This is a genomic window from Paenibacillus sp. FSL K6-1566, from assembly GCF_038050475.1.
Classification (GTDB): Bacteria; Bacillota; Bacilli; order Paenibacillales; family Paenibacillaceae; genus Paenibacillus_AQ; species Paenibacillus_AQ lactis.
This window is the reverse complement of record NZ_JBBOSR010000001.1, coordinates 3,046,101-3,276,786: the sequence shown is the minus strand read 5'-3', so window position 1 is coordinate 3,276,786 and position 230,686 is coordinate 3,046,101. Positions and strand designations below refer to the sequence as shown.

Below are 230,686 nucleotides of genomic sequence, written 5' to 3'. Positions count from 1 at the left end.
AAGTCTTTCCTCACTTGATTATAAATCTCTTTCCGTCTATACTTCGGGGTGAACACAATGTGGTACTTGCACATCCACTTCGTGTGAGCTAAACTATAGCTCTTGTTTGCCATCTAAGACCATTCCTTTCATTATTGAGCCTGAACATCTCAATTTTATCGGAATGGTCTTGTTGGTCAAACCCTCGATCCCTCCACCCGCATAGCGGGTGGTTTTTTGTTTCGCACGCTTCGCGAGCTCAACTGGCTAAAGCCATAACAAAAAAGCCGCGCCTATGGCGCGGCTTTCACTCATTCTAATCCAAATCCGGAATCTGGATTTCCACTTCTTTTTTGCTCTGGGAGGAGCGCAGAATCCCGTCCAGAATCGCCTGGTTGCGCAGAACCTGCTCCCCTGGAATCGGTGCGGGACCGCCTTCGCGGACCGCCCGGACGAAATCCTTGATTTTCTCCTCAAACACGTTAATCTGGTGGTTGATCAGCGGAATCGGACTTTCCGTATGATGCCCCTGGATGTCATGGAATACCGAGATCGAGCCTACTCTTCCGTCCCATACGCCGCTCCAAGGTCCCGTACCGGCCGGCGTAATCTTCATCCCCGCATCCGTTCCAAGGAACATAGTAGCGCCCAGCGTATCCATATGCATCGCCCAGGATGTCTTGAAGTTCAGGACTAGGTCCCCTTCGAAACGCACCATCGCAACCCCGAAATCCTCGACGTCGAACGATCCGGCCTCCGCATGGTATTTCGGATTCGTGCCGAAATGATTGGATGTATACGCCGATACGGTCAGCGGCTTCGGATATCCCATGGCATTCAATGCCATATCCAACGAGTAGCACCCGATATCGGCCATCGCTCCCGCACCCGCAATTTCCTGGCGGATAAACGTGCCGCCCGGCATGCCGCGCCGGCGTCCGCCGCCCGTCTCCACGTAGTAAACCTTGCCAAGCTCCCCGTTCTGGATCAGATCCCGGATGATCCCCATATTCGGGTCATACCGCGGCTGGAAGCCAACGTTCAGCATATTGCCCGTCCGCTTTGCGGTCTGTACCATCTCAATGGCTTCATCCAGCGTAACGGACATCGGCTTCTCCAGCATGACATGTTTGCCAGCGGTAAGCGCGTCGATCGTCGTGCGGTAATGCGCGACATTCGGTGTGCAGATGCTCACGCCGTCCAGCTCCAGATCCAGAAGTCTGCGGTGATCATCGAAACCGATCGCGCCTTGCAGCCCCCATCGCTCGATGAACTGATCCGCTCTGCCCGGCAGAATGTCCGCCACGGCTACAATCTGGACATCTTCAATTTGTTTATAATATTTGGCATGCTCTCCGGCGATCCCGCCGCTTCCGATGATGCCGATTCGAATGGTTTTCCCCATGTCTGATGTTCCCCCTACGTTTTCACTTTCATCGTTCTATAAGTTGAAGGCGTGAAGCCATAACGTTTGCGGAAGACCGTATGCAGATAGCTTCCGCTGGAGAATCCTTCGTGCAATGCAATTTTGTCGATCGACCAATCCGTATCGAGCAGCCTCCTGCACACGGACTCAAGCCGGACATCCTCAAGGATTTCACTGAAGGAGCGCCCATCCGCCTGATCCTTGAATATTCGCTGCAGCTGCCTTGAACTGATATGCAGCTTCTCCGCAACATCATCCAGCACAACCTCGCCCGCCGAATTGGCATAAATATATTCCATGGCCAGCTGATAGCGGTACGCCTTCATGTCTCTTGACGGCAGCTCCGCCTCCGTCGGTTTCGAGGCATAAGCTCTTACCGTTCGGATCAGAATCTGAATAATGCAGTGCTTGATGGTCGTATAAAGCCCTGGATATTTCTCCTGGGAGGCTTGATACGCCTCCAGAAAATACGGCATGGCCCGATGGATATCCATCGTCGGCTTCAGCGGCAGCTCCTTCAGCTTTTCCATGCAGTCTTCCGCTTCGGCGATCTCCCACGGATCCGCAGCCGGCAGCGACCGATTCTCCTTATGCAATTCCTGCTCATCCACTTGCGTAATATCCACGTGAAGACAAAGCTCATCCATCGGCTCCACCGGGTCCGCTTCCTGATAATGCAGCACGTTTGGCCCTGTTAGATAGAACATGCCTTCTCGGAGCGAATAGGGCGTTTCTTCCATGATCACGGTTCCTTTACCGCGAGGAATGAAATGGAATTCAAATTCGGCGTGCTTGTGGAAGGATACGATCTTCCCCGGCGGGAACGTCGTCAGATGAAAACGCAGAACCCGGATTTCATACCGGCCCCAATAAATTTTCAAATCCAGCCGCTCCAAGGCATCCTGTCGTTCCTTCATGCTTTCATATGGAAAATGGGTGCTCATTGCAGGAAACTCACCTTACCCTTACGCTTACGCCTGCAGTTCATCCAATCGGACGGCGCGGCGTTCCTTCGCAGCGCGGTTGGAAGCCTCCATCAGCTTGGTCAGTTCTACGGCGTATTCGATGTTCTCGTCAGCATTTGTGCCGGTCTTAATATGTGTAACCCACTGTTCAAAAGCACTTTCGCGATTCGCAGGTACCGGAAGCTCTACCCAGCCTTCGCTATACTCCTCCTTCTTCGAGGAACGAATGAGCAATTTGCTATCCGGTGTGCCATACAGAATCGTACCGTCCGTACCATGAATTTCAATGGTGAATGGCGAGTAATTGTTCACGAATCCGGCCTCTACGATGCCCACGGCGCCCGATTCGGTCGACAAAGTGGCCACCGCATTATCTTCGACTTCCTTGCCCGTTACGTAACCGAAATTCGCCTGCACATCGACCGGCGCTTCACCAAGGAACAGCCGCGTCAAATACATCGGGTGGCAACCCAGATCAATCAGCGCACCGCCATGGCATTCGGACAGACTGAAGAAATGCTCGGGCAGCCAGCCTGCGGTCGCGCCGTTATGCGACAAACGCACCCGTACCAGCGTCACCTTACCAAGCAAGCCCTCCTCAAGAATTTTTCGGATCGCAAGCGTATAGCCATCGTTTAGTCTTGGCAGCGATACGGTCAGCTTCACGCCATGCTCCTTCACTGCCTCTAGAATTTCATTCACTTCGTGAAGCGTTGACGCAATGACCTTTTCCGTAAAAATATGCTTGCCGGCCTTCGCCGCCTTCACCATAACGTCACGGTGCATGGATGTCGGTGCATCCACAATAACGCCATCGATATCTTCGCGTGCCAGCATTTCATCCAATGATTCATAGAACGGAACGCCCTGCTGCTCTGCGGCTTTGCGGCCGCGTTCCGGATTTTCGTCCCAGACCGCAGCAATTTCCGTGCCCGGATGCTCCTGGGCTTGTTTCGTATAGTCCCAAGCGTGAACATGCCAATAACTGATTTTTCCGATTCTTATCATGATCGTCACCCCAGTATTAAATATTAAGACATCATGCACTAAATCTATCACAGGAAAATCCGGATTTACAGTGTAATATTACGACAATCAAGTTAGATATCACGACATGCATGAATAAAAAACACCGTCTCAAACGGAGCCATCCGGGAATTTCCTTATATGGCTAATCGCTCGCGCAGGGATGTAATGTGGGCCGTATGATGCTTCCCGTGCCATGCATACATGCCGGTTGCATAATCCAGGCTCATGGTTTTTTGGGATTCGGGATGATAGAAGGTTCGATCGAAATCGCTCGGGGTCATGGCGTTTAGCACAGCCGTCCAGCGGGCATGCAGTCCTTCGATTAATGAAAGGGATACTTGAACATTGACAAGGGTCGCGTCCTGCATCATCGCCCACTTCTGCTCATCGTAGGGCTTAATCGTCGGATTGTCCTCCGTCAGCGCCAGCTTAAAACGGATGTAACTGTTCATATGACTATCGGCAAGATGGTGCACAACCTGTCTGATGGACCAGCCACCTTCGCGATATGGAAGTCCTAGCTGATCCTCGCTTAAACCTTGCACGGCGGCCGAGAGCATTGAAGGCAGCTTCTCAATATCGCTTATCCAACTCTCCCGCTGCTCTGCTGTAGCGGTTCCTTCCCAAGCAAAAGGCCCGATCGGGTATCTCAAGTCCATGGTCTCTCACTCCTGTTCAATATTTAATGTTGCATGGTTGCTCTTTCAGTCGAGGCACATGTGGATTGCCTAGTTGTACGAGATATCGTACAACTCTGATCGAAGTCTACCGTTTTACATATTCGTTCATATCGTTTCAATCTCCTCCCATCAAAAAATGGAACGAAACGAAATCAAAGAACGCTGCCTTTGAACCCAACCGCATCGCTCTAAATGTAAAGCCCCTGGTACCAGAACCAGGGGCTTTTCCGAAATATCGAATTACATGGAGCGGAGAATATCGTCGATTTCCTTCATTTGCGATTCAGACAGTGGCCCTTGTCCGATCGCGCCTGTCAAATCTTCCACCTGGCTAGTCGTCTTGAATCCCGGGATCGGTATGGCCGCCGGGCTGCGCCCCCAAATCCAAGCAAGCGCCCCTTGGACCAAGGTGCGGCCTCCGCTCGTTAAAATTTCCCTTATGGCCTCCAGCTTGGACAGGAAGGACGGTACCGCCTTCCCTTCATGGAAATAAGTCACCCACTCATGACCGCTTCCTCTTACATCTGAGATCGGAAGCTTGGAGTCAGCCGTAAACTTTCCGCTTAACAGCCCCATGGCCAGCGGCGAGTTATTGATGCTCGCCAGCCCGTAGCGTTCACATACCGAGATCATCTCCGGGTCGTCCCTTAGCACGTTCAACGGATGCTGAATAGCAGTGGCCACGGATTGCTGAGCGAAACCCTCCGCTTGCGCGGCATCCCAGGTGCTCCAGCCGTAGCTGCGGATCAAGCCCTCTTGCTGCAGCCCATTCAACGTATCGGTGACCGATTCCAATTCCTCTGTGCTCAAAGAGCCGACGTGTATCTGGTAAAGATCAATATAATCGGTCCCGAGCCGTCTCAGGGACCGCTGGCATGCATCCCGAACGTATGCAGGGGAGACGTCGTGTCTTGAAAACACTTCTTTGGTTGCCTCGTTGTTGGTGAAACCAAACTTTGTAGCGAGGACGGCCTCCTGACGCCTTCCCTTCACGGCACGCCCCAGCACTTCCTCACTATGTCCCGTGCCGTAAGCGTCCGCTGTATCAAAGAAGGTTACCCCTCTTTCCATCGCCGCGTGAATAGCCTTTATCGATTCTTGATCATCGACCTGCCCCCATCCATCCGGAAGACCATCCAGCGTAAAATGTCCCCCGATCGCCCAGCAGCCTAAACCGAGCGGGCTTACGGGAATGCCCGATCTGCCTAAAGTGTGATTCATGCACATTTTCCTCCCTTTTCGGATTGGTATGGCTTCATTATAATAAGGAAAATGGTTGATCATTAGATCCAATTCGGATGTATTTGGAGGAACCAATAAGGAGCTGAATCACAATGTACGGCATCTATATCGACCGAAACTCCTCCCTACCCGTAACCCGGCAGCTATGTCATCAACTGCGTGAAAGGATCGAATCCGGCCAGCTGGCCGCCGGCACTAGACTGCTCCCGACCCGGGTACTGGCCAAGGAGTGGGGAATTGCACGCAATGTCGTGATTGAGGTGTATGAGCAGCTGACCGCCGAAGGCTATTTAGACTGCCGCGTCGGTTCTGGCACTTACGTCGCCGGCGGAATTACGCCGAATGCGGCAGCCCGGGTACATCAAGTCCCGGCGAAGATGGAACCCGCCATAACATCGCCAGCATCTCCTGATCGGACCATCATCGATTTTGCAACCGGCATCCCCGATCTAGCACGGTTCCCCGGAAAGAGTTGGGCCAAATATTTAAAGGAAGCGACGGAATCGAGCCCTCATGATTATAATTACGGCGATGTAAAAGGAAGCCCTTCCCTTCGCCTTGCTCTGCGTGACTACCTATTCCGTTCCAAAGGCATCAGCTGCTCTGCGGATCAGTTGTTTATCGTTTCCGGCGCCTCCGAAGGATTCCTTCTATTGGCCAAAGCCTTATCCGCTCAGTTCAATTCCATATACATAGAGGATCCGACCATCGATATTACTCGTGATATTTTTCGCATGATGAATTATTCACTGGTTCCGGTTCAAGTGGACTCCAACGGCATGCAGGTTGATGCGATACGAACGTTCCTGCCCGGACATTTACTGCTGCTGACACCGTCACATCAATTCCCTTCCGGCAGTCTGATGCCGATTCAGCGGAGGCATCAAGCCATTCGCACGGTGGAGGAGGCGGATGCCTATGTGATCGAGGACGACTATGACAGTGAATTTCGGCTCAAAGGCATTCCGGTTCCTCCGTTGCAAACACTCTCGCCTTCCAGGGTGATCTATGTCGGCACCTTCAGTAAGACCTTGTCTCCGAGCCTTCGCATCGGATTTCTGATCGTGCCCCCGAGTTTAATCGATACCATTACCTTGGCGAAGGACAGGCTCAATCTGCATACCCCTGCCGTGATTCAGAAAGCGCTGGCTGCTTTCATTCAGGACGGCCAGCTGGAACGCCATATCCATACCATGAAGAAGGTGTACAAAAAGCGGCGAAACTTGCTGACGGAACGGCTCGCACAGGCCTTCGGAGACCGGATCTCCATAACGGGGGATGAAGCCGGCATGCATCTTCAGGTCCTGTTTCATCATGAAAGGCATATTGAGCTGCCATGGAACGATACGAGCGCTTTCGGCTTCCGGGTGGAACGCTGTGATGATTACAGGATAGCGGATCGAAACCCTGAGGGTGGCATCGTGCTTGGATACGGCAACCTGACTTCGGAGCAGATTACGGAAGGAGTATGCCGAATACACAGGTTCGTCTCAGCTTTTGATGACTCTATGTAAATTTAAAATCGCCATATCTATCATTTGAACGCAGCTCAAGTATCGCCCCACTCAAAAAAACGGTTCGCTTGCCGATTAAGCAAACGAGCCGTTTCTCCATCCATTTCCCGGACATCTATCATACATTCTTTTATTCGCGCTACTGAACCGTTTCTATCCGTTTAAAGTTTCGCAGCGTTCGCAGCGCGTTCAGCGTCAGGATTCCCTTCCACTCTTCCTTCGCCAACGGCCACACCTCATCGTATTGGTACCACGTCCAATTCGGCTCCCACGCCCCGTCCTCCCCTTGCGTCTCCACAAGCAAATCCAACTCTAAGGGCACCATTGCTTTATACTTCTTATAATAAGGCGAATTAGGGGAATCCATGATGCTGAGCGCTGTCGCTCCGTATCCTTCGCGTTCCGCGGGATCGCTGCTGATACAGTTGTCCAGATAACGTTCTAACAGCTCCTGAATATCAAGGGCTTGCTCCTCCGGCAGTCGCTCCTTGAAACGCAAATAGCAGAATAACTCATGCATCTCCGTCAGATCGCAGGCTTCCCGCAAATAATCCAATGCATAGCGGATGACCGAATCCAGCGGACCAAACGGGCACAACGCCCGATAGTCCATGAAATAAGCGGCGATATCTGCATTCGGGTTGCCCCAATGGTCAGCAAAAGCCCCGTACTTCCACCAAATGGCCCTCGGCGATTGCTCGGCCTCTTTCGGGATGATATCCCACCCGAACCGTTCCGGAATATACGTACGTTCAAGATAACCCAGCGTCCGGATAACCATTTCTTCGCCCTCGCCAGTACCATCCAGCCGAAGCAGCTCCAGCGCCCGGGTTGTGGCAAGCGCAGATGATTCTTTGCAGCGAAGATCGGGCTCAAGCCCATGACCAAATCCGCCGTCATCATTTTGATACCGGCTGAGCTCTTCAAGCACTTCGGAAAAGCTCCCGCCTTCGAATTCATATCGATATAGGGCGGCTTCAAGCGCTCTGGCTTGAGTCAGCATGTACTGTTTCGCCCGGTCCGTTTGCTCGTGTGACAGCAGCTTCATGACGGTTCCAACTCCTCATAAAAAGTGATTCTATTGCCGAAGGGGTCGGTTACGCACACCTCTTTGCTGTTCCAAGGTGCCGTCTCAACGGCAGGTCGGGCATATGGATAGTTCTTCGAATGGAGCTCCGCGTGATATTGCTCGATCTCCGTCATTTCAATGCGAACAGCCGACCCGGGCGTACAGTCCCCATGATGCTCGGTCAAGTGAATGGAAACCTCTCCCTTGGTTACCTGCATGTACAGCGGAGCTCCATCTTCAAAACGATGCTCCCAATCAATCTGAAAGCCAAGATAATGAACATAAAATTCCTTGGCCTTGTCCACATCAAATATTCGAAATAATGGAATAATGCCCAGCATGGGATGGTCCCTCCTCATTCTAATAATCGTTTTTGTGCTTATTTGCTCCATTCGTCCGATCTCAAGCTCAACTAAGCGGTTTTAATCGCATCCGCCCAATTCGCATCGGGGTTGAAATATCGAAATCACTTCAATTCTCATAACGGCCCCCTTCTAACTTCCGTTCACCAAATCTGCTGAAAAAACCCAGCTCAAGAAGATCCTTTCTTTCAGCTGGGTTTGTATTTCATGGATGTATATCTTCGATTATACAATGGGGAAGGTCGCTATGGAATCCTTGTTTAGTTCATCCGCATTATCTGCAAGGGAGACCGGATGAAGTAAACAGTACCCTATTCCCCAATTTTGCGAACCTGCTTGATTTTTTCACCTTCGGCAAGCTTTTGCGCCCGCGCGCGCTTTACACGACTCCATACCAGCAGAATCAACAACGAACACCCTAGGCAGATGAAGATGACCTTCAAATAGTGTTCAACCAGGTTCAGAATAACCTGCCACTGCTCCCCGAAGATAAAGCCGATACTGAAAAAGCCGATGACCCACGAAGCAATGCCCAAGTAACCGTACAGGCAGACCGTCCGGAACGGGACACGGATCATCCCGATAAAGTACCCGATAAATTGCCTGACGCCGGGAATGAAAAAGCTAATGAGCAATAGCTTATTGCCGTATTTGTCGTAGTAGGCCTGCGTCTTCTCTACCAGGGACGGCTTCAGAAACAACCACTTCCCGTATCGCTCGATGAGCGGCATGCCCAGCTTGTAGCCCAGCACATACGTAATGGTTAGGCCGATGGCTGCGCCGCAGAAGGCAAACAGGAGTGCCGGAGCAAAGCTGATGACTTCCTTGTACGCCAGGAAGCCGGTATACGTCAGTGTGCTGTTACCCGGAGGAATCGGAAGCGCAATAAAATCAAGGGGCAGCCCGATCAGAAGCACCATATATCCATATTGTTCAAATAATCGTTCAACGACTTCGAATAAATTCATCGGTCTGCTCCTTCATCTTTTAACGAAAGCTGTCTGCGTATTGCCCCTCGTAATCTTGCAGGTAGGCTTCTCTAGACATTAATCCATAAGCACGGGGATCGAGCTCATGCAGCCAGTTCCGCTGTGCGGAATGGCTTTGCAATACCGTCATTAATGCTGATAACACGGAAAGCGCGGAATCTTTATGACCGTATCGCGCAGCGCTGCGTTTCATCTCTGCCAGAATGGACGCATGATGCAGCATGTGGAGAAGCCGGTCCTCAAGCTCTCCCTCGTCCGCCTGCTGGGCAACCCCGATCCCGACCAAATAATCCGCATTATCCTGTTCTTGACCCGGAACCGGCTTGAAGAGCAGCATCGGCAATTCCATCGTTAGCGCTTCGGATATCGTGAGTCCGCCCGGCTTTGTTATCATGAGATCGGCAATGGCCATTAATTCGTGCATTCGGTTTACATACCCCATGACCATAACCTGCTGGTGATCCGCAAATTCTTCCTGCAGCGATTGATACAGCTTATCATTGCGTCCGCATACGACGATAAACCGGACATGCTCGGGATATGCCCGCGATTGAAGCAGCTTCACGATCTCGCTGTCGATCATACCTTCGCCGCCTCCCATCATGAGGACGACTTGCTCAGACGGGCTCAGCCGGTAGCTCTCGCGAACCCGATCACGATTCACCGGCTGCGTATACAGCGGATGGACCGGTATGCCCGTGACCGATATTTTCTCGCCGGCTATTCCTTTACGCTGCAAGGCCTCCTTGACCTTACCCGATCCCACCATATAGTGATCGGTATGCTCATGAATCCAGTAGCTGTGATCCGTATGATCGGTAATCACCGTGACGACAGGTACATCGGTGAGGCCCATCGATTTCAGCAGCGACATGCCTGCAGCCGCAGGCGGAAACGTGCTGATCACAACGGACGGTTTCTGATCTTCTAGCAAACTGCCCAGCTTTTGCAGGCTGAACGTGCTCAAACGCTTTAGGAGCTGGATGAGGGTGTTTTCCTCCCTCGTCTTTTGAAACAAATAACCGTACAACGATGGAAAGTGCTTTACCCATTGAATAAAAAAGTATTGGCCTGCCACATGCAAACGTGGATGCGTCAGCTCCATATAATCAATGACTTTAACGCTTAGATGCGGGGAGTTTCTCTTGGCTGACTCCACAATGGCCCTGGCTGCCTGGTTATGGCCTTCGCCCAGACTGCCGGTTAATATTAAAATTTGGTGCTCATTCATGGATTTCATCGATACGACTCCTTATCAGACGTTAAGATATTCCTACAGCATTCATTAGGTACACGACCAGCCAGCCGGTTCCGAATCCAATAGCGCCGCCCGCCAAGCAATCCGTCGGGTAATGATACCCCCAATAAATTCTGGAAAGTCCGACCAATGCGGCCAGAGCAAGCAACAAACAGGTGTACAGCGGGGACACGAGAAACAATACCGGTGTGATGACCGCAAAAATAGCTGAGGTATGTCCCGATGGAAACGAATAGTCCTTGAGCGGGAAGTTCCCGACCTTCACTTGCTCCAAAGCCCGGAACGGCCGGTTTCTCCGCACTCCTTTTTTGATCAATACAACAATAATGTGACTGACGAGCAGTGCGATTGCGCTTTGGTACGCCGATACATCCCACGCCTCGTAAGCAAACCAGGCGATCAGCAGTGCGCTGGCGATGGTCGAAATGGCACCGCCCAGATGTGTTATTCCGCCGAACAACCGGTCAAATATCCGGCTGCTGATCGATTGGTTGCACCATACGAACAATTGATGATCCCATCGTTGAACGCGTTCCAGCATATTAGTTCCCGCCTGCCGATACTTGATCTTGATGCGTTGCTTCTGTTTCTGCCGGAGCTTGAAGCTCCTCCGCCTGCTTCTTCTTTCGTTTCTTCACGGTATGAATTGTAAACCAAATGCCCCCGATGAGTGCGCCGGCAACCAGCAGAATGATGGTCAGCACATGATCAACCATATGCTCGGCGGCTCTGCCGTAGATATAGAACAATACGCCAACCGTGTAAAATTTGAACGCCCGCCCGATCGCGGCATAGCTGAGGAGCTTCCACAACGGGTAATTCATGCAGCCCGACAAGATCGTAAAGATTTTGAATGGGATGGGCGTGAATGCGCCGACAAGGATCGCGGCCTCTCCGTGCTTCTTAAACAAGCTTGTTGCCGAATCATACCATTTCTTCTTGAGCATCTTGCTCAGAACAAGCTGCCCGGAAGCTTTGCCGATGCCGTAACCGATCGGCGTTCCGAGAATACATCCGACAAATCCGATGGTTGCCAGCCAAATCGCCCGCTCCGGGGTTAGGACGCTCAAAGATAATTGCGAAAATAACGCGGGGATCGGAAAAATAATGGCATCGATCATCGCGTGAATAAATAAGCCGATATCGCCTAAGTTACGTAAAAACTCCATTCAACACGTGCTCCTCTGCATGGTTACTTGTGTTACAGCCGGGTAATATGAGTTCGCTTAAATTCGCGGGCACTCCGAATGATCGAGGCAATACTTCCTGACCACGCCTCTGTCCTGTTCAAGTTAATGAAAGGATACCATGAACGAGTGGCGATAGCTTCCGTCTCCAGACGATAATCATCCTAGACTTAGGTCTAGCTATTAGTAGCTGCTATTATATTAACGAGAACCACCCCGGATAAGTTGGTCCCATTCAACCAAGCCTCAAAAAATAAAGCCCAGCCCTTACAAGGACCGAGCTGTTACGACCTAACTCTTCAGCTGGCATATTGCGCTCACTTCTGCAATTGAGCGGACTACATAATCTGCGGCGGATAGATCCTGGTTACCCGAATTTGGATTAACGAAACCGATACACTGCATGCCGGCTGCTTTGGCCGCAGCAATGCCATGGCGCGCATCCTCCAGCACCATGCAGGAAGCAGGCTCCGAGCCAAGCAATTCAGCTGCCTTCAAATATACATCAGGCGCAGGCTTGCCTCTGTCGACCTCTTCCCCGCTTACGATACAGTTAAAGGCATCCAGCAGACCGAATTTGTCCAGCACCGCTTGGATAAATACGGGGGGCGATGAGGATGCGATCCCAACGGGGATGCCGCTGGCTTTCAAATCCGCGAGCAGCTCGCGAATTCCGTCAATCGGTTCCATTTCGCGTGCGGTCAATATTTTAATTTTATTGGATAATTGATAATCGATGATTTCGGATACCGTCCGCTGCAGCTGATATTCTTCCCGGATCAGCTTCCACATTTCGGGATTGGTCATCCCTACATATTTCTCGAGCTGCTCCTGCGTGATAGCAGCCCCAAAATCCTTCATAACCTGAATGTCCACTTCGAAATGAAGCGGCTCGCTGTCAATAATGACACCATCCATATCAAAAATAAAAGCCTGAATCATACATGCTCCTCCTTTGAACGATTTCGGTTCAGCTCCCGAATCTTTTCCCTATTCTGAGAGCGTCTTTGCTCCCTATGATATTTAACGATTTCCATCTGCTGTATGAGCGTTTAGAGCGAGCAATGTAATCATTACACCTGCAGCAAAGATCAGCGTGCCCCATCCATCCATTGTAAATAATAGAATGAGGATCAGCTCCACAACGATGAAGATTCCTGCGCCTATAGCCAAGTTTTTCATAGCTCCGTCAAATCCCTCTTCATCTGAATCGTAATCATCGCGGCATCTCCATTGAGCGTGGTAATGTTTACTTCATACGGCTTGAACCCCTGTTTGTGATAAAAAACCAGCCCCCGCGTGTTGGTATTATGGCAGCTGAGATGCAGGCTGTTCACCCCGTATTTCGTTTTCGCCAATCGCATCATTGTTTGAAGCAGCTCTTTCGAAGCGCCTTTCCCCCGATGGTCCGGGGCAACGATGACATTGCCGAGCCATGCTGAACCGTCCTTCACATCATAGAAATTCGCGTAAGCGACTGGCCGATCAGTGGAGGCCTCAACGATAACCGTAGGCTCTAACCGATTCTCGAGCAAGTCCATCACTTGCTGCGGCGTCAAAGGAAAGCCGGACCTCGGACTCATGTAAAAAAGCTCCTCCGGCGTTTGCGGAAAGCCGCATATCAACTCGAGATCCAGTTCATTTAGCGGCCTGTATGTATACAAAATTGAACACTCCTTTACGTTCGGATGCCAAAGCAAGCACAACATACACACATCCATCCCCCCCATCATTGGTCCCGATGGCATGGCATGGTCAACCACGGCTGACTTGAAATAAAGACCCGGCTTAGACAGCTTATCTAAGACCAGGTCTTCAGGTTAGCTTCACCCATGATTATACAACCGATCGGCCGATAGAGTAACCCCTTGGCGATCAAGCCTTGGACTTGCTGCCATACTCTACATGCAAAAATCCGCATAGACTGGTAATGGTTTATCATTCAACATGTTTCGCCCGATACCAATAAGTGTATATTTCCCGGTAGCGCAGCCGGTCGTATAGCCGGTTAGCCGGCAGATTCGCTTGCACGACTTGGAGATAGCTGCTGGTCGCCCCTTGTGCTCTCGCCCATTGAAGAATATGTAATAAAATCTGTGTGCCATAGCCTCGCTTCCTATAAGCAGGTGCGGTTGCAATATCAAATATCCCCACAACGTTCTCCTCTAGAGCACCGATTCCGCAGGCCGCCGGCCTGCCTTGATCATATAAGGAAAAGAAGCCGTAAGGAACGGAAGAGCGGCTGAACAGCTGCTGCTTGATGTCCCTGTTTTTTGCCGTGAGCCCCGTAACCACCGTCAGATCATCAAGCCATTCGTTGTTCAACTGTTCATAGACGGACACATCCCGATATGTCGGGGCCGGCACGTGGTCCAGACAATCCAGCACTTTGAGGCTCGTGGGGTCGAGAAAGGAGTAACCTTGGTCATCCAGAATCGAATCGAGTTCAGGGGGATTGAACGGCGTAACTTTAAATACAACGTCAAGACCTTCTCTTGCATATATGCGTTCACAATATTGAATCTGTTCATACAGATCAACCGACGGCTCCGTGTAGAGCGCGCTGACCGAGTTGGAACGCTTCGTGAAGCCGGCCGCTAACCGGAGCAGCCAGCCGTTACGGACGATCGTTTGGAATGCGGGCCAGGCATTCAATGTCATTTCCTCAATCCGCATATCATCCATATCTACCACCCCCACCTTCATAGAATAGGATTAAAATATACTATATCGTATATTCATGCAACACCTGAACAAGCATGATATGTTACGAAATTTCCTTTATGAAACACTGTTTCCATAAATATTGCTTCTATCTTTATGAAAAAAAAGTAACCATCTATTTTAGATGGTTACTGACGTTCCTTTAATTTTTAATCTCGCAGATTACACCGGATTCGGTATGAAGTCTCCGCCTCGGCATCGCTTCAAATAATGAAGCGCATGAACCTGTCCGGTCATTTCAAGCTCCCCGTTATATACGGGATCGTGCCAGCCTTCAATATCGATCGTTCCCTGATAGTTGCCCTGACGCAAAATCGTGATGATATCGGTCCAGTTGGTGTCGCCGAATCCGGGAGTACGGTGCCATACATAAGGCTTCGGCCCGTGAATGCCATATTCCCTCACGATATCCCAAGCAATCGTTGCATCCTTGCCATGGACGTTGAATACTTTATCCACCCATTTCCGCAGCTGCGGAATCGGATCGATCAAAGACACCATCTGATGGCAGGGCTCCCACTGCAGGCCGATATGGTCCGACGGGATGGCGTTGAACATCATCTCCCACGCCGTCGGGTTATGGGCAATATTCCAATCCCCCGTCTCCCATGTCCCGCCCATGTCACAGTTCTCGAATGCAATGCGGACGCCTTGATCTGCCGCTCTTTTGGACAGCTCGCCGAACACCTTCGCATATTGCGGGATCGAGGCGTCGATGGATTCGCCCGTCAATCGTCCGGTAAAACCGGAAACGATGTCGGTGCCGAACAGATGGGCATGATCGATCAGACGCTCCCAGCTCGCCAAGGTATCGGCATTACTGCCTTCCCCGGTCAGCGGATTGCCGAAAATCCCGAGCGTCGACACGATAAAACCGTGTTCTGCTTGCAGCTCACGAACCCGCTTTGCCGTCTCCACAAGATCGGTATCGCCTGTCGTCTGCCAGAAGGTAAGGCCGAACGATTCAAAGCCGTGGGGCGCGATCTGAGGGATGACCCGTACAGCGTCCCCGCCGCCAACCAGCGTTCCGATGCGCAATAATTTCGTCATGTTGATTTACCACTCCCATTTGACGTTTAGTATGCGTTTGCAAGTTCAGTATAACTGGGTTTCCCTGCCTTTTCTCGTCTTATCTTGTGCTTTCCTAGTTCAATATTGCGGGAGTTTCTTGTCTCGATCCCCAGCCTGGTCATCGGATTCCATGGTATAGCGGGATGTCTCGAAGAAAGACCATCCATTTATCGATCCACTGCCGTCTCTTTGCTAAAGAACGTATAAGAACGTCCAGTCTCGCCCACAAACACTACGGGTTCGAAGCCGGGAGCCTCCAATCGGCAAGGGCCTGAAGCTGCGCAAGTGACGACGGCTTCCGTAACCTTGCCCTCTGCCCAAACGAAGTCGACGGTATAACCTCCCCTGGCTCGCAGCCCCTTCACGCTCCCCTCGCTCCAGCAATCGGGCACTGCGGGAAGGAGCCGGATTGCCCCGTCATGGCTTTGCAGCAGCATCTCGGCGATGCCTGCCGTACCGCCAAAATTACCGTCGATTTGAAATGGCGGATGATCATCGAACAGATTAGGCAGTGTGGAGTGGTCCAAGAGCGCCCTCACATTCTCGTAAGCTGTGGCTCCGTCCTGCAGACGTGCCCAGAAGTTAATGATCCATGCACGGCTCCAGCCGGTGTGCCCCCCGCCGCTGGCAAGCCTGCGTTCCAATGTCGTCTTGGCGGCCTCAGCCAAATCCGGCGTTCGCTCCACGCTAAAGCGTTCGCCCGGGTAAAGGGCAAACAGATGGGAGATGTGACGGTGTCCCGGCTCCACCTCTTCGTAATCCTCCATCCACTCCTGGATTTGGCCGTATTTACCGATTTGCGGTTGGGGCAGCCGCTTCAGCGTGCCCGTGAGTTCATCGCGGAACGCCTCATCCCGTCCGATGATTTCCGAAGCCCGAATGCAGGCATCAAACAGCGCTTCGATGATCTGAAAATCCATCGCGGCTCCGACGCAGAGCACCCCCGTCTCGCCGTTTGGCAGCTTATACCGGTTCTCCGGTGAGACGGAAGGGCAAGTCACCAGCCGTCCTTCGGCGTCTTCGATCAAATAATCCAGCAGAAACAACGCCGCTTCCTTCATTGTCTCATACACCCGCGCCAGAAAATATCGGTCCTGACCGAACCGGTAATGCTCCCACAAATGCAGGCACAGCCAGGCAGCGCCCATCGGCCAGAAAGAAGCCGGAAGATACGTATCCTGCGGCGCCGTGTCCGCCCAAATATCCGTATTGTGATGGGCGGTGAAGCCCCGGCAGCCGTACATGACATGTGCTGTCACCCGACCGGGCTCGCGCATCCGTTCGATCAGCTCGAACAACGGCTCATGGCATTCGGCCAGATTGCAATTTTCTGCATGCCAATAATTCATCTGTGCATTGATATTAATCGTGAATTTACTATCCCACGGCGGGGTGAAGCTGTCGTTCCAGATGCCTTGAAGATTCGCGGGCAAAGAGCCCGGCCGGCTGGAAGCAATGAGCAGGTATCGGCCGAATTGAAAATAAGTCGCGATCAGGCCGTGATCCTCTCCTCCTTGTTGAAACTGCATCAACCGTTCGTCGGTCGGCAGCACGGTTTTGTCCGGGCTCTCGGGCAGCTTCAGATCGACCCGTCCGTACAGCTCGCGGTAATCGGCGACATGCCGGGCTAGCAGCTCAGCATATGGAACCCGGCTCAGCATCTCCAGCCGCCGTTTGCCATCAAGCTCCGGATCGGGATGGCGGAACGTTGTTCCGGCAGTGATCAGCAGCGTTACCGAGCTTGCGCCATCCACCAGCAAATACTCCCCAAGGGTACGGCAGACGCCGCCATCCGGAACCGCTTTCAGGACGGCGCTAAACGAGCTGCCTCCTTCGCCGCCGCAATCCCCGCGCATGGCAAGCCCGCTTTCCTTCCATTTGTCCGTCTTCTCCAGGTATCTCCAGTTTCGGCGATTGAACCGGGCTTTTAACGAGACTGTCCCCTGTTTGTCGGCGGATATCCGGATGACGATCGCCTGATCCGGATAGCTGGCAAACAGCTCGCGCGTATACCTGATCTCGCCGATCCGATAGCTGACCCGGGATATGCCGTTCTCCAAATCAAGCTCCCGCACGTAGTCGACGGCAGGAAGCTCGTGATGGCTAAACGACAACAGCAGATCGCCGAGCGGCATATAGTGCCGCTGCGCTTCGGGCAGCCCCGCCATCGTCATCGCTGCCAGCTCCTCGGCCTCCCGCAGCCTTCCCTCCATAATCAGCTTTCGAATCTCGGGCAAATGAGGCAGTGCGTCTTCGTTGTTGCGGTCGCGGGGGCCACCATACCATACGGAATCCTCGTTGAGCTGAAGCTTCTCCTCAGCCGTGCCGCCGAAAATCATCGCCCCCAGCCGGCCGTTTCCGATCGGTAGCGCCTCGTTCCATTCCGCCGCCGGTTTCGTATACCACAAGCGATGCTTCTGGTCCTTGCTAACCAAGCTTGTCATGGCTTCTCCTCCAATCCGCTTTATAAATTGCACTAGTTCAGCTCCATCACATGTCGAAAGGCAAATCGCCAAGGCAAAGCACCGGAAAATCGGGCGTAATCCATCCATTTAATCGTTAGAGTCGATTTTCCAATAATGCTGATGGGCTTCAATGCGCATCCAAGCCACCTTCATTCCAACTTATTGTAACGATCCGATATAAGAATAAAAATTGCCTAATCCCGCATATTTGTACCTTATTTTGATATCACGGCCCCATATCAATGATCACTTATAACGAAAAAGCCCGCAGCGCGAGCTTTCCGTCCTTCCATCGCAATGCTGACCTCAAAAGCGCCGCGGGCACGCAAGCCTTGCCTCGAACCGCATTGGTTTCGACTCGTCTGAAGTGCCGTACACAATTGGCCATTCGCTTCGACAGTCCCGCGCCCTGAGCGCAGACTCATGCCCCTAAGAATCCGAGCTTATCGCGCCGCGGTCTACTTCGATATCGTCGATGAATCGTAGGCAGCCTGCATGATTTCAAGATAACGCTGCATGTTCAGACCCTCCAGCCCTTTCACGTAATCATCCCAATCTTTATCCAGACTCTTGGCGCCGGTAATGAACAGCAGAGCGTTCTGGTCGACATAGTCTTTGATGTTGGTCTGCATCATGCTGGCTTCATCGGCGACCAACGGGTCGACCCATAGCGCCCAGTGCGGGAATATTTCTTTCGGCTCCTTGCCTTCCATCAATAACGTTGCCTCGTAAAGACGGCGTTCGTAACCATCGTTAGCGTAAATATCCGTGCCCTGAACCTCGGCATCGCGATATGCCCGGTGGTGATTATATTGGGTTAGTGCCCCCCAGCTGTCATTGCGGGGCTGCTCCCCGGATTCAAGCGGGATCGATTTATAGAGCGGCTCCACTTTGTCGTTCAGCGCGATTTCTCCATCCTGCGGCTTGCGCCAGCTCTTGCCTTCTTCACCGAGATAGGAGAGCATTGCCCCTTCTTGCGTATAGAAATAATCCAGCATTTTAATGGCGGCGATTTGCGCCTCTTTGCTCGCTTTATTCGTCAGAACGAAGGATGCGCCCGGATCGATCGGATAGTTGAACGTTGCATAATTGGCGTGTGGTCCTTGCAGAGGCGGAAGCGGGTTGTAGTCCTTGCTGTAGGGTGCATCTTCTCCTGTGGTTAAAAACAGGGCGGGATGCATGCCTGCTCCGGCACCCAAAAGCTGTGCGTCGGCGTTATCCCCGATTTTTTTGTATGCGCCTGCATTTTGTGTAAACGCCCCCGGGTCAATGAGTCCGCCGTCATACAGCGATTTGATGTAGGCCAGCGCTTCCCGCCATTCCGGTTTGTTCGCCGCGGTGTCGACCTTGCCCTCCTTCATGATGAGATACGTCCTGTCGTCGTTGTAAATAAAGCCGTTCATGAGATAAGGAATCACGTGAACGCCGAAATTTTCGACGGATCCGCTGAGCGGCACTTCGTCCGCCTTGCCGTTTCCGTTCGGATCCTGCGTCTTGAAGGCTTCAAGGACCGCTTTGAATTCTTCCGGCGTCGTCGGCTGCGCAAGTCCGAGCTGATCAAGCCACTTCGTATTGATCCACATTTTATTCGGGTATGAGCAGTGGAAGCATTCGTTTAAGCCGGTCAATCCGTAAATCTTGCCGTCAGGAGCAGTGTTCATGGCCTTATAATATTCGTTGTTCTCCAGCACTTCCTTAATGTGGGGAGCATGCTCCTCGATCAGGTCGTTAAGCGGAACGATCACCCCCTGCTGCCCGAACTTCAGCAAGTCCGTCTGCGAGAAACGGTCCACCCAAGGAATAAGCATATACAAATCCGGATAGTCGCCGGACGCAAGCGAAATTTGGCGTTTTTCGGCCGCGCCGTCGAACGGAACGGTTGTCCAGTTGAACTTGATGCCGAATTGCTCTTCCATTTTTTTCGTAAACTTATTGGTTTTCAGATCCACATCCGAGCTTTGATGGGCAAATACGTTGATCGTTACCTTCTCACCGGAATCCTGTAAGCCGCCTTCTGTCCCTTCGCTTCCTTCGTTGTCGTTTCCGCCGGAGCATCCGGCAAGCACCAAACTAAGCATCAGTATGAGAACAAGCAGACGGGTTCCCGTTTTTCTCAAATCAATCTCCCCCTCATGAATTGGTTATCACTATAACGGGCGATGCCCGGGATCAGCCCTTCACGGAGCCAATCAGCATGCCTTGTACGAAATAGCGCTGCACAAACGGATAGATCACCAGCACCGGGAGGCTTGCCACCACAATGAGCGAGTATTTCATCAGCTCGGCCATTTGCTGCTGCTTAACCATCTCCCCGGCATCCATATTGCCCGTTCCGCTGCCCAGGATGAGAATGCTGCGGAGAATGAGCTGGAGCGGATAGAGCGATTGCGATTTCAAATAGATCAGGGCATCGAAGTAGGCGTTCCACTGCCCCACCGCGTACATGAGTGAGAGCACGGCGATAATCGGTTTGGCAAGCGGAAGAACGACGCTGAAAATGTAGCGGATGTCGCTGCACCCGTCGATGTCTGCCGCCTCGGAAAGCTCATCCGGGATCGAGGTCTGAAAGAAGGTTCTGGCGATAATGACCTGCCATACCCACACGGCGTTCGGAATGAGCAGCGCCCAGCGCGTGTCGATCATGCCCATCGATTTGACGACCAGATAGGTCGGGATCAAACCGCCGGAGAACAGCATGGTGAATGTAATGAAAACCATAAGCGGCGTGCGGCCGAAGAATGACTTTTTCGATAACGGGTATGCGACCATGATGGTCAGGGATACGCTGATAAACGTACCGGCAACGGTATAAAACAGCGAATTGGCATAACCCGTCAGCACCTGGCCGTTTCGGAACACCGCTTCATACCCCGCCAGCGATACGTCGACCGGCCACAGCCACACCTTGCCTGCAGAGACGGCGCTTGGACTGCTCAGGGACGAGCTTACGATGTAAATAAGCGGATACAGGACGGCAATTAGAACCAAGGTCAGCAAGATATAGGTCACGCTCAGAAAAATGCGGTCCCCCAGCGACTCCTTGATCTTGATCCTCGTGCTCCGTCGGCTTCCTTGATGGGTTTGCAATGCGTTCATGTCACTCCCCCCTTTTCGCGAAATTTACCAGAGACTGGTATTAGAAGCCCGCTTGGCAACGGCATTGACAACCAGGAGCAGCACCAGATTGATCAAGGAATTGAATAGCCCGACCGCCGTGGCGAAACTGTAATTCGCGTTCAGCAACCCGATTTTGTACACATACGTGGAGATGATTTCCGACGTGGACAAGTTCAGCGGATTTTGCAATAAGTACATTTTCTCGAAGCCGAGCGCCATGATGTTGCCTACGCTGAGAATCAGAATGATGACCGCGGCCGGCAGAATGCCGGGGAGATCGACGTTCAGAATTTTCTGTAACCGATTGGCACCGTCCACCTTGGCCGCTTCGTATAATGACGGGTCCACTCCCGCCAGCGCAGCAAGATAAATTACGGCGGAGTAGCCCATCGTTTGCCATACGTCGGACAGCACGTAAATCGTGCGGAACATGCCTGGCTCTCCAAGATAATTGATCGCTTCGAAGCCAAGCGCGCCGGCAATGGTATTCACGATCCCAAGACGTGGGGACAGGAACAGCATGATGATGGACACCATGACCACTGTGGAGATGAAATATGGCGCATAGGTGACCATCTGCACGGTTTTTTTGAACCTTGCGCTCTTCACCTCGTTCAAGGCCAACGCCAGCAGAATCGGGATCGGAAACCCGACGATCAATTGATAGAACGAAATGTACAGCGTATTTTTGATCAGCGTCGCGAACGCCGGGTTGCGAAAAAACATCTCGAAGTACTGCGTGCCGACCCATGGACTTCCCCAAATCCCTTTCACCACGTTATAGTTCTTGAAGGCAAGCACGGCGTTTGCCATCGGCAAGTACTTGAAGATGATGAAATACAAGACCGGCGGAATGACCAGCAGATACAGCTGCCAATGTCTTCTGAAGCTTCGGGAGGCAAATCTCCCGATTTCCGAGCGTGTATTGCTCGGGGCTCTGACTGTTTTGGACTTGGAAAATAGAGTACTCAGTTCCATCCCTCCTTCGATGAGCAGCTGCCAATGAAGCAGGAACTCTGTTTGGCAGCGCTTTCTTGTGCGTAATCATAAAATTGCACGCTCGGCGCCGTAAAGGCACACTTTCTCCCTCACCGTACAATTTCGGAAACGGATACTTTCCAAGCGTTGATTTTCCTCGTTTTTTTCATTTGACGGATTCGATAAAAAAACGTCACTCGACACGTCCGATCCATTCGTTTAATGAGGTGCCTGACTCCCCTTCCGTAAAAGACGGCTAGGTCGCCGTCTCCTTAATCGGCCATTTGCCGGAACGTGCTCGGCGACACGCCGCGAACCCGCTTGAAGGCCCTCCGAAATGAATGGGCGCTGTTATACCCCACCTGCGCAGCGATTTCGTCAATCGTCAATAGGTTCTGCTGCAGCAGCTCGGCCGCCTTGCCGATCCTCACCAGTTCAACGTAGTCCGAAGGATTCGTTCCCGTATGCTCCTTGAACATTTGGGAGATATATTTTTCTGGCTTGCCAATATGCTCCGCGATACGATAAAGCGTCAGCTCGGCGTCGGAGTAACGCTCGTGGATATAGCGGATGATCTCACTTACGGTCTCGGCATGCATGTCGCATTTTTTCTTCCGGACGTCCATGCATATATCATGAATAAGCTTTCCGAATCTGTCCCTGAGCTGATCGACCCCGTCCGTTGACGAAACGGCAGCGATCTGTTCCTTGATATGGTCGGTCAACGACTCGTCGTGGAATATTTTTTGTTCGGCCAGCTTTAAAAAGGTTCCCTTCAGCTCCGTCACAAACTGCTGCGTCATATCGTACGACAACTCCCTTTCTTCAAAGTTCCGGCTGAACAGCTGGTCAAGAAGACGGTAGGTTTCCTCCAGTTCACCCGCCTTAAGCGTATTGAGCATTCGCTGTTCGGATTCAATCGGATAATAGTACAGCTCCGTTGCTTTCATCGCATCCTCGAACCGGGTGATGCCGACTGCCCCGGTGTGGACGGCATATTCCAGTGCTTGCTGCGCTTCGTTGAACGAGTCGGCTACGCCGTTCCACGCGTCGAACGCCGAACCCAGCCCGATCGTGATCGACAATCGATGCTGCCGATATACGGCATCGACCAGTTCGAGCAAACCGTCTTCCAGGCGGCGATTTAGCTCTCCGGCAAGCACATGCACGAAAGCGATCTGGTCCGAACCCCAGTCCGTAACCAGCACATCGGGTTCCAGCCGGCTCAAGGCCTGCCGGACGATCAACCGGGCGACGCTGAGTTCCTGGATGATTTCCTCACTGTCGGCGCTGCCATATCCGGCAACTTTCAGAATGCCTGCACGTCCATGCTCGCCGCGGAGCCGGACTCCGGTTTGACCGGAAACCGCCTCGAGCTCGCGCAGCGTATAGAAGTCGCCTGTCAGCAGCCGCTTGATGAACGCATCCCTAAGCAGCGGGAGCTGATCGTTCAGTGAAGACTCCAGCAATTTATTGTTTGCGATCAGCGCCGCGATATTGCCGGCCAGAAAATCATACTCGTTGCCGATCTTTTCCCGAGAAACGTGGTTTTGTTCGCGAAAAACGGACAGTAGCGAATGGACCTTAGCACTGTGCCGGTACGCGAGCACAAGTCCGATCAGCAAACCGATAACCAGCGCTGCCAGCGTAAATGTCGTCGTAATTTTCTGGATTCTGTCGGCCTTCGTCATCAGCGCCTGCTCGGGTATTCCGGCCATATAGGTCCAGCCGTTCAGGTCGGACCGGATGGAGATCAACAGCCGTCCGTCGCCCGTGGGGCTGACCTCGCCGTTCTCATCGGAAGAAGCTTCGGTGAAGCGCTTGGCCTCCTCTTCTCCGATGCCGCGGGACAGGATCAATCTGCCTTCCCGGTCCGCAACCAACGCCCAGCCCCCGTATTGGTCCACGATATTTTGCAGCAGGCTGCCCATATGATCTTCATCGATCAGTACGCCGATCATCGCCTGCGGATTGTTAAAGCTGTTAAGCGGGATCGATTGCAGAAACGTGACGGCCGGCGTCTCGACAAACACCGTATCGCGGATTTCCCGCCTATATTTTTTAAGCGGAACCATTTCATTCAGATGAGGTTTCTTTAATACAGCCTCCTCCCATTCCTCGAACGTCATTCCTTCAAGCCGATTCGCCTCGTAATAATGCTCGGGCCGGTAATAGACGGTATTCGGCGTAATAATTGCGTTATAATTACGTATGTAGATGAAAAAATTGGAGAGGTAATCATTCGTGCTGCTGTACATGGACAGGCTGCGCTGCATGCGTCCCAAGCCATAAACGTTGTTGCTGTCGAGCGGCTTGGGATCAGCGATCAGACGATATAGATCCTGATTGATCGCAAGCTGCTTCGTGAAGGTTTCCACCTCCACCAGATGACGCTCGATGATCTCTTTTCCCAGATTCAAGGAACTCAGGCTGTTTTCGATTGAGCTTGCTTTCGCCACTTCAATCGAAGTCCTGTACGATGCATAGCCCGCAATTTGGGGGATCAGGAGCACGATCAAGTAGGAAATCAGAAATCTGCGGAACACCGGGGAGAACTTGGACCATAAACGCTGCATATGTACCCTCCTCAATAGAAAGCGTTTTCAAAGTAAGGCAATACGATGATACACTTGACTGTTCGCAAGAAAAAGGTACAATTCCTTCCTCGGGGTACAATTGCTTACCATGGCTATAGGCTGGGAGCGAAATGACATCCAACCGTTTAGGGCTGAAATTTCGGATCAAATCCAGCCCAGAACAAAGAGCTGTCCTTCCAAGTCGCCTGCAAGACCTGGAGACAGCTCTTTGTTAAAACTGCTGCTTATTATTGAAACCAGTACCGTGGACGATAAATTACCGCCCGAGTTCGCCTACAAAGGTCGTAACGCTCTGCGCGGGAAGATGGGCCCAGAAGTTGCTCCCCGTTACATTGAGAGTCGTACCGGGTTGAAGATTGCTGCTGCCGCTCGTGATCCACCTTGATACCTGCGAAACCGATCCGTTTTGCAGCACAAAGTTCTGATTGACCCCGGCGCTGCTCCGGTTAATCGCAACGATAACGATTTTGTTGTCACCTTTATAGGCTGATACGTAAACGTTGGATTCAGGATTTTTCGTGGCATCCACCCTGACATAGCCGGGGCGGACAAATTTGGAGAAATGAGCCATATTGTAGCCGCGTTTGCTGATCGTGCCGTCCTCCTTCATCGGACCGTAAGATCTTCGGATATACCACCACACGTAGGCTTGAAAATCGCCTTCTACCAGAGCATTGTGGATATGATAGGACACGTCAAGGGCTTCAGGCCAGCGATCCGCCGAGTTGTTGTCGCTGTTCGGGTAGTATACCTCCGTCATCCAGAGATCTTTTCCCGCTCCTTTTTGTTTGAATAGCGGATAAGCGAAATTGCTAACCGGGGTCCCGTACAGATGAGCGCCGAGAATATCCATATTGGCAAGCGCCTGGGGATCATTCAAAATCGGATCCGACATATTTTTCAGATACTGGAACGATTCCGGCGCGATGACTCTCGTGTTGATCGATCCGGCATTTTCTTTCATAAACCGAAGCATTTCCTGCGGTGTCCACCACGTCCAGTCATGTGCATAATCGGGCTCGTTTTGGACGGATATCGCATGCAGATCGACGCCATTGTTTCTCATGTACGTCACGAAATCGTTAAGATGCTGGGCATACGCGGCATACTTGTCGTAACGAAGCCGCTTTGCCGACGTATCGCCGTTGTGGTTAAAGGTCTCGACCATATCGGCCGGCGGATTCCAAGGGGAAGCAAATACGATGGCTCCAAGGGCAATGGCTCGTTTAGCCGTATCCAATTCGCGGTACCACTGATTGCGGTCTTCGTGCACGTAGATTCTTAGTATCGAGAATCCTAACTGGTTGTTTCCGTTACCGAAGGCGGTTTCTCGCTGTGCCGCCGTCAAATCCCCGATCCATGCCGGGTGGTTAATGCCTCCGAAGCCGCGAATCACTTGTTTTTCCGACGATACATTCACGACGGCGTCGCTGGCAGCGGCAACATCGCCAGGTGCCGCCATAAGGGACAATGCAATGACAAGGGCCAAACATGCGCATATGGCTTTGTTAAAGCGTGAAATCATGAAATGTTTCATTAGACTGCTCCTCCCAAATTTTTTTTGGATTCGTCAATCAGCGCGATGATTCCATGGTGATTCCATGGTAAATACAATCCAATCACAGGTTGTAAATGTTCCTTAGGACATTACAATTTTTTCTAAAAGGAGGCGATCTTCGCTTGGAGCTTGAATATCACCCTCATCTCGTACCGAATATCTTTCTGTTCGTAGACCGCAAATGTTATCCCGATTGGAAGATTCAGAAGGCACGAATCGGATTTCATGATTTGACCTTCGTCGTTGAAGGCCGGGCAAACTACTACATTAACGGCCAAAAATTTGCAGTCGAAGCAGGCGATCTGGTATACGTTCCCGGGGGAAGCATACGGGAAGCCCATACGTTCAAAGAGTCTCCCATGCATGCGTATCCGTTCAATTTTTTCTGGGCCGAACCGCATAATCATATTCAGCTTCCGTTTGGCGTCGTCACGAAGAAATTGATCACCAAAGAGATTCTTGCCTACATCCGGGAGTTCAACCACGTATGGATGAATAAACAACCGTTCTATATGATCCATGCGCGTGCACTGTTCGAACTCATTCTCCATCGGCTACTTCGCGGCATGCATCGCCAAACGACGATGGTGATGGATCCGCGGATCAAGAAACTGACCACATTCATCGAAGAGCACTATGCGGAAGACTTGACGTTAAACGATTTTGCCGAGCAGTTCAATCTCCATCCCGTCTATCTGGGGAAATTATTCAAGCTGAACACCGGTTCGACCTACAAGGAATACTTGCAGCGTGTTCGCGTAAACAATGCTGAAATCATGCTGGCAACCGGCAATTGTACCGTGACGGAAGCCGCCGAATGCTGCGGTTTCTATGATCTTTCCTATTTCAGCAAAGTGTTCAAGGAATCGAAAGGCTATCCTCCCTCTGCCGTTAAGAGGCATTAATTGAAATCGCTTTCCAGTTATAACGGCCTTGCCTCAGGCCGCCCTCCTAATCGAAAGATGATGCGAGGGTGGCCGTGATGCTTGACGGTCCCTGCTCACTTTTTCCAAACCGCATCAATCGCAGCCTGAAATGGCGCTTTGTACTTCTCGACGACCGTTGATACCGGGATGCCTTCCATGATTTCCCCGATAAACTCGTAATAAGGCATCGATGGATATCCGTTGTCGGTCTCGATCACTTTAATGCTCTCACCGGCAATCTTGGCATTTTGAATATCATCCTCGTTGCTAAATAAAGTCTCCAGAGTAGATTGTTTCGGATAGTCGTAGATCGAGTCGATATCGTTAATTTTCTCGTAAATGTACACCAGCCGTTCGGGATGTTCCACAGCGCTTGGTATCGTCAGGTAGTTCGGGATCGTATTATGCGAGTGATAACTTGTTGCGCTTGGCCCTTTCGGAAATGGGAGAAATCCGATATCGTAATCCGGCATGTCCTGCTTGAAATTTTCCATTTCATAGTCGCTGCCGGCAACCATCAAGGTGTTGCCTTGGCGGAAAAATTGCCCCGGCTCAGTCCAGTCTCCGCCTTCCGTTGGCCTGCCAACCGCCTCTGTAGCGAGGCGTGACAAGAAGTTCAGCACTTCCAAGGTCTTGGGATCCTCGAGTCCTTGTTGATCGAGAATGACCAGATTCGCTTCGTTTGAAGCCATGGCAGGAACCAGCAGGGAAGCGGTCGCAAGCCCCCAAATATCCAACTTGCCGTCGTTATTTGAATCTTTGTTCGCTTCTTTCGCGACTTGAATGAACGTGTCCCAATTCCAGTTGTCTTCGTTGACGTATTCCTGCAACGGTTTCATGCCCAATTGATTCATTAACGTGCGGTTATAGAAAATGCCGGACGATGCGCCGTTGATGCCGGTCCGAAATCCGTAGCCCCTTCCTTCGTATTGGGAGTACTCGTTTGTGTACTGCTGAATGAATACCTTCTCGTTCTTGGTGTATTCGTCCACCGGTGCGAACAAACCTTGATCGACCAGCGCCGGAATCATCCACGGCCTGGCAACCCGGATAATATCGCCGATCGGCTCGCCCGCTACCAGCGAGGCTGTCACCTTATCCTGATACTCGCCGTAATCCACAATCACGTATTCCATTTTAAAATGATGCTTTTCCATCAATGCTTCCAAATTTCGTTTCCGTTTAATGTTGTCAGGGTTGTCTTCCTGGATGGACTCGTCATACCAGGACACCCATTTGATGGTGCGGCCGCCCATATCAAAATCCATCACCGGCGTACCGGTTATGTCTTCCTCGCCGCTTGGCTCGTCTGCCGGTTCCTCATCATTCGCTGCCGCAGGCGCGTTGACGGTCTCATCCGCTTTGCCGGGTTCGCTCGTCTTCACATCGCCGCCCGAACCGCTGCTGCATGCCGTCATGAACACCAGAATCAGACTGCAGAACAGCAGACTGATCTTTCGCATCCACATGCATGAATTCCCCCCTTGGTCATGGCTGCATTCATAATGCAGCGCTTTCATTTTGAAGCCTACCAAGATCATATAACTGCTTGCGTTAACGGACCAGAGAGAAACTAAACATGATTTGTAAATATTAAAAAGCGCGTTACCAGTTAAACTGGATACTAATTTTCCTTCTCCACGTATAAAAACCCACTGATCTTTTAATGACAGCGGGTTAGAAATTCAATTTACATAAGCATACATGTCGTATACAGGTGAATTGACTTTGAAACGAAAATAGTTACCTTGTCAAGAAATCAATGTTTTGTTATATGGGAAATGACTGGGTTCCGTTTTACTTTTCAGAATGCTACCGGAAAGGCTTTCAAGCCACGAATGATCATGCCGGGTCTCCATTCCAGGAGCTGAGGGTCCGTATTTAATCGAATATTTGGCAGCCTTCGAAACAGGTCGTTAATGGCAATCTCACCTTCAAGCCGTGCAAGCGGTGCCCCAAGGCAATAATGCACCCCTTTGCCAAACGCAATATGGTTATTGACTTTTCGTGTAATATCAAACGTATCCGGCTCGTAAAATTGACGTGAATCGCGATTCGCGGATGATAAGGCAACCAGCATCATGTCGCCTTGGCGAATAAACCTACCGTCCATCTCGACGTCCTCCGTTGCCCAACGGATATTGCTCACCTCAGCCGGCCCATTAAATCGCAACACTTCTTCCACGGCCGATTGAATCAAATCTGGGTTCTCCATCAATAACCGTTTCTGCTCGGGATGCTCCATAAGGGCAAGCATACCATTACCGATCAGGTTCACCGTCGTCTCATGTCCTGCAATGATTAGTACAAACACAAGTGCGTACAGTTCCTGCTCCGTCAACTTATCTCCTTGTTCCTCTACGCTAATGAGATCACTGATGAGATCCTCCTTCAAATGCTTTCGCCGATCAGCAATTAATTCTTGTAGGTATTCCACAAAGGCTTTCATAACCTCATCCATCTCTTGGTTCATCTGCGGATTGCTGACGCCCTCCATAATCGTGTTGGACCATGTTCTGAATTTTTCTTGATCCTGCAGAGGTACACCAAGCATTTCACAAATGACGATAATGGGCAGCGGAAATGCGTATTCCTCAATCAGATCGAAGTCATGTTTACCAGAAGCAAGCACCTTGTCTAACAATCCTTCGCTTACCTGTTCAATTCTTCCACGTAGTTGCTCGATCATACGCGGGGTGAATGCTTTCTGAATCAACCGGCGAAGGCGGCGGTGATCCTCTGGGTCAACGCTGAGCAGATTATGCGAAATAATCTCCATATGGGGTGGTTGCTTCTCCCCCATTTGCCCATGATGAGGAGGACTTGTAACAAAACGTTCGTCCTGCAAAATCTTCACTGCATCCTCATAGCGGGATACCATCCAGGCATAATGTCCACCCGGTAGCAGGAATCGATGAACGGGCTCGTTCTCTCGCAACATCGCATAAACTGGAAAAGGTTGCTGAATAAAGGAATGATCCAAAAAATCAACCTTAGTCGCGGCACGGCTTTTACGCATAGACATCTTACGCCTCCTCTTTTATTTGATAGTCTTACTATCATTTCGATTTTAATTATATCATTATAATATCACCGACTTCAAATTGACAAAAAACTCCGCAGTTGGTAGCATAATTTGAGTTCAAGATACAAGGAGGTTTTTCCCATCCAACCCCGTGAACGACTCGAGCATGAACGAAGCGATCTGCGAATAAAACGGCGCGCAAGCATTATTGAAGCCGCAAAATCCGTGTTTGCCAGTAAAGGCTTTGAACAGGCCACGATGCAAGAGATTGCCCAAGAAGCAAATCTTGGAGTTGCTACTATATTTCGTTACTTTCCAAAAAAGGAACACCTGATTGTCGCCGTAGCTTCAGATATCGTTCAGGTTGAGATCAAGGCATTTGAGAATATTGTTCGTGGCGACGGTACTTGCTACGACAAGTTAGAGCGTATTTTTGATGCGCTCATTTTCTTCCAGCAAGCAGAGAATCAACGCAGTTCCAAACTGATTGAAGCCTTTGAATGTTACGTAGCGCTTTCTATCGAACCGCTAGAGGACATCGAGTTGTACCAAGCCCATTACGACAGATTGATCAACCTCTTCACCGAGTTGGCTAAACTTGGAGAACAGGATGGCTCGGTACGAACCAATGGAAACACCGTGAATATTCTGCTTACCATGATGAATGTATTCGGCAACTTTTCCAAAAAGATGGCGATGCTGAACGAAATTAATGCATTCCAGACTAGGGTAGATCCGAACGAGCAATTTCAAATTTTAAAAAAGCTGTTTCTGGAACCGTTAAAAGTTTAAATGCAATTCGAGACCGAGTTCCTTACGGAAAAACCGAGAAACGAACGGAAACCAAAAAATCGTACATGAAGGGCGAGCCCTTTATGTACGATCTGGAAGCAAAAGCTACTGTCCTTTGTATCACAAGTTAGAGACGTGTGTCTTTCATAACAGATTCGCCTTCAACGTCAATGTTGGGCAAGATACGATCCAACCATTTTGGCAAATACCAGGAACTCTTCCCAAAGATCGTCATGATCGCCGGAACAAGGGTCATACGTACGATAAAGGCGTCAACCAGAATCCCAAAGGAAAGTGCCAGTCCCATGGACTTGATGATTGGATCCTCGGCCAAAATAAAGCTGGCAAATACGGCAATCATGATCAGCCCTGCTGCTGAAACCACCGGACCGCTATGCGTGATTCCGTTTTTTACGGATTGGCGTGCATCGCCCGTATGTGTGTACTCTTCGCGCATCCTACTGACAAGGAATACTTCATAATCCATAGCAAGACCAAACAGAATGCCTGTTACAAGGATCGGCAGAAAGCTTAGTACAGGGCCAGGTTCGGGAATGCCGAACAGGCTCGCAAGATAACCGTCTTGAATGACCCATACAATAAAGCCCAGGGTAGCTCCTAGCGTAAACAAGAACCCTAGTACGGCTTTTATCGGTACAAGCACGGAACGAAATACGAGCATGAGAAGCACGAAGGCAAGACCAACGATCAGCAACGCAAACTTAGGCAACGCTTCAGCAAGCTTTTCGGAAATATCGATGTTAACCGCTGTTCCGCCTGTGACCATGATTTCTAAATGGCTGTCCTTATTGATCTGGTCTGCCTTGTCCCGAATTGCCTTTACAAGCTTGGTCGTACGAATATCATGTGGACCCGTCTCCGGCAGCAAATTGATGATAGCCGTCTCCCCCGAAGGACTTGGAATGGCTGGCGTTACACTTGCTACATTTGGCAGTTCTTTTATATATGCCGTTGCCTTTTCAATATCCGTTTGAGCATCTGCACTTCCTTTAGCTCTTGCCACAATTACAAGAGGTCCATTAAATCCTTCTCCGAATCCCTCGGCAAGCAGATCATAGCCGCGGCGCTCCGTCGTATCGGTAGACTTCAAGCCATTGTCTGGCAACCCAAGCTCCATGTGGAGAAACGGTACGGTGCATGTGGTCAGAATGGCAATGCATAGAATGGATGTAAGCCAAGGCTTTCTCGTTACGACCTTGCCCCAACGACTACCGCCGACCTTCTCCTTTTTACTCCCTGACCATCTCCGGAGCCATTTATTCTCACGTGAAGGACTGATCCGCTCCCCTGCAGCTCCCAATACGGCCGGTACAAATATAACGGCTATCAATACTGCGAATAGTACACTAACCGCTGCGGCGAGACCCATCATGGTAATAAACGGAATCTGTACAACGGACAAACCCACCAGCGCTATGATAACGGTTAATCCCGCAAATACAACCGAACTTCCGGCCGTAGCATTGGCCTGCGCAATTGCCGTATGACGTTCGTATCCTTCTGCCAGTTGCTGGCGATACCTGGAAACGATAAACAAAGCGTAATCGATGCCTACGGCCAAAGTGAGCATGACCGCAAGCGTAATCGAGAAAGATGACATCGATATAAAGTTGGAGCCGATGATGACGGTCATTAATCCAATGCCAAGACCGATGACGGCCGTCAAAATCGGAAGACCAGCAACAAGGAACGATGTAAAGGTGAATGCCAGAATCATAAAGGCAATCAGGATTCCGATTACTTCAGAGATTGCACCGATTTCAATTTCCGAGAATGCCACGCTGCCTGCGAGCTCTGTCTGAATCCCTTTCCCGCGTAAGGATTCCACAATTCCCAGAACATGCTCTTTGGAGTGCTCTCCAACCTCGTTTGCCGGCTGAACATACGTTATATCGGCATATCCGATCTTTTTGTCTGGGCTTATCGTCATTGCGTCGTATGGACTCAACACGGATTTTACGAACGAATCCTTTTGGACGTCCTTCAAAGCCTGAAGAATCCATTTCTTACTGATGTCTGATTCAATGGTGCCATTATCGGCTTTGAAAACCAACCTTATCTGACCACCGTCATCGGACGACGGAAATTCTTCTTTTAAAATGTCAGCGGCCTGGTCTGATTTGGTGCCAGGTATGGTCATCTCCCCCGTAAAGGAAGTTCCCAGGCTAAGCCCCAAGGTCGCGAGCAATATAAGCAGTGCGAGTCCTCCAATAATTACCGATTTCCTTTTCCTCGCAGACCATGCACCGAGGCGATATAACCATTTTGCCATAACTCTATTTCTTCCCCTTTCATCAAGCAGTAATCGAGACAAATTGCCTGCAGGACAACCTCTTTACCCGATCATATCGAATAACGGATCAAAAAAAATCGTACAAAAGGGCATGCCCTACATGTACGATCGGGAAGAAAAAATATGGACTGGTGGTCATCATACATCCAATTCGGAAACTTCCTTGTCATATTCTCGTTCCGTTTCTTCATAATGATGCAAAGGATTCCACACTTGTGCAAAGAAGGGATCTACCTTGGCTCTGGCAGCATAATTCCAGCTTTTACGCTCGCAGACAGGGCACCAGTGACCGCCTTCCAGAACAAGGCGCGGACTTGCCTCAAAATCATGACCAAAAGCACAAGTGAAATGCAATTTGTCTCTCCAGTTACCTGTGTTCATGGAGGTCGACCTGCATACCCCGCCTCTGAAGATTGCGGCTCCCTTCATATCCTCCAACGCTAGTTCGTTCTCCGGTTTGGATTCATCATAACCGTGATCAATCCATATGACTTGGTCCCAGTCTTTAAAAGGATGGAAGTTATTGATATCATCAGGAATGTCTTCCCATGCTTGTTTACTTCCCCAATAAGCGTCAATGTGCTCTTCCATATTTTGTTCGATAAAACGCACCGTCCCATGTTTCGTTCTGGCTTCTTTGAGAAAGATTTTTTTCATGATGCTGCCCATCACCTTTTGGCCGCCCGGTAATTTGCATATGACCCGAGATATCGCTGCCGTAGCTCCGAGGTTATCCAAATAGGCATCATAGAAATATTGCATAGAATCCTGTCTGAAGTGCAGATGCTCTTCCAGCTTGTCCGAATCCAGGTAATACTGTCCATGGAAATTTCGTGTTGCATACCATTTCGGGTCTATCACGTATTTAAGATTTTTGAAACCGATGGCACCGTAGAGCTCCTTATACATCGTAAACGTGTCGACACGGCAGCTTTCACCACCACCGATATTGTAGATATGTCCCCAGAAGTCTTCCGATAATTCACCTGAATACTCTTTTAAACATAAATTTCCAAGCAAACGTCCCGAGTCCCTGTCCGATACATACTCCAGAACATTATCCAGGCAGTTATGGAACATGATCGCATCCTTAATCTTGCTCATGGCAGGTCCCATGATACCGGTCTGTCGAAGACTGACCCAATATTTAAGGCCGGATTCAATTAGTAATCGTTCTGCGGCAATCTTGGACACTGCATAATAATCGTACATGCTGGGTTTAATGGGATCCCCGACTCTGCCCCAATGAATCGGAGGCATTCGGTCACCAGTTTCGGCAACCGTTCCAATGGAAACGACTTTGACTTCATCCATACGTCCTTGTTCTTGAATCGCCTGAATGATGTTTCTCATGGAGCCAAAGTTTACTTTCATCGCCAACTTCGGATAATAATCAGCAGCCGGAGATACCAGGGCTGCGACATGCAACACGATATCTGCTTGTTTCACACATTCAAATACGTCTTGATAATGAGTAAGATCCCCCCAGTGGATCGTTAGCCCTGTTCGATTCTCGTAACCTTTCAATTTTTGTCTGTCTGCTTCGGTATCCAGTACCAGAATCGTGATATCCTGTATATCCGTACGCGTTAATAATTCTTGCAATGCAAGGAACCCCATTCCCCCGGTGGCCCCTGTCAGCAAAACTCTTTGTTTTCTCATAATTGTCCCCTCCATTACCAAGGTGTCACGAGTTGAATTTGTCACGCGACGGGCAGCCGAAATGTGTTCTCGGATGGTCTAAACTATCTTAATCGACACTACAAGCTCCAGCTTGACAAGGTTCGTGTATAGATTTATATTATCTGACACAGTGTCTATTTCACAACCAGCAGTTGTTTTCTAGATGTTGTGTGTAAGACGCTTTTGTATCAAATGTCCGACTCCCGCCAAGTCGACATAAATTAATGAACACAGAGAGGATGCCGATCGATGAAAAACAAAGAAAATCAGAGGGTCCGATTAACAAAAACTTTATTAAAAAACAGTTTGGTGGAATTAATGAGCTTCAAATCGATCCATAAGATTACCATCAAGGAATTATGTGAGAATGCCGGTATTAACCGTTCCACCTTTTATCTTTATTACAAAGATCAATTTGCTCTTCTGGAGGAGATTGAAGCGGATTTACTTTACCATATCAAAGAACGTGTTGCTAAAATCGATTCCAATTTAAGCAGCCTTCATTATTTACAAGAACTGTTAGCATACATTAAGGCGAATGCGGAAATTTTCAACATCCTATTACGCCGCTTGGAGAATTCCTCCTTCCAAATCAGCTTTATTGCTGAAGCAACTCACATTCTCAAGTTGAATCTGAATCTGAAGTGTTCGGAGAAGATTGCAGACTACATATATCGCTATTTGACAACGGGCTGCTTAAGCATGATTAACAAATGGATGGAAAGTGGGTTTGATTTGAGCATTGAAGATTTGTCCCATATGATGTTCCAGTTATCCGATAGTGCTGTTTTAAGGTATGGTCAGCCATAACTAAAGATCGAGTCGGAACAGGGGACACAATAAAAAAATCGTACGATAGGGTCTCCTATGGTACGACCAGGCAGATAGAGAAGTATGGGCAGACCAAGGCTAAGTGCGATGTCTTACAATTGAAGAATTCCTTTTTCGATTGATACAGCTACCGCCTCCGACCGCGAGTCGACTCCCAGTTTGTTATAAATATTGGTTAGATGAGCTTTCACCGTTCTTTCCGAGATTCCCAAATCTGAGGCAATTTCCTTATTTCGCGCCCCTCTTGCTATCGCTTGTAAAATGATTCGCTCTTTCGGAGTGACCTGGTAAGATGATTCGGGCACTGATGATGAGGATTGCCGATGGGGGCGGAATGCAAACACTCTTGACGTAATTTCAGGTTGCAGCAGCGTCTCGCCACGCAAGGCAGACTGGAGCGTTCGAAACAAGTTATCTCTGCTTGTATCTTTCAGCAGATATCCTTTGGCGCCTAGGGCTAGAGCATTCATCATCAGCTCGTCCTCATTATAAGTCGTCAAGATGATTACCGGTATTTCCAATTGAAGCTCTTTCATCTTTTCCAGCGTTCCCAGACCGTCCAATCCACCAGGCATATTCAGGTCTAACAAAATGATGTCCGGCTCGGCTTCCTTGATCAGGCCTATCGCCGACTCTCCCTCTTCGGCTTCGCCGATGACTTCATACTGCTCATCCGTTTCCAGAATCATTTTCAATCCTTCCCGTACCACCCAATGGTCGTCCACAATCAGTATCTTATGTTTCATGATCTTATCCGCCTTCCGATTCCTTTTTCTGTAATAAAATCTGAATACAAGTACCTGTTCCAGTACTCTGAATGTTTAAATGCCCGCCAATCAATCGAACACGCTCCTTTATGCCGATAAGCCCATAGTGTCCCGCTTGGTTACCGATGATGTCCGGATTAAATCCGATACCGTTATCCCGAATCGTCATGCGGAAGTTCCCATCGGTAGTGTCTTCCATTTGAACGATAACATCGGTTGCCTCGGCATGCTTTGCGATATTCGTTAATGCTTCTCGTAGTACATAGAGAAGATGCTCCATTGTCTTCCCGGACAAGCGGATCTTAACGGCATTATTTAACTTGACTGCAGTGCCTGTTGCAGAGGAAAATCGATGAACCTCACTCTTCACTGCATCCTGCCAATCAAGTTCAGGCAGCGTCCGAGCACGCAAATCATCAATGGCATTCCTTGCATCAGCCAACGTTCGTCTGGCCTGACTCATCGATTTGTTAACTATTTCCTTGGCACGCTCCAAGTTCCCTCTATTCAGATGCGCTTCAGTCGCTTCAAGTTGCATAATAAGCCCCGCCAGCCCCTGTGCAAGCGTGTCATGAAGATCTCTTGCCATTCGTTGCCTTTCGTTGGCGATAGTAAGTTGTTCGACCTGATCATGAGCTTGCTTTAAGTCCTTCAGAAAGAATTCTGTCCGCATCCGAGATTCAACTTGCCTGTAAAATAATATTGCATACGATATGATGATAATCGTCATAAAGATCATCAACGCAATAAATAGCAATATATCATTGGACCACTGCGTATTTAAAGTAAATATGCAAAAACAAGCGTACAGGATCACGAAAATCATGGATACAATGATTAACCTACGATAGATAGCCAAGCACTGACCAATTAATACGGGTAGCAGCCCGATCAACAGCGCCGGCATACCATCAGGCATCAAAAGGGCTGTACTGAAAATGAAAACGCCCTGGACGGTGACGTAAAGTAAACGAGAGACGGATACGACGACCTTCACATGCCAGTACAACGTCACATGGACGGCAATCATAACAAGGAAATAAATGGTCGGAACAACGACAGGATTGACGATCGTCTGCAACGTTATGGTTGCCGTGGTTACGAGAAGAACCCACAATACGATAGGAATCCTTGCGGCCGTTAAGGTAGTTTCTTTTCCAATCCAATTAGCGTTTAACTCCATTCTCTTCTCCTATCTTCATGATGTATATCTGCAAGATCTTAAAGTGAGTCTTTTCTATGATAGGGACAATCCTTCCACACGAACATGAACCGCAGCAACTGTAAGGCCGCTTAATTGTTCGATAGCTTCGCGGACGTTACGCTGTAAACCACGGCATACCTCGTGGATCTTCAACCCGTGTTGAACAATAATTCTCAGTTCAACTGAAACCATCGCATCTGAGATTTTTACTTGAATTCCCTTCATCATCCTTTTGCCGCTCAAATGCTTAACTGCTCCGTCCACAAGGCCAGCGGTCATCGATACAATACCATCTGTTGCTTTCGCTGCTGTGCCGGCAATCTTCGAAATAACCTGATCCGTTATGTTTATTTTCCCTATGGATGTGTGCAAAGTCATATGAGTACCCCCATCTGAATATGGATTGCAAATTAATCGGTTGTGTCATTCACTGTGATAACCTTCTTTACTATTCATTATACATGATCGATTCGTACTAGATATCGTACATAAGGGCAGATTACGCTGTACCATAGGGCAATAGTAATCGAGATACGAGTGAGAAGGAGCTCACTCCTCTCATTTGGTGCATTTGTTTTTAAATAGCGAAACGTTCTGGGACAGCGGTAAAATCGAAAGCTTCTCATCTATCCACATTGAATATCAAGGACATACGGCTTTATCGGATCAATCGGCATGTCATGCAAACTATACGCTGCAATTCGTGTACTTCTCTCATATACCCGAATTGGAATGGCGGATATGCTTGCAATACGATTACAAGCATAGAGAATGTGAATTGGATAAAGAACACCTCCTGTAAATATTAGTAACATAAAACCCATAAACGGGCTGGTATCATTGGGATGTGTATTGACTGTACAACAGGGCAAAGGGAATCGAGACGTCAAAAAGGAGTGTCGCATCCGAACACTCCTTAATAGCAGTTGTCACCTATTCCTTACCTTTATAAAAGAGCAAGACGTACTGAGACGTAGTAATCTCAAACAAATTATTAACTCAAGATTCCTCCTGTACGGCGTTGTTTAATTGGTCTAGCAGCCCCGCAAGCCCCTCTTCCGTTAAAGCACCTCCGGTAAACGGAAGCAGTGCCCGCAGCGGCATATAGCGCATCATAGCCATCATCATGTCGGAAGAAACAGCGTCAGACGACTGAGCAGAAGACGGTGCCATACTTTGCATTTGAGCCAAAACCGGCATCGCCACTGGATGGCTCATGATTTCTCCCAGCGTCGTGTTACGATGGAATTTCGGCACGATTTCGGTTGTGGATTGAACTGTTATCGATGCTTGCAGCCGAATATCGCGGGAGGAACTGCCGATCAGCACCTGGAATTCTCCCGTTTCGACATGCCAGTCCATGAGCTCCGTGTTGTAATATGCAAAGCTTCGCTTATCCAGCTCGAAGGTGACGGTTTTCTCTTCTCCTGGTTCCAACGCGACTTTAGCGAATCCCTTCAGCTCCTTCTCCGGACGAATTACCGCGGATTCCACATCCCGGATATATAGCTGAACGATTTCTTGACCAAACCTTTCCCCCGTATTGCGGACTTTCACGCTTACTTCGGCCGTCTCCTGATCAGTGATGCTGCTTCGGTCAATCACGAGATCGGAATAAGCAAACGTCGTGTAGCTTAATCCGAATCCAAACGGGAACAAAGGCTCGATCTCCTTCGCATCGTAGTATCGGTAACCAACGAAGATGCCTTCACGGTATTCGACCCGGTCGCCTTCGCCAGGAAAAAACGGATGGGAAGGATTATGTTTCAAATGCTTCGGAAACGTCTCGGCAAGCTTACCACTCGGGTTAGCGTTTCCGAACAGCAGATCCGCGATCGCACCGCCGCCAGCCTGCCCCCCTAAGTAACCTTCCAGTACGGCTGATACGCGATCGAGCCAAGGCATGACAACCGGCCCACCGTTGCTCAAAATTACCGCAACGTTCGGTTGCACGGAGGCGATCTGCTCGATCAACTGGATCTGGTTCTCCGGCAAGTTCAAATGATTGCGGTCATAACCTTCCGACTCGTACCGATCCGGTAATCCGACGAATAAAATTGCTGCTTCGGAATCAGCTGCCAGCTTCTTCGCTTCTTCCAGGAGCGCTTCGTCCGGATCATCGCTTTCCAGCGGATAGCCTGGCGAATACCGGATTTCAGCGCCGTCGGCCGTCTTCTCTATCTCCTTCCGAATGTTATCCAGCTTCGTTGGGTTGATATGCGAGCTACCTCCCCCTTGGTAACGGACTTGCTCGGCCATGGCTCCAATGATGGCGAACTTGCCCTGTTTCGGCAGGGGCAGCAGCCCGTTCTCATTCTTAAGCAGCACCATCGTCTCTCGAGCTGCTACCCGGGCGAGGCGATGATGCTCTTCCGGATCGTAGGCAGCATCGGCTTGCCGGTTGTCAACGGCTTTGAAAATCACCGATAGAAGCCGCTCCACTGCCCGGTCTAGCGCCGCCATGGTCAATTGTCCGTTTTCCACCGCCATGGCGATCTTGCGTTGTCCTTCGCCGTGGCTGGACGGCATTTCCAGCTCCATACCGGCGGCCACACTGGCCGCCGCTTCATTCACAGCGCCCCAATCCGACACGACGAACCCCTCATGTCCCCATTCTTCCTTCAAAATGCGGTTAAGCAACGTTTCGTTCTCGGAGCAATACGTCCCGTTCAGCCGATTGTATGCCGACATGACGGTCCATGGCTGCGACTTTTTGACGGCCATCTCGAAGCCGGTCAGATAGATCTCGCGAAGAGTACGTTCGTCCACCACGGCATCTGTCGTCATCCGACGATGTTCCTGGTTATTGACGGCAAAGTGCTTCAGGGACGTTCCCACGCCTTCGCTTTGGACTCCGGAAATATGAGCGGCCGCAAGCTCGCCAGTCAGATACGGATCTTCAGAGAAGTATTCGAAATTCCGGCCGCAAAGAGGCGAACGCTTGATGTTCGCGCCGGGTCCGAGCACAATCGAGACGCCCTCCGCCTGGGCTTCCTTTCCTATAGCTTTGCCGACTTTTTGGACGAGCTCGCGGTTCCAGGAACTCGCTAGTCCGACGGCCGACGGAAAGCAGGTCGCCGGCACGCTTTGGTTCAATCCCAGATGGTCTGACTCCCCGGCCTGTTTACGCAAACCGTGCGGTCCGTCGGTCATCGTAATGGACGGAATTCCCAGCCTTTCGATCGCTTTCGTCGCCCAAAAGCTGTCCCCCGAGCACAGACCCGCTTTTTCCTCCAATGTCATCGCAGCAATCAGTTCGTTAATATTTCTCACTTAAGCTTCTCCTCTCCTGATCATTCTCACCCTTCTAAACGATGGATAATGCGGTCAGCTTCTCATCCAAATCGTCGAGCATCGTTGCTTCCATCGGATAATAAGCCGACAGATCCCTTAACGAAGCCTCGCCGATCGAAGCTTGAAGCGTATCCGGGTTGAGTTCCATACCGTGCGGAAGCAGGCTTGCGATTAGTTCTTTTGCCTTTCCGTGATACAACAACTCGACTAGCGGCGTATGCGTGCTTAGCTTCTTGATGTAGCTTTTCGTCGGCGTATAGTGGATGACGTAGCTGCCGCTATTCAGCTCCAGATGGGTCTCCTCGCCATGCTGCGCCCATACGGCTCCGCTTGCCTCAAGCACAGCGCCGTTAATCGTGACTGCCGTCGCATTCGCTCGAGGCAAACGAACGTGAGCCGTAGCGTTGAACGGAATTTCAAATCGGAACGTTAGATTGCCGTCCTCGTCAAACGACCATTCGCTATGGTATAAACCTGCGGCAGTGTTAACGCTGCTTTTGACCCATTTCAACCGATAATCCGGGTTCGGAGCCAGCACGGCCCGGCGGAAACCCGGCGCCTCTTCAGTCGGATTGATCCCCGCCACCGTCCGATACATCCACTCGGCGATGGCCCCGTAAGCATAGTGATTGAGCGAGTTCATGCCCGTGCCGCTGATCGTTCCGTCCGGCAAGATCGAATTCCAGCGCTCCCAGATTGTCGTAGCCCCCAGCTTCACGGCGTAGAGCCAGCTCGGATAGTCGTCATTCAGTAGCAGCGTGTAAGCCAGATCGTTGCTGCCGTTATCCGACAGGACGCTGTTTAAATACGGGGTGCCAACGAAGCCGGTGCGCAGATGGTTGCGGTCGATCTTCAGCCGTTTGCGTAGCGCCTCCGTTACTCTCGCTTTGAAGGCGTCCGGAACGAGGTCCATGTACAACGCGACAGCGTACGCGGTTTGCGTATCGAGGGCCAGGCGTCCATTTTTGGAGAAAAACTCGTCCTCAATTGCGGCCTTCACTTCCTCTGATATGCGCCCATAATAATCGGCTAATTCATCCTTGCCGAGCACTTTGGCCGCTTTCGCCAAGAGGAGCGAGGAATGCCGGTAGTAAGCGGAAGCGATAAAGTCCGTGTCGGTACCGCCCATAGGGGAATCGGGATTGCTGCCATCGAGCGCCAGCCAATCACCGAAGTGGAAGCCGGTCGTCCACAGCCTCCGTCCGCCGGATTCCTCGTCGGCCCGGATGATGTAATCGACCCACGCTTTCATGCTCTCGAACTGGTGTTCCAGAATCGCCTTGTCCCCGTAATGAAGGTAGACGTTCCACGGAATGATCGTCGCCGCGTCAGCCCAAGCGCTGGAGCCGCCGCCCTGCACGTTCGCTGCAGGAACGACCATCGGGACCATCCCGCCGCGTTCCTCCTGCTCGCGCGCCATATCATAGCCATACTTACGGAAGAAAGCGTATGAGTCCATATTGAAGCAGGCCGTCCCCGAAAATACCTGCGCGTCTCCTGTCCATCCCATGCGTTCGTCGCGCTGCGGACAATCCGTAGGAACGTCCAGAAAGTTGCCCTTTTGTCCCCAGAGGGCATTCAGGAACAACCGATTTACGAGCGGATCACTCGTTTCAAAGCTACCCGTCTCCTCTAAATCAGAGTAGAGAACGCAGCCCGTGAAGTCATCCGGATTCAGTTCGCCAGACCAGCCTTCCACCTTAACGTACCGAAAACCGAAGAAGGTGAAGTATGGCCTAACGACTGCTTCGGTGCCATCGGCTATATAGACATATTCGGCCTTCGCCGTTCGCAAATTTTCATTATAGAAATTGCCGTCCTGCAGCACTTCGCCGTGCTGAAGCCGGATGACCGTCCCTTTCGGCGCAGTCGTGCGGAAGCGGAGCCAGCCGACCATGTTCTGCCCCATGTCCAACACCGTCTCACCCGCCGGGGTCCGAATCACTTGGGCCGGCTTGAGCTCCTCTTTGACGACGACTGGCAAGCTCAGCCGCGCCGTAAGCCGGTCATATCCGAGATCGCCTTCGCGAACCGGGAAGATGTCGGACGACTGGAAGGTCGCGTCGAACACTTCCCCATCGTACAGATTGCCGCTCATGATTTTGTTTTCGGCTGCCGTCCAATCTATATCCGACTTGATGACAAAGGTCGTTCCATCCTCATAGGTCACTACGATTTCACATAAAAGGGCAAATTCATCACCGTAAATCTTATCCGTATATCCCTCAAAACCGAATCTTCCTTTATAGAGTCCGTTGCCGAGACTGACCGAAATTCGATTCTCCCCTTGCTTAAGCAACTCCGTGACGTCATACGTCTGATACTGAAGCCACTTGTGATACGCGTTGAAGTGAGGCGCAAAATATTCGTCACCGGCTTTGACGCCATTCATCTCCATTTCATATAAGCCTAATCCGCACACATAAGCGCGCGCCGAAATTACTTTACCATTAATTTCAAACTGTCGGCTAAGCACGGGATGAACGTCTTTGTCTAATTCCGGAACGATCCATTTTGCCGTCCAAGGTTCGTTCAGCTTAGCCGTCTCAAACCAGGCTGTTTCGCTGATGGCAAAATCGCCATTGTCCGCCCATACTGTTACGCGCCAATAGTAGCGGGTTCGGGGCTCCAGTTCGATCGGCAATTCAAAATTGAGATTGTCAATGTCTTTGCTTCTTCCGCTATCAAAGACGATGGTCGAAAACGCTATATCTAACGCAACTTCGATACGTGCTGCAGCTTGCTTCTTCCCTTCGGTACCCGCGACGACATAAGAAAACCTTGGTTTTTCAAGCGAGAACCCAAGAGGGTTGGTGATCCGATTTGTTTTCATACGAGTAATGTACATGTTTTTCTCCTTTCTTGATGGATCTTTTGTTAGAGTTGACCCTTCACTTCCTACACTAACAAGACCGTCGGCACAAAACTATATGAGAACGCGCCAAACTATGTAGCATTCCTGTTCTGACCATGCTGGCGGAATACTCCAGGCGTCATTCCGCAATAGTCGCGGAACAATTGGTAGAAATGATACATATCGTAGATACCGACATATTCCGCGACCGTTTGTACGCTTAGCCGGGTAAATTTAAGTAAACCGCAGCTATGGCGGATACGGATTTCCTGCAGAAGCTGTTTGAATGTCCTTCCCGTCATTGATTTAAATTTCCGTTGAAAATGACGTGTGCTCATGGCTGCAAGCCTGCTAATTTCGCCCACGGAAATGGGGTTCATAAACCGGTGTCCCATATGATAAAGTGCTTGATGGATCGGACAACTGACATCCTCGAATGGTTGCAGCTTTGCTTTGACCGGATTGGAAAGAAAAAAATCCATGAAGCGCGTCCATATCGGAATCAAATCCCCCCCGGGAATATCCCGCGATGTTTCCTGATACGGGGACATGATTTCAAGCAACTGGCGCAATTCCCCTCGATGCCCGGGAAGCACCTTCCACTTCATTGGAAGAAACGGTGCAGCCATCCCGAAGCTTTCCGTACGGTACACGTACTGGTTCATCTTCAAAGGAATCATCGCATGATCAAGCTTCATTTCATCCACCGGAACAATATACAACTCTCCTGGAGTTACGCGCACGTTCATGAAACCCAAGTCATGTCTACCTTCTCCTTCATTGATGTAAACAATGATCAAATATGGCGAATTCTCATTCATGAGGATACCCCCTTATACTACGGTACCACATCGTGTTACCCGATCATTTCTCTCCTGCGTTCCAGATCGTCCAAGATGCGCGTATACTGCTTCTCCAGAGAGTAAAATAGGAGCAGTATGGCAATACAGATATAAATGACTAAAGGAATGTAGATATTAAACGTGATGATCATCTGCTTCGCCGATGCCGTCTGAACTGCCATTCCTTCCTGGTAATGTCCCCAGGCAAGCATCCAGCCGATGATCGCTGTTCCGAACGCCGTCCCTATTTTGCCGCCGAAGGCGTTCAAGCTGTTGGTCAATCCGACAATCCGCTGTCCGTGCTTCCACTCGCCATACTCGATCGTATCGGTTCCGAGCGGGGCAAGTACAACCATGAGCGGTATCATACCAAACGTTTGCAGCACGGAGCCGACCAGTCCTAACGGGATGTTTGTTAGATCGACTAGACGGACGGCGATGCCAAGCACGCCGATCGCAAGTCCGATAACCGCTGTGTTACGTCTGCCGAATCGTTTGATCAACGGTCCGGAAAGCAGAAAGACGACAACAACGGGAATGAACCCGATTGCTCCCATGATACCGACAAGGTTCTCGTTGCCCCAAATGTATTTGGCAAAATACAATCCAGCCGTGTTGGACAACGCGAATAAAATATTTGACAGGATACTGATGGCAAAGATGATTAACCAATATTTGTTCGTCAACAGCAGCATCAGTCCCTTATGGAAAGGCAAGGTTTTCTTGACTTCGCCGGATTTCTTCAATTCCCCGGTGCTGTATCGCTCTTTCGTCGAACGGAAAGCGATATAGGTCCCGGATGCGGCGATGACGGCGAATATCGCAGCGAGCAGCGTCCACTGCAACGGCCCGCCTCCCATCGCGTTAACGATCGGAATAAATCCGATGGCCACGACCATCCCCGCCAAATAGCCGAATGCAGCACGAAATATACCCATCAGCGATCGATCCGCAGGGCTTTTTGTCGTAAGCGCCATCAAGCTATTGTACGGAATCGCTATCGGTGTATAAATACATACGAAAAAAATCAGATTCGTTACCACCGCGTAAACAACTTTAGCTCCCGGGCTTACGTCAGGTACGGAAAACATAAGAATGATCAGTACGAACAACGGAATGGACATCCACAGCAGCCATGGCCGCGCTTGCCCGTGCCTGGAACGGGTCCGGTCAACCACAACGCCCATCCCGATATCCGCAAAGGCATCGATCACTTTGGTCAACAGCATAATTGTTCCAACCAGCCCAGCAGAAACTCCAACGATATCGGTGTAGTAATACGTAATGAGGCCGAGCAAACCAGTTGCTATATTCAGCGAAAATTGCCCCATCGCGTCGCCCATCAGTGCCTTGTTGCTTAATTCTCTTTCCATATGTTGCCCCCCATGAGTATCTTGAAATTTACGTTGAACTCATCCATTGGAAAGCGCTTTCCACTTGAGTATACAAGATGGTTTTACATAGAAATATAACGATTTCAAGCTTTATATTGATTTTTCAATAACCGTTTTGTTAAACTGAGTTCATCCTTCGAAAACGGGTGATTTTCATGGTACTACCTACGGATATCAACTACGCAGCCAAGCTTCTTTATGACGCTTACAAAATTCCCGTTCAGTATGTGGACGCGTTGCAGGGCATTATTATCGACCACCGATTTCATGGAAGCATCAATCCGGTGTACCCTTCAACCCAGGCATTCATTGCTAGCTTGTTGGGAGAAGAAGACGCTCTTGAGCGCCCCTTGCTCAAGGTGAGCAATTTCATGGAACACTATCTGTTGCTTCACGTTGGTAAACAGAAAAGGACGGGAACTTTGATTATCGGCCCTACATTGGCGACAAACGTTTCGAAGGAAGTCATAGAAGGGATACTTCTGGATCATCAGATTCCTTTATATATCCAAGAAAAGATACAGTCTTACTATGGTCAATTGGCCCGAATCAGTCTGGACGAATGGCTTCATATTGGGCAACTTGCCGTTTATTTATTATTTCAACAGAAGATCGACAAGCTTGCGTTTGCCGAACCGAATCTCTCCGTGAATCTGGAAATTGCTGTGGAAAAGGACTTGCAGTCTCGCAGGCTGGAAGCCGACTTTCACATGAATCATCGGCTTGAGCAGCAAATCTGGCATTGCGTTCGCGATGGGGAGCTGAGTAAGCTGACCGAGCTTTTAAACCACATCAAGCCCGAAGGCTGGGGGCTGTTATCGAAGAAAAGTCAGATCCGGAATATTAAAAATCAAGCCATCGTCTCGGTTGCGCTCGCCACCCGCGCAGCGGTGGAAGGTGGGCTCTACCCGGAAATCGCTTATACTATGAGCGATGCGTTCATTCAGCAAATCGAGGATACCAGCGAAACAAATCGAATTTATTATTTGTCGAACAAATACTTGCACGATTTAACCGGTCGCGTTCATGCCAATAAACAAGACGCCCAATCTCGGGCTGTGGCCGTTTGTAAAAATTACATTTTCGATCATTTATTCGAACGTATCACCGTTCATACGCTCGCTCAGCTCGTGCGGCTGCATCCGGTCTACTTGTCGCACTTGTTCAAGAAAGAAACCGGGTTCCCCTTAAACCAATACATTCAACGGGAAAAGATCAGGGAAGCGCAAAAGCTGCTGGTGCAAACGGATCTTTCCGTCACCGCAATCTCGGGTCTGTTACAATTCAACGATCAAAGTTACTTCACCAGTACTTTCAAAAAGCTGACTGGCGTCACTCCAAAGCAATATCGGAAGAATCCTCAGCCTTCCTTGCCGATCTCAGCGGATCGCAACTTTGAGTAACATAATGTCAAAGCGGCATAGATAATACATGCCTATGCCGCCAAGCTAAACCGATATTCAACTTCAAATTTCGTGTCAAAATACTTTTGCTTGCTTAAAGAACATGTGGCCGTTTACAAGTTCACGGATTCATTGTGATCTGGCAATAAATACGTCCAAGTAATGGAAGGATTATACTTCAACTCAATAGTCACATCGTCTTAGCACAACTTCTATTCCAATAGTTTCACTACCGCTTAAAGAAATATTGACCAGCGCCAACGGTTTCACTTTTCCCATCCGGCAAATGAATATCGGCTGTACAGTTAGGTGGTATCTCTATGATGAATTCAACCTGTTCATTTTTCCTATACCAACCGCTGCGTACCATGCCATATATGCTATCGTAGCTAGCCATCGCCTGTGTCAAACTGCGCCCAGGCATTGGCTTGATAACAAAATGGTAAGATATCCCTGTTGTTCTGATACCAGCGACCGAACTAAATAGCCATTCACAAACAGAACCGCCCGTATAATGGTTCAAGGAAGCATATTGCTTGCCCTCAATAAACCCTGTCCAGTGCTCCCATATGGTAGTAGCGCCGTTTTTAACCTGATACAGCCACCCCGGTGCTTCTTCTTGCTCCAAGGTGGCATAGGCTGTATCCAAGTATCCGTTGTCATCCAATACTGGCAACAAGAACGGCGTTGACAAGAAGCCGGTTCCCACACGATAATCCCGGCTCTTCATCAATTTATCCAAACGTTTGGCAACTCTTTTTCGGGCTTCTTCATCTAAAAGCCCGAGCGCCAGAGGACGAACCAGTTTTGACGGTCGGATAGAATCGATATCATTCTTCTTGACAAAAAGGTGGTTGTACGCTTTTTTTCCACCTATGGCATTTGTCTTATACTGGTTTTCCAGAGGCCAGTTATTTTTTTGGGAAATCTCATGCATCAATCGCATTACATAAGCATAATAGGCGGTTGCCTCCTCCGGACGCGGAAAGCCTAGGGACATTACGCTCTCAAACTTTTCCTCGGCAGGTTCAGCCCACTCCCCCCAGTGCTTGCCTACCTCGTAGGTATAACGGCGGTAGGGGTTGTGAATGAGCAAGCGCAACGGATTTCTTTTTTTGGCGCGCTTTTCCATAAATGCCGCGTATTTTTGCATCATCTCACGGTTATCATCCAGAATAGCGGTATCTCCATAAAGCTTCCAGTAACGGTATGGAATCAACACGGCGGCATCCGCCCAACCTACTGAGCCCTGCATCATATCAACAATTGGGTCGCTACCAATCGTAGGTACGATATTCGGGATCAAGCCATTCTGCGTTTGCGCATCCTGCAAATCCCGCATCCACTTTCGTATAAATGGTGCAGTATTCATCAGGTAACTACCAGCCACAAAGAACACCTGCGCATCTCCTGTCCACGCCGCCCTTTCTCGTTGAGGACAGTCGGTAGGAACATCAAGGAAATTGCTTTTCATGCTCCAAAGTGTGTTGTCCACGAGCTTGTTAATCAGCGGATTGGAACAGGAAAATCCCCCCGTTGGCTCCATGTCAGAATAGACAGCCCGTCCTTCAACATCTTGAGAACGGAGTTCACCTGGCCAGTTCTCCACTAAGGCATAACGAAATCCCATCACAGAAAATTCCGTAACATATTCCTGATACCCGTCTGTACAGATATATTCAATCTGCTGTAACACAGGATATTTGCCCACTGGTGGAAGCTGGAAGTTATCCTGGGTAAAATTTCCCTTTGAATCCAGAGCCTCTGTCATACGTAGACGAATGGTATGATCACTTTCCGAAGTCACCCTAAACGCGATACAACCGGCTATGTTCTGACCAAAGTCCAGCACAGTTTCACCCTTGGGTGTAGTAAGAATCGTCGGGAAAAACACCTCTTTTTCACACACCGGGACGTTATTAGAGCATACTAGGTTTGTTGCATACTGTACCGTTCGAGGAGCACCCCAGATTGCATCTTCCAGCTTTAACCGCGCGTCGAACCGCTCTCCGTTTTTCAAATCGTTTTCACGAATCGGGCCTTGGTTTGTCCACAGCCAGTTTTCATCGGTACAGAGAATCTGTTGGCTGCCATCTTCAAATTCAATTTCCAACTGCGCCAAAAGGGCTGTGAAGTCCCCGAATAAATTGGAATTGTTTCGCGCACCAACATTGCCGCGGAACCAGCCATCCCCGATTGCAACAATCAACTAGTGTTTCCCCTGGCCAAGTGCCATAGTCACATCATAGGTTTGATATTGTAAGCGTTTATCGTATTGAGTGGTTCCAGGCGTTAATTTCTGATTTCCTACTCGTGTATTGTCTATATAAGCAACATATAGTCCGCAGGCAGTAATATACAGTCTCGCCCGTTTTACAGATTTATGAATGGATAAGTTTGTTGAAAAGAAATCGGCGGGATAACGCACACCCTTTTCGGGAATATAATTTCCGCTGATCCATGATGCTTTCCAGTCCTGTTGGTTAAGTCCCAGTTCAAAATAAGCTGTCTCGCTCCAGGGACCAACGAATTCTTGTTCATCCCAAAGGCGTACTTTCCATTCGACGCGCTGTCTGCTTTGCAGCGCAGGACCTAAGTATGGGACATGAACGCCCATGGAGGATTCTACTCGACCGCTATCCCAGATCGTATTGTTATCTATTGCGGCTTGTATTTGAAATGCGGTCTGCCTCTTACTGTCCCCCACATATTTCCAATATAGTCTTGGTGCAAAAATATCGATCCCAACTGGATTGTTTAAATATTCCGTACGTAGATCGGTTGCTTTCAACATCGTATCTCACCTTTCTATGAATGGATTCACCGATATGTTGACAGAGGGAATTTCAGACAGTTGCTCCAAGGTAAAGCCCTTTCTACCATGATCGGTAAATCATAACGCCAAGGCAGATTGAGGACCATCTCCAATAAAGAAAAGCAAGAGCAGGCTCTCACGAGGATCCTGCTTCTTGCTTCTTATTCCTTCGCTGATCCTGCATTTTGCTTCTCACCCGTATCCGATCCACGTTTACAGCGTCAACCCGCCGTCTACCGTGACGATTGAGCCGGTCATGTAGCTGGACTTGCCGGTAGCGAGGAACACGACAATCTCCGCAAGCTCCGCCGGTTCGGCAAAGCGCCCGATCCGCATGTTCGGGAACTCCTCCGGCATATACCCACTTTCCTGCATCATCGCGGGAACGGCTTGCGTCAGCGCCGTATCGACGCCGCCGGGGCAGATCGCATTAACGCGAACGCCTTTTCGAACGTACTCGATCGCTGCCGCCTTCGTCAGGCCGATGACGGCGTGCTTACTCGCCGTGTAGGCCGACATGCTATGCTCGGCGCGAATCCCAGCAGTCGAAGCCGTATTGATCACTGAACCGAAACCTTGCTTGTTCATGACCTGCAACACATGCTTTAAACCAAGAAAAACGCCACGAACGTTGACGCCAATGATACGCTCGAACTCCGACAGCTCGATGTTTTCCAGCAGCGAGAATTTCTGAAGTACCCCTGCGTTGTTAAAGAAGGCATCAATCCTTCCGTACGTATCGATTGTCGTCTTTACGTATCGTTCAACATCTTCATTCTTCGAAACATCTGCTTGTACGAAGATACCCTCTCCGCCTAGACCGCGTAAGAGCCTAAGCGTCTCTTCGCCCGTCGCTGAATTAAAGTCGACAGCGACGACCTTGAAGCCGGCTTGGGAAAGCTTGAGCGAGGCTGCTCGTCCGATGCCGCCGCCTGCTCCCGTTACGATAGCGACGGCACCTTCTGGCACTGTCGCTTCCCGGCTAACGGTGGAGCCGACCACAGATGATGAAGGGCCCTCCCCGGAAGTCGACTGGGCTACTTGCTCTCCAATTTCGGCCAGGTCGGCAACGACCGCGTTAATCAACTCCTGCGGTATATTGGCTTGAGGTATGGCAGCCAGTTGCTTGAGCGACAATCCCTTCCCCATGCTGGCCATCGGGTTCGTCGAAATGCCAGGGAGATGCTTTTCCAATACAGTAACGGCTTCTTCATGAGCCAAGAGGTCACCTAGAGTCGTGTTTTCGTTAAAAGCCATTTATTATTCCTCCATTTATCGGTTTGTCTTTCTGTATCCTACTCAAAGATCTGGCAGGAACGCTTGGAAACTTGATTTTCGTCTTCATCCACGAGTTGCATTCCTTTACTTTCAGATTCTTCATGTTTGCTGGCTCTCCTTTCTTAAGACTGCTAGGACGGACTTTCAATTCTAAAAATAGCAAGACATTCGAAAAGAATCTATGTGGAATCGCGCCAATATCAAATGGCTCCCACACTTTAGTAATGCAGCCGAAAAGCCGCGGGAGCTATCTTAACTTAGATAAGGCCGGCCATTCAGCCGACCTCTTTTTACACCTTAATGATTACGTTAAAAGGCTTTGCAAATCGGTAACTATGTCATTCAGTATCTCGTTTGAGATATTCGCTTGCGGAATCATCGACAGCTGTTTCAACGTGTATCCCTTGGCCATTCCAATCATCGGGTTGGCTGAAATTCCGGGCAAGTGCTTCTCCAGTATGTTGGTCGCCTCCACATTCGACAGCAGGTCTCCCAGACTGGTATTTTCCGTAAATCCCTGCGGGACTTCACTCGCTCTATTCTCTTTCGATTGGCTGCGCCGACTCTCGAGCTCCGTGTATCGGAAATAATCGAAATCCGCATGCTTCTGCATTCCACTCAGATCCTGGACACACAAACCAACAAAGTTGCCGGTAAACCGAATAAAACCGTTCTTTTCCGTCGTTTCATCAGCTAAATGCAGGATGTTCATGGCCGTGCCGATAGGCTGCCATTCCCCGCCGTCGATGGCATAGTGAAACCGGACATGCTCTGCTTCGAGGATTGCTTTTAATTTGCACAGACGCGAGCCCTCGATGGACACCTCAGACTCAGGGAATTCTTCATAGTTCCCTTGATAAGAACGAACGAGTCCTAAACACTTGCCCAGTCGCTCATCCCGACTGATCCGCAGGTAAACATAATCGCTCGTATCGTAGTACAAAATTAGACCCGCCATTTGTTGAAAATGCTCGGGGGTAAATTCTACTTCAGTCTCCACTTCGATATGCAGCGTTTGCTGTCGCCTGGCAATCATACTCTGCCGAAACGTTGAACTTAACGATTCTCTCCCCCGCATACGCAAAAAGCCCGGTCGCTCCGTAAGCGACAGCCAGGATGGATCATGCGGTAGCCGGAGAGTGTTCCAACGGATATCAAGGTCGCCGTCATCGAAATGATCCATCTCCGATTCTGCCGGAAACGGGTGCTCCAAAAGATTGAATTCGCAGACTTCTTCATGAGGTGCATTGCCACCTCCCGCAAGCCTAAGCCAACCGTCTTCCGTCCATTCTACTCGCTGGATAGCCGTCTCTCTTCCCAGGATACAGCTGATACCGTTAACTGGTCTGGCTGCCAGATGGACCATCGCCCATTCACCGTATTGCGTTTCCACAAGACACCCGTGCCCCGCTTTTTTCAATAGGGATTCATGATTCCCGGCGGACGTCAGGATCGGGTTTGCCGGATCGACCTCATACGGCCCGTCAATCGTCTTTGAACGCGCCATCGTCACCGCGTGGTTGAGCCAGGTACCACCTTCCGCGGTTATCAGATAATAATATCCCCCGCGTTTATATAGGTGCGGCCCCTCCGTGCATGTCAGATCCGTCCCGGTAAAGATCACTTTCCTCTCTCCGATCAGTTGCCGCCGCTCCGCACAATATTCTTGAAGCACGATTCCCGCAAAATTGTTGCGGCCCGTGCGATGGTCCCACAGCATGTTGAGTAACCATTTACGGCCATCATCGTCATGATAGAGCGAAGGGTCGAAACCGCTGCTGTTCATAAAGACCGGGTCGGACCAAGGTCCTTCGATGTTCTCCGCCGTCACCAAATAATTATGGGTATCCTTAAAGGCCCCCAAGCGGCTTTTGACATCCGTGTATAACAAGTAAAACAGCCCGTTGTCGTAAGTTAAACAGGGGGCCCATACGCCGCAGGAATCCGGATTCCCCGCCATATTCAGCTGCGACGGCCGGGTCAAGGCATGAGAAACGACACGCCAATGCTTCAAATCACGCGAATGATGGATTTGCACACCGGGGAACCATTCGAACGTCGATGTCGCAATGTAGTAATCCTCTCCTACGCGCGCGATCGACGGATCTGGATTAAAACCTCTTATAATCGGATTATGAATCATAGTCTTAGAATCCCCCTTCTATATATCTGCACGCGTGCATGCGGATAACACTTCCATTACGTAGTTGCAAAGGAGTTCTATTGGTTTCATTACAACCCCTCTTGCAGCAGAATAACGACAGGGCCCATCAAGCCGCATTCCAGTGGTTGTCGGTTTCCGTCATCAGCGCACAGCGCATTGTTCAGCGTTGTCGCCACTTCGATTTCGAGCCTATTTTCTTCACCCTGGCAGACGAAGTTGCCAATGGGAATGCGCCGGCCGATCTGATCGGCGGCAGGCAATTCCCGTCCGTTGATATAAACTTTAAACGTATCGCTCACCCTGCCCAAGTCCAGAACAACGGCATTCTGCTTAATTGGAATCGACTCAAGACGGAAAGAAGTCCGATAAGTTCCGATGCCGGATACGTTTTTAAGTTCGGGGATCTCCGTCCACGACTGAAGCTCGGTCAACTCCAGCTCGATCAGCTCGTGTTGTGTCTTTGTGGGATGTTCGCCGGCCGTCCAACTGTCAACGGAGAGTGACCAACGCTCCGGCATGATTCGTATATCTCCTGTAGCCGCCTCATACTCCGCTTTCGCAAACGCTCCCTCCCATGTTCGGGTAACCGCGAGGAGTGCTGTCCCGTTGGGCGCCAGCCGCAGCTTTGATCTAACGCAACCCTCCTCACCTTTCGCTGACAGCTGGCGTACGGTGCCGTCCCAGGCGTTCATTGCATATACCTCTCCATTCCCTGCCAATCGGAGCTCGCCATCGAACGCTTGCTCCGAGCTCGGATTGTAAAGGTAGTAGTAGTTGACGTCTTCCTCGTATCTGCGAGCAGACAGCAGCGGGATTCCGCTGCACACCTCACAGGCAGGGGACACTTCGAGATGCTGAAGCGCCTTGACGGCTTCCTCCCGGTTCTGAACGTGCCGCACCTTCGGGATGCTCTGCAAACGGACGATCCGTTCGCGAAGCAGAGCGTCCTGCAAAGACAGTTTTTCGCGGTCACCGTGCAGGGAGACGACATGCCGGGGAGCTTCGCCGACGATTACGACAGGCAAGCCCGCCTCCGCGAAGGCGATCAGCCGCTCGGCCGTCTCGACGGGAAGGTCTGAAGGAATCTGTCCGCCGCCTTCGTCCATCTCCTCGCGCAAATCGACCACAATTGCCCGATAAGTCGGCCCATCCGCGGCCAGTGCCGGAAGACCGTTGGATGACTTCACATACACGTTTGTTTCTTCCAGTAAGCAAGGGCTCACAAAGTCGTACGTATAGCCGGCCTGTTCGTACGGGGTCAATTCCGTCCCCATGCCGTGATGGATCCCGTCAATATGGTAACGATAAATCGCCAGGTCGACCTTCGGTTTGCCGAGCTGCAGGACGTATTGAGTTCGGGCGATATAGTCCGCGACAATCCGGGTGTGCCGAGCGTTCGGTTGCCGAGGCCCCCATTCGTTCGAGAACATGGAGCCCATAAGCGAAAGTCCCGGCCACTTGAACAGCGCCGCGAAATGCCCGGAGGCCGATGACGTCTCGTAGGACATACCGTGCAATACAGCTTGATTAATGCCGGCAGCATAACCCCGGTGCAGTTGCCACAGCAGTCCAAAGTCCTGACCGGTCCACGTCTGCTTGTAGCCGTAACCCATGACCGCTCCGACCTCGAACGAATATATCGGCCGGTCGTACAGGTGGACAGCGCCGGATTGCAGCCTATAGCCATCCGTCGAATCCTTGAAACCAAGCGATTCTGTCTCCGGTATATCCACTTCGGACAGCCCGGAAGTAAGCTCCGTCGGCATGCCATAAGTTTGATACCGAAGCTTCATGTTGTGGCCGTTTGCCCATTGCCTTAACGTTCTGAGATGGTTTTCGCGGAACATGTCAGTTAACGTCGCGAAGAAATCGTTGCGAATGCGCCTGTTCACTGCGCGATCTTCGAAGTCATACTCCGAATCTCCGTCCGTGCGGTTGCCCGCGCCCAATTGATACAGGCCTTTGACAAACAGCGATGGCAGGTAAGGCGTCAGGTCGTAGCCGCGGCGGGTGCGGAATTCCTCCAGAACCGACGGCGACCAGATCGCGACAGGCATCGGCGTCGCGCCGTACATCCCGCCCAGCATCGTGGCGTTCAGCTCGATGGAATCGCAGAACAGGCTGCCGGCGTTCTTCTCGTACAAGGCGCGAATATCTGGATCCGCGAACAGCCGATCATCCCAGAAATCCGTCACTGCTTTGGCGGCGGATCTCGAATAATGATCGACGACAGGGGCGCCGATCGAATCGTTCATCTGCAGGTTCGTCTGGCTCCAAAAGCCGAACAGGCACCATTCGCCGTCGCCGGGAGATAGCCACTCGATGTGGTCGCCTTCAACAGCGGAGCTTAGGACGGCAGCTGTCTCCAGCTCCAACGTCATGACCTTGCCTGTTCTGCCGCCAAACTTGCGCGCCGCTGTCACAGCCACGAGCTTGCGCGGACGTTCGAGATCGATCGTATCGGGCACGGGGATCTCTCCGTGGTATGTCCCTTCGAACAGCGCAGTTCCGACATGAAGACCCTGTGCGCAGCGTTCGTCGTTCTTGTCCATTACGGCTGGCGTTGCAATCGGCCATAGAGGTCCGACCGTGAAGTCCAGTTGGAAGCTCAGCGGAATGGCGGCTTCGAGTGCCGACTTCATCCGATTGTTCCATTCTTCGCCGCCGAACCCGTATCGGTTAAATTCCGAAGGGTCCATGTCCGCAGGCGGGATCGAAAAAAAATGGATGAGCTCCGCGCCGCCATACCCGCTCCCGGCCATCCACTCGATCTCCCGCTTGATCTCCTCATTATCCATAAACGCGCCCGGAAGCCACCATCTCAATTTCGGACGGTAACGGTTAGCCGGGGATTGAAATTGTTCCGAATCCCATTTGTTCATGATATTCTCCCTCCTGTAATCTGAAAGTAGCATAGCTTTGAACGATTTGAATATGTGAGATCGCGCCATTTTCCCGTTAGAATAGCAAACGGCTCCGGTATGTACCGAAGCCGTTTATTCTGCCGGATATCGTTACTGCTTAACGGAATCGTACCATTCGTTGACTTCTTCCGTAATTTTGTCTCCACCTGAGGATTTCCATTTTTCTACAAAATCGTCAAAGGCGTCTACAGGCTTTTTGTTGTAGATGATTTCCGTGAAGGTGTCCATCTGCATTTTCATCAATAGCTCGTTGCGCGAAGTCATTGTTGGCGTTGTCGGACCCTGGAAAAAATTAGGCACATCCGCATCCGTCTGCGTTGCAATGACAAGCCTTGCCACATCCGATATTTTCTCAAGTGGGTTGCTGTCGTCCACCGCCAAAATACCGGATGAGGCAAAGAAAGCCATTTCCCGATTCGTCAGTTCCTCGCCTCTGGCTCGTTTAAGGCTGGCTTCCGTTAATTTGGACATATAAACAGTTTGTGCACCAGAAATCGTATACTTCATGGTCGGGATTTTGCCTCCCGGAATTTGACTTTCTTCCACAATCGCTTTGCCGTCCTTGATCACATAGTCGTAACCTTCCTGAAACCCTTTAAAGAGAAACGGATCTTCGGTATTGTACGATTCATACAGCGCGTTCTGATAGTGAAAAAAGGCTTGCAGCGCTTCTTCGGAAATATCCTTGCTGATCATGATAGCGCCTGTATGCGGGCTGTCGATCTTACGCATGTTCTTGCCGCCCACTCCTTGCGGAAGCGGATAAGGCGTATACATAGCATTTGGGTTTGAATCGAGCATCAACGCTCCCGGGTAGACCATCAGCCAGTCCGCTCCGCCCAGGATGCCGATTTTTCCGGACGCTACGTTTTCTGTGATCTTATTGAAATCATGAAGAGCGATATCGTCGGCAATGTAGCCTTTTTGTTTCCACTCACTCAGCTTCGCTAACGCTTCCCTGATCTCAGGTTGAATAGAACCGTATTGAAGCTTTCCGTCCTCTCCCGGATACCAGAGTTCCGGAATCGCTCCGAACAAACCGAAAATCCACGACGGATCTCCAATCGGATATTTCGTAATCGTATCCTTCATTCCAAACTCCAGGGCATAGGTGTCTTTCTGACCGTTGCCGTCCGGATCCTGATTGACGAAGGCATCCATTACGGTTTCCAGTTCCTCGATCGTTGTTGGAGCCTTCAAATTAAGCTTATCCAACCAATCCTGTCGGATCCACAGAGGCGATTGAGTCCCCAACGTAGGCCTTAAAACAGGCAGTGCGTATTTCTTGCCATCCTGCATAAACGGATACCAAGCTTCCGGTGTCTCCGCCATGGCCTCTTTCCACGTGTCCGAAGCATATTTGTCAAACGCTTCGCCTACGTCAAGCAACTTGCCGGATTCGATAAACAGATTCGTCGTAATGGGCTGGGTTGAAACGAAGACATCGGGAAGCTTGTCTCCGGAGGAAAGCATGAGCTTCAACTTGGTGTCATAAGAAGTATCGGCTGTCGGAGATGTCCAAAGCGTTTCGAGCTTGACACCAAGCGTTTCCTCCGCCCAGCGAGTATGCACATTGTCGTAATATGTCTCACCATTTTTGAATTTGGTGGTAGGGTCTTCTCCCCGAACCATCGTAATCGTTACCGTAGGTTCGATTTTTCCGTTGACGATATTCAGTTTGGTGTCACCTGATGGAACATTGCTACTGTTGGCGTCATTGGCATTTCCACCGCCGCTGCAAGCCGCTAACAACGCGGAAAGGACAATTGCAGCCATCGCCACGGAAAGAAATTTTCTTTTGAAGTTCATTGCATTACCCCCGTTTGGTTAAAATAGGTTTCATATTCATTATAAAAGCGCATACATACCATCAAAATAGCGCTTCCTGAACTTCCGATATCGCAATCTTAACATCGACGGTCTATAAAACCTTATTCCTTCACCGCACCGATGACAATCCCTTTTGTAAAAAAACGCTGCAGCAAAGGATACATCAACAAAATTGGCAGCGCTCCGATCAGGATTTGAGCCGAGCTGATCGAACGATTGTTTAGCTTTGCGGCTTCACTGGCGTTGCTCGCGTCGATGACAGGAACGGCGATAATCGACTTCAAGAATGTACTCAGCGGAACGTTGTCCCCCTTCATATAAATCTGGCCCATTAACCATTCGTTCCATTCCATCACGACGAGGAATAGACCGACAGTCGCCAGCACGGGAAGCGACAACGGCAAAAACATCCGAGCGAACACCTGCCAATGATTTGCCCCATCCATGAACGCCGCCTCTTCTAACTCTTTGGGCAGCGCTTTGAAGAAGTTCATGATCAAAATCAGATAAAATACGTTTACCAAGCTTGGGAGAACCAGCGCCCATATCGAATTGTACAGGCCGAGCTTGGTCACCAGCAAATAAGTCGGGATCATACCCCCGTTAAACAACATCGCGACGATAAAGAAGCCTACAAATCCTTTGTAACCCGCGATGCCGTCTCTTCCCCCGCCTTTGGACAGGACATAGGCCGCCATGCAGTTCACCAGCAGTCCCAGTGCGAGACTCAGAGCCGTCCGTTGCACGGACAGCCACACCGAATTCAGCAATCGAGGGTCCCCCAGCGCTCGCTCATACGAATAGAAATTCAGGCCGATTGGCCAGAAGGTCACCTCGTTCGCTGCGACCGCCGCGCTTGAGCTGAAAGAAATCGCAACGACATGGATTAAGGGCAGAATGCATATCGCGGCTAGAAAAATCATGAAAATGTTGTTTATACTTTGAAACCATCGTTCCGATGCTGGGATTGGCTGCATTTTGTTCACTCCTTAAAAAATTTTGTAGCCGGCGACTTTATAAGCGAGCCGGTACCCGCCGACAATCAGGATCAGCCCAACGACTGACTTGAACAATCCGATCGCAGTGCCGAAGCTGTAATTTCCGCCAACGAGACCGATACGATAGACGAACGTATCGATAATATCCCCTTTCTCGTAAACTAGAGGATTGTAAAGATTGAAGATCTGGTCAAAGCCCGCGTTCAGCACTTGACTGAGCGTCAGCGTAAGAACAACAACAATAGTAGGCACGATCGACGGGAGCGTAATATGCCATGTTTGCTTCCATCTACCGGCACCATCCAACTGCGCTGCTTCGTAAAGGGCCGGATTGATTCCCGCCAACGCCGCCAGGAAAATGATCGAGCCGTATCCAAATTCCTTCCAGACATCCGTTCCCACCACGGTGACCAGAAACCAGTTGTTGTCGCCCAAAAAGAAAATCGGATCGATTCCGAATACGCCTAGAAACCGGTTCATCAGGCCGGACTGCGGATTCAGCAGTTCGATAAAGATGCCGCCGAGCACTACCCAGGATAAAAAGTGAGGGAGAAACACGAATGTCTGGACCGAATTGCGAATCCATTTTTTCTGAACCTCGTTTATCAGCAACGCGAACGTCAATGTGGTGATCGTACCGAAGAAAAGTTTGAGCACGGCGATGCGCAGCGTATTCCAGATCACCTGAACGCTGTCCGGATACTCGAACAGAAATTTGAATTGCTCCATACCGACCCACTTTGAGCCTGTAATTCCCAGATAAGGTTTGTAATCCTGAAAAGCCATGACGATACCGCCCATCGGAGCGTATACGAAAATAAGCGTAAGCAGCACTGCGGGAAGAAGCATGAGATACAGCTGCCAGCTATCCTTTCTTCTTACGATTTTTTCTCTCCTTTTGATGATAGACGTATTTTTATTGATAGCGCTTTCCATCAGTTCCTCCTATTCCTCCTGCACAAGATTCAGGATGTCAGTTAATTTTTATCAACTTTATTGTAAGACCGGCGTTTTGCTTTTTGATATAGAGCGATCTAAAGATAAAATATCTCATTATTAACTTTTCAATAAAAATTCAATGACGCCACCTTATTTCCCGGTTTGAAACTTCTATATAACGAAATCCAAACATCGGTAACGCGATCTTAATATTCGGATCATTTTTTGCTACAGCTCGTTGTAAAAGGCGGGCTGTACGCCTAAAATGAGAAGACAAATACGTCCGTAAAAGGAACCTGCGCCATGCTCAAACAGTATCGAACTTTTTTCAGCATTCTCTTGGTTACACTGCTGTCGACCGTCATCGTCATGTTCATGTATACGTACACGATTAACTCCAGCCTAGACACCGTGCGCAAGGATATTCAGGCGAACAACTTGAATCGGCTGCGCTTTATGACGAGCCATCTGGACCGAAATGTCGAGCAATTGAACATGCTGGCCACATCACTCGAGGCTGACCCCAAAGTGGCTTTGCTCCCGTCTATCAACCTGATGGACAACTACGAGCAAGTCCAATTGATGCTGGATTTGACGGCGAAGATGAATTTGCAGAGCTTTTCGGGAGGCTGGACTAATCAGATATCGATCTATTCCCGGTTGCTGGAGAAATGGATCGGCTCGACGCGTTTGCAGGAAGCACCACCAGATCAGGGCCAGCAGAACGGTTGGAAGCTGGATACGACCGGTTCCCGTTTCATTTACGAGCGCATTCTGGATTCATACGTGATCCGGATCTCGTTCCCGAAAAGCAATTTGAGTGTCATGCTTGACAGTGCAGCCGTAAACGGCAGCGAATCGTTTTTTTATCATCCGGACTATCCCGTTATTGCCCATCGCTCTTCCGATTCGGAACGGGTAAACGAAGTTTTGGCCGCTCTTGCTCCGCAGTTGACCGGACGGACGGAGGGTACCGAAACGATCTTGATTGGCGAGGTCGATTATATGGTCAATTTTCTAATGACCGGAACGCTTGGTTGGTACATGATCGATTATTTGCCGTTGGATCAGGCTCTTCAGCCGATCAAGCAAACGCAAACGTTCTTCTATATCGCTTGCGTTCTTTTGTTCCTCGGTGGTATTTTCACTCTTCTTTTTCTCTACAGGAAGGTGCAGGTGCCAATCGTAACCTTGCTCAAGGGCGTCCGACTGCTCAAGCATGGGGATTTCTCTTTCCGGATCAGGAAAAAAAGCCGCAACGAATTCGACATCCTGTATGAAAGTTTTAACGACATGGCGGCACAAATTGAGGATTTGATCGAAAAGGTGTACAAGGAAAAAATCATATCGCGAGAAGCCCTGATCAAACAGCTACAGGCGCAAATCAACCCTCATTTCCTTTACAATTGCCTGTTTTTCATTGACAACATGACCCGGCTAGGCAACGATAAGGCCGTTATAGCGATGACCAAAAATCTCGCGGAGTATTTCCGGTATACGACCCGGCTCAACGAGCCGATGACAACGTTAGAGAAGGAGTTGGGCGTCGTGGAAAATTACCTCAACATTCAATGCCTGCGGATGGACCGTCTGCATTACGAAATCGACATTCCGGATTCAATGAGAATGCTGCCCGTACCGAAGCTGCTTATTCAGCCACTCGTAGAGAATAGCGTCATTCACGGAATCGAAAAGAAACGAAACGCAGGACTTATTCGCATTACAGGAGCCATAGACAAGACCCGGTACCGGATTATCGTGGAAGACGACGGCAAGGGAATGAACGAGACGGATCTCGGGGATTTGCTAAAACGCATTGAGCAGCCGCTCGACGATTCGATAGGATGCGCATTATGGAATATTCGACAGCGCATGGGCATTCATTTCGAAGCACCGGCCGGCATGGAAATCGAGTCGATTCCGAGCAAAGGGTTAAGCGTCAAATTGTATTGGTCCAAAGGCAAGGAGGGTTGACATATGTATAAATTGTTGATCGTGGACGACGAAGCCTCGGTCGTCGACAGTCTCGCATTGACAATTCCGTGGGACGAGTATGGGATCGAAGAGGTTCATCGCGCGTACTCGGCTGAAGAGGCGCTTAAAGTTGCAGAAAAATCTGCCGTCGATGTCATGATAACCGACATCCGAATGCCCGAGATGGACGGCCTAGAGTTGATCGGGCAAATCCGGCGTCTGTCGCGAAAAATCCGCTGCATCATTTTATCCGGGCACGACGAGTTCGAATATGCTCAGAAAGCGATACAATACCAGACGCTTAGCTACTTGCTCAAGCCCGTCGATATCGACGCCCTAATCGAAAATGTTCGCACCGCCATCGGAGACATCGAACGCGAGTGGGCGGAAATCAGCTCCTTTCAGCGCCTCCAGCATACGTTGCATGCCAACCTGCCGCTGTTGCGTAACCAACTGCTGAACGATCTGCTGCAAAACAGACGGGTTCACCCGGAATTGCTGGAAGAGCGGCTCGCAATGATTGATGTTTCGTTTCGGGAGGGTGATCCGTACCTGGTGATGGTGATTCGCATGGAGGAGGATTTTTCGGGATACGGCCTTCATTCGCTATCGCTTCTCGAATACGCCGTCAGCAACATCGCCGAGGAAGTGTTTCAGGAGTTGTTTGAGCTGTGGCACGGCGTCACCGAGCAAGGGTATCTGGTCTTTTTGATTAAAAGCGAGGATAACGAATCGCTTGTCCGGGTCGATGCATACGCCGTTAAGCTGCAAAATCACGTCCAAAAATATTTGAAAGGCTCGCTGACCGTCTGTTTGGGCAACATCGGAACATTCCCGCTCGATGTGGCAGACTCATATATGGCTGCCGTGAGGGCGATCAATCGCAGCGTGGGGAAAAACAAAAGTTACTTCCTTACGGTGGACGATACGGAAGTGAAAACGGAAGACCGGAGCAAGATCCAGCTATACGAGCCTCCGCTGCTTCCCGTTTTGCTCCAGTCAGGCAATTGGGACGAGGCAATGGCCAAGGTCGGCCGCATGCTGTCGATGAGCGATCCGGCAAACGAGCCTTCCCGCGATCAGCTCTTCACGGTCTTTCTTCATCTTTCTTCCTCGTTCACGATGCTGTTTGAATCCGGGGGAGAGTCGATTGAGGAGCAGCTTGGCGAAGAGTTTGATTTGCTGCTTCGCAAGAAAAGCCAGATTTCCAGACAGCGCATTTTCGAATGGGCGGAGAAAACCATCGGCTCGATCCGGGCGAAAGCCTCCCGCCATCTGGAGGATTCGCATCAGCAGATCGCGTCCAAGGTAAGGGCATTTATCCAGAAGCATCTGGCCGAAGGTATATCTTTGCAGGGCGTCGCCGATTACGTAGGACTGCATCCGGTGTATTTGGCCAAAGTCTACAAGAGCGCTACCGGCGAAACCGTCGGCGATTACTTGTATCGGATCCGGATGGAGCGAGCGGATCACCTACTGCGGAACACGGACATGAAAATTGCCGAAATCAGCTCGCAGCTCGGTTTTCTGGCGGCACCCCATTTTATTAAGATTTTCAAGCGGCATTACGGAAGTACGCCGCAGGAGTATCGGAACAAATAAGATTCGCTATGTGACATAAATGTAAAAAAAGCTGATGTTTCAGTCATCCAAATTTTAATTTTTTGTAAGCGCTTGTCGTGTTGTGTCGTTCCGGGCATTTTGGCGCATTTCCCCATAGTTCGGGCTATTTTCCTGTTGTTATACTGAAAATAATAACACGATCAAGGGGGAATAACGATGTTCGACCATCATAAACGGGCTTTGAACAAACTGACGGAAGCGTTGCGGCAGGACTCTTCCATTCTGGCCATTATTACAACAGGTTCCGTTGCACAGGGGACAGCCAGAGAATCGTCGGACGTTGACGTATATTTGGTTGTCGACGACGAATCGTATGCCGAACGCAAAAAATCACACAACTTGGCGTACATGAACCACGACAAGGAAATTTGCGATTACGAGGGCGGGTACATCGACGGTAAGATTATCGATCTCCGATTCCTAGAGCAAGCGGCCGAACGTGGCAGCGAGCCGACGCGGTATTCCTTTGTCGGATCTAGAGCATGGTTTTCGCGAATACCGGATCTGGATGCGCTACTCGCGCGAATTCCGGTGTATCCAGAAGCCAATCGCGACCGAAACATCCGGGATTTTTTCGCTCAGATCGTTTTGTATGGCTATTATTTCGTGGATGAAGCGGTCAAGAAAGACAACCCTTATTTGCTTGCCCATTCGGCCTGCCAGATCGCGTTTTTCGGCAGCCGCCTCATTCTTGCCCATAATCGCATCTTGTTCCCTTGTCACAAGTCGTTAATGACAGCCGTCGAGAGCGCACCGGAAAAGCCGGACGGTTTTATTCAGTTGGCAAATGACATGCTGAGAAACCCTACGGATGAGAAATGCAAAGCTGTTGCGGGAATGTTGCTCGGTTTCGGGATTCCTGGCTTCGATCCTCAGCTTTCAACCACTGTCTTCATGGAAAACAATGAATGGAACTGGCTTGATGGGGAGCCTCCGCTCAGCGATCGGTAAATCATAACGCCGATTAAGGCGCAGCGCCAATAAGGAAAAAGCAAGAGGCAGGATGATCTCTCGGAGAGCCTGCCTCTTTTTATTCCTTCTCTGACTTTAATGGTTTTTCGAAAATAAACCAGATGATGTTCACGACTCTCAAATATGGAAACATCAGTTTGACTGCAAAGTAATGAACGCCGAATTCAAGCTAAAGCTTCTTGCTTTGCGCAAGTTCAACAGCTTTGGCAAACAGCATCCCTGAGTTGTGATTGAGCTCCTTATAACGTTCATTCAAATGATTTCGCTGCCACGCCTTACACCGACCTGCCTATACTTGCGGCGATACCACCGCGGACGATCCGCTCTTGCGGGACATGCTGCGCTGGGCGGTGATCAGCTTATAATAGATGCCCCGCTTCTCCATCAATTCGCGATGCGTGCCGATTTCCGCGATCCGCCCCTTGTCGAGAACGACAAGTCGATCGGCATTGCGCAGGGTAGAGAGACGATGCGCGATCGCGATCGTCGTGCGGTTTTTCGTCACCCGTTTCAAGGCCTCCTGGATGGCCGCTTCCGTCTCGATGTCAAGGGAAGCCGTCGCCTCGTCCAGAATGAGGATTCGGGGATCGTTCAGCACGGCGCGCGCGATCGCTATGCGTTGACGCTCGCCTCCCGACAAATTGTTCCCGTTCTCTTCGAGCCTCGTGTCGTAACCGTCGGGCAAGTTGATGATAAAATCATGCGCGTTGGCGATTTTGGCCGCCTCGATTACCTCTTCCGGTTTCGCGCCCGGCTTCGAGTACTGAATGTTCTCCGCAATCGTCCCGCTGAACAGGAAGGTCTCCTGCAGCACAACGCCGATCTGCGAGCGCAAATCCTCCTGCCGGATCATCCGGATATCGATGCCGTCGATCCGTATCTCCCCTTCATTGACATCATAAAAACGGGAAATCAGGTTGATCGTCGTCGATTTTCCCGAACCGGAATGACCGACGAGACCGATCATTTCCCCCGGCTTTACGGTGAGATTGATCTCCTTCAGAACAGGCTCATACGATCGGTAACCAAAAAAAACGCCCGAGAACTCGATCGAGCCCCGAATCCGGTGCCCCACTGCGTCCTTTGCATCGATGACTTCCGGCTGTTCGTCGATCACCGAGAATACGCGATGCATCGAAATGACGGCATTCGCAATCCAGCGCGGCATGAACATCAACCAGGAGATCGGCCCGAATATCATTGCCGCATAGGCACTGAACTGGATCAGCTCGCCTACGTTCATTTCCCGGCCGATAATCATGTAACAGCCGATCATGAGGACGAGATATTGCCCGATCTGAATCAAATAATTTGAGATGGGCGATAAAATGCTGTACAACTTCTCGCTCTTGATCGCGGCAGCGGCGAATTCACCGTTGTATTCCCGAAATCTGCGGATCTCCCGCTCTTCCTGGCCGAACGCCTTGACGACCCGAATGCCGCTCAGGACATCATGAAGGAACGAGTTCGCCTTGTCGGAGATACGCCACTGCTTGTGAAACAGCTTGTGCAGCACGTGTCTCCAAATATAGTAGTGCAGATAAGCAACGAATGGCGCCGGAAGCAGCACGATCAGCGCCAGCCGCCAATCCGCCGAAAAGAGCAGCGTCGCTGAAGCGATCAGGATGATCAGTTGGTAGATGGCCGTCGTGCACATCTCCTGAATCAAATGACGGATGCGGTCCGTATCGGCCGTCACCCTGTTCATCAGGTCACCCGCCCGCTGCGACGTCAAAAATCCGAGCGACATACTCTGAATCCGATCGAATACCGTTTTGCGCAAATCGGCCGCAATGCCCGAACTGACGCTGGCCATGATCCGATTTCTGGCGATGCCGAGCAGCTCGCCGAAGGCCAGGGTGAACAGCATCCCCGCAAGCGCAAGGATGAACACTCTAACGCTCGCTTCTTGCCCGGCAGGGGGCACCAGCGCAGCGTTGACGAGCAGCTTCTGGAAATAAGGTCCCGCCATCGCCAGCGCCGAAGCGGCGATCAGGACGCCAAGCCCGAGCATCAAGCTACGCCAGTGACTTCTCGATACAAGAAGCAGTCGTTTGAAAGCGGCTGACTTGCTCATACAGCGGGGACATACCCGCGTACCCGGGACGAGCGATCGTCCGCATGCCGCACAAACCGGGTCCGCTTCGTCATGATAAATACGGACGGGGCGACTGGCGGCCATGTCGTTCAAGATTTGGGCGATATAGCCGTACCTTGCCGCATGCTGCATCGTCACCCTGACGACGATTCGCTTCGTCTCGTTCTCCGTGGCTTCGAGCACCGCATTGCCAACAAACGGCACCAGCTTGTAATCGCTGGCCTCCGCGATGACCCCGTGATCCCGCACCTGGCCGTCTTGCACATACGCCCACCTGCCGCCGCCGATCGCCAGATAGCCCTCCACCCGCCGTCCTTCCAGCGACAGGTCGGCCGGGACGCAATAAGCGATCTCCCCTCCGACGATTTGGCGTACCGCCGCTAGATCCTGATCTGAGAGCGTGAAATTCAAATTCATCGATATTCCTCCGTTGCCGTCGTTTACATTCTCATTTCGATCATTCGGTATTCCTTGTCGCTCAACTGATCCACCTGCGGAATGACGAAGCGGTTTCCGTCGACGTCGGTGATCAGCAGGCGGTTCTCCGCCGCGAACTTGACGTTGCCGCTGCCGTTTCGCACCGTAAACCGGCACAGCCCGGCCGTCGTTGCAACTTCCCAATAGGAATAGCCGAACTCCTCGCTTACGGCAATGACCTTCGTAATTTCCGGCGTAAAATAACGGATCTTCATCTGCCTTTCGATCAGGGAGGCCGTCCCCTGCGGAAAATCGTCAAGATGGCGGATCATGCCGATCTCCTTGTTGTCCGCCGTTCGAATCGACAAGAATGAGCGCTGGTTCGTATGCGGGAAGGAGCAATGCACGTATACCGGCGAATGCATCTCACCTCCGGTCCGGACCGACAGCATGCGGCCGCTTGTCTCCATAAACTCCGAATTGCCCGGCGTTAAATATCGGATGCCCGCCGCATCCGCCAGCTCCATTCCCCGATGTTCTTCCATCCTCATGCGATGATTTCCCCCTTCATTCTGAGCGCTTCATCATGTTTGCGGACGAGTTCCCGATAGACGCCCTCCATCGCCATCAGCTCTTCGTGCGTGCCCGCTTCGACGACAACGCCTTTATCCATCACAACCAAATAGTCGGCTTGCCTTAGCGTGGACAGCCGGTGTGCAATCGCGATCGTCGTCCGTCCTTTGACAAGCGAATCGAGCGCCTGCTGGATTTGCAGCTCCGTCTCCGTATCGAGCGATGCGGTCGCCTCGTCCAGAATGAGCACCTTCGGGTTGTGCAGCACGGCTCTGGCGATCGACAGCCGCTGCTTCTCCCCGCCGGACAAGCTATAGCCGCCCGTACCGACCTCCGTATCGTAGCCGTCGGGCAGCTTCTCGATGAAATCATGCGCGTTCGCGATCTTGGCTGCATGCAGGATGTCCTCAACCGAGCAATCGGGATCAGCGTATGCGATATTTTCGGCGATGCTGCCCGAGAACACATAGACATCCTGTGAGACGATCCCGATATGACGCCGCAATGAAGCTGACGAAAGATCCTTGACATTGACACCGTCGATCCGGATTTCTCCCTCGGTTACGTCGTACAATCGCGACACCAGATTGACGAGCGTCGATTTCCCCGCCCCCGAATGGCCGACGATGCCGATCATCTGCCCCGGCCTCGCGCGCAAGGACACTTGTTTCAAAATCGGTTTGTTCGGCTCGTAGCCGAACGTGACGTTATCGACTTCAATATCGCCTTTCATCGCCGGCAACGTAACGGCGCCAGGACGCTCTGCTACATCCGGCACGGCGTCCTGGATCTCGAAGATACGCTGCGCCGCCGCCATGCAATTGGACCACCAGCCGACGATATTGTTCATGAACTGAATCGGCCCGTACAGCATCATCATATAGTTGACGAACGTCAGCACAGTGCCGAACGACATCCGGCCTTGCATCACGTACCAACCGCCGAACGCCCAAATCAATATCCCGCCCGCTTGGGTCAGAAAATTGAGAATCGGGAACACCGTTCCGCTCAATTTGTTGAAACGCTGCTCGGCCACGGAGAATGCATCGTTCGACCGCTGAAAGCGGCTGATCTCCACCTTTTCTTTACCGAATGCCTTGACGACCCGCGAGCCGCGAACCGAATCGCTGATGATTGAATTCAGAGCGCTTACTTTGCGGTGTCTCCGCCAGGACAAGCGCCACAGCTTCGGAAACGCGCTCCGGACAAGCCATAGTACCAGCGGCATCGGCAGCAGGCAAATCAGCGTAAGCCGCCAATCCATCCACAGAAGCACGGCGGTGATGCCGATGATGTTCATCGCGTTCACGATGAAATAAGAAAGCCCGTCGACGAAAAAATATTGCAATTCCTGAGCGTCGTTGTTCACTCTGGTCATCAGATGGCCGGTTTGCCTCCGCATGAAAAAATCGAGCGATAACCGCTGCAACGCGGTAAATACAGCCGTTTTCAAATCGAATGCGACCTTGGCCGCCAGCTTTGCGATGATGGTGCCGAACAAGATTCCGAATAACAGCGATAGCGTACGGAATGCCAGAATGATCACAATGACGAGGCCGATCCGCCCCGCGAAAGCCCCATTGCCGGCAAGCGCCTGATCAAATAGCACCGTGCCTTGAAAATAAGGAATTACGAGACCGGTCACCGAGTTCAGCAGCATAAACAACACGATAAAAAAGATGGACAGCTTGTACTTGCCTGCAAATGACAGCAAACGTGCGAAGACGGCATGTCTTTTCATGCATTTCGGGCAGAACGGCCTGCCTTCTTCAGAGTAGATCAATCCGCATGTCGGGCAGGAAGCCCCATGCGATTCCTCATCCTGTTCGAAGGCCTCAAAGGGCTCGTTCTTCTTCATTTTGTCGAAGGCTTGCGCAAATCGGACAGCCTGTTTCATTTGACCGCTTGTGAATGCGCCGATCACTCGCTCCTCCTGCTCCTTGGCGACGACCATGCCGGAAGCGACCAGATTGACGATGGTCAAGGCTTCAAGTCGTTCAAGGGGAATGCGCTCCCATGCCCAATCGACGGAACCGTCTTGCACCAGCTTGCCAGTGTCCTTATGCCGGCCGGCTGCATATCCCGAAAACGTCTTCTCCTTCGAAATGCCGCTGCTACGGAAGATGTGGAGTGATTCCCGGGACAAGATGAGATAACTGTCTGCAAAGCCGCCATCCGGCAACCGGTCGCACTCCATCCAGTACACCAGATCAGCGGCCTTTGTACCGTTTCTGTCCAGCATGGACATGATTTCCTTCGGCAATATCGTCATGTTTATACCCTTTCGTTCATTTGGCTGAAAGTAAAAAGCCCGGCCAATAAGGCGCAAGGCTTCCTTCTTACATTAGTTATCTTTAAATAGGAGCTGCGAAAAATGATACAAATCGTTCTTCCATACGGACCAATCATGTCCGCCGCTTTCCTCATACCACACATGAGGAACGCGATGCTCCGATAAATACGCATGTGTCCGATCGCTAATCGGCTTAAGATTGTCTTCATCGCCGCATGACAGCCACAGCAATTTGAGTAATGCCGACGCTTCTTCCGGATTCGGGACGAGCTGTTCCGGAGATTTCGTATTGGGAGCCGGGGAAAAAGCGCCGATCCATGCGAAACGGTCGAGATGCTTCAAGCCGATATTTAAGGATTGCCCCCCGCCCATCGACAACCCCGCAATCGCACGGTTTTCCCGACCTGCGGATACCGAATAACGCGACTCGACGAAGGGAATCAGATCATCAAGCAAATCGTATTCGAACGTCTCGAACGCTTTCACTTTGTCCGGATCAAACAGGTCCCCTTCCGCCCGATCGTTCGGCATCGCACGTCCATTGGGAAAAACGACGATCATGGGCGCGAGTTTCCCGTCCGCATATAGATTATCGAAGATCGCCTGCGGATCGGCATGACGGTACCATTCGGTTTCATCACCTCCAATGCCATGCAGCAAATAAAGCACGTTGTACGTCTTATCTTCGGCATACCCTGGTGGCGTATAAATCAGCGCCTTTCGAAAGTTGCCTACCGTTTCGGATGCATATTCCACCGTTTCGATTTTCCCCCTGTCGATATGTTCCCGATGCCGGTCGTATCCGGCCGGAGCCTTCTCCCTCATGTTCCTCTCCCCTTCAGTACATTGGTAGCGGCTTTTTCGTAACGAAAATAATCGAAGTCGGCATGGCCGCCGGTTTGCCAGGTCGCATAATAATAAAGCCCGATGCGATAACCCATAAAGTGATCCAAGGTATACCGCATGTTCAGCTCACCGCCGATCTGCATCCATTCGGCCCCATCGACAGAATAATGAAAGGAGGCCACATCTTTGCTGTTCTCAAAATCAAAATCAATTCTCAAATGCACTTCACTGCCGCGATACCGAACCGTTTCCAGCTCCTTCTCCCTGCCGCTCCCATCGTTCACGCTCATCGCTATGAACTTGTGGCCGTTCTCCGCGACCTTGACGCCGACGGTGCCGAAATGGCTTTGCAGGGCAACAAGCCCTGCATGATCGCCGGGCTTCATATGCTCCGTGTCCAATAAGACAGTCCCCGTGCATGCCGGCCCTTCCGTGCGCTGCGTCAGCGTATTCCGGGCCTGCAGCACGCCAGCCGGTGCCAGGCTTCCTGTTGTCAGCCTTAGGAAACCGGGACGTTCGGTCACGGACCATAACCGATGATCCGGGTTATGGTTCCATTGCCAATTCAGAGCCAGCTTATTCGATTCGTATTCGAATTCATCGCTGATCACGAGCGGCTTCACAACGGCTTGCGGCAAGTCGACCTCAAACCGTTCCGGCACCTTGCCTTCGATGCCGAACACGGGCCAATCCTCCTCCCAGGCTACCGGGACCAGGCAAGGGATTCTCCCGACGGCATCATGATCCTGGAACAGCATCGCGTACCACTTGCCATCCGGCGTATCGAACATCCCGCCTTGGGCGATTCCCTTGTTATGGTAGCCGAGATCATCATCCAATACGATTCTTCGTTCATAAGGGCCGAGTAGTTCCCGTGACCGGTAACAGATTTGTCTGCGCCGGCCGTTGCCGAAACCTGCCTTCGGCCATTCGATGAACAGCAAATAATAGTAACCGTTGATGCGGTAGGCATGGCAGCCTTCGCAGCGCAATCCGATGCCCTCCGCTTCCGTTTCAAAGAGCCGCTGATGAATTCCGTCCGACTTAAGGGCCGCTGCATCGGCAGTCAGCTCGGTAATGTAAATATCCCCGTTGCCGTAGATCACGAACACCCGGTCATCATCAAAAAGCAGGCCCGGATCATGCCGTAGTCCATCGATGACGGAACGCTGCCACGGCCCCTGAACGATATTATCTGTGCGGTACACGTGAAATTTCCTGGTATCGTTGCTGGAGAAGCAAACATAGAATGTCCCCCGGTGATGGCGCAGGCTTGCCGCCCAAGAGCCTTGCCCGTAGATATTCTTGCCGCCTTCCAAACGATGGGCCTCGTTGTCTTCGAACGTATCGTATACGTAACTAACGACTTCCCAATGCATCAGATCCTCGGACCTCATGATCGGGCAGCCCGGCATCGAATGCATGCTCGTACTGACCATATAATAGGCGTTCCCTACACGGATGGCATCCACATCCGGCACGTCCGCCCAAATGATCGGATTCGTGACCTGCGTCTTGTTCATCTGATGGATTCCCCTTTCAACCTATGGCGACAGCCGAAATACGACTTACGAACGTATCTCTTGGAATGTTCTTTCGGGATTGGCTTCCTTCAACAGGTTCCAATAGGATTCCTTCGGAAGATGGTTCTCGTCGAAGACGAACGGCCAATTTTTGCGGCCCCTTACCGGAAAATGATCCAGCCAGGTATAATCGTCCGCCGCTCCCCAGAAGGTCACGGAAGTGACGCTGCCGCTGTACTCTTTAAGCAGACGGAACAATTGACCGTAACGCTCCGCCTGGCGCTGAAGCATTTCTTCGGTCGGCGCCGCCAGATCGGTCCGCTTATCCTCATGCGCGAATACGGATACGTCAAGCTCCGTGATATGCAGCATCATCCCAAGGCTTGCATATCTTTCGATTGCCCTGCGGATATCGTCAAGCGCTGGAAACTCCAAATTCCAGTGGGCCTGAAGCCCGACGCCGTGAATCGGCACATCCTGCTCCTTTAACGATTTAAGGAGCGTGTAAATCTTCTCCCGCTTCTCGGGCACGGATTCGTTGTAATCGTTATAAAATAGCAGCGCTTGCGGATCAGCCTCGTGCGCGTATTCGAATGCCTTGGCGATAAAATCCTCCCCGATCGACGCAAGCCACGGGGAGGAACGAAGCAGATTGCTTCCACTGTCGGCAATGGCTTCGTTTACGACATCCCAAGCATAGATATCTCCGCGATAACGGCCAACGACCTCATCGATGTGCGATTTCATCCGAGCGAGCAGCAGCTCGCGGCCGGCTGTCCCACCGGAACTGTCTTGAAACACCCATTCCGGCGTCTGATTATGCCATACGAGGGTATGTCCTCTCACCGACATTCCGTTCGATTTGGCAAACGATACGATCTGGTCGGCTTGCTCGAATGTATACACCTCTTCCGATGGGTGCAATCGCTCGAATTTCATTTCATTTTCTGCCGTAACGCTGTTGAAGTGGTGTGACAACAATTCCTTTTGGGTCACCATCGTAATTGGATTCACGGCAGCGCCGATCTTGAAACTATTGCCGTAAGCTTCATGGAGCTTGGGCAGCCTTTCCATGCTTCTTCTCATCACTCGGTCTCTCCTTATCAACGTTATTTCGTAAGCGACATAAAGCTATGGGCATTAAATCCATATATGTTAGCCCGGCTAAACGGGGACGTCCGTTTATCACTCAGTTCTCGCCGCCTTAACAACGGTCCAGAACGCCGGTTTGGGCTGATGCTGTCGGTCGAACAGCAAAGGCGCATTGGTACGTGCGACCGGAAAACCATGAAGCCAGGTATGGTCGTCGGCGATGCCCCAAAAAACGACGCCGCTGAGGATGTCCTTGTTTTGACGGAATGCTTTGAATAGCTCGCCATACCGATCGGCTTGCAGGTTCAGGATTTCTTGCGGGAGATCTTGGCCGTAATCACTGCGGTCATTCCACGCATAAATGCTCATATCGAGCTCGGTGACGAGATTGTCGAGGCCCAGCTCCGCGAATTTTCGCATCGAGGCGATGATGGAATCCACCGATGGACCATAAATGTCAATATGCGTCTGATGTCCAACCCCGTCGATCGGAACACCTTGCTCCAGCAAATCTTTCACCAGCTGAAACAAAAGGTCCCTTTTCACAGGGTTATCCGTGCCGTAATCGTTAATATATAGCTTTGCTTCGGGTCCTCCGGCTTCCCGAGCAGCTCGAAATGCCGTTGCGATGTAATCGGTACCTGCTATTTTATACCATTCGCTCGCGCGCATTCCGTCCGGATCCCCCGGTTCAATGACTTCATTCACTACGTCCCAAGACGTAATGTCGTCCTTATATCGGCCGACGATCGTCCTTACGTGGGTATCCAGGCGTTCAAGCAGCAATTTTTTGTTCGCTTCCTGTCGCTTGGGATCTGTCTCATCCACCATCGGCTTGCCTTCCGCATCTTGGAAAAACCATGGCCCGACTTGGGTATGCCAGACCAGCGTATGGAAACGGACCTGCATGTTGTTCTCCTTGGCAAATTCCACGATCCGGTCGGCATTTGTCCATATAAATTGGCCTTCCGACGGCTGGATCGCATCCGGCTTCATGACGTTCTCCGCCACCAGCCAGCGGACATGCTTCTTCAGCAATTCCGATGAAGGACCGCTCGTCTGGTTCGGTTCGATCGCGGCGCCGATCGGAAAATCCTCCTCAAAGAGTTCATGCAGCGAGGGAATATCTTGCGCTAAGGACTGTTGTGTCTTCGACTCAGTTGACGCAGTTTGATTAGTGCCGGCAGGGGGTTCGGCATTCGGTTTTCCGTTCGACGCATCGGAATCCCCTGTTAGCTCCGCTGCTCCTTCCCCCGGTTTTCCTGGGGCCTGACTTTCGGCGGGGGGCTTGTCACGGCTGCCCATTTGGGGCAGGATTAACAGGACAACGACGGACGCTGCTACCGCAGCTGCCACTGCCGTGGCCGCCCATCGGCCGCGTTTAGGCATTCGAAGCAAAGCATGACCTCCTTTCCACTTCGAGCAAGTGATAGGGCCCCCGCTATGGGACCCGGCCCGAATAAATCATAACTCCATATTAGCGCTTACATTTTATTGAAACAACCTGCCAAATTTGGGATCGTTCACCCGTCCAATCTCGGGTTGCCAATGTTTCTTCCGCGTACACAGGCCCCTTATATTTCTGTAAGAAGTAAATATCGGTTAGAAATATAAAAATCGGCACATTGCGATTCGGGTTTCCGTTCCCCATAATGTTATCAAACCGTATGAAAGCGTTATTACAACGAAGTTGGGGGGAAGCTTTTGTGCACGATGTTCTGTTTGTTGATCTGGAATCCCATGATGAAGCAACACCGGGAATCCGGCCTGATTGGAATGAGTTGAGATGCTCGCGGTTCCGCTGCGTCAGGTCCTCCTCGTCCGCCATGCAATTCATTGCTTTGGAGCCTTACACCTTGGTGATTATCCATGCGCTCGGTTCAGATTCCGAAGGTATGGAGTTATGCGCAAACATCCGGTCCGTAAGCCAGGTTCCCATCATTGTTACCGGAGGCAGCACGGATTTTTATTGGACCCGGAAAGCCTTGCAGCTGCAAGTTCATGATTATCTGCCTGCACCGTTCACGGTCGAAGAGCTCAACACTTGCTTGCGGATGATCTCGCCGGCAACCCATTCCGGTGACGGGCATCCGGATAATAGATTGTCCCATGTCCATGCGGAAAAGGAGGATCAGGTCATTCAAGAGGTCAAGGAATACTTGAAGGATTCGATGTACCAAAACATCACCTTAAAAGAAATTGCCGAGCGGATGCATTTCAACTATTCCTACTTGGTGCAGAAGTTCAAGTTCCACGAGAAAATGACGTTTAACGAATATCTGCTGCAGCAGCGAATGGAGAAAGCGAAATTCTTGCTGACGCATACCGACATGAAGATATACGAAATCGCTGACGCGGTGGGTTACAACGATATGGACTGGTTCTATAAAAAATTCAAGACTTATGCTGGCGTAAGCGCTAACATGTATAGAAAATTGCATGGATCCCGTACGGTTCCCGTTGCCTCTGGCCAGCACTAACTTGTACGTACATTTTTACCTGATGCACCTAAAAAGGCGCTGCTTGATACGCGAGCGCCTTTTTAGCTTGCCATCGTCACATTATGAATGGACGGGCTGTATATATGCCGTCACAACTCGAATTGCCATGCTTCAAAATCAAATAACTTCTGATCCTGCTTTCCGGTAAATACGAAGTAAAGATGATGGATGCCGGATGCGCCTGAAACTTCAATGGATATTTCCTGACGCTGCTTCACACCGGATGCTGGCGGTACGTTCACTGTGCCGATCCGTTCTCCTTCCGGATGATCCAGCCGAAGCTCCAGGCTTCCTCCTCCTTCCACTCCCGAGACCCAAGCCGTGAACGCGGATGCTCCTTTTCCGAAATCAACATTGGCCACTGCGATCCAATCCCGGTCGTGGATGTCCGTGACCGTCAATATCGGGCTGTCCTGCGAGTCTTCAGCAGCAGTAGACGGATTGACTTGAATTCCGGCATTCCATGCCATCGTTACTGCCTCCGTTCGCTGGAAGGGATTGTGCGGCTGGACCCCCTTCACGCCTTCCATGTCAGCGTCTATCTCCCGGATGCTACCGTCCGTCTCGAAATAAACGCGGTTCAGATGGGTTGAGCGATAGCCTTTCGGAACTCCCATGGATTTTGACAACGTTTGGGCGTGATAGGCAATATACCAGTTCTGTTGGAACTGAAAGATGGCGTGATGATTATTCCCTCCGACCCCGAAGAAATGCCCGGGATTTTTCAAAATGGTCCCTTGATACGTCCATGGGCCCATCGGATGCTCACTGACCATATAGGCGATTTCGCCGGGAGGCGGACTGTTCTCCGGCCGCGTTCCTTCCGAGAAATTGGAGCAGTACGTATAGTAATACTTTCCGTCAAATTTGTTAATCCCTGAATCCTCGAACATATAAGGAGCCGGAATCGTGACGGCTTCGCCAAGCACGCTGATCATATCGTCGCCAAGCTGCATGACGCGAGCCGTATTCGGCATTTCGGCTTCGCCTTCCGGAATGCCGCCGCCAAAGTAGATATAAGCTTTCCCGTCGTCGTCAACGAGCACGGCGGGATCAAACAGCCACGTGACACCTTCCACGCCCGGCGTGTTTCTTGTGATCAGCGGCTTTCCGATCGGATCCGTCCACGGGCCAACAGGGCTGTCGCTCGTCAGCACTCCGATGCCGCTGGCATTGTTGGCAAAATACAAGAAGAAGCGGTCCTCGCCGTCAATCACCTTGTGCGCGGCTGCTGGCGCCCACGACTGCGTTGCCCATGTGGCAGCGCCGGTAGGTCCTGCGACCTGGATTGCTCCGTGATCGGTCCAGTTGACCAGGTCCGAGGAAGAGATGACGGACAGCTTGTTGATCGTGCTGTAGCTGTTGTCCTTGACATCCCCGTCACCGTCATACTCCAATGCGTCGTACGTGTTATATAAATAAACACGTCCGTCAACTGCCAGCGCATAGGGATCCGCGCCGAATTTATGGGAGACGACCGGATTCCCGTTCGGCGGAATCTTACCGATTGCGGCCGCAGCCTCCCCGCGGGTACTGTCCGCATCCCGGCTCGCAACATTGCCGCTGCTTACCTGGTCCCTCATTTCAATTCCTGTTTTGCCGGCTTTCATTTCATCACTCATCTTGTCACTCAGCTCCTGGTTAAACATTTTTGGATCGTCTTGGCCACGACTCGCTAGGTTTGCAAAAACAACGATTATGCAAACGAAAGCAAATACGGTAGATATGACCAGTAACGGCTTTCCGGGCTTCATCCCTGAACACGCCCTCCTTCATCGTTACTTGGTGACCTGTCATTCCGATCTGGTCAGTCCCAATGCGGGTCGACATGAACGGAATTGTTCGTAAAAAGTGTACCTTTGGGTAAGCAAGACAACAACCGGACATTCCATCTGAAAACACCGGGCAAATGATAGGTCGCCTGCTTATTTTACAAGATGGTCCCTGTACTCCTGCGGCGTTAAACCCGTCGCCTTTTTGAAGAAGCGGGTGAAGGAATGGGCGGCATCGTATCCGACTAGAGGCGCCACGTCCCTTACCTTCAAATCCCCTTCCTTAAGCAGCTCCTTTGCTCTCCGTATTCGGCACTTTTCGATATATTCCGAGAGATTGATTCCCCGTTCCTGCTTGAACAAACGCGAGAGATAGGAGGGATTAAAAAAATAGCGTTCGGCTAGATGCACAAGGGTGATGTCCTTATCCAGATGCTCCTCGATATACTGGCATACCCGATCAATGACATGCGCCGTTTTGCCTCGTTCATCCATGCGCTTGAAATCGAATATATCTTCGGCCGTTCGCCTCAAATAACGAAAAGCTTCCTTCATGGAATCATGACCTTCCAAGTCCAGCAGCTTCCCCCGTTCACCGGTGGGGTCTTGAAGCCCAAGCCGGGTCAGCTTCGCATACAGCACGAGAGCGATAGAATAATAGGCTTGTGCAGCATGCTGATGATGATCGTCTCCGTTCAGCACGAATTCCGACAATTGCTCCAATTCACTCATGAATTCGCTCTCCCTTCCGGCCTCCAAATGGGCTTCCAAGACGCCTGCCTTATGGCTCGTCTCCACTCCTTCCTTGCAGTGAGACGCCTGGGAAGAGTCGACTTGATCCTTCAGGATCATCGGAATGCCATCGCCCATCTTTAACTGCTGGAGTCTCCGCAGCCTTTCATATTGAGGGGTTACATCCTCCCACCGGCAGGGGAAGCCGCTTATGGTGAACGATACGGCAAGTCCCAGAGAATCCAGGCAGGCTTCCTGGATCAGTTCAAGCGTCCCTTCCAAATAAAGAACAAGACGATCACCGGATGGATTCTCGGACCGCGGCTGAAGCATCCATAATAAATCCCCATGTTTGTCCAGGACTCCGATGCTTCGGACATGCTCATCCATAAAAGAATTCCAAATCAGCCTTACCGAGCGATGGCTGTTTTTCTTTTCTGCATACGCTTTGCCTGCTGAATATGCTACGCGGCCAAGAGCCAGCAGCACAGGGAGTTTCGGATCCAATCCGATGTTCAAGGTCCGGAAATCGCTCAGCATGGCTTCCTTGTCCTGTCCAAGCAGGCTGCTGTCCGCGACGAATTGCCGGAAGTATTCTCCCTGCTCCATCCATTCCAGCGCTTCGATCTGCACGCGGGACTGCATGAGCCATTCATTCATGCGATTGCCGCTCTCGATTTCATGAATGACTTCCTTCACGACCTCCATGACCTTATCGAAGCCTTCCGTCTTCAACAAATAGCGGACATTGGGCATCTGAATCGCTTGATAGGCGTAATCGAAATCGCTGTAACCGGTCAGAAAGATAATTCTGCACCTTGGCCAGAGAGCCCGGATGCTCTCCGTCAATTCCAATCCGCTCATGCCCGGCATGCGTATGTCCGTCAGGACGATGTCGATTCTTGTTCGCGACATCCAATTCAGTGCTTCCTTGCCGGAGTATGCCCGGCAAACGTCAAGCTTCTCGGGCATCCACTGATGAAATACTTCGTACAAACTGTTCGTAATAATCTCTTCATCGTCGACGACCAGCAGTCTATACATGTTCATTCCCCTCCGTCAGCCTGATTCGAATTTGGACCCGCAGTCCATTCAATGGACTCCTTGAAAGGACCAATCCGCTGCTTTCCCCGTACGTCAGGGCAATTCGCCGATGGATGTTGATAAGCCCCGTCACTTCAGGGGATTCGGCGGATTCGGCTGTGCGTTCAAGCCGCTTATTTAGCATTTCAATATCGTTATCCGTCAGCCCGTTCCCGTTCTCTTCAATCACGATGGAAGCTTCTTGGTCATCCAGATGAAACGACACACGCAGCAAGCCCTCATCCTGCATCTTTTCGAGGCTGTGCTCATAGGCATTTTCGATAATGGGCTGAATGATCAATCGCGGCACCTTGATGGCCTCCATTTCCTTCGGCAGCTCGCCGAATTCTACGCGAATGCGCCTTGAAAATCTGAGCTTTTGAATCTCGGTATAAATGCGGGAATGCCTCGTTTCTTCCAGCAATGGAACGTTGTCCGCATCATTGCGGGTAATGAATCGAAAGTATTCTCCCAGCATGTTCGTGAACAACTCGATTTGCGTGACATCCCCCGTTTTGGCCAGGGAGCTCAGGATGAAGAAGCTATTATATAAAAAGTGGGGATTGATCTGGGATTGGAGCTGTTTCAGCTCTGCCCTTTGCATCATGAGCTTGTGCCTGAAATCCTGGTCAATCAGATGCTGCAGCTTGATGAGCATCTGATTAAATCGATCGTACAAATAGCCGAACTCGTCCCTTTGTCCGTGCTTGATCCGGATATTAAACATGCCATCCTCCATTTTTCTGAAGCTCTGGACAAGCAGAAGCAGCGGTTTATGAACCAATTTGTACGTCGAAACTGCGTAGATGGCAATCGCCAAGAGGGTCGTGCCTGCAAACAGCCATGCCCAGACATAAAATTTACTTAACGGCCGTTTCACCGCCTCAGTGGGCAAGTACGTGAACACGGATAGGTCCAGCTTGTCGGAATACGCCTTGTCGATCAAATACCTGCCTGTGCCGATGTTCAGAATTTGACGATTCGCATGTTGGATGGCCTGCACGGCCTCTTTCATGAATCGATCCGCCTCCTCATGGCTGGCCAGGGCAAAGCCGGACGGCTCGGAGACGATAAAAGCCCCGCTTTCCGGATATACGCTGATTTGCATCAGGGATTCCCTGAGTTTGCTCGCATCCAGTTCGATCTGAACGATCAGAAGCGGCTCTTCCCCTTTTCGAGCTCCGTATTTGGCCGCCACAAGATGGAAAGTATCGTCGATCTGCAAGAGTCTTTGATTGCCGTTCGCCTCTCCTGCAAACACATGGTTATACCGTCTCGAGTCGAATGCATTCATCGCGGTCATGGCCGAAATCGTTTTATCGATGCTGCGGATATGAATGAATACGTCTTTTATGTAGACACTGCTGTTTTTGATGGAGACCAGCCGCGGCAGCAAATAATGCAGGCTTGCTTTTCTTTCGACCGTGCTCATCATATCCCATGTCAGCACCATTTTGTTCAGTTCCTCATCCTGCAAAATATCGTATTGCTGGATTTCCAGCCATTCGATTTCCCGGTTCAACCCGTCCAGGTAAGCCGAAAGCTGCGCCTGCGAATTTTTGGATACTTCCTGGCTAGCGTATTGGTAACTCCAGTTATACAGATAAACACCGAGAATGATAAGCGGAAGAATGACGAAGAGATAGGTAGCGACCAGTCGAATAAAAATGGTATTACGAATGGAATTCACGGGTAACTTAAGCAATTAAACTCCTCCGATGTGTGTGAAAATGCGTGTAAATCGGCCGCCTGCCGGCCTTTAAAGCCAACCGTGCGGGTGCGGCACATTTTTATGGACGGCTTTTTTTGTCCTCATGCCACTGATTCACTTCAGCCGTAATGTCAGCACCGCCAAGCCGATACCATTCCTCCACGAACCGGTCGAATTGTTCTATGGATTCGCCGAGTATGATGTTGGCAAAATAATCATGCTGAAGATTGTCCAGAATCGTTTGTTTTTCAATCATCGTTTCAGTCGGCGCGCCGGCAAAAGCATCGAACAACAACTGATGGTTATCCTCGTATTGGTCGAGAATACTCATCGCACCGGAAGGCCCGTAGATCTTCTCCCAACCCCAGCCGGATTCGCCGTCTTCTTTCTTATCCAAATATCGATCGATTCGCCCTTGTATGAATCCGGGCTCGCCCTGTAACTGAGACGTCGTGCCCTGACGACGCGCTTCGGTGATTTGCCGGTACGCCTTGAGGTTTTTATCCGCCGGGAAAGGAGTCACGGGAGACAGTCCCCACACGGGCATGACATTGTTGTAGTAAGTCTCGTACTCTGCCGTTTTGCCCCAGTTTTTTTCAAGATGCAGATTGAACATTTTGAGAATCGCTTCCGGGTAAGCAAAATCCTTTCTTACGGCGTAAAAAGAACTTGTGGTAAATTTAAGCGGAACCTTTGGCGCTATGCCCGAGTCAGTAACAATGGGAAAAGCTTGCCACTCAGCATCCGGATCGCCGCCTCGGCTGGACTGAAGCAAGAATGCTCCCCATTGCTCGCCATAGACCATGCCGATCTTCCCATCGGCAACAAGCTGTTTGGCTTTGCTTCCGTTTTTAAAAATGAATTCACTGTCGATTTCATGATGGCGATACATATCCTGAAGCACCTTGAGCGCCTGTTTCACTTCAGGCTGAATGCCTCCATATACGAGCTTGCCGCTCTCATCTTCAAGCCATATGTTCGGGTAAGCTCCATAACCGGCCATGAATCCGGTTAAGCCCATGACGGGGTCCCACAAATATTGGGTAGCCGCTATTCCATAGGTGTCTTGTAGGCCATTTCCGTCGGGGTCCCCTTCTGTAAACGCTTTCGAAATTGCCAGGACGTCATCCATCGTTTTCGGTGGCAACAGCTCCAATCGGTCCAGCCAATCCGTTCGAATCCACAGAAACATCGCCTTTTCAATGGAGGAATCGGTCTCCGGGATGCCCATCAGCTTGCCGTCGATCATGCCGGATTCCAAGGTACCGCTCCCTTCTTGGCGGTGAACTTGCTGTGTCAACGGTGAAGCATATTCCTTGTAAACCTGCGTCAGATCCTGAATCAGTCCGGCGTGGCTCAGCTGCCTGAGCTGCTGGGCATTGACCTTGACGATATCCGGAATGTCCCCTGAAGCCAGCATAATATCCAGCTTTTTGTGGTATTGTTCGCTTCTCACAGCCCATTTGTATTTGATTTGAATGCCCAGAACTTGTTCGTACAACTGACTCCAGCGATTGTCCTCCAGCGTTTCATCAGGCAATGCCTTCAGAATATCTTCCAAGCCGTCGCCGATTTCTCTCACAAAAGTGACTTCGATCGGCGGATGATAAGCGCGTAATGACTTATCGCTGTATACGCCCTCCCCGCGTGTTTCCGGCCCTCGATTGTGGTCGATACCGCTGCTTTGGTGACATGACGCCAGTGTTGAACCAAACAGTAAAGCGCTTAGCATGACTTTGGAGAAGTTCTTTACGATGATCAGCAACAGAAAACACCCTTTCCTATCGATTAATTGTATTATTATACTTTAAAGGCCCCGGCCCACAATAAACATTTTTTTACTTCCTATCCCGTTATTTACGTGTTGCTCGTATGCAAACAAAAACCGCCAACCCCTAGATTCGGGGTGGCGGTCTTCAACTTGAAATGTTAACCTACGATACCCGTACGCTCGATACTTTCCACGAAATATCGCTGAACGAACAAATAGATGACGATCAAGGGAAGGATCGCCAGCAAAATGCCGGTATCCTGCACCATGCTCAAATAAAATGGGTCCGCCTTCGACGGATCGCTGCCCAGCATAATGGACAGGTTGTACGGCAGCGATGACAGCTGGGTGGACATGACTTTGCTTGAAGTCAGATACGTCGTCGTGTAGAAGCTGTCGTTCCACTGCCAGACGAAGGAGAACAACGTCGTGGTAATGATGGCAGGAATCGCGTTCGGCATCATGATGCGGGTAAAGGTGGTTCCGACGCCCGCGCCGTCAATATAAGCCGCCTCCTCCACTTCCTTCGGAATGCCGCGGAAGAATTGCCGGAAAATAAAAATGTACAAACCGGCTTTAAGCGAATTGGCGGTCAGCGAAGTCAAAATGAACGGCCAATAACTGTTCAACAGATTGACGGACTTGCCGGTGAGGAGCGGAATCAGGCCCATCAGCGTAAAATCCTTCAGATTCAAATAAATCGGGATGAGAATCGTGGTAGGAGGCACGAGAATCGTCAGGACGACACAGGCGAACAAAAGCTGGCTGCCTTTGAACTTCAAACGGGCAAAGCCGTAACCCGCCAGCGCGCAAGAAGCGGCCGTCAAGACCGTCGTCGTCGCCGACAGCGCAAACGTGTTGAACAGCGTTTCCCAGTAATCCATGATGCGGATCGCATCAAGGAAATTGCTCATTGTGAAATTTTCCGGAATCCATACGACGACCGGTGAATAAAGATCGGCCTTGTCTTTGATGGCCGTCGAGATTTTTTGCAGAATCGGATACAGAATGACAAAGGACAGGCCAGCGATCAATGTTAAACGTATGAAAGACCAGAGCCATCGTTTCCAGCTTTCGAGCGATAGCCACCGAGAAACCGACATTGCATTCACCTTCTTCTATTCATGGTAAAAGACCTTCCTGGATACAAAGTACGTGCTGATCAACAGGATGATGGAGATAGCCAGGAAGTAAATCCAGGCCATTGCTGAGCTAAGGCCGAAATCGAATTGGACGAAGCCCGTGGTCTTGATTAAGTCTGTCAGCTCATTTCGGGAGAACGAGTCGATAATCGTATATATCATGTTGACCAGAATCAGCGGGCTGACCATCGGAAACGTGATTTTCCAGAAGGCTTCATAACCCGTAGCTCCTTCCATCTTGGACGCTTCGTACAGCTGGGGGGATATCGTCTGTATGCCTGCCAGGAAAATAAGGATCTGTACGCCGGATTGGCTTACGATCTCATAAATACGATCCACGGCTCCCGTTAAATAGTTTACGATCGTCTCGCTTACGCCGGCCTGAAGCATTAATCGCTCGAGTTCAAAACTTCCCAATGCGTTAATCAGCCCCCCGGAACCGGCATTCTGATCATTGATCGCCTGAACGAGACTGCTGCTTTCCAGGGTCAGAATGACCCCGGAAGCAAGAATGACGGGCAGGAAGAATATCGATCGGGCAAAGGAACGGCCAAGGAACTTCTGATTCAGGACGACGGCCAGAAACAGACTGAAGATAACGATCAGGGGCACGTTCACCGCCATGTTCACGATCGCCTCGGTCAGCATTCGGTTAAAGCTGGTGTTGACCGTAAAGGCAGTCACGTAATTTTTCATCCCCATAAACGTTATGCCGATTCCTTCGGAATTTGCCGTTACGGTGCTAAAACTGTAAATCAGGGAAGTCAGCAAAGGGATCAGGAAGAAAAAGATAAAACCGAGCAGCCAAGGCATCACATAAGCAATGCCCCATAATGCCTTCTGTTTCCCATAGCTTCGCTGCTTTCGCCCAAATCGCTGGGTTATGGATTTCATGGCGCTTCACCACCCGTCACATAGCTTTCGGCTTCAATGGTTACGCCGTCTATCGTCACCGGTGCACGATTGTAATTCACGATGACGTAAACGCCGCTCTCGTATGTCGTCTTGAACACGCCGTCAGCCAATTCGTCATGCCCGACGATCCGCTCATGGCGAACCTTTTTCAGAAATGCATTGACTTCCTCATAGATGCGGGCGGCCTCGTCGATCCATAACGCGTAATTGGCGGAGAACAGTTCGTTATGCTCTGTGTCCTTTATTTTGTGATTAGGTTCATAGAACCATTGAAAATACACGCCAGCACCGTACTCCAAACACTTCAAAATATAAGGTTTGGCGTCGGTATACGCGGACAGGTTGTAAGGCGCGCCCGTGTAATCGATATGCCCGCGGATAACCATTTGATAGAACGGAATTTCCGCGTCTTCGATTTTAAAGCTGCTGCTAGACATGGGCGCATGGGTGATATCGGTCAAGAAAGGCAGAGCATAAGCGTTTCCTCCGTCAGCCATGACCTGAAGATTGGCATCTGAAACCTTGTTCAGCGCATCCAGAGACAACTGCTCGGACTCCGTACGGTCAATTTGACGATGCTTGCGAAAATCGCTGTCCAGCTCGGCGGCAAGATCACTCAGCGAAACGCCAATTGCGCCGTATTTTCCATAATCCTTTAAGAAAGCTTCCGTGTAGCTACCTATCAACCGCGGCGATATGACATAGGCAGGCGAACCGGTCCGATCCCGCCGGTTCAGCGCCGGATTGAAGGAATAGATCTCTGCGGGGATGCCTCGCAGCGTTCTGGACGCCTCCTTCGCCTCGTTGAACCCGGAACCGGACAACGCGGTAAGGATAGCGACATCCGGATACAGCTTTACCCCATTCTCGTTCGCATAGGAGAGCAGACGCCGAAGTCCCTTCTCTCCCCCTACCTGTTGATCAACGGAGACGCTGCCTGGAACCTCATGATCCAGCCCTTTGTTGAACCAGCCGCTATATTTCAATTTGATGTCATGGATGCCTCGCTTGCCCATCTCTGTCAGAATACTTTGCGCTTGTTCGAACGTTGTGAGCGGCACCAGCGCCCGATACGGAATTCCTGCAAAATGCTTTTTCTTATAAATGCTTCCTACGAGCTGAAGGTAGAACGGCATATTCTCCTCATTCCTCTCGGCAATTGCCGGGAGGCCTCCCTGTTGCTCCAAGTAATTCCTGTAATAGGCGGCGAGTCCCGGATAGGAAGCCGACTGCTTGCCCACGAACGCATACCGGACCGAAAAATCGCTTCGCATCGGATTCTCCTGGAACTTCGGGAGCGAGCGCTGCTGGCCGTTCGCATCCAGGCTTAAGTCGCCTTTGTTGATTACCGTGAACGTCGGGTAGACGTAATTATAGCTGTTAAGCCTGCCGCTGACGTCGGCATTGATCGTCGCGGCCGGAGCCCCTTCCTCGATGATGCCGATAAATGCCCCGCCTTCACGGATGATGCCGAACACCGGCAGCCTGACGTCCTGGCTGCTGTCCGCCGTTTCGATTCCGCTCATCGTTCGGTCCATTCCGTACACGCTCTGCTGGTAGGAAGGGTACCGCGTCTTGCCGTTATTAAAATGAATCAGCGCTCCAGATCCGTCCGGAACGAGGATTGAGCCTTTATCCTCCGCCCCCCCTGCACCGAAGAAGCTCAGGAACGAGATCGTGTTCACCGGATATTCAGCGGGGAAATCGATGCTGGAAACCGGAAGCTTGGCGATCAGACTGTCGCCGTCCAGCGTATATTCGATCGAGGCGTGAAATACCCGCGGTTCAGGCTTGGTCTGATCCAAATGGTTCTCCTCGATGTCCACCAGCAAATCGTCCTCGGTATATCCGGCATCCTCAAAGGCTTTAAGCGCACGCTCCAGCTGCAGACCTTTGAGAGCGCCGTCGGACCGGACATACACCCCTTGCTCGGCATCTTCCGTGTACGCGATTTTCAGCGTTCGCTGGCCGGCGCTGTCCAGCTTGCTTAACAGGTTCTGTTCAAAGCGGGACTTGCTGATCTTTTTGGGCATGTCGTCAATCGTTTTTTTGTCCGTGCCGAACCGGTAGTTAACGCGAACGCCGTTTGGGATTTCCTCCATGCCGATTTGCTTGTAAGCCGCGCTGTCGGCGTGCGAATTGACCGAATTTATCTGTCCGAAGCTGTTATAAAAGTCAAGCTTCAACTGAGAGGACAACAAGCTTTTGTTCACGCCCGCGGCCAGCGGATCCGACTGATGGCCGGGGGGATTGCTGTGCCAAATTTCGCCGCTTGCCTTATGCACGACGGCGATCGCCCCCGTCTGATCGTCCGCTAGCAGCTGGAGCTGATCGTTCTCGGCAATGCCTTTCATGCCTTTGACGCTCGGATTGACGAACGATGACTTAAGGGCTGCTCCCGGCGTGAAGCTGTTGGCGGGCCCGTTGCCTTCATCGCCAGCTGCCTTTTCCGGTCCTTTATCCGTACAACCGGCCATAATCAGAGCTGTCAGCACACTGGCAGCAAGCAGCATGTATTTAGCGAAATTGCCCATCCTTCCTCCTCCTTAAGTTCTCATGACCAATTCTTGATAGATGACGGAAATAAAGGCCACGATCTGTTGGACCAAGCTGAAAAACAGCAAACTGATAAAAGCCATAAACCCCATGGCGACCAGGGTGAGCATCATAATTCCGATTGTTTTGGACGGGGAAAACTGATGCACCGTCATATTGCCGACAAACAGCAGATAAACGAACCAGAGAACCGCAACGGAGTTGGAAAAATAATAGAAGGCGGTCTCTTGCAGCGACACGAGATTGCTGAGCCAGATCCATGGAAACTGTATGATCACGAGCGGCAGGAGCGCGAAGCAGGTCGACGTAAAAATTTCGACGAATTTGCCCTCGCCGTCCATCAAGGTCGTAAGCGACCAGTTAGCCACGCACCAGAACAAGATCGGCACGATCACATATACGATTTCCATGACGCTGTTCATGCTCTCGGGATTGTACACATGGACTAGAAAACCGCTGTACTGGCTCCCCAAAATGTTCGTAACGGCAACCAGAAACAATACGCAAAACGAGATGATCAACGTGAATTTTCGATTGCGATCGTATTTCAGGTCCCAATAGCCCTCAAAGGGATGAACCATGAGATTTAGGGGAAACCGAATCCATTCCCTGCTCATGCGGAAGCCCCCTTTCTTCGTTCCTTCACTTTCCGAAGCCTGGATGCGGCAAATATCCCGATTCCGGCCAAGAACAGCATGGTCATGATCAACGGAAAATGTTCCCTCATGACCGCTTTGCGGTATAGCAGGAATGCTTTCGAATAGTTTTTCTGATCCAAGCTGCGTTTGAAATGCATCATGGCACCCTTATAATCGCCTTGACGAAGCAAGGCTTTGCCGATCCCCGCATAGGCGAATTCCAGATTGGCATTCATGGCGATCGTTCGATTAAACAACGCAAAAGCGGTCTCTTCCTCGCCACGATAGTAGCTTTTGACGGCTTCATTCAGCGTTCGACCGTATTCGGTCGTTCGGAAGACGGTAATTTCGCCAAGCGCTTTATCCAATACAAGAAAATCCTCGCCGATTCGGTCGATGGCGGCCGGCGTATGAAATTGGCCCATTTGGTTCCCCAGCCCGCCGAATACGTACATCAGATGTCCGTCCCCGTTGTAAGTGAACACCCGTCCCCGCTTGCCATCGAGAATGGAGTATATCTCGCTGTCGGTAACATCGATGTCGATCAGCTTAGAAGGACCTTCGCTGCTGAGGTAAAGAATGTCGCCCTGCGGGTCGGAATACCCCGTTCTTCTTAAAATATCGCTGCCTTGCGCATTAAGCTTCTTAATGTTATTTCCCCACTGGTCCCCGTTCGTGGCATAGATGAACCCTTCCGAGTCAATATCCAGATTCGTAAACTCCGTAGGCGTAAACATGACCATCTGACTGCGCTGCGCCTTGGTCGAGATTTGCTTCCAGAAATATTCGATCGGATCGATATAAACGCGATTCGCGCCGATGAAGGTAGTAAACGCCCCTTCGGCATCGAATTCCATGAAACCGTCAAACACGCCGGCAGCCATGATGTAAGTTCGCTGCGCATGGTCCATGACGACCCGGACGGGTTCGAATTTAAACGAATCCTGCAGTAGCTCCGACTCCGGCGAATCGATGATCTTGATCAGTTGAAAATCCGAATCCAAGTGAACCACCCGTTTGTTTCCAGTGTCCGCTACGAGCACCTCGCCGTCATCAGTCACGAAGATTCCTTGCGGTTGTAGAAATGTATCCGGCTCGCCCTCTCTTGTGAAGGAATCCACGGTGGTTACCAGCTTTAGATCATGGTCCAGCACAACGATCCGATTGTTGCCGGAATCCAGCACGTATACGCGATTGTCGGCGGTGACGTGAAGATCGCTCGGCTCTTGGAAAGCACCCGTCCCCAGATCCGAGCCGCTTATCAATTCAGCCGCCACATAAGCGGCCGGCGCTGCTGCAGCATCGCCCCAATAAGAATAAATATAGGAGTCCGAGGCGCTCTCGGCGCTTACGTTCCCCGCTCCTGCCCCAACCCCCAATAAGCAGCAGATCATGATGAGGAGAGGCGTTTTCAGTTTGCGCAAGCTGTTCATCAATCTGACATGCCTCCTTTCTAGTCCTTCATCCCTGAAGTGGCCATCGTCTGCATGACACTGCTCTGGGAGATGATAAAGAGCGTAATGGGAACGATCATCAGGAGCAGTGCAACAGCCGCGCCGACGCCGGCTCTTGCGATTCCGCCTTCCGTGATCTGTCCGAGCGCGAAATGTAACGTCTTCAGATGCTCGCTGTAAATGAAGCTGCCCCCATCGCTGCCCCAAAGTGCCGGAAATTGTAAAATCATTAGCGTCAGCCAGGCAGGCTTCACGTTCGGCATCACAATGGACCAGTAAATCCGATATTCGCTGGCCCCGTCGATTTTGGCTGCCTCAAGCAGGGCATCGGGAATCTGCTCCATGAATTGCTTCATCAGAAACAGCCCAAGCGGAAATGCCAAGGAAGGCACGATGATGGAGGCATGCGTATTGATCCAACCCAGCCAAGACATGACCATATAGTTGGGGATCGCCGTAACATGGGGCGAAAACATCAAGGCGAGCACCACAATCGAAAACAGCGCCCTTGAGCCGGGAAACCGGTATTTGGCCAGCGGATAGGCTGCTGCAGACGCCAGCAGGATATGTCCAGCCGTGCCAATGATGGTGATCAACAGCGTGTTTGCGAAATAACGCGATAAGGGTACCCACGAATTCCCCATTAACACCATCAAATCCAGGAAATTATCCATCGTCGGATTGTTCACGAAGAACCGCGGAGGGAATATGAACAATTCGTCCAGCGGTTTGAATGCGTTGTTCACCGCGTAAATCAAGGGCAATGCCATGAAGGCTCCGAACAAGGCGAGCAGCGCAAACAGCAAAATGCTAACGGGCAAAGAACGGTTCAGCGTTCTCGGCAGCCGGAAATATCGAATCATTTTCGCAGCCAACGTTACTCACCTATCCTTCTCAACATTTTTTGCGTTAATTTGTTGGTTCCGACCATCAGCAAGAACAGGAACGTCGCAATGGCCGATGCGTAGCCGAGTTCGAAGCGGATCGTGCCGAAGTCCATCAGATGGGTGACAATGGTGTGCGCCGCATAGTTAACGCTCGGAAACCCGGCGAGCGCGATGGAGATATCCGCGACCGCGAATGCGGTTGTGATCTGCATCACGGCCCCGAACATCAGCTGCGGCCTCATGGACGGCAGCGTAATATACCAGAGCTCCTGCCAGCGATTCTTGATGCCGTCCATCGCCCCCGCTTCGATCAGCGACTTGTCGATCGTTTGCAGGCCGGCGATAAACGCCAAAAAGCTGGTGCCCAGGCTCAGCCAAAGCTGTACGATAATCACGATCCATAGAATATAGTTTTCATTCAGGAGCCATTGAATCGGTTCCAGGATAAAGCCGGCCTTCATCAGAAACCCGTTTAAATACCCATAGCTGTCACCTGAGAAGATGATGAGCCAAATGAAGTAAACGTTGCCCGATATCGATGGCGCATAAAAGACCAACGTCATGAACGCCCGCACTTTGGGCGACAATTCATTAATGATCCATGCGAATACAAAACAGGCGATATAACTGACGGGACCGGTAATGACGGCGAACATCAGCGTATTCTTCAAGGCGATCATAAAGATATCATCATTCAGAAACAGCCTCGAATAATTTTGCCAACCGACGAATCTCGGAAATTCCAGCATGTTGAAATAGAAGAAACTTAGGGCAAAGGAAAAGACCACCGGAATGACCGTAAACAGAAAGAAAATAATCATATACGGACTCATCAGCAAATAATAGTGCTTGCTTCGCTTCAACTCTTTTATGAAAGAGACCCAACGGCTGTTCTTCTGCACATTCGCTTTGGGGCTCTTTACGGTTTGAATTACTGGTTCTCCTTGCATTGACTACCGCACCTCCCCTGTTAATATGGCAAATTGAACTCCTTCCGCTTGATCTCGATTTCATCGTTAATGTACAAAATATAATCGGATAAGGCTTCGCGCGGATTTTCGCTGGCATTTACCACTTTCCTGAAAGCATTGTCCAAATGCCGGCCTGTGAAATATCCTCCGGGCACCTGCGGAATGCCTCGTACCCACCGCCATTGGTTATCCAAATTCCGATAATCCTTCACCGGCCATGGCAGCTCCTCCAGCGCTTCGATGTTGGCCGTCGGATAGCGGGCAGCCTCTCCCATCAAGCCTTCCATCTCTCGACCATACGCAATTTGCGTCTCCTTGTCGGTCCACCACTTCAGAAATTCCCAAGCGGCCGCTTTGCTCTTCGAATTTTGAAGCAGCATGACGGCTGTCGTATGGCTGGCAACCTCGTGGTTCACGGTACCGTCCTCGCGTTCAGTCCCCGGCACAATCGTGAAATCCCACAGCCCCTTAATCTCGGGGGCCATGACCGTCAGCATGTTGTACGTCGTGTAATCCGCAATCCCGATCGGCATTTCCCCGGTCCGGAAACGGTTCGGGAAATCCGCTTGCAGCGGGAACTTGTAGCTGGTATAGAACTGCGTCCACTTCTTGAATGCCTCCATGGAGATATCCGAGTCGAGTGCACTCTTCGTATCGTTATCGCGGTAAAACTGCCCGCCGTTCTGGTACAGCAGCATCGCGAACGTCGCATTCGGGACCAGGCTTGCGTTGGTGGCTTCCAGCGGCAAATAAAATTGCATGTTGTGCTTCTGAAGCACGGAAATCAAGTCATAGATTTCTTGCCAGGTCGCGGGCGGCTTCAAGCCAAGTTCCTCCAAAATATCCTTGCGATAAAACAACATCGGGAAGGTCTGCTGCTCAGGCAAGGCGTAAACCCCGCCGTTATATTTGTACGGCTCCAGCCCGCTGTCGCGGAATCGGGTGACCACCTCTTCGAAATCATCGAATTTCGTTAAATCGGCTGCAGCGCCCCTCATCGCGTAGTTGACCGGCACGTCCTCGCCGATTTGCATGGCGACATCCGGACCTTCACCGGCAAGCGTGGCTGGCAGAAGGATATTTCCCGGAACAAGCCGGAGATGCACCGGAATACCCGACTCAGGCGTAAACGTGTCGTCGATCAATGCTTTCAGTACTTGCGCCTGATCGCGTCCGGTCGTTATCCACACGGTAATGGCATCTTCTTCATCGCCGGCGTTCCCGATGGTGTCATAATCTTCCGTATACGAAGCTGCGTAAGCGCCTAACTCATGGCCCGCGACCTCGAAAAACGACGCGTCCGGTTTGGGCAGCTTGCGATCCGGCGAATGAACGATTAGATAATCAAGCGAGATAGGCTGCTCTTTAATCTGCAGCATCCAGGTTCCGAGACCGCCCACGTTCACCTTATACGTGTCCAAGCGCTTGGCGACGGTTTCGGGATTTTCGGCGAGCTCGTTCAGCTGGTGCACCATTGAGTGCAGAACGGCCACCTTGTCGCTTCGCTCGCCTGTCGCTTCTTCCAGGTAATCGGCCACGCTTTGAATGATTTCGGCCTGCTCGGTGAACACCTCCACCATATCCGGAATCCGCTTCTCCAATTGATAATCCCGGAACGGATCCGGCGTATTGGAGGTGATCATTAGTATTTTGCGGTACATTTCGTTCAGTTCCAGCACGCTGGATTCTATCGTCTGCAAGAGCGGCGCGATCTCGCCAAGAGACACCATCATTCGGATCTGATGCGTCCCTTTGGTGAAATGGAATAAATAAGGTTCTTCCTCGCCCAGCACGTTCATTTGCCAATCGCGGTCATAATGAAAGCGGATTCGTTTCATTTCCTCAAAGGGAAACTCCCCGTCGATCATAAGGCTTCGTGTGGCAAATACGCCCCGGAGCTGGTCCTGCTTTTGCTTCAAGGCGATTTGGTACAAACCGTCTTCTTCCACCTCGAACTCCCATTCGATCCATTGCCCCGGCAGCTTCCAGTTAACGCCTCCGATGGTGTTGATTCTGATTTTGGAAACGTCGTACGGCTCAACGGTCGGGCTGGATCTGTCGGATGTAGGATACAAGGTCGGCGACGATTTCCGCTTGGCATCCTCCGCCTGGATCAGAATGTACTGATCCCGGGTCGGCTCCAAGCCCTCGGACTCATATTCATTCGCCAGCTCCTCGTATGTTCTCAAGGCATGATCCTGGTACAGCTCGATATAATCAATGGCCATCGGCTCCCGCAAGGACGTTAGCGTAAGCTTCTGCTTGCCCTTGTCAAAATAAAAGGAATACGGCTCATCATAGTAGCCGTACCGATCGGAGAGCGGCGCAAGCTGCCAGGAAGGCTGCTCGATCTGCCTTGGCCGCAGATCGTTTCCGCGGTTATCCTGCCTGATTTCCTCGTCCCGGTTTCCCCATACTCTGTCGAATAGCACGATATCCGCTCCCTTGAAAGGCACCTTGTCATTGATAGAGAATTGCCTTTCGATCGCCGAGCTCTTCCCTTCAATCGGATAATATCGGATCCGGACATGGTATAAGCCCGGTTCTTCCACGTTCAAGTCCCATGAGATAGAGCCTGCCTCTGGCGTGATCACGGATTTCCCTTCGGAGCCGTGTAATTTCTCCGCGATCTCGAATCCCTCCCCGGAGGTTGATACAAAGGACTCGCCTTCGATGCGGACGATGCGGTCCGGGCGGCTCGCCGATGCATGGGCGTCTAAATACTGGCTGTACCCGTCCTGCCCTTCCGTTTCTATGACCGCTTCAAAGTCGGAGATCGCTTGAACGAAGCCTTGGTTTGTCGATTTCGAAGGGTAGAAGGCCCATAGAGACAAAAAAAATAGGACGATGACAAGTATGGCGCTACCGAAACGCTTCTTCCTGGTGTTCAATTTCTCTCCCTCCCATACGGTTAATCCATCCAATGACAGTCCCTGCCGCAGCAATGCGCTGCGCAGGGACGATCGGTTCTTCGGCTAATGTTCAAGGTTACTTGCCATATACTTCGTCAATAGCCGCTTGGAACGTTGACTTGTATTTCTCAACAACGGTGGAAACGGATATTCCTTCATTCAGCTCGCCGACGAATTCCCAATATGGAAGTTTCGGAAAGGAGCCATGTTCCAGCACGATCAGGTTAGGCGCAGCCAGTCGCGCGTTGTTAAGGTCGTCCTCTGTCGAAAACACGGTCTCATAATCGGCTTGGTCCGGATACTCATATATGGAATCGATGTCATTGATCTTCTCCCAAATATATAAGAGCTGCTCCGGATTCTCGACTGATTTCGGAATCGCCAACGCCTGATATGCACCTTCCAAGGTATGGTAGGTTGTCGCGTTCGGTCCTTTCGGGAACGGTACGAAGCCGATATCGAAATCCGGCATATCCGTCTTGATTCCGCCAAGCTCATATAGTGCCCCTGCATACATTAACGTGTTGCCTTGGCGGAAAAACTGGCTCGGCTCCCTCCAATCGCCGCCTTCCGTCGGTCTGGCGATCTTCTCCGTAGCCAACCGGGAAACAAAGTTCAGGGCTTCCAATGTCGCGGGATCTTCAAGTGTCTGTTTGTTCTCTTTTGTAAGCCCGGTGTTGTTGGAATAAAGTGCATGCTCGATCAGGGATGAATTCGCGAGGCCCCAGGTATCTAACTTTCCGTCATTGTTTGTATCCTTATTCGAATCCTTGGCCACTTGAATAAACGTGTCCCAGTTCCATTGATCCTCATTCACATAATCCTGAAGCGGCTTTAAGCCCAGTTGATTCATAAGCGTACGGTTATAGAAAATGCCTTGGACAGTGTTTCCACGGGTCTCGCTAAACCCATAGCCTCTGCCTTCGTAAGTGAAGATTTGATTCGATGCCAATTGATCGAAAGCCCGAACGTTTTTCGTATACTCATCGATCGGCCAAAGTAAGTCCTGTTTGACAAGCGCCGGAATCGTATAGTTTTTGCCCAATCGTACGATATCGCCGATCGGCTCGCCGGCTAACAGGGAAGCCGTAACTTTCTCTTGGTATTCGCCGAAGTCGATGGCGATATATTCGATTTTGAAATTATGCTTCTCCATGAGCGCATCCAAATTCTTCTTTTTTGCAATCTCGTCCGGATTCCTTTCCTGATTCGTCATATCCCACCAAGAGACGACTTTAATCGTCTTACCGCCTAAATCGAAATCCATATCCGGCGTTCTGTAAACTTCCTCCTCCTCCCCTCCGCTGTTTTCCGTCTCGCCAGGTTCCTTCGACGTCTCGTTTTCAGTGCCGCTATTCGTCTCCGATTCCACGGTTTCTTGGGTGCCGCTGCTTGGGTTACCCGAGCCTCCGCTGCAGGCTGCAAGCAGCAGAACCAATCCTAATAACAGAACCAATAATTTGCGAACACGCATCTTTAATCCCCCTCAACGTTTGATGTTTGGTCCAGATTCATCCAAAGTTTAGCGCTTACATTTCCATGCAACAACCTGGGGAAATCGAGATATTCTACCCCTGAAACGCTAGAAGGCCGTCTCCTGCAACGGCTTGTCCGCCGAGCTTTTTCAACCCAAGCTTTGCAAGAAGTAAAGAACGGTTAGCAATGCAAAGAAAAGCACATTGTGGAAATGGGGCGCCGGACAACATAATGTAAGCGTAACCAATTTAATGGATATTCCGCTTATCGCAATATATGGGGAGGGAGTCATCATGTCTAAGTTACTGTATATCAATCTGGGCTGCTGCTCCGATGATGCGCTTCGCCTGCAGGATTGGGGCAAATGCGGGATGAACATGGAAATTTGCGATGATGATTCTGAGTCATCGCTGCATCGGATTGAGGAGAACGGCTATTCACTGGCGGTTATCAACATGAACGGCAGCCCCAAGAAAGGGCTGGAGCTGTGCGGCCGGATCCGGAGGGTAAGCCGTTTGCCCATCATTGTTGTCGAGGATACCATGGAATTTGCCTTCATCCGCAAAGCGCTGCAGCTGCAGGTAAGCGATTACGTACCCAGCACGTTGCCGGCTGAAGAACTGGTGAAAAGCGTAGCTGCTGTTAACGCGAACCAACGCCGCACTGAGGATGACGTCATTCACAGGGTCAAGGAATATGTGGGGAAAAAGCTGCACGAAAATATTACGCTCAAAGACATTTCAAGCAAATTCCATTTCAACCGCTCCTATCTTGGCCAAAAGTTCAAAAACCATGAAAATATGAGCTTTAACGAATATTTGTTCATTCAGCGCATGGAAAGAGCGAAAATGCTGCTGGAGCAAACGGATCTGAAGATTTACGAAATTGCGAATGAGGTGGGCTATACCGAAATCGACTGGTTTTATAAGCGATTTAAATCCTATACCGGCGTAAGCGCGAACGAATATCGGAAGATGGTCGCCTCCTAATCTGCCAGCCCAATGCAAATAAGTCCTTGGGTTATCCAAGGACTGCTGCCTGGCCATACGCCTGGTCGCTGCACTTATTGCGCTCCATCGCGGCTTAGCCTGACGGTTCGGTATTCCTGCGGCGTCAGGCCGGTCCATTTTTTAAAAAAACGGGTAAACGATTGCGGCATTTCGTATCCGATCAAACCACCGACCTCGGCTATCTTCAGTTCTTCCCTCTTCAGAAGCTCCTTCGCTTTGCGAATCCTGAGTTCGTCCATATAATCCGATAAATTGACGCCCCTTTCCTGCTTAAACAGCCTTGATAAGTAAGATGGATTGAAATGAAATTCATCCGCCAGCCTGACAAGGGACAGATCCTCGCTGAGGTTTTGTTCAATGAATGAACAAATTTTTTCAATGACGCCGGCAGCCCTCTTCTGTTCTCCGCTTTTCCGGAGTGAAAACAAAACGTCAGCAACGCCTTTCAAATAACCGAAGGCTTCCCTCCACGAACGATAGTCTTCCAGCTTCATCAGGCCGAACGAACCGATCTCACGGATTTCCCACCGATTGATGTAAGACAGAAGCACAAGCGCAACCGTATAGCAAAGCTCCGTCATATTGGGATCCCCCCGCTCGAGTTCGTAAGCTGCCGGTTCGGTCAAGTCATCGAACAGCCCCATGAACTCCTCTCTTCTGCCGGCTTCCAAATGGACGGCCAGCGTCTCGAACTTATCGCGCAAGGATCTGTTAAGAATCGTAGCGGACGGCGCGGCTTCCTCGCTCGGAAACACCTTCTGGACCATCCGCGTTCCGTCACCGGTCCGATCATGCTGGTACCGTCTCATTTTATCGTATATGGCAGGCAGTCCTTCCCAGGCGAATGCCTCACCGCATAGTGTCACGGCTACCGACGCCTCAAGCGATTCCAGGCAGGATTGCTGAATCAGCTCAAACGTTCCCTCCAGAAACATGACCGTCTGTGCGAAAGCGTCCGTCCATTCCGATCCGCTCCACCGCTTGGGCTGGATGAGCCAGATCAGATCCCCGTATCGATCGATGAAACCGATGCTGCTCGTCCGCTCTGCCAGGAAAGCCTCTGCCAGAAACTTAACCGCAAGCGCCGTCTCCCGACGGTCGACATACGTGGGGGATCTTCCCGCGGACCCGCCAGACGTTACGCTGCCCAGCCCGATCAGAATCGGCATGGACGCATCCAGCGGAATTTGCAGGCGCCTGAAGTCTTCCTCCAATTCCCGTTCGAAGAGCACGTCGTGGAATAACAAATTTCGAAAATAGTCCCCGTGGGCAAGCGTCTCCAGCGTATCCAGCTGCTCTTTCGACCGCCGGATCAGATCATTCGCCCGCAGCGTCTCTTCCAGTTCCTTGAGCGCTCGCTCGACGGCCGCGATCAATTTCGGGTAGCCTTCGTTTTTGAGCACGTATTGCACGTCCGGCGCTTGAATCGCTTGATAGACATAATTGAAGTCGTTATGCCCTGTCAGGAACACGATTTTGCACTGCGGCCAATTGAGACGTATCGTTTCCATCAGCTCCAGGCCGTCCATGCCTGGCATGCAGATATCGGATAGTACGACATCGACCCGCGTCCGGTTCAACAGTTCCAGCGCCTCTTGCCCCGAATAGGCTTTGTAGATGTCCAGGTCAAGGTTCAATTTTCCGAAAATATCCGCCAGCCCATCGGTGATAATTTCTTCGTCGTCAACGATCAACATTCTATACACTTGACGGTTCACCTCCATCGCCAAGAAGTATTGTTACGGCAAGCCCCCCAAGCTCGCTACGTTCTGTCCGTAATCCGGCATCCTCCCCGAATGTGATGCGGATCCGGCGATGAATGTTCACCATCCCTGTCGTTTCGGCCTGGTCCTGTTCCTCATACAAGGACTTCCGGATCTGCTCCAGCGCCTCGTCCGTCAACCGGTCTCCGTTATCCTCCACGATGACGCGAGCCTGGCCGTCCGCCCCTTCGAATCGCACCACAATCAAACCATTCTTCGTCTTTTTTTCTAGGCTGTGCTTGAATGCGTTTTCAATGATCGGTTGAACGATCAACCGCGGCACGGGAAGCGGCCGCAGCTCATCCGGCAGCGGATCAAAGCGTACCTGAATCCTTCTCGAAAACCGTAGCTCCTGAATTTCTGCATACATTCTCGCATGATGAACTTCCTGCTCCAATGCAACCAAATCCGATGCATTCCTCGTCACGAATTCGAAATACTCCCCGAGCAGCGTCGTAAATTGTTCGATCCGTTCCGTATCTCCCGTCTTGGCCATCGTATTCAGGATAAAAAAGCTGTTATATAAAAAGTGCGGGTTGATTTGCGATTGCAGCTGCTTCAGCTCCGCCCGCTGCGTCATGATTTTCTGCTTGTAGACTTGATCGATCAAAGAGCGCAAATTGTCCACCATCTGGTTAAACCTGCCGTATAAGTACCTGAACTCGTCCTTGGATTCATGGGCGATATGGATGCTCAGATCCCCGTGCTCGATCCTTCTGAAGCCTTTAACTAAAGCCAGCATAGGTTTGTGGATGAACTTATAGGTAGACAGCGCAAAAACGCCAAATATCCCCAGCGCCGCTGCGGCAAATCCCCATGCCCATTTGTAGAACTTGCTCAGCGGCTTCTGTACGACCTTCTCGGGAATGAAACGATAGATCGACAGCGCTAGCTCCGGCGAGTGGGCCTGCACGGCATAGTATCGGTTCCCGTTTACGGTCAGCCGCGAAGGAGTGTCCTCCAGGAGCGCCGGGATTTCCCGCAGGAAAAGGGGGAGGCTAACGTTAGCCAGCTCCCCTGTCCCGTTCGCGACGGCAACCTTGGCGCTGTCCGACAGGAGCAGCGTTCCGCTGCCGGGGTACGTATTGAATTGGGCGAGCGCTTCCTGCAGCCGCTGCTCGTCCAGCTCGATCTCGACCGTGAACAGCGGCTCTGCCCTTTTGATACCCCGCTGTTTCATGGCGCCAAGGAACAAGCCTCCGTTCCATTCAATGAGCTGAGAGCCGCTGCCAAAGACGGAACGGATTTCCCGGAAGCGTTCGGGCCTAAATTCACGCACCCCATCTCCGGCTGAAATCGTGCGGCCGATAGCCGCGATATGAACACTGACATCCTTGATATACATGCTGCTGTTCTGAACAGTATACAGCCGCTTGATCAACGAATTCATGTTCTCGGTACGGGCGATCGTCGCCATCGTCTCCCAGGTCAGGACCAGTTCATTCAGGTTTTCATCCTCCAGCAGGCTGTACTGCAGCATTTTCATGCGTTCGATTTCGTTTTCCAGATCGGTCAGGTAGAATTCGGATTGCGCCGCTGCCGTCTTGGTAATGTCGGAGCTGGCCGTTTGCACGTTCCAATGGTAAAGATACACGGCAAATAACAGAATCGGCACCATAATGAGCAGAAACGTCACGATCAACCGGAGAAATATCGTATTGCGCAGTGAAAAGTCCCGTCGGAACATCAATGGCATTGCCCCCAGCATTTTTTATTCGATTATAGCCTACATCTCGTCAGGGCAGCCAGACTTATGGCGGGCAACATCGACTTGCGCTGTGTCCTTAGCCCTTAGCCCTTCACGCTTCCGAGAACGATGCCCTTTACGAAATATTTCTGCAAGAACGGGTATGCCAAAATAATCGGAAGCGAGCCGAGAAAGATCTGCGACGATTTCAGCGTCCGATCGGAGATCAGCGCCAGGTTCAGCATATCGTCCCTCGACATATTCGACAGGTTTTGCTGGATTACGATCGTTTGAATATAGCTTTGCAGCGGATAATTGGACGGGTCTCCCATCAGCAGCAGTCCGTCGAACCAGCTGTTCCAGTGCTCAACCATGGAAAACAAAGCAAGCGTGGCAAGCGCAGGCTTGGATATCGGGACAAAAATCGACCACATGGTCCGCCAGTGGCTCGCTCCGTCGATGAGCGCCGCCTCTTCAAGCTCCTTCGGAATTTCCCTGAAAAAATTAAGCAGCAGAACGACGCTGAACACGGGAACCGCGCTCGGCAAAATCAATGCCCATATCGTATCCAGCATGCCGTATTCTTTTATCGTTGAATACCAAGGAATCAGGCCGCCATTAAACAGCATCGTGATGAAAAAGATCCAAGCGTACGCGCTCCGAAGCCGAAAAGAACGTGTCTCTTTCGATAACGGGTAGGCAATCAACACGGTCAGCAGCAAATTAAGCGGAGTGCCCAAGCCGATCCTCGTGAGCGACACCAGCATCGAATCCCAAAACTCGTGGCGGCTTGCCGTATACATGTAGGAAGCCAGCGTCACGTCGACAGGCCACAGCTTCACATATCCCGCCGAAGCCGCCGCGCTGGAACTAAAGGAAACCGCAATGATGTGAATCAAAGGAAGAACGCAAATCAGCGAGATCAAAATCAAGAAAATGGCATTGATCAGGGAAAACCATTCAAACCGCCTTTTTTGCCGGATACGGCCCCCTTCAGCCGAAGATGGCACCAATCGTTGCTGCATCGTTTCCCCCCCTTAAAATATCCGGTATTTCGCAAACCGATAAGCCAAAAAGTAGGAGCCCGATATCAGCGTGAGCGATATGACCGATTTAAAAAATCCGACCGCCGTCGCCACCCCGTACTGGGCATCAAGCAAACCGATCCGATAAACGAACGTATCCAGAATGTCCCCGCTTTCGTACACTTGCGGGCTGTATAAATTAAACACCTGATCGAAGCCGGCATTCAGCAGCTGTCCCAGGCTTAACACCGACAACAGGACGATTACCATGCGCATGCCCGGAATCGTGATATGCCATATTTTCCGCCAGCGGTTCGCCCCGTCGATCGTTGCCGCTTCGTATAACCCCGGATCAATTCCGGTAATCGCAGCCAAGTACACGATCGTGCCGTACCCGAAGTTTTTCCACACGTCGGAAGCAATGAGCGTGAACGGAAACCATTCGTTATCGCCCAGGAAAAAGATCTTGGGGATGCCCAGCAGGCCGAGAAATCCGTTGACGATGCCTCCCGACGGGGAGAGGATATCGATCAGGATACCGCCAAGCACGACCCAGGACAGGAAATAAGGCAAGTAAATGGCCGTTTGGACCGATCGCTTGATCACATTGTTTTTGAGTTCGTTCAACAGGACGGCGAACACGATTGGAACAATGAGCCCCAAAATGAGCTTGAAGCTCGAAATAAACAGCGTATTCCACAAAACCTGCGTAAAATTCGGCAGGCTCATCACATACTCGAAATTGTTCCATCCGACCCATTGCTGATCGCCGAAGAGGCCTTTGGCAGGGATAAACCTCTGAAACGCGATCGTGATGCCGGCCATCGGAATGTACGAAAATAAAACGATTAGAATCAATCCCGGCAATATCATCACATGGAGCGGCAGCTCTCTTCGCCATTTCGCTTTCATTCGTGAACCTCCAATTCGTAGGTAACAGGTTCGGAGGGAGTAACGACAAGGTTCTCCCTCCGGCCCGGATTATCGCTTCGCCTGTTCGTACCACTCGTTGACTTCTTGCGTGATTTGATCCCCGCCGAGCTTTTTCCAATCCTCTACGAACTGGTCGAAGGTGTCGATGGATTCGCCTAAAATAATCTTGACGAAAACCTCGTTTTGCATTTTTTCGAGCGTCGTCTTGCGCTCGACCATCGTCGGCGTCGGAGCGCCGACGAATTTTTCCTGCAGGAATTGGTCGTTTTTATCGTATTGGTCGGCGATTCCCATGGAGCCCTGTTCCCCGTATATCCGTTCCCAGCCCCATAGCGCAAAGCCGTCGGATGAGCCCGATTCATAAGCTTCCAGTTTTTCCTGGATCGTCTTGGCCTCTCCGGTTAACTTCGAGAAATCGCCGGCCTTGCGCGCAGCATCGATTTCCCGGAATGCATCCACGTTCTTCATGACCGGATACGGCGTGACCGGAGACAGCTGCCACACGCTTTCGGCTTCCGGCGGCGCAAAGTATTTATCGAATTCGGCGGTTTTCCCCCAGTTTTTCTCGAGATGCAGATTGAACATTTTGATGACGGCTTCCGGATGGGCCGCATCCTTCTTGACGGCGAAGAATCGGGTGGTGCTGAATTTGAGCGGCACCTTCGGTGCTTCCCCCGATTCGGATACGATCGGGAACGCTTGCCACTGCGCATTCGGATCGTTATCGCGATTCAGCTGAAGCGGCCAGATGGAATTCCACTGCTCGCCGTACTCCATACCGATCTTGCCGGCCGAGATTTGCTCCGAAACCTTGCCTCCGTCTTTGATACCGAACTCTTGGTCGATCTGTCCGTTTTTGGACATCTCTTGCAAAACCTGAAGCGCCTTTTTCACTTCCGGCTGGATGCTCCCAAAGACGAGCTTGCCGGAGTCATCCTCGATCCAAATGTTAGGGTAGGCATTATATCCGGCCATAAATCCCTCAAGCCCCATCGCGCCCCCCCATAAATCCTTGGTAACGCCAAGTCCGTACGTATCCTGCACACCATTCCCGTCCGGATCGTTCTCCGTAAACGCTTTCGATATGGCCAGTACGTCAGCCATCGTTTTCGGCGGCGCAAGTCCCAGCTTCTCCAGCCAGTCCGTCCGGATCCAGATGTACATGGAACGCTCGATCGAGGATTCCAGTTGAGGAATTGCCATCAGCTTTCCGTCGAACGTAGCGGCGTCAAAAGCACTCGTCCCTTCTTGAAGCAGCACTTCCTTCGTCATTGGGGAAGCGTACGTTTCGTAAAGTTCCGTCATATCCATGATTTGGTCCGAATCCGCCAATTGCTTGAGCTGGGTGGCGTTGACCGGAATCACGTCCGGAAGGTCGCCCGAAGCCAGCGTCACGTTAATTTTCTGCAGGTATTGGTCGGAGGTTGGACTGCCTTTGACCACCCATTTGTACTTGACTTTGATGCCAAGCTCCTGCTCATACAATTGCGTCCATCGATTGTTGTCGATCGTTTCGTCTTTAAGCACGCCCAGCACGTTATTTTCCACGACGTCGCTAAGATCCCTTACGAACGATACCTCGACTGGCGGATCATATTTGCCGAAAGGGCCGTCATTCGCTACGGTGCTTGGATCGGTCTTGGCATTTTCGTTTGAACTGCCGCTGCCGGACCCGCTGCCTCCGCAGGCCGAGAGCAGGAGTGACGCCATGAATAATACGGATATCGCTCTCCGCCATACTGAATTCCTTTTTTGCATTTGCATCCCCCGTTCCAATGGATTCAAGATCTGTACTTGGTTACGCTTTCATTATGGAATGGCGTGCATTCCGTTACAACGTTCATCTTTTTACTTTGCTTCTCCTTCATTTACCAACTCCACTCGGCACCTTGATAATGTCTAGACGTATAAAGGTTTTCGTGAAAATCCAGCTGACCCCTGATATGTACTTCGCTAAGCATAGAAAAAACCAACCAGATCACCCGGTTGGCTTAAACAAACGTAAATGGGCTCAACGCAAAAACCCGGACGCTCTATCCTTTAAACATCAGCCGGATCGCCACGATGAACAAGCATACCGACAATATCCGCACGATGACGAGCCCCGGTATTTTGGAGGCAAGCTTGGCACCGATTTGGCCCCCGGCCAGCGCTCCGATCGCAAGCCAAATGAACGTCCCCCATAACACATGGTCAAGCACGACATGAGAGATGGTTCCCACCAGCGAGGAGAGCAGAATCGAAAACATGGACGTTGCGGTGGCGATATGCGGCGGAAAGGCCAGAAACAGGATCATCGTAGGCACCATTACCGAGCCGCCGCCGATGCCGAACAAGCTGGAGATGAACCCGACAAAAAGCGCAACCCCGGAGCCGAACCACAAATTGAACGCATAGCGATGCTCGGCGCCGGAGGCATCGATGAAGTTTCTTGTCACCGTCGGCCGGAGGAAGCCGCCCCGGCTCTGGGTCGGCTTGAAGTTGATCACAACCGCCATCAGCATCAGGAAGAGTCCAAGCGCTATAAAAAAGACGCGGCTGCCCACAATGCTGGTTGTCCAGGCACCCAGCACAGAGCCCGGTATCATGGCTACCGAGAACGCCAGGCCGCTCCGGTAATCAATTCGTTTTTGCCTCGCATAGGCCCATGTGCTGGAGATCGCACTGACGAACAGAACGGCCATTGATGTGCCCGATATCTGGGACACCGGCATTGTATACATGAGGGCCAGTACCGGCACAATGATAAATCCGCCTCCAAGGCCGGCAATCGCCCCGCTCACCGCGGCCAGCATTCCAACAAGCACCAGCAAAACATATTCCATATGTATTCCATCCCTTCCTACGGACGATCCGTTATCACATAGCCCTGTTCAAGAGTTGCCTCCCGGAAGCCGGCCATATGACGCTCCTGATACAGAATAGGGCGCGCGGCTCCGATGAGAATGATATTTTGAATATCTGTGCGGCGATCGGACAGACGAAATGCCTTCGTATTGGAAAACACTGTATGGAGCGTCGTGTGGATCGCACGGATATAAGGGTCCCTTGTTCCTCGTCCAATCAGGTTCATAATCATAATACCCTGATCACGCAGCCTATCTGCCGCCATCATGAAAAATTCCGCAGAAGCCAGATGCCGCGGCGTTCCTTCCTTCGTAAAGGCATCCACAATAATAACGTCCAAAGTATCCTGAGCTTCCCTCTCCAGCAGCTCGCGCCCATCGCCAATTCTCACGGATTCAGCTTCGCTGCCGAAAAAGGTGCGGGCCAGCTCCGCCACCCGCTTGTCCACCTCGGCTGCCGTTATCCGCCTATTCGCATAATGGCGGGCTATCGTCCCGATGCCGTGCCCGATCAGGAACATGTCCTCGAAATCCGAATGATTGGCATCGATCAGGTGAATGATCGCTCTCGGGTACTCAAAGACGATCCGTTCCGGATCGTTCAGATCCAGCACTCCCTGCACCGCATCATCGGAGAACTCCAGCACGCGGAAACGCCCCTTCACGCCGTATAGCTCCTCTGTATCGTACACCTTCAATTCATGAACTTCACTCGTATCATGGAGCAATAAGCGCACCTTCACCATCCCCTTCGCGCCGTTGATTCTGACAGGATGATCCTCCTGCAGCTATCTTATTGTACACCCGATCGGGGACCCTCACACACAGGATTATGAAAAATATCGCTTTACGAGAAGAAGGCCCCCCCAATCTCTGGGGCGGCCGCAATCATATCCACCTGTCCATGGCTGACCATTTGGGTCGTAACTGTGACACGCGCTTATGACTCAACTTTTTCGGAATCGACACTATTTCGAAATGTGATGGAAACGTCGCCGAGCGATCTTCTCCAGATCATATGATGAAGGCCTTCGCCCCAATAATCCTGCAGGAGAACATCGGGTTCTCCAAACTTTTTCTTCCAGATGCTTTGGGCCGCAGAGTATCCGCTGTCCAGGCAAAATTCCCGGTATCCCCGCTCCATCATCGACAACCAAATGACGTTTAAGAGCAAGCTTCCGATTCCCCTGCCCTGATAATCCGGATGCACGAAAACGGTCCCCACCTCCATGATGTCCTGTTTGTTCCATGGAGCGTGCTGCCGGATCATGGCGTTTGGCGGCCCATATTCAATCGTGCCTACGACATGGCCATCGATCAGGGCAATTAGAAAGTACCGCTGTTCGCCTCCTGATTCCAAATCACGATTCAAGTATTGAATTTTCGATTCGATTTCCTGTTCGATATCCTCATCCAATTCCGACAGGCCTTCCTTGGCGAACGTATCGGTTACAACGATTCGAAAAAAATGCGCAAGCGCTTCGACATCAGCGTATGCGGGTCTCCGGATCTCAATGTCCTGCATCAGTCCCTCTCCTTATTCCCTTCATCAGCTCACAACGAATCGTTGCGTTCATTAACCTCGCTGTTTCTCCAATTATATCCTTAAAACGAGGACAAATCAGCCGAATATAAGGAATTGACGCTCTTAGAAAATTTGAGCGCGGCGGCATCCCATCACGACGTCGTGCGTCTCGCTGGATTGCATGAACACGCGGCCGATGCATTAATATGTGAAGGTCGATCTGCACGCGCAAATGATATATCTGCCATAAATATGTGCCCCTTGGTAGCAGCCTTTCATCCCGAATTCGGGATGAACATATTGCGAGATGCAATCCTGGCATTTGGCCCGTTGTCCGGGCGGATCGCTTGTATACCACCAGCCGGACGGATAAGGACACAGCCCTTTGCAGTCTCTAATAACGGATTTCGGCGTGCAGATGATATAATCGGGCGGACAGGAAGCATCTGCTCCGCAGCCGCTGCAATATTGACCGTGAGGCGGGCGGCATGGCCCGGCGGCAAAGGAAATACGAACCAGCTGCTCTTCGGGTCTCAGGAGGACTCTCGCCAGCAGCTCCGCTGTTTTTTGCGCGAAACGGTTCAAAATCGAGACTCGACTCGCTTTCCGGGTCAAGCGGCTGATCACCGTCTGGGCTTCTTCATCTTTATTTGCAGGCATGCGCCACACGCTTATCACCTCTTATTCAGGAAGCTATGGTTGCCTTCACGTAGGCTTCCAGCTGTTCGCGGCTGTTGACCAGTCCCTTGTGCCTGATTACGCCGCTGCCGTCAACCGCATAGGCATAAGGCGTGACTTGGACATCCAGCTGACGGGCAAGCTCGGAGGTAACCAGGACGGCTTCATCCTCGTAGCCAATCGTCGAGATGTACGATGCTGCATGCTCTGCGGATGAGAATAACAGAAGGACCGGCTTGACGTGGTGCTTCTTCGCGATGCGGGTAAAGTCCGGAATAATTTGTGCGCACTCTTTGCAGGTCGGCGATCCGAACAACAGGATGGCGGCGGTTCCGGCTAAGCCGCTCGTCGACCACGAGCTCCCTTGCAGATCGGTGGTGACGGCATCGGGAAGCTTGCGGCCGACCGGAATGCCGGATTGGTTGACGCCCCGGGCGGTCCCCATCACCATAATTCCCAGCTGTCTGAACAAGACGAGGTTAAGTAGAACCAACGGTACAACGAGGAGCCATAGAACAATATAGGAGATCCAAAAAAACGTGTTCATCATGCCCTCCTTTACCTCTGTTTGATGTACGGAGCATGCGGGGCGGCGAGCTCGCGGTATATCCGGATGGCATGAACGGCATCCGGTATGCCCACGATGACAAGCAGCGATACCAGGAGCAGCATGCCTTCCAGCAGAAATCCGTTCAGGGCGACTGCTTCTCGATAGTCAAACCATGCCGGATTGCTCCAGGCCATGCTGAGCAGTCCCATAAACCCGTTAATAGCAATGAGCGGCCACCCCAGCCGGGAATGAAATTGCGGACCGAGACAGCCGCAGTCTACCCTTCCTTTCTTCCGTATGTAATAGACAACTCCGATTCCCTGAACAAAGTATAGGACCGAAAGCAAGACAAAACTCATGGATGAGGGATATCCGTAAGTCATGGTGACGGCAAGGAACTGCAGCAATACAAGCAGCGCGTGCAGACGGGGACTGCCAGGGAAACGGTCCGGTTCGCCGAAGAAGGCGCTCCAGATGTAGCTGGTAACCGATAACAGCATGGGGAAGGTGGCGGAAATGGCAGCAATTTCATACATCGGAACGGCAGCCTCCCTTCTTAAATTAGGACAGGAGAATCCATAAGATGGATCCTGTCAGCAGCACGTAAGATGCGACTAGCCGCACGGCGCTAAGCAAGGTGCGCTTCAGCCATCTTTTTTCCAGCAGCATGTGGACGACGGACCGGATCAGGGGGAGACTAAATACAGTGCCCCGTATGAATCCGAAGCATATTCCCGCCAGGAGACTCAACCACCAAACCGGCGCAAATATCGATAATAGCATGTATGCATGAAACAGGACGCCGGCTTGAAGCGTAATAAACCCCATGCCCAGAATATGGCCCCAGAGCGCTGCGGAACGGTATCCCGCCTGCCGAATCCATTCCGACGGCACAATGAAATTACCCGAGGGCAGAAGTCCGGATTTATTAAACAGCTCTAACAGGATGAACACGGCAAACAATATGACGATGATTGCGTTATACAATGGCCCCAACGGGGTTAGAGACAGCAAATAATTGACGCCGCCGATCGCAAGCCCGGTCACCGCTCCTCCCAGCGTGCAGGAGAGCACATAGACGAGTGCATAAGCGGCTTTGTTCACCTTCGTGTTATCCAGGCTTCCAAGCACGTTCAACCCGCAGGTGGTATCGACGCTGGCAACCGCAGCGCTTGCGGCAAACAGGAACAGCAGCATGGTTAGCATCTTGCACACGCCCCCTTCACCATTTACACGTTTCTTTCATCATTTTATGAGCCGGTCGGATTGATTATATGTATAATTTCGTCAGGATGTTTGCGGGAAGCTTCTTGCAAGAAGTCTACGGTCCTTATCCTATGGAGCGGGCAGCGATGAAGGACGGTTCTGCGTTAAGCCGGATGACATCTCGGTCGAATGGAGCAGCCAAGCGATCGGCATAATGGCACCAGAGAAGGGAATAAGGGTTTGACCGATCACGGCAAAAAGGCACCGCAAACGCAGGCTGTAACTAACCTGCCGCGGTACCTTCAAACCATGGACTATAGATTAACTTGTGGATCCGTTTAAATTGTAGCTATCATGCAGCCTTGTTGAAGCCGGAGACATCCACATCCAGCGGAAGCTTGGCGGCTCGGGCTTTTTGTGCGGCTTTAAAGAAGATAATCACCAGAACCGCACTGATGACTGCGCCGACGATGTAGGAAGCGTTCATGGACAAACGGAAGCCGATTTGCGCGTTCAAAATATACACCGTCGTTGTGTACAGCATCATGGCGCCGGGAATCAGGGCCACCCAGAAGTTTTTGCGTGCGATGTATAAATACATCGCCCCGACAAACAGGGCAATCACGCCAGTCGCCTGGTTAGCCCAAGAGAAATAGCGCCATAGAATGTTAAAATCGATCTGCGTAAGCGCTATCGAAATGACAAAGAGCGGAACGGCAATGAGAAGCCGGCTCTTCATGCTAAGCTGCGGCAGCTTGATATAGTCGGCAATGATCATCCGCGCGCTGCGGAATGCCGTATCACCGGACGTAATCGGCAGAACGATAACCCCAAGCACAGCGAATGTACCAACAACCGCCCCAAGCGTGACCTTCGCGACTTCGCTTACGACAAGCCCCGTGCCGCCTGTTGCGAGCAGCTCATTCAGACCGGTCGAGCCGTGGAACAAGCTCATTGCCGCAGCAGCCCAGACCATGGCGATAATCCCTTCGGCGATCATCATGCCGTAGAAGATTTTGCGGCCCTGCCCCTCGCGCTGGGTCGTGCGCGAGATGATTGGCGTCTGAGTCGCGTGGAACCCCGACAAAGCTCCGCACGTAATCGTCAGGAACAGCAGCGGGAAGATCGGCAGATTGTCAGGATGCATATTGGTAAATGTCAGCTCGGGAATCGGCGCCTTCTGGATGATCAGCATCGCCCCGACGCCGACTGAGGCTATCAGCAGCAGCGCACCAAAGATCGGGTAGAAGCGGCCGATGATTTTATCGATGGGCAGCAGCGTTGCCAGGATATAATAGCCGAAGATGGCAACCGTAATCATCCACAAGCTGATAGAGCCATTCATCAGGTTGTGAAGCAGGCTTGCCGGCGAGGTGACGAATACCGTTCCTACCAGAATCAGCAGCAGAATTGCAAAAGCGTTGACTACATGCTTCATGACTTTGCCCAAGAATTTCCCGGCAAGCTCAGGAAGATGGGCACCGCGGTTGCGAATCGAGATCATGCCGGTCAGATAGTCATGCACGGCTCCCGCGAATATGCAGCCAAATACAATCCACAGAAAGGCAACCGGACCGTATAAGGCTCCCATGATGGGCCCGAAGATCGGTCCGACACCCGCGATGTTAAGCAGCTGGATCAGCGAGTTTTTGCCCGTACTCATCGGCAAGTAATCAACGCCATCCTGATTGACGTAAGCCGGCGTGGACCGCTCCTCTTTGACGCCGAATAACTTCTCAATATATTTTCCATACGTAAAATAACCGAGTATTAACAGCAGAATCGATACGATGAAGGTAATCATATCTATCGCCTCCTCCTTTGGAATCGCTTACATCGATTATAAGGAAATTCCTGCGGGCAGGAGGCAATTTGCGATTAACATGTCGTTTATACGGATTAAGATGCACAAAGTGCAGGTTAACATGCAAGGGAGTTTACGCAGGTCGTCCTACAGCTCCAATGCCTCACGAAAGGCCTTGGCGTAATTGCGGCTCACGGCCAGCAGCTCGCTGCTCCCCTTCAGCTCCAGCTGGTAGGCGCCATTAAACCATGGGACGAGTCTTTTAGCATACTTAAGATGAACGATGTAGCTTTTATGAATCCGAAAGAACGGGTACAGCCGAAGCTTTGCCTCCAGCTCCTTAAGCGGCGTTTTCACATGAAACACCTGATGGACGGTAACAATCTTGGAGAACGGATCTTCTCGGGATATATAAATAATGTCATCCGGATCGATAAAATGAATCTGCCCCTCCTCCTCCAACGACAGCTTGCCGCAGGACTTCATGGGCGCTGGCGATTGCTGCTTTGGCGTTAGAATCGCTTTTTCCAGTCTTCGGACCGTCTCAGACAGACGATCCTCATCGATGGGTTTCAGCAGATAGTCTATCGCCTCATACTGGAAGGCATCGGCGCCAAACTGCGGATACGCGGTGGCGAATACGATTTTCGGCGGCTTCTTCATTTCCAGCATGGCTTCGGCGGCCGCAAGTCCGTTCATGAGCGGCATTTCAACATCGAGAAATACCGCGTCGGGCTGCAGCTGCAGCGTCTTCAGCACCGCTTCTTCCCCTGATCCCGCTTCGCCCGTCACTTCAATGGAAGGGTACTGCATTAATAGAAATCCGAGCTCCTCCCGGCTGTATCGTTCATCATCCACAATGATGGTTCTGATTCGGTCTGTCATGATGCGCGTGATCCCTGCCTTTATCTAAACTTATCGTCAGCTGCCGAAGGCGCCGGCGGTATATGGAATACAACCTCGGTACCCTCTGACTCCTTGCTCTTAATCTTTAATGAAGCGGATCCCCCGTACATTAGCGTCAAACGCCGGTTAACGTTGAACACGGCCATTCCGGTGCCGGATGTGGATTGCATCATCTGAAGACCGAGCTGCCGCAGACGTTCAGCAGGAATTCCTTCTCCGTTATCCTTGATCATAACGGTCACGCCGGACGACGGCTTGCCGGTGATCCTGATGCGAATGATGCAATCATCCGTTTTGTTCCTGAAGCCGTGCCGAATGCAGTTTTCCACGAGCGGCTGCATCGTCAGCGGCGGAACAATAGCGTTCAGAGCCGACTCTTCAACCTCATATGAGATCGCAAGCTTATCCTCGAACCTGGTTTCTTCGATGCTCATATAGGAACGGATATGCTGCAGCTCCTCTTGAAGCGTCGCTTTCTCGACAGCAGCTGCCGATAAGTTCTGCCGGATATAATCCGACAAGCTCCGAAGCAGCTTGCGCGCTTTCACTGCATCAATCCTCGTTAGCGACAAAATCGTATTGAGCGCGTTAAACAGAAAATGCGGATGGATCTGTGCCTGAAGCGTCTTGATCTCGGCCTCCCTGGCCAGCTCCTTCGCTTCGGCAAGCTGAGCTGCTTCCAGCTGATAGCTTAACAGCATACTGAGCCCGGACATCAGCTCCGTGGTAACATGCGTAATATCCTTCTTGCTGGGGAAATAAAATTTAAGCGTCCCGACCGTCTCCCCTCCCTGCTTCAGCGGACCGACGATCGCCGCGCCAAGCGGACAATCCCGCATCTGGCATTGGATCTGATGCCGGTCGACAATCAGCAGCTCCCCCTTCTCGATAACGTGCCGGGTTACCTCTGTCTGCAGCGGGCGTCCAGGCGCATGGTGATCGTCTCCTATGCCGATATGGGCCAGGATGACACGGTCATCGGTCATCGCGATTGCGCTTGCCTTCACTTCCTCGAACAGAATCCGGCAGACCGCTTCGGCCGATTCGGGCTTCATGCCCTGCCGCATGTAACCGAGCGTCTTCCGGGCAATCCGAAGCGAGGTTTGGGCCTGTTGGGCTGCAGCCTTCTGTTCTTCATTGACTACGGATCGGATGATCAGCAGGAACAAGGCGCAGCCGATCCCATTGGCCACGATCATGGGAACCCCGATAAAAGCGACCAGGTTCAACGCCTGGTCGAAAGGCCTCGAAAGCAGCAGAATAATCAGCATCTGCAGCGACTCTGCCAGCGCTCCGAGGACTAAAGCTGCGGAGACGCTGATCTGCTCGTTCTTTTTCCGAAACAGACTTGCCAGGATGCCTGCCAGCATCGTCGCCAATCCGCAGGCAAGGCTTGTAAAGCCGCCTAACGTGAAGCGGTGCAGGCCTGCAACAAGCCCTGCCCCCAGACCGATCTTCCATCCGCCGAAAAGCCCGGCCATTGCAATACCAACCACCCGTGAGTTAGCTATGGCTTCTTCCTCGGACACCTGGAGCATCCATTTATTCACGGCAAGCGACTCTGTGCTGACTGTAATGCCGGTATACGTTCCGACAATGCCCAGCACCCCGAAGACCAGAACGGCCTGGAGCCGCTGAACGGAGGACAGCTTGTCCTGGCTCAGCATCGTACGGAAAAATCGCAGCCGGGTCACGATAAAAGCGATCGTAACAATAATGCCGATCCTTTCCGTCATCGTGATCAGCAATTCGAACATGGCGTCACCTCAGTTCATATCCCGTTAGTCATAACCATCGCCTATATGCAGTATACCGTCAAGACTGCGCTCCATACCAGCCTCAGCGGACTAAAGAATACGCGAAGCACACAAAAAGCCCCCTTTCGCATAGGTCCCTATGCGTCCGAGGGCAACTTGCAGAAGTGCTCGATTAACACGGTTTCTTAATTATCGATCAATTTCAATCAAAATTTATTTCGTGCAGAAGCTCGGCGTTTAATCCTCCGGTGTCCACTCCATATAAATGCGGTATTTAAACCCTACAACTTCGGCATTGCTTTCCGCTTTCCGCTCAATCTCTCGGAACCCTAATTTCGAGTAAATCCGATGTGCGGCTTCGTTGGCATCGGTAACCTCAAGAACATAGCGGCGATAGGGCAGCTTCTCCACTACAAAGTTCAACAAACCAGTGGAGATGCCCTTTCCGCGATTACGGGTCAATGTCGCCACACATTCGATATACCCCGTCTTGTCATCGTAAGGCAAAGCGGTATTAAACTCATTTTTCATGACATGGTAAGCCAGTTCCCCCGTTTGCACGCCGAAAGCGTTCCGAAGCGGCTCCAGTTCGACCGGCATTGCCCGCTGCCGATTGTTGGAGCAAGCCAGTATACCGGCAACCCTGCCGTTGAGTTCGGCCACATAGAAGACCTCGGAGCTAAACAGATCTTTGAAGGCGGAAATGAGGGTCGAGCGGTCCTTCGTGAAATAAGATAATTCCTCATAATACCCATCCACGAATACCTCAGCCACCTCATACCGTACGTCACGACCCGCTTCGGCCATATTATAAATCGCGATTGAATCCATCCATCATTCCTCCTGTCCAAGAAAATCCTTTCAACCAGCTGCACATCCTATTCATCCAACGTTCGTTTAAGAACAGAATACATAACATTCCGCCGGGTTTACACCGTCTTCAGAATAAAATGATGATCCGTCTAAAGACGGATAGGCGGCGGCAGTTCTAAACCTCTAATTTCGAAATAATTAAAAGTAAGCGCTTTAATGATGTTCATATCTGATTTCTTGCATCTAGCGTTTAAGGCTGCCGGGTTGGTCAAGTACGTTTATACATCTCAATGACAAGGGTGTGAAAAGAATGTTGAAAAGCTCAAGGTTTCGCAAATGTGGACTCTTGTTCCTGACGGCAATTCTGCTCGCTGTCTGTATTCCCCTCCCTTCTGCCAAAGCGGCAGCGCTTATCACAATTGATTCTCATCAGGATGGACAAACCATTCAGCCGGGTAAAGCCGAGTTGTCCGGCACCTACTCCGGCGTCTATGATCTCGAACTGATCGTGAATGGTAATATGGTGGAAGACGTCCACATGGATGATCCGGACGGTGATGACAGCGGGACTTGGTCTTATTCGCTTGATACGACTCAGCTGGACGGGGCCATAGAAATTGTCCTCAAATCCAAAGATGTTGTAACCCGGTACGGAGTTTGGTCTCCATGGATTTACTTGAACGTAGATAATCCCCCGGCGAACATACCTCAAGTTCAAATCGTAAGTCCTGCCGAAAACACACGGCTTCGAAATAAAGTCGACGTCCAGATTTCAGCCGTAGGCAAAAATCCGATTTCGCGCGTCGAGCTCCGAATCGACGGGGGCGGGTGGATCCCGGTTCTGCCGGCCAAGAAAGGATATTTATATACCTGGGATACCCGTCAATCAACGCAGCCGGTCCACAGCCTGGAAGCCAGAGCAACCGATACGCACGGCAATACAGGCTACAGCTTATCCGTCTATGCGCAAACCGGAATTACTGCATCCGGCAGTATTTCGGCTGCCAGTGCTGCCGTCACTAGCGACGTTTACGGGGATGAACCGAACTTTGGCCAGGATCGTGCTACGGTAATGGACAGCGTCTATTTGGAGTCCGTTCCCCCAGAAACCGTTACGGAACATGTATACGGTCCGGATCAACCCCTTCCCGATCAGGACCGAGCAATCTGGATATGGGAAAATGCCTCCTATCCTTTGGTGCTGAACCCGAATGCGCGTTATTCACTCGCTGCCATGGCGAAGGATACCGCTACCTTTGATCAGCGCCCCATCAAGACGCTGTATCTGGCAGTCGGACAGTTTCAAGGAGCCATGATGCTGGAGGATTATCGAAATGAAGTGCAGCGGTTTATTACGTGGGCGCATGAAGAAGGCTTTGATGTGCAGGCATTGATTGCCGGCGGTACCAAGCCTCCCTACTTCGGGGCTTACAGCCGTTATCATGCACAGGCGGTTAAGGAATTCGAGCAGGTATTGAATTATAATCTCGCCTCCGAAGCATCCGCCCGGTTTGACGGAATCAATCTGGACACGGAACCGTATATCCTGCCTGATTTCAAAACGGCAAAGCCCTCCGTACAAATTCAGTATCTGGATATGCTGAAGCTGCTCATGTCACGCAAAGACGCGTCCGGACTTTCGCTCTCGGTCGGGGCTGCGATTCCAAGATGGTATGATTCTTCGGCGGATGCCAGCAATATCACCTGGAATGGGGAGACGAAGTGGTTGTCCGAGCACATTCAGGACACGGCTGATTACATCTCCATCATGAATTATCGCGATCAGGCCGAAGGTTCTGCAGGCATTATTGCCCATGCCGTAAACGAGCTGGCTTATGCCTCCAAGATCGGGAAACCCAAATCCGTTGTGATCGGAGTCGAAACGAAAGACATCGCCGATGGCGGAGATCCGGAGACCATCAGCTTCCACGAGGAAGGTCGGCTCTATATGGAGCAGGAGTTAAATAAGGTTTACGCCGCTTTCGAAAGCGATCCTGCATTTGGCGGCATTGCTATCCACCACTACACTTCGCTGGTCGACTTCCCGAGTGAGTGGGGGCCTAACGGATTCAAATGGCAGCCTCCAGCAGACAATGAGCCTCCCGGCCAAGTCGGCCGGGTATCTGCGGCCGCATTCGATTACCAGCGGATCGACATTCATTATGATATGGCCATGGACAACAGCGCCGTGAACGAATACCGGATCTATCGCGGCACCGATGCAGCATTCGAGATTGGACCGGATACGTATGCAGGTTCATCGAAGACCCTATCTTTCGAGGATACCGGGCTGCTGCCTGGCACGACGTACCACTACAAAATAACGGCCGTTGACATCAGCGGCAATGAAGGATCACCCAGCGCTGCGGCAGTGGCAACGACCGCTCCATCCGCAATGAAGCCCATGATCATTGACCATATGGCCATTCTCTATAATGAAGGCGTCGCTACGGTTACCATCCAGGTCGTTGACATGGAGACGAAGCAGCCGATACCCGCTGCTAAGATCAGCGGACGGTTCACCCATATGGCTGGAAAGTATGTGCTAGGAGTGACAAATACGGATGGCATGTTCACCTCCCGTTCTGAACTCATCTCTCTGCCGAGCGGCGAGATCGGTTTTCTCCCGCGGCGCATCATCGCAGACTCCTATTATTGGGCAAGCGCATATGATCAGCACCCCTACCCGACCGTCATTTGGGAGCCTTAAGAGCTGCTGGCAATACAAATCGTTCTTCTGTACGAGTTAACGGCTTGATTGGCGCTTAATCGATCGGGATTTTAATCGAAGCAGTAAAAGGGACCGTTCCCTTCTCAGCAGAAGGGGGAACGGTCCCTTTTCATATAGGAGTTATTTCAACTCTTGGTTCATGAACACCAATCTGTCGATTCTTGATCTATCGTTCATATGTAAACCCTGTCCATTACAGGTTTTACGAAGATATATCCTCCAGCAATTCTTGAAGACGCTGCTTTTCTTCAATTAATCGCTCAAATGCGCTTCGATTCAAATTTATCGCATTGATTTCAGCAAGCGTTTCATTCAATTCCGCGGCTCGCTCTAAATTGAATTCGATCTCAAGCTTTAATATGAGTAACTTCGCATATAAAATCTGAGACATTTCTTCTTTTTTACCTGTAAGTCCTTCAATGATTTTATATGCGGTTCGATAGTCGTTTTTAGAATGCGCTAATGTATATGCGCTATAGAATCGTTTTTCAATGGTAGAGGTACCCGTTGAATGTGGATTTCCTCGACCTTCCCTTTCTTTTTTTTGCCCTATAATCAGATAATTCCCTGCAGGATCTACAAGATTAAAGCGAATATCTTCTTTATTGGTGCTTATTTTTGTAATTCTAGGCTCTCCGCTTCGGAACACTTTTCCGTATACCTTTTTTAAATTCGCTATAAATTCAGAGTATACACTTTCAACATCCTCAACAAGAATATAAGCGCCATTTATGGATTTTTCTTTTTCATAATTTTTCTGCCTCGTGAAACTCACCTCACCTATTCGATGCTTCACGGCTGCATATCCATAAGGAACGGATTGCATATAGGTTACGTCAAATCCAAGGGCTTCGTAAAACACAACAACCTCTTCTAGTGATTTGCAAGGAAAAATAGGAATCGTTTTATTCATTATCCCCCACCTTTCTTACTGCATTTTTTAATGTACACTTCTATCGTACAACATTCGTGCAAATGATAATGTTTGGCTAAAAGTCATCAATTATATAAAGGGATCAACGTTGGAAAGCAGTCATCTGCTTTAACGATTCGTGGCAATGATTACGAACATGATGCGTTAGAAATCGGAGCAGCAAGGGGACCGATCGTTACCTCTGATAAATTATGAATGCATCGATAATTTCCTTTAGATATTTTTTATAACATGTTAGCATCAAATTGCAGCACCCAATTTACCAAAGAAAGGAAATTAAAAATGACGAATATGACCGTCGAGCATCTTCCAACCTACCGTATTGCCTATGTACGACAAGTTGGCCCGTACGGCCCTGCCAATGCCGAGGCGATGGAAAAGTTAAAAGAGTGGGCTATGGAGCGAGAGCTTCTCACAACTTCGGCCATCCTGTTTGGAATTCCGCAAGACAATCCCGCAACAACACCTCCCGAAAATTGCAGGTACGATGCCTGCATTGTCATTTCGGAGGATTACGAAATCGCCGGATCCATCAACGAAAGCGAGCTCGTCGGCGGAACCTATGCCATTTATAAAATCAAACACACCGCTGAAGAAGTACAAAGGGCATGGAGTGAAGTTCTCCCCTTTATTCAAAGCAAAGGCTATCAAATGGATAACAGACCGGTCATCGAAAGATATACGGGTGAAATGATAACCAATCATTCATGTGAAATTTGTATCCCCATCATAGCCTGACAGATTATCATGCCGCACCTAAATAAAAGAAGAACAAGGGGTTATCGGCAAGCGATCCCTTCTTGTTCTTCTTTCGATTTACGATTTAGCCAATATCCCTTGTTCAACGGAGCTTTCGATGATGGACTGCGCCACTTCCCATAATGTCCTTGATCCATTCTTGATCTCTTGATTCCGGTTTATGACCTGCTCACTTGTAATCTGATATTTCTGCCAGGTATCTCCCTGGTTTAAATGATTATGGATAAGCGGTTGTAATCGATCAAGTGAGGAAGCGAACTTGGCTTCGTCCGTCTCCTTCCTCTCAAATTCTAACCATAGATTCATAAATTCCTCTTCCTGCTCTGGCGGAAGCATGCCAAACAACCTCTGGGCTGCTTGCATTTCCCGTTCAAACTTATCACTGTGCCCGGCCGTATCATAAGCGAATGTGTCGCCGGCATCGATTTCGACCAAATCATGGATAAGCAGCATCTTGAGCACTTTGAGGAGGTCGATTGAACGGTTCGAATGCTGATGCAGCACAAGAGCCATCATTGCAAGATGCCACGTGTGTTCCGCATCGTTCTCAAGCCTTGGCCCGTGAATAATCTTAGTTCTTCGTTCAATGGTTTTAAGCTTGTCGATTTCAACAATGAAATTGATTTGTTCTTTAAGCAGGTTCTCCACCAGAATTTCCCCTTTATCAGTTCGTGTAGTATTGTTAGCGTGTTCGTAAAAATAAACTACCATGTGCCGTTCTTTATGTACTTTGATTTTGTGCCGTCAATATCATTCTTCAATTCTATGGATGATATGAAGGGGGTGAGCCTAATCTTAAAAGATAAGGCTCACCCGTTTTTACTTATGCGCGATGCTTTTTGTGTTTCTCACACTTTACAATCACTTTTTGTCCAGGCTTGAGGACAATCACTAGAACCTTATCATGGTGTTTTTTCATGAAAAATCCTCCCTTCGAGAAAGATAATATAATATATGTAAATTTAAGAGAATGACTTAGACGCTATGGCAATTAAATCTTCGATTAGACTCTTGCAACGTTGTATGACTCCATCTTCGCGGCTGATGACAAAAATGAAGTCAATCGGAGCTTTGTATCGCACCTGGCCAGATCTATAGTAAAAGGCTGCCTTTGGGGCAGCCCTAACCTTATTAACGTTTATTTGCTAACTGAAAGAATAAACTTCTCCAATGATCCCGTAGCCGTAATGCACTGATTACATGCTTGATTGTCCATACAGACGTAATGACCAACCGAAGAGAAATTATCCGGTGAAGCGAAAGCAGATTTGGTTCTGACCGAGAAGTATGCAAGCTCTTGATGTCGATTGCAGAACAGGCAGTACCCCTTCTTGTGTGTCGGCGTTATTCTGCCCTCGATCCCGATGAACTTCCCTTCGAACGGATAGACAATGAACAAACGGCTTGTTGCAATATCCACCCAGCTCAAATACGTCGTATACCGAAAATCGATGGATCCTAGATCAGGCACTTTCAGTTTTTTATTTTTAGGGAACAGCTTCTGAATCTGTTTGACCGTAATCGGCGGATAAGGCTCCATATACGGCTCCAATGCGTTAAGATATCTTTGGAAATCATTGGCCGTCTCGAGAGTCGTGATCTCCTCAAACAGCTTCTTCTGATCCTGTGTCAGATCAGGGAATGCTTCCGTGATGTTCACGACGGAACGATATCTAACGGTTTCCAAGACGCTCCGATCCGCGGCGGTTCGCAGGGTCTTCTGAATGAAATCGGCTTGCTTTTTAATGACGTTGAATTGATGGTTTCTAATAAATGGTGTACTCACAGCTCTTCAGCCCCTTATTTTTTATGAAAAATGAATAAGGTGCAAAGCCTATTATTAGAAACGATAACATCCAAGGCTGGGCGATGGAATTCCTTCGATCGCACCCATGCAAAGTATCGCCCTAGTTAGGCTTTGCATGAGCACTTCCTAGTAAATAAGCAATCTCGCATTGCCATCGGTACTACCCCCAATCTCATAACATGCGAAAAGTATATCAGGAAATACCATTGGGCGCAATTTAGAATGGCGACTGCGGTCAAGACTTCATCTCATTCTCAATCCGGCTCATAAAGTCTTCAGCCGCGCTGTAGCCGAGTTGTTTAAGATACCAATTGTTAGCCGCCGCTTCGATCAGGCCGGCAACATCACGTCCTGGTTGAAGCTGAACCTCGATATGCGGAATTTGGATGCCTAAGTACTCCGTGAACTGTGGGACCGCCTCCAATTCATTGTTTAGCGAGTCTCCTTGCCATGGCGACAGCTCGATATCAAGCACAATTCGCGTCTCGTCCTGAAACGCCGTGCGCCCGTATTGGCGTACCACATTGATCAGTCCGATGCTTCGCAGCGCCAGGAACTCGCGGCTGATCTCATTATGAGTACCAAGAAGTGTCGTCGGCCCCAGCTTCTTAAGCACCACGATATCATCTGCGACGAACCGGTGTCCTTTTCGGATTAGAGTGTGTGCTGTCTCGCTTTTGCCAATCCCGGATTTGCCCCTGAGCAGGATGCCTATGCCCGATACATTCACACAGACCCCATGGATGGACATCTCTGGTGCCAGCGTCTTCACTAAATAGCTGTTGAGCTTCGCGATAAATTCCGTTGTGGTCTCGGTCGTCCGCAGTAAAGGAATGCCTTCTTGATTGCAGAAAAGGGTCAGATAAGGGATCTCCTGCTGTCCCGACGTTACAATAAAGCACGGCGGATGATATTTAACGATGTTGCCGATATGTAACTTGCGTTCCTCTATACTAAGCGTAAGCAAGTAGTTAATTTCCTTGCGTCCAAGCACCTGCACTCGCTCCATAGGAAAAAAGTTAAAATACCCGACAAACTCAAGCCCCGGCCTGTGCGTCTGGGCACGGGTGATCAAACGATCCATACGGTCGGCTCCTGCAAGCACTTCTAATTGAAATTTTTCCGTAAGACTTTGAACGGTGATCGACTTCATGTTGTTCTCCTCCTGCGGCTAAAGGTGCCTGTAGTACACCTGAGATTTATTGTGGTCCTCCGATATATTCAACGGCCATCAGGGGCTTTCCTGCATATTTGTGGGATAAGGGCTGGCACAAGTGAAATCTGTTTCGTTCTCTTTACCTTCAGAAATGAAACGTTTGAAGATGATGCATGCAATTCATGATTGGGCAAAGCATAGCGAATCCTACAAAAAAAATGACCCTGCCGCCTCAAGCATGCAGGGTCAATTTATTTATTTCTCCACGTTCATGGCAGGGAATCGTTCATCTTGCGGCTTCATCCGAACATTACGGTGCAAAGGTCAGCTCAGCCTTGGATTCGCCGGCCCAATCACCGACTGGAGTCACGACATACGTTGCGCCTGCTGTCAGTTTGCTGCCCTGCGCAAGTTCGAATACGCCTGCTTCCCCTTTGCGGCTGGAATATTTATAGGCGGCTGTCCGTTTATTCCCCTCTGCATCCGTCAATTCCACGCTGCGGCCGGAGAACAATTCATCGCCCGGATCCTCCGCGAGCGTTACGACGATGGAGGTTTCACTAGCAGCCTCGGCTTTAACGATATGGAGCGGGTCCATCTCCTTGGCTACGAAGGTTGGGTTAGCAATTTGCGCCCAATCCGAAGTAACCGTGTACGTAACGCCAGGCTTCAGGACTTGACCCTCCGGCAAGCGAAATTTCGGTTCTTGTTTGCCGTCTGTGGACTGCGTGAACGGAACGTATTTGGCTGTGATCGGCTGTCCGCCTTCCGGCGTGATCGTCACCTCTCTGGCTTGGCCGGAGGAAATGATCTGGTACTCGACCCCATCCGCCCGGTTGTTCTCATCCAAGATGAACGCATTTTCCCCGCGACCGGCACTATAGGCGGAAATGACGTAGCCGTAATCGACAACCCCGTTCGCCTTGAGTGCCTCCAGCTCAAACGTATCGTTGGCCACCTGTCTAACCTCTGTCATGTCAAGCTTATCAGAGTTGCCCGCAAAGCTGCCCGCATCCTTGCCCTTATAAGCCAGCGTGTAGGTTGCCCCTGGCTGCTGTACGGAAGTAGGGACGATATACGTTGCAATCGAGCCGGTTTTTAGACGCGGCATATTCGTCAGGGTAAGTCCGTTCGTAAAGACAAAATCCTCTTTAGCTTGAGCAAATGCTTCATTTTCGGCCGTAAGCGGGGCGTCGAAGGTAACGATCAACGTTATAGCGTTTAAGGCACGGACGTTTGTAATTTTGGCATTTGCCGAAGGGATCGCCTGACGGGCTTTATCCAGCAAGAACGCTGCTTCGCCACGGGTGGTGCTGTCATTCTCTGAGAAGAACGGCTCCGCCCAGTAATGCACGGATTTTACATCCCGTTTCAACGCTTTGGCCACGATCTGCACCAGCTCGGCGTTTGTTACGGATCCGCTTGGGTCAAATCGTCCGTCTTCCGCCTGCATAATATCGAGCGATGCCAGCGCTGCTGCGTACGGGAAGGACCAATGACTCGGAAGTGTATCCGTTATGTGAGCTGGCAAAGCTGGCGGACCTTCGAGGCCAAACGTAAGAGCGACCAGCTTCGCCAATTCGGCGCGGGTAATGTCGTTCTGCATTCTCATCGAACCATCCTGGTAACCATGGATGATGCCAAGCCGGCTCAGTTCATTGATCGCTCCTTGAAGGTCCTGCGAGGTAATGGGTGCCAGAGCGGCGTTTGCCGGCTGTGCGGCCAATGGCAAGGATGCGGTGCCAAGGGCTGCTGCCAGCATAAGGACAGCCAGTTTAGTCGAATATTTATTCATCGTTAAGTCCTCCTTAAGCTTCATAGGTGCGATTCTGCTCGCCCTACCTATAGATTAAAGGAGAAGCCTAAACGCCTAAGAAACCGGGTATTAACCGTTTCGAAAATGTTTATTAACAATTTCTAAACTCGTTATACGGAAAAGCGGTAGCCCGCCCCCCACACGGTCTCGATATATTGCGGATTCGAAGGATCCACCTCTATCTTCTCACGCAATCTGCGGACGTGAACCGTCACGGTTGCGATATCCCCGTTCGAATCCATGCCCCATATCCGTTCAAACAGTTCATTCTTACTAAAGACGCGATTCGGATGACTTGCCAAAAACTCCAGCAGGCTAAACTCGCGGGTCGTAAATATCACTTCCTGGTTGCGGACGTGGACCCGGCGGGCTGCTTTGTCAATAACAAGACCACGGAGACGGATTTCCGACCGGGGATCAGTCCCCGTTTTACCTGTTAACCGCTCATATCTTGCCAGGTGCGCCTTGGCTCGCGCAACCAGCTCCCCGGGGCTGAACGGCTTGGTAATGTAATCGTCGGCACCGAGATGAAAGGCACGGATCTTATCAATTTCTTCTTTTTTGGCGGAAACGATTAAGATCGGCACCTCCTTCGCTTGCCTGATTTGTCTGCATACATCATATCCGCCGATCCCCGGAAGCTGCAGGTCGACGATGATGAGATTGTAATCGTTGTCCAGAGCAAGCCGAAGTCCTTCATTGCCGGTATGGCATAAATCGACGAGATACCCGTTCAACTCAAAATAGTCCCGCTCCAGCTGTGCGATCGTAATTTCATCCTCGATGATCAGAATCCGGGTTGTCATCTGTATGTGTCCCTCCTAGGTCCTTCGTTCTTCTTAGCTTGAAGTAAAAGCTCGTGCCGACGCCAAGCTCGCTGCTCACCCATATCGAGCCTCCGTGGCCCTCGATGATCTGACGAGCGATCGCTAGTCCGAGTCCGCTGCCGCCTGTTGAGGAATTGCGCGATCGTTCGGCGCGGTAGAAGCGCTCGAAAATATGCGGGAGGTCTTCGGATGAGATTCCCATCCCGTTATCCTGTATTTCAACAGTGACCCATTCCGGCGATGCTTGCACCGAAATGAGAATGAACTTGTCTTCTTTGTTCATGAAATTTTGGGCGTTTCCAATGATATTAAGCATGGCGCGCTTTAATTTTTCCAGATCGGCTACAACCTCAATATCCCTGCTCGGGCGCTCGCCCCACTTCAGCAAGATTCCCTTCTCTTCCATTTCGTAATGCAGCTCATCCATGCAGTCGTCCAGAAAGCTGACGATGCTCACATTCTCGAACAAGAACGGAATTTGCTTTAAGTCCAGCTTGGAGTACAGAAACAGCTCGTCCACCAGCTTATCCAGGTCGATCGTTTTGGAATAGATGATATTGACGTACTTGTCCATCTTCTCCGGGGTATCAGCGACCCCATCACGAATGCCTTCAATGTATCCTTTGATGTTCGTAATCGGGGTACGCAAATCGTGCGAAATATTGGATATCAGTTCCTTCCGATTCTCTTCGTCCTGCAAACGGAGCTGCACCGATTCATACAACCGCTTGCGCATATTCTCGAATGCCTCGTTCAGCAGACCGATCTCGTCTTTGGAACGCAAATCGAGTGCAAACAGCAAATTCCCTTCCATGATGTGCTCAGTCGAGCTTCGAAGCAGATTCAGCGGTTTGACCACACTGCGGGTAATCCAGCGATATAGCATCGCGTTCGCGATGACGATGATGCCGATAAGCAGCACCAGGATCATAGGGAGCAGCTTACGGGTCACTTCGCCGAAAGGGCTGCGTTCATGAATAACATAAACACTCCCTTTCGCCCCATCCGAGTACCGAAAGTCGAATTTGGCATAAGCGTAAAACCGTTCGCCGATGTTGAATGTATCGCGAATATGGTGGTTGTCCAGCTCATAGGGAGGCAGATGCTCCTCCAATTCGGGCTGGTTGAACGTATGCGATTCGAAGACTTGATTGCTCTCCCGGCGAACGTAAAGACCGGCCCGCACCGTTTTCAGCTTGAAATCGTAATCCTGCAGCAGCTCCTGGTTCATCAGCTCATCCGGTTCATTTTTGGCAAGGTACTTCAATTCAAGGAAGATGGATTCCTCCTCCTCCGTCAGCGGGTTGAGCTGATAATGCACTTTATAGAAATCCCGGAAGCTGTGAATATCCCCCGTCGCCGCGATGGTGAACAAACTGGCCGTCAGGGCGAATACGAGCAGGCTGACAAGAAGCATGCCTGTGTAGGACAGCAATAATTTGATTCGAATGGACATACGCTCACCTCGCTGCGAATTGCAATGCACGGTTAGTGCATAAGAGTCAATGCCATACCGCTTGATGCTATATAGAAACGAGAAGCCTCCTGATCCACCTTCAAAGTGGCTGAGGAGGCTTCGATTCATTGGATATTGGATATCCGTTATCCCCGATTCGAGCATGGTGAACAACGCATGGCGGACTTATTTTCGCTTGGAATGGAATTGACGATGGAGCTCCCGAACCTCTTGGGCCAGCTCGGGTACCGGACCGTCTATGGCCGTATCACGGATAACCTCTTGAATCGGAAGATTTCGTACACGGGGTGCCGCAACTCCCATTTCCTCAAGCCATTCTGCCAGCTGTTTCGAGGAGCATGCGTATACAATCCGACCTAGTCCAACCCAGCCGTGGGCCGCTGCGCACATTGGGCAATGTTCGCCCGAGGTATACACGGTCGCCTTCGCTCTCTCCTCAGGCGTCATGTGATTAGCCGCCCACCGCGCTAATGCAAATTCCGGATGCTGCGTATGGTCCCCGCCGGCAACATGGTTATGGTCTTCGGCAAGCACGTCTCCGTCTGCGGATACAAGCACGGAGCCGAATGGCTCGTCGCCTGCCTCAAGCGCCTCCTTCGCGAGCTCAACGCATCGCTTTAGATGCTTCAGATCGATATCGTTTATCATCAATGGAATCCTCCTCATCGAAACATTTAAATTAAGCAGCCCTTTGGCTGCGCATAATCTGAATAAAACGTTTTGTTCAGCGTCCTTTTCCTTATACACCGTAATGCTAACATGTATCAATCCAAACGAAAAATATATAAAAAATATGATGAGCTTAGGTTTTACATATGCATTGTCTTACGAGAATCCGCACCAATATGCTAACATGGGAATAACCAGATCAAAAACATAGCCAAAGTTCGTATTTGCTTAGGTTTTTCATATATGAGAAGGAGTGCTTTCAAAGATGGATATCCGACAGCTGCGATATTTTATCGCGATTGTAGAGGAAGGGAAAATCTCTGCTGCCGCCAAGAGGCTTCATCTTTCCCAACCCCCTTTAAGTCAACAATTGAAAGCCATGGAGGAGGAGCTTGGCTCCAAATTAATAGAGCGCAGCGGGAAACATGTAGAGGTAACCGAGGCCGGAAAAGCTTTATATAAATATGCTTTGCAGATGAATCAGTTGATGGAAGAGGCGAAAATGGAGGTTCAGGAAGTAGGAAAGGGAGTGAACGGGAGTTTATCCATCGGCGTAAATACGTTCTCTGTAGACGAGCTGCCCCATATTCTTCATCAGTTCCAACGCCACTTCCCTAAGGTAACCTATAAAATTCAGCAAAACGAGTCAGCGCATCTGTGCAAATTAGTGAGGGATCGGGAAGTCGATCTTGCGTTCATTCGCCTGCCGCTGGAATTGGACGATTTCGAGGTGCTTCACCTTTATACCGAGCCTTTTTACTTCATTTCGTCGGATAAACAGAAGCTGTTCGAAGATGAAGTGTCGCTGCAGGACATTCATAATCAACCGCTCATTCTGCCAAGCACCCAGGGATTAGGCGTGCACTATTTGATACTGGAGGCATTTTCCCGCTTCCATCTGCATCCCCATATTACAGGTGAATGCTCTGATATTTCGCTGTTGATGGATTTAGTTTCATCCGGCTTTTGCGGGTCGATCGTTCCGGAAACGGTGCTCAAACGGCATAAAGGGTACTCGATCCATGCTCATAAAATCTCCGGGTCAGCCGAGATGTCAGCTCCGGTCGGACTCATCTGGCTGAAGAGTCACTCCTTATCCAAAATTGCACAGAACTTCGTCGATGTATTGATAGGAAAAAACAATTAAGAGGATGAACAAGCCCGATTGCTCACACACGAGCAATCGGGCTTGTTTCGTATGTAATCTATTTTACCTATCGATGTGTAACTCCTTATACGAACACCAATCGCGGAATATCGCAATAACAAGGCATTTCCATTAGAGCAGTGCCAGTCCTTGATACATATAAATAGAGTATATCTATCTACTAATTATGATTGGTAGGTAACTTCGCAAAAAATAAAAACCGAAGAGGAGTGACCTTTATGATCGTACTCATCTTTATCGTACTGGCGGGTTGGGGGCTGTACGCTCTGCTAACGCCTCCTAAAGAGGTTCCCGTAGAGTCAACAAAGAGTGAGGCCGCCAAAGAACAAGTTGCTTTTATTAGCGTCGTGATTCCCGAAAAAGAGGATTCGTAAGCAACTCTTGCTATTAATGAAAGAAGGGAGTGAGATTTCCCATGCTCAGTCCAGCAGTAGTCACACTAACGATTGCAGCTTTTATTGTCGCAATGGTCCTTATCATATGGCGTCCAAATGGATTAAATGAAGCCATCCCAGCATCTGTAGGGGCCGCAATCGTGGTGCTTAGCGGGAGCGTATCATTGCCGGACCTCCTTACCATTGGCTCTACCATAAGCAGTGCTGCTATAACGATCATTGCAACCATCGTAATGGCCATTATATTAGAGAGTTTCGGTTTTTTTAACTGGGCTGCTGAATCTTTGGCAGCCAGAGCTCGTGGATCTGGAACCCGGTTGTTCTGGTACGTCAACTTATTATGTTTTCTGATGACCTTATTCTTTAACAACGATGGAAGCATTCTCATTACGACTCCCATTCTACTGATTCTGTTAAAGCAATATGGATTAAAAAACCATGAGAAAATCCCTTACCTCCTCTCAGGTGCGCTAATAGCAACTGCATCAAGCGCACCTATCGGTGTCAGCAATATCGTGAATTTGATAGCACTGGAAATCGTGGATATGGATCTGTACATGCATTCCATCATGATGTTTGTTCCCGCAACCCTCGGGCTTTTGCTGTTTGTATTTCTGTTATTCCTCTGTTTCAGAAAACAGCTGCCGCGTAAGCTTCATGTAAAAAGGCACGCGGGCGGCGGCATGCACCCTCTAAGCAGGACGCTGATTTCACCTGCGGATATCCACAAACGCAATAAGGTCATGCGGAATGTTCTCTTGTTTGTATTTACGGTTCGAGTAGCGCTATTTGTCGCCTCCTATTTAGGGATTCCAATCGAAATTGTAGCGCTCCTCGGCTCAGTCATTCTGTTGTCCTGGCGATGGGCCGTATTGAAAATAAAACCGACTGATTTATTGAAGAAGACGCCCTGGCACATTCTCATATTTGCATTCGCGATGTACGTGCTCATCTATGGGCTGCATAATATCGGTTTAACGGAATTTCTCATCCAATTCTTTGAGCCGATCGTTTCCACAGACCTCTTAAATGCAAGCTTATTAATGGGCGGCCTGCTCTCTTTGCTATCGATTCTATTCAATAATCACCCCGCGCTGATGGTTGGAACCATCACACTAACCAATATGAACCTGGATCCTTTAACGCTCAAGATTTCATACCTGGCCAGTGTAATCGGAAGTGATATTGGAGCATTGCTTTTGCCGATGGGTACGCTTGCTTCGTTAATATGGCTTCACATTCTTAAACAACATCATGTCAAGATCAAATGGAAGGAATATATCAAGATCACGATATTGACCATCCCGCCTACCCTCTTATTTACGCTGGTGATCCTTGCCTTCTGGGTTCAATGGGTATACTGACGAGGAACAACATTTCATAGAGAGCATGAAATTCTTGTGGAGCATGGGTTCATTATTCGATTAATGAATCATCACCACGGCATTCATGACTCTCTTTTTTGTTCGGCATGCTTCGGGAGCGTACGTACATACATCATGATTTCGAATAAAAGCATGTTGTAGTTGTTTTAGCACAGACCTTTTCCCGACTCTATGAATAATCATATTACTAGAAAGGAGTTGGTAGATTTGAAACAATCACCGATCGTCATCAGCATTCTTGGCAGCTCCGGCGGCGTCGCTAAAGCAATCCTCTCGATATTAAATAAAAGCGCTGAAGATATCCATGACCCCATTCATTCCATTATGAAGCACAGCACCCTTCATTTGATCGACCAGAAACAGAAACATCCGGATTACTATCGCGCTTTCATGCCAAGCTTGCTTAAGAATGCTGCATTGCACCAATTCGATTTGAACCAGCTGGAATCGTTTCGCCAGCATCTGCGACAGACCGGCACCACGCATGTCATTGATGTCTCGTGGGCTGATACGGTTGAAATGCTCCAATGCTGCCAAGAATGCGGTGTGCATTATATCAATACCGCGCTTGAGAATCCCAAGGTGGATGAGAATGAAAGCCTTGCCCCATACTCGCTGTTGGAACGTTACCGAATCTTCCAGGAAGCCCGGCAATCATCGCCGCAGACCACTGCAATTATCGGTTCGGGTATGAATCCAGGAGTCGTCCAGTGGATGGCTATCAAGTTAATGAAGGAACTGCCAGACAAGCAACCGATCGCCTGTTACATTGTAGAACATGACAGCTCGCTATATAAAGACCCCGCCCTAGTAAAAGAACGCACGATTTACTCCACCTGGTCTCCCGAATGCTTTTTGGACGAAGCGATTCTCAATTATCCCATGTTTATGAAGCATCAGTTCCCATTTACGATGCATCTTCCGGTGTATGAGCTGGAGTTCAAGGTGACCTTGGGGAGCAAGCAATTCAATGGTTCATTAATGCCTCATGAAGAAGTATTGTCCCTTGGAGAAAAATTCAATATGGAGACTGGTTTTATCTACCGCGTCAGCGATTATACGATCGATTTAATCCGTTCCCAGCTTGAAGATCTCGACGTTATTTGGGAATGGGATCATCAAATTTTGGATCCATCGATTGGCGAAGTCGGAGGAGAAGATTTGGTCGGAGTCTTGCTGGTATATCCAGACAAAGAGAGGTATATGTATAATGTTCTGAGTACCGATAACATCTACCCTGTCTTCCAAATCAATGCCACCTATTTTCAGGTTGCATGCGGCATATATGGCGCATTAAGCACACTTCTGAAAGACGATATTCCAAACGGTGTTTATTTTGTTGACGAATTGCTCCTTCAAACCGAAAGTCAATACGGTGCTTATTTATCCTACTATATGAAGGATTTTGTGGTTGGTGAGAACAAGGGTACGGATGGGTTATTGCTCGACCGAATGATAAAATACCCAGCCTCTTCTCATGAAGACAATTCCGCTGAATAAATACCCGACATCATTTCATCCTGCTTATGGATAAATAGCAGCCCCACTGCCAGACAAACTGTCAGTGGGAAGTCTGCGACGCTCATATGCTTTTAACTGATCTAAGGCAGCTGGATCGATTTAATATGATCCATGTGCAGGTAATTATCATTTCCGCCAGCAAGTACCAATTGAACGATATTCTCATCGACAGATTTCAGTAACCCTTTTTTGTTAGGATGCTCGCCAAGATCAAACACCACGAGCTGACCTTCAAGTTTTTTTAACAGCTGATCCATCGTTCTTGACAAAGCAACAACAGAAGGCTGAACCGGGAAATGTTTTTGATCAAGACTATAAGGTGTTGTGTTTGGAGGATAAGGTATCAAATATTTGACGTGGTTGACTGGAATATAAACCGTTTGATGCATCGGTGAGTGATATACAAAATAATCATTCATAATACTTGTCACATACCCATGCAATGATTGAGAACCTCCCAGGTAGATCTCAGTAAAGACGCCCCTGGAATTCATCAATATTTTGCGATAGGAGATATTGGCGAGGTCTAATTTCGAATCGGGACTGCTGTCCATCGGGGGATTATCCAGCTCTTCATATAGCCTTAAATGCTGTAGATGATGAATCGGCGTATATATATATTTTGACTTTGAATATAGAACCAGGACATCGCTTCCCATATCAATAAATTCGCCATGAAGCAGTGTCTTACAGCCCGAGAGCTCCAGTTCAACACGTTTGCCGATCATTGAACGTAGTGACTCCATCCCTTCCCTCCTCCTATTATCTTAGTCTTACCGCTTTATGACTTCCATTCATGCTCAGGCTTGAATTCACCAACACCATTCGCCTGCATATATTGTTGGTATCGAACTTTAACGTGCAGATTGCACAACTTTTTAAGCAAAATATTTAAAAACCCCCTGAAGGGAGCATTGGATGACTGTGCAGCCAATGCCCATTCAGAAGTGCTTTATAGGGGGGAATGCTTAATTGTTTCACTTATGGGTGAGCAAAAGATGGCTGGCTAGGCGCTCCTATCCTATAGGATTATTACTCGCCTCCGCTTCTTTGTTTACCGCTACGATTGCGCTTACCGGAGCGATTGTACGATCGATTACCACTGCGGTTACGTTTGCCTGAACGATGCTTGGATTGATTGCCGCCTGTCCAATTCATCCAGTCTCCGGCCGTTTGGTTGCCGCCAGTGCGGTTCCCTCTGGATTGATTGCCACCTGTGCGGTTGCCTGCGGTTTGGTTACCGCCTGTGCGATTGCCACGTGTTTGGTTGCCGCCTGTGCGATTGCCTCGTGTTTGGTTGCCGCCAGAACGGTTGCCTCCCGACTGGTTACCTTGCGCTTGGTTACCGCCTGAACGGTTGCCTCCCGATTGGTTACCTTGCGCTTGATTGCCTTGAGATTGATTACCTTTGGAGCTGCTGTTTTGATTCTGGTTACCGCCGGATTGGTTACTATTCCCGCCGCGGATTACGGTAATCGATTTAATATGACTTACCGGAACGTGAACGACCTCTTGTCCTTTCACCGTTAAGATCAAATAATTCTGGTTCACGTCGACGATGATACCCTCGATTTTTTCCGGTCCGCCGCGGTTTACTTTCACATAGCGATAACGAAGGGCTTGCATAACACCAACGAAGTCGTAGGCCCTGATCGGATTGACAATGCTCTCTCTTTCTCCACCAGATTTACCCGTATCCGTGATGCTTTTGACATGCTCGTCTTTAACATAAACGAAACCGCCGTCAGCAACTGCAACCAAGTAGTCGGATTGGGCATCCAGCAGAAGACCTTCGATGGAATCCGGTCCACCGCGATTGATCTTTACGTTTCTTCCTACCAAGTTCCCGAAGCCAAACCTGTTGTAAGCCATGTCCATGCTCCTTTCAAGGATTTATTTTCGACAGATCAAGAATGGTAAGATCTCGGGCATGATCACGAAAGCTGTAGATACCCCTCAACTGTCCATCAGGTCTGTCGGTAATATACTTATATGTTTCATGTAATAGAAAGGAACTGGTTTAATATAATCAAGCAGACAAATTCAAACGATAGTCTATCAGTTTGAAGGAGGTAGCTTCATGTCTTTGCCTGTGTATCGAGTAATGATCAAAGACAAGGATTATGAACAGTTAAACAGCAATATCTGGTCCAATCGTTTTGTGCCGGGACAGCTCGTTATCGGCGGAAAAAGAATACCGATACGTATTCGCTACCGGGGAGGGCATACCCGAGAATATCCGAAAAAATCCTATGAAATTAGAACCTCCAAATATACCTACCACTTTAATGCTGAATATGATGACCCTTCCTTGATTCGAAATGCGCTTTCCTTTCAATTTTTCAATTCGATTCATGTGCCAAGCCCTTCGACCCGGCACTGCGTGCTTACGATGAACAATGAAAAGCTTGGGGTATATCTAAATATAGAGGCTGTAAAGACTCCCTTTTTTCGAAAAAGAGGGATTCCAGTTCGAAGCATCATTTATGCGGTTAACGACAACGCCGACTTTACAGATAAACGATCGTCGGGCAAATCTTTCTTCTCTGGCTATAATCTTATAAAAGGCTCAGAGCGGGATCGCTTAAAACTATCTAACTTTATTCAGGGGATTCACCAGAAAGAAGGTGCCGAGCTGCAGCAATATCTTCGCAGGCACCTGGACATCGAAAATTACTTGCGGTGGTTATGCGGCGCGGTATTAACGGGGAATTATGATGGCTTTAACCAAAACTATACCTTGTTTGAGCACGGAAAAAGCAGAACATATCGCATGATCCCATGGGACTACGAGGGGACTTGGGGAAGGAATTGTTATGGGAAAATAGTAGATTCAAACCTTGTGAAAATTCAAGGTTACAATAAACTAACGGAGAAGGTATTGTCCTTTCGTTCACACAGGCAAAGGTATAAGGCTCTCTTGTCAGGATTTCTTAAATCGGTATTTACGGTGAGACGTCAACTGCCCCTCGTATACAAGATGCATGATGCCATTGCTGCTGACGTTTATAAGGACCCCAATCATAAATGGAGCACGAAGGTGTTCGACGCAGAGCCGGATACCATAAGGAAATATATTGACCAAAGAAGGCAGGATATTTTAAGCCAGCTAGGCTCATTGGATTAAACGCAACAACAAGCCCAGTTGTAGGCTAATTTACCTTGTCAATGAAACAGACCAAAATCAAAAAAATCATTGAAAATCGGCCTACACCCTGAGGTTTATCGGGTAAAGGCCTTTTCACATTGAATTTAACTATATATGCTTCCACCAAATTCCTGCACATTCCGGAACCGTTGACCACTGATTGTCGAGGATCTTCCGCCCAAGCTCTTCGCCAAAGAAAAACTCGGTGCATTGTCTGGCTTCTTCGACATGGCTAAAGGTATAGTCCATTCGGATCCACTTGTGCTGGAAGCCGTATTCCTCTTCAAGTGCTGTATAATACTTCGTCAGAAATCCGGGAGGATTCGGGGTTTCCGTCCCCGTGCCCATCGTCTCGAATATGATGATGGTGGCATGTGGCTTCAGCACACGGTGAAGTTCAGACATGACCCGTTCTAAATTTTCCGCCCAATCGTCATTGTCCGTATTGGCTAAATAACCGATACTCCAGCCCTAAACCGCCAAATCTATCGATTTATCGGCCAGGGGCAGCTCCCTATGGTCTGCAACAACCGCACTCCAATTACGCTCAAGCCCTTGCCCAATTAATTTTTGATCTAAGAGCTCCAGCATGGGAGCAGAAATGTCCGTACAGATTAATGAACCCGCATCCTTCGCAACAGCACTTGATAACCGGCCAGTTCCCGCTCCTAGATCCAGGACCGCTAAATCCTGAAAATTCCGGATCCCCCGGATCACTTCAGATAATTCAGGCTGCTTACTAATCATCAACTCATAGATATCCGATTGATTTTGATAAATCTGTTCATGTGTAGCCATACGCGATCACTCTTTTCTGAATTATTTGATAGACCTAGCTAAAAGCCCCTTACAATGCTTCATCGTATTCTTTTCGGTAATCTTCCATTGATTCAAGATCTTCTCAACCGTATGCACACTTGTGTTATCAATTGGAAAGAACGGACTTTTGTTGGTCCAATCCTGACCGTTTAAATGATAATACAAGACATTAATGACACCGCCATGGGTAACTAGCAGAACATTCGACTTCACTTCTTGACATTCAAGCTTCCTGCATAAGCTCTCAAATGCTTTGATAATTCGGTTATAAAAATGCTTCGGTGTTTCCCCTCCCGGAAAAGGAGCATCCATGTCCAGCGTATTGAAGTAAACACCTGGATACCGTTTCTCGGCTTCTTGATTTGGCATACCTGCTAAATACCCGTTATTCCTTTCCCTCCAAATCTTCGGAGTAAATGGTTTCTTTGTTAATAATTCGTTCAATCTCCCTAGCCGTTTCAACTGCGCGTGGTAGATCACTGCTCATTATTGTGCGAATCCCATATTCGTCTTGGTAACGATGCAGAAACTCCCCAAGCCTCCTCGATTGGAACACGCCTTGCTCGATTAACCCCCTGCTGCTCCATCCCCCTCGAAAGCCCTCTTCATCTGCGCCGTGTCTTACAAGAAATATCTTCATATGTAGTTTCTCCATCAAAGTAGTTTGTTTCGTGCTATTATGTCATTTACGCTTCACCCGTTACGGAACGACCCGATTCGGAATTGCTCTTACTTATAACTTCTTCTCGTAATAATATCCCTTCAATATGATCTGTTTGGTATCTTGGGTCACTTCGTCGTCAGCATCGAGATTAGCTATTTCACTCCTCGGAAATGAGTTTGGAGAAGAGGCGTAATAAAAATCCCCGTATTTAGTTACCACCCTTTCTGCAGGTTCGCTTCGAACTCTTCGATCGTAATCTTTTTGCCAATCCTGCATGGCTTTTGGAGATGGGGCTGCATTATGAATAGTTGTGTTTAAACTTTGATAATAATCTATAAATCCTCTGACCATATAAACCGAACCCAGTAATGCTAGACAACTTAATGCAATGATAATAATTCTAATATGCTTCTTATTCATGCCCCTCCCTCCTTTGCAGTGGATAGCTCCAAATCGTCATTCAGCGCAATCACCTCGCTTAAATTCGAATCCATGTGGGCTATAACAGTCACAGGCATTCAGTTTTTAAATATATACTCTATTGGGTAATTATAACATCCAATAACATCACTGGAATACAAAATACGAGCCTGAGCATGCTCAACCGGTTTGAATTGCTCTAACCGCTTAAGACATCACCCGCTTCGGTCGCCGCATCGCTATCCGATCTGCTTATAATAAAAGCCTTCCAAGGAACCATCCCTTTGAAGGCTTAACTGATATATGAATGTTGCTGCGATTCACTCATGGTTCGAATCCCTTTTGACTCACATACAGCTGATCTTCCGGAAATACCGTGCGAAACCGATCATATACGACCCGATAGGCGGAAGGGTGGTACCATTCCTCAAGTCCGAGCACTCTATACAGCTCGTTCAAAGCGAGCTTCTTCGTGCGTTTCCCGCCGCTCCCGTCACCCATGAAATAATCGTCGATACATACGCGATGGACAAGCGGGCGCAGGATCTCAGGGAATTTCTCCGTGCTTGGCAGCACGGGAGCAATCGCGGCTTGCGTCCGGATTCCGGCATCTCTCAGCTGTTCAAGGGCCTTCAATCTGGCCTGGATCGGCGGAGCCGAAGGCGTAAATTGCTTTCGGATGTCCTCCCTGTCCGTCTCCACCGTCATGCTGACCCGGACCCGATCCCCTAATTGCTGCAGCAGATCAATATCCCGCCGAACCAACGGACTGCGAGTCTGCACCAATAGAAAATCCGGCGGATCCGCGGCCATGACCTCCAGTATCATGCGAGTCACTTCCTCCTTCGCTTCTGCCGGCTGGTACGGGTCGGTGCTCGAGGACATGAAGATGGTAACCGGCCCCTTCTGCTTGGCTCGACTCAGCTCCTTGCGAAGAGTTTCGGCCGCTCCTTGCTTCACATCGACCCAGGAGCCCCACTCCTGCTTGCGAAATAAAGAGACCGGCATTTGCCTCACATAACAATACGAACAGGCAAAGCTGCAGCCCGTATACGGATTCAAGGTATGGCTGTATCCGTTCAAAAACCCGGTTCCTTTATTAAGCAATGTCTTCGGCGTTTTATACTGAACCTCCGTTTTCATAAGGTCCCCCCTTGTCTGCTCAGGCCAATATTCCCTTTATCTTCATGAAGACAACGAGAAGCGAGTTCCTTCTATAGTATACTGAAACCTTCAGCTTCGCCAGCCAGAAGCCGAATCACAAGCTTGCCGCTCTCCCCTCCGACCTTGCCGTCTTTCGTGCGATGGGTATTCCCGCCAGGCTTGCGCTCCAAACATGCCGTGGATTGTGGCGATCGCGGGAGATGTTGCATTTCTAAATCCGAAATGCTGTTCATAACGTTTATTAAGTAACTTCGTTCATATTTTGATGAAGATGAGAGGTGTGAATACTATTGAGTAATGACAACAGGGATGGATATATACCCCAACCTGTACGGAATGATGGCGCCGGGTGGTGGGATTTGGGACCACGTGACATCATGCGTGACCTGGAGAACCCGGATATGCTGGTTCCGCCTGTGACGGATGCGGGTACGCTTCCCAACCTGAAATTTTCCTTTTCCGATACCTATATGCAGTTGAATCATGGCGGCTGGTCCCGGGAGGTTACCGTTCGACAGCTCCCGATTGCAACTACGCTTTCCGGGGTGAATATGGCGCTGACTCCGGGCGGTGTGCGAGAACTGCATTGGCATCAGTCGGCGGAATGGGCGATCGTCCTCGTCGGCAGCGCACGCATTACGGCAGTCGATCAGGATGGAAGAAACTTCATAGCCGATGTCGGCGTAGGTGATCTGTGGTATTTTCCGCCGGGAATTCCCCACTCCATTCAAGGGCTGGAAAGTGGCTGCGAGTTTCTGCTGGTCTTCGATGACGGCAGCTTCTCCGACCTCAATACATTATCGATCTCTGACTGGTTCGCACATACGCCGAAAGACGTGCTGTCGGCGAATTTTGGCGTGCCCGCCAGCTCTTTTACCCATATTCCCAAACAACAGCGATATATCTTTCAAGGAAACATTCCGGGTCCTCTTGAAAGTCAACTCGTAGCGGACCCCTATGGTACGGTGCCAAAAAGCTTCACGCATCGACTGCTCGCACAGGAGCCGATCGTTACTCCGGGCGGGACGGTGCGGATCGTGGACTCCACCAATTTTCCAATTTCGACGACCATTGCCGCCTCATTGCTGGAGATCAAACCGGGTGCAATGCGAGAAATGCACTGGCATCCAAACAATGATGAATGGCAGTATTATATATCGGGCACTGGCCGCATGACCGTTTTTGCACCCAATGGCACGGCTCGCACTTTCGATTATCGTGCCGGCGATGTCGGATATGTGCCGTTCGCATATGGGCATTATATTCAGAATACCGGCGACCGAAGTCTGTGGGTTTTGGAAATGTTTAAGAGCAGCCGCTTTGAAGATGTTTCCCTGAATCAATGGATGGCGCTCACCCCTCATCAGCTAATTCAGGAGAACCTTCATGTAGGGTCGGAATTTATACACGCCCTGCGAAAGGAAAAAGGGTATATTGTCAAATATCCCGGTTACTCCGATTATCCAAGAACGGGAAGATAGCAGCTGCTCGCTCTTTTTCAAAAAAGTTAAAAGGATGAACAAGAAGAAACGGGCTCACTTGGCATCATGGAAAATGATCCCGAGGCTGTACCTGGTCCCGGAGGTGATTGTGCTCACACCATGCCGCAGCATCGTCCGGTAATATCCCCGGGTTCCCATGACTGGCCGGTGATGGGTCGGAAAGATCAAGCCAGAGCCCTGCTCCAAGGTGATGACATGCCCCCGGCTCTGCGCGCGGGGCCGCTGTTCCACCAGAAGAAATTCTCCGCCTGTATAATCGGCTTCTCGTTCGTTTAATACGAACACGACCTGGAATGGAAAAAACACATCCCCATACAAATCCTGATGCAGACAGTTATATCCGCCTTCCTCATATTTTAGAATCAACGGCGTTGAGCGCCGCTGTTCCTGAGCATGGCATACCGCCAGAAAATCGTCCAGCCTTGCCGGGTACCTCTCCTCGCTTCCGAGCCATGCCAGCCAGCGGTTGGCCGTTAGCGCCAGCTCGGGATAGAAGCCCTCCCGGAGCTGCTGAAGCAGTTCCGGGAGGGGAGCCTGATAGTATTTATACTCACCGATCCCGAACCGGTGCCTTGCCATGTTGATCGTACTGCGAAACCGCGATTCCTCCTGGTAAGTGCCTATGATTGCCGCGCACTCTTCCGGCAGCAGCAGCCTGGGTATCACGGCATAGCCGCGTTCATCCAGCTCCGTTTGAATCCCTTCCCAGTACAGCCCTTCAATGCGTTCGGGCAGCGTACTAGACATACTCCGCGGTCTCCTTCTGAATCGCTTGCTCATGTTTACGCTCAAGCTCCAGCAGCTGGCTCTTCATCGCAAGGCCTCCGCGATAGCCCGTCAAGGCCCCATTTTTGCCGATAACCCGGTGACATGGTACGGTGACCAAGAGAGGATTCGCCCCGATGGCGGCCCCTACCGCTCGAACGGCAGCCGGCTTTCCGATGCTTTGGGCGATGTCCGTATACGTCATCGTCTTCCCGTATGGGATTTGGCACAGTGCACGCCACACCGCCTTTTGAAAAGGAGTCCCCTTATAATCCATGGCCATCTCGAACCGGTCACGCTTTCCCTGCAAATATTCCTCCAGCTCTCTTACATAGGGCTTCATAATGCGGTCATCCTGCACAAGCCCAGCACCGGGATATTTAGCAGCGACCCATTCCGCCATCTCGTCAAACGTCTTATCCTGTGAACCGACATAGCATAATCCTTGCTCCGTTGCCGCGATGTACATGCTCCAGCGAGCATGAGTCAGCCGCGTCCAGCGGATCACATCAGGATTGGATTCCATCATGATTCATTACCTCCATACTTGAATAATTTAAAGCTTGCCGGCGATAGCTTAAAGGAGTCGTCCCGGTCTTCTTCTTAAACAAAGTTACGAAGTAAGCCGCATTCTCTATCCCGACCAATTGACCGATATCAGCGATAGGTTTAGCCGTATCCGTCAGGAGCTGCTTGGCTTTATCGACACGCAGCTTCTGGATATATTCCGTCGGGGTCATTCCGGTGACCCGCTTGAATATGCGGTGAAGGTGATACGGACTGCCGTGACTCACATCGGCCAACAGATCCAGCGTTAGCTGCTCGTTGTAGTTTTTATCGATGTACTCCTTGACAAGCTCGATCCATTCGTGGTCCGGCAGGCGCTCTCCCGTTGGCTTACACCGTTTGCATGGACGGAATTGCTCGGATCTTGCTTCATCCGCCGATTGAAATACGCGCACATTTTCTTTTTTCGGGGGTCTGGACTTGCAGGAAGGTCTGCAGAAAATCCCGGTCGTTTCGACCGCATAAAAAAACTTGCCGTCACTCGCTTTATCATTTTCGATGATCGCCTTCCACTGTGCTTCGGTTGGCTCGATCCGGTTGGCCACGTTTCATTCACCTCCGCTAACATTATAACCACAGGTTCGGCTCGTTGTACGGTTTTTGGAATATAAGAGCAAGATTACAAAATGATTTGCTTCCGTAGTATGGTACAAATAGTATAAGAGATAATTAGAGCGAAAGGAAACGATGAATCATGTCCCAATCGAAGCCGACACCAAACGGCCGAACGCCCGCAAATTCCATAGAACCAAGCACTGAGCATGCATGGGGCAGTCTCGCTGATACGAATCAGCGTGCTGCTTCGGTTTCCTCTCGGCACTCCCATCCGAATCCGGTCCCTCATAGCAGCTGGGAGGACCATCAGCATGAACTCAAGATGTTCGTGCCGAAGGAATTCAGCTTCAAGGAGAACCTGAGTTACCTGCAGCGCTCGCCGAATGAATGTCTGTTTCACATCCGCAACGACCGGATTTATCGAGCTCTCCCCTTGGGCCTAGGACAGGATATCGTCGTGATTGAAGTTCGCGAAGCGCCTCACGAACAGGCCGTCATCGTTCGTTTCCTTGGGGATTTCATCCCTGTTGAGCCCAGTATGCGGGCTGAAGCAGCTGCGTACGTCCGCGATTGGTTCGACATGAACACCGATCTGGTTCCATTCTATGAGATGGCGGCTGTTGATCCCCTCCTCCGCGAAGCTGTCCAATCCTTCTACGGGCTTCGCAACATGGGAATCCCCGATCTGTTCGAAGCGTTGTGCTGGGGCATTCTAGGTCAACAGATCAATTTAACCTATGCCTATACGTTAAAGAGGCGTTTCGTGGAAGCCTTTGGCCGACGCCTCGAATGCGAGGGAGAGACATATTGGATATTCCCGCGGCCGGAGGAAATCGCGGGATTAAACGTCCGGGACCTCAGCGGTCTTCGGATGACGGTGAAGAAATGCGAGTACATTCTGGACGTTGCCAAACTCATGGCAGATGGAGCATTGACCAAGGAGAAGCTGCTTGAGGCCGGGGGCCTGAAGCAAGCGGAGAACATGCTTATCGCGATCCGCGGCATTGGCCCCTGGACGGCGAATTATGTACTGATGCGCTGCCTTCGGATCCCCAGCGCCTTTCCGATTGATGACGTTGGACTGCACAATGCGATCAAGCATGTGCTGGGCATGGAGAAGAAGCCGACGAAGGAAGAGATTCGGAAGCTGTCGGCTTCTTGGGTCAATTGGGAATCCTACGCTACCTTCTATCTCTGGAGATTTCTGTACTAGGAGTGCGCAAAAAAAAAGGCTGGCCCTCTCATCCCCTGCTGCAGGATGAGAAGCGTCAGCCCCTTCACTATAGATCATTATTGTTAAGTATGATGATGCATGAGTTAAGTAATAATACCTGTGGGTTCACGTTATGACGTTTCTTTTTATTCGATAAAGTACATTTTTCCATCCACTTCTAGGGAAATCGTATATTGAGCGAGATCCTCTTTCAGCTGCTTGGCATACGCCACCACATGATCCAATGATTTCTTATCCAGTTTCTCGGCATAGGCGTACACAATCGTAACATTCTCCTTGATCAGCTTCTGATCTTTGTCCACCCAAGCACCCTCACCGTCAATAGCTGTAGCGCCGCCGAACCATTGCGAAAACTTCGTTAATGCCTGATCTACGAACTTTTGCTGGGCTTCTTCGGTGATTTCAATGTTTCCCTTCACCGTGGATGGGATATAAATTTTTACGACATGACTGAGGTGAAACTGCCCCTCAAGAGCGCTTCCTGACACTTCAGCTGCCGAAGACCCCTCCGCACTGTAAGATTGCTGGACCGGGACGAACACGAGCAGCAATAACACTGCAATCGCTGCCGTAATCATCCAATTCTTTTTGTTCTTCATTACCCCATGTCTCCTTCTTTTGTTAAATAATCGAACGGCCGGTTCCCAAAACGGTAATCCTCTGACCCCGTCCAAGATGCGGCCAGTCGATCAAGCTTGGATAATTATATTAAAGGAACCTATGATATTCAATGGGAAATCCGAATTAATCCGGATTTAATAGAGAGCATGCGAAAAGCCGAATTCTGCTTTGCGAAGCAGAACCGGCTTGTTTGCACTTGTTGCGGCACTAATTTATTTTTCCGATCCAGGTTAAGCTCTCTACGTCCCGATGATCCATACTTCCATTCAGAATCGCCTGAACGTCATGCAGGGTGTCTTGGAGCGGAACCCGTTCCCCTTCTCTTCCGGAATAGGCTTTTGCAATGTAAAAAGGCTGTGTAAGGTAAGCCTCCAGTCTCTCCCCTCTCTGATACACTTCCGTTTCCGATGCAGGAATCGCCTGCAGACCCCTCACCTGTACTAATGAGCGAAGCTCGCGGTAACGGCGCAGCAGCTTCTGAGCCCGCTGCTGAACCGAGGCGTGATTCTGATCCAGATGGGCACCTTCCAGCACCGACGAGGTAGAGTAGATCGGATTGACGGCAGGAAACATATGTCTTGCCGCCAGATCCGCGTCGAAATACCAGAGCGTTTCGAGCGGACCGTAAGGAATATCCTCATCAACCACAGCTCCTTTCAGGTCGACGAGAAATGTGGTAACATGCTGATGGCCTTCCTGCTGCAGACGCTCCTGCAGCTCGTATATTTTTCCGGTCAGCACATGCTCCCGGTCCGCGGCGAGCATCATCTCCTTACCCGGCGGCGTGCTTACCGCGACATCATAAACTTCTTCTATGGAATACGCCACCCGCTCCACATCATCCAGCATATCCTGCAGCTCGGGGTATTCCCCTTCTGGCTTCAGCAGAATCGTCATATAACCATCCCGTTTAAAATGATGGAACAATTCGCCGAGCAGCACCAGCTGCCCCATTCCCGGACGGGCCACTAAACCTACCGTCCCGCCTTTAGCGATCGGGGCAAATAAATCGAGCGGCTTAATGCCCGTTTCGATCATATCGATCCGATCTCCGCGCAAGATCAGCTCATCCAAACTGCATTTCGCCAGCGCTGCCAATGCGGCAATCGTGCGGACTTCCGCGCGGCCGACCGGGATCTTCCCCGTACATAAATTGGAGACGGTGGCCGGCCGCAATCCAACCGACTTGGCAGCGCTCGTCAGGTTCGGAACTCTTTGTCGCAGCAGCGATACATTAAGCTTCAGATTGTCCAAATGCGTACACCCTTTTTTAATAGTAGATTCATGTTTCTTCAGGATCTTACCTGATCGCGTTCATAAAGGAATCTGCGGTGCGGACAAACGCTTCCGCGTCCGGTTCGAAAATATTATGGTCATGCTGATCGAACTCCACAAGCTTGGCCTGTGGCAGCTTCAGCTTGTACTGCTCCGCTGCTTCTAATGATAACCCGGGATGCGGTTTTACGCCACGGATAATCAAGGCTGGACAAGTCAAAGTGGTCAAGTCATCCCATAACTCCACCTTGCTTGATTCCCGCTGCAGTGCATGCAAGGCCCCGGCCTGCATCCGGTCATACAGCTTCTTCCCCCGCCACGGCGGTAAGGATGCGAAGAACTCCACCCATCCCGGCGGAAGCTGAGTATGAATGGCAGGATAGTCGCCGATGATCAACCCCCGGATGCGTTCAGGATGCTGAACGGCATAGCCTAGCTGATACGACACGCCCCTTGAATATCCCATGAGAATGAATGACTCAAGTTCTAAATGACGAACAACCGCGTCGATATCACTGATATGATCCTCGAGCGTGAATCCCGATGCAGGGGAGTCGCTTTTGCCCCGGCCGCGGAGCGTGATCATAATGATATGTCGGGGAGTCAGCTTCTCTACAATGCTAATGTAATCTTCTGCTGATTCTGACAACCCGGGAATGATAACGAGCGGAACATCTCCCTTATTCAGTTCCCGATGGGCCTCCGTCACGTGAATATGCACCCCATTGTTATTCACCATCGTTTCACATAATTGCATTTACAGTTCCTCCTAGGTATAAGCAGCTATTTTTAATAAAGTGCAAACCTTCATCCAACAGGTTTCAAAGCGTACGCTTCTAATGCCTGAAGTCGGTATTTCCCCCTCTCCTTCCTATCTCAACGCGTCGAATGGCAGAAAAGCATGCACGCCCTTAGCCGTATTCACGATTTGAGTGATTCTTAGATCCACTGTCAATGTGGCATAAGCATATGCTTCAGTCCTTGAAATCGCATAGAGCTCGGTCATAAGATCAAGCATCCCGTTCACAGCGATCCACATCGCTTCGTCAAGATCCTCGTGGAAGCCCATCGTCAGCCAGCCCGTGCCCGTCTTTGCCCGGGGCATTGTAATGGCCATGTCATCACGGACACGGAAGGTCAGACTCACCTTTTCCATGGGACATTCCAAGGCGGGCCCGCTAACTTCGCCGTCTCCTTGCGCAGCATGGCCATCCCCTGTCGAGAATAAGCCGCCGCTTACCGGGATCGGCAGATACAACGTACTGCCGGCGGTTAACTCTTTGCAGTCCAGGTTGCCTCCATATGGCCTGGGCACGAACGTGGTATGTCTGCCTTTTTCTTGTGGCGGCATGCCCATAATTCCCATAAACGGCTTCAGGCCGACGCCGTATTTGAAATTACCGAACTGGCTTCGTCCGATCATCGTCCGGGCATCCAGTTCGAAATCCAGCGCCACTTCCTCGGTATCCGACATGCCCAGCTTCTCGTTCCAATAGCTAGGAAAGCCACCGGCAGAGGTCCAGCCCCAGGAGCCGGGCACAATCTCATTGATCCGGATCTCCAATGTGCCCCCAGGCTCCGCCCCTTCGATATGTACGGGACCCAGCAGAGCATGCCCAAACTGCTTCTCCTGCCGCTCCGGCAGGCGCTCGGTAAACTTCAATCTCGGCTCTCCTGGCGAAGAACGCTTCGCAAGTCCCCAACCCGCATCCAGCGTTTGATACTCGACCGTATCCCCGGACTGAATATAGAGAGCCGGCTCAAGTTCCCTGCTGAAAAATCCATGAAGCGAATGAATATCCGGTTTCAACACATGCACCTTGGACATACAGCCTCTCCTCCCTAAATGACCAGGCAGTCACTGAATACCAGTTTAGCGAACTGCCATGATATTTACTTCAAAGAGTAATTCATGTTACTCTGTAAGTCAACAAATATTTACGTCTAAAAGTAATTTTTATTACTCTAAAACTTATTCGCACTCACCAAAAATTTAAATGCTTTGTATTCCTCCCCAATACAAAAACAGGCTCCCAGCCTCATCACCTAAGCGTGACGGCTGAAGCCTATCCTTGACATGTCAACCTGGGCTGCCGTCGGTGAGCTCTCTCACCATATCATCAAGTAGACGATTCACGTTCTCCCATGTGACGGCCGGGGTATGATCGCCGACAGATAACGCAAGGGTGTTGCGATATGTGCTGGCTCCCAAATTGAAGAATGGGGATAACATGATAGGTGCAGTCATATAACCCGCATCGGCCTCCCCGAAAACTGCCGGCTGGGAAAATGCAACACCATGCCAATTTACTGAACTGCCGAGTACAGTCCCAGCAAATAATTCATTCGATCCTGCGGTGTAACTGGATAAGTCCTCACTTCAGATATACCGGTCATGCGGTTCAACCTCCGAATATTCGTTATTGTTAAAGCATCGTTACTCCCACCTCTAAAAAATAAAACCAACTTTAAGTCATTTTTAACTAATGTCCTATCACAATAATAGATATTCTTTTACGTCTATATATTTTGACCGACAAAAAAAGACACACACCATGTGTATCTTCTTAGTACAGGACCCGTGCTCCGCATCATACATCGTGGTCCGTATTCTCTTTTCCACCCCTATCTTGTCCGTACGCTGATTCACATTCGGCTTTTTGGTGAATGATCCATTTGGTATCATTCCCCTCATGACTTTCGTCAATAGTGCAGCCTGCGCTTCACTTCTTTGCGGAAGCCCTTGTCCGCAAGCAGCCACATCCCGCCGAACGTCAACAGGGCATACATCGCTGCCGAAACCGACGGCCATAATACGTGCGAAAGACCGAGCAGAAAGAACAGTAAGGGGGTAAATCCCAGAAACACCATAAGCAGCAAATATCCTCCGAACTCGCGCCAGCCAAGCGGCTTTGCAATGCAGAGCAACGTCATCAGCAGGGTTGCAGCCATAACCAGGAACGGGATGACGTACCCGGTTGACCAGGCGGTCCCACCCGAAAGCGCGTTGATCCATAGCAGCATACCGGACAGACCGAGCCATTGAACGACGATTTTGGCCCCTAGATGTGAATTGGACATCAACGTGTGACGGATGAGCAGCCACGCGTACAGCACACAGGGTGCAACATACAGACTCCACCAAACATCACGGCTTCCCAAAACGTTAATGACGAGGGTAATGCTGATTACCGCCATAATCATAAAAATCAGCGATCTGGCAAACGTGCCGCTCTCGCGCGGTTCCGGCATTGCGGAATAGGAAGGATACCAGCGATTGCCCGCCGTTTTGCTGCCTCCGGCCGTATTTCGCCGACAAAGCGGACAAACCGCATGGGCCGGATCCACCGTAACGCCGCAGCTATCGCATCTCATGCTCCCATCCCCCAATCATTGCTGACAATCCTGACCTCAAGCCCGGTAAATCCGGACAGTTCGCGGAAGAAGTGCATGATAATGTCGCTCTCAACGATATTTCTTGCGAAGGTCACGGTCAGCTGATCGTTGATGGAGCATACCGCGCAGTTCATCGGGCTTTTGGCCGTAGGGTACATCGTTGTTTCCATCACTTCAATATGCGCCGCCATTCCCTCCGGCACCTCGACCCTTCCCAGATTGGTTAACGTAAGGGTCTTGGCTTCTTCCCCATAATGGTCAAATCCGTAGCGGATTGCCAAATCCTTCAGCTTTAGCGGAGCGATTCGCGATAGGAAGGTGTTCTCGTATTTCATGCTCCCGGACATCGTGCGAGACAAATAAGACTTCGTTGTTTTCTCCTTCATTTGTTGTTGGACTTGCACGAGCACCTGCTCGAAATCCATGTTCTCTGCCGCAGCAATGCCTATATTGATGACCGCGAAAAAGTTGCGGAGGCTGCTGGATGGAAAGATATTTCGCAGATTCACCGGCATGCTGATTACGATCGGTCGACGCTCCGTATTTAGTGGCTCACCCGCATGATGGACCGCTATCACCAGAATGGCCGTCAAATACGCCGTCAACGTTACGCCCTTCTCTTTCGCACATGCATTCAGGCCGGAGGCCCGAAGCATGCCGTGAATGACGTTGTGGCCGTAGGGAACAAAGCGTGTCCCTCGTATTTGGAACGCCTCGGGAGCCTTGTCCAGATCAAGCGGCGGCTCTGATGTATAGTGTGCCTTGAAGCTGTCCTGGGCTTCCGCATATCTGGCAAACGACGCAGGCGGCAGGATCATCCCCTGCTTGTCATCCACATTTTCGCCAAGCAGACATAAATACTGGAACACTAGCGTTTTAAGAAACTCAAGGGCACCCCCGCCGTCGGTCAACGCATGAAAAATTTCGACGCTGATCTTGCTGCCGTGATACAGAATGCGAACCAGGCTAGCGTTCGAATCCGAGAGCGACACCGGCGCGCAAGGGTATGTGCCCTCCGGCTCCACCCGCAGCGGCGACTCCTTTTCCCGTAAAAATTTCCAGAACAACCCGTTTCCCATCTCCACATGAAGCAGTGGAAACCGCGTAATTACGCTATCCAGCGCCTTCTGCAAAATCGGTGGCTTTACGGGATGTTTCAGTAAGAACGACAACCGGTAGGTTGATGAGTTTTCTTGGCCCGCCACGGCTGGAAACAGCTTCCCGGCGTGATCCAGCTTGTACCAATCCTCCATATTACTCTGCTACCTCCAAACCATAGTACGTAATGCTGTCAGCATTCCTCTTTCTAACAGCCGAACGCTTTTTATAGCGGCGGCTTTGCGCGCCCCCTAATCCCTAGATGGATTACAAGAAGGCTATCGCGCTTGTTCCATCACCGTCTCGTGGACCGGGCTCGGAAATCGTCTCGCAAGCGAAGCGCGGGTATGGATCAGCATCATCGGGATGAGCTGTTCTGTACGGCGACCGATCCGGTTCTTGCCTTCGGGGTGCAGCACCGACAACAGCAGGCGAAGATACGACGTCGTCATTCTCCGGAACAAGCCTTGCTCCATGGCCTGCATCTCGAACCCGAGGCCGTGCGTCAACCCGCGGTGGAGCAGCGTAATGCCGACCAAGGCTCTTACCTCGTTGAACTCGGACTGATCGGCATAGGCCCGGCTGATAAGCTTCATCGATCGCCGGCCGAGCCTTGCGATCTTGAGGGCTGCAAGGTCGGGACCTTCGGTACGGATCAGGTTTAAGATTTCAGCATTGTCCAGATGAAGCTCGCCGATCCAATCGCCTTGCGAAATGACGGTCGAATCGGCGCAGATGATCGGCGCCCCCCGATGCTTCTTGATCATGACGGTACAGATGCCGAAGTGAAACGTATGTGAACCGCGAAAACGCGAAGACCATTTAAAGATGCGTTCCCATGCCATCCACATGCTTTGCATGGCGTTTTTAATGATAAGCAGCTGATTCACCACCCTTATTCGGATGCGCCGCACGTTTCGGATTAGATCCATCCTTTATTCATCGCGCATACCGGATTCCTTAGAATAAGCATACATGATGGGATGTACCGGATTACACCGTCTCCGGCATTAAGTGAAGCTCCGTCTTGGGGCGGAGTGTTCTGCCAGACATTCATCTAGGGACGACGGTTTATCTTGGTGAAGACGATGGGGTAATGGATCACCAAGACCGCACTTGGCAATATCCTTTGATCATGAAAAAAAACGACCGTCCGCAATAATCTTTACGGGAAAACGGTCGTTCCTATTTATAAGATTTATGAGTTACTTTAATTGCACATGGTACTAGGGGGGAAGTGTTCATAGAAGAGGGAGAGCTGCGGCTTCGGCGGGCATAAATTCATTTCGCTCTTCCCGATGTTTCTATCCCTCACTGCCGGCTTCAAGTGCTACAAGCGGGTGTGTGGCCTTCACTTCTCTGGAAGCAACATCCATTACGATGAATTGTGCCGGATCACCCTGTGCGACCGTAAACAAAGCATCCTGGCCATTCTTGTATTTACCGAAGGCTGCGGTCATCAGGGTTAGACTCGACGATTGCTGCCCTAAATTCGTTAAGTAGGGTGAGGACGCATGCGTTTGCAATGCGACGCTGTCAACGAAATACCTGCCGGTTTGATCGCCATTAAAATTGAAGGCGACTTTGACCTCTGCAGCATTTTTAGGCGCCGCAGCAGCTACGCGTAAACTCTGCCATTTCACAGAGGGTTCTCCGACCAGACCGCTGACTATGGAGACAAGCTTACCGTCTGCATCATAAAACCTGAGGTCGGCCTTGCCTCCCTTGCCTTCATCCGAAAGCACACTTGCCGTCATGACGACATTTCCGAATGGCTCGATCGCGTAGGCATCGCTCACCGCTCCGGAGCCTGCAGCTGGTAACAGGCGCTCCACTTGAAGACTTCGTTCCCCGTCCGCATATACGGACTCGCTTACGGTAAGGGCCGCTGCATCTTCATCGGGCTGCCAGCCCGGCACGCGCCCATCTTGCTCCGGCTCCTCAAAGCTGCCATTGATCATAACGTTGGTCGAGTCAACATTTGCAGCATACGTTATCGGCATTGCCCACGCGAAACTTGCAAACATCATGATAAACGTTACGGCTGCGGCAACCCGACTCCTCCACTTGCTTCTCACTAAACTCTCTCCTTTGCGATTGGATTTTCCCTTTCCAAAGACAGTAAACGCTTTCAATACGCTATCATCTTATCATATCCCGTTAATTGTATACAAGTAAAATACATGTAAACGAACTCTTTCAAACTATAGACGACCAGCAGTTCGTTTCGTTCTTATTGAATAACAAGCTAAAAATCCGGGGAATATTAGGAGCAAAATATAACCTGAGGAGATTTAATTATGAAATTACGGTGGTTTCTGCCGCTATTGATAATCCTCATATGCTCTGGATGCGGCAGCCGAGCCCAACCTGTCCCCCAACAGCGACAAAATACGGTTGCCAACAACCTGACACAGTCATCCAATACTCCAAATTTATTAGATGGTTCTGAAAAGGCTGTCCGGACCACGAAACCTATGTCTCTTGCGGACTTAAGGGCTAAGTACCAAAGCACGTTCTGGCTTCATGGCCCGTCTTCCAAGCGCGAGGTCGCTTTAACTTTTGACGATGCGCCTGATGACGTATATACCCCTCAGATTTTGGATGCTTTAAAACGGGAAGGCGTCAGAGCAACGTTCTTTGTCGTTGGCAATCGGATTGAGGCTCACCCCGAAATCGTGCAGCGTATGGTTGAAGAAGGTCATATTTTAGGAAACCATTCGTATAATCATGCGAATTTGCCCAAATTAAGTGATGAAGATTTCCGGAGTCAAATTAACAGGACAGACAAATTGATTCAGTCGTTTACGGGCTATCGGCCAACCTTCGTTCGACCTCCATACGGAAACATCAATGAGCCACAAATTCAATGGCTGGCAAGCCAACACAAAATCATCGTGAACTGGAATGTCGACTCATTGGACTGGAAAGGATTAAACGCGGAGCAAGTCAAAAGCAACGTTCTGGCCCACACCATGCCAGGGTCCATTATTTTGCAGCATGCTGCCGGAGGAGTTGGCGAGGATTTATCCGGGACGGTTCAAGCGTTACCGGACATCATCAGAAGCCTTCGAAATCAAAATGTTACGTTGGTTACCATACCGGAACTGCTCGATGAATCGATTCGCCGATAATTCGATATAAAAATACACTGACGAGCTTAGAGAATCCCTCTACAGGCTCGTCAGTGTTAAAATTATGGTATCCCGTTTCTAATGACCAATCTAATCGGCAAAAAGCATCTCCTCAAATTTCAGGTGAACCCCTTTCACACCGCGATCCACATCGTAATTCGACAATACAGCGAGCGTATAACCGGTATTTAAGTACGTAACCGATCATCCTCCGAAAGTTTCTGCATAAATGAGACAAAGGCTTCCAAATCCATTTCCTTCAGTCGCAAGTTCATCATTGAATATCGCTCCTATTATAAATTCAAATGGTTCTAACGAACTTTAACCACGGGAATCCATAACTCGACCTCGATTTCTTCCGTAAACACCTGTTTTTCCAAACCAGCTTCGATCTCAGGACCGACTTGGATCATGGGTCCCTCAACTTGCTCATATCCCGAGGAAGGAAACCATTCGCCATAAATCCGGTGCCACTTTTCTTGTTCCCATGGAATTTCCACTTCAAATATGGCCCAAGTCATTGCAGGCACAATAAAGTGTGTAAAGTGTTCAGGACAAGATGCTGTTGAAGCAACAGCCATATAATAATCAAAATCTTGCTTCCCAAACAGTCCTCCTTCTCCGAGATGAACATGCGATATTCCGTAAGGTGCTTGGTTGTTTAGCGATTTCAGCTTGGCATACCGTTCATGGTCTGTCGATTTCCAAACCTGCACTACACCAGGATGTTCACCTGAGGCGATGGGTGTGACTCTATTTCTTATCCCGATCACTTGAAATGCGTCCTTTTGCTCGATTCTATACTTCATGGGCTCACTACCTCCTATGGATAATCGAAAGGTCATGGGAGGATATGCTTTTAAGGAATGCCCGGCAGTTCTCGCCTCAGTCGGTGTAATTCCATGTAATGCCTGAAAAGCTCGGGTGAATGCATCGGCCGATTGATAACCGTACTTCATGGCGATGTCGATGACTTTGACTGATCTGTCCTGCAGATCAATCGCTGCAAGCGTAAGACGTCTGCGACGAATATATTCTTGTAGAGGAATACCTGCCAAGTATGAAAACATCCTTTTGAAGTGAAAAATGGAGCAGCAGGCTCGTTTAGCGATCTCACGTTCATCCATTTGGTTCTCAAGATTCTGTTCAATATAGTCTAATGCTTCATTCAAATGTTCAAGCACATTCATCCAATGACCCTCCTTTCCTCCATAGGATAACAGGGAATAACTGCATGCATCCGATACATCCTGTTCAACTTCTGCAGGGAGGCCGGGAATTAACTCATCTGCTGCTGAAGCAGTAATATCAATTAGTTATATTTAGCCAAGAGGGAACGGTCTTTTCCATCAACGCATGTAGCCCCCTATAGCCATAATTACTTAAGCAGCCCCTCAAGGACACTCCGATCGAAATCGTTTACGATTCGATAAGTCCAGCCATATCTTTTATGTCTGACTGCGCTGTTGTAAATTCGAATGTGATCCGGGCCATAAAAGAATACTCCGAACGTCCTGTAATTTGACGTGTACAACCGTATTTCATACTCGTCGTTATCGTAATTCCAGACATCACTCTTTCGCAGCTTAATTTCGGAAAGGCTGTCCATAAACCTGTCGATCGTGGCTTGATCTGTAATCTTAGTCAGCGATTCGTCCGAACGGAGGCGATTCTTACCGACATTCATCTCGATGATCTTCTCGGACTCCTTCAAATGATCGAGCAATAGCTCCTTGAACGAAGCTTTGGATTGATACGCATCGTAAACTATCCCGCTAATGACGATCAAGGCGCAAAGCGTCAAAAACACATACCATGAGCGCTTGCTCACGGAGCATCCCCCCTTTGTTTTATTTTGCTGCATCTGTGGTTTCCCAGAAGCATCAAACAACAATTAACAAGACAAATTCAATTGTAACATAAGGATTTGCAGGAAAATGCTGATAAATAAGTTTCGTAAATACTCTTGTTAATCTGAATAAAAAATAACCATCAATCTAAGACGGTTATTTGTACTCTTCTATTTTTTAATCTTGCAAATGAAAAAAGGGTACTCCGGGAACTCATCGTATACATTCTTTTGTTCTATCTGAAACGCAGTTCCCTTTATGTAAAATTCCAGCTTTTCCAGGAAGGAGTATTTAAGGCTTGCCATAAACATAAGGTATCCTCCTTGCTTCAGTAAGCTGAAACAAGAATCCAAGCATCTGTTGAAGTCGCCGGTCTCGTTGATCGCAGAACCTATTAAAGTTACAATGTCAAACTCCCCTCTAGGCAAGTCGGAATCAAAAATGCTTTTACATAAAACCTTAGAAGGATTGCGATGCCCTTCGCGTTTTTGCCTATAGGCAAATATCTCACATATATCATTGTCGATATCAATACTTGTTAATACTCCTTTTCCTTTAAGCCAGTATCCAAGGTAATCATCCCAATCCCCAGTACCAATTCCAACATTGCATACCTGAATACCACAGTAGGCTTGAACGATTTTCGCACATAATCTCTTGTCACCACTTCTGTATACAGACATGGCGGAGAAGAATTCCATTCGCCGGCTTCGGGACTTTTTAACTCAAGATAATAACGAAATAACTTTTCGTCCATGTTCATCGAGAACTCCTCCAAGTATCTATAATGCTCGGATGGCTAACCCCGCTTATAGCGGATGGATATCTGCCGAGCGCTCGTGTCGACGGTTCAATAGAACGTTCAACCGTTCGGAGAACAACATCATGGCTGCTGCCGAAACGGCGATATAGATCGGAAAGACTCCGATCGTTGCGAACCCGGCCAGCAGTCCCAGAAGCGGCGGAAGCAACGTGCTGCCTGTGTAGGCAACGGCCATCTGGTAACCCATGATTTTTCCGGCATGCTCTTGGCCGAATCGAACCGGCGTCTCATGCAGCATGCATGGATAGATTGGCGCGAGTCCCAGTCCCATGATCAGCAATCCGGCCAGCGCACAACCGGTCGGAAGCGGCAGCAGCAGGAGCAGCACCCCGGTAAGCGTCAGGATCTGTCCGCCTCGAATGAGCAGCCGATTGCTTAATTTGAATGAAATGAATCCGGTGATGAATCTTCCGATCGTAATGCCTGCAAAATAAATCGAACCCCACAGCGCGGCTTCGTCAGCGGCCAGTCCCCGCTCTTTCACCAAATAGCTGCTGCCCCATAAGCCCACTGTCATTTCAACCCCGCAGTAGAATAAGAACGATGCCAATGCGAGCTTGACGCCTTTCACTTGAAGCGGTTTGGACGCCACCTCCCTGCCCGAAGGAGATGCCGTCTCCGAATGCTCCACTTCCGAACGCGTACTCGCTTTCCCGGCCCGCGCCCTCCATAAAGGAAGCGTAAAGACCAGGATAATCACAAGTGCAAATTGAATGCCTGCCACGGCCAGATAGCCGTCTCTCCAGGATGCATTTCCCGATAAGAACGCGCCCATGATCATCGGCCCCGCTGTCGCGCCGACACCCCAAAAACAATGCAGCCAGCTCATGTGATGTGCCTTGTATCGTGCTGCAACGTAATGGTTGAGCGCTGCATCGACCGCACCTCCGCCAAGTCCGAGCGGAATGGCGCTGACGATTAACCACACGACAGATGGCGCATATGAAAATCCGATGAGTGCGCTGGCCGTCATCACACAGCTTGCAAGTGTCACGGTCCCCGTACCGAAACGCCGCACAACGACTCCGCTTAACAGGCTCGATACGATCGTCCCGACCGTAACGGTCATCGATAACAGCCCCGCTATCCCAAGCGGCGCGTTCAAGTCCAGCCGCATGACCGGCCATGAAGCGCCCAGCATGGAATCCGGCAGCCCGAGGCTGATAAACGCCAAATAAATAACTAGAAGCAATATAGTCCCCATTCATGTACTCTCCCGTTTTCAATTTCAATGGTCTGCAGAAATAAGCAGATTCAGCCCCAGCCTCTTTAATCCGTTCAAATAGTCTTCCTGCCAATCGCTGGCCGTAAGCTTCGGCAGATGCTCCTTCGAAATATAAGAAGCGCTTCTTGCCGAGATCGCGGTAAGAAGTCGATCGTTTACCTCATCACGGTTAAAGATGACGGCATTCGGGTTCAGAATCGCCGTTAATGAAGCAATCAGGCGGCTCACGGCATCAATCCTGTCAGCCTCATTGATGGCAGCATTCGTTCCTTCGACGTAAGTGATCGCTTGTTGGAAATTGCGCCTGTCATACAGGGGCACGAATGAGACTTCACCCGAGAAGGACGTGCTTCCCCGAACGACGTTTCCGTTGACCAGGATCCCTGCTCCCGGCCCGTTCTGGCCGAAATACAAATAGACGAGCGAAGGATTGTCTTGAACGTCCATTTTGTCGTAATAGCCCAATACAGCTGCGTTCATATCGTTCTCCACGACGACGGGAAGCTTAAAACGGGTCTCAAAATGATCCTTCAAGTCAAAATCATGATATTTCTCATAGCCCGGAATATATATGATCCGCCCGCCGTTCACTGATCCCGGGACGCCAAAAGCCAGCGAACCGATCCTAGGAAACCGCTTGATCAAGGATTCGATTTGCTCTGCCAACGTCTCAATACCGTCTAGCAGAAAGCCGGGAGAGATCCCTTTTTCCTTCACTTCGCCCATGCTGTTGTATATTGTGTATTGCGTTTCCGTTCTCTCAAGAAAAAGGGCGACGCTGAGCTGATAATCAGGATTATATGCGTAACGTTGAGCTCTTCTGCCGCCGCTGGATTCGTCGAGACCAAGCGTCAGCAGTTCGCCTGCCTCCTCCATCTGGTGGATAAACTTCGTGATCGTCGGAAAGCTGATTCCTAGCTTTTCGCTCAGCTCGACCTTCGTTGCACTGCCGCATGATAGAAGCGTGGCTCGAATGCCCCGGAGTATTTCCTTCTTCATGTCTTTCGGCGTTGATATCTTCTCGCTCACGGTAAGATCACCTCCGTTACCAATACTTATTAAACTACTTTAATAAGTATGCTTATCATAGCATGGAAACTGAGCAAGCGGAAGCCTCCATACGGAAAATACCAAGCAAACAAAAAAGCCGCGAAATTGAACTGCACCCCAATTGTTAGACACACGTTAACAGTTAGAGATGCAGTTTTTTAGCGACTTTTTCCAATCAAGGATCAAGCTTTTTTTTGCGTAACCACGCTTCGAACTGCTCCGGTTTACGTACATCATCCTCTAAGACTGCCGTGTAAATATCGTAGCTCTTTACCTCTTTTCCGTACTCCTGACGTGCTGCCCAGCTGCTTTTAATCTGCAGGATTGCATGACGCAGCTCCGGTGTTAGACGAGCAGGCATCGTTGCCACATGCTTAAGATCAGGCTGCTGATCCGGTTCATCGACAAACCATAGGTCCATCGACCAGTCCTTTCCTTTTGACGAGGTATACTTTACCCCAAGATATAGACCATCAGGGTAACTAGCATCTGTCCTAAAATCGCCCGAATCATTGAGGAATCGAAGCTCTCGCACACCGTTACTCGTCATCAGCCTGGAAGCAATTCGGGCAATTTCATCAACCTGGAGCTTCGAGCAGACCACGGTAATGTCAAGGTCTCTCCACACCATTAATCCGAGCGCGGAGCTGCCTACTCGTACCGGCGTTCCTGCTGTTGCCAGAAGCTCTTCCAGCCTCAGTTCCTTTACGACCTCATCCGCCTCATGTTGAAGCGCATCCTGCTGATTTAATAATTGGATATCATTCATTCACAACACCTCCTTGCTATGCTAGCATACTTTCATCCAAGTAGATATTACAAACTTCCGATTATACTAATCTAGATAATCTAATGATCTGCTCATTCGGCCTTATCGGGATGCCCCCGCATTTTGAAGCACACGCTCTTCCCAGTCAATCCGATAATCGTACATCCAGCCATGCGAATCTTTATTGGCGGATTTCAAGAACAGGGGCATCATCGTGTCCCGAAAAAAGGCCTGTACCCGGTTGGATGCATATTTACGCTGTCCTAAGGTGCGAGAATATCGCACGATTCGCTCTACGCGTTCATGCCTGAGCGACCGGAACGTGGTGAACGCAAGTTCAAGATCGTCGATATCCCGTATGCATTTCGTCAGCATCATCGCATCCTCCAATGCCATCGAGGCGCCTTGACCGGCATTCGGAGACGTCGCATGAACGGCATCCCCGATCAATACGGCCGGACCTTTGTGCCACGTCGGCTGCGGCGGCATATCGTAGATTGGAAACGCACCGATATCTCCCTGTGTTGATCGAATGATGTCCTGAATCAGCGGATCATCGCCCTTATATAATTCCGTGGTTCTGTGGCGCCATTCCGACTGAGAGATTGCTAACATGTCTCTGCGGGTCGGTATTCCCTTAACCTCCTCGTTTCCAAACCAGAATACCTCACCTGATGGCTGAACAATATATCCGAAAAATGCTCGGTTGCCGAACACCATCTGTTGTACGCCCGGCACAAACGGTACTTTTACCCCTTTGGAGAATCCCCCAATGCTTATGAGGCCCGTGAATTGGGGCTGCGGCGCATCCGGCAGCAGGCTTTTGCGCAAGGAGGAATGAATGCCGTCACAGCCGACGACGAATCTCACGGTTTCCGTCATACCGTTTTCAAACTCCAGCTCCGCTTCCGCGTTTCCGCTCTTCATACGCACCAGCTTGGCTCCAAGCACAAGGGGAATTTGCTGTCGGATGACTTCATCCCGCAGGACGCGGTGCAGGAATCCACGCTTTACGGTGTATCCTTGCGGCTCTCCTTCCATATGACCGACCTCACCGAGCGGCTTGCCCTTCCCGTTACGAAACCGCATCACTCGCATTTCAAAGCCTTCGCTGCGAATCGGTTGATCGATGCCTAATTCCTTCAGGACACGCAAGCCGTTGCGGCCCACGTTTAGAAATAAGCCTGCATAGTCGTCATGCGTCGAGGCTGCCTCATAGATGACAGGATTCCAGCCGATTCGCTTTAGAAATAATGCCACTGCCGGTCCTGCAATTCCGCACCCGATCACCGCTACCTTGTTATTGTTCGTATTCATATTCCTTCCATCTCCTTTATCTTAATTATTAAGATATATTACGTGAATTTATCTTGAATCCTATCGTTCAACCCATCGTTCATAAATGCTTATTCAGGATGATTGCCCGTATCGCTGCCTATTGCGAATGGCGTGTAGACATTCTCATATGCCACATGCATGGTCATTCCTTTTCGTGCATGATCCAGATTATGGCAGTGATCCATCCATAGGCCGGGATTATTTGCCAAGAATGCGACTTCGAACGTCTCGCCAGGTTCAATATTTAACGTATCCAGGACGAGCGGGCTTCCGCTGATCGGTTCGCCGTTCCTGCTGAGGACCTGGATATGATGCCCATGTAGGTGCATAGGATGGTCGGCAAAGCTCCGATTGACGAAGGTCGTTTTTACGATATCCCCCTCCCTGACCATGAGAGTTGGGGTTTCCGGAAACGCCTTTCCGTTGATTACCCATTGCTGTCCCGCTTCTCCGTTATAAGTGCCAAAGTACGTCTGATCTAAAATCACCGTAAACGATCGGTCGAAGTCGGTCGAAGGATTGAACGGAGTGTCTGCTGGCGATCCATACCCTGTGATGTCTAACACCGTGCCTTTCTGGAGTATGTCCGGTTCACCTTGCCCATCCTGACTGTATACAATGCCGATCGGATCTGGTTCCGATATCATTGTCAAAGTGACCGGCGTCTTTGGCATGGTGAAAATGACATCATAGCGCCCTCCCCCACCGATCCGCAATAAGCTGTCCGTCAGCGTTCCCGGCTCATTGAGCTCATAGCCGTCGACGGCGGCTACCTTATAAGATACGCCGTTCAATGTGAAGGTCTGCGTCAAGTTCCCCGCATTAACGAGCCGAAGCCTTACGGGTGTTCCCGGTATTACCTTCTGCCGCTGGAACGTATCGGCCAAACCGAGCGCTGCAATTTCCCTGCTGCCCGGCGTCACCCAATGATGGGCCATCACGGTCGCATCCATCGTTTCCGAATCTTGCTGATTGGACGGACGAATGACGAATGAACCGAACAGTCCCTTTTGCACTTGAATGGAAGATTGCTGGTGGGAGTGATACCAGTGGGTTCCCGTTTCATTGACGACAAAACGGTAGGTATACGACTCGCCGGGCATCACGGCATCCTGGGTCATTCCGGCAACGCCATCCTCGCCATTCGGAACATCAACGCCGTGCCAGTGAAGCGTAACGCCGCTCGCAATGTTTTTGTTCACTAACCGTACTTCGACCAGATCACCCTCATCCGCTTCAAGCGCGGGTCCCGGGATCTGCCCGTTGAACGTCCACGCTTCGATGGCTTCGCCGGAAGCCAGACGGAGCGTCTTCGTCTCGGCGCTCAATACATACTTTTTGTCGGGAATACCTGTTTGGGGACCTTTGAGCTCCGTGACGCTCACTGGATTTCCACTCGTCCCGGTAACATGCCCCTGGTGGTGGGCGTGCATTTGATCGGCTTCAAGGATATCACCTCCCCCAAAATCGGCGGTGCGATGGTGAACCATGGGCATCGTGCCGGGTAATTCACTCATTCTCATGGATATCACCAATCCGGCGAGCGCGGTTCCAAGCACAAGAATGGAATACAATGCGCCCCTAGCATTTCTTTGGATACGTTTGGGCGGGCGGTTATCTACAATTCTTAATCTCCTGCCGTGATGAAGGCTAAGCAATAGTGCTGAAAGGATTAAGGCCCCGCCGTATATCAATAAATCCCTCAGGTTAGGGATAGCCGGGATGTCAATCGCCACAAGCCACAATGCAATTACAGCTCCAACGAACATAACATGAACGGTGACTATGACCGATTGCTTGGGGTGACGATCCATCGATTCCCGCGACAGCTTCGGCCGTGCAACCATCCGTACGGCAGCCAACGGCAGGCCAAGCAGCGGTAAAATAACGATGACTCGGTCCATGACGTACAGCCAGCCGAACTGAAGCATAATGATCAGGATGACGGCTGCCCACAGGATGATCAGGCTGCTGCCGATGGCCACACCGAGTTGCGCCGCCCTTACCCAACGCCGGTAGCTCGGGTTGCGTCCTCTAACATATTTAAGATGATTTACTACAAATCCAGTTCCCCCCCAGACCGCAATGGAACACAGTAATAGCAGAAATTCAATTCCCATTAGTGATTCGAACAAGACTGTTCCCCCCATCTAATTATCTTAATCATTAAGATATATGATGATCAAAATCATTATGTTCATTTTACAATAATGAGGGGATGCCGCATTGGTCTCAAGACTGATTCTTCACCTGGACTCTGGATGGAGATGTTGATACCAGCGGTGTTTTTTTAATGCAAGATAGCTGTTATGGTATACTTCATGTATCGCTATGTTTAAAGGTGGTATCGTATGAAACCGACACAACAAGACCTGCAGCAGTCGCTTACCGAGGCTTCCAAACAATTATCAACGCAAACCGTCATGTTCCATCAAGCGGTCGCGGCGCATCTGGGTCTTAACATTACGGATCATAAATGTATGGATCTGATCCTGAGCAAAGGAAGGGTCACGGCGGGACAGCTCGCCGAATGGACCGGCCTAACCACGGGGGCGATAACAAGCGTCCTCAACCGATTGGAGAAGGCAGGCTTCATCCGCAGGGCCAAGGATCCCGGCGATCTCAGGGTGGTTTATGCCGAGCCCGTCTATTCGCAATTGCATGCGATTAAAGAGGTTTTCGCTCCATTAAACGATGCCATGCTAGACTTATATTCGAAGTACGATCAAGATCAGCTGGAGACCATACTCGATTACATCCTTCATTCCAATCAAATTCTGCGCGGCCTCATCGAACAGCTTCGCAAGTCCGCGAAGGAATAGAAAATAACCGCGATTTTGCATCTATTAACTTGTGTACGCCTTTACTCTATATAGGTTTTATGAAAAAAAGACAGCCGATCACACGATCGCCTGTCTCTGTATGTGTATGAGAAAATCTTCTATCTATTAACAAGTAGAATGGTAAGACAATACCTCTTGTAATGTTGGAATTGCATCCTGACCGCCGGATCGGGAAACCTTGATACCTGCCGCGACGCTAGCAAATTTTACGGCTTCAACCAGATCGTTCGTTTCAAGCAGCGAACTGGCAAGTGCTCCCGCAAAGCAATCTCCCGCTCCAACCGTGTCGACGGCTTGGACTTTGATGGCCTCGATATACGTCGGTGTGTCATTCTGGTAGACGAGGCTTCCGTTTTCCGCCATTTTCACGACCGATTGCGGGATGCCCATCTCCTTCAGCTTGATGGCAGCTTGCAGCGCGGTTTCTTGATCGACTACATCAATGCCCGTAATGGCTTTGGTCTCTTGTTTATTCGGTAAAATGAGGTCTGCGTATTGAAATGCCTCCTCGAATATACCCTCAGCCGGAGCCGGGTCCAAAATGACGAACATCTTTCTTTTGCGGGCCTCCTGCATGGCGGCAAGTATGGATTCCTTACTGGTTTCCATTTGGACCAGCAGGATCTTGGCATCGAGCTGATCAAAAATCTGCTCAATGTCTTTTCTTAAAATATGGTCGTTCGCCCCTTTGGTCCCTACCATCGTATTCTCGCCGCGCACATCAATCATCGCAACAAATGTACCCGTTCCGCTTGTTTCCACTTCGAGAACATGGCTGACATCTACATTCTTGACCTCCAGGTTTCTCAGCAGCTGACTGCCTGCGCTATCTTTGCCGACTGCGCCGATCAAAGCTGTTTTTTTATTCAACTGAGCAGCCGTCACCGCCTGATTCGCACCTTTTCCCCCCGGCGTCATATTGATCGAGTTACAAAACACGGTATCTCCATAGGCAGGATACTTGTCCGTATTCACGATGACGTCCATATTGATGCTGCCAACAACCAAAATATCATAGTTCTTCTTCATGGTGATTTCCCCTATCTCGGATTTTCGTTTAGTTGAAAAGCTTGCGTGTATTTGCGACATTATCCTGAATAGAGCCGGCATCATTGAATACGGCGCTTGTTCCCAGCACATACATGGAAGCTCCGGCCTCCCTGCATTTCGGAATCGTTCCGGCGCCGATATTGCCATCGACTTGGATCTCGATGTCCATGCCTGTGCTTTGAATGAATGCATGAAGCTCAGCGATTTTGTCATACATCGCGGGAATAAACGTTTGTCCTGCAAATCCGGGATTCACGGTCATGAGAACTACGTAATCGGTTACGTTATAGACATACTTAAGAAAATCGAGCGAGGTTGCAGGATTTATTGCCACCCCAGCCCGAATTCCCAAGCTTTTGATTTTGGTTAAAGAGCTTTGCAGATGTGCGGTCGCTTCTTCATGAATGGAGATCATGTCCGCTCCGCAATCGGCGAATAACTCGATATAATTCTCCGGTTTGTTAACCATCAAGTGAATATCAAGCGGCTTGTCCGTTAATTTGCGGACCGTCCGGACAAAGTCGGGGCCGAGCGTGAAGTTCGGAACGAAATTCCCGTCCATAATATCGATATGGTAAAAATCGACGCCCGCCTTGTCCAGCTCCGAAATCTGGGACTCCAGGTTGCCAAGATCCGCACACATTAATGATGGACCTAATTTATACATGGTTTACTGCTCCTTTACGTCGTAGCGGAGGAGTTCCTTATGATTAAATCAGGTTCCAGGTTATATTGTTTCGATTGCCCGTTCTTGTCCTGAATCAGCCGTAACAGCTCCTGAACAGCGATTTTTCCGATCTCTGATTTTTTCTGATCCACTGTCGTAAGCGTAGGCGTAATAAAGGAACCGGAACTGATGTTATCATAACCAACGATTTTTACTTGTTCAGGCAAGCGTATATTAAATTCATTGCAAGCGTGAATCGCTCCGATGGCCATGGCATCATTTGAACTGACGATGCTATCAAACGGCTTGCCAGACGAAATGTATTGCTTGATCTGGTGATAACCGCTTTCCATGCTGAAGTCACCGTAAACGATGCTTGTATGTACAGGATGCGGCGCATGCTCCACCGCTTTCCGGAACCCGGCAAAGCGATCATTGGAGCTCTTCTCGTCTTTCGGACCGGATAAAAATACGATATTGCTGCATCCGGAATCACAGATAAGATGATTCGCCGCCTTCCATGCACCAAGCTGATGATCCACCGTGACAGCCGAATAGGCATGCTCGAAATTTGCCCGGTCGATCGTAATCGTCCGAATGCCTCGCGCCTCTAGCATGGCCAAGTCATCGGCATTGACATGCAGCGAGTTGATGATAGCACCGCTTACATAATGGTCCACCATCGAGTCCAAGTAATATTTGACCTTGGAGCGTTGATCGTCGCTGTTGCACAAGAAAATATTATACCCTTCCGCGTTAGCCGCCGTCTCGATCTCCTTCACCAGCTCCGGAAAAAACGGGTTATTGAGCGTAGGCACCAATAGGCCGATCAAATCCGAAGTTCGCTTGGAAAGGCTTTTCGCAAGCAGGTTAGGCTTGTAATTCAATCGTTTAATGACTTGTTCTACACGGGCAATCGTTTCGGGGCTAGCTTCTCCCTTATTGTTGATAATCCTGGAAACTGTCGCTACAGAAACCCCTGCTTCTCTTGCTACATCTCGAATTGTTGTCATAAATTAGTATCCCTCATTTACGTAACCGGTTACTGACTAGTTAAGCATGGATCATTTTTTCTGTCAAATTTAATTTTAACCCCTTGCATAATTTTTTTGCATGTGCTAGATTTCAACTATCCCTCAAGTCACGTAACCGGTTACGACCTTGTTGAGGAAGTGACCTGATGTTTATTGATACGATGAATAATCTATTTAACGGCTTCATCAATCTCGGCGGACCCGCCATGATGTTTGTCATTATTACTGTGCTTTCGCTGCTAGTCGGCGTATCCATCTCGAAGTCTTTGGAAGGCGGCCTTCGGATGGCGGTTGCGCTGACCGGTATGGGCGCGGTCATTTCACTGTTGACCAGCTCCTTTGCTCCTGCGCTCGAGCAGTTTGTTGAATCTACGGGCGTATCCTTGTCGATTACGGACCTTGGCTGGGCACCGCTCGCCGTTATTACTTGGGGCTCCGTGTATACGCTTTACTTTGCCTTTGTCTGCCTGGTTGTCAATTTTATTATGCTGATTACCAAAATGACGACCACGTTGAACGTTGACTTATTTAATATCTGGAATTTATCGGTCATCGGGCTGTTAACGCTGTATTACTCGAATCAAAATTTCATTCTGACGACCTTGTTTGTCATGATGATCTATGCACTGATGCTGATCAATGCGGATGTCATGAAGCCGACGATCAATAAGCTCCTTGATTACGATGATACGAATATCACCACAACAGCGCATCCGAGCTTGTTGATTGCTCCTGTTGTGATGATTTTTAATAAAATCATTGACGTGTGCCTTCCATTCATCGATAAGTATGATTTCAATGCCGAGGTTCTGAATAAGAAAATCGGTTTCTGGGGAAGCAAATTTGCCATTGGCGCTTATTTAGGCATCTTTATTGGACTTCTTGGCCAGCAGTCGGCTGCCGAGATCTTCACCTTGGCATTTACCGGAGGCGTTGCGCTTGAGTTGTTCGCGCTGGTAGGCGGATGGTTCGGTCCTGCCATTGAACCGCTTTCAAACGGCATTACGAAGCAAATGAGCAAGCGCTTAAAAGGCAGAACATTGCTCGTTGGCATCGATTGGCCGATCCTTGCGCCAAGAGCCGAGCTGTGGGCGGTTGCGAACATTCTGGCACCGATCCTGCTTATTATTTCGATCTTTTTGCCGGGCAATAAAGTGCTTCCGCTTGGAGGTATTCTGTTAACCGTACTGGCCCCTGCCCTGTTGATTATAACGAAAGGCCGGGTACTGCGAATGACCATCATTGGAACCGTTCTTATTCCTTTGTTCCTATGGGGCGCAACGTTTATCGCGGAATTTGTGACGGAGACGTCCAGAGCCATGAACAGCATTCCGGCGGGCCTGTCTGCAAACGCTCTATTCTCGTCCATTGACTCGGACCCGATTGAGAAAATGCTAGCCATCTTGATGGGAAGCGCCGTGAAGACCATGGATATGAAATGGATTGGACTTAGCATCGTTGCGGTAGCCCTCTATCTTCTCATGTTCTTCTGGTATTTCAAACAAATGCGCAAGGATCATGCTTAAAAAAGGAAACTCCTCCGTGTTTAATTCTCGGGGGAGTTTTCTGCTTTCTTCTAATGTATCGCCCTTCCATTCCAGTGTCTGTTAAGATCACGGAAACGGCATCCGAGTTCTCTCTTGCCTCGTTGCCCGTGGTTAACCAATTGCGAGCGGGCTGTTCTGAACGACGTTCAGCCATTCACGTGCAATCAATCGATGGCCCGCTGTCGTCGGATGGATCCCGTCCCAGATCCAATAATCCGCTCCAGTTCGAGCTGCGGCATCGTCGAAGGCTTTCTGCAACGGAACAAACAAAGCATCATAATTCTGTGCCAATTGCCGAACCACACTGCTGTATTCATGGATCATTTGACGCCATCTTTCCCAGCATTGCACGGTAGCCCCTGTCTTCAGCACAAACGGCTCGCATAACACGAGTCCCGTTCCAGGAAGAAGTTCTTTTGTCTCCTCAAGAATATGACGGTATGCCCTCTCGAATCGATCGCTGGCTCCTTCCGGAGCTCCTTCAATCACCCTTCCTGCATCGTTGACGCCGACCAATATGCTGATCAGGTCTGGCTGAAGAAAAATGGCATCCTCATTCCATCTCGCATACAAATCTGATGCACGATTGCCGCTAACCCCCCGATTAATAAACCGCGGCCGGGAATCCGCCAGTTCAAATCCCAGCTCAGCAGCAATAAGATACACGTAACCGTGCCCATGAATATGATTCGGATCGCCGTCGCGCCCGCGATTTCCATCCGTGATGGAATCGCCCTGAAACAATACGGTTTTGCCTGATGCTGTCATCCTCCCACTCCACCCCTTATGTTAGTAAGAACAGTATTACATTGTATCCAACGCCCCGTCCCTTATGATGATAAATGAAGCACGGGATCAAGGGTACCCTGAGGATTGGTTTGAAAATCATATATATTTTTGATCCGTTCCCGATCGAGCTCACGCTCTGGGCTAAGATTGAAATTCTCCGTTACCTGCTTGTAAGGCTTTGGTATAATTAGGAAGAGTTTTATAGAGAGGTGATCATTTCATGGATAATACATTGTCCTCGTATCGCTTGCGCCCCTTTAAGAACCAAGACCACGAGGCCTGCTTAGCCGTATTTGACAGTAACGTGCCCAAGTACTTTGCGGCTGAGGAACGACAAGACTATGCATTGTTCTTAGAGAAACTTCCAGGGCCATACTTTGTCTTGGAGAATGAGCGGGGTTCCGTCATTGCCTGCGGTGGATATGCGACAGGCAGAGATGATGAAAGCATTGCTGTACTTTGCTGGGGCATGGTGGATCGGAGTCTGCACCGCTCGGGAGTCGGGACAAAGCTTCTTACGGAACGGCTGCGCCGCATCAGCGCTGAACCGCAGTTTTCCATCGTAAAGATTGAGACATCTCCCCATAGTCGCGGCTTCTTTGAGCGGTTTGGGTTTACCGAGCTTGGAACGATTCCGGACGGCTTTGCGCCCGGGCTGGACCTTGTAAGAATGGAGCTAGACCTAGCGCTGGCATCCATCCGCCGTGCTTGTCCTGCTCTGGAGCTTCATTCGGTGGAACCTATCGGTTCCGGACAAAACAATGTCCTCAAGCTCGTCAACTCGGAGCTTATCTTCCGTTTCCCCAAGTATAAAGAAGGAACAACCCGTTTGAAGCGTGAAGCCGACCTTTTGAGCTTCATTGCCGATCGCCTCCCGCTGGATGTACCGCAGCCCGTGTTATGCTGCTTGGACGATGAAGCCATTTACCGGCCCTTCATCAGTTATCGGAAGCTGAACGGGGAACCTTTGGAAGCGGAACAACTGCAGCAGATCGGGGATGACGCCGTACGCCGGCGGCTGGCCGGGCAATTGGCGGGTTTCTTGCGTCACCTTCATAACATGAAGCTTGACGGCCTTTATAACGGGGAGCTTCGAACGTTTGATCCATATGCCGAATGGGCGGAATTATACGAGCGAATCCAAACCAAGCTGTACCCTTATTTGAAGCCAGAAGCGAGACAATGGACGGATCGGCATTTCGGGAAGTTTCTTCATGCGAAGTCCGATTCGCCAATCGCTCCGGCTTTGATTCACGGCGATTTTGGCACTTCAAACCTACTGTATGATCCGGATGAAATGCGAATTTGCGGCATATTGGATTTTGATGAAGCCGGTATCGGCGACCCGGCCGTTGATTATGCGGCGCTGCGCGCATCATATGGAGAGTCCTTTTTCAAGCTTGTGCTCGACGTATATCCGGAGGTTCATCAGCTTATGGACCGCGTTCTCTTTTACCAGGGCACTTTCGCGTTGCAGGAGGCGTTATTCGGCTTGGAAAACGGTGATTCGGAAGCGTTTCATGCCGGGATTGAGACGGTAAACGCGGGGGGTTAAACCATCGAGTCACCCTAAAGAAATCGAGCAGCTCGAATCGGTAATGAGCTGCTCTTTTTCTTATGGAATAAGACTTCTTCCGAGATGAGAAGAGTTTGCATCGACGATTCGTGCAGGGATACGATTACTAATGGACTCTGCTGCTTCAGGTCCTTGCCGTCAGCAGTTTCAACGCTTCGCGTCTGCTGAGCGGCTGAAGGAATTCATTTGCTGCGAACGCAAGCACGTCGTCAGGATTTACTTTCGCGTATTGGCGAAGCGCCCATCCGATCGCTTTGGCGATAAAAAACTCCTTTTCGTGACTACACATGCGGATATACTGAAATAACCGCTCCTTGTCGGTCCGGTCCTTGTAATGAAGCTGGAAGAGAATTGCTGAACGGCGAAGCCAGAGATTGTCCGACCGGATCCACCGATCCGGGTAACCCTCGATCTGCTCCGGGTAATGGGTCAGATAGCTTCCGGACAAGTTTCCGGCAAGAAAATCTACCGTATCCCACCAGGACTTATCAATGATCAACGATTCCAGAAGCTTGATTCGTGACTCTTCGGTCCGCTTCCCGCGGGCATCCAACAATGTCATCGCCACATTTTGAAATTCTCGCTCGGGCTGTGCCCACAGCAGCTTTACGATCTGTTCCAGCTGTTGTTCGTTTCCCGGTCTTCCATGCGCTTGAAGAAAGGTCTTCAATAGAGCGTTCCGCTCCGGCGTCTGGATACCTAAGAATGCGTACCGATTCTTCATATAGGCGGACATTGCAACGGCCTTATCCGGATGAGCATGGGTGCGGAACCATGAGGTAAGTTCAGCAACAAATCCTTCAACATTCATACGTATATCCTCCCTATTCATTTAGAAAATCATATCACAAGTCCATCGAGAGGAACATACGTTTTCGTTATTGCCGCTTCCAAACCTCGGATAACTCCTATGTGGCCTCCTTCAGCGCCTCCCTTCAAATCCACATCCGGAGGTTCAAATATGTTTTCCTGGCCCAGCCGGTATCCGCAACGTCCGCCTCGGTCGAGGAGCATGCCCGCATAATTCAGGCGCTTGAGAACAAGGATAGAGCGCTGGCCTCTTCGGTGATGAAGCAGAATCTGATTCGACCGATGAAGGAACTGTATGCTTTCATCCAAAATACCAAGGAAGGTGAGATGTAACAATGACGCATGCCAATCAGCGAGATTTGCGCATTCGCAGCAAGGTCATCAGCGAAGGCGTGAACCGGGTCCCGAACCGGGCCATGCTCCGGGCGGTAGGATTCAACGATGAGGATTTCAAGAAACCGATGATCGGGGTGGCAAGCACTTGGAGCGAGGTCACGCCATGCAATATCCATATCGACGCACTGGCCAAGGAAGCCAAGAAAGGCGTCCAGACCGGCGGCGGAGCCCCCCTTATTTTCAATACCATTACCGTGTCTGACGGCATTTCGATGGGACATGGAGGGATGCTCTTCTCCCTGCCAAGCCGGGAAATCATTGCCGATTCCATCGAAACCGTGGTCAACGCCGAACGTTTCGACGGTCTCGTTGCGATCGGCGGCTGTGACAAGAACACGCCGGCTTGTCTCATGGCCATCGGGCGCATGAATCTCCCCGCAGTCTACGTCTATGGAGGCACCATTCAGCCCGGATCGCTCAATGGACGCGACGTCAATATCGTGACCGCCTTTGAAGCGGTCGGACAATATCATGACGGGAAAATGACCCCGGAGGAGCTCCATCAGATCGAGTGCCACGTATGTCCGGGTGCCGGCGCCTGCGGCGGCATGTATACTGCTAATACCATGGCCGCAGCGGCCGAGGCACTCGGTATGAGTCTGCCCGGTTCATCCTCCACGGCAGCCATAGCAAGCCATAAAGCCGATGAATGCGTCAAGGCTGGAGAAACGGTCGTTAAGCTGCTGGAAATGGGGATCTATCCCCGGGACATTATGACGAAAAAAGCCTTCGAAAATGCGATTACGGTTGTTATGGCCTTGGGAGGCTCAACCAATGCATTCTTGCATTTATTGGCTATCGCCCATTCGGTTGAGGTCGACCTGACCATCGACGACTTTGAGCGTATTCGCAAAAAAGTTCCGCATCTTGCGGACCTTAAGCCAAGCGGTCAATATATGATGCAGGATTTGAGCAATGTCGGAGGCGTTCCTGCCGTGATGAAATTGCTGCTGGAGCATGGTCTTCTGCATGGGGATTGCTTGACCGTCACGGGGCGAACACTCGCCGAAAACTTGGCAGAGGTTCAGCCGCTTACGGGCGGCCAGGATGTGATCCGTCCGTTTGACCGGCCGCTGAAGCCAACCGGACCGCTCGTACTGCTGAAAGGCAATTTGGCGCCGGAAGGCGCCGTGGCCAAAATGTCCGGACTCGCCAAGCTTACATTCACCGGTCCTGCACGCGTGTTTGACAGTGAAGAAGAAGCTACGGAAGCCATTCTGAACGACCGCATACACAAAGGGGACGTGGTGGTTATCCGCTACTGCGGTCCAAAAGGCGGGCCGGGAATGCCTGAAATGCTGTCTGTCACGGCTATGATTGTCGGCAAAGGGCTTGGCGGCGAGGTCGCCCTCTTAACGGACGGTCGATTCTCCGGGGGATCGCATGGCTTCGTGGTCGGACATGTGGCGCCTGAAGCACAGGTTGGCGGACCGATCGCCCTCTTGCGCGAGGGGGACATCATCACCATCGACAGCGAAACACAGGAAATCAATATGCAGGTAACCTCTGAGGAGCTTGAAGCAAGAGCCAAGCAATGGACGCCGTTGCCATTAAAGCATTCCAGCGGAGTCCTCCGCAAATATGCCAAGCTGGTATCCTCCGCCTCCAGAGGAGCCGTAACGGACTAACGTGCAGGGAGCGCCGCATTAGGCGGCGCTCCCTCTTTTTTGCGAAAGACTTGATGCAGCTTTAACGTTCATGGACTTTAGGACTTATTTTGCTAAAGCTCCCTATTCTGCTGGACGAGAGCCGCCCACCTTCATCACGCGAAAGAACGTCTCGACCATGCGCTTTTTTCGCTAGATTGCATGATCGATTAACAAGATCTTCTCTCGATCAATTCGAAGTCGTCGTTACTGCACCGGGGGCAGCCGGCGTTCTTCAGCTTCTCGATGGTTGCGACTTGCTGATTCGCTCCAACCGTTACTTGCTGCTTGCATTGCGTGCAGCTGTATGTACGAACGGTTCGCTTGATCTCACCCGTGTAGATGGCATCCGGATATCGGCCTGCAAATTCTGCCGACATATGATCGGTCGTGCGAAGCACAAACATTTGGCTCCGGTTTCCTATCAGCTCCGCTCCCTCGTAAGCATTGAAGCTGGGATAATTGGCGTTGATGGTTAAGCCCATTCGAACGAACTCGCGCTGCATGGCCAGCGTAACCTCCGGAGATTTGTGGGCGAACGAGAGAAAAACCGGCAGTCCTTGGACCATCTTCAGGGCACGGATTCCCCGTGAGACGAACAAATTCATCCCTGGCAGCGTGTAGGGCGGATCGGTGTAAAAGCAGTCAAATTGACCATGCAGTTCCCGGGGCAGCGGCTCTCTGACATCATGAAGATGGCACACAATGGGCAGCTTTCGTTCAGTTGCGATCCCCTCGATAAAGCCGATGAAGCGTTCGTCAATATCAACGACGTGCACGCTTGTTGCCTTGTGATCTCCGGATGGAAACAGCTTTTGCAGCAGCAGCCCGATCGAAATGCTCACCAAATCATCATCACCTACGCACAGGATTTGCTTACCGATCAGGGTGTGATACTGCAAGCCAAGCACAGCCCTGCGCAAGCTGGTTTCGGGGGTGCAGGAAGATTGGTCGATCTGAACGTTGACTTGCGGCCGCGAAGAGAAGATTTGCTGCAAAACCGATAGGATCTCCCTCCAGTCGTCCGTATCCTCCCGTCCGAGAAGCATCGACTGATGGCAATCGCGCTCTAGCCCCGCGTATCCCCATTCGCGTTCAACCGATTGACGGCCTTCGAATGTGCACCGGACGCCGCGATCCTGAACAAGCGCCCCTGCCCGAATCAGCTCCTTCTTGATGGCGGCGGCAACCGGCGTCGGAAGCAAGGCTGCGCGCGCCAGCCCTTTCGTTGATATCCCCGGATTCAAATAGCATTCGATCAGGAATCGTTCAATAGCCATCGGTCCTTCCTGCAGTCGGATGTGCTGACTTGCTTGTGCTACGTATGGATTCATGTCCTATCACCCCTTCTAGTGGTAAAAAGCAAAAAGGACAGAAGTGAACATACGTTCACCCCTGTCCTCGTATAACCCTCACTAAGCGCGTCAAAAAATAAAAAAATCCGTACGAAGAGTACGGACGCATACGCCTAGAAAAAGGTATCCCTAAGGTTGGTTATATCCGTTGTTCTTAACTAATTCCGCGACTTCGGTCCGCCAGCAAATAACGCCCCGGAATGGACATACGGGTAGCGTAAAGCGGATAAATACAAGCCAAAGTCCTTGTATGGAATTTGATTAGTTAAGAACACTCGCAGACATAAAACATTCCCCTTAGTAAAGTTACTCCCAATCTTACCGGAATGTCCCAGCGAAGTCAAGACGATCGTTTGCCTTCCTTTCTCTTGACACGCAGTCATTCCGTCGATATGATATTCCCTAGTTGTGACCAGTTAGTTTTTAATAAAACTTATTGGTCACAAAAGCGAATCAACTTCTTATTTTTGGCAGCTGGAAGTGTTATTCGCCCTTTTAAATCTTTATACTACTTAGAAAGCAGGTGCATGCTCATGTCAAATCCAACATCAGCTCATATCCCTCAAGAGCAAGGACCGCTGCCCATGAACAAAATCATAGCTTCGCTGGTCGCGGTTGTGATCGGAACCTTCATGGTTCTTCTGGACAGTACGGTTGTTAACGTCGCCATCCCTACATTGGTGAACTATTTCGACAGCTCGCTTCATCTCATCCAATGGTCGATTACCGCCTATACCTTATCCTTGTCGGCAGTCATTCCTTTAGCAGGCTGGATGTCGGATAAATTCAGTCCGAAACGTGTATTTCTGATCTCTATAGGTTTGTTTACCCTCGGATCGGTCTTATGCGCCTTCGCTCAAACGCCTCAGCAGCTGATCCTCTTTCGGATCCTGCAGGGCCTGGGCGGGGGGATGGTTTCCCCGATCGGCATGGCCATGGTCTACCGTATTGCCCCGCCCGAGAAACGAGGCTCCATTATCGGGATGCTTGGCATTCCGCTGCTGCTGGCTCCCGCTCTCGGTCCGGTGCTGTCCGGTTGGATGGTGGAATACGTAAGCTGGCAATGGATCTTTCTGATCAATCTGCCGATCGGTCTTCTGGGCCTCGTAATCGGGAAAAAATATTTGCCTGTCTTTCCGAAACAGAAGGCGCCGACGCTGGATAAGACGGGGTTAATCCTCGGGCCGTTGGCTTTTGCATTGATCACGTTCGGCGTTGGCGAAGGCGGGGTGAGCTGGAGTTCTGCCCGAACGTTATCCGGTCTCATCATCGGAGGCGCAGTGCTTCTTGTGTTTATTCTTTCTTGCTGGAGGAAAGCCGAACCGCTGCTGGAGCTGAGAGTTTTTCGATCGTCTGATTTCAGACGCGGGATTATCACATCCTGGTTCATGCAGGCAGCGATGTATGGAACGGTGCTGCTCTTTCCGCTTCTGCTTCAGCAAATTAAGGGATACTCACCGTTCACGACGGGTCTTATCTTGCTGCCGCAGGCCATCGGCTCTATGATATTCATGCCGTTAGCGGGCAGAATCTTCGATAAAGTCGGTGCCCGTCCGCCTCTCATTGCCGGCATGGCCTTGATGACGAGCGGATTGTTTGCGATGACCTTTCTCCGAACGGACACGCCGCTGCTCTTTATTCTAGTCGTTTTGTTTATGCAGGGCTCGGGGATGGGCTTGTCCATGATGTCGTTAAATACCTATGTATTAAATGCAACACCTCGACATTTGGTCAGCAGGGTCACTCCACTCACCAGCGCATCGCAGCAGGTCATCGCCTCGTTTGCCATATCGGGCTTTACCGGCTTCCTAGCCTCCCGCATGAAGGTTAACCTGACCCTTTCCGGAACGGACGGGAATGTGCTGGAGGCAAGCCTGACTCCGTTTTGCGATACCTTCTTCGCTGCCGCGTGTATTGCATGTGCGGGGCTTGCGCTCAGCTTCTTCATCCGGAAGCCGCAGCCTGCCGCCGCTGAGGTCTCCAGTCCGGGCGTAAGTTGAAGTTTCACGCTAAGCACGTCACGATGTGCCTGCATCAGGCAGGCATCCGTTGCCACAATATGCTGCCTCATTCAGGTTTCCATCGTCATAATAAGACTTGGTTACAAGGGAAAACCGCCAGATTGGCCGTCTCATGGTGTCGTCATTCATCGTGTTAAAATAACATTATGTGCGGCCCATCATTCCTTTACGCTCGGCTGCACATGCCGGTCCATATTGTTTCCTACGGAACTTATCAGGGTGTCATGTATTTATTGCGCCAGGACTGGTACAATGAAATTCGTACACTACGCCCGGGTGTTCCATACATGCAATCTTTAGGCCCACGAACCCGAATCCTTGGGCGATTATCGAATATATATTGATGTTTTATGTCATTGAAGGAGGCGGCAGGATGAGCATGATTAAGGAGAAAATTCTTCAATCGGCGGTCCGGCTCTTCGCGGAGAAGGGCTACCAGGCGACATCCATCCAGGATATCGCAGATGACTGCAGCATTGCCAAGGGCTCGCTGTACAAGCATTTTTCCTCGAAAGAAGAGTTGTATGTCAGCATTTTGGAGCGGCGGCAGCAGGTTATGGTCGACGAGGTGGACCGAATCAGGAAAAAGCAATTGTCCAAAAGAGATACCTTTTTGGCCGAAATTGCGTATCAGTTCGATTTTTACGTGGAGCACGGTTACTACATATCCAGGGATCACAACGAGCTTGCCCCGCTCGGCAGCGAAATCATCGAGGACGTATTAAGCCGCATTCGCAGAAGCATGTTCCTGTATTATCAGGATATTCTCCGCCGCCAATACGGATCGGCGATTGAGCCTTGGAAGTGGGACGCCACCGCCATATTTAACGGATTCATCCGCGAATATACCTTCCATCTGTTATTCGGATACAAGCCGATGGACAAGCAGGCGCTTGCTTTGTTCATTGCGGAACGAATGGACGATCTGGTGCATGGGCTGAACCAGCGATCCTCCCCTTCCCTGCTCACGGATGAGCTCATGACCGAGTATTCGGGCATGGAGCTCCGGTCGTTGTTTGCTTCGCGCGGATCGAGAAGAGATGCGCTGATTGAAATGATCGCCTCGTTGATCCCGGACATCGCCGTGCCTAACCAGAGAAAACAAGAATTGACGGAGGTCGCGGCCATGCTGCGCGATGAAGCCGTGCAGGAGCAGCCGCGATTGTTCCTGCTCCGGGCTTTAATGCGTGATCTCGAGTCTGAGAGCGAACTGGCCTTTTACGTAAATCAGCTTCGTCAACTGATCTAGTGTCGAGAGGTTATAGGGGATGCCATCCGTCCGCTTTAACCAGTGCATTCACCATCCAAAGAACCGGAGCATCCGCTCCGGTTTTTTATCGTTTGGCAGGACGTATGCACGAACATAAGCACTGCAGTTATTTGCAGAATACTGAACCATTTTTTATCCCTTTAGCTTTGTGGCTCGTATTCCTCCAACGGTATCCCCGTTTCATCCTTATTTCTATGCTCAATCAGCGAGATTCGGTGTGTCTCGTTTTGAATGGTAACGTCGATCATTTCCTCATAGACCATCGGAATCGAATCCCTCAGGCGCAGACGCAGCTGATATACGGTTTGCATCTCATCCGTACGAATCTGATCCACGTACATTTCATATACCCATGGACTCGATACATCATAGCGTTCAAGCGGAGCTTTGACCTCCGGATGCTCCCAGATGTCCGGCGTCGGGCCTCCCCAGACTCCAAGCTCCCGTTTCATGAATGCGATCCCCAGCGTTACGATCGTGCGATCATTGCCTTGCTTCGTCTCATGATCTGAAGAGCTCCACCAATCGTAATCGCCACCTGCACCGGGCTCGAAGCTGGATTGAAACGCTCCTCCCCCTTGGATGGCGAGACTTGGGGTTACCTGCTTAGGAGAATGAGCTGTCTGGTCACCGATCCAAATGCTCCCGGCACCGAAGACAAGCAGCATCACAGGTACGATTATGATAGCAGACCGAACCCTTCCACGTCGGTTTCGCTTCTTCCTAACATTCTCAAGCCGTTTCTCCACATCCTCCATCATATCTGCCGTAAACCGCCGCTCCTTAAATGGCGGCCGTGCCATCTTTTGATCCCAATCCGACCTCCATTCATTCATCATCCTTCGCTCCTTTCCATTCGGCGGCTATCTTCTTTTTAGCCCTGAAAATTCTGGACTTTACCGTTCCTGGCGCCAGACCTGTAATAACGGATATTTCCTCCATGGATAGTTGATAATGCACGCTCAACACAAGCGGGTCGCGATATTTACCGGGCAGCTTTATAACCTGCTTCCACAATTCATCCGCCATCTCCCGATCCATATACTCCTCCTCTGCAGATGGCGATGACGAGTCCCTCGTCATCCTCCCCAATCCATCTTCCGGCGATCGCTCTCCAAGGAGGACCACTCTGCGAAAGAACGCCCGTTTTAGATAGGACAACGCGGTGTTGCGTGTGATTTTGAGCAGCCAGGTTTTCATCGAAGCCTCCCCACGAAAGGAGGCAGCATGTTGGTAGGCTTTAATAAACACATCCTGTGCAACATCATCCGCCGTATGCGTATTCTTGGTAATGACGTAAGCGTAATTCCAAACGTCCTCTCCATAGGATTCCATAAGCCCCCGTATATCCGATATGTTCAGCTCTGCAGAAAGCTGCAGCTGCATTTCCTTCAAGCTCTTCTCCTCCCCCCTTACTCAAACAGACTCCACAAAAAGGAAGAAAGTTCCCAAAATAGGCTGATCGATTTTTCTTGTGTCAGCCGCGTGTCGTTTTGGGTTGTTTCTTTATAGCAAAAGAGTATAAGACCGAACCAACACCGAGCATGATACTCATCGCACCGTAGAATCCTAGATCCATTACGGAGGTTTGTTGGACGATCCACCCTCCTGTAGCGGCACCGACAGCCATTCCGAGTTGGAAAATGGAGTTATTCATCCCTAACGCCAGCCCGGATGATTCAGGCGAAAGCGAAATCAAATAGTACTGTTGTACAGGCGTCGTCATGGTGGCAAAACCGATCCAGATCGCGAGGATCATTATTGCCCCGATGAATGATGTCGCTGCCCATGGAAAAACGATCAGCGCCGCTGCGTGAAACAACAAACTCACCATCAGCATCCGGAATATACCCCAGCGATCGGACCCAAAGCCTCCTATTCTTGAGCCTGCTATAGCGAAGATCCCGCTTACAAATAACGCGGCACTAATCCGGGTCGCATCAAGATTTGCGGTTTCCTGGAGAAAGGGTGTGATATACGTAAACATCATCTGATAACCGGTAACCCAGAACAAAGTAATGAGCAGCCCGCTTACAATGCGTCGATTTCTCAGTACCCCAAGCTGCTGCTTCAAGGATAAAGACTCCTGATGCTTTGATATCGGCACGGTATAAGCAATGCCAATTACGGAGAGCAATCCCAGCATGATAATAAAAACAAAGACAAAGCGCCATCCCCAATGCCCACCGATCAGTGTTCCCAAAGGAACGCCGACAGCTAATGCCGTACCTGCTCCCATAAGAATAGTACCGATGGCTGTTCCCTGCCGGCCGGGTGCCGCAAGATTGGATCCCATCGTCAGGGCTACGACCGTAAACACGCTCGCACTTGCCGCTTGGACAATACGAGCGATCACAAGGATCGAAAAATCAGGACTTAAGTACCCGATGCCGTTGCCAATGATAAATGTTAGGAACGATAAAATAAGGAGCCGTTTTCTTTCAATCCTTGCCGTAATTGCCATCAAGACCGGAGAGCCGATAGCAATAACCAATGCATAAACCGTCACCAACTGACCTGCCATCCCAACCGACACCTTCAAATCTTCGGATATCATCGCTAAGATACCGGAAACCACGATTTCGGCTGTTGCCATGATAAAGACGCCGAATGCCAGCCAATAAATGCCTAGTGAATTTCTCAAAAGGATCACCTCATGCTCTATTTTTCTTGAATGATCATTAAAATAAACTCAAAAAAAAGAGAGGTTCGCTTTCAATCAAAAATCGAAAGCGTCACCCGGATAATATCTTCAAGAACAGCCGGATCCGAAACCGTTTTTGCGGTAACGATCAGCCCGGCTTGCGCATTGTTTAAATATCGCGCCAGAGCCCTCAAATCTTGGTATCGGTCGCCAAGATCGCCTTGTTCCTTGGCGCGGCTTAATGCGAGGAGATAGGCGTCTTCCACGCGATGGCTTTCTTTCTCAACAAAGTCTGCGATTTCGGCATCATGCGACGCTAGTTCTACGCAAGTGTTCACCATGAAACAGCCCTTCGCTCGATGATCGGGCTGTGAAAGGCTGGATAATAAATCATGAAATACCTTGATGATGGCTTGCTTTCCGGATGGAGTCTGTTCGAGCGTGGCAACAACCGTGCTCCGATTCACATAAAGCTTGAGGGCCGATAAATATAAATCCCGTTTCCCTCCAAACGTGTTGTATAGGCTTTGGGCCTTGATTCCAACATGCTGAACCAGCTCATTGATGGAGGATCCATCAAAACCATGTCTCCAAAAATACTCCATCGCTTTGGTCAATACTTCCGTCGTATCAAATTCTTTATGGCGTGCCAACGTGAGTCCTCCCTTTCTTTTTGCTGTATATTACCATTTATTTAATGAGTGTTCAAGAATTATTTTTAATGATTGTTAAAAAATAACTGGAGTCATTGAATTAACCTATAAAAAAGAGAGCCCCTATCATGGCTCTCTTCCATTAATAATATACACCTGCTTATTTACCTTTTGCTCTTGAAAACACCCGTACGGTCTCGTTCTCAACGATCGCTAACGACACCTCCTGAATATTCGAAATGGGCGCGATTTGTGTAAGCAGCCAACCGGTATCCTTTCCGATTTCCTGAAGAAGGGACATATCGACCTTGCCGTCTACAATGATCGGTCTTAGGATCGTGAACGGCTGCGTCTCTAGTTTCAGGTTAGCCGGTGTCACCGGTTGGTAGGGGGTGTCCATAAAGACGGATATGGTTCCTCCTGGCTCCCATAATGCCAGCGCTACTTTTTGGACATCCTCTACTTTTTCTTTCCTAAGCTCGGAGAATAAATAATCTATAGAGATCCTTGCTTTCGATAAGTTTTCAAACTGAATGAGGCCTTGTTTGATGAGCGTGATTGGCGACGGATCCAAATACCGTTTAAAGAACGGCCACTTCAGCCCGAGCCATGTCGTTGCGATATATAGCACAATGAGGACGATCGTCGTGATCATGGACCCTTTTAAACCCAACTCTTCATCGGACAGCGGGTGAGCGATAATATTGCCGAGCGTTAGAGCAAGAATGAAATCGAGAAACCTCAATTGAGAAATGGAGCGCTGGCCTAGAAATTTGGCAGCAATCAGCAAAAAAATAAAGCTGACAATTCCCCTAAAGATCCATTCGATGGCTGTCAACGATTCTTTACTTTCGAAAAAATCCACCCCATTCAGCCCTTTCACCTTTGGTCCAGTTAGGGATGATCCCTTTAATACCCGTCCGCTGAAGCGCTTCTCCATCATCTCATAAATCGAGTGTGCAATTTGAGACGGTTTAATAATCGACATGTGTTTCCTTCGCTGCATTAGATAAGTAAGTTGCCTATAGAGTGCCTCCTTTTATCAAAATCATGCCAATTATAAGTTTTATCCATAAACAAAAAAAACCGCTGACCACCCAAGGTCAACGGCTTCGCTTTCTTTACACTTCCAATGAACATCCACCCTCAGCAAAATAGAGGGGCCATGTTACTTAGGTTATTGTCCCTCTTCATAGACAACAACCGTTTTACTTTCGGATTCCCATTTTACGGTGGCATTCAATGCCTCGCTTATAAAACGTACCGGCACATAGGTGCTGCCCTTTGTCACGGTGGCTGGCGCATCCAAGGTCACGTTTTTACCATTCACCTTTGCAGCTTTACTGCCCACCAGAAGTTGAATAATTACCCCATCCTTTGTGACGGTGATCGTGCGATCTTGAGGATTCCATGCAACTTCGGCATCCAGTGCCTCAGCGATGGCGCGGAAAGGAACGAAGGTATTGCCTTTTTTGACAAAAGGCTCGGTGTCAGCAGCAACGCCGTTAACATATAGCTTGACTCCATTCTTTTTACCAGCCTTGTCATTGAGCTTTCCTAAAGTTTTATACAGGTCCAGGTTTTTAAAATTCACTTTAATCGCTTCTTCCTGCACATACACAGCGTCGGTTACATTACCGTTCTTATCGAGCATATCCGCCGCCTTCTCCAGCGCCTCGTCCTTTTCAACTATAGCTTCAAGTTCTTTCTTCTGTTCGTCGGTCAGCTCAGCCTCATATTCTGAAAGCAAAATATTGGCCAGAACAGCACCAGCCGGCTTATCTTTTACGTTTTGAATAGCATTGAGCAGACCTTTGTATCCTTTATGGCCCTTCTCCTTGGGCTCCGACTTATCGGCTGTACTGCTGTCCCCATTTTCCGTTTCCGTCGATGCCGGCTCCTGATCAGGCTTTTCCTCTTGCTTAACCGGATCAGAAGACTGGATACCCCCGTCTTGATTCGCTTCGATTTGTTTATCCTTATCTTTATTTTTATCTTTAGATTCTTTGGTTTCTTTGGATTCGTTAGCTTTGACATCATGACTTGAATGGCCAGGCGGCGTGTTTCCCGGTTTGGCTAATGCTGTACCAGCGGTGGTCCCGAGTATCATTGCCGCACTGAATAGTAAGATGACTGTTTTCTTCATGATCGATTCCTCCTGAAATATGAAAGATATGTACTCTTTCAATATCGGTAGAATGAATATCTTTCAATAGATAGGCGCCGAATAAAAGTGAGTGGATTGGATATATTTGCACAAATGGCATAAAGTACATTAATCTTATACTTATCGTAGCCAAGCGAGTCTATCATTCACAACGATTGGAGCAGCGTATGATTATTATGCTTTTAATGGCGGGAGGTATCGTGAACGGCGTTCTATGTACTATAGCTGGTGGGGTGGTATTGGTAGGTCTTGTATTCTTCCTAATCGGTTTGCCTGAAGCCAAATCTTCGAAAACAAGCGGCGGCGTATTTAGATTTACGTCAACCGTCTTTTCGACATTACTCACCTTGATTGTGTTTATGGTCATTACATATTGGAACGCCCGGAACGGTGCATCGCTTGCCTTTACCTCTTCAGATCAGGCTGATGCCTACTTGAATCAAGCCAAGAATCTAGTAATTTGGGGTGCTGTTCAAGGTGCATTCTCGCTTCTTGCTTTCCTCTGGATCCTGCCGCGATTCATTGGGCACCTTGGGCTTGGTACAAAGCATAAATGGGGACTGGCGGCAGGAGCAGTGTTGACGATCGCTGGCGGAGGCGCTGCATGGCTCTCGACGATTTTTTAATGAAAAAATATGATTATATTATGGAGGCTGGAATGGAACAAACCCTTACGGAGCAATTGAACCAATGGCATGATGAAGACGAACATCAGCAAATCGTGGATGTGCTGTTAACCGTTCCCGAGGAGGAACGGGACTACGAGGCCGTCAGTCGACTGGCCAGAGCGTATAACAACCTGGGACAATATGAAGATGCACTCCGCCAATTCGATAAAATTGCTGATGCGGGGCAGCACGACCCGCTGTGGCATTATCGGGTAGGTTACGCTCTCTATCATTTGAAAAGATATAAAGAAGCTGCTCAGGCATTAGCTACCTCTGATCAACTGGAGCCCGGCGATGAGCACACCGAATTATTGCTAAGCTGGAGTTTGCAAAAAGCGGAGAAGCAGGACAGAGAAGAGCGCCGAATCGCTGCCAAAAGAAAAGCCTTGGCGTCCCGCGGGTCGGTGCCGGAGGCTCCCCCGTGTGACAACATGCCGTTAGCTGATTTTTGGGACGACAGCGAGTATGCAAGAGATTCCTACCAATCCGCCCCGCCGACGGATGAGCTGATCGCCTCCATCGAGGAAGAGCTTGGATACAAGCTCCCCTCCGCTTATATTGCGCTGATGAAGCAGCAAAACGGAGGGGTTCCGAAGAACACCTGCTTCCCGACCGAGGAGCCCACTTCTTGGGCGGAAGACCATATTGCCATTACGGGGATCATGGGAATTGGCCGTGAGAAAAGCTATTCGATTGGCGGTGATCTCGGCAGTCGGTTTATGATCGAGGAATGGGGCTACCCAGACATTGGCGTAGTGATCTGCGATTGTCCTTCTGCCGGGCATGATGTCGTGATGCTCGACTACCGGGCATGCGGAAGAGATGGTGAACCCGAGGTGATCCATGTCGATCAGGAAGATGATTATGAGATTACGTTCCTGGCTGAAAACTTCGAGGCGTTCATCCGGGGGCTCGTAAGCGAGGAGGAATATGATACCTCGGAGGAGGACAAGGAAGCGGATTTGTACAAGGTCGCCCACGGGAAATTCTCGCCTTTGCTTGAGGAGCTTTGCGCTCAAGTCACGGAAGTGGAGCATATTAATGAAAAGATCCGCAGCATCTGTACCCGTATTGTTGAAGAGAAAGGTCACTTTTCATTTCATGCGGATGAATTATCTTATCTGATGTATGACGTGCAGTTTTGGCTATACGTGAAGTCTTACCCGGATACGAATCGAGATCAATATTTGGCGAACTATAGTCAAATGATTGCATTTGGCGGGGAATTCGGCCAAGGCGGCTATGCTCCTGGATGGATTACCGAATGGCTGGACCACCGCATGAATGAAGGGCTGATCATCCAAGCGAATGGACGCCTCCGGTTTACGGATACGTTTGCTTCGGATCTCGTTAAGCAGCTACGTGAATTCTAAATAGCTCATTCAAACATGGCATCATGACCAGAGCCCACGTTCGACGTGGGCTCTTCTTCGGTTTAGCCCTGCACGGGTCTTTTTTTCTACTTTACAATCTGTCGAGCTAGTCTCCCTTGACGAAGTTCAGCATGATGCTCCCCTACCGACTCCCTAATGGTAAGCCGATAGGCTAAAGGAGCTGCTCTCTACTTATAGAACATTAGGATTGGACTGAAGTCTGAACTCTTGAGGGGAGACATGGTACACTTTTCTAAACATTTTGGAAAAATGCGAAAAATTATGATATCCAAACGTTTTGGCTACATCCGAAATTGGGATGGATGAGGTCGCGATCAAGTCTTTGGCCTGTGACATCCGGACATGCAGCATGTAGTCCGATATCGATTCCCCGACCTCGCGTTTGAATAAGCGCGATAGGTAAGCGGGATTGAGATGCACGAAACCGGCAAGCTGCTCTCTTGTAATCGGCTCGCTTAAATGCTCTTGTATATAAGATTGTACTCGTTCAATCACAGACGGTTTCAAATGTAACTGATCATGAATGATCTGAACCGTTTGAAGCGCAGAAGCTTCCAATTGTTCAAGGTTGCGGGGCTGCGTGTACAGAAGCATTCCTTCCTCATCCTTAAACAGCTCAAAGGCAGATCGTCCGTTCTTATGGAGAATATAATGGACCATTTGCATAAATTCTCGCCGAAAGCCTTCAAGCTCCATTAGCGATAGATTAGGTTTATCGCTTAACTCTGCGATTCTACCGCGTATCTCTCGCCGGATCTCCTCCAACTGCCCATGCTCCATGAGAAGGGTCCAGGTCGATATTCGCGGGATCATGGTCTTCATTGAATGGCTGCCTAATGAAGCGAGCATATACACTTGGTTGGATTTGTTCAGATTGTTGTACTCCATCTCCAGCAGCTGCCTATACGTATCCGCAATTTCATACAGTGAGGAGCGATTCCCGATATAACAGGAAATTTTACAACCGAAATAGTTATAACAGTCTTGAATGAACTTCTCACATCGCAATTTCAGCTCATGGGCAGTATCTTCCTTCGTTCCACCCTCTCCAACAAGAAGCACAACATTTACCCCTTGCTTGGTCTGAATGACCTCTCCATTGCCGGCGGACAGCAGCATTTCGGATGCTCCTTTGCGGATGGCGTATTCCATCATCTCCTCATCCCTTGTGCTGAACTCACGCTGCCAGGATTCCACGCTCACCAGCACAGGGAGAATGACGGCATCCTGAAGTCCACTGAGATCATGCTCTTCAAGAACATCCGCAGCATTCGCTGGAGTACAGACGATTCTGCCCGAGAACACATCGTTCCAGAACTTATCCGTAATGAGACTTTTTTTCTTCCGCCACAGCTCATAATAAGGTTTATAGTGCTCTCTCATATGACGGAGCTCTCTTTCCTCTTTTATAGCATGCAGCGCTTTGGCAATGGTTGTTTGAAGAACATCGAATTCGATCGGTTTTAATAAATAATCAAAGCCATCCAGCTGAATCGCTCGCTTCATGAAATCATAAGCCGAGTGAGCCGTCAGGAAAATGGTCTCCGTATCGGGAGAAATATCATTCACCCGCTCCAGCAGCTCAATTCCTGTCCCTTTGGGCATTTCAATATCACAGATCATAATATCAATCCGCGTACGTTCAAATACCTGCAATGCGTCTCGCATATTATATGCCTCATACACTTCGGACACCTGCAGTTCCTGCCAATGGATGCCGCTCTTGATCCCCATCACCGCATAGATCTCATCATCTACAATAAGTGCCGTATACATTGCGACTCCCCCCATATCAATATGACGAAAACTGCTCTACCGTTCGGAAAGGAATGACAATCCGTACCCTTGCTCCGGAATCCGGCATATTATCGAACTCCAGTCGAGTCATTTGTCCAAAAATATGTTTAAGCCGATATTGCACATTGGTAATCCCTAGATGCTCTCCATTCTGATTCTCTAGGTAACTGCCCGACTGCAATTGCTGCAGCACTTCCCGAGAGAAGCCATTCCCGTTGTCTGAAATTACAATTTCCAATTGATGTTCCTCAAGCAAAGTAATACGGATGTCAATATGAAATGGATAATCCATGAAATCAAAGCCGTGTTTGATCGCATTTTCAATAAAAGGCTGAATTAAGAGCGGCGGAATTGCCGCTTGATTTGCACCCTCGGCAATATGTATTTCATAGCTGACTCGCGCCGGAAACCGGAGCTGCTGTATTTTAATATAGCTCTCCATATGCTCCATTTCTTCCGCGATGGTTACGGCGATTTGATTCGTTTTCGTTGTAAAACGGAAATACTTCACGAGATTCATGCACATGAGCTGGATCACGCTGTAATTTTTGATTTCAGCCAGATTGTAAACGATATTGATGGAATTCAGTAAGAAATGAGGGTTGATCTGAAGTTGCAAATGCTTGAGCTCTGCCTTATGCGCTTTGATCTGCTCTTCATATACGCTGATCTTCAGCTCATGAATCTGGGAGGCCATGCTGTTAAAAGTTTCGTTAATGATGGTGAATTCCTTTGCTTTAGAAGAATGAAGCCGTGTAGTCCAATCCCCATGCTTGATCCTGCGCATTCCGCGTACAAGATCGTTCATAGGCTTAAGAATCGTCTCATTGAGATAAACCAAATAAATCACCAGAATAATTAACGCCACGATGGATATGATGATAATCCCTCTCCGGAAGTGAAATAGATTTTTCAGCATCTGCGATTCCGGAATGAAGGCGCTTAAAATGACATCGGTGCCCTGAATTTGATCCATGACCACGATGTATTTTCGATCATCCTTCCTCACCATTTGATACACTTGATTGGACTCGGAGGCGAGGGCAGTGTCCAGACGCTGCGTTCCAATAGCTGATGTGTTGGTTACCATTTCACCCCGCTTATTCACGAATCCGGCAAAGCCAGCTTCCAGATGGATCATATCCAGCGGTATCATCAAATTCTCCAGCTTTACGAATGCACCGAGATAAAAATCATCTCCCGTATCGACCAGTCTGATCAGCGCGTAGTTATGCCGGCTATACTCAATGGCTTTCCATTCCCCGAAATAGCTGCTGTCCGGCTTTACTTGCTTAACCAGCTGTTCAATGGTTGTTTGGATGGACAGCAGCTCGTCATAGGACGAGGTCCTGATCGGCGTATAGAATAGATCCTGCTTCTGAACGGAGTAGATAAACTGAAGATCGACGCTGTTGTCGAACCGGTGGTATCGCGTAAGTGTGTTCAAAATTCTGGCCTTGGCAAGAAAGTACTCGTCAGAATCATCGAGAAGCTGCGAGATTGCCGCAATATTAGGATCTTCAACCGCGATATTGTACAAGAAATTCGTTTCCTTGTTCAGAGCTGCCTCGATCTGATGCGAATAAAGGATCATCGAATTTTTATTGGAGTCCGCCACCTGTTCTCGAATCGTATTGGACGCGTAATGATTATTGTAGAGGAGGAGGGCGACAAGAGGTACGGCAATGGTGAAGAATCCGATGATCAACTTAAAACGAAGCGAGTCTCTAATGTTCAACATCATATACTACTCCGGCTCTATAAAAGGTTAGCAGAATGAGCTGCGTGATTCGACAAGTTCATTCTACACTTTGAGTATATTGATATACTGGTAAAAAAGGAATCCCATAAAGGACACACATCGATCGTCCCGGTCTGGAATCCCCCTTTTTCCTTAATCCCTGTTACTTCTGAGTCTCAGCCCACTCAGCCAGTTGCCTTTCCACTTCGGCTTTCACTTTATCAAAGCCCGCGGACTTCCGTTTTTCTTTCCATTTGGCAATAATCTTCTCAGGATCAACGGCTCCCGATTTCAGCGTAGCCCCGAACTCTTTCTCGACATTCGCTAAGGATGCCATCTCTGATTTAACCGGCTCTTGATTAAAAGCAAACCCGAGCGCAATCGAATGCTCCGCACGTTCATTAAACTTCTTGAACTCTTCCCATTTATTCGGATCTTCATTTACCCATAAATAAGAATTGAACTGGTTCCCGAACATCCAGCCTCCCGGATTTGGGTAGCCTTGCGTGTCCGCATTCACGCCCTCAGGATAATCAATCACATTATCGGATTTCTTCACATAATGTTTACCTTCGATACCCCAGTACAGCATATTGAGCAGCTTCGGATCACTGTATAGCAGATTCAGGAACATCATCGCTCTTGCCGGATCCTTAGAAGTACGCGATATTCCGAGCATCGCGCCCTGCGCGTCTCCTGTCGTTGTAAACGGCTCCGCCGTCTCTACCTGTACAACTTCTACACCCGATGATATGCTCATTTCCTTGTCTTTCCCTGGCTTTAAGGATTGGGCAACCGCAAAGGCTTTGCCCGCCTTGATCATATTCATCCCTTGGTCAGCGTCTGACGTAAGAATATCCTTATCAAACCAGCCGTTCTGATTCCACTGATGCATTCGTTTGTAGAAGTCGATGAATTTTGGGTCTTCCAGGGTATCCACGGCTTTCAATTCTTTACTTCCCCGTGGAATCGCGAGATTGGCCACGATGTAATCGTAATTGGCTGCATCCCAAATATTTGTGAATTTGCTTGAAACGATTGGAGTTACACCAGGCTCATTGTCCTTAATCGTCTTGAACATCGCTTCCATATCTTCCAGCGTCTTGACGCCACTAATATCGAACTTGTATTTATCTACCAGCTTCTTGTCTAGAAGGAATCCGAACCCCTGCCCGAATTCTTTCTTGGTGGGAAGTGCGTACAGTTTGCCTCCGATTCTGGATCCCTTAATAAATTCCTCACCGAGGATGCCCGGAATTTCTTTGCCATATTGGGCCATCAAATCATCGAGCTCCAGATACTGCCCTTTAGCAACATCCTTTGCATACGAGAACCAGCTGGCTGTGAACATCAGATCAAACGGCTCATTGGAGATTTTCATCAAATTGGTTTTATCATCCCATGAAGCCCACTCAATGGGTTTGAGCTCAATCGTAGCATTGATCTTTTCCGTCAAATATTTGCTCATTTCTTCCTGAACAACCAGTAAATCTTTAGGAGCCGTTGCCGGGTAAACAAGCGTTATTTTATAAGGGCTAAGCGAGGAATCCGAATTATTTCCTGTTTGATCCGCTGGAGTCGGTGTGGTACCAGCAGCCCCCTTACTACAACCTGTTAATGCCAGTATTCCGCAAAGCATGAATATAAGCACTAGGTAATGCGCCTTTTTCATATCCCTGAATTCTCCTCTCAACATTCATCTTCTCTCAAAGAGCGTTATTAAAGTGCGAATCGCCTGCCCCACCTCCTCAATTGAACAGTGGTTTTGAAGCTAACCTTTCACGGCACCGGTTGTAATTCCGCTTATGTAATACTTCTGGAAGAACGGGTAGGCAAACATCAACGGAGCAATCCCAACAATGGCAAGGGCCATGCGTACGGTTTCCCTCGGCATTGTGGCGAGCAGCTCCCCGACCTGGGCCGAGCTATTGGATTTCATTAGAAGATACTGAATGTTCGTGAGCGTCTTTGTCATCAGGTACTGGATGTTATACATCTCGGGTTTATCGATGAACAGCATACAGTTGTACCAGTCGTTCCAGTAAGCTAACGTGTTGAATAGTCCAATCGTCGCCATAATCGGCAAAGAAAGCGGAACAACGATTTTAAAGAAGATCTTCATTTCGCTTGCGCCGTCAATTGTGGCCGATTCAACTACGGATTCCGGAATGCTCGAGGCGAAGAAGCTGCGCATAAGCAGTACATTGAAGGCACTTAACAGCAAGTTGGGAATGATCATGGCCATAATCGTATTTTTCAAATCAAACATGTTCACATAAGTGATATACCAAGGAACCATTCCGCCGCCGAACAGCATGGTGAAGAAAATATAAAACGAAAGGGTGCGGCGAAACGGAAGCTCGGGTCTGGATAACGGATAAGCAAAAAGCGCTGTTATGAAGAGGCTGACGACAGTACCGACCAGGGTGGACAAGATCGTAACCCCATAAGCTTTCGCGATTTCCGAAAAATCGTTGAATAAAAATTGATAGGCTGCAAAGCTGATCTGACTTGGAAACAGCGAGTAGCCGTTCTGCAGGATGGAATCCTCACTTGAAATGGACACCATAAAGACAAGAATGAACGGAATTAATGATACAAATGTAAATGCCCAAAAGAACAGGTGAATCGAGGATGCGCCGATCCATTTTTTTGCGCTCACTTCCTTCACTACATTGACCTCCCCTCTGTTAAAACAAAGCGTCTCGTTTATTAATCCGTCTTACGGCTGTATTCGCTACTAATATCAGTACAAAACAAACAACGGACTGATAGAATCCAGCTGCAGTTGACATGCCTATATCCCCCGATTGAATCATGGCACGATAGACAAAAGTATCAATGGTGTTCGTTGTCGGGATCAGAGCGCCAGTATTCATGGGAACCTGATAGAACAATCCGAAATCCGACCGCAGAATGCCGCTAACCGCAAGCAGGGTCATGGTGATGATCACGGGCAAAATTAACGGGATGGTAATCCGGGTCATCTGCTTCCACTTGCTTGCTCCGTCGATCGTGGCGGCTTCATAATATTCTTTGTCTATACCAATAATGGCAGCGAAGTAAATGATGGATAGATATCCTACGTTCTTCCATGCATTGACGATGACCAGTATGTATGGCCAATACTTGGGCTCACCATACCAAGAAACCGCCTCGGAACCAAACCAATTGATCAATAATCTGTTCACAAGGCCGCTATCTACATTTAGAAAGCTGTAGACCAGATAGGCAACCACGACCATAGAGATAATGTGCGGCAGCAGAAATGTGCTTTGATAGAATCGGCTGATCGCTCTATCCTTAATCTCATTAATCAGCAGCGCAACCAGAACCGCTAAGACCAGATTCAGCACAATAAAGACGAAATTGTAAAGGAAGGTATTCCTGGTAATGATGTAAGCATCCTGTGAGTTGAACAAAAATTTAAAATTATCAAATCCGGCCCATGCACTTCCCCAAATGCCATCGACATAATTGTAGTTCTTAAATGCTAGAATCACGCCGTACATCGGGATATAGTTGTTGATGAATAAATAGACGATCCCTGGCAACGTCATCAGCAGCAGCCATTTATACTTCTTCAAACTCTTCATAAAATGAGACGTGTCTCTCATGTTCCAACCCCTTTGTCACGACATGTAAACCTTTACATCCCCATTTTATAGCCATTTGATTTTGCCGGGCCACTATCTTCATGACTTTATGATGCAACGTTGGTGACTTTATCGTAAGGATCAAAAAGAAAGACGACTGCTTCGTGCAGTCGCCTGAGACTTACATTTACCATTTGATATATCTAGAAATAATTTATTAATCAGCCGTTAAATTTTGACGAACGACTTCTCCCTTGAACTTCGATTGCTGACCCAACGATAGCTTGCCTACCCCATACCATAGCAGCTCGACCACCGCGATGGCACCGGCGATGTCCAGAAGGACATGCTGCTTCACGAACAGGGTCGAAGCAATGATCATCCAGGCACATACTTTCACCGCTGTCCGTTCCCAATTAGGATAGGATGCACAAGCCATTGCACCCTTGATCATTAAATAACTGGTCAACACATGAATGCTGGGAAAGCAATTATAAGGATTATCGGTGCTGTACACCAGGTTCACTAAGCCTTCGAAAATCCCCGTCCCCATGGCGGTCGGACGCTCAACCGTCGTCTGGAACAGATAAAATATGATATAGCAAGCAACCAAACCGAGACACTGGGTTAGCAGCGTCCGGTAATATACACTACGCTCCCTGATACAGAGCATAAACAGAACGATGATGATGAATGGGTACCATATCAGATAAGGGATGATAAACATCGGCACAAACGGAATTTGGGCATCCAGATCCGTCATCAGGCTGTAAACCGGCAGATGCGCCTGGTTCAGTACAGCGTAAAAGATGTTCAGTACCGGAATGACCAGAATCCATAACATCGGGAGATAGGCTTTCACTTTCGAATTCACATGCTCCCTCCCTTCTTCCGAGACACATCATTCTGATCCATGTATATGAAGCGGCAGCCTCTCGACATGACTCGTTGGTTTTTGATTTTTTTAGCCTTACAACATTGAAAATCCATTCCTTGCACTCCTTATTTTCACAGTGAAGTTCATATTCTATCATGACGGACCGGATGTACAAAGTAAAAAACTGGTTAACGATGGAATCAAGCAGGAATGTTACACGCAAAAAAACCGCGATGTTTCGCGGTTTTTTTGAATGAGCGCAAGCGAAAGGAGCATGCCCGTTCGTTGTTTCATTGGCTTTATCATTTCTTCGTGCTTCTATCGTCCGAAACATTTATTCGTTTAGCCATCAGTCAAAACAGAGATTGCCCGTAATCACCCCCGTGTTACACCAAATGGCAGGCAACAAAGTGATCGTCGCCGACAAGACGGAATGCGGGCACTAGCTCTTTGCACTGGGCTGTGGCAAGCGGACAGCGGGTATGAAACTTACAGCCTGAAGGCGGATTGGCCGGACTCGGAATATCGCCCTTGAGAACAATTCTCTCCCGCTTCAGTCTCGGCACCGGCACAGGAATTGCCGAGAGCAGCGCTTTCGTGTAGGGATGGAGCGGCCGGCTAAACAGTTCGTCCCGTGAAGCCATTTCCATCATCGAGCCGAGGTACATAACCCCAATCCGGTTGCACAAATGCTCGACTACGCTTAAGTCATGGGAAATGAACAAATAGGTCAATCCCCGGGTATGCTGAAGCTTCTGGAACAAATTAATGATTTGGGCTTGAATGGAGACATCGAGCGCCGAGACCGGCTCATCGGCAATAATAAAATCGGGGTTCAGCACCAGAGCCCGGGCGATGCCGAGCCGCTGCCGCTGTCCGCCGGAAAACTCATGGGGAAACCGGCTGTAATGATAGGAGGAAAGACCGCACGCCTCGAGCACATCGAGCACAACGTCGCGAAGCTCATCCTTCTCCGCCAAACCATGCTCCAGCAAGGATTCGCCAATGGCATCGCCAATACGGATGCGAGGGTTGAGCGAGCTGTACGGATCCTGGAATATCAGCTGCATCTTGGGTCTAAGCTTGCGGACCTCCGTTTTGGGCAGCCCGTGAAAGGGGATTCCCTTAAAAAGCACGTCCCCGCTCGTTTTCTCATGCAGCCGCAAAATGGTCCGTCCAACGGTGCTCTTGCCGCTCCCGGATTCGCCGACAAGACCGAAGGTCTCTCCCGGCTGGATCGTGAAGCTGATATCGTCCACGGCTTTAACGTAGCCGACCGTCCGGTTTAACAGCCCCGCGTTGATCGGAAAGTACTTTTTCAAACGGCGCACCTCAAGCAATGCTTCGCTCACGCTTCCGCCTCCTCTTCATACAGCCAACAGGCTGCTAAATGACCGGCTGCCACTTCGCTTAGCTTCGGCTGCCGGATTCGGCAGATCGGGATGCAGGATTCGCACCGATCATGGAAATAGCACGATTCCGTCAATTCAAGCGGACTCGGGACCTGCCCTGGTATCGAATACAGCTGTTCTGCTCGTTGACCGATGATCGGCTTTGATTTTAGCAGTCCCCGGGTATATGGATGCTTCGGCCGCTCGAACAGCTCCTCGACATCCCCTTCCTCAACGATCTTCCCGGCATACATGACAATCACATAGTCCGCCATCTCCGCCACCACGCCGAGGTCGTGCGTGATCAGCATGATCGACATATTGGATTGCTCCTTGCTTTGACGGAGCGTTTCAAGAACCTGAGCCTGGATCGTTACGTCCAGCGCCGTTGTCGGCTCGTCGGCAATCAGCAGCTTAGGGCCGCAGGAGATTGCGATCGCGATCATGATCCGCTGCAGCATGCCTCCCGACAATTGATGCGGGTATGAAGCCGCAATTTGTTCAGCCCTCGAAATGCCGACTAACTCAATCAGTTCCAGCGCCCGGGCATAAGCTTGCTTCTTGTTCAGCTTTTGATGAAGCATGAGCGGCTCCATAATTTGCCTGCCGATGGTGATGACCGGATTAAGGGAGGACATCGGTTCCTGAAAAATAATGGAGATGTCGTTGCCGCGGATGCGCCGCATCTCTTCTTTGCTGATCTTCAAGAGATCCTTGTCTCCGAACCGGATTTGACCGCCAACGACTTTCCCGTGAGGTTCATCCACCAACCCCATGATCGACATCGCCGTGATGCTCTTTCCGCAGCCGGATTCCCCCACGATGCATACCGTTTCCCCTTCACGGATGCGGAAGCTAATATCGTCAACCGCCTTGACCGTTCCTGCGCCGGATTCAAAATAAGTGCTTAAGTTATTAATCTCGATTAATGAATTCATCTTCCGTTCACCTGCTTGTATTCTGTTTAGGGTCGAGAACGTCTCGGAGCCCGTCGCCGAAAATATTGATGGCAATGACCGTCAAAAAGATGGCCAGTCCGGGAGGGATCCACAGCCAGGGCCGCTTCTCGAAATCGATCACATTGTTGGCCGCATCGATCATATTTCCCCAGGTCGGCGTTGGCGGCATAACCCCAAGCCCAAAAAAGCTGAGCGCGGACTCCGACAATATCGCCCCTCCAATGCTCAATGTAGCGATTACGATCAGCAGCGGAAATACATTGGGCAGCAAATGGCGAAACAGCTTCCGCTTATCGCTGAGGCCGAGCACGTCGGCAGCCTGCATATATTCCCGTTCCCTTAATGTCAGCATCTGGCTTCGGACAAGGCGCGCCACGCCCGGCCATCCGATAATGCTCAGCATCAGCATCACGAGATACAGCCGATAATCGGTCGGAATCTTCCAATCCGACATTAGTGCCCCCATGATGAAGAGGATCGGAAGTCCGGGGATCGTGAACAACAGGTCGGCAACCCGCATAATGATCTGATCCACAACGCCGCGGTAGTAACCCGAAACGATACCGAGAACCGTTCCGATGGTCATCGACAGCGCCATGGATGCGAGACCTACCGTAAGCGAAATCCTGCCGGCCTGCAGCAGCCTTGTGAGCACGTCTCTGCCGAGCAGATCCGTTCCCAGCCAGTGCTTGGCGCTCGGAGGCTGGTGCATATTGGCGGGGTTGATCTTGCCGTCTGCATATGGCGAGAATAACGGGCCGATAAAACAGATCAGAAACATAAACACGATAAAAGCGAAGCCGGCGACCGCCAGCTTGTTTTTGCGCAATTGGCGGATCGATTGCCGCCATAACGAATCGGATACATCCAGGGCGCGGATGGCTTTTTCCGCACGTCCAGCCGTCGTTTGAATGGACATGTGCAGCTCCTCCTTTCGCTAAAGCCTGACCCGAGGGTCGGAAGTATGATAGAGGATATCGGAGATGAATGTGCCGACAACCGTCAAGATGGCCAGAAACATCGTAAAGCCCATCAAGAGCGGATAATCCCGGACCGTAAACGACTGCATGTACAGCTGACCGATTCCCGGCCAGTTAAAAATCTTCTCGATAATGATGGAGCCCCCGAACAATCCTGGCAGCTCGAAGCCGATCAATGTAATTGCGGGCAGCATCGCATTTTTCAACGCGTGTCGATAAAGAACCGTTCTCTCCTTCAACCCTTTGGCCCGGGCGGTACGGACATAATCCTGCTTAATGACTTCCAGCATGTTGCTGCGGAAGTACCGGGTCAGCGAGCCTACGCCGAGCAGCACCATGACGGCAACAGGAAGCAGCATATGATGCAGAACCTGGGCGACATATTCCCAGCCTACGGCACGGCTGCCGGTCGTAATCATTCCTCCCGGCGGAAGGATTTTCAAATCGACGGCAAACACTTTGATCAGAAACAGCCCGATAAAGAACGAAGGAATGGACATAGCGGCGAATATGCCGACCATAACCAGCGTATCGAGCAGCGAATACTGTTTGTAGGCCGTCAGTACGCCGACGACAACGGCAAAGAACCAGGTAAAGAACGTTGAGACCACCGCTAGCAAAAAGGAATTCCATATGTAATCCTGAAACAGATCGAGGACCGGACGCTGCTGTGCCAGGGAATACCCGAAATCGCCTTTGAACATATTGGCCATCCAATTTACGTATCGCTCGAGAATCGGCTTGTTCAGCCCATGTATCTCCCTAAGCTCTGCCTTGCGCTCCTCGCTTAAGCTCAAATTGTTGTCGACGTAATCGCCGGGCGTTAAAGAATACAGGAAAAAGATCAACAAGGACGCGCCAATCAAAATCAAGAGCATATATAAACATCTTCGGAGCAAATAGGTTCTCATGTTCTCTCCTTCAATCAAGCATCTCCGGCCTGCTAAGCCCAGGCTGGAGATGTCTTTGTTATCAAGCGGTTCACAGGCACTTGCTGGTTGAAGCGTACTTATTTAAGCTCCCAGTCGGGCAAGCTGTGGGCGATCCCCGCCAGCGGGTTTAGCTCGAACCCGTCAATGCGGCCATTGATGGCAATCACCGATTTGGTATAGTTGGTAAACATGATCGGCAGCTCGTCGTTAAGAATTTTGAACATTTCGTGGTAAATCTTTTTGCGCTCCTCTATGTCGTCTGTTGCTAAACCTTTCGCATATAGCTCGTCGATTTGAGGATTGTTATAGCCTTTTGTCTCCCCTTTAATAAAGCTGCTAACGCCCTGGGAAGGATCACTGATAATCGTCGTAGAGAATGAGGCCATGTCAAAATCCCCGCCGTTCACCTTTGAAACGAGCGTATTGAAATCCGGGAACTGCTCAGGGATAAAATCGACGCCGATTTCCTTGTAGTTCTCCTTGGCAACGGCGATAAAAATATCCGTATTCGGGCTCTTCGATCCCAGATAGTTGATCTGCAGCTTCTTCCCGTCCTTCTCGCGGATGCCGTCCGCACCGACCTTCCAGCCGGCTTCATCTAACAATTGCTTTGCTTTTTCCGGATCGTACGGGTAGGGATTAATCCCTTCTTCTGTATAGGACCACAGGATTGGAGAGGATGGAATATTGGCAAGCGATCCTGCACCTTGCCTGGAATCGACATAGATCAGCTGGCGGTTCAGCCCGTAAGTCAAGGCTTGGCGGACGCGCTTGTCTTTCAGATGGTCCCTCTCCAAATTGAATTGATTGTATCCGTAATTGCTCGCTGTGCTTGGGATCAAATTCAAGAAGCCGAGGCCCTTTAGCTTCTCGATATTATCCGTCGTAGCGGAGAAGCTGCCGTAATCGACCTCTCCCGTTTCAATAAACTGCCAAGTGTCTCCTTCGGTCGTCTTATAGATGAAATACTCCGTCTTCGGCTTTCCGAAAATATAGTGTTCGTTCGCAACAAAATTCACTTCTTGGCCGGGAATGAACTTCTCCAGCTTGTATGGCCCGTTCGTGATCGGGTTGGCGTGCAGGTTTTTAATGTAATCCAGATTGCCGAACTTATAGTCCTTTCCATAGTAGGCTTTGGATAAGATCGGGCCGCCCAGCACCGTCAGTGCAGTCGCATTGGTCTCTTCCAGCGTCACGGATATTGTCTTCTCATCGATCACATGAATACCTTCGATGGAATCGGCCTTACCTTCCTTGTATGCTTTCCCGCCTTTGATGTTGGTTTCCACTACGCTGTTGAGGCCGTCGTAGGATGGATCGTGAAGCAAGGTCCACGTAAATTCGACGTCCTCTGTCGTCATTGGCGATCCATCACTGTACTTCAAACCCTCGCGAAGAAAGAACGTATAAGTCAACTTATCTTCGGAAACCTCCCATTTCTCGGCGAGTCCCGGGACCGGCAAGCCGTTCGTATCGACCCTGACCAGCGGGGTATATAGCACGGAGTTCACATTGCCGTCATATCCCACCTGTGTAAAATATGGAGTAAACGCACCGCTCGGGTTCGTCAAGGTGACGATAATCGCATCATTTCGCTGCTTGGCTCGATCCGGTAGTTTGGACAAATCCTGTGCAGGCAATGGCTCTTGAAGTAAATGTTCTCCCGTTCCTTGATTCGCTTGCGATGACGATTCATTCGCGGAAGGGGTCGATGAGGGAGTAGACGCAGCCTCCGTCTGCGTGCTTTGCGGGCTGGAGGAGCATGCCGCCAGAACGACGGATAGCGCCAATAACCAAAGCACTATCAACCCTGAATACCGTTGTTTTCTCATATAAACCACCCTTTTCATGTTTATAAAGTCCCTTGGTATTGGTATCAAACCAATTTCAATCATCGTTTCAGGATAATTTTTCTATATACTGCTGCATCTTTTTTAACTCCATTATGTATTCTCCTTCACGCTCTTCTCGAAGTAAGCCCCCTCTCCTCTTATACGTGAAAAACAAAAAAACGCAGGAATTAGCTGAAATGCTGCAGCTCTCCTACGTCTCCAATGGTATGGTCGACTTTATGTTTTTCAACTGTGTAATTTAATAATTCCAATTGGAATTATCGGACTTTTTCGTAGCTTATCATTACCTGTTAAGGATTGTCAATAGGATGTTTTGTAGCACGATTCTCACCCGTCGGTTCTGTTGTTCATTATAGCAATGGAACATACCGATTAGTATGGCATCAGCCATTCCTTCTCCAAGCCTCCAAATTCATCTCGTTGTTCATAGCCGCTGCAACAAAGGCTCCCATGGAGGCTGCAGCAACCGCTTGGTGAAGCCGGGATGCCGCATCCCCTGCGCTATAAACGCCCGGGACACTTGTCTTCCCAAAGTCATCCACGACAACGGCCCCCATCTCTGTCATGCTGCATCCCATGGCTTGCGGAAGATCCGAGCCCGTGACAAGCGTCGGTTTGAAGAATATTCCCCTGCATGGAATGGACGTCCCATCTTCGAGAACGACTTGCCGCACGATTCCCTCGCTTGAGTCAATGAACCGAATCGGTGAGTCGAACACAGGTACTTGATGCTGCTGCATCTCTTCGCGTTGGTCATCGGTCAGCTCATCGGGGCCATTCGTGCAGATGGTAAACTGCTTGGACCATCCGGATATTAACGGAGCCAAGTGCATGGCATCTGCTCCTTTGGCAATGATGACTAGCGGCTGGTCTCTTAACTCCCATCCATCGCAGTATGGGCATACAAACGCGCTTTTCCCATAAGCCTCTGCCAGTCCCGGAATATCGAGCGGCTGATCCTTCATTCCGACGGCAAACAGCACTTTTTTGCTGGTAATGGTGTTCCCTTGGGCAGTTGTAATTTGAAAATGACCATCCGAGCCCGTAATCGCAACGGCCGCATCCCCCATGAAAGTTACGGAAGGATAGTTGCTGATCTCTTCCTTGGCAATTCGCCGGAATTCGCCAGGGCTGATGCCATCGCGTGTAAGAAATCCGTGGGTCGCACGGGTCACGGCGTTGCGGGGACGACCTTCATCGATCACCACTACATTTTTCCTTGCCCGTCCCAGTACGAGCGCAGCATTCAATCCTGCCGGGCCGCCGCCAATAATCGCTACATCAAGAAGCTGTTTTGTTGTCATTTTTAATTACCTCCATAGATCTGTAATGTCCATAATTAAGCCGCAAGAAGTGGTTCACTTCTTGTGCGATTCATGGCTGCGGTGCTTGAGAGCCTCATCCAGTACCGTTTGAATCGTATGCTCCCGTAAGTATTGGTGCAGATGCTCTTCAGCGCCTTCCATCACCTTCTCCACCAGACATCCGTTTCTCGCTGGTTGTTCCTGCTGTGCAGCTCCCTCTTGAGCTAACAACTGATGCTGCCGCGAATTCATATTCGAGCATTCAAACAACTGCTGTCGTCCTTCGATTACTTGGATCACATCAAGAAATGTAATCTGATCGGCGGGTCTGGCAAGCTCGTAGCCGCCGTTCACCCCAGGGACGGCACGGACGATTCCATCCTGTCTTAGCTTGGACATAATCTTGGACAAGTAGCTTTCGGAAACCCCAAGCGTTGCGGATAATTCCTTGATTCCGACGTTGGTGTGGCGCTCCGGAAGACCCAAATGAATTAATGCGTGCAGGGCGTAGTCCGTACTTTTGGAGAACTGCATTTTGTCTACCCTCCCTTCCTCTTATTATCACAATTATGGACCTGTGAAGTCTATGATAAATGATTCCATTCTAATTTGCAACAACAAATGATGCGGGGCGCCTAGCTTTGCTTCTCTATTAGCCATTGAATTAAAGGGGCCGCCTTTGAAATGATGGAATCCGGGTCATGGGTCATTATAAGCTGTGGATAAGCGTCAGGGAAGTTGGCAAGATATTCGCTTACGCACCAACGAACGGACCAATTGATATCCGTCGACCATGGTATCCATTTGGCAACTTCATTTTTTCTAACATCCTGTAATAATCCAGAGGCAAGCAAGCCGCGGACGCCCCCCTCAGATTCCTTCTCAAGTCGCTCCCAGAAGACGTCCCGCTCCTGTTCATTTAACGGTTTATCCAAACCCGAAACAGCAATTTTCCTAACGACCGGTGAAGGATCGTCTAAGTATTGCCATAGCAGCTCTCGAGAACAATGTTGATTTCTCACAAGTGTCGATAAAGCCACAGCCCTCTCCATTTCATCTTGGGATTGTAACGATGCAGATGCGTCTTTAATATAGAGGGACGGCAGCTTTTTTCTCGAATCATTAATTTTGACACCAGCTACAATCGCCGCCTCGACTTTGTGGACATTGATTCTAGGGGCGGGATTCTCGTAACCATGGAGCGGATCTCCGTAAGTGGTCAATGCATGGCGCAGCGTATTCACATCTAGACTCGGGTACTTGGACAACAAATATGCAGCGACTCCGGTTACTAAAGCTGAAGCTCCTGACGTCCCCCAATAATAGGAGCCCCCATCCCCTTCTTCATGTGATTCACAGAAGGGCAGGGTTAGAAAAACTCTTGGTGCAAGGACATCTGGCCTGAAGTGACCGTCTGCATTACGTCCATACGGTTCATCCGGAAAAGCTCTGTGTTCTCGGCGATCCGCAAGACCTCGGTCATTATATCCCCCCACTGCTAAATATTCGAAAGGCGGCAAAATATTGATCGTTCTCGTGTTCCCGTTCGAGCAAACAACCAAAATCCCAGCTTGTACCGCTGAAGCCAGTGCTTGAACCGTAGTGTTTTCTTTTGTACTTTTTAGAAGGATCTGATGATCAAGCGCATGCCAACCTGTGCTTAAGATAATCCTTATATTCCATTCTTTACGTTTTTGCATGATCCATGAAATCCCTGCTCTCAATCTTTCTCCTTCGCCGGCTTTGAATGCACCGTGATCAAGAACGACTAAATTCGCTGCCGGTGCAATCCCGGTATGAATTTGCCCATTATGAACAAAAGGGAGGTGTGACAACGCGAGTACCGTCATTAAACCATGTTCGCCATCCCCATTATGATTTTCCTCTGGATCTTCATTAGCGATATCACGACATGTAATCGAGTTGTCGTCATGAACCGTAATATATTTTAAACGGCTACGTAAATGCTGAATTGCAGGATGCGGGGTAATTCTATCTATGATGACAATCCCTATATCCTTCCCTGCTGCTTTGAAATCTGGAGGTTCAGAAAAGCCTAAGCGGGCCCAATTAGGATCAGTTGGTGTTCTCATGTTAAATCTCTCCTTTGAATCGAAGGTTATAAAGCTACGTTATTGGCAGGTTTGGGTTTTCAAAAATATCAAAAAGCCCCTATCAGCGCTTTAAATAGGGACCTTCAGATGTTATATGCTAATGATTCCGGTTACGAATCGCAGCCTTGGCCTCTTCCCGATCATCGAAATCTTTCGAATTCATGCTGATCCCCTTGATGTCAACGTCAGCATTCCCTTGGATTTGAGCAATGGCCAAATGTTCAATCAGCTCGGTTAATTTCAAGAAGGTCCCTCCTACCGCCATAAGATGTCGTTCGACTCCATTATAATATTCCCGGCACTGAAATAACATCTTTTTCCATGGTCTCATTCATTGACGCTGCTTCGTCCACATGCTTCGAATCCATATCACAAGCACAAGAATCAGCGGCAAGGCAATTTGAAAGATCGGAGTTACGTAGGTAACGACAACCTTAATGCCGAGCCAAATATGGTGAGGATAATTGGGGGATATAAACGCTAACGCAAATATGACTACAGCAACGACGACCGTCCACATTTTATAAGATAGCCCTGTAATTTTATGAAGCCCCATGGCGGCTCCCATGAAAAATGCAGCCATTTTTGTACCCAAACCGAGAACTAACACGATCACAAATAGAACATCGAACCGTTCAAAGGCTTCAGCAATATCTATAAGCTGAACCACCTGCAGAAGCGGCAGCGTGCTGTTTGCTGCTTGAGTCGGGCCTAATACGAGGATATTGATTTGATTAATCATAATTAAGCAAATCGCCGTAATTACGTAAGTAATGATCACGCTCCGACTCAATTTTTCCTTTTTCTTGACTAGAGGAAAAAAGAGCAAAAACAATAACGTTTGCCCGAACGGAAAGGATACGATTTCCGGGACGGCGGCCGTCCAGGCAGGACGGAACCCCTCTTCCAGAATAGGCAGCATCAGCTCAAATTGAATCAGCCCCGAAGAAACAAGCAGCGTATAAATCGTGAAGTAGCTCAAAATAATGATGGGCAAAAAACCCGCGCACATCCAAATCACCACTTTGGGGCCATATCTTACGGTATTAGCCACCACGATAATTGCCGTCAACATGATAAACATTAGCGGCGTTCGGTCTAGTAACGTTAATAGCGTGAGTTCGCCCAGATCCCTTAAATTGCGGGATGCTTCATATGCAAAATAACCGGCAAAGCTTAGGTTAACCGCAGAGCCGATGATTTTGCCAAAATATTGTCTGCACAAGCCATATAAATCAAGCCCAGGATTGGACCGGTAGATTAACAGATACATGGCCAGCAGGAGCAATCCGATCAAAGCGGCAATGCCCATGGCGATCCATGCATCCCGTTTCGCTTCAGCCCCCAAGAAGAACAACGTCGTGCTTCCGACTTCAAATACAGCTAGAAAACATACCAAATCGGTAACTCGTATGGATTGTTTCATCTCCATGGTTCCCTTCTTGTTTCAGCATCCATTTAAATATGAAGCGGCTAGCCTCCATCCGGTTTGAACGTCTTTTGAGACATGCCTGTCTGACCAATGGTAACGTTAACTTGCAGAACAAGCCTGGTGGACTGCATTCCTTCCTTCTCCCATTGATCCTTGATTTTACTCCATTCCTTCGGATATTTGCGATGGATTTGATCTGCAAAATGAGGCAGGTCGGCTTGAAGCCTTTTGGAGGCTTCCCACCCCTTGCTCATGTAATCCTTAATCACCTCCTCAATCTCTTTTTCCGCAGCGCGCAGATTGGATAAATTCGCCAGATTTTCAGGACAGTTGGACTCGCTGATCCTGCCTTTTGCTTTAACGGAGACCAACATTGTAAACCCATCCGCTTCTTTACGGACTCGGGTTTTGGTTTTCGCGGGAAATGTTTGAAAGGAGAATTTCTCAGTTCCTTTATTGGAGCCTGGGCAGGTTATGGATAATGCACTGATTCGGATTTTGTCCGTTAACCAAGATATTCCGATGCTCTCATTGCGCGTTAACGTCCCGACGCTCCGGTCTTTTCGAAAGACGGCCAATTCTGTAATTCTGACCTTGGCGGGAGTAGAGGTTTTATGCAGCTGATCCATCGATTCGATCCTTGACTGCGACTCCCCAACCACTTCAACCTGAGGAACACTGGCTACACCGGATTGAGAATCCAGACTCCGTGTCAGCTCATACATCTTAATCGATGGGAAATTACTGTTGAAATGATCCGTTTGCCTTGAGATATGAGCCATTGCAGTGCCTGGAAGACGTTCCGGTGGAATAAGCTGCTTAAGCATTTCACTTGCCTGCCCTTCCGTTATCATCACGCTGACATTCTCTCGTAAGTAGGTATTTCTCCAGTAAAAATCTATAACATCTGTAATGCTCTTCCTTGCTGCCTCTTTACCGAGAACGAGAACATCTGCATGAGGAAAATACAATCGTCTGGGAGATTCTGTGTAAATTACATCAATCGCTTCCCGAAGCGTTGGGCCTTCGGAGGAAAATACATGGACGGGTGACTCTCCTCCGCCCGCTTTACTAGCTCCGCCGGTTCCGGCTGAAATCGCCGAGGGGTTGATGAACTGGTAGGTTACGATCCAGCCTTCTTCGCTTCGGTCTATGCCAAGAGCGGAAATCAAGCCGATTTCATTTAATTCCGTTCGATTCCAACATCCTGTCAGCAATAACGCCAGAACGAGCGGGATCGAGCATAAACCGAATCTACGCATAATGCACCTCACTTTCGTACGGTTCACTTCTTCCCCTGTTGCGGTCGGTTCATTCCCTGCCTGACCATATTTCGTCGATTCATATCTTGGGGTCTTGTCTTAAGGAATGGCCATGGCAAACGAACAAACAGGTCTCTCAAATCGGCGAAGCGCAGAGGGGTAACCGGCGAAAGATAAGGAACGCCAAATGAAGTCAAGGAAACCAGGTGAGCATAGATAGGGATGATCCCTGCCAAAATCCCGTATAAACCGAAGGTGCCAGCCAGCAGCATCAACACAAAACGAATGATTCGGATGGCAGCTGCCATGCTAAATGCCGGTATAGCAAAGTTGGCAATCGCTGTAAAAGAGACCACGATGACCATCGCCCCCGATACGAGTCCCGCCTGTACAGCGGCCTGGCCCAAAACAAGTGCTCCCACGATAGAAATAGCCGGTCCGATCACCCTGGGCATCCGCACGCCCGCTTCACGAATAATTTCAAACGTAATCTCCATCATGAACGCTTCCATGAGTGCGGGCAGCGGCGTTCCTTCCCTTTGCGCTGCCAGGCTGATCAATAATGTTGTCGGAATCATCTCCTGATGAAAAGTTGAAATCGCAATATACAGTGACGGTAACAGCAAGGATATGACAAAGGAGAAAAAACGGATTCCGCGTAAAAAAGTGGAGAGATCATACCGTTGATAATAATCCTCGCTGGAATGGAGGAACCTAAAAAAGGTGACAGGAGCCAGCAACACAAAGGGCGTGCCATCCACCAGAATAACCACTTGTCCTTCCAGCAGACCTCCGGCTACCGCATCGGGACGCTCCGTATTGATCAGTGTTGGGAATGGGGAGAGCGTATTATCTTGTATAAACTCCTCAATATACCCGCTTTCCAGAACGCTATCGGTTTCTATGCTTTGCAATCGAGCCCTGATCTCTGATACCACGCTTTCATCAGCAATTCCCTCGATATACGCCATGATGACTTTGGTATTGGTATAACTGCCGATTACCATCGATTGAACCCGTAAGCTCGGCGTTCGAAGCCTTCTCCGGATGAGGGACAGGTTCGTCGAAATATCCTCTGTAAATCCGTCTTTAGGTCCCCGAATGACGGTTTGTGAACTCGGCTCTTCGATCGAGCGCTTCTCCAGGCTTTCGATCGAAGCAGAGAAGGCTTCTTTCATACCATCTGCTAATATGACAGCCTTCCCATCCAAAACAGCCGAAATGATGGATTGGGTTGTATGTAATTTGCTAATTGGGCCTGCTGGCAATATTTTATTCAGTAAGGATTCGATACCTGGCATTTGATCAGCTTCTAGCGTTACGGTTAACCAAGATTCCAGAATCCGATTAAGCAGATTCGTATCAACCAGCCCTTCAATATAGCAAATAGCAATCTCCGGAAGATCCTCTCGCCCTGATATTTTTCTAACCATAAAGTCCGTACTGTTCCCCATGATATGAGTTAAGGTTTGAATGGACTCTTGAAGAGTCATGCGGATCTCAATTGGTGCGTCGGTTCTAGTCTGTGTCGAATTCTTCGGACGGCTTCGTTTTAGCGCTTTTTTTAGTAACCGGCCCAGCATGACAGTCCCTCCCTTAACTTTATCCAGTATTATGGGAACTTGCCGGCTAAATTATTCTTCATCCAAGTCCTTCATCTTGGCGAGAATCAGTAATGACGGCCGGTTGCCTCCATGATAAAAAGAAGGATGTCATGTGATGACATCCTTCTTAAACGAATTGCCTATATAGTTTTTGACAGCATGAGGAAGTTATAAGAGTTACGCTTGCTGCTTCTGGAGCCGTTTCTCGTTAACACGTCCGATAAGCTCGCTGACGATCTCATCCGGAGACCGCTCCATCATCCAGCTTTGCCCGAACATCTGGAAGATTTTAATGACCGGGAAGTCCTCCCAAAATCCCAGGAACTCATCTTGGAGAGTTACTTTGTCCTTCACGTGCTTGTTCATTTCATTGATGCACTCTTCCAATACGTCCTTTGCGATCGGGTCGCTCACCCATTCATTGAGCAGGCTGAATTTATGGAACGTGATTTCTTCCTTGCCGAAGTCGCAGAACAGTCGGTTCGTCACTCGGATATCACGGGACGAGCTGCCTGCGCGGAGTTGGAAATATCCGCTTTCTGCTACCCAGCGATTGTATTTCGTGTTGTAATAGGCAAAATCTCTTTCTTCAAGCTCAAAGACGATCTTCCGCTTTTCGCCCGGCGCGAGCTCGATTTTTGCAAAAGCTTTAAGCTCCTTTTCGGGACGCACCCATTTGCATTCCTCATCGTGCACATACAACTGAACGGTTTCCTTCCCGGTGCGCTTTCCGGTATTCTCTACTTGAAGGGAAACGGTAACTCCCTTCTCATGCTGTGCCGCTTCAAGATCCGTGTACTTAAATGTCGTGTACGACAAGCCATGTCCGAACGGAAATTGCGGAGCCATCTCCTTCCGGTCGTAGTAGCGATAGCCGATAAACAGTCCTTCACGATAATACAGCTTGCCGTTTTCTCCCTGAATCCGCATATGCGATGGATTATCCGACAGCTTGACCGGGAAGGTCTCGGACAGCTTGCCGGAAGGGTTTGTGTGCCCGAACAGGATTTCGGCAATGGCTCTGCCCATCCCCTGCCCCGTCAACCAGGAATGGATGACCCCGGGCACATGCTGCACCCATGGATGCATCGCCAGCGCGTTCCCGCTGCTTGTTACCACAACGCAGTTCGGCTGAACGGCTGCAACGGCTTGAATGAGCTTCACTTGATGCTCAGGAAGGTTAATTCCCTTCAAATCATGCATCTCGGATTCCGCATATTCCGGCTGGCCGACGAACAATACGGCTAGATCGGATGTCGCCGCCAACGACGCGCTCTCCTTAATCAGGTCCTCGCGAATGGAGTCATCAGCGGGGTATCCCTCTGCATAGCTTAGCGTAACCGTCTCTCCCGCCAGTTCCTTGATTTCATCCCATGGAATATCGACCCGCGTTGGCGTGACTTCGGCGCTGCCTGCCCCTTGAATTCTTGGCTTCTTGGCAAAACGTCCGATGATTGCAATCGATGGCGTGGATTCAGGCTTAATAGGGAGAATGCCATTCTCGTTCTTAAGCAGCACGATGCTTTCGGCTGCTGCTTTTCTCGCAAGCGCGTGATAGTCTTGATCAGCACCGGAGGCATTTTCTTTCGGGGCTGTCACTCGCTCTACAAGCTTTAGAATACGGGCAACGCTCTGATCGAGCTTCTCTTCGGAGAGTTCTCCGCGCTCCACAGCCTCCACAATTGCCTTTGTATTGTAGTGAGCCGGCCCTGGCATTTCAAGATCAAGGCCAGCCTTTAGCCCGCGAATCCGGTCATTGACGGCAGTCCAGTCCGACAGCACGACACCTTCGTAGCCCCACTCTTCTCTCAATATATCATGGAGCAAATGCTCGTTCTCGCTTGTATAACTGCCATTGAGCAAATTATATGAGCACATGACGGTCCATGGATCCGATTTTTTAATGATCCGTTCGAAGGCGCTAAGATAAATTTCGCGAAGCGTCCGTTCGTCGACCTCCGAGCTCGTGACCATTTTCTCGTTCTCCTGATTGTTGCAAGCGAAATGCTTGAGGGAAGCCCCCACGCCTTCGCTTTGGAGCCCGTTAATGAAGGCTGCGCCAAGCTCGCCTGTTAAGCAAGGGTCCTCCGAGTAATACTCGAAGTTTCTGCCGCCAAGCGGCGTCCGTTTCATGTTAATGCCCGGTCCGAGCAGCAGCTCCACGCCCATTTCCTTGGATTCCTGTCCAAGCGCTACCCCGACTTCATGCAGCAGGTCGGTGTTCCAGGAGGAGCCGATGGCCGAACCGGTAGGATAGCAGGTTGCTGGAACATTCTCGGACGTAATGCCCATTTCTTCATCGCTGTTCGTTTTCCGGATCCCGTTGGTTCCGTCATACATATGCACAGCTGGAATGTTCAATCGCTCGATGCCTTTGGTCATCCACATATTCAATCCCGCACAGAGGGATGCTTTTTCCGTAAGCGTCATTTCTTGAATTAATTCATGAATTGATCGGTTCATTTGGTATCCATCCTTTATACATGACTTGTTGAGCTTGCTTCCCGCTCTTTCTTGAGTTCTTGCGCATCATACAGCTTGAAGAACGGAAACCATACCGCGAATACAATCAATAAGACAACGGCCAGAAGAACAAGACCGCCGAGTCCGGACATCATGTAGGTAGACAGCCCGATCGGGGTATACCACAATTGAAAGATTTGGCTTGGAATTCTCGCCAGCCCCATATCGAGCGCCAAATACACAATGATCGGCGTTATAAGACCATTAATCCACATCGGAACCATGAGCAGCGGGTTGAAAGCAACCGCTCCGTAGACGATCGGCTCGTTAATATTAAACAGGGAGGGGATAATCGTCGCTTTACCGACGGATTTCAGCTTTTGCGATCTGGCAAGCAGGAACCAGACGGCGAGCGGCAAAGTAGCTCCCATACCTCCGATGCCCAGCCATCCCGAGAAAAAGGTTTCAAAGGTATTGATATTGACCGGGTCCAGTCCTTTTGCCACTAAAGCGGCATTCTCCTCGATAGCCGGAATCCAAATGGTATACCATATCGGCATCAACACCCACGGGCTGACCCCGAAGGAGTACAGAACAACGCCGATAAAGTTAAACAATACGAACCCGATGAGACTTTGCCCCACAGCATTAAGAGGTTCAAATGCATTTACGATGAGCGCAAAAATATCAAAGTGCAGCTGGTAAACCAGGACCCATCCTGTAGTTAAAATGATCGCGATCGGAATGAGAAAATCGAACCATTCCTTAATGAACTCAGGAAGCGAGCTCTCTGTTTTAAAGAAGGAGAATTTACCGCAGACATTCATGATCACCGCTACGAATATCCCCACAAGCAGTGCCGTAATCATGCCCGTCGCGCCAAAGCGTTCTAGGATAAACTTGACGGTTCCATCCTCGTTCATGGTCGGGTTAAGCAGCATGATGAATAAAGATAAGCCTGTCATTCCTGCCAGCAGCTTGATTTTGTGGCGCTCCCTCTTTTCCATTACCATATAAGGCGTTAAGAAAGAAATGAATAAACCTAGCAGACCGAAGCTAAATGTCGTGATCGGTGATAGATCCGGCATCCCCGGGAAGAAATCCTTTAAAATCGAAATCAACGTAATGATCGAGCCGATAAATATCATCGGAATCGCGACCATAATGGCGTCTTGAATAGATGAAACCCAAACATTGTTCGTAAACGCCTCCAATCGAGGCGCAAACGATTCTGTCATCCATTTCATGAAACGCTTCATCTTGTTTTCCCTCCTGTCATTCTCGTGCGGCTGTATCATTAGTATAGGGCCTTCGTGGCAACGCTTTCTTGTTTTAAGTTGTCGTTAAAGGGGGCATTTTTTGCCTAGTTCGTCTCTTTCGTTCTAGCTTGCGTCTCACCCTCAAAAATAAACAGCAAAAAACACCCCTTTTAAAAAAGGGATGTTTGTTGATCCATGATTCGATTCATGCTAATACTGCCTGTCCAACGCTAGCAGCATGACGCCATGAGGCGGGAGTACAATTTCTTTCCGCCAGTTATCCTGCTGAAGAAGCTCTGTCCTTATGCCGGACCCGCTTCGCTTGTGAAGATAGACAAGCTCTTCCTCCGTAAGGAACTCGGGAGCCCCCATGTGAATCCACTCGTCAAACACCGACCCATGCTGCCGGTCCAGCCGATAACTTGTACATTTGTACGTTCCGGTAAGCTTGCTCAGCGATAATTCGAATATGCGGCTTCCTTTCTCCTCGAAGACATCGTAACGGTTCGTGCTGGTCAATTCGGACCAGTCGCCGCTTGAAAACAGCGGATCCACGTGCACGTAGTGATAGAACAGGAACTGCATGCTGCCGTCCCGGGTTCGCGTTCCAACATAACCGTCCCCTTGTACCAGAAGCTCGTCACCCAGCTTTTGCAACAGCTCTAAGGCATAATAGCTCGGCTTTTTGAGGCCGTCCCGGTTGATCAAGCCAAAGCCTCCATAGAACGGTGAAGTCGGCACCGTGCTTTCTTCGAAGACGTCGGTAAAGGACCAGAAGGCCAAGGCTTTAACCACAGCACACCCCGGACAAATCCGGTTCATTCCATACCTCGAAGTACCAGCTTTCCACTTCCTTCGCCCCATATCGATTCAGGCAATGGCGCACGAACGCCCGAACCAGCGCGTCCCACTTGGTTTGATCGGCAGGCGGTGAAATATTTCCTCTCCACCAAAATATCGTTTCCTTGGAACGGGCGAGCTGGCTCGGCATGAAGCTGAGCTCGACAAACGGCTTCACTCCCTGCTCCAGGAGAAAATCATACAGCTTGTCGACATATGACCAATTATATACAGGAGTTCCGTCTTCTTTCTCGCTGTACACCATCATCTCATCGTTAAATATGCCGTGGAAACGGATATACCGGAACGGAATATGCCCTTTCAGTTCACGCAGCTGCCGGCGCCAATCTTCCCGCAATCCTTCGATTGCCCTGCCTGCGGTCGTCGTTACATTCCAGTGCTGTTCATATCTTGCCGAAGGCCCATCGGCTTGGATCTCGATCAACTGCCGCTCCGCCGCAAGCGGAGGCGGTGGGTTTAGCGAATCGGGCTTCGTGTCTGCTCTAGCATCCAGATACCGATATAACGTACCCATGGCATTCCATGTATCCATCTCATAATAGTCGCCGCTTGAGGACTCGTCGTAAGTTAACGGCTTGCGGTCCGGCCGATGAGCTTCTTCGGCAAGCAAGGCATCGCGATAGGAGCTCGGGGTGCAGCCGTACTTTTCTTTGAAATATTTATTAAACAGCTTCACGTTGGCAAAGCCGCAATCGAGCGCGATTTCCGTTATGCTTTTCTCGCTTCCGGCAAGCTCGGCTTGCGCCTTCTCCAAGCGTACCAACGTCAAATACTTTTGGAAGGGGATGCCGATTTTATCCGTAAAGAAGTGCGAGAAATAATGCAGGCTTAAATGCTCCAGATCTGCCATGGTTTGCAGACTAATCTTCTCATTATAATGCTGGTCTACATACGTAAGGACCCTGTTCAGCCTCTTATAGTCGTACTCTCTGCTGCCCTCGTCGGCTGCGGGATTCGTTCCATCCGCAAAATACCGAAGCAGGCCGCCGCACAACGTTTGCAGGGTTCCCATCGCGTAGCTTTGATAACCCGGCGCCTTCTTGTTGATCTCCCATACCATCTGGGCGAGATTTTGCTTGATGCCCTGCAGCTGCCGGTGCTGCTCCGGATCGGCAGCAGAATTACAAGAAATAAATGCTTGATTATTCAACCATTCAGGACCGAACTGCAGCGTCAGCAGCACATTGTCTTGGCTTGTCCGCTCGATCTGATGCACCGACATGCTGTTCACGACAATGACATCATCTTCATGGAGCGTATATTGCTTCTGATCAAGGTACATGATGACGGAGCCTTGGAGAACATAGACGATTTCCACCTCCTTATGCCAGTGAAAATGAATATGCTTTACGCTGTTCACGAAGAGCTTGATAGGCAGATCTTCCTGATGCTCTATAAATTCATAAAGGTAGCGAATACGCTGCTCCTCCCTTCATATAGCCTATTATATGCACATTTTTTCGAGGATATCAAAGCCGCTAAGCCCTCGCAATGTCGAAAAGGACACCCTGGAACCGCCCGGGATGTCCTTTAACAATCACTTATGAACAACGAGTTATATGGGGTGTTAGTTGCCTCATAAATATATCCCGAACAGAGCCCAGCTCCTCCTATTTGCAGTGCGTTCATTTTCTAGATGATAGATCCTTCACGGCCCCTATTAAACCTGCTGGAAGCAACGTAGCGGCGAAGATTGCGGTGAATAGATTATGCGACGCTGTTTTATACGGCGTGAACCATTCCGTAAATAGCTTGGCTTGCGAAAGGTCTTCAAACCAGGACCCTTCCTTCACTTTAAACGGCGTCCACGAAGCATGATCGAACGCGATGAATAGCAGCTGCAGAACTACAAGTCCTGCAAGAATATACATCCATTCTTTTCTGCGATGAGGGCGGCTTGTATGTAATGTATCTTTCAAAATGCGTAATCTCCTTTATAAGTAAAAGTTGACCCCCGTTGCAGGAAAAGCTTGGTTCTGCAAAAGTGGCCGGGACAATGGGCAGGCGTGGCTCAGCTTCTTACATGTCCTTTCTCGAGAACAGGGTGACCGCCACATAATAGGAAGCAATGAATAGCAGTAAGATACCGGCTGCAGCCATAAATAATAGATTACTGCTCATCATGTGATTCTCATTCAGCAATGTCATCATGAACGCAGTGGGCTGTGCCATAATAATGAGCGCGATTAAAAATACAGCGTTAATAATGCCGGCTCCTTTTTTACTCAGTGCATAGAATAAAGGCATATATATGGAAGTTAATACTAGCAGTATCCCCATTGGAACCAGGATGTCCAAGACGGTATAATCCGGCTTGTTAAGCTGCGGGAATGCAAGCTTTACAAACCAATGGATACCAAAGGAACCAAGGACGCCAAACAGCATAAACAGGATCGCCGTGATGTATTTCGCCTGTACAATATGCTTGCGGCTGACCGGCAGCGTGACCAGAAAATGATGATTATTGTTCTTGATATCGATCATCGTCACAAGACTAACGGAGGCGAATGCAGTATAGATCCCGACAAAGTAAATGGAAAAGTCGCTCCTTGGTATAAAAGCGATACTGAACACCGCCAGATAAAATAAAGTCATCCACAAGGAGCTTTTTAAGGCGATAAAGTCCTTGCGCAGCAGATTAAGCATGAACCCGTCCTCCTTTGGCCGTGAAATACATGATGTCTTCCAGGGAAGGGGTTTCCAATACAGCGTGATTCCCGAACAATTGTGCAGCCTTGTGCCTGTTATCGACTAAGCCCTCAAAACCGACGGCTGTCTCACGAATCCCGATGAATTCTTTTCGGATATCCGAATCAAGCAGCTCCATATCCCCCTTTATGAGCGCGTATCGCTCAAGCACATCTTCCTTCGCTTCATTAAATACAATCTTCCCGCGATTGATGAAGGTAATATAGTCCGCGATCCGGTCCAGATCCGTCGTGATATGGGTCGAGAAAATGATGGAATTCCTCTCGTTCTGCATCATATCCGCAAGCAGATCAAGCATTTCCCTTCTAAACACCGGATCGAGACCGGAAGTCGGCTCATCCATAATAAGAAGCTCGGCCTCATGCGATAGAGCAACGGCAAGGGCAAGCTTGATCTTCATTCCTTTGGATAGATCTCCAATCTTCTTCTTGGGAGACAGCTCGAATTGGTCGAGATATCCCTTAAACTTGCTGTCATTCCACTTGTCGTAGAAGGGAGCGACCAGCTTTTTCGTATCATGAATCGTCAGATGCTCATAGTAGAAGCAGTCATCCGATACGATCCCGATCCGCTGCTTAATGGCGATTTCTTGTTTAGGCATTTCGCAGCCCAGTATTTTCACGCTTCCGGAATCCGGACGGACGATGCCCAGCATCATCTTGATCAAAGTGCTCTTGCCAACGCCGTTCGGGCCAATCAGGCCGGTAATATATCCTTGCCTCACATCCAAAGATACATCATCAACGGTGAATAGCGGGTATGCTTTGGTTAGATTTCGTATTTCTATGGCATTCATGGCGTCTGTTCCTCCTCAAACAATAATGTCAGATGTTCGATGACATCCTGCTGACTCAAACTTAATTCCTTGCTTTCCCGAATGATTTCCATCATTTTCTCTTCTAATCGTTTCATTCGCTGCTCCCGTATAAAATCTTTATTTGCTCCTGACACAAAGCATCCCTTGCCTACAACCGTGTCAATGAGCTGCTCCTTCTCGAGCTCTTCATAAGCGCGCTTAGTCGTAATTACGCTAACCTGCAGATCCTTGGCCAGCTGCCGTATCGAGGGAAGACTATCGCCGGCCTTCAAATCACCGTTCAGGATGCTCTGCCGGATCTGATTCATGATCTGTATGTAAATCGGGTCGCTCGATGCGTTAGACAAAATAATGTTGATGATCATTCACCTCACTGCCGTTAATTGAGTATATACCGTATATATATAATATATACACTTAGCATTCATGTGTCAAATTCTTCATTGGAAATCACCAATCGATTTCTTCACAGCTCATAAGATAATGCAGGCCAGCCGCTGTGCACGGATGGTTACTAGCAATCAGAATAAAAAAAGCCGCGATGAATCGCGACTTGATCTGTGTATATCGTTGCTTCCCTAGAATACGGGCTTGATGATCATAAGAAGAATGATCGCGATGGCCATAAGGTTCGCAATCGTATCGCGGGCTTGTTTTTTTCGGAACAGCTGCTTGTATTCCTGAGAAACTTCTCCCGAGGTTGACTGGCTCGCGATTTGATGAAGTCTCTTTAAGATCGGTTCAACGACCAGAATCGCGTAAAAGCCTGAGATTAGGAACAGCACAATCGACGCGATATACCACATTTGCCGAAACAAGTAGGGGCTCATCCAGCCCAAAATCAAGCCCGTGACGAGAAGGATGCCGAATGAAAGATTCGCATTTTTGTTTAACTTCTCCACGATGTGGTGAGCATACCGCAGCTGATCGGCCGTCTTCGCTCTTTTCAGAATCATATTGAATAAAAACACCGGTCCAACACCGAATATGGCCGAAGAAATATGAATGACTAACAGGGATAGATACAGGTAATCCATGGCGATTTCGTTTCCTCCTTGTTACTTGCCCCAAGTTACACTATAAATACCTCGATCGTATGCATCCTTCGTAACAGCGTCCAGCAATGCAGCTGCTAAATCCGCCCGGCTGATTTGATACGGGCCCGATTTGAAATCGTTCCCTCGTTCCTGGATTCTCCAACGACCCGTGGCGGGTTTGTCGTTTAGCTGAGTCGGCCGATAGATCGTCCAGTTCAACCCGCAACTTCGGATTACATTCTCAGCTTCGCGCAGTTCTGCCAAGTCGCGGCGAAAGATCCATCTTGCAACGAGAACGGTGGGCCATGGACGTTTAGCTTCAAGTAAATAGGAACTGACAAACACCAGTCGCCGGACTTTGGCTTCTTGCATGGCCTGAATGACATTTTGAATAACAGCGGCGACATTGGCCTTTCCACCGACGATGGCAATCACTCCTTCGCTTCCGTTGATCGCATGCTGGAGGTCTGACAGGTGGATTCCATCTCCGGTTACTATCTTGGTTATACCTTGAAAAGACTTTAATACGTTCGGCCGCCTTGTGAACGCGACCAGTTCATCACCTCTGGCGATGCCGTTCCTTAAAACCTCCAGTCCGGTTGGACTCGTTGAGCCGATTACGGTTATACGCATATACATCCCACATGTCATTCAGTATGTTGACGAATGGATTGAGCATGCTTGTCAAAGTTGTTCAACACGATCTTCAGCAGCCGCATGAATTCCCCATATTCCTCTGCGGACATCCCTTCGATGCCAATTTCCATCACCTCCGCTAATGCCTCCTCAATCTTCGGCACGACAGCCTTCCCCGCATCTGTAAGAAAAAGTTGATGGTTGCGTAAATCCGCAGGATCCATCTCTTTGCGAACATAGCCTTCGAGCTCCAGCTTACGGATCGCCTTTGCCGTCGTGGTCTTGTCTAGCAGCAGCTGCTCACTCAGCGTCTTCTGATTCACCCCTTCCTTCTTTGACAGCATGAACAAAAACATATGCTGACCAAAGCCCAGCTGAAGAGCAGCGAGCCGTGGAGCAAGCAATAATTGCAAATGGCGATTAATTGCTGTAACTTCTTTTCCGTATGCTCCATGTTGAAGAACTTCAGGTTTCATGTACTTCGACTCCATTAGTTTTATTTGCCAACTACATACATAATACACGCATATAGTTGGCTTATGCAACTAATGTTTCAAATCCCAGTGAGCGGAGGTGCATAAAGTTTTTTTTAGTTGAGAACATGGGATAGTCTACTTGCACGCAGTACGTAAAAAAGTCGCCACTATTGGCGACTTCTGTTGTTCATAACTCAACATCAGAGCATAGAACTCCCTAACTTCAGGCTTTGATGAAGCCCACTTTAATTACATCTATTATAGATACCTTGGAATTCAAAATGAAAAGATGAGGGCAAGGATAAATGCACTGATGATAGCTATAACAAGAACCATAATTCGGATGCCGATCCGAACCAGCCAAGACTTCTGTGCAATCCGATCATTGATACGCTCCATATATAAAGCTCCACCCGCAATGAGAAAGACCAGCACGTTAAACATGTAGTCCCAAAATGATTTCGGCTTGGGGGTGTAGGCTTGAAGCCCAATGGTATTTCTCATGCCTTCATCTCCAGGAAAAACCGCCATGATTGCAGCCATAATGATGTGTAGTACCAAAAAACATATTATAATCGTCCCGACCATCTTCTGCCTCCTATATTATGTCACGAATCCATTTCGCAGTAGAAATTTCCTTTTTAATATAGAGGAAGAGCAGCTGCCAGGGCAAGCTGCTCTCATCGAAGTCGTCCTATTTAAGAGGATAGGGACTAGTAGATTCTCTTAGTGAGCACCCGGCTCATGTAAGGGCATTTCCCCGATCAATCCGTCGCTCTGGCGGATCCATGTCTCAAACTGCCGCTCGCCCGCTGTGATTCGAATAACTCGTGCACCCGTCGGGAATTTATCCTTCCTCACACCTTCCACATAACTGACATAACGAGTAGATCTGCCGTAACAAAGGCGGATGCCGTGCAGCACTCCGGAATAATCGTTCGAGTGGTCATGGCCGACAAATGTGCCCATAACATCTCCCATTTCTACCATGGCGGCGAACATGCCGGAATTGACTTTGGGCGAGCTGATCCATTCACTGCAATGGCCTTCGCACACTGACGTCTCCCACACCTTTTTGTATTCCGGCAGCGGAATATGGAAAAATGCCAGTGCAGGTAAAGGCGTCCCGCCGTTCCGTTCGGCCAATCGCCGGGATTCGGAGACGTACCAATCGATTTGATCACGGCGAATCCAGTCATACCCACCCACCGCTTCAATCGGTGAGTAATCGCCGCTGTCGAGGAAGAACAACGCAGCAGCCGGCTTCCCCGTTGGATCGTCAACCGTCAGCACATAGTTACCCGCTCCGCTTACTCCCGGAGGATCCGGTTTGGCGACGCAATATGCATGATGGAGCTGCTCCTCATGCATCCTCTTTCGGGGAACATTCCCCTCCGAGTCATGATTGCCAAACACCGCCGCCCACGGCACACGGTTGTCTTCAGCGACAGCAACCGCGCTGCGGAATGATTGCAGCGGATCCTTGCTCCTTGCGCTTGCAATCAAATCTCCCGCGAATACAACAAGATCAGGCTGCTCAAGCGCAATGATCCTGTCCATCGTTGCCTTCGTCATCGAGTCGAGCATCGGCGTCTCCGGATCCACATCCTCCTCATCAATAAACTCCACATCGGAAAACTGCACGATGACAAACGATCCGTCCTCACGAAATGTTAGCTTCTTCTCCAAGGAATCCCCTCCCTTTTCTCATACCGTCCTGCCGGTACCATAAACCAATCAAAATGAATACAGCTGCGCACGCTAGATACATGGATGTCATGCCATATTGCAAGCCGACCACCCAATAAATCAACGTCGGGCCGATCGCCGCCCCTAAATCGGTTGACACGGAATATGCGGTCATGACGGTAATCACGGATGTATTCTTCGCTGCGTCGGAGGCCATCGCGTCCATAATGGTGCCAAGTGCGGTGCTGGTAATCATGACGAAAATTACAATTCCGACCCAAATGCCGATTGGCAGCTGCCAAGGCAGCAAAGCATATCCGGCCGCTGCGCCCGCCAGCGATACCATAAACAGAGGAAGCCTTCCTCTCGGCCCATCGGTATGACGTCCGAACCATCTGGCCAGGAACGGCTCCCATGCACAGCGCAGCGCCGTCAATACACCGCCTAACGCAGTGCTGCCGATTATCAAACCGAACCAAGGGATCCCGCCGGGATGGCTTGTATCGATGAGATACGTGAGCGTCGCGCCGAACACAGCGTGCAGTAACGATATCATTAATCCGCTTATCACGATTTTTTTCACCTGCAGCGACCAGACCGTGTTCCTCACTCCGCGTGGAGGATCCAGTTGATGCATTCCCGAAGCTTTTCCCTTGCTTATGGATACGGCGATGAGCGGAAGCCCGATCAAAGCCATGATCCCGAATAGTATGGAGACGGCTGACAGGCCGATCATGGGCACGAGCAATCCTCCGAACAGTACGCCGACCAAGCTGCCAAGACGCCACAATCCGTTATACGTTCCCATGAAGCGTCCCCGGTTCGTATCATCGGAATAGCGGATGACGGTCAAATATCCACCCATTCGCAGCAAGGACCATGCAATCCCCCAAATGGCACGGAGGGCTACCCAGAGAACGAACCCTTTGAATATGCCGTATCCCACCGTGGTAAGCGCCGCCAGCCCGACCGACATAAACAGACCGGTTCGAAGCGACATGCGGTGATACAGCCACCCGATTAGTGGATTAAGAGGGAGCCTGACAAGACGATTGACGGACAGCAGTACGCCGACCTGCCATAGCGCGTCTAGTCCCGCTTCCTTCCAATATACCGGCAATACGATGTACAGCATCGAATCACCGAAGAGGGTCAGTGCAGTAACGATACCTACAATTACAATCTGTCGCCGTTCTTTGGCGCTGTCTCCGCCCGTCATAGATCGACGATCAAGCCATCGTAGGCAACCTTGATGCCGGCAGGCTCGAAGGCACGCTCAAAATCATCATGCAAAAAGCCGGAGTTATGCGTAAAATGAGTCACGTAAACCTGGCCATCCATGCCAAGGTTGCCTTCCTCCCGCCACACGCGCTGGACCTCCAGCACGGTTTCAATGCCCATATGATTTGGATTTCGGTCATTGTTTGTATAGCTATGCGTACAATCAAGAATCGCCATATCGATCGCTTTGCCTTTCAGCCATTCCCATGTATCGTCATGCAGCCAGCCCGTATCATTGCCGTAAAACAGCGTCTTGCCCCCTTTTTCAATATAAAACAACAAACATGTTTCCATACGGTCATGATTCGCGAGCAAAGGAGTAACTTGCGTATCGCCCAAGAAAATCGTCTCGAAGGGACGCAATAAGTGGAAGGCGAACCGGTCTCCAGCATCCGGGCCAATCGCTGGTATGCTTTGGCTAATCGCCGCATCGTTGCCATAAATATGTAAGGGGTGATCGATACCGTGTGCAAACCCGTCAACGCGGTTGTACAGATCCGATGGCTGGAAATGATCGTAATGCGTATGCGTGAATAACAGATGCTCAACCGCACCCAAATCGATCCCGTCACGGAGCGCCTGCATATGGGAGTCTGCGGAGTAGTCGACCTTGATTATGCCATCAATCAATACAGAGCTTCTCGTTCGGATGTTTTTTCCTCCAAGCGATCTCGCCTTGCAACAGACGTCACAGCGGCAGTACGGATTGGGGAATCCTTCCGCAGCAGCCGTTCCGAGAAAATGGATTTTCATTTTGAGGCTCTCCTCCCTTAGTGAAGCGATCGTTTATCTCATTCCTTTGATTAATACAAATAATACCACATAAACGCAATCAATCACACACAAAAAAACGATTCCGGGTTTGCATAAAACCAAGAATCGTTCACCGCTCCTGCCTATTTATATACGATCTCAATGCCGCTCTTGCTGAATTGATCAACAATATTTCTGTCGATTTTCGAATCCGTTACAAACCGCTCGACTTCGCTTGCCCCGCATACTTTGATAAACGAGTTTTGTCCGAACTTGCTGCTGTCTGCGAGGGCGATGGTACGCTTGGCGTTAGCGTGCATGATTTTTTTCACCTGAACCTCGCCGATGGCGTTATCCGTAATCCCTGCTTCTAACGTAACCCCGCTCATGCTCATAAAAAATAGATCCGCGTGAAAGCGAGCTGTAAATTCCTCCGTTAGGTCGCCGATGATGCTCAGCTCTTCATGACGAATGACGCCACCGGTCATGATGACCGTATACCCCGGCATCGACACGAGTTCATTCACGATCGGAAGCGAGTTCGTAATAATCGTTAATCGGTCGAATTTCGTCTTGAGCGCCTTCGCTATTTCAGTGTTTGTCGTACTCGGGTCCAGCGCGACGGACATCCCTTCAGTCACATAACGAACCGCGATTTGAGCCAGCTCCTTCTTCTCTTCCATAAAGATCGATTCACGGATCGGAAGCGGAATTTCGTGGCTGTAATCCGGATCTCTAGGAATCGCCCCCCCGTGCACCCGCCGCAGATGGCCTTCGTTTTCCAAGTATTCAAGGTCCCGTCTAATCGTCTCGAACGAAACCCCGAAATGCTCCATGAGCTCCGAAGCCCGGATCGATTTGTCTTGATTCAATTTCTGAATAATGATTTGATGCCGCTGTTCAGCAAACAACTGCTCCACTCCTTACTTGCCTGAACTTCTTCTTATCTAAAAAGTTTACCATAAAAGCGCCACCTCCACCCGCAGCACTGTTTTTCGTCCCTATGCTAGCAAGAGAGATCTATGCTTGCTTGGCTTTAAACACATTGATCATGAGAAACAAACACGCTAGATGTAATAGCAAGCCCAGCAAGAAGAACACAAATGCAGGGAATGGTTCATCATGCATGATCAGATCGAGGACCTTTGCCGGCCAATAACTAGGCAGCAAAGCCCCAAGCACCTGCCAAGCTCCCGGAACAAAATGAACCACCACAGGGCCTATGATGAACAACCCTCCGATTTTGGATAAGGCCAGTCCCTCCACTTTATTTGATGAGAATGCGGCGAGAAAGAGCGTAAACAACGGCGATTCCAATGCCAGCAGCAGCAAAGCATACAGCGTTTCCCATCGAACGACCGACATCGTAGACCATTGCAAATAGATTGCGGATAAAACGATGCACAGCAGGGTTGGAAGCGCCACTCTATACAGCAAATAACCTTTACGCATCAGCGGCGTAACCGCGTAATAGGCTATCATATTCTCATCCCGTTCGTCGAGGATAAGCAGCCCCGTAAGCATCCCTGTTAACATCGGGATCGTCACAACTAACAATGAGGCAGCAAAGCCGCGATATTGCTCAAGATTAAACGAATAATGCATGTCAAGCCAATGAACGGCTATAGGAAAACCGAACCTGGACAGGAAGATAAGCACCAGCGGACCGATCATAGCCGCCATGAGCACGGGGTCTTTCAATGCGTGCCGAAAATCCTTCATCATCAGGGCTTTATATTTTTCCATTGCCATCCCCTCCTTCTCCGATCCTCATCAGCACATGGCGTGAATAAGAGCGGTGTGCCCAGATATATGCTGCGGAATTCCAGATCAATAGGATGAATGCGGAGTAAAGAAGGTGATTTACGGACAGGCCGCCAGAAGGAGAACCGAGTAATCGAAGTGTCCCTTCGGTCGGAAGCAGGAGAAACAGATCCGTATGCCATAAATGAAAGTAGCCCAGCAATGGAAGGACAAATGGCAAAGCGTAGACTTGCACCATCAGAATAAAACCATTGATGGTACGGTGTCGTGCCGCCACGCCTATCGATAGCAAGGTCATAAAGGTTGACGTCAGGACGATGCCTGCAGAAAAAGCAAGCGGTGACTGCGGAAGGCTGCCGCTTGCCGCATGAATGGCCCATCCTGCCGCAAGGGACAAGACGGACAGCGATCCGGCTTTCGCCAGCAAATAATCCCGAATATGAGCCGGCGTGACGAACAGCGGATCGTGGACGCCTTGGTCCCTCTCCAACAAAACCATCCCGCCTGCCATGATAAGTCCTAAAGCTGCAGGGTCACTGAAGGTCAGCGCTATGGCTGTCGTCTCCTTATAGATTTCTGGAATGAACCTAAGCAAGATCCAATAACAAAAACAAACGAATACATAAACGAAATAGAATCCATGACGCCATTGAAAACGCAGGTCGAATATCAACAGGGATAAGCCTTTCATATCAGCTGCCTCCCCGTCACCTCGATAAAAATTTGTTCAAGGGATGCCTCCTGCGAATGAATCGTTTCGAGCATATCATTCTTTATAATCTTAAGAAATTGATCATTCCCGCCAATACCGTCAAGAGGAAATAAGGCTTCCTTCAGCTGGCCGTTCTTGCGAAATTCTACGCGAAGCTCCTTCCTTCCCTTCCGCAGCTTCAATTCTCTTGGCGAATCGATCAGTTTGATTTCACCGTCAACAATAAATGCTACTCGATCACAAAGCTCCTCTGCCGCTTGCATATTATGCGTTGTGATGAGGACGGTCTTCCCCTCCGCCTTTTTCGCCAGAATCAATTCCTTCATCCGTTTCGCGTTCACCGGGTCCAAGCCGGAGGTGGGCTCATCCAGAAAGAGGATATCCGGATCGTGCAGCAGCGCCCGGCAGAAGTTAAGCCTCATCTTCATCCCTTTGGACAGCTGGGACACCTTCATGTTTGCAGCATCTGCAAGATTGACTTGTTCCAGCAGATGCATAGGATCCTCGGTTTTTCCCTTGTAGAGGGAACGAAAGAGCTTTAAATTCTCAAGAACCGTAAATTTGCTGTAGAAGTTCGGGAATTCAAAGGCAACCCCGATTCGTTCGTAATAGTCGGGACCGATATCCCTGATTTCGCTGCCCATTACTTTTACGCTTCCCTGATAGCCCTTCAGCACGCCGATCAGCAGCTTTTGCGTCGTGCTTTTACCCGCGCCGGAAGGACCGAGGAATCCGAAGATTTCCCCGGTTGGAATCACAAAATCCAGTCCGCGCAGGGTCTGCTCGCTCCGGTTCGGATAGGTAAAATGAAGCCCTCTAACTTCGATCATACCGGCTCGTCTCCTTTAAAAGGCCTTGATGCCGCAAGCATACCAGCCGATAACAATTCGACCAGCAGCTCGATCGTTGCCGTATATTGGGCTTCTCCGATGTCATTCTTGTGCAGCGTCAGCAAGGCCAAGGATCGAATCATCCCCACAATCGATTCAGAAGGCGTACCGGATAAAATGCCCGCTCTTTGCCAAGACGTAATGATCGGCAAGAGCGCTTCTTGATCCTCGCTAAAATTGCGTTCCAGCTGCACCTTGGGTAACTTCCTGAACAACATTTCCATCTCGCCCCGATCCATCATCTTCCGGAGGAGCGGGCTTTCATCCATCATTCTTAATGAATAGGAAAGAAACCGCTTGATGCCTTCCTTGCTGCAAACCTCATCAGGGGGGAATAAATCCAGCACAGTATTGCGGATACGCTGTTCCTCTTCCAGCAGAAGTTCATAATATAACTCCTCTTTCGAAGCGAAAAACATGTAAAACGAGCCTTGGGCAATGCCGGCAGCCTTCGTCAAATCCTCCACGCTCGTTTTGCGAAGACCTGCTGTTTCAAATTGGTGCCGCCCCTCCGAAAGCAATTTCTGACGGATCCATTCGCGTTCCTGCTCGGAAAACTTTTTTGGCATGTCGCTGTTCACATCCTTCATGAATTTATTTATGATTTTATGAATGTTTTTATTTTATATTCACAAATTACAGCTGCAAGCTCCGAATGTCAATAGTGCGCTTTAGGACTGCGTTTGCCATCATGTTGCAATTATTGGGGTTTAGGGCCGCTCGGCGAACAAGCCGCCGAATGTAGGGCAGCCTGTTTTCAGCGTATAGAAGAACTCCAACAGATTTTATCCCAAAAGATGTAAGTGCGTTATATTTGCGAAATCGATTAATACAAATCGCCCATCAACGTATTTTATATGAGTGATAGAACACTCAGGGACCAGTCGACTCTGCGTTTGAACAAAGTCCGGGTGATAGGCATTCAACTCATCTTGGGAAAATTCGTTTACCATAAAGTCTGTGATTAACCCGCCATGCGTCACGATAACGATCCGCTCGATTGTGTGCTGAGCCGAAAGCTCCACTATGCAGGAAGACAAGCGCTCGCCTGCCCTTCTTGCAGAGTCGCCGACTGGGGGGACAAAATCTCTTTCCAAGGTGCAGTGATTCCACATCTCGATAAACTCCTGAAATGTTTGTCCAGGGAGGTCTCCCCAGTTTGCTCGTTCCCGTAACCGGGTATCTTCCAATATGGTTTGATTCACGGCTTCTGCAATGAACCCAGCGGTCTGCTTGGCTCGCTGAAGAGGACTGCAGCAGATTCTGCTTATGGGCATTTTACGAAAATATGCTGCTGTCATCCGAGCCTGCTGTATCCCTAATGGAGAAATGGAAACATCTCCAGTTCCTTTCTGCTTTTCAGCATGTCTAACCAGGTAAAAGTCCGTGCTCATTCCAGCACTCCTTCCTGAATATTAAATTTAACGATCGTTTAATTTAATATATGTCTAATTAGATGATATCATGGGTTTGCACCATTGGGAAGTCAGCGCTTAGGAAAAATAAAATTGCCAATCTACTCGTAACGATGATCGTCATTTTTGCGATTCGTGAACGCAGCAACGCTAGCCTCTAATATAGATCGAAAAAAAAGAGCAGCTGCCGCTGGCAACGCTCTTTTATTCGATCAGTCCACCATGTACCGATATATGATCAGCGAAACCCAAAGGAATGCCGCGATCCATAGGAGAATAATAAAACTTCCTGCAAGCCAATTCTTCGGTTTACCGTTTTTTATACGTTGCTCGGCTTTCTCTTCGTTCTCTTGGACGACATCAGGAGGTATCATTTTCAGTGCGATGGCTACTCCAAGTGGAACTAAGATCACATCGTCCAGATAGCCTAGAATAGGAATAAAATCTGGAATCAGATCAACGGGGCTAAACGCATAGGCTACAACACAAATGGCAAATACTTTGGCGTACCACGGGGTCCGAGGATCCTTGTAAGCATAATAGAGCACGAATATCTTTCCTTTTAGCTTTCTAGCCCATTTCTTGATTCGGTCAATCATCCCGCTCTCCTTGCGTGCATGTTTTCATTCCAACAAAACCATTCTACAGACCTAGTTCATGATCCTTCCTGCGCCGGGTTAAGGTCACTGTTCCATATTGTATTGTATCAATAATGAAGTAATTGAGACATTGTTTATTTCCCGGAAAGGAAGTGTCTTATCATGCATGCAGACAAGATGGATATTAGCCCGAAGACAGGAACAGCGAGTAATGTTCCCAAAGTTTCGGTCGCCATTGTGGGCGCAGGTTTAAGCGGCTTATGCTTAGCTCAAGCACTGCTTCGGGCCGGGATGGAAGTGCAAGTGTATGAACGCGATCAAGCTGTGGACGCCCGTCGCCAAGGGTATCGAATTACGGTAGATGAACACGGGATTGCCGCCATAAAGCGATGTCTTCCTCCTCGTTTATTCGAGCTGTTTCTGGCCACTACTTCGCCTACTGACCTTGATAGTTATTTTAGATTAACCAATGGGAAACTACGCGAAATATTCAAACTCACGTTTAAAGGAGACCCAACGGGCACCGACTTACGGATCCCTCGCCAAGCGGATCGCCAAACATTGCGCACGATCATGCTGGAAGGACTTCAAGAACGGGTGCATTTTGGGAAACGAGTGGTCCATTCCGAATCTAACCCGGATGGGGCCGTCCTTCACTTCAACGACGGAACTTCCGCACATGCAGCATTCATCGTTTGTGCAGATGGAGTACATTCATCCCTACGCAAACAATACCTTCCGGATTGTGAACCGGAAGATGTGAACCATTGGGCGATTTATGGCCGTACTAGATTGGTTCATGAAAAAGATAGACCATTGATGCCCGAAGGTCTCAAAACAAGCGGTATCCACGCCATCGGTCGTTCAGGCGACGGCATCTTTTTTACGACGATGGCCTTTCGCGAAGCTCCCCAAGCTGCGTTCTCCCGAATGGGAATCGTCCAGCCGCCTCCCATGGTTGATGATTATATCATGTGGGCTGTTCTCATGCCCAAAGAAAGGTTCTCGGAATATCAAACTACCTCTGACCCCGACCTGCTGTTTCGGGTGGCCCAAAATGTTTCGCGAGACTTCCACCCGGCGATCCGGCGTCTAATCGAGCATGCTGACGTAGATTATACGATGGGAGTTAAATTCAAAGCTGGAAGGAAACCCTCCCGTTGGCCCAACTCACGCGTTATTTTTATGGGTGATGCAGTCCATGTCATGCCTCCTACTGGATCGCACGGGGGCAACACGGCCCTGCGAGATGCAGGTCTCCTCGCCGACAAGCTTGAGGCTGCGATGAAACAGGAAGCGGATTTTGAAACAGCGATCTACAATTATTATCACGAAATGAGTAAATATGCATTCCACGAGGTTGAAGCATCGAAGTACATGATGAAACGATTTACGATGAAAAATCCGGTCATGCGATGGACGATGTTAAGTGCGATACCTTGGATTCGATCCCTGACGAACCAGCCACTTACGATTGATTAACCAATCCATGTCGATAGACGATTAAGCAACGATTAATAATGAAAATGCAGATCTTAAAGACCGGCATTTTGTCATTTCTTTGTGAATCATTTGGCGGTATAACGCTGTCGAAACTCTTCAAGACGAATAATCGATCCCTCGATTCGGGATTGCTCGGCTGCAAAAGCCATCAGATGGCTCTGCACAGAGCGGTCCGCCGAGGTAAGCCCTTGCGTTTGACCACCGTCGCGGACCAGCTTCAGAAAATCCTTGATCAGCCGCATGTCTCCGCCCCCGTGGCCGACATGACCGCCCATATCGTCAAAGGAAATCCTTTCGACCTTTCCGCTGCCAAAATGAATGATCTCGATTTCGTTTTTTTCCATGGCCCCCCGAATCTCACCGCGCGTCCCCATCAGCTTGATCGTCCGGCTCACATCCCTTGTAAAGGCACTCATCGTAAATGCTGCCGTGACGCTGTTCGAAAACTCTAAATTCACCACCTGGTGATCAACCACGTCGTTATCGCAATGATAAACGCATCGGCCATACGGTCCTTCCTGCAGCGCCTTATACCGCGCACTGTAGCTCATGTCGTCGCTGATGGCAGATGTCGGCCAGTTCGTATCCGCCGTTAAATAAAGATTTGGCGCATAGTAGAGACATTCATCCGCCGCCGGGCATCCGTCCAGACAGCGCAGCGGCGCTCCTTCCGGCGCTTCGGCAGCCGTAAAATGAGTGAGTGAACCGAAGGAGGATACCCGAACGCAGTCCGCATCCGCCAGCCAGAGCAAGATGTCCAGATCGTGGCAGGACTTTGCCAGAATCATAGGGCTGGATTCATCCTTGCGGCGCCAATTCCCTCTTACAAAGCTGTGTGCCTGATGCCAGTATCCCACATTTTCATTATGCTGGATGGACATCAGGCGGCCGATCACGCCCTCTTCCAGCAGCTCCTTCAGCGTCCGAAAGAACGGCGAATACCGCAGCACGTGGCAGATCGAAAACACCTTTCCGGCCTTTGAAGCGATTTCCCCCATCCGTATGCATTCTTCCGGATCCGGCGACATCGGCTTCTCCAGCAGCACATGATATCCCGCCTGCAGCGCGCGCATCGTCGGCTCGAAATGCTGCTTATCCTGGGTGCAGATCAGGACGGCGTCAGCCATCTTGGGCGCGGCAAAAAATGCGTCCCAATCCTCGAAGCAATTGGCATCGTCGATCCAATGCCTATGCTTAAAGCTCTCTCTTCGCTCCCGAACCGGCTCCGCCACGGCGGTGACTTCGAGCTCCATGGGATGCTGCAGCGCATACTCCAAATAATTGATTCCGCGAAGCCCGGCTCCGATTAATGCAACCGACACTTTTTTCATATAATAGCTCTCCCCTTCCTGCTTGCTCCGCTGCTTTATTCCTTCACGCTGCCGACGGTTATTCCTTTAACAAAATATTTCTGCAGGAACGGATAGACGAGCATAATCGGAAGCGCACCCATAAAGATTTGGGCCGTTCGGAGCGTTTTCTCGCTTAAATTCTCCATCGCCTTAAGCTGTTCGATCGAGATGGACGTCATTTGCGAGTTTATGGACATAATCAATGTCGACAGGTACGTCTGGAGCGGGTATTTCTCCGGCGAGTTGAGATACAGGATGCCGTCGAACCACGAATTCCAGTGACCCACAATGGTGAACAAGCCGATGGTCGCAATGGACGGAAGGGATACAGGCAGATAAATGCTCCATAACACCCGCCAGTGTCCTGCCCCGTCAATCGTAGCCGCTTCATCCAGTTCTTTGGGAATCGTCCGGAAGAAGTTCAGCATCAGCACCATATTCCATACGTTAAGCGCGCCTGGGAGAATCAAAGCCCAGATCGAATCAATCAGTCCCGTATTTTTAACCGTGATATAAGTCGGAATTAATCCGCCTCCAAAAAACATCGTAATGGCAAAGAACCACACATAAAGCGTCCTGTGCTTGAATTGCTCCTTCGATTTCGATAGCGGGTATGCCGTAATGAATATCAAGAACATATTGACAGCCGTTCCCAGAACGACCCGCTCCAGTGAAACGCCGAACGAGAGGAAGAATTCCACTTTCTCTCCAAGGTACCGATAAGCATCTACATTAAAACCAACCGGCCACAGCTTCACTTCACCAGCCATGGCGGCGGTATTCGAGCTTAAGGAAATCGAAAGCAAGTGAATGAATGGAATAATGCCAAGTACAGTGATCGTCGTAAGCAGCAGCGTATTCAACAAGACAAACAGTCTTCTGCTCATCGTTGGTCTGTGCATTTCTCTCCCCCCAGCCTAAAAGATCCGGTAATTGTTATATTTGTAAGCCGCATAATAGGTCACGGACACCAGGACAAGCGAAATGACCGATTTAAACAGCCCGACGGCGGCCGCCGGTCCGAATTGCTGGCTGAACATGCCGAGCCTGTAGACGAACGTATCGATAATATCCGAGCCTTCATAAACCGTCGGATTATACATAATCAGGATCTGCTCGAAGCCCGCATTCAGGATTCCCCCCAGGCTTAGCACGGCAAGAAGAATCACGATCGGAGCCATGCCCGGCAGCGTGATATGGAGCATTTGCTTCCATTTTCCGGCACCATCGACCTCAGCAGCCTCATAAAGATTGGCATTGATCCCCGCGATGGCTGCGAGCATCACGATCATGTTATAGCCCATGCCCTTCCAGACGTCCGAGCCGATGATGATCCCACGGAACCAGTCATTATCCAGCATGAACATGATCGGCTCCAGATGAAAGGCGGTCAGTAACCCGTTTACCGGACCGCTAAGCGAGAATAATTCGATGATGACGCCGCCGAGAACCGTCCAGGATAGGAAGAATGGCAGGAAAATGGCGGATTGCACAAACCGGGAAAACCACTTTCGGGTGACCTCGTTAAGCAGCAGGGCGAGTATTAACGGCACAAGCAGATGCAGGACCATCTTAAATACGGAAATGACGAGCGTATTCCACATGACCTGCTTAAAATCCGGCAGCCCGAACACGTACTGAAAATTTTCAAATCCAACGAATTCGGAGTGAAAGAAGCCGGACAGCGGCTCAAATTGTTGAAACGCCATCACCAGGCCTACCATCGGCCCATAGGCGTATATCAGTGTCACGATAACACCGGGCAGCAACATCAAATGAAGCAAGTATTCTTTTTTCAGCGTTCTCACAGCTGGACCTCCCGGACATTTCAGGATATGGCAACGTAAGCTCTATGAATTTGTAAAACGGGGGGGAGGCGCCGGTAACCGGTAACGCCTCCTCCCCGCTTTGGAACGACTATTTTACGGCTTGCTGGCTGTACCAATCATTGACTTCTTGCGTAATTTCGTCGCCGCCAAGCGACTTCCAGCTGGCAACAAACTTATCGAATTCATCCACGGAAGACCCCATAATAATTTTGGTGAAGGTCTCCTGCATAAGCTTATCCAGCTGGGCCCCCTTCTCCACCTGCGTGGCCGTTGGAAGACCGTAGAACTCGTGGTTGACAAACGCCTGTTTTTCTTTGATCTGGCGGGTCAAGCCCCAGCCGCCGTCCTTCGCTGCACGGCTGAAATATTGTCCCCAGTTCACGCCTTTACTCGCGTTCGATGTATCACCAGCCAAGTAATCCTTGGTGGCCTTGAAGACGTCGGCGACGTTCTTGTAATTTTCATCATCCAGCGTAATTTCCGTCTGATTCGCTTCAAGCGCTTTATTCACTTCGGTGTAAATGGTTTCGATCTGGGCAGGGTTATAGATCCGCGGACTGAACCAGTTGTATACATATCCCTTCTCTGCCTGGTTCTGATTCAAATACTCCTTATTCCCCATCTCAATATAGAAATTGATCATTTTGATAGCGGCTTCAGGGTTCTTCATTTTCTTGTTCACCGCATATACCTTGTCACCCCGGATTTTAGGCACCAGCGATTTGCCCGGACCGTCTAAACCAGGAATTTGAATGGCAATCCAATTCGCGTTCGGATCTTTATCCACATTCAGGTTCAGCGGCCAGTTCGGATACCACCATTCCCCGTAGGAAATGCCGACTTTGCCTGCGGTAATGTCCTCGACCGCTTTGTTCTCGTCCTTGAGCGCAAACTCTTTATCCAGGATGCCTTCTTTGTACCAGGATTGAAGCTTGCCAAGCGCTGTTTTTACCTCCGGCTGGATCAGACCCGGAATCAGCTTTCCGCTGCCGTCTTGAATCCATGCCGTTTGACCATCGCCCATGGACGGATACGCGCCAAAGCCGTTGAAGAATCCTCTTGCGTCAAAGCCCCAGAAGAACAAATTCTTTTGCAGCACGAGTCCGTAGGTGTCGTTCTTGCCGTTTTGGTCCGGATCCTGCTGGACAAATGCTTTGGCGACCATCTCCAGCTCGTCCATGGTTTTAGGAGGTTCAAGCTTCAGGTTGTCGAGCCAGTCCTTGCGAATCCAGAGCAGCTGCGTCGATAAGAAAGGGTCCTCAAAAGCCGGGATTCCTAACTGTTT

199 protein-coding genes and 2 pseudogenes (2 of these 201 only partly in view) are annotated in these 230,686 nt (G+C 49.9%); 30 read left to right on the top strand and 171 right to left on the bottom strand.

Annotated elements, in window-relative coordinates; genetic code table 11:
• The 6 genes from tnpA to NST08_RS14370 all read right to left on the bottom strand — a co-directional run.
• Positions 1-113, bottom strand: the 5' portion of a protein-coding gene (tnpA, locus tag NST08_RS14395) for an IS200/IS605 family transposase (protein ID WP_213613863.1). Its footprint begins 361 nt before the window's first position; only the first 113 of its 474 coding nucleotides appear in the window; its start codon is at positions 111-113; its stop codon lies beyond the left edge, outside the window.
• Positions 114-295: 182 nt separating this feature from the next.
• Positions 296-1,384, bottom strand: coding sequence for a Gfo/Idh/MocA family protein (locus NST08_RS14390; RefSeq protein ID WP_028404917.1), 1,089 nt, complete (start codon positions 1,382-1,384; stop codon positions 296-298).
• Between the two features lie 14 nt (positions 1,385-1,398).
• Positions 1,399-2,349 (bottom strand): AraC family transcriptional regulator, encoded by a 951-nt coding sequence (locus NST08_RS14385; protein WP_341341903.1) that lies wholly within the window; start codon positions 2,347-2,349, stop codon positions 1,399-1,401.
• Between the two features lie 27 nt (positions 2,350-2,376).
• A complete protein-coding gene (locus NST08_RS14380) occupies positions 2,377-3,378 on the bottom strand; it encodes a Gfo/Idh/MocA family protein (RefSeq protein WP_040738678.1) in 1,002 nt (333 codons plus the stop codon).
• 155 nt (positions 3,379-3,533) lie between these two features.
• Positions 3,534-4,058 carry a YfiT family bacillithiol transferase gene (locus tag NST08_RS14375; RefSeq protein WP_213615455.1) on the bottom strand — a complete coding sequence of 175 codons (525 nt, stop codon included), beginning with the start codon at positions 4,056-4,058 and terminating at the stop codon, positions 3,534-3,536.
• 261 nt (positions 4,059-4,319) lie between these two features.
• Positions 4,320-5,300 (bottom strand): aldo/keto reductase, encoded by a 981-nt coding sequence (locus NST08_RS14370; protein WP_341033218.1) that lies wholly within the window; start codon positions 5,298-5,300, stop codon positions 4,320-4,322.
• Positions 5,301-5,413: 113 nt separating this feature from the next.
• On the opposite strand from NST08_RS14370, the gene pdxR reads away from it, so the two are divergent.
• A complete protein-coding gene (pdxR, locus tag NST08_RS14365; RefSeq protein ID WP_341341902.1) occupies positions 5,414-6,835 on the top strand; it encodes a MocR-like pyridoxine biosynthesis transcription factor PdxR in 1,422 nt (473 codons plus the stop codon).
• A gap of 139 nt (positions 6,836-6,974) precedes the next feature.
• On the opposite strand, the gene NST08_RS14360 is transcribed toward pdxR, so the two are convergent.
• The 17 genes from NST08_RS14360 to NST08_RS14280 all read right to left on the bottom strand — a co-directional run bounded on the left by NST08_RS14360 (position 6,975) and on the right by NST08_RS14280 (position 26,177).
• Complete coding sequence (locus tag NST08_RS14360; protein ID WP_341341901.1) at positions 6,975-7,883, bottom strand: hypothetical protein; 909 nt, start codon at positions 7,881-7,883, stop codon at positions 6,975-6,977.
• Positions 7,880-8,245, bottom strand: coding sequence for a glyoxalase superfamily protein (locus tag NST08_RS14355; RefSeq protein ID WP_007130154.1), 366 nt, complete (start codon positions 8,243-8,245; stop codon positions 7,880-7,882). The genes NST08_RS14360 and NST08_RS14355 overlap by 4 nt, the downstream gene beginning before the upstream one ends.
• A 332-nt stretch (positions 8,246-8,577) precedes the next feature.
• Positions 8,578-9,234 carry a DedA family protein gene (locus NST08_RS14350; RefSeq protein ID WP_007130155.1) on the bottom strand — a complete coding sequence of 219 codons (657 nt, stop codon included), beginning with the start codon at positions 9,232-9,234 and terminating at the stop codon, positions 8,578-8,580.
• Positions 9,235-9,253: 19 nt separating this feature from the next.
• The gene (locus NST08_RS14345) at positions 9,254-10,495 is read right to left on the bottom strand and encodes an MGDG synthase family glycosyltransferase (RefSeq protein WP_007130156.1); all 1,242 of its coding nucleotides are present in this window, start codon (positions 10,493-10,495) and stop codon (positions 9,254-9,256) included.
• 22 nt (positions 10,496-10,517) lie between these two features.
• Positions 10,518-11,054 (bottom strand): phosphatase PAP2 family protein, encoded by a 537-nt coding sequence (locus NST08_RS14340; RefSeq protein ID WP_007130157.1) that lies wholly within the window; start codon positions 11,052-11,054, stop codon positions 10,518-10,520.
• Between the two features lies 1 nt (position 11,055).
• The gene (locus NST08_RS14335) at positions 11,056-11,682 is read right to left on the bottom strand and encodes a YqaA family protein (protein WP_007130158.1); all 627 of its coding nucleotides are present in this window, start codon (positions 11,680-11,682) and stop codon (positions 11,056-11,058) included.
• A 309-nt stretch (positions 11,683-11,991) separates the two neighbouring features.
• Positions 11,992-12,642 carry an HAD family hydrolase gene (locus NST08_RS14330; protein ID WP_007130159.1) on the bottom strand — a complete coding sequence of 217 codons (651 nt, stop codon included), beginning with the start codon at positions 12,640-12,642 and terminating at the stop codon, positions 11,992-11,994.
• Between the two features lie 81 nt (positions 12,643-12,723).
• On the bottom strand, positions 12,724-12,882 hold the full coding sequence (locus NST08_RS14325) for a hypothetical protein (RefSeq protein ID WP_007130160.1): 159 nt from the start codon (positions 12,880-12,882) through the stop codon (positions 12,724-12,726).
• The gene (locus NST08_RS14320; RefSeq protein WP_232239293.1) at positions 12,879-13,409 is read right to left on the bottom strand and encodes a GNAT family N-acetyltransferase; all 531 of its coding nucleotides are present in this window, start codon (positions 13,407-13,409) and stop codon (positions 12,879-12,881) included. Before NST08_RS14320 ends, NST08_RS14325 begins: the two co-directional genes overlap by 4 nt.
• Before the next feature lie 229 nt (positions 13,410-13,638).
• A complete protein-coding gene (locus NST08_RS14315; RefSeq protein WP_007130162.1) occupies positions 13,639-14,385 on the bottom strand; it encodes a GNAT family N-acetyltransferase in 747 nt (248 codons plus the stop codon).
• A gap of 201 nt (positions 14,386-14,586) precedes the next feature.
• Positions 14,587-15,474, bottom strand: coding sequence for a sugar phosphate isomerase/epimerase family protein (locus tag NST08_RS14310; protein ID WP_210095192.1), 888 nt, complete (start codon positions 15,472-15,474; stop codon positions 14,587-14,589).
• Positions 15,475-15,662: 188 nt separating this feature from the next.
• Complete coding sequence (locus tag NST08_RS14305; RefSeq protein ID WP_341341900.1) at positions 15,663-17,939, bottom strand: glycoside hydrolase family 95 protein; 2,277 nt, start codon at positions 17,937-17,939, stop codon at positions 15,663-15,665.
• A 479-nt stretch (positions 17,940-18,418) separates the two neighbouring features.
• Positions 18,419-20,077, bottom strand: coding sequence for an ABC transporter substrate-binding protein (locus NST08_RS14300; protein WP_213615439.1), 1,659 nt, complete (start codon positions 20,075-20,077; stop codon positions 18,419-18,421).
• A gap of 52 nt (positions 20,078-20,129) precedes the next feature.
• Positions 20,130-21,056: a carbohydrate ABC transporter permease gene (locus tag NST08_RS14295; RefSeq protein ID WP_007130166.1), complete on the bottom strand. Its 927-nt coding sequence runs from the start codon at positions 21,054-21,056 to the stop codon at positions 20,130-20,132.
• A 24-nt stretch (positions 21,057-21,080) separates the two neighbouring features.
• Positions 21,081-22,055, bottom strand: coding sequence for an ABC transporter permease (locus NST08_RS14290; RefSeq protein WP_007130167.1), 975 nt, complete (start codon positions 22,053-22,055; stop codon positions 21,081-21,083).
• Between the two features lie 272 nt (positions 22,056-22,327).
• Entirely contained in the window at positions 22,328-24,631 is a 2,304-nt protein-coding gene (locus NST08_RS14285) for a helix-turn-helix domain-containing protein (protein ID WP_341341899.1), read from the bottom strand.
• A gap of 277 nt (positions 24,632-24,908) precedes the next feature.
• The gene (locus NST08_RS14280) at positions 24,909-26,177 is read right to left on the bottom strand and encodes a glucuronoxylanase (RefSeq protein WP_341342632.1); all 1,269 of its coding nucleotides are present in this window, start codon (positions 26,175-26,177) and stop codon (positions 24,909-24,911) included.
• 155 nt (positions 26,178-26,332) lie between these two features.
• On the opposite strand from NST08_RS14280, the gene NST08_RS14275 reads away from it, so the two are divergent.
• A complete protein-coding gene (locus NST08_RS14275) occupies positions 26,333-27,115 on the top strand; it encodes a helix-turn-helix transcriptional regulator (RefSeq protein ID WP_341341898.1) in 783 nt (260 codons plus the stop codon).
• Positions 27,116-27,210: 95 nt separating this feature from the next.
• Here NST08_RS14275 and NST08_RS14270 read toward each other — a convergent pair whose 3' ends face one another.
• The gene (locus tag NST08_RS14270) at positions 27,211-28,605 is read right to left on the bottom strand and encodes an ABC transporter substrate-binding protein (RefSeq protein ID WP_341341897.1); all 1,395 of its coding nucleotides are present in this window, start codon (positions 28,603-28,605) and stop codon (positions 27,211-27,213) included.
• 335 nt (positions 28,606-28,940) lie between these two features.
• Positions 28,941-30,161 (bottom strand): cytochrome P450 family protein, encoded by a 1,221-nt coding sequence (locus NST08_RS14265; protein ID WP_341341896.1) that lies wholly within the window; start codon positions 30,159-30,161, stop codon positions 28,941-28,943.
• A 111-nt stretch (positions 30,162-30,272) separates the two neighbouring features.
• Between NST08_RS14265 and NST08_RS14260 the strand changes: the two genes are divergently transcribed.
• Positions 30,273-30,953 carry a TetR/AcrR family transcriptional regulator gene (locus NST08_RS14260; protein ID WP_341341895.1) on the top strand — a complete coding sequence of 227 codons (681 nt, stop codon included), beginning with the start codon at positions 30,273-30,275 and terminating at the stop codon, positions 30,951-30,953.
• A gap of 127 nt (positions 30,954-31,080) precedes the next feature.
• On the opposite strand, the gene NST08_RS14255 is transcribed toward NST08_RS14260, so the two are convergent.
• Together NST08_RS14255 and NST08_RS14250 are read right to left on the bottom strand one after the other, a co-directional pair.
• Positions 31,081-33,246 (bottom strand): MMPL family transporter, encoded by a 2,166-nt coding sequence (locus NST08_RS14255; protein WP_341341894.1) that lies wholly within the window; start codon positions 33,244-33,246, stop codon positions 31,081-31,083.
• A 159-nt stretch (positions 33,247-33,405) separates the two neighbouring features.
• Positions 33,406-34,929 (bottom strand): NAD-dependent epimerase/dehydratase family protein, encoded by a 1,524-nt coding sequence (locus NST08_RS14250; RefSeq protein ID WP_341341893.1) that lies wholly within the window; start codon positions 34,927-34,929, stop codon positions 33,406-33,408.
• 270 nt (positions 34,930-35,199) lie between these two features.
• On the opposite strand from NST08_RS14250, the gene NST08_RS14245 reads away from it, so the two are divergent.
• On the top strand, positions 35,200-35,760 hold the full coding sequence (locus tag NST08_RS14245) for a TetR/AcrR family transcriptional regulator (RefSeq protein WP_341341892.1): 561 nt from the start codon (positions 35,200-35,202) through the stop codon (positions 35,758-35,760).
• A 113-nt stretch (positions 35,761-35,873) separates the two neighbouring features.
• Here the strand turns inward: NST08_RS14245 and NST08_RS14240 are convergent, their stop codons facing one another.
• From NST08_RS14240 to NST08_RS14210, 7 genes are all read right to left on the bottom strand, one after another.
• On the bottom strand, positions 35,874-36,527 hold the full coding sequence (locus tag NST08_RS14240; RefSeq protein ID WP_213615415.1) for a response regulator: 654 nt from the start codon (positions 36,525-36,527) through the stop codon (positions 35,874-35,876).
• A 4-nt stretch (positions 36,528-36,531) separates the two neighbouring features.
• Positions 36,532-37,731 carry a sensor histidine kinase gene (locus NST08_RS14235; RefSeq protein WP_341341891.1) on the bottom strand — a complete coding sequence of 400 codons (1,200 nt, stop codon included), beginning with the start codon at positions 37,729-37,731 and terminating at the stop codon, positions 36,532-36,534.
• A 54-nt stretch (positions 37,732-37,785) separates the two neighbouring features.
• Positions 37,786-38,130 carry an Asp23/Gls24 family envelope stress response protein gene (locus tag NST08_RS14230; RefSeq protein ID WP_341341890.1) on the bottom strand — a complete coding sequence of 115 codons (345 nt, stop codon included), beginning with the start codon at positions 38,128-38,130 and terminating at the stop codon, positions 37,786-37,788.
• A 621-nt stretch (positions 38,131-38,751) separates the two neighbouring features.
• Positions 38,752-40,995: a beta-glucosidase gene (locus tag NST08_RS14225; protein ID WP_341342631.1), complete on the bottom strand. Its 2,244-nt coding sequence runs from the start codon at positions 40,993-40,995 to the stop codon at positions 38,752-38,754.
• A 64-nt stretch (positions 40,996-41,059) separates the two neighbouring features.
• The gene (locus tag NST08_RS14220) at positions 41,060-43,894 is read right to left on the bottom strand and encodes an alpha-L-rhamnosidase (protein ID WP_341341889.1); all 2,835 of its coding nucleotides are present in this window, start codon (positions 43,892-43,894) and stop codon (positions 41,060-41,062) included.
• 98 nt (positions 43,895-43,992) lie between these two features.
• Entirely contained in the window at positions 43,993-44,721 is a 729-nt protein-coding gene (locus tag NST08_RS14215) for an AraC family transcriptional regulator (protein WP_341341888.1), read from the bottom strand.
• 35 nt (positions 44,722-44,756) lie between these two features.
• A complete protein-coding gene (locus NST08_RS14210; protein ID WP_341341887.1) occupies positions 44,757-46,115 on the bottom strand; it encodes an MFS transporter in 1,359 nt (452 codons plus the stop codon).
• A gap of 176 nt (positions 46,116-46,291) precedes the next feature.
• On the opposite strand from NST08_RS14210, the gene NST08_RS14205 reads away from it, so the two are divergent.
• Positions 46,292-47,539 (top strand): helix-turn-helix domain-containing protein, encoded by a 1,248-nt coding sequence (locus tag NST08_RS14205; protein ID WP_341341886.1) that lies wholly within the window; start codon positions 46,292-46,294, stop codon positions 47,537-47,539.
• A 229-nt stretch (positions 47,540-47,768) separates the two neighbouring features.
• Here the strand turns inward: NST08_RS14205 and NST08_RS29915 are convergent, their stop codons facing one another.
• From NST08_RS29915 to NST08_RS14165, 8 genes and pseudogenes are all read right to left on the bottom strand, one after another.
• Positions 47,769-47,972 (bottom strand): alpha-L-rhamnosidase C-terminal domain-containing protein, encoded by a 204-nt coding sequence (locus NST08_RS29915; RefSeq protein WP_445933646.1) that lies wholly within the window; start codon positions 47,970-47,972, stop codon positions 47,769-47,771.
• 51 nt (positions 47,973-48,023) lie between these two features.
• Positions 48,024-50,333 (bottom strand): annotated as a pseudogene (locus tag NST08_RS29910) (family 78 glycoside hydrolase catalytic domain); the annotation flags it as partial.
• 234 nt (positions 50,334-50,567) lie between these two features.
• Positions 50,568-51,323: an SDR family NAD(P)-dependent oxidoreductase gene (locus tag NST08_RS14190; protein ID WP_341342629.1), complete on the bottom strand. Its 756-nt coding sequence runs from the start codon at positions 51,321-51,323 to the stop codon at positions 50,568-50,570.
• 874 nt (positions 51,324-52,197) lie between these two features.
• Positions 52,198-53,775, bottom strand: a pseudogene (locus NST08_RS14185) (glycoside hydrolase family 43 protein); the annotation flags it as partial.
• A gap of 89 nt (positions 53,776-53,864) precedes the next feature.
• Positions 53,865-56,678, bottom strand: a complete 2,814-nt coding sequence (locus tag NST08_RS14180; RefSeq protein WP_341341885.1) for a glycosyl hydrolase — start codon at positions 56,676-56,678, stop codon at positions 53,865-53,867.
• A gap of 132 nt (positions 56,679-56,810) precedes the next feature.
• Entirely contained in the window at positions 56,811-58,529 is a 1,719-nt protein-coding gene (locus NST08_RS14175) for an extracellular solute-binding protein (protein WP_341341884.1), read from the bottom strand.
• Between the two features lie 122 nt (positions 58,530-58,651).
• On the bottom strand, positions 58,652-59,527 hold the full coding sequence (locus tag NST08_RS14170; RefSeq protein WP_341341883.1) for a carbohydrate ABC transporter permease: 876 nt from the start codon (positions 59,525-59,527) through the stop codon (positions 58,652-58,654).
• A gap of 12 nt (positions 59,528-59,539) precedes the next feature.
• A complete protein-coding gene (locus NST08_RS14165; RefSeq protein ID WP_341341882.1) occupies positions 59,540-60,484 on the bottom strand; it encodes an ABC transporter permease in 945 nt (314 codons plus the stop codon).
• Positions 60,485-60,790: 306 nt separating this feature from the next.
• On the opposite strand from NST08_RS14165, the gene NST08_RS14160 reads away from it, so the two are divergent.
• The 3 genes from NST08_RS14160 (at position 60,791) to NST08_RS14150 (ending at position 65,035) form a co-directional block, all read left to right on the top strand.
• Complete coding sequence (locus tag NST08_RS14160; RefSeq protein WP_341341881.1) at positions 60,791-62,461, top strand: sensor histidine kinase; 1,671 nt, start codon at positions 60,791-60,793, stop codon at positions 62,459-62,461.
• A 3-nt stretch (positions 62,462-62,464) separates the two neighbouring features.
• Positions 62,465-64,063 carry a response regulator gene (locus NST08_RS14155; RefSeq protein ID WP_341341880.1) on the top strand — a complete coding sequence of 533 codons (1,599 nt, stop codon included), beginning with the start codon at positions 62,465-62,467 and terminating at the stop codon, positions 64,061-64,063.
• A 177-nt stretch (positions 64,064-64,240) separates the two neighbouring features.
• Positions 64,241-65,035 (top strand): nucleotidyltransferase domain-containing protein, encoded by a 795-nt coding sequence (locus NST08_RS14150; RefSeq protein ID WP_341341879.1) that lies wholly within the window; start codon positions 64,241-64,243, stop codon positions 65,033-65,035.
• Between the two features lie 310 nt (positions 65,036-65,345).
• On the opposite strand, the gene NST08_RS14145 is transcribed toward NST08_RS14150, so the two are convergent.
• The 7 genes from NST08_RS14145 to NST08_RS14115 form a co-directional block, all read right to left on the bottom strand.
• Complete coding sequence (locus tag NST08_RS14145) at positions 65,346-67,571, bottom strand: ABC transporter ATP-binding protein (protein ID WP_341341878.1); 2,226 nt, start codon at positions 67,569-67,571, stop codon at positions 65,346-65,348.
• A 23-nt stretch (positions 67,572-67,594) separates the two neighbouring features.
• Complete coding sequence (locus tag NST08_RS14140) at positions 67,595-68,122, bottom strand: DUF1854 domain-containing protein (protein WP_213615379.1); 528 nt, start codon at positions 68,120-68,122, stop codon at positions 67,595-67,597.
• Complete coding sequence (locus tag NST08_RS14135; protein WP_341341877.1) at positions 68,119-70,416, bottom strand: ABC transporter ATP-binding protein; 2,298 nt, start codon at positions 70,414-70,416, stop codon at positions 68,119-68,121. The genes NST08_RS14140 and NST08_RS14135 overlap by 4 nt, the downstream gene beginning before the upstream one ends.
• A gap of 72 nt (positions 70,417-70,488) precedes the next feature.
• A complete protein-coding gene (locus NST08_RS14130; RefSeq protein ID WP_341341876.1) occupies positions 70,489-71,262 on the bottom strand; it encodes an alpha/beta hydrolase in 774 nt (257 codons plus the stop codon).
• On the bottom strand, positions 71,259-72,806 hold the full coding sequence (locus tag NST08_RS14125) for a glycoside hydrolase family 43 protein (protein ID WP_341341875.1): 1,548 nt from the start codon (positions 72,804-72,806) through the stop codon (positions 71,259-71,261). Before NST08_RS14125 ends, NST08_RS14130 begins: the two co-directional genes overlap by 4 nt.
• 45 nt (positions 72,807-72,851) lie before the next feature.
• Positions 72,852-73,892 (bottom strand): endo-1,4-beta-xylanase, encoded by a 1,041-nt coding sequence (locus tag NST08_RS14120; protein WP_007130181.1) that lies wholly within the window; start codon positions 73,890-73,892, stop codon positions 72,852-72,854.
• Positions 73,893-73,991: 99 nt separating this feature from the next.
• Positions 73,992-75,296: an endo-1,4-beta-xylanase gene (locus NST08_RS14115; protein ID WP_341341874.1), complete on the bottom strand. Its 1,305-nt coding sequence runs from the start codon at positions 75,294-75,296 to the stop codon at positions 73,992-73,994.
• A gap of 308 nt (positions 75,297-75,604) precedes the next feature.
• On the opposite strand from NST08_RS14115, the gene NST08_RS14110 reads away from it, so the two are divergent.
• Entirely contained in the window at positions 75,605-76,378 is a 774-nt protein-coding gene (locus NST08_RS14110) for a helix-turn-helix domain-containing protein (protein WP_007130183.1), read from the top strand.
• A 110-nt stretch (positions 76,379-76,488) separates the two neighbouring features.
• On the opposite strand, the gene NST08_RS14105 is transcribed toward NST08_RS14110, so the two are convergent.
• The 13 genes from NST08_RS14105 to NST08_RS14045 form a co-directional block, all read right to left on the bottom strand.
• The gene (locus NST08_RS14105) at positions 76,489-78,153 is read right to left on the bottom strand and encodes a glycoside hydrolase family 43 protein (RefSeq protein WP_007130184.1); all 1,665 of its coding nucleotides are present in this window, start codon (positions 78,151-78,153) and stop codon (positions 76,489-76,491) included.
• A gap of 171 nt (positions 78,154-78,324) precedes the next feature.
• A complete protein-coding gene (locus NST08_RS14100; RefSeq protein WP_007130185.1) occupies positions 78,325-79,947 on the bottom strand; it encodes a response regulator in 1,623 nt (540 codons plus the stop codon).
• Entirely contained in the window at positions 79,940-81,691 is a 1,752-nt protein-coding gene (locus NST08_RS14095) for a sensor histidine kinase (protein WP_210095194.1), read from the bottom strand. The genes NST08_RS14100 and NST08_RS14095 overlap by 8 nt, the downstream gene beginning before the upstream one ends.
• Before the next feature lie 85 nt (positions 81,692-81,776).
• Positions 81,777-83,462 (bottom strand): extracellular solute-binding protein, encoded by a 1,686-nt coding sequence (locus NST08_RS14090; RefSeq protein ID WP_007130187.1) that lies wholly within the window; start codon positions 83,460-83,462, stop codon positions 81,777-81,779.
• Between the two features lie 164 nt (positions 83,463-83,626).
• On the bottom strand, positions 83,627-84,571 hold the full coding sequence (locus NST08_RS14085) for a carbohydrate ABC transporter permease (protein ID WP_210095195.1): 945 nt from the start codon (positions 84,569-84,571) through the stop codon (positions 83,627-83,629).
• 15 nt (positions 84,572-84,586) lie between these two features.
• Entirely contained in the window at positions 84,587-85,504 is a 918-nt protein-coding gene (locus NST08_RS14080) for a carbohydrate ABC transporter permease (protein WP_007130189.1), read from the bottom strand.
• Complete coding sequence (locus NST08_RS14075; protein WP_341341873.1) at positions 85,501-88,059, bottom strand: DUF5696 domain-containing protein; 2,559 nt, start codon at positions 88,057-88,059, stop codon at positions 85,501-85,503. Before NST08_RS14075 ends, NST08_RS14080 begins: the two co-directional genes overlap by 4 nt.
• Before the next feature lie 12 nt (positions 88,060-88,071).
• Positions 88,072-88,698 (bottom strand): Yip1 family protein, encoded by a 627-nt coding sequence (locus tag NST08_RS14070; protein ID WP_007130191.1) that lies wholly within the window; start codon positions 88,696-88,698, stop codon positions 88,072-88,074.
• The gene (locus NST08_RS14065) at positions 88,695-90,155 is read right to left on the bottom strand and encodes a hypothetical protein (RefSeq protein ID WP_445669836.1); all 1,461 of its coding nucleotides are present in this window, start codon (positions 90,153-90,155) and stop codon (positions 88,695-88,697) included. Before NST08_RS14065 ends, NST08_RS14070 begins: the two co-directional genes overlap by 4 nt.
• A 17-nt stretch (positions 90,156-90,172) precedes the next feature.
• Entirely contained in the window at positions 90,173-91,036 is an 864-nt protein-coding gene (locus NST08_RS14060; RefSeq protein ID WP_181469880.1) for a carbohydrate ABC transporter permease, read from the bottom strand.
• A 14-nt stretch (positions 91,037-91,050) separates the two neighbouring features.
• Positions 91,051-92,010, bottom strand: a complete 960-nt coding sequence (locus NST08_RS14055; protein ID WP_007130194.1) for a carbohydrate ABC transporter permease — start codon at positions 92,008-92,010, stop codon at positions 91,051-91,053.
• A 20-nt stretch (positions 92,011-92,030) separates the two neighbouring features.
• Positions 92,031-94,922, bottom strand: coding sequence for an extracellular solute-binding protein (locus tag NST08_RS14050; RefSeq protein ID WP_007130195.1), 2,892 nt, complete (start codon positions 94,920-94,922; stop codon positions 92,031-92,033).
• 97 nt (positions 94,923-95,019) lie between these two features.
• Positions 95,020-96,417, bottom strand: a complete 1,398-nt coding sequence (locus NST08_RS14045; protein ID WP_341341872.1) for an extracellular solute-binding protein — start codon at positions 96,415-96,417, stop codon at positions 95,020-95,022.
• A gap of 295 nt (positions 96,418-96,712) precedes the next feature.
• Between NST08_RS14045 and NST08_RS14040 the strand changes: the two genes are divergently transcribed.
• Positions 96,713-97,408, top strand: a complete 696-nt coding sequence (locus tag NST08_RS14040) for a response regulator transcription factor (RefSeq protein WP_007130197.1) — start codon at positions 96,713-96,715, stop codon at positions 97,406-97,408.
• 74 nt (positions 97,409-97,482) lie between these two features.
• Here the strand turns inward: NST08_RS14040 and NST08_RS14035 are convergent, their stop codons facing one another.
• The 16 genes from NST08_RS14035 to NST08_RS13960 form a co-directional block, all read right to left on the bottom strand.
• Positions 97,483-99,126, bottom strand: a complete 1,644-nt coding sequence (locus tag NST08_RS14035) for a response regulator transcription factor (protein WP_244152710.1) — start codon at positions 99,124-99,126, stop codon at positions 97,483-97,485.
• A gap of 1 nt (position 99,127) precedes the next feature.
• Positions 99,128-100,879, bottom strand: a complete 1,752-nt coding sequence (locus NST08_RS14030) for a sensor histidine kinase (protein WP_007130199.1) — start codon at positions 100,877-100,879, stop codon at positions 99,128-99,130.
• A 104-nt stretch (positions 100,880-100,983) separates the two neighbouring features.
• Positions 100,984-101,904 carry a carbohydrate ABC transporter permease gene (locus tag NST08_RS14025; protein ID WP_007130200.1) on the bottom strand — a complete coding sequence of 307 codons (921 nt, stop codon included), beginning with the start codon at positions 101,902-101,904 and terminating at the stop codon, positions 100,984-100,986.
• A 12-nt stretch (positions 101,905-101,916) separates the two neighbouring features.
• Entirely contained in the window at positions 101,917-102,816 is a 900-nt protein-coding gene (locus tag NST08_RS14020; protein WP_007130201.1) for an ABC transporter permease, read from the bottom strand.
• A 69-nt stretch (positions 102,817-102,885) separates the two neighbouring features.
• On the bottom strand, positions 102,886-104,595 hold the full coding sequence (locus NST08_RS14015; RefSeq protein WP_341341871.1) for an extracellular solute-binding protein: 1,710 nt from the start codon (positions 104,593-104,595) through the stop codon (positions 102,886-102,888).
• Positions 104,596-104,870: 275 nt separating this feature from the next.
• Positions 104,871-105,662 carry a sulfite exporter TauE/SafE family protein gene (locus NST08_RS14010; protein WP_007130203.1) on the bottom strand — a complete coding sequence of 264 codons (792 nt, stop codon included), beginning with the start codon at positions 105,660-105,662 and terminating at the stop codon, positions 104,871-104,873.
• A 17-nt stretch (positions 105,663-105,679) separates the two neighbouring features.
• Positions 105,680-106,429 (bottom strand): spermidine synthase, encoded by a 750-nt coding sequence (locus NST08_RS14005; RefSeq protein WP_341341870.1) that lies wholly within the window; start codon positions 106,427-106,429, stop codon positions 105,680-105,682.
• A 194-nt stretch (positions 106,430-106,623) separates the two neighbouring features.
• Positions 106,624-107,208, bottom strand: coding sequence for a GNAT family N-acetyltransferase (locus NST08_RS14000; protein WP_341341869.1), 585 nt, complete (start codon positions 107,206-107,208; stop codon positions 106,624-106,626).
• A 201-nt stretch (positions 107,209-107,409) separates the two neighbouring features.
• Positions 107,410-107,868, bottom strand: coding sequence for a hypothetical protein (locus tag NST08_RS13995; protein WP_341342628.1), 459 nt, complete (start codon positions 107,866-107,868; stop codon positions 107,410-107,412).
• A gap of 25 nt (positions 107,869-107,893) precedes the next feature.
• The gene (locus tag NST08_RS13990) at positions 107,894-108,436 is read right to left on the bottom strand and encodes a TlpA disulfide reductase family protein (RefSeq protein ID WP_244152704.1); all 543 of its coding nucleotides are present in this window, start codon (positions 108,434-108,436) and stop codon (positions 107,894-107,896) included.
• Between the two features lie 8 nt (positions 108,437-108,444).
• A complete protein-coding gene (locus tag NST08_RS13985) occupies positions 108,445-108,972 on the bottom strand; it encodes a MauE/DoxX family redox-associated membrane protein (protein ID WP_341341868.1) in 528 nt (175 codons plus the stop codon).
• Between the two features lie 25 nt (positions 108,973-108,997).
• A complete protein-coding gene (locus tag NST08_RS13980; RefSeq protein WP_210095196.1) occupies positions 108,998-109,642 on the bottom strand; it encodes a hypothetical protein in 645 nt (214 codons plus the stop codon).
• 352 nt (positions 109,643-109,994) lie between these two features.
• Positions 109,995-111,446 (bottom strand): carbon starvation CstA family protein, encoded by a 1,452-nt coding sequence (locus NST08_RS13975; RefSeq protein ID WP_341341867.1) that lies wholly within the window; start codon positions 111,444-111,446, stop codon positions 109,995-109,997.
• Positions 111,447-111,593: 147 nt separating this feature from the next.
• Positions 111,594-112,331: a LytR/AlgR family response regulator transcription factor gene (locus NST08_RS13970; protein WP_341341866.1), complete on the bottom strand. Its 738-nt coding sequence runs from the start codon at positions 112,329-112,331 to the stop codon at positions 111,594-111,596.
• Between the two features lie 20 nt (positions 112,332-112,351).
• A complete protein-coding gene (locus tag NST08_RS13965; protein WP_341341865.1) occupies positions 112,352-114,109 on the bottom strand; it encodes a sensor histidine kinase in 1,758 nt (585 codons plus the stop codon).
• 237 nt (positions 114,110-114,346) lie between these two features.
• Positions 114,347-114,940 (bottom strand): GNAT family N-acetyltransferase, encoded by a 594-nt coding sequence (locus NST08_RS13960; protein WP_341033187.1) that lies wholly within the window; start codon positions 114,938-114,940, stop codon positions 114,347-114,349.
• Between the two features lie 292 nt (positions 114,941-115,232).
• Between NST08_RS13960 and NST08_RS13955 the strand changes: the two genes are divergently transcribed.
• Positions 115,233-117,632, top strand: coding sequence for an Ig-like domain-containing protein (locus NST08_RS13955; protein ID WP_341341864.1), 2,400 nt, complete (start codon positions 115,233-115,235; stop codon positions 117,630-117,632).
• A gap of 223 nt (positions 117,633-117,855) precedes the next feature.
• Here NST08_RS13955 and NST08_RS13950 read toward each other — a convergent pair whose 3' ends face one another.
• Positions 117,856-118,566: a hypothetical protein gene (locus tag NST08_RS13950; RefSeq protein WP_007130215.1), complete on the bottom strand. Its 711-nt coding sequence runs from the start codon at positions 118,564-118,566 to the stop codon at positions 117,856-117,858.
• 303 nt (positions 118,567-118,869) lie between these two features.
• Here NST08_RS13950 and NST08_RS13945 point away from each other — a divergent pair, with 303 nt between their 5' ends.
• Positions 118,870-119,325, top strand: a complete 456-nt coding sequence (locus NST08_RS13945) for an AraC family transcriptional regulator (RefSeq protein WP_341033185.1) — start codon at positions 118,870-118,872, stop codon at positions 119,323-119,325.
• A 78-nt stretch (positions 119,326-119,403) separates the two neighbouring features.
• Here the strand turns inward: NST08_RS13945 and NST08_RS13940 are convergent, their stop codons facing one another.
• The 7 genes from NST08_RS13940 to NST08_RS13910 all read right to left on the bottom strand — a co-directional run bounded on the left by NST08_RS13940 (position 119,404) and on the right by NST08_RS13910 (position 127,077).
• A complete protein-coding gene (locus NST08_RS13940; protein ID WP_007130217.1) occupies positions 119,404-120,057 on the bottom strand; it encodes an HD domain-containing protein in 654 nt (217 codons plus the stop codon).
• A 427-nt stretch (positions 120,058-120,484) separates the two neighbouring features.
• The gene (locus tag NST08_RS13935; RefSeq protein ID WP_341033184.1) at positions 120,485-121,132 is read right to left on the bottom strand and encodes a FusB/FusC family EF-G-binding protein; all 648 of its coding nucleotides are present in this window, start codon (positions 121,130-121,132) and stop codon (positions 120,485-120,487) included.
• A 256-nt stretch (positions 121,133-121,388) separates the two neighbouring features.
• Positions 121,389-122,306: an HPr(Ser) kinase/phosphatase gene (gene hprK, locus NST08_RS13930; protein WP_144868740.1), complete on the bottom strand. Its 918-nt coding sequence runs from the start codon at positions 122,304-122,306 to the stop codon at positions 121,389-121,391.
• 313 nt (positions 122,307-122,619) lie between these two features.
• Positions 122,620-124,104 carry an S-layer homology domain-containing protein gene (locus tag NST08_RS13925; protein ID WP_341033183.1) on the bottom strand — a complete coding sequence of 495 codons (1,485 nt, stop codon included), beginning with the start codon at positions 124,102-124,104 and terminating at the stop codon, positions 122,620-122,622.
• Between the two features lie 131 nt (positions 124,105-124,235).
• On the bottom strand, positions 124,236-124,931 hold the full coding sequence (locus NST08_RS13920) for a winged helix-turn-helix domain-containing protein (RefSeq protein ID WP_144868745.1): 696 nt from the start codon (positions 124,929-124,931) through the stop codon (positions 124,236-124,238).
• A complete protein-coding gene (locus tag NST08_RS13915) occupies positions 124,900-126,408 on the bottom strand; it encodes a sensor histidine kinase (protein WP_341033182.1) in 1,509 nt (502 codons plus the stop codon). The genes NST08_RS13920 and NST08_RS13915 overlap by 32 nt, the downstream gene beginning before the upstream one ends.
• 186 nt (positions 126,409-126,594) lie before the next feature.
• On the bottom strand, positions 126,595-127,077 hold the full coding sequence (locus NST08_RS13910) for a nucleoside deaminase (protein WP_341035025.1): 483 nt from the start codon (positions 127,075-127,077) through the stop codon (positions 126,595-126,597).
• Positions 127,078-127,363: 286 nt separating this feature from the next.
• Between NST08_RS13910 and NST08_RS13905 the strand changes: the two genes are divergently transcribed.
• The 4 genes from NST08_RS13905 (at position 127,364) to NST08_RS13890 (ending at position 131,546) form a co-directional block, all read left to right on the top strand.
• Positions 127,364-128,245, top strand: a complete 882-nt coding sequence (locus NST08_RS13905) for a LysR family transcriptional regulator (protein ID WP_341341863.1) — start codon at positions 127,364-127,366, stop codon at positions 128,243-128,245.
• 239 nt (positions 128,246-128,484) lie between these two features.
• A complete protein-coding gene (locus tag NST08_RS13900) occupies positions 128,485-128,640 on the top strand; it encodes a hypothetical protein (RefSeq protein WP_007130226.1) in 156 nt (51 codons plus the stop codon).
• Between the two features lie 41 nt (positions 128,641-128,681).
• A complete protein-coding gene (locus NST08_RS13895; RefSeq protein ID WP_341341862.1) occupies positions 128,682-130,025 on the top strand; it encodes an arsenic transporter in 1,344 nt (447 codons plus the stop codon).
• 228 nt (positions 130,026-130,253) lie between these two features.
• Positions 130,254-131,546: a saccharopine dehydrogenase NADP-binding domain-containing protein gene (locus NST08_RS13890; protein WP_341341861.1), complete on the top strand. Its 1,293-nt coding sequence runs from the start codon at positions 130,254-130,256 to the stop codon at positions 131,544-131,546.
• A 101-nt stretch (positions 131,547-131,647) separates the two neighbouring features.
• Here NST08_RS13890 and NST08_RS13885 read toward each other — a convergent pair whose 3' ends face one another.
• Positions 131,648-132,313, bottom strand: coding sequence for a hypothetical protein (locus tag NST08_RS13885; protein ID WP_007130229.1), 666 nt, complete (start codon positions 132,311-132,313; stop codon positions 131,648-131,650).
• A gap of 286 nt (positions 132,314-132,599) precedes the next feature.
• Positions 132,600-133,439 (bottom strand): hypothetical protein, encoded by an 840-nt coding sequence (locus NST08_RS13880; protein WP_051425102.1) that lies wholly within the window; start codon positions 133,437-133,439, stop codon positions 132,600-132,602.
• Positions 133,440-133,647: 208 nt separating this feature from the next.
• On the opposite strand from NST08_RS13880, the gene NST08_RS13875 reads away from it, so the two are divergent.
• A complete protein-coding gene (locus NST08_RS13875; RefSeq protein WP_340900351.1) occupies positions 133,648-134,694 on the top strand; it encodes a CotH kinase family protein in 1,047 nt (348 codons plus the stop codon).
• A 129-nt stretch (positions 134,695-134,823) separates the two neighbouring features.
• On the opposite strand, the gene NST08_RS13870 is transcribed toward NST08_RS13875, so the two are convergent.
• From NST08_RS13870 to NST08_RS13845, 6 genes are all read right to left on the bottom strand, one after another.
• Complete coding sequence (locus NST08_RS13870) at positions 134,824-135,120, bottom strand: hypothetical protein (protein WP_007130232.1); 297 nt, start codon at positions 135,118-135,120, stop codon at positions 134,824-134,826.
• Positions 135,121-135,186: 66 nt separating this feature from the next.
• The gene (locus NST08_RS13865; RefSeq protein WP_007130233.1) at positions 135,187-135,513 is read right to left on the bottom strand and encodes a class I SAM-dependent methyltransferase; all 327 of its coding nucleotides are present in this window, start codon (positions 135,511-135,513) and stop codon (positions 135,187-135,189) included.
• 21 nt (positions 135,514-135,534) lie between these two features.
• Entirely contained in the window at positions 135,535-135,978 is a 444-nt protein-coding gene (locus NST08_RS13860) for a histidine phosphatase family protein (RefSeq protein WP_251537554.1), read from the bottom strand.
• On the bottom strand, positions 135,920-136,174 hold the full coding sequence (locus NST08_RS13855) for a phosphoglycerate mutase family protein (RefSeq protein ID WP_007130235.1): 255 nt from the start codon (positions 136,172-136,174) through the stop codon (positions 135,920-135,922). The genes NST08_RS13860 and NST08_RS13855 overlap by 59 nt, the downstream gene beginning before the upstream one ends.
• A 93-nt stretch (positions 136,175-136,267) precedes the next feature.
• Positions 136,268-136,618, bottom strand: a complete 351-nt coding sequence (locus tag NST08_RS13850) for a hypothetical protein (protein WP_007130236.1) — start codon at positions 136,616-136,618, stop codon at positions 136,268-136,270.
• 324 nt (positions 136,619-136,942) lie between these two features.
• Entirely contained in the window at positions 136,943-137,761 is an 819-nt protein-coding gene (locus tag NST08_RS13845; protein WP_007130237.1) for an SPL family radical SAM protein, read from the bottom strand.
• A gap of 311 nt (positions 137,762-138,072) precedes the next feature.
• Here NST08_RS13845 and NST08_RS13840 point away from each other — a divergent pair, with 311 nt between their 5' ends.
• Positions 138,073-139,263, top strand: coding sequence for an oxalate decarboxylase family bicupin (locus NST08_RS13840; protein ID WP_007130238.1), 1,191 nt, complete (start codon positions 138,073-138,075; stop codon positions 139,261-139,263).
• 54 nt (positions 139,264-139,317) lie between these two features.
• Here NST08_RS13840 and NST08_RS13835 read toward each other — a convergent pair whose 3' ends face one another.
• Genes NST08_RS13835 through NST08_RS13825 form a run of 3 tightly spaced genes read right to left on the bottom strand, consistent with a single transcriptional unit; the run spans position 139,318 to position 141,161 of the window.
• Positions 139,318-140,031, bottom strand: coding sequence for a 2OG-Fe(II) oxygenase (locus NST08_RS13835; protein ID WP_007130239.1), 714 nt, complete (start codon positions 140,029-140,031; stop codon positions 139,318-139,320).
• Positions 140,024-140,575 (bottom strand): methylated-DNA--[protein]-cysteine S-methyltransferase, encoded by a 552-nt coding sequence (locus tag NST08_RS13830; protein ID WP_040738734.1) that lies wholly within the window; start codon positions 140,573-140,575, stop codon positions 140,024-140,026. Before NST08_RS13830 ends, NST08_RS13835 begins: the two co-directional genes overlap by 8 nt.
• Positions 140,559-141,161, bottom strand: a complete 603-nt coding sequence (locus NST08_RS13825) for a bifunctional transcriptional activator/DNA repair enzyme AdaA (RefSeq protein WP_007130241.1) — start codon at positions 141,159-141,161, stop codon at positions 140,559-140,561. The genes NST08_RS13830 and NST08_RS13825 overlap by 17 nt, the downstream gene beginning before the upstream one ends.
• A gap of 149 nt (positions 141,162-141,310) precedes the next feature.
• Here NST08_RS13825 and NST08_RS13820 point away from each other — a divergent pair, with 149 nt between their 5' ends.
• Entirely contained in the window at positions 141,311-142,384 is a 1,074-nt protein-coding gene (locus NST08_RS13820) for a DNA-3-methyladenine glycosylase family protein (protein WP_341341860.1), read from the top strand.
• Positions 142,385-142,530: 146 nt separating this feature from the next.
• Here the strand turns inward: NST08_RS13820 and NST08_RS13815 are convergent, their stop codons facing one another.
• From NST08_RS13815 to NST08_RS13775, 9 genes are all read right to left on the bottom strand, one after another.
• Positions 142,531-143,004, bottom strand: a complete 474-nt coding sequence (locus tag NST08_RS13815) for a DUF3574 domain-containing protein (RefSeq protein ID WP_007130243.1) — start codon at positions 143,002-143,004, stop codon at positions 142,531-142,533.
• Positions 143,005-143,233: 229 nt separating this feature from the next.
• Positions 143,234-144,280 (bottom strand): ATP synthase beta subunit C-terminal domain-containing protein, encoded by a 1,047-nt coding sequence (locus NST08_RS13810; protein ID WP_007130244.1) that lies wholly within the window; start codon positions 144,278-144,280, stop codon positions 143,234-143,236.
• A 46-nt stretch (positions 144,281-144,326) separates the two neighbouring features.
• Positions 144,327-145,058, bottom strand: coding sequence for an alpha/beta fold hydrolase (locus NST08_RS13805; protein ID WP_007130245.1), 732 nt, complete (start codon positions 145,056-145,058; stop codon positions 144,327-144,329).
• 114 nt (positions 145,059-145,172) lie between these two features.
• Positions 145,173-146,129 (bottom strand): acetamidase/formamidase family protein, encoded by a 957-nt coding sequence (locus NST08_RS13800; RefSeq protein ID WP_007130246.1) that lies wholly within the window; start codon positions 146,127-146,129, stop codon positions 145,173-145,175.
• Positions 146,130-146,381: 252 nt separating this feature from the next.
• The gene (locus NST08_RS13795) at positions 146,382-146,549 is read right to left on the bottom strand and encodes a hypothetical protein (protein WP_157462167.1); all 168 of its coding nucleotides are present in this window, start codon (positions 146,547-146,549) and stop codon (positions 146,382-146,384) included.
• 455 nt (positions 146,550-147,004) lie between these two features.
• Positions 147,005-147,676, bottom strand: coding sequence for a DUF6320 domain-containing protein (locus NST08_RS13790; protein ID WP_341341859.1), 672 nt, complete (start codon positions 147,674-147,676; stop codon positions 147,005-147,007).
• The gene (locus NST08_RS13785; protein ID WP_007130248.1) at positions 147,673-148,950 is read right to left on the bottom strand and encodes a hypothetical protein; all 1,278 of its coding nucleotides are present in this window, start codon (positions 148,948-148,950) and stop codon (positions 147,673-147,675) included. The genes NST08_RS13790 and NST08_RS13785 overlap by 4 nt, the downstream gene beginning before the upstream one ends.
• A 123-nt stretch (positions 148,951-149,073) precedes the next feature.
• Complete coding sequence (locus NST08_RS13780) at positions 149,074-149,727, bottom strand: YkoP family protein (RefSeq protein ID WP_083832624.1); 654 nt, start codon at positions 149,725-149,727, stop codon at positions 149,074-149,076.
• Positions 149,728-150,099: 372 nt separating this feature from the next.
• Positions 150,100-150,873 (bottom strand): hypothetical protein, encoded by a 774-nt coding sequence (locus NST08_RS13775; protein WP_341341858.1) that lies wholly within the window; start codon positions 150,871-150,873, stop codon positions 150,100-150,102.
• A 222-nt stretch (positions 150,874-151,095) separates the two neighbouring features.
• On the opposite strand from NST08_RS13775, the gene NST08_RS13770 reads away from it, so the two are divergent.
• Positions 151,096-151,929 carry a polysaccharide deacetylase family protein gene (locus tag NST08_RS13770; protein ID WP_341033539.1) on the top strand — a complete coding sequence of 278 codons (834 nt, stop codon included), beginning with the start codon at positions 151,096-151,098 and terminating at the stop codon, positions 151,927-151,929.
• Between the two features lie 311 nt (positions 151,930-152,240).
• Here the strand turns inward: NST08_RS13770 and NST08_RS13765 are convergent, their stop codons facing one another.
• From NST08_RS13765 to NST08_RS13725, 9 genes are all read right to left on the bottom strand, one after another.
• Entirely contained in the window at positions 152,241-153,119 is an 879-nt protein-coding gene (locus tag NST08_RS13765) for an AraC family transcriptional regulator (RefSeq protein WP_007131901.1), read from the bottom strand.
• 188 nt (positions 153,120-153,307) lie between these two features.
• On the bottom strand, positions 153,308-153,760 hold the full coding sequence (locus tag NST08_RS13760) for a hypothetical protein (protein ID WP_007131900.1): 453 nt from the start codon (positions 153,758-153,760) through the stop codon (positions 153,308-153,310).
• Positions 153,761-153,949: 189 nt separating this feature from the next.
• A complete protein-coding gene (locus tag NST08_RS13755) occupies positions 153,950-154,378 on the bottom strand; it encodes a methyltransferase domain-containing protein (RefSeq protein ID WP_244869122.1) in 429 nt (142 codons plus the stop codon).
• Complete coding sequence (locus tag NST08_RS13750) at positions 154,318-154,542, bottom strand: hypothetical protein (RefSeq protein WP_341342663.1); 225 nt, start codon at positions 154,540-154,542, stop codon at positions 154,318-154,320. Before NST08_RS13750 ends, NST08_RS13755 begins: the two co-directional genes overlap by 61 nt.
• Before the next feature lie 46 nt (positions 154,543-154,588).
• Positions 154,589-155,806 carry an MFS transporter gene (locus NST08_RS13745; RefSeq protein WP_341341857.1) on the bottom strand — a complete coding sequence of 406 codons (1,218 nt, stop codon included), beginning with the start codon at positions 155,804-155,806 and terminating at the stop codon, positions 154,589-154,591.
• Positions 155,807-155,830: 24 nt separating this feature from the next.
• A complete protein-coding gene (locus NST08_RS13740; RefSeq protein ID WP_007131897.1) occupies positions 155,831-156,856 on the bottom strand; it encodes an ROK family transcriptional regulator in 1,026 nt (341 codons plus the stop codon).
• Positions 156,857-157,052: 196 nt separating this feature from the next.
• A complete protein-coding gene (locus NST08_RS13735; RefSeq protein ID WP_341341856.1) occupies positions 157,053-157,646 on the bottom strand; it encodes a hypothetical protein in 594 nt (197 codons plus the stop codon).
• A 102-nt stretch (positions 157,647-157,748) separates the two neighbouring features.
• Positions 157,749-158,963 (bottom strand): FAD-dependent oxidoreductase, encoded by a 1,215-nt coding sequence (locus NST08_RS13730; RefSeq protein ID WP_251535052.1) that lies wholly within the window; start codon positions 158,961-158,963, stop codon positions 157,749-157,751.
• A gap of 89 nt (positions 158,964-159,052) precedes the next feature.
• Positions 159,053-161,119, bottom strand: a complete 2,067-nt coding sequence (locus NST08_RS13725) for a multicopper oxidase family protein (RefSeq protein WP_341341855.1) — start codon at positions 161,117-161,119, stop codon at positions 159,053-159,055.
• A gap of 216 nt (positions 161,120-161,335) precedes the next feature.
• Between NST08_RS13725 and NST08_RS13720 the strand changes: the two genes are divergently transcribed.
• Positions 161,336-161,806 (top strand): MarR family transcriptional regulator, encoded by a 471-nt coding sequence (locus tag NST08_RS13720; RefSeq protein WP_028405720.1) that lies wholly within the window; start codon positions 161,336-161,338, stop codon positions 161,804-161,806.
• 126 nt (positions 161,807-161,932) lie between these two features.
• On the opposite strand, the gene NST08_RS13715 is transcribed toward NST08_RS13720, so the two are convergent.
• From NST08_RS13715 to NST08_RS13705, 3 genes are read right to left on the bottom strand one after another with little or no spacing between them, the layout of a single operon-like run.
• Positions 161,933-162,856 (bottom strand): ribokinase, encoded by a 924-nt coding sequence (locus NST08_RS13715; protein ID WP_341341854.1) that lies wholly within the window; start codon positions 162,854-162,856, stop codon positions 161,933-161,935.
• 28 nt (positions 162,857-162,884) lie between these two features.
• Positions 162,885-163,544 carry a ribulose-phosphate 3-epimerase gene (rpe, locus tag NST08_RS13710; protein WP_007131891.1) on the bottom strand — a complete coding sequence of 220 codons (660 nt, stop codon included), beginning with the start codon at positions 163,542-163,544 and terminating at the stop codon, positions 162,885-162,887.
• Between the two features lie 14 nt (positions 163,545-163,558).
• Positions 163,559-164,557, bottom strand: coding sequence for a LacI family DNA-binding transcriptional regulator (locus tag NST08_RS13705; RefSeq protein WP_144867752.1), 999 nt, complete (start codon positions 164,555-164,557; stop codon positions 163,559-163,561).
• 167 nt (positions 164,558-164,724) lie between these two features.
• Between NST08_RS13705 and NST08_RS13700 the strand changes: the two genes are divergently transcribed.
• Positions 164,725-166,104: a PTS transporter subunit IIC gene (locus NST08_RS13700; protein WP_007131889.1), complete on the top strand. Its 1,380-nt coding sequence runs from the start codon at positions 164,725-164,727 to the stop codon at positions 166,102-166,104.
• A 132-nt stretch (positions 166,105-166,236) separates the two neighbouring features.
• Here the strand turns inward: NST08_RS13700 and NST08_RS13695 are convergent, their stop codons facing one another.
• Positions 166,237-166,893, bottom strand: coding sequence for a GDSL-type esterase/lipase family protein (locus NST08_RS13695; RefSeq protein WP_144867754.1), 657 nt, complete (start codon positions 166,891-166,893; stop codon positions 166,237-166,239).
• Between the two features lie 241 nt (positions 166,894-167,134).
• Between NST08_RS13695 and NST08_RS13690 the strand changes: the two genes are divergently transcribed.
• Entirely contained in the window at positions 167,135-168,469 is a 1,335-nt protein-coding gene (locus tag NST08_RS13690) for a GNAT family N-acetyltransferase (protein ID WP_341341853.1), read from the top strand.
• A 145-nt stretch (positions 168,470-168,614) separates the two neighbouring features.
• Here the strand turns inward: NST08_RS13690 and NST08_RS13685 are convergent, their stop codons facing one another.
• Positions 168,615-169,301 carry a DNA alkylation repair protein gene (locus NST08_RS13685; RefSeq protein WP_144878542.1) on the bottom strand — a complete coding sequence of 229 codons (687 nt, stop codon included), beginning with the start codon at positions 169,299-169,301 and terminating at the stop codon, positions 168,615-168,617.
• On the opposite strand from NST08_RS13685, the gene NST08_RS13680 reads away from it, so the two are divergent.
• Together NST08_RS13680 and ilvD are read left to right on the top strand one after the other, a co-directional pair.
• Positions 169,286-169,633, top strand: a complete 348-nt coding sequence (locus NST08_RS13680; protein ID WP_210094983.1) for an FCD domain-containing protein — start codon at positions 169,286-169,288, stop codon at positions 169,631-169,633. The two genes, NST08_RS13685 and NST08_RS13680, sit on opposite strands and share 16 nt — an antisense overlap.
• Positions 169,634-169,635: 2 nt before the next feature.
• Complete coding sequence (gene ilvD, locus NST08_RS13675; protein ID WP_341341852.1) at positions 169,636-171,324, top strand: dihydroxy-acid dehydratase; 1,689 nt, start codon at positions 169,636-169,638, stop codon at positions 171,322-171,324.
• A 188-nt stretch (positions 171,325-171,512) separates the two neighbouring features.
• Here ilvD and NST08_RS13670 read toward each other — a convergent pair whose 3' ends face one another.
• Positions 171,513-172,676, bottom strand: a complete 1,164-nt coding sequence (locus tag NST08_RS13670; protein WP_341341851.1) for a bis-aminopropyl spermidine synthase family protein — start codon at positions 172,674-172,676, stop codon at positions 171,513-171,515.
• A 554-nt stretch (positions 172,677-173,230) separates the two neighbouring features.
• Between NST08_RS13670 and NST08_RS13665 the strand changes: the two genes are divergently transcribed.
• Positions 173,231-174,697 carry an MDR family MFS transporter gene (locus NST08_RS13665; RefSeq protein ID WP_445933632.1) on the top strand — a complete coding sequence of 489 codons (1,467 nt, stop codon included), beginning with the start codon at positions 173,231-173,233 and terminating at the stop codon, positions 174,695-174,697.
• Between the two features lie 394 nt (positions 174,698-175,091).
• A complete protein-coding gene (locus tag NST08_RS13660) occupies positions 175,092-175,967 on the top strand; it encodes a TetR/AcrR family transcriptional regulator (protein WP_028405710.1) in 876 nt (291 codons plus the stop codon).
• Between the two features lie 161 nt (positions 175,968-176,128).
• Here NST08_RS13660 and NST08_RS13655 read toward each other — a convergent pair whose 3' ends face one another.
• The 6 genes from NST08_RS13655 to NST08_RS13630 form a co-directional block, all read right to left on the bottom strand.
• Positions 176,129-176,827: a hypothetical protein gene (locus NST08_RS13655; protein ID WP_210094925.1), complete on the bottom strand. Its 699-nt coding sequence runs from the start codon at positions 176,825-176,827 to the stop codon at positions 176,129-176,131.
• Positions 176,817-177,383 (bottom strand): RNA polymerase sigma factor, encoded by a 567-nt coding sequence (locus NST08_RS13650; protein WP_007131878.1) that lies wholly within the window; start codon positions 177,381-177,383, stop codon positions 176,817-176,819. Before NST08_RS13650 ends, NST08_RS13655 begins: the two co-directional genes overlap by 11 nt.
• An 82-nt stretch (positions 177,384-177,465) precedes the next feature.
• Positions 177,466-178,632 (bottom strand): MFS transporter, encoded by a 1,167-nt coding sequence (locus NST08_RS13645; protein ID WP_341341849.1) that lies wholly within the window; start codon positions 178,630-178,632, stop codon positions 177,466-177,468.
• 71 nt (positions 178,633-178,703) lie between these two features.
• Positions 178,704-179,285 (bottom strand): TetR/AcrR family transcriptional regulator, encoded by a 582-nt coding sequence (locus NST08_RS13640; RefSeq protein ID WP_210094922.1) that lies wholly within the window; start codon positions 179,283-179,285, stop codon positions 178,704-178,706.
• A gap of 160 nt (positions 179,286-179,445) precedes the next feature.
• Positions 179,446-180,150: a DUF421 domain-containing protein gene (locus NST08_RS13635; protein WP_341342627.1), complete on the bottom strand. Its 705-nt coding sequence runs from the start codon at positions 180,148-180,150 to the stop codon at positions 179,446-179,448.
• A gap of 312 nt (positions 180,151-180,462) precedes the next feature.
• Positions 180,463-181,431, bottom strand: coding sequence for a copper amine oxidase N-terminal domain-containing protein (locus NST08_RS13630; protein ID WP_341341848.1), 969 nt, complete (start codon positions 181,429-181,431; stop codon positions 180,463-180,465).
• 188 nt (positions 181,432-181,619) lie between these two features.
• Between NST08_RS13630 and NST08_RS13625 the strand changes: the two genes are divergently transcribed.
• Positions 181,620-182,078: a hypothetical protein gene (locus NST08_RS13625; protein WP_144878533.1), complete on the top strand. Its 459-nt coding sequence runs from the start codon at positions 181,620-181,622 to the stop codon at positions 182,076-182,078.
• Positions 182,079-182,110: 32 nt separating this feature from the next.
• Positions 182,111-183,493: an SMI1/KNR4 family protein gene (locus tag NST08_RS13620; RefSeq protein ID WP_213614008.1), complete on the top strand. Its 1,383-nt coding sequence runs from the start codon at positions 182,111-182,113 to the stop codon at positions 183,491-183,493.
• Between the two features lie 192 nt (positions 183,494-183,685).
• Here the strand turns inward: NST08_RS13620 and NST08_RS13615 are convergent, their stop codons facing one another.
• The 40 genes from NST08_RS13615 to NST08_RS13420 all read right to left on the bottom strand — a co-directional run bounded on the left by NST08_RS13615 (position 183,686) and on the right by NST08_RS13420 (position 224,717).
• On the bottom strand, positions 183,686-185,290 hold the full coding sequence (locus NST08_RS13615) for a response regulator (protein ID WP_210094919.1): 1,605 nt from the start codon (positions 185,288-185,290) through the stop codon (positions 183,686-183,688).
• 16 nt (positions 185,291-185,306) lie between these two features.
• On the bottom strand, positions 185,307-187,055 hold the full coding sequence (locus NST08_RS13610; protein WP_341341847.1) for a sensor histidine kinase: 1,749 nt from the start codon (positions 187,053-187,055) through the stop codon (positions 185,307-185,309).
• A gap of 160 nt (positions 187,056-187,215) precedes the next feature.
• Positions 187,216-188,520, bottom strand: a complete 1,305-nt coding sequence (locus NST08_RS13605; protein WP_341341846.1) for an ABC transporter substrate-binding protein — start codon at positions 188,518-188,520, stop codon at positions 187,216-187,218.
• 303 nt (positions 188,521-188,823) lie between these two features.
• The gene (locus NST08_RS13600) at positions 188,824-189,723 is read right to left on the bottom strand and encodes a carbohydrate ABC transporter permease (RefSeq protein ID WP_341341845.1); all 900 of its coding nucleotides are present in this window, start codon (positions 189,721-189,723) and stop codon (positions 188,824-188,826) included.
• A gap of 19 nt (positions 189,724-189,742) precedes the next feature.
• Positions 189,743-190,669, bottom strand: a complete 927-nt coding sequence (locus NST08_RS13595) for an ABC transporter permease (protein ID WP_251535071.1) — start codon at positions 190,667-190,669, stop codon at positions 189,743-189,745.
• Between the two features lie 196 nt (positions 190,670-190,865).
• Positions 190,866-191,522: a phosphatase PAP2 family protein gene (locus NST08_RS13590; RefSeq protein ID WP_210094914.1), complete on the bottom strand. Its 657-nt coding sequence runs from the start codon at positions 191,520-191,522 to the stop codon at positions 190,866-190,868.
• A 389-nt stretch (positions 191,523-191,911) separates the two neighbouring features.
• Complete coding sequence (locus NST08_RS13585) at positions 191,912-192,877, bottom strand: ABC transporter ATP-binding protein (RefSeq protein ID WP_341033576.1); 966 nt, start codon at positions 192,875-192,877, stop codon at positions 191,912-191,914.
• The gene (locus tag NST08_RS13580) at positions 192,874-193,854 is read right to left on the bottom strand and encodes an ABC transporter ATP-binding protein (protein WP_210094912.1); all 981 of its coding nucleotides are present in this window, start codon (positions 193,852-193,854) and stop codon (positions 192,874-192,876) included. The genes NST08_RS13585 and NST08_RS13580 overlap by 4 nt, the downstream gene beginning before the upstream one ends.
• A 7-nt stretch (positions 193,855-193,861) precedes the next feature.
• A complete protein-coding gene (gene opp4C / locus NST08_RS13575) occupies positions 193,862-194,794 on the bottom strand; it encodes an oligopeptide ABC transporter permease (RefSeq protein WP_341033578.1) in 933 nt (310 codons plus the stop codon).
• An 18-nt stretch (positions 194,795-194,812) separates the two neighbouring features.
• Positions 194,813-195,766 (bottom strand): ABC transporter permease, encoded by a 954-nt coding sequence (locus NST08_RS13570; protein WP_210094910.1) that lies wholly within the window; start codon positions 195,764-195,766, stop codon positions 194,813-194,815.
• A 98-nt stretch (positions 195,767-195,864) separates the two neighbouring features.
• Complete coding sequence (locus NST08_RS13565; protein WP_341033580.1) at positions 195,865-197,619, bottom strand: ABC transporter substrate-binding protein; 1,755 nt, start codon at positions 197,617-197,619, stop codon at positions 195,865-195,867.
• 404 nt (positions 197,620-198,023) lie between these two features.
• Complete coding sequence (locus NST08_RS13560) at positions 198,024-198,944, bottom strand: NAD(P)/FAD-dependent oxidoreductase (protein WP_341033583.1); 921 nt, start codon at positions 198,942-198,944, stop codon at positions 198,024-198,026.
• A 54-nt stretch (positions 198,945-198,998) separates the two neighbouring features.
• A complete protein-coding gene (locus NST08_RS13555; RefSeq protein ID WP_007131857.1) occupies positions 198,999-199,478 on the bottom strand; it encodes an RrF2 family transcriptional regulator in 480 nt (159 codons plus the stop codon).
• 101 nt (positions 199,479-199,579) lie between these two features.
• Entirely contained in the window at positions 199,580-201,037 is a 1,458-nt protein-coding gene (locus tag NST08_RS13550; protein ID WP_341033585.1) for a S8 family serine peptidase, read from the bottom strand.
• A gap of 118 nt (positions 201,038-201,155) precedes the next feature.
• A complete protein-coding gene (locus NST08_RS13545; protein ID WP_341033587.1) occupies positions 201,156-201,302 on the bottom strand; it encodes a hypothetical protein in 147 nt (48 codons plus the stop codon).
• Between the two features lie 87 nt (positions 201,303-201,389).
• Positions 201,390-202,490, bottom strand: a complete 1,101-nt coding sequence (locus NST08_RS13540; protein WP_341033588.1) for a GerAB/ArcD/ProY family transporter — start codon at positions 202,488-202,490, stop codon at positions 201,390-201,392.
• A gap of 41 nt (positions 202,491-202,531) precedes the next feature.
• Positions 202,532-203,752: a Ger(x)C family spore germination protein gene (locus NST08_RS13535; RefSeq protein WP_341033590.1), complete on the bottom strand. Its 1,221-nt coding sequence runs from the start codon at positions 203,750-203,752 to the stop codon at positions 202,532-202,534.
• Positions 203,753-203,775: 23 nt separating this feature from the next.
• Positions 203,776-205,335, bottom strand: a complete 1,560-nt coding sequence (locus NST08_RS13530) for a spore germination protein (RefSeq protein ID WP_210094905.1) — start codon at positions 205,333-205,335, stop codon at positions 203,776-203,778.
• A gap of 198 nt (positions 205,336-205,533) precedes the next feature.
• A complete protein-coding gene (locus NST08_RS13525) occupies positions 205,534-207,819 on the bottom strand; it encodes a beta-glucosidase family protein (protein ID WP_341341844.1) in 2,286 nt (761 codons plus the stop codon).
• Positions 207,820-207,833: 14 nt separating this feature from the next.
• Entirely contained in the window at positions 207,834-209,078 is a 1,245-nt protein-coding gene (locus tag NST08_RS13520) for a PTS sugar transporter subunit IIC (RefSeq protein WP_341341843.1), read from the bottom strand.
• A gap of 210 nt (positions 209,079-209,288) precedes the next feature.
• On the bottom strand, positions 209,289-209,873 hold the full coding sequence (locus NST08_RS13515; RefSeq protein WP_341341842.1) for a GH39 family glycosyl hydrolase: 585 nt from the start codon (positions 209,871-209,873) through the stop codon (positions 209,289-209,291).
• Entirely contained in the window at positions 209,866-211,299 is a 1,434-nt protein-coding gene (locus NST08_RS13510; RefSeq protein ID WP_341341841.1) for a GH39 family glycosyl hydrolase, read from the bottom strand. The genes NST08_RS13515 and NST08_RS13510 overlap by 8 nt, the downstream gene beginning before the upstream one ends.
• A 265-nt stretch (positions 211,300-211,564) precedes the next feature.
• Positions 211,565-211,858, bottom strand: coding sequence for a YfzA family protein (locus tag NST08_RS13505; RefSeq protein WP_028406806.1), 294 nt, complete (start codon positions 211,856-211,858; stop codon positions 211,565-211,567).
• A 100-nt stretch (positions 211,859-211,958) separates the two neighbouring features.
• Complete coding sequence (locus tag NST08_RS13500; RefSeq protein ID WP_210094903.1) at positions 211,959-212,585, bottom strand: ABC-2 transporter permease; 627 nt, start codon at positions 212,583-212,585, stop codon at positions 211,959-211,961.
• Positions 212,578-213,444, bottom strand: coding sequence for an ABC transporter ATP-binding protein (locus NST08_RS13495; protein WP_210094902.1), 867 nt, complete (start codon positions 213,442-213,444; stop codon positions 212,578-212,580). The genes NST08_RS13500 and NST08_RS13495 overlap by 8 nt, the downstream gene beginning before the upstream one ends.
• Positions 213,441-213,824 carry a GntR family transcriptional regulator gene (locus tag NST08_RS13490; RefSeq protein WP_040739992.1) on the bottom strand — a complete coding sequence of 128 codons (384 nt, stop codon included), beginning with the start codon at positions 213,822-213,824 and terminating at the stop codon, positions 213,441-213,443. The genes NST08_RS13495 and NST08_RS13490 overlap by 4 nt, the downstream gene beginning before the upstream one ends.
• A 219-nt stretch (positions 213,825-214,043) precedes the next feature.
• Positions 214,044-214,502, bottom strand: coding sequence for a DUF2269 family protein (locus NST08_RS13485; protein ID WP_028406637.1), 459 nt, complete (start codon positions 214,500-214,502; stop codon positions 214,044-214,046).
• Between the two features lie 21 nt (positions 214,503-214,523).
• Positions 214,524-215,135, bottom strand: a complete 612-nt coding sequence (locus tag NST08_RS13480) for an NAD(P)H-binding protein (protein WP_210094901.1) — start codon at positions 215,133-215,135, stop codon at positions 214,524-214,526.
• Between the two features lie 14 nt (positions 215,136-215,149).
• On the bottom strand, positions 215,150-215,614 hold the full coding sequence (locus NST08_RS13475) for a MarR family winged helix-turn-helix transcriptional regulator (protein WP_210094900.1): 465 nt from the start codon (positions 215,612-215,614) through the stop codon (positions 215,150-215,152).
• 276 nt (positions 215,615-215,890) lie between these two features.
• A complete protein-coding gene (locus tag NST08_RS13470) occupies positions 215,891-216,202 on the bottom strand; it encodes a hypothetical protein (RefSeq protein ID WP_210094899.1) in 312 nt (103 codons plus the stop codon).
• A 138-nt stretch (positions 216,203-216,340) separates the two neighbouring features.
• Positions 216,341-217,303 carry a metallophosphoesterase family protein gene (locus NST08_RS13465; protein ID WP_210094898.1) on the bottom strand — a complete coding sequence of 321 codons (963 nt, stop codon included), beginning with the start codon at positions 217,301-217,303 and terminating at the stop codon, positions 216,341-216,343.
• Positions 217,278-218,522: an MFS transporter gene (locus NST08_RS13460; protein WP_210094897.1), complete on the bottom strand. Its 1,245-nt coding sequence runs from the start codon at positions 218,520-218,522 to the stop codon at positions 217,278-217,280. The genes NST08_RS13465 and NST08_RS13460 overlap by 26 nt, the downstream gene beginning before the upstream one ends.
• A complete protein-coding gene (locus tag NST08_RS13455) occupies positions 218,519-219,337 on the bottom strand; it encodes an MBL fold metallo-hydrolase (RefSeq protein ID WP_210094896.1) in 819 nt (272 codons plus the stop codon). Before NST08_RS13455 ends, NST08_RS13460 begins: the two co-directional genes overlap by 4 nt.
• A 143-nt stretch (positions 219,338-219,480) precedes the next feature.
• Positions 219,481-220,257 carry a DeoR/GlpR family DNA-binding transcription regulator gene (locus tag NST08_RS13450; protein WP_306436990.1) on the bottom strand — a complete coding sequence of 259 codons (777 nt, stop codon included), beginning with the start codon at positions 220,255-220,257 and terminating at the stop codon, positions 219,481-219,483.
• A 100-nt stretch (positions 220,258-220,357) separates the two neighbouring features.
• A complete protein-coding gene (locus NST08_RS13445; protein ID WP_210094895.1) occupies positions 220,358-221,083 on the bottom strand; it encodes a hypothetical protein in 726 nt (241 codons plus the stop codon).
• Positions 221,070-221,792 (bottom strand): fluoroquinolone export ABC transporter permease subunit, encoded by a 723-nt coding sequence (locus NST08_RS13440; protein WP_210094894.1) that lies wholly within the window; start codon positions 221,790-221,792, stop codon positions 221,070-221,072. Before NST08_RS13440 ends, NST08_RS13445 begins: the two co-directional genes overlap by 14 nt.
• Positions 221,789-222,643, bottom strand: coding sequence for an ABC transporter ATP-binding protein (locus NST08_RS13435; RefSeq protein WP_210094893.1), 855 nt, complete (start codon positions 222,641-222,643; stop codon positions 221,789-221,791). The genes NST08_RS13440 and NST08_RS13435 overlap by 4 nt, the downstream gene beginning before the upstream one ends.
• A complete protein-coding gene (locus tag NST08_RS13430; RefSeq protein ID WP_244869095.1) occupies positions 222,640-223,272 on the bottom strand; it encodes a TetR/AcrR family transcriptional regulator in 633 nt (210 codons plus the stop codon). The genes NST08_RS13435 and NST08_RS13430 overlap by 4 nt, the downstream gene beginning before the upstream one ends.
• Before the next feature lie 216 nt (positions 223,273-223,488).
• Positions 223,489-224,097, bottom strand: coding sequence for a histidine phosphatase family protein (locus NST08_RS13425; RefSeq protein ID WP_210094891.1), 609 nt, complete (start codon positions 224,095-224,097; stop codon positions 223,489-223,491).
• 233 nt (positions 224,098-224,330) lie between these two features.
• On the bottom strand, positions 224,331-224,717 hold the full coding sequence (locus NST08_RS13420; protein ID WP_210094890.1) for a YkvA family protein: 387 nt from the start codon (positions 224,715-224,717) through the stop codon (positions 224,331-224,333).
• Positions 224,718-224,879: 162 nt separating this feature from the next.
• Here NST08_RS13420 and NST08_RS13415 point away from each other — a divergent pair, with 162 nt between their 5' ends.
• Positions 224,880-226,199: an FAD-dependent oxidoreductase gene (locus NST08_RS13415; protein ID WP_341341840.1), complete on the top strand. Its 1,320-nt coding sequence runs from the start codon at positions 224,880-224,882 to the stop codon at positions 226,197-226,199.
• Between the two features lie 86 nt (positions 226,200-226,285).
• Here NST08_RS13415 and NST08_RS13410 read toward each other — a convergent pair whose 3' ends face one another.
• The 4 genes from NST08_RS13410 to NST08_RS13395 form a co-directional block, all read right to left on the bottom strand.
• Complete coding sequence (locus tag NST08_RS13410) at positions 226,286-227,551, bottom strand: Gfo/Idh/MocA family protein (RefSeq protein ID WP_341341839.1); 1,266 nt, start codon at positions 227,549-227,551, stop codon at positions 226,286-226,288.
• Between the two features lie 35 nt (positions 227,552-227,586).
• The gene (locus tag NST08_RS13405; protein WP_007131828.1) at positions 227,587-228,474 is read right to left on the bottom strand and encodes a carbohydrate ABC transporter permease; all 888 of its coding nucleotides are present in this window, start codon (positions 228,472-228,474) and stop codon (positions 227,587-227,589) included.
• Between the two features lie 15 nt (positions 228,475-228,489).
• Entirely contained in the window at positions 228,490-229,380 is an 891-nt protein-coding gene (locus tag NST08_RS13400; protein WP_007131827.1) for an ABC transporter permease, read from the bottom strand.
• A gap of 109 nt (positions 229,381-229,489) precedes the next feature.
• Positions 229,490-230,686, bottom strand: partial view of an extracellular solute-binding protein gene (locus NST08_RS13395; protein WP_028406640.1) — the 3' portion only. 531 nt of this gene lie beyond the right edge of the window; 1,197 of the gene's 1,728 nt are visible here — the last part of the coding sequence; the start codon falls outside the window, past its right edge; the stop codon is at positions 229,490-229,492.

Coding starts and splice junctions, on each gene's coding strand:
- NST08_RS14390 (WP_028404917.1), bottom strand. CDS start 1,384: ATGGGGAAAACCATTCGAATCGGCATCATCGGAAGCGGCGGGATCGCC.
- NST08_RS14385 (WP_341341903.1), bottom strand. CDS start 2,349: ATGAGCACCCATTTTCCATATGAAAGCATGAAGGAACGACAGGATGCC.
- NST08_RS14380 (WP_040738678.1), bottom strand. CDS start 3,378: ATGATAAGAATCGGAAAAATCAGTTATTGGCATGTTCACGCTTGGGAC.
- NST08_RS14375 (WP_213615455.1), bottom strand. CDS start 4,058: ATGGACTTGAGATACCCGATCGGGCCTTTTGCTTGGGAAGGAACCGCT.
- NST08_RS14370 (WP_341033218.1), bottom strand. CDS start 5,300: ATGAATCACACTTTAGGCAGATCGGGCATTCCCGTAAGCCCGCTCGGT.
- pdxR (WP_341341902.1), top strand. CDS start 5,414: ATGTACGGCATCTATATCGACCGAAACTCCTCCCTACCCGTAACCCGG.
- NST08_RS14360 (WP_341341901.1), bottom strand. CDS start 7,883: ATGAAGCTGCTGTCACACGAGCAAACGGACCGGGCGAAACAGTACATG.
- NST08_RS14355 (WP_007130154.1), bottom strand. CDS start 8,245: ATGCTGGGCATTATTCCATTATTTCGAATATTTGATGTGGACAAGGCC.
- NST08_RS14350 (WP_007130155.1), bottom strand. CDS start 9,234: ATGAATTTATTCGAAGTCGTTGAACGATTATTTGAACAATATGGATAT.
- NST08_RS14345 (WP_007130156.1), bottom strand. CDS start 10,495: ATGAAATCCATGAATGAGCACCAAATTTTAATATTAACCGGCAGTCTG.
- NST08_RS14340 (WP_007130157.1), bottom strand. CDS start 11,054: ATGCTGGAACGCGTTCAACGATGGGATCATCAATTGTTCGTATGGTGC.
- NST08_RS14335 (WP_007130158.1), bottom strand. CDS start 11,682: ATGGAGTTTTTACGTAACTTAGGCGATATCGGCTTATTTATTCACGCG.
- NST08_RS14330 (WP_007130159.1), bottom strand. CDS start 12,642: ATGATTCAGGCTTTTATTTTTGATATGGATGGTGTCATTATTGACAGC.
- NST08_RS14325 (WP_007130160.1), bottom strand. CDS start 12,882: ATGAAAAACTTGGCTATAGGCGCAGGAATCTTCATCGTTGTGGAGCTG.
- NST08_RS14320 (WP_232239293.1), bottom strand. CDS start 13,409: ATGTTGTGCTTGCTTTGGCATCCGAACGTAAAGGAGTGTTCAATTTTG.
- NST08_RS14315 (WP_007130162.1), bottom strand. CDS start 14,385: ATGGATGATATGCGGATTGAGGAAATGACATTGAATGCCTGGCCCGCA.
- NST08_RS14310 (WP_210095192.1), bottom strand. CDS start 15,474: ATGACGAAATTATTGCGCATCGGAACGCTGGTTGGCGGCGGGGACGCT.
- NST08_RS14305 (WP_341341900.1), bottom strand. CDS start 17,939: ATGACAAGCTTGGTTAGCAAGGACCAGAAGCATCGCTTGTGGTATACG.
- NST08_RS14295 (WP_007130166.1), bottom strand. CDS start 21,056: ATGAACGCATTGCAAACCCATCAAGGAAGCCGACGGAGCACGAGGATC.
- NST08_RS14290 (WP_007130167.1), bottom strand. CDS start 22,055: ATGGAACTGAGTACTCTATTTTCCAAGTCCAAAACAGTCAGAGCCCCG.
- NST08_RS14285 (WP_341341899.1), bottom strand. CDS start 24,631: ATGCAGCGTTTATGGTCCAAGTTCTCCCCGGTGTTCCGCAGATTTCTG.
- NST08_RS14280 (WP_341342632.1), bottom strand. CDS start 26,177: ATGATTTCACGCTTTAACAAAGCCATATGCGCATGTTTGGCCCTTGTC.
- NST08_RS14270 (WP_341341897.1), bottom strand. CDS start 28,605: ATGTGGATGCGAAAGATCAGTCTGCTGTTCTGCAGTCTGATTCTGGTG.
- NST08_RS14265 (WP_341341896.1), bottom strand. CDS start 30,161: ATGTCTATGCGTAAAAGCCGTGCCGCGACTAAGGTTGATTTTTTGGAT.
- NST08_RS14255 (WP_341341894.1), bottom strand. CDS start 33,246: ATGGCAAAATGGTTATATCGCCTCGGTGCATGGTCTGCGAGGAAAAGG.
- NST08_RS14250 (WP_341341893.1), bottom strand. CDS start 34,929: ATGAGAAAACAAAGAGTTTTGCTGACAGGGGCCACCGGGGGAATGGGG.
- NST08_RS14245 (WP_341341892.1), top strand. CDS start 35,200: ATGAAAAACAAAGAAAATCAGAGGGTCCGATTAACAAAAACTTTATTA.
- NST08_RS14240 (WP_213615415.1), bottom strand. CDS start 36,527: ATGAAACATAAGATACTGATTGTGGACGACCATTGGGTGGTACGGGAA.
- NST08_RS14235 (WP_341341891.1), bottom strand. CDS start 37,731: ATGGAGTTAAACGCTAATTGGATTGGAAAAGAAACTACCTTAACGGCC.
- NST08_RS14230 (WP_341341890.1), bottom strand. CDS start 38,130: ATGACTTTGCACACATCCATAGGGAAAATAAACATAACGGATCAGGTT.
- NST08_RS14225 (WP_341342631.1), bottom strand. CDS start 40,995: ATGACATTGGAGGAAAAAGCGGGTCTGTGCTCGGGGGACAGCTTTTGG.
- NST08_RS14220 (WP_341341889.1), bottom strand. CDS start 43,894: ATGTACATTACTCGTATGAAAACAAATCGGATCACCAACCCTCTTGGG.
- NST08_RS14215 (WP_341341888.1), bottom strand. CDS start 44,721: ATGAATGAGAATTCGCCATATTTGATCATTGTTTACATCAATGAAGGA.
- NST08_RS14210 (WP_341341887.1), bottom strand. CDS start 46,115: ATGGAAAGAGAATTAAGCAACAAGGCACTGATGGGCGACGCGATGGGG.
- NST08_RS14205 (WP_341341886.1), top strand. CDS start 46,292: ATGGTACTACCTACGGATATCAACTACGCAGCCAAGCTTCTTTATGAC.
- NST08_RS14180 (WP_341341885.1), bottom strand. CDS start 56,678: ATGAACAAATGGGATTCGGAACAATTTCAATCCCCGGCTAACCGTTAC.
- NST08_RS14175 (WP_341341884.1), bottom strand. CDS start 58,529: ATGAACTTCAAAAGAAAATTTCTTTCCGTGGCGATGGCTGCAATTGTC.
- NST08_RS14170 (WP_341341883.1), bottom strand. CDS start 59,527: ATGCAGCCAATCCCAGCATCGGAACGATGGTTTCAAAGTATAAACAAC.
- NST08_RS14165 (WP_341341882.1), bottom strand. CDS start 60,484: ATGGAAAGCGCTATCAATAAAAATACGTCTATCATCAAAAGGAGAGAA.
- NST08_RS14160 (WP_341341881.1), top strand. CDS start 60,791: ATGCTCAAACAGTATCGAACTTTTTTCAGCATTCTCTTGGTTACACTG.
- NST08_RS14155 (WP_341341880.1), top strand. CDS start 62,465: ATGTATAAATTGTTGATCGTGGACGACGAAGCCTCGGTCGTCGACAGT.
- NST08_RS14150 (WP_341341879.1), top strand. CDS start 64,241: ATGTTCGACCATCATAAACGGGCTTTGAACAAACTGACGGAAGCGTTG.
- NST08_RS14145 (WP_341341878.1), bottom strand. CDS start 67,571: ATGAATTTGAATTTCACGCTCTCAGATCAGGATCTAGCGGCGGTACGC.
- NST08_RS14140 (WP_213615379.1), bottom strand. CDS start 68,122: ATGAGGATGGAAGAACATCGGGGAATGGAGCTGGCGGATGCGGCGGGC.
- NST08_RS14135 (WP_341341877.1), bottom strand. CDS start 70,416: ATGACGATATTGCCGAAGGAAATCATGTCCATGCTGGACAGAAACGGT.
- NST08_RS14130 (WP_341341876.1), bottom strand. CDS start 71,262: ATGAGGGAGAAGGCTCCGGCCGGATACGACCGGCATCGGGAACATATC.
- NST08_RS14125 (WP_341341875.1), bottom strand. CDS start 72,806: ATGAACAAGACGCAGGTCACGAATCCGATCATTTGGGCGGACGTGCCG.
- NST08_RS14120 (WP_007130181.1), bottom strand. CDS start 73,892: ATGAGAAGAAGCATGGAAAGGCTGCCCAAGCTCCATGAAGCTTACGGC.
- NST08_RS14105 (WP_007130184.1), bottom strand. CDS start 78,153: ATGAAGCCCGGAAAGCCGTTACTGGTCATATCTACCGTATTTGCTTTC.
- NST08_RS14100 (WP_007130185.1), bottom strand. CDS start 79,947: ATGTATAGACTGCTGGTCGTCGACGATGAAGAGATTATTACGAACAGT.
- NST08_RS14085 (WP_210095195.1), bottom strand. CDS start 84,571: ATGTCGGTTTCTCGGTGGCTATCGCTCGAAAGCTGGAAACGATGGCTC.
- NST08_RS14080 (WP_007130189.1), bottom strand. CDS start 85,504: ATGAAATCCATAACCCAGCGATTTGGGCGAAAGCAGCGAAGCTATGGG.
- NST08_RS14075 (WP_341341873.1), bottom strand. CDS start 88,059: ATGGGCAATTTCGCTAAATACATGCTGCTTGCTGCCAGTGTGCTGACA.
- NST08_RS14070 (WP_007130191.1), bottom strand. CDS start 88,698: ATGAGCAGGGAATGGATTCGGTTTCCCCTAAATCTCATGGTTCATCCC.
- NST08_RS14060 (WP_181469880.1), bottom strand. CDS start 91,036: ATGATTCGATATTTCCGGCTGCCGAGAACGCTGAACCGTTCTTTGCCC.
- NST08_RS14055 (WP_007130194.1), bottom strand. CDS start 92,010: ATGCAAGGAGAACCAGTAATTCAAACCGTAAAGAGCCCCAAAGCGAAT.
- NST08_RS14045 (WP_341341872.1), bottom strand. CDS start 96,417: ATGCGTGTTCGCAAATTATTGGTTCTGTTATTAGGATTGGTTCTGCTG.
- NST08_RS14040 (WP_007130197.1), top strand. CDS start 96,713: ATGTCTAAGTTACTGTATATCAATCTGGGCTGCTGCTCCGATGATGCG.
- NST08_RS14035 (WP_244152710.1), bottom strand. CDS start 99,126: ATGTTGATCGTTGACGACGAAGAAATTATCACCGATGGGCTGGCGGAT.
- NST08_RS14030 (WP_007130199.1), bottom strand. CDS start 100,879: ATGTTCCGACGGGACTTTTCACTGCGCAATACGATATTTCTCCGGTTG.
- NST08_RS14025 (WP_007130200.1), bottom strand. CDS start 101,904: ATGCAGCAACGATTGGTGCCATCTTCGGCTGAAGGGGGCCGTATCCGG.
- NST08_RS14020 (WP_007130201.1), bottom strand. CDS start 102,816: ATGAAAGCGAAATGGCGAAGAGAGCTGCCGCTCCATGTGATGATATTG.
- NST08_RS14015 (WP_341341871.1), bottom strand. CDS start 104,595: ATGCAAAAAAGGAATTCAGTATGGCGGAGAGCGATATCCGTATTATTC.
- NST08_RS14010 (WP_007130203.1), bottom strand. CDS start 105,662: ATGGAATATGTTTTGCTGGTGCTTGTTGGAATGCTGGCCGCGGTGAGC.
- NST08_RS14005 (WP_341341870.1), bottom strand. CDS start 106,429: ATGGTGAAGGTGCGCTTATTGCTCCATGATACGAGTGAAGTTCATGAA.
- NST08_RS14000 (WP_341341869.1), bottom strand. CDS start 107,208: ATGCAGGACATTGAGATCCGGAGACCCGCATACGCTGATGTCGAAGCG.
- NST08_RS13995 (WP_341342628.1), bottom strand. CDS start 107,868: ATGCCTGCAAATAAAGATGAAGAAGCCCAGACGGTGATCAGCCGCTTG.
- NST08_RS13990 (WP_244152704.1), bottom strand. CDS start 108,436: ATGATGAACACGTTTTTTTGGATCTCCTATATTGTTCTATGGCTCCTC.
- NST08_RS13985 (WP_341341868.1), bottom strand. CDS start 108,972: ATGTATGAAATTGCTGCCATTTCCGCCACCTTCCCCATGCTGTTATCG.
- NST08_RS13980 (WP_210095196.1), bottom strand. CDS start 109,642: ATGCTAACCATGCTGCTGTTCCTGTTTGCCGCAAGCGCTGCGGTTGCC.
- NST08_RS13975 (WP_341341867.1), bottom strand. CDS start 111,446: ATGATTACCTTCATCGTATCGATTCTGCTGTTAATACTCGGTTATTTT.
- NST08_RS13970 (WP_341341866.1), bottom strand. CDS start 112,331: ATGACAGACCGAATCAGAACCATCATTGTGGATGATGAACGATACAGC.
- NST08_RS13965 (WP_341341865.1), bottom strand. CDS start 114,109: ATGTTCGAATTGCTGATCACGATGACGGAAAGGATCGGCATTATTGTT.
- NST08_RS13960 (WP_341033187.1), bottom strand. CDS start 114,940: ATGGATTCAATCGCGATTTATAATATGGCCGAAGCGGGTCGTGACGTA.
- NST08_RS13955 (WP_341341864.1), top strand. CDS start 115,233: ATGTTGAAAAGCTCAAGGTTTCGCAAATGTGGACTCTTGTTCCTGACG.
- NST08_RS13950 (WP_007130215.1), bottom strand. CDS start 118,566: ATGAATAAAACGATTCCTATTTTTCCTTGCAAATCACTAGAAGAGGTT.
- NST08_RS13945 (WP_341033185.1), top strand. CDS start 118,870: ATGACGAATATGACCGTCGAGCATCTTCCAACCTACCGTATTGCCTAT.
- NST08_RS13940 (WP_007130217.1), bottom strand. CDS start 120,057: ATGGTAGTTTATTTTTACGAACACGCTAACAATACTACACGAACTGAT.
- hprK (WP_144868740.1), bottom strand. CDS start 122,306: ATGAAGTCGATCACCGTTCAAAGTCTTACGGAAAAATTTCAATTAGAA.
- NST08_RS13925 (WP_341033183.1), bottom strand. CDS start 124,104: ATGAATAAATATTCGACTAAACTGGCTGTCCTTATGCTGGCAGCAGCC.
- NST08_RS13920 (WP_144868745.1), bottom strand. CDS start 124,931: ATGACAACCCGGATTCTGATCATCGAGGATGAAATTACGATCGCACAG.
- NST08_RS13915 (WP_341033182.1), bottom strand. CDS start 126,408: ATGTCCATTCGAATCAAATTATTGCTGTCCTACACAGGCATGCTTCTT.
- NST08_RS13910 (WP_341035025.1), bottom strand. CDS start 127,077: ATGATAAACGATATCGATCTGAAGCATCTAAAGCGATGCGTTGAGCTC.
- NST08_RS13905 (WP_341341863.1), top strand. CDS start 127,364: ATGGATATCCGACAGCTGCGATATTTTATCGCGATTGTAGAGGAAGGG.
- NST08_RS13900 (WP_007130226.1), top strand. CDS start 128,485: ATGATCGTACTCATCTTTATCGTACTGGCGGGTTGGGGGCTGTACGCT.
- NST08_RS13895 (WP_341341862.1), top strand. CDS start 128,682: ATGCTCAGTCCAGCAGTAGTCACACTAACGATTGCAGCTTTTATTGTC.
- NST08_RS13885 (WP_007130229.1), bottom strand. CDS start 132,313: ATGGAGTCACTACGTTCAATGATCGGCAAACGTGTTGAACTGGAGCTC.
- NST08_RS13880 (WP_051425102.1), bottom strand. CDS start 133,439: ATGGCTTACAACAGGTTTGGCTTCGGGAACTTGGTAGGAAGAAACGTA.
- NST08_RS13875 (WP_340900351.1), top strand. CDS start 133,648: ATGTCTTTGCCTGTGTATCGAGTAATGATCAAAGACAAGGATTATGAA.
- NST08_RS13870 (WP_007130232.1), bottom strand. CDS start 135,120: ATGTCTGAACTTCACCGTGTGCTGAAGCCACATGCCACCATCATCATA.
- NST08_RS13865 (WP_007130233.1), bottom strand. CDS start 135,513: ATGGCTACACATGAACAGATTTATCAAAATCAATCGGATATCTATGAG.
- NST08_RS13855 (WP_007130235.1), bottom strand. CDS start 136,174: ATGAAGATATTTCTTGTAAGACACGGCGCAGATGAAGAGGGCTTTCGA.
- NST08_RS13850 (WP_007130236.1), bottom strand. CDS start 136,618: ATGAATAAGAAGCATATTAGAATTATTATCATTGCATTAAGTTGTCTA.
- NST08_RS13845 (WP_007130237.1), bottom strand. CDS start 137,761: ATGAAAACGGAGGTTCAGTATAAAACGCCGAAGACATTGCTTAATAAA.
- NST08_RS13835 (WP_007130239.1), bottom strand. CDS start 140,031: ATGTCTAGTACGCTGCCCGAACGCATTGAAGGGCTGTACTGGGAAGGG.
- NST08_RS13830 (WP_040738734.1), bottom strand. CDS start 140,575: ATGGAATCCAATCCTGATGTGATCCGCTGGACGCGGCTGACTCATGCT.
- NST08_RS13820 (WP_341341860.1), top strand. CDS start 141,311: ATGTCCCAATCGAAGCCGACACCAAACGGCCGAACGCCCGCAAATTCC.
- NST08_RS13815 (WP_007130243.1), bottom strand. CDS start 143,004: ATGAAGAACAAAAAGAATTGGATGATTACGGCAGCGATTGCAGTGTTA.
- NST08_RS13805 (WP_007130245.1), bottom strand. CDS start 145,058: ATGCAATTATGTGAAACGATGGTGAATAACAATGGGGTGCATATTCAC.
- NST08_RS13800 (WP_007130246.1), bottom strand. CDS start 146,129: ATGTCCAAGGTGCATGTGTTGAAACCGGATATTCATTCGCTTCATGGA.
- NST08_RS13795 (WP_157462167.1), bottom strand. CDS start 146,549: ATGACTGCACCTATCATGTTATCCCCATTCTTCAATTTGGGAGCCAGC.
- NST08_RS13790 (WP_341341859.1), bottom strand. CDS start 147,676: ATGAGATGCGATAGCTGCGGCGTTACGGTGGATCCGGCCCATGCGGTT.
- NST08_RS13785 (WP_007130248.1), bottom strand. CDS start 148,950: ATGGAGGATTGGTACAAGCTGGATCACGCCGGGAAGCTGTTTCCAGCC.
- NST08_RS13780 (WP_083832624.1), bottom strand. CDS start 149,727: ATGGATCTAATCCGAAACGTGCGGCGCATCCGAATAAGGGTGGTGAAT.
- NST08_RS13770 (WP_341033539.1), top strand. CDS start 151,096: ATGAAATTACGGTGGTTTCTGCCGCTATTGATAATCCTCATATGCTCT.
- NST08_RS13765 (WP_007131901.1), bottom strand. CDS start 153,119: ATGAATGTGCTTGAACATTTGAATGAAGCATTAGACTATATTGAACAG.
- NST08_RS13750 (WP_341342663.1), bottom strand. CDS start 154,542: ATGAACATGGACGAAAAGTTATTTCGTTATTATCTTGAGTTAAAAAGT.
- NST08_RS13745 (WP_341341857.1), bottom strand. CDS start 155,806: ATGGGGACTATATTGCTTCTAGTTATTTATTTGGCGTTTATCAGCCTC.
- NST08_RS13735 (WP_341341856.1), bottom strand. CDS start 157,646: ATGAATGATATCCAATTATTAAATCAGCAGGATGCGCTTCAACATGAG.
- NST08_RS13730 (WP_251535052.1), bottom strand. CDS start 158,963: ATGAATACGAACAATAACAAGGTAGCGGTGATCGGGTGCGGAATTGCA.
- NST08_RS13720 (WP_028405720.1), top strand. CDS start 161,336: ATGAAACCGACACAACAAGACCTGCAGCAGTCGCTTACCGAGGCTTCC.
- NST08_RS13715 (WP_341341854.1), bottom strand. CDS start 162,856: ATGAAGAAGAACTATGATATTTTGGTTGTTGGCAGCATCAATATGGAC.
- rpe (WP_007131891.1), bottom strand. CDS start 163,544: ATGTATAAATTAGGTCCATCATTAATGTGTGCGGATCTTGGCAACCTG.
- NST08_RS13705 (WP_144867752.1), bottom strand. CDS start 164,557: ATGACAACAATTCGAGATGTAGCAAGAGAAGCAGGGGTTTCTGTAGCG.
- NST08_RS13700 (WP_007131889.1), top strand. CDS start 164,725: ATGTTTATTGATACGATGAATAATCTATTTAACGGCTTCATCAATCTC.
- NST08_RS13695 (WP_144867754.1), bottom strand. CDS start 166,893: ATGACAGCATCAGGCAAAACCGTATTGTTTCAGGGCGATTCCATCACG.
- NST08_RS13690 (WP_341341853.1), top strand. CDS start 167,135: ATGGATAATACATTGTCCTCGTATCGCTTGCGCCCCTTTAAGAACCAA.
- NST08_RS13685 (WP_144878542.1), bottom strand. CDS start 169,301: ATGAATGTTGAAGGATTTGTTGCTGAACTTACCTCATGGTTCCGCACC.
- ilvD (WP_341341852.1), top strand. CDS start 169,636: ATGACGCATGCCAATCAGCGAGATTTGCGCATTCGCAGCAAGGTCATC.
- NST08_RS13670 (WP_341341851.1), bottom strand. CDS start 172,676: ATGAATCCATACGTAGCACAAGCAAGTCAGCACATCCGACTGCAGGAA.
- NST08_RS13665 (WP_445933632.1), top strand. CDS start 173,231: ATGTCAAATCCAACATCAGCTCATATCCCTCAAGAGCAAGGACCGCTG.
- NST08_RS13660 (WP_028405710.1), top strand. CDS start 175,092: ATGAGCATGATTAAGGAGAAAATTCTTCAATCGGCGGTCCGGCTCTTC.
- NST08_RS13655 (WP_210094925.1), bottom strand. CDS start 176,827: ATGATGAATGAATGGAGGTCGGATTGGGATCAAAAGATGGCACGGCCG.
- NST08_RS13630 (WP_341341848.1), bottom strand. CDS start 181,431: ATGAAGAAAACAGTCATCTTACTATTCAGTGCGGCAATGATACTCGGG.
- NST08_RS13625 (WP_144878533.1), top strand. CDS start 181,620: ATGATTATTATGCTTTTAATGGCGGGAGGTATCGTGAACGGCGTTCTA.
- NST08_RS13620 (WP_213614008.1), top strand. CDS start 182,111: ATGGAACAAACCCTTACGGAGCAATTGAACCAATGGCATGATGAAGAC.
- NST08_RS13615 (WP_210094919.1), bottom strand. CDS start 185,290: ATGTATACGGCACTTATTGTAGATGATGAGATCTATGCGGTGATGGGG.
- NST08_RS13610 (WP_341341847.1), bottom strand. CDS start 187,055: ATGATGTTGAACATTAGAGACTCGCTTCGTTTTAAGTTGATCATCGGA.
- NST08_RS13605 (WP_341341846.1), bottom strand. CDS start 188,520: ATGAGCAAATATTTGACGGAAAAGATCAATGCTACGATTGAGCTCAAA.
- NST08_RS13595 (WP_251535071.1), bottom strand. CDS start 190,669: ATGAGAGACACGTCTCATTTTATGAAGAGTTTGAAGAAGTATAAATGG.
- NST08_RS13580 (WP_210094912.1), bottom strand. CDS start 193,854: ATGAATTCATTAATCGAGATTAATAACTTAAGCACTTATTTTGAATCC.
- opp4C (WP_341033578.1), bottom strand. CDS start 194,794: ATGTCCATTCAAACGACGGCTGGACGTGCGGAAAAAGCCATCCGCGCC.
- NST08_RS13570 (WP_210094910.1), bottom strand. CDS start 195,766: ATGAGAACCTATTTGCTCCGAAGATGTTTATATATGCTCTTGATTTTG.
- NST08_RS13565 (WP_341033580.1), bottom strand. CDS start 197,619: ATGAGAAAACAACGGTATTCAGGGTTGATAGTGCTTTGGTTATTGGCG.
- NST08_RS13560 (WP_341033583.1), bottom strand. CDS start 198,944: ATGACAACAAAACAGCTTCTTGATGTAGCGATTATTGGCGGCGGCCCG.
- NST08_RS13555 (WP_007131857.1), bottom strand. CDS start 199,478: ATGCAGTTCTCCAAAAGTACGGACTACGCCCTGCACGCATTAATTCAT.
- NST08_RS13550 (WP_341033585.1), bottom strand. CDS start 201,037: ATGAGAACACCAACTGATCCTAATTGGGCCCGCTTAGGCTTTTCTGAA.
- NST08_RS13540 (WP_341033588.1), bottom strand. CDS start 202,490: ATGGAGATGAAACAATCCATACGAGTTACCGATTTGGTATGTTTTCTA.
- NST08_RS13535 (WP_341033590.1), bottom strand. CDS start 203,752: ATGCGTAGATTCGGTTTATGCTCGATCCCGCTCGTTCTGGCGTTATTG.
- NST08_RS13530 (WP_210094905.1), bottom strand. CDS start 205,335: ATGCTGGGCCGGTTACTAAAAAAAGCGCTAAAACGAAGCCGTCCGAAG.
- NST08_RS13525 (WP_341341844.1), bottom strand. CDS start 207,819: ATGAACCGATCAATTCATGAATTAATTCAAGAAATGACGCTTACGGAA.
- NST08_RS13520 (WP_341341843.1), bottom strand. CDS start 209,078: ATGAAGCGTTTCATGAAATGGATGACAGAATCGTTTGCGCCTCGATTG.
- NST08_RS13500 (WP_210094903.1), bottom strand. CDS start 212,585: ATGCTTAATCTGCTGCGCAAGGACTTTATCGCCTTAAAAAGCTCCTTG.
- NST08_RS13495 (WP_210094902.1), bottom strand. CDS start 213,444: ATGAATGCCATAGAAATACGAAATCTAACCAAAGCATACCCGCTATTC.
- NST08_RS13485 (WP_028406637.1), bottom strand. CDS start 214,502: ATGGATTACCTGTATCTATCCCTGTTAGTCATTCATATTTCTTCGGCC.
- NST08_RS13480 (WP_210094901.1), bottom strand. CDS start 215,135: ATGCGTATAACCGTAATCGGCTCAACGAGTCCAACCGGACTGGAGGTT.
- NST08_RS13475 (WP_210094900.1), bottom strand. CDS start 215,614: ATGAAACCTGAAGTTCTTCAACATGGAGCATACGGAAAAGAAGTTACA.
- NST08_RS13470 (WP_210094899.1), bottom strand. CDS start 216,202: ATGGTCGGGACGATTATAATATGTTTTTTGGTACTACACATCATTATG.
- NST08_RS13460 (WP_210094897.1), bottom strand. CDS start 218,522: ATGACGGGCGGAGACAGCGCCAAAGAACGGCGACAGATTGTAATTGTA.
- NST08_RS13455 (WP_210094896.1), bottom strand. CDS start 219,337: ATGAAAATCCATTTTCTCGGAACGGCTGCTGCGGAAGGATTCCCCAAT.
- NST08_RS13445 (WP_210094895.1), bottom strand. CDS start 221,083: ATGGAAAAATATAAAGCCCTGATGATGAAGGATTTTCGGCACGCATTG.
- NST08_RS13440 (WP_210094894.1), bottom strand. CDS start 221,792: ATGAAAGGCTTATCCCTGTTGATATTCGACCTGCGTTTTCAATGGCGT.
- NST08_RS13435 (WP_210094893.1), bottom strand. CDS start 222,643: ATGATCGAAGTTAGAGGGCTTCATTTTACCTATCCGAACCGGAGCGAG.
- NST08_RS13430 (WP_244869095.1), bottom strand. CDS start 223,272: ATGCCAAAAAAGTTTTCCGAGCAGGAACGCGAATGGATCCGTCAGAAA.
- NST08_RS13425 (WP_210094891.1), bottom strand. CDS start 224,097: ATGAGCACGGACTTTTACCTGGTTAGACATGCTGAAAAGCAGAAAGGA.
- NST08_RS13420 (WP_210094890.1), bottom strand. CDS start 224,717: ATGATTGACCGAATCAAGAAATGGGCTAGAAAGCTAAAAGGAAAGATA.
- NST08_RS13415 (WP_341341840.1), top strand. CDS start 224,880: ATGCATGCAGACAAGATGGATATTAGCCCGAAGACAGGAACAGCGAGT.
- NST08_RS13410 (WP_341341839.1), bottom strand. CDS start 227,551: ATGAAAAAAGTGTCGGTTGCATTAATCGGAGCCGGGCTTCGCGGAATC.
- NST08_RS13405 (WP_007131828.1), bottom strand. CDS start 228,474: ATGCACAGACCAACGATGAGCAGAAGACTGTTTGTCTTGTTGAATACG.